Origin of the sequence: Marvinbryantia formatexigens DSM 14469, assembly GCF_025148285.1 — a bacterium.
GTDB lineage: Bacteria > Bacillota > Clostridia > Lachnospirales > Lachnospiraceae > Marvinbryantia > Marvinbryantia formatexigens.
Window position 1 is genome coordinate 57,672 of record NZ_CP102268.1, and the last position, 230,686, is coordinate 288,357.

Annotated in this window: 221 protein-coding genes, 2 tRNA genes, 6 pseudogenes and 1 other annotated feature (2 of these 230 only partly in view); of the genes and pseudogenes, 29 read left to right on the plus strand and 200 right to left on the minus strand. The window is 48.6% G+C overall.

Going from position 1 to position 230,686, the window contains the following annotated elements; translation table 11 throughout:
- Positions 1-277 carry the beginning of a glutamine--tRNA ligase/YqeY domain fusion protein gene (locus tag NQ534_RS00295; protein ID WP_006860335.1) on the minus strand. It extends 1,403 nt beyond the left edge of the window, so the window shows 277 of its 1,680 coding nt (coding positions 1-277); the start codon lies at positions 275-277; its stop codon lies beyond the left edge, outside the window.
- 235 nt (positions 278-512) lie between these two features.
- A complete protein-coding gene (locus NQ534_RS00300; RefSeq protein WP_040781736.1) occupies positions 513-2,210 on the minus strand; it encodes a glycoside hydrolase family 13 protein in 1,698 nt (565 codons plus the stop codon).
- Positions 2,211-2,327: 117 nt separating this feature from the next.
- On the opposite strand from NQ534_RS00300, the gene NQ534_RS00305 reads away from it, so the two are divergent.
- Together NQ534_RS00305 and NQ534_RS00310 are read left to right on the plus strand one after the other, a co-directional pair.
- The gene (locus tag NQ534_RS00305; protein ID WP_006860333.1) at positions 2,328-3,194 is read left to right on the plus strand and encodes an AraC family transcriptional regulator; all 867 of its coding nucleotides are present in this window, start codon (positions 2,328-2,330) and stop codon (positions 3,192-3,194) included.
- A gap of 95 nt (positions 3,195-3,289) precedes the next feature.
- On the plus strand, positions 3,290-4,279 hold the full coding sequence (locus NQ534_RS00310) for a diacylglycerol/lipid kinase family protein (RefSeq protein WP_040781550.1): 990 nt from the start codon (positions 3,290-3,292) through the stop codon (positions 4,277-4,279).
- 21 nt (positions 4,280-4,300) lie between these two features.
- On the opposite strand, the gene NQ534_RS00315 is transcribed toward NQ534_RS00310, so the two are convergent.
- The 7 genes and pseudogenes from NQ534_RS00315 to NQ534_RS00345 all read right to left on the minus strand — a co-directional run bounded on the left by NQ534_RS00315 (position 4,301) and on the right by NQ534_RS00345 (position 11,768).
- A complete protein-coding gene (locus NQ534_RS00315; RefSeq protein WP_006860331.1) occupies positions 4,301-5,314 on the minus strand; it encodes a glycosyltransferase family 2 protein in 1,014 nt (337 codons plus the stop codon).
- Positions 5,311-6,408 (minus strand): A/G-specific adenine glycosylase, encoded by a 1,098-nt coding sequence (gene mutY, locus NQ534_RS00320; protein WP_006860330.1) that lies wholly within the window; start codon positions 6,406-6,408, stop codon positions 5,311-5,313. The genes NQ534_RS00315 and mutY overlap by 4 nt, the downstream gene beginning before the upstream one ends.
- 77 nt (positions 6,409-6,485) lie before the next feature.
- The gene (locus NQ534_RS00325; RefSeq protein ID WP_006860329.1) at positions 6,486-7,970 is read right to left on the minus strand and encodes a L,D-transpeptidase family protein; all 1,485 of its coding nucleotides are present in this window, start codon (positions 7,968-7,970) and stop codon (positions 6,486-6,488) included.
- 279 nt (positions 7,971-8,249) lie between these two features.
- On the minus strand, positions 8,250-9,020 hold the full coding sequence (locus tag NQ534_RS00330; protein WP_006860328.1) for an N-acetylmuramoyl-L-alanine amidase: 771 nt from the start codon (positions 9,018-9,020) through the stop codon (positions 8,250-8,252).
- 110 nt (positions 9,021-9,130) lie between these two features.
- A pseudogene (locus tag NQ534_RS00335) lies at positions 9,131-10,252 on the minus strand (ABC transporter ATP-binding protein); the annotation flags it as partial.
- Positions 10,249-10,965, minus strand: coding sequence for an energy-coupling factor transporter transmembrane component T (locus NQ534_RS00340; RefSeq protein ID WP_006860326.1), 717 nt, complete (start codon positions 10,963-10,965; stop codon positions 10,249-10,251). The pseudogene NQ534_RS00335 and the gene NQ534_RS00340, both read right to left, overlap by 4 nt.
- A gap of 185 nt (positions 10,966-11,150) precedes the next feature.
- Complete coding sequence (locus tag NQ534_RS00345) at positions 11,151-11,768, minus strand: MptD family putative ECF transporter S component (protein ID WP_006860325.1); 618 nt, start codon at positions 11,766-11,768, stop codon at positions 11,151-11,153.
- Positions 11,769-11,946: 178 nt separating this feature from the next.
- Between NQ534_RS00345 and NQ534_RS00350 the strand changes: the two genes are divergently transcribed.
- Positions 11,947-12,921 carry a helix-turn-helix domain-containing protein gene (locus tag NQ534_RS00350; protein ID WP_006860324.1) on the plus strand — a complete coding sequence of 325 codons (975 nt, stop codon included), beginning with the start codon at positions 11,947-11,949 and terminating at the stop codon, positions 12,919-12,921.
- Between the two features lie 79 nt (positions 12,922-13,000).
- Here NQ534_RS00350 and NQ534_RS00355 read toward each other — a convergent pair whose 3' ends face one another.
- Together NQ534_RS00355 and NQ534_RS00360 are read right to left on the minus strand one after the other, a co-directional pair.
- Entirely contained in the window at positions 13,001-13,531 is a 531-nt protein-coding gene (locus tag NQ534_RS00355) for an MATE family efflux transporter (protein WP_242655298.1), read from the minus strand.
- A 6-nt stretch (positions 13,532-13,537) separates the two neighbouring features.
- Entirely contained in the window at positions 13,538-14,317 is a 780-nt protein-coding gene (locus NQ534_RS00360) for an MATE family efflux transporter (protein ID WP_006860322.1), read from the minus strand.
- Between the two features lie 105 nt (positions 14,318-14,422).
- Between NQ534_RS00360 and NQ534_RS00365 the strand changes: the two genes are divergently transcribed.
- On the plus strand, positions 14,423-15,388 hold the full coding sequence (locus NQ534_RS00365; protein ID WP_006860321.1) for a LysR family transcriptional regulator: 966 nt from the start codon (positions 14,423-14,425) through the stop codon (positions 15,386-15,388).
- A 92-nt stretch (positions 15,389-15,480) separates the two neighbouring features.
- Here NQ534_RS00365 and NQ534_RS00370 read toward each other — a convergent pair whose 3' ends face one another.
- From NQ534_RS00370 to NQ534_RS00380, 3 genes are all read right to left on the minus strand, one after another.
- Positions 15,481-17,214, minus strand: a complete 1,734-nt coding sequence (locus NQ534_RS00370) for an ABC transporter ATP-binding protein (protein WP_006860320.1) — start codon at positions 17,212-17,214, stop codon at positions 15,481-15,483.
- Between the two features lie 21 nt (positions 17,215-17,235).
- Positions 17,236-19,077 carry an ABC transporter ATP-binding protein gene (locus tag NQ534_RS00375; protein ID WP_006860319.1) on the minus strand — a complete coding sequence of 614 codons (1,842 nt, stop codon included), beginning with the start codon at positions 19,075-19,077 and terminating at the stop codon, positions 17,236-17,238.
- Positions 19,078-19,172: 95 nt separating this feature from the next.
- Positions 19,173-20,153 carry a helix-turn-helix domain-containing protein gene (locus NQ534_RS00380; protein ID WP_050778261.1) on the minus strand — a complete coding sequence of 327 codons (981 nt, stop codon included), beginning with the start codon at positions 20,151-20,153 and terminating at the stop codon, positions 19,173-19,175.
- A gap of 406 nt (positions 20,154-20,559) precedes the next feature.
- Between NQ534_RS00380 and NQ534_RS00385 the strand changes: the two genes are divergently transcribed.
- Complete coding sequence (locus NQ534_RS00385; RefSeq protein ID WP_006860315.1) at positions 20,560-20,982, plus strand: PTH2-like family protein; 423 nt, start codon at positions 20,560-20,562, stop codon at positions 20,980-20,982.
- A gap of 86 nt (positions 20,983-21,068) precedes the next feature.
- Here NQ534_RS00385 and NQ534_RS00390 read toward each other — a convergent pair whose 3' ends face one another.
- The 6 genes from NQ534_RS00390 to NQ534_RS00410 form a co-directional block, all read right to left on the minus strand.
- Complete coding sequence (locus tag NQ534_RS00390; RefSeq protein ID WP_006860314.1) at positions 21,069-21,917, minus strand: aldo/keto reductase; 849 nt, start codon at positions 21,915-21,917, stop codon at positions 21,069-21,071.
- 24 nt (positions 21,918-21,941) lie between these two features.
- Positions 21,942-22,781, minus strand: coding sequence for a prolyl oligopeptidase family serine peptidase (locus NQ534_RS00395; RefSeq protein ID WP_242655297.1), 840 nt, complete (start codon positions 22,779-22,781; stop codon positions 21,942-21,944).
- A gap of 359 nt (positions 22,782-23,140) precedes the next feature.
- Entirely contained in the window at positions 23,141-23,239 is a 99-nt protein-coding gene (locus tag NQ534_RS21805) for a rhodanese-like domain-containing protein (RefSeq protein WP_334290759.1), read from the minus strand.
- 158 nt (positions 23,240-23,397) lie between these two features.
- Positions 23,398-23,766 (minus strand): ACT domain-containing protein, encoded by a 369-nt coding sequence (locus NQ534_RS00400; RefSeq protein WP_006860311.1) that lies wholly within the window; start codon positions 23,764-23,766, stop codon positions 23,398-23,400.
- A gap of 60 nt (positions 23,767-23,826) precedes the next feature.
- Positions 23,827-24,189 carry a winged helix-turn-helix transcriptional regulator gene (locus tag NQ534_RS00405; RefSeq protein WP_006860310.1) on the minus strand — a complete coding sequence of 121 codons (363 nt, stop codon included), beginning with the start codon at positions 24,187-24,189 and terminating at the stop codon, positions 23,827-23,829.
- Between the two features lie 11 nt (positions 24,190-24,200).
- A complete protein-coding gene (locus tag NQ534_RS00410; protein ID WP_040781547.1) occupies positions 24,201-24,602 on the minus strand; it encodes a pyridoxamine 5'-phosphate oxidase family protein in 402 nt (133 codons plus the stop codon).
- A 656-nt stretch (positions 24,603-25,258) separates the two neighbouring features.
- Between NQ534_RS00410 and NQ534_RS00415 the strand changes: the two genes are divergently transcribed.
- Together NQ534_RS00415 and NQ534_RS00420 are read left to right on the plus strand one after the other, a co-directional pair.
- Positions 25,259-25,852, plus strand: coding sequence for a glycerol-3-phosphate acyltransferase (locus NQ534_RS00415; RefSeq protein ID WP_006860307.1), 594 nt, complete (start codon positions 25,259-25,261; stop codon positions 25,850-25,852).
- A 78-nt stretch (positions 25,853-25,930) separates the two neighbouring features.
- Positions 25,931-26,779, plus strand: a complete 849-nt coding sequence (locus tag NQ534_RS00420; RefSeq protein ID WP_006860306.1) for a LysR family transcriptional regulator — start codon at positions 25,931-25,933, stop codon at positions 26,777-26,779.
- A gap of 46 nt (positions 26,780-26,825) precedes the next feature.
- Here NQ534_RS00420 and NQ534_RS00425 read toward each other — a convergent pair whose 3' ends face one another.
- The 16 genes from NQ534_RS00425 to NQ534_RS00500 form a co-directional block, all read right to left on the minus strand.
- The gene (locus tag NQ534_RS00425; RefSeq protein ID WP_006860305.1) at positions 26,826-27,728 is read right to left on the minus strand and encodes a permease; all 903 of its coding nucleotides are present in this window, start codon (positions 27,726-27,728) and stop codon (positions 26,826-26,828) included.
- Positions 27,729-27,781: 53 nt separating this feature from the next.
- Entirely contained in the window at positions 27,782-28,342 is a 561-nt protein-coding gene (locus NQ534_RS00430) for a flavin reductase family protein (RefSeq protein WP_040781721.1), read from the minus strand.
- Between the two features lie 157 nt (positions 28,343-28,499).
- Entirely contained in the window at positions 28,500-29,537 is a 1,038-nt protein-coding gene (locus NQ534_RS00435) for an alpha/beta hydrolase (RefSeq protein ID WP_006860303.1), read from the minus strand.
- Between the two features lie 115 nt (positions 29,538-29,652).
- Entirely contained in the window at positions 29,653-31,380 is a 1,728-nt protein-coding gene (locus NQ534_RS00440) for an ABC transporter ATP-binding protein (RefSeq protein ID WP_006860302.1), read from the minus strand.
- Positions 31,381-33,285 (minus strand): ABC transporter ATP-binding protein, encoded by a 1,905-nt coding sequence (locus NQ534_RS00445; RefSeq protein WP_081455556.1) that lies wholly within the window; start codon positions 33,283-33,285, stop codon positions 31,381-31,383.
- A gap of 1 nt (position 33,286) precedes the next feature.
- Positions 33,287-34,768, minus strand: a complete 1,482-nt coding sequence (locus NQ534_RS00450) for an ABC transporter ATP-binding protein (RefSeq protein WP_176944193.1) — start codon at positions 34,766-34,768, stop codon at positions 33,287-33,289.
- Positions 34,769-34,770: 2 nt separating this feature from the next.
- Positions 34,771-35,541, minus strand: a complete 771-nt coding sequence (locus tag NQ534_RS00455; protein ID WP_006860299.1) for an energy-coupling factor transporter transmembrane component T family protein — start codon at positions 35,539-35,541, stop codon at positions 34,771-34,773.
- Positions 35,542-35,599: 58 nt separating this feature from the next.
- Positions 35,600-36,205, minus strand: coding sequence for an MptD family putative ECF transporter S component (locus NQ534_RS00460; protein WP_040781542.1), 606 nt, complete (start codon positions 36,203-36,205; stop codon positions 35,600-35,602).
- Between the two features lie 310 nt (positions 36,206-36,515).
- Positions 36,516-37,481, minus strand: a complete 966-nt coding sequence (locus tag NQ534_RS00465; RefSeq protein WP_006860297.1) for a helix-turn-helix domain-containing protein — start codon at positions 37,479-37,481, stop codon at positions 36,516-36,518.
- A gap of 60 nt (positions 37,482-37,541) precedes the next feature.
- Complete coding sequence (locus NQ534_RS00470; RefSeq protein ID WP_006860296.1) at positions 37,542-39,197, minus strand: acyl-CoA dehydratase activase; 1,656 nt, start codon at positions 39,195-39,197, stop codon at positions 37,542-37,544.
- On the minus strand, positions 39,194-40,474 hold the full coding sequence (locus NQ534_RS00475) for a 2-hydroxyacyl-CoA dehydratase subunit D (protein WP_006860295.1): 1,281 nt from the start codon (positions 40,472-40,474) through the stop codon (positions 39,194-39,196). Before NQ534_RS00475 ends, NQ534_RS00470 begins: the two co-directional genes overlap by 4 nt.
- Positions 40,475-40,603: 129 nt before the next feature.
- Positions 40,604-40,942 (minus strand): nitrous oxide-stimulated promoter family protein, encoded by a 339-nt coding sequence (locus NQ534_RS00480; protein ID WP_006860294.1) that lies wholly within the window; start codon positions 40,940-40,942, stop codon positions 40,604-40,606.
- Positions 40,942-42,612: a thiol reductant ABC exporter subunit CydC gene (gene cydC / locus NQ534_RS00485; protein WP_006860293.1), complete on the minus strand. Its 1,671-nt coding sequence runs from the start codon at positions 42,610-42,612 to the stop codon at positions 40,942-40,944. The genes NQ534_RS00480 and cydC overlap by 1 nt, the downstream gene beginning before the upstream one ends.
- The gene (locus tag NQ534_RS00490; RefSeq protein ID WP_081455560.1) at positions 42,612-44,369 is read right to left on the minus strand and encodes an ABC transporter ATP-binding protein/permease; all 1,758 of its coding nucleotides are present in this window, start codon (positions 44,367-44,369) and stop codon (positions 42,612-42,614) included. The genes cydC and NQ534_RS00490 overlap by 1 nt, the downstream gene beginning before the upstream one ends.
- Positions 44,370-44,548: 179 nt before the next feature.
- Positions 44,549-46,927: an HAD-IC family P-type ATPase gene (locus NQ534_RS00495; RefSeq protein ID WP_006860291.1), complete on the minus strand. Its 2,379-nt coding sequence runs from the start codon at positions 46,925-46,927 to the stop codon at positions 44,549-44,551.
- A gap of 9 nt (positions 46,928-46,936) precedes the next feature.
- Positions 46,937-48,337 (minus strand): amidophosphoribosyltransferase, encoded by a 1,401-nt coding sequence (locus tag NQ534_RS00500; RefSeq protein WP_006860290.1) that lies wholly within the window; start codon positions 48,335-48,337, stop codon positions 46,937-46,939.
- 602 nt (positions 48,338-48,939) lie between these two features.
- Here NQ534_RS00500 and NQ534_RS00505 point away from each other — a divergent pair.
- Positions 48,940-51,369, plus strand: a complete 2,430-nt coding sequence (locus NQ534_RS00505) for an Ig-like domain-containing protein (RefSeq protein WP_050778260.1) — start codon at positions 48,940-48,942, stop codon at positions 51,367-51,369.
- Positions 51,370-51,766: 397 nt separating this feature from the next.
- On the opposite strand, the gene NQ534_RS00510 is transcribed toward NQ534_RS00505, so the two are convergent.
- From NQ534_RS00510 to NQ534_RS00695, 37 genes are all read right to left on the minus strand, one after another.
- The gene (locus NQ534_RS00510) at positions 51,767-52,711 is read right to left on the minus strand and encodes a hypothetical protein (protein ID WP_040781710.1); all 945 of its coding nucleotides are present in this window, start codon (positions 52,709-52,711) and stop codon (positions 51,767-51,769) included.
- A gap of 1,155 nt (positions 52,712-53,866) precedes the next feature.
- Positions 53,867-54,103 carry a type II toxin-antitoxin system Phd/YefM family antitoxin gene (locus tag NQ534_RS00520; RefSeq protein WP_040781538.1) on the minus strand — a complete coding sequence of 79 codons (237 nt, stop codon included), beginning with the start codon at positions 54,101-54,103 and terminating at the stop codon, positions 53,867-53,869.
- Positions 54,104-54,368: 265 nt separating this feature from the next.
- A complete protein-coding gene (locus tag NQ534_RS00525) occupies positions 54,369-55,397 on the minus strand; it encodes a replication initiator protein A (RefSeq protein WP_006860279.1) in 1,029 nt (342 codons plus the stop codon).
- 224 nt (positions 55,398-55,621) lie between these two features.
- Entirely contained in the window at positions 55,622-56,914 is a 1,293-nt protein-coding gene (locus NQ534_RS00530) for a type 1 periplasmic-binding domain-containing protein (RefSeq protein WP_143115782.1), read from the minus strand.
- Positions 56,915-57,044: 130 nt separating this feature from the next.
- Positions 57,045-61,451, minus strand: a complete 4,407-nt coding sequence (locus NQ534_RS00535) for a SpaA isopeptide-forming pilin-related protein (protein ID WP_040781535.1) — start codon at positions 61,449-61,451, stop codon at positions 57,045-57,047.
- 1 nt (position 61,452) lies between these two features.
- The gene (locus NQ534_RS00540; protein ID WP_050778259.1) at positions 61,453-62,091 is read right to left on the minus strand and encodes a SipW-dependent-type signal peptide-containing protein; all 639 of its coding nucleotides are present in this window, start codon (positions 62,089-62,091) and stop codon (positions 61,453-61,455) included.
- Positions 62,072-62,653, minus strand: coding sequence for a signal peptidase I (locus tag NQ534_RS00545; protein ID WP_006860274.1), 582 nt, complete (start codon positions 62,651-62,653; stop codon positions 62,072-62,074). The genes NQ534_RS00540 and NQ534_RS00545 overlap by 20 nt, the downstream gene beginning before the upstream one ends.
- Positions 62,646-63,863, minus strand: coding sequence for a hypothetical protein (locus NQ534_RS00550; RefSeq protein ID WP_006860273.1), 1,218 nt, complete (start codon positions 63,861-63,863; stop codon positions 62,646-62,648). Before NQ534_RS00550 ends, NQ534_RS00545 begins: the two co-directional genes overlap by 8 nt.
- A gap of 103 nt (positions 63,864-63,966) precedes the next feature.
- Positions 63,967-64,740 carry a SipW-dependent-type signal peptide-containing protein gene (locus tag NQ534_RS00555; protein ID WP_157200713.1) on the minus strand — a complete coding sequence of 258 codons (774 nt, stop codon included), beginning with the start codon at positions 64,738-64,740 and terminating at the stop codon, positions 63,967-63,969.
- 85 nt (positions 64,741-64,825) lie between these two features.
- On the minus strand, positions 64,826-64,957 hold the full coding sequence (locus NQ534_RS00560; protein WP_260042929.1) for a hypothetical protein: 132 nt from the start codon (positions 64,955-64,957) through the stop codon (positions 64,826-64,828).
- Positions 64,939-65,442, minus strand: coding sequence for a hypothetical protein (locus tag NQ534_RS00565; protein WP_006860271.1), 504 nt, complete (start codon positions 65,440-65,442; stop codon positions 64,939-64,941). The genes NQ534_RS00560 and NQ534_RS00565 overlap by 19 nt, the downstream gene beginning before the upstream one ends.
- A gap of 87 nt (positions 65,443-65,529) precedes the next feature.
- Positions 65,530-66,516: an ArdC family protein gene (locus NQ534_RS00570; protein WP_050778258.1), complete on the minus strand. Its 987-nt coding sequence runs from the start codon at positions 66,514-66,516 to the stop codon at positions 65,530-65,532.
- Positions 66,492-66,641: a hypothetical protein gene (locus NQ534_RS00575; RefSeq protein ID WP_006860269.1), complete on the minus strand. Its 150-nt coding sequence runs from the start codon at positions 66,639-66,641 to the stop codon at positions 66,492-66,494. Before NQ534_RS00575 ends, NQ534_RS00570 begins: the two co-directional genes overlap by 25 nt.
- Before the next feature lie 40 nt (positions 66,642-66,681).
- Entirely contained in the window at positions 66,682-67,305 is a 624-nt protein-coding gene (locus NQ534_RS00580) for a hypothetical protein (RefSeq protein WP_040781532.1), read from the minus strand.
- Between the two features lie 41 nt (positions 67,306-67,346).
- Positions 67,347-67,805, minus strand: a complete 459-nt coding sequence (locus NQ534_RS00585) for a hypothetical protein (protein ID WP_006860267.1) — start codon at positions 67,803-67,805, stop codon at positions 67,347-67,349.
- Positions 67,806-67,818: 13 nt separating this feature from the next.
- Complete coding sequence (locus NQ534_RS00590; protein ID WP_006860266.1) at positions 67,819-69,861, minus strand: VirD4-like conjugal transfer protein, CD1115 family; 2,043 nt, start codon at positions 69,859-69,861, stop codon at positions 67,819-67,821.
- Positions 69,854-71,212, minus strand: coding sequence for a hypothetical protein (locus NQ534_RS00595; protein WP_006860265.1), 1,359 nt, complete (start codon positions 71,210-71,212; stop codon positions 69,854-69,856). The genes NQ534_RS00590 and NQ534_RS00595 overlap by 8 nt, the downstream gene beginning before the upstream one ends.
- Entirely contained in the window at positions 71,209-71,739 is a 531-nt protein-coding gene (locus tag NQ534_RS00600; RefSeq protein ID WP_006860264.1) for a hypothetical protein, read from the minus strand. Before NQ534_RS00600 ends, NQ534_RS00595 begins: the two co-directional genes overlap by 4 nt.
- Positions 71,726-72,025, minus strand: a complete 300-nt coding sequence (locus NQ534_RS00605) for a hypothetical protein (protein ID WP_040781528.1) — start codon at positions 72,023-72,025, stop codon at positions 71,726-71,728. The genes NQ534_RS00600 and NQ534_RS00605 overlap by 14 nt, the downstream gene beginning before the upstream one ends.
- A gap of 51 nt (positions 72,026-72,076) precedes the next feature.
- Positions 72,077-72,973 (minus strand): MuF-C-terminal domain-containing protein, encoded by an 897-nt coding sequence (locus NQ534_RS00610; protein ID WP_006860262.1) that lies wholly within the window; start codon positions 72,971-72,973, stop codon positions 72,077-72,079.
- A complete protein-coding gene (locus NQ534_RS00615; protein WP_006860261.1) occupies positions 72,966-73,931 on the minus strand; it encodes a hypothetical protein in 966 nt (321 codons plus the stop codon). Before NQ534_RS00615 ends, NQ534_RS00610 begins: the two co-directional genes overlap by 8 nt.
- Positions 73,928-75,331: a relaxase/mobilization nuclease domain-containing protein gene (locus NQ534_RS00620; RefSeq protein ID WP_081455555.1), complete on the minus strand. Its 1,404-nt coding sequence runs from the start codon at positions 75,329-75,331 to the stop codon at positions 73,928-73,930. The genes NQ534_RS00615 and NQ534_RS00620 overlap by 4 nt, the downstream gene beginning before the upstream one ends.
- A complete protein-coding gene (locus NQ534_RS00625) occupies positions 75,261-75,671 on the minus strand; it encodes a plasmid mobilization protein (protein ID WP_143115783.1) in 411 nt (136 codons plus the stop codon). The genes NQ534_RS00620 and NQ534_RS00625 overlap by 71 nt, the downstream gene beginning before the upstream one ends.
- A gap of 445 nt (positions 75,672-76,116) precedes the next feature.
- A complete protein-coding gene (locus NQ534_RS00630) occupies positions 76,117-76,548 on the minus strand; it encodes a hypothetical protein (protein WP_006860258.1) in 432 nt (143 codons plus the stop codon).
- Between the two features lie 11 nt (positions 76,549-76,559).
- A complete protein-coding gene (locus NQ534_RS00635) occupies positions 76,560-77,567 on the minus strand; it encodes a hypothetical protein (RefSeq protein WP_006860257.1) in 1,008 nt (335 codons plus the stop codon).
- Between the two features lie 11 nt (positions 77,568-77,578).
- Entirely contained in the window at positions 77,579-78,763 is a 1,185-nt protein-coding gene (locus NQ534_RS00640) for a hypothetical protein (protein WP_006860256.1), read from the minus strand.
- An 8-nt stretch (positions 78,764-78,771) separates the two neighbouring features.
- Entirely contained in the window at positions 78,772-79,332 is a 561-nt protein-coding gene (locus tag NQ534_RS00645) for a hypothetical protein (RefSeq protein WP_006860255.1), read from the minus strand.
- Between the two features lie 13 nt (positions 79,333-79,345).
- The gene (locus NQ534_RS00650; protein WP_006860254.1) at positions 79,346-81,421 is read right to left on the minus strand and encodes a C40 family peptidase; all 2,076 of its coding nucleotides are present in this window, start codon (positions 81,419-81,421) and stop codon (positions 79,346-79,348) included.
- A gap of 78 nt (positions 81,422-81,499) precedes the next feature.
- Positions 81,500-82,471, minus strand: coding sequence for a DUF5688 family protein (locus NQ534_RS00655; protein WP_006860253.1), 972 nt, complete (start codon positions 82,469-82,471; stop codon positions 81,500-81,502).
- 182 nt (positions 82,472-82,653) lie between these two features.
- The gene (locus NQ534_RS00660; protein ID WP_006860252.1) at positions 82,654-84,882 is read right to left on the minus strand and encodes a C40 family peptidase; all 2,229 of its coding nucleotides are present in this window, start codon (positions 84,880-84,882) and stop codon (positions 82,654-82,656) included.
- Between the two features lie 3 nt (positions 84,883-84,885).
- Entirely contained in the window at positions 84,886-87,393 is a 2,508-nt protein-coding gene (locus NQ534_RS00665) for a VirB4-like conjugal transfer ATPase, CD1110 family (protein WP_006860251.1), read from the minus strand.
- A complete protein-coding gene (locus NQ534_RS00670) occupies positions 87,368-87,793 on the minus strand; it encodes a PrgI family protein (RefSeq protein WP_006860250.1) in 426 nt (141 codons plus the stop codon). The genes NQ534_RS00665 and NQ534_RS00670 overlap by 26 nt, the downstream gene beginning before the upstream one ends.
- 18 nt (positions 87,794-87,811) lie before the next feature.
- Entirely contained in the window at positions 87,812-88,702 is an 891-nt protein-coding gene (locus tag NQ534_RS00675; RefSeq protein ID WP_006860249.1) for a type IV secretion system protein, read from the minus strand.
- Positions 88,703-88,715: 13 nt separating this feature from the next.
- The gene (locus tag NQ534_RS00680) at positions 88,716-89,024 is read right to left on the minus strand and encodes a hypothetical protein (protein WP_143115784.1); all 309 of its coding nucleotides are present in this window, start codon (positions 89,022-89,024) and stop codon (positions 88,716-88,718) included.
- 57 nt (positions 89,025-89,081) lie between these two features.
- On the minus strand, positions 89,082-92,474 hold the full coding sequence (locus NQ534_RS00685; protein WP_040781522.1) for an MSCRAMM family protein: 3,393 nt from the start codon (positions 92,472-92,474) through the stop codon (positions 89,082-89,084).
- Between the two features lie 629 nt (positions 92,475-93,103).
- Positions 93,104-93,418 (minus strand): type II toxin-antitoxin system RelE/ParE family toxin, encoded by a 315-nt coding sequence (locus tag NQ534_RS00690; protein ID WP_006860244.1) that lies wholly within the window; start codon positions 93,416-93,418, stop codon positions 93,104-93,106.
- Positions 93,408-93,701: a type II toxin-antitoxin system RelB/DinJ family antitoxin gene (locus NQ534_RS00695; RefSeq protein WP_006860243.1), complete on the minus strand. Its 294-nt coding sequence runs from the start codon at positions 93,699-93,701 to the stop codon at positions 93,408-93,410. The genes NQ534_RS00690 and NQ534_RS00695 overlap by 11 nt, the downstream gene beginning before the upstream one ends.
- Positions 93,702-94,028: 327 nt before the next feature.
- Here NQ534_RS00695 and NQ534_RS00700 point away from each other — a divergent pair, with 327 nt between their 5' ends.
- Positions 94,029-94,304 (plus strand): type II toxin-antitoxin system Phd/YefM family antitoxin, encoded by a 276-nt coding sequence (locus NQ534_RS00700; RefSeq protein ID WP_040781518.1) that lies wholly within the window; start codon positions 94,029-94,031, stop codon positions 94,302-94,304.
- A 3-nt stretch (positions 94,305-94,307) separates the two neighbouring features.
- Positions 94,308-94,697 carry a PIN domain-containing protein gene (locus NQ534_RS00705; protein ID WP_006860241.1) on the plus strand — a complete coding sequence of 130 codons (390 nt, stop codon included), beginning with the start codon at positions 94,308-94,310 and terminating at the stop codon, positions 94,695-94,697.
- A 148-nt stretch (positions 94,698-94,845) separates the two neighbouring features.
- Here the strand turns inward: NQ534_RS00705 and NQ534_RS00710 are convergent, their stop codons facing one another.
- The 16 genes from NQ534_RS00710 to NQ534_RS00785 all read right to left on the minus strand — a co-directional run bounded on the left by NQ534_RS00710 (position 94,846) and on the right by NQ534_RS00785 (position 104,060).
- Positions 94,846-95,685: a class B sortase gene (locus NQ534_RS00710; protein WP_006860239.1), complete on the minus strand. Its 840-nt coding sequence runs from the start codon at positions 95,683-95,685 to the stop codon at positions 94,846-94,848.
- 1 nt (position 95,686) lies between these two features.
- Positions 95,687-96,748 (minus strand): replication initiator protein A, encoded by a 1,062-nt coding sequence (locus NQ534_RS00715; RefSeq protein ID WP_006860238.1) that lies wholly within the window; start codon positions 96,746-96,748, stop codon positions 95,687-95,689.
- Positions 96,723-97,244, minus strand: a complete 522-nt coding sequence (locus NQ534_RS00720) for a hypothetical protein (RefSeq protein ID WP_006860237.1) — start codon at positions 97,242-97,244, stop codon at positions 96,723-96,725. Before NQ534_RS00720 ends, NQ534_RS00715 begins: the two co-directional genes overlap by 26 nt.
- 10 nt (positions 97,245-97,254) lie before the next feature.
- Positions 97,255-97,542, minus strand: a complete 288-nt coding sequence (locus NQ534_RS00725) for a hypothetical protein (RefSeq protein WP_006860236.1) — start codon at positions 97,540-97,542, stop codon at positions 97,255-97,257.
- Positions 97,542-99,038, minus strand: coding sequence for a ParB/RepB/Spo0J family partition protein (locus tag NQ534_RS00730; RefSeq protein WP_006860235.1), 1,497 nt, complete (start codon positions 99,036-99,038; stop codon positions 97,542-97,544). The genes NQ534_RS00725 and NQ534_RS00730 overlap by 1 nt, the downstream gene beginning before the upstream one ends.
- Complete coding sequence (locus NQ534_RS00735; RefSeq protein ID WP_050778257.1) at positions 99,038-99,874, minus strand: ParA family protein; 837 nt, start codon at positions 99,872-99,874, stop codon at positions 99,038-99,040. Before NQ534_RS00735 ends, NQ534_RS00730 begins: the two co-directional genes overlap by 1 nt.
- 129 nt (positions 99,875-100,003) lie before the next feature.
- A complete protein-coding gene (locus tag NQ534_RS00740) occupies positions 100,004-100,402 on the minus strand; it encodes a hypothetical protein (RefSeq protein ID WP_006860233.1) in 399 nt (132 codons plus the stop codon).
- A gap of 29 nt (positions 100,403-100,431) precedes the next feature.
- Positions 100,432-100,632: a hypothetical protein gene (locus NQ534_RS00745; RefSeq protein WP_143115785.1), complete on the minus strand. Its 201-nt coding sequence runs from the start codon at positions 100,630-100,632 to the stop codon at positions 100,432-100,434.
- An 85-nt stretch (positions 100,633-100,717) separates the two neighbouring features.
- Positions 100,718-101,038, minus strand: a complete 321-nt coding sequence (locus NQ534_RS00750; protein ID WP_006860231.1) for a hypothetical protein — start codon at positions 101,036-101,038, stop codon at positions 100,718-100,720.
- Between the two features lie 140 nt (positions 101,039-101,178).
- On the minus strand, positions 101,179-101,415 hold the full coding sequence (locus NQ534_RS00755; protein ID WP_330371597.1) for a hypothetical protein: 237 nt from the start codon (positions 101,413-101,415) through the stop codon (positions 101,179-101,181).
- Positions 101,351-102,406, minus strand: coding sequence for a DNA cytosine methyltransferase (locus NQ534_RS00760; protein ID WP_006860228.1), 1,056 nt, complete (start codon positions 102,404-102,406; stop codon positions 101,351-101,353). Before NQ534_RS00760 ends, NQ534_RS00755 begins: the two co-directional genes overlap by 65 nt.
- The gene (locus tag NQ534_RS00765; protein ID WP_006860227.1) at positions 102,403-102,987 is read right to left on the minus strand and encodes an LbetaH domain-containing protein; all 585 of its coding nucleotides are present in this window, start codon (positions 102,985-102,987) and stop codon (positions 102,403-102,405) included. The genes NQ534_RS00760 and NQ534_RS00765 overlap by 4 nt, the downstream gene beginning before the upstream one ends.
- Before the next feature lie 58 nt (positions 102,988-103,045).
- Positions 103,046-103,249: a hypothetical protein gene (locus NQ534_RS00770; RefSeq protein WP_040781513.1), complete on the minus strand. Its 204-nt coding sequence runs from the start codon at positions 103,247-103,249 to the stop codon at positions 103,046-103,048.
- A 57-nt stretch (positions 103,250-103,306) separates the two neighbouring features.
- The gene (locus NQ534_RS00775) at positions 103,307-103,471 is read right to left on the minus strand and encodes a hypothetical protein (protein ID WP_006860225.1); all 165 of its coding nucleotides are present in this window, start codon (positions 103,469-103,471) and stop codon (positions 103,307-103,309) included.
- A gap of 75 nt (positions 103,472-103,546) precedes the next feature.
- Positions 103,547-103,792, minus strand: a complete 246-nt coding sequence (locus NQ534_RS00780; RefSeq protein WP_006860224.1) for a hypothetical protein — start codon at positions 103,790-103,792, stop codon at positions 103,547-103,549.
- Positions 103,793-103,874: 82 nt separating this feature from the next.
- Positions 103,875-104,060, minus strand: a complete 186-nt coding sequence (locus tag NQ534_RS00785) for a hypothetical protein (protein ID WP_006860223.1) — start codon at positions 104,058-104,060, stop codon at positions 103,875-103,877.
- Positions 104,061-104,173: 113 nt separating this feature from the next.
- Between NQ534_RS00785 and NQ534_RS00790 the strand changes: the two genes are divergently transcribed.
- From NQ534_RS00790 to NQ534_RS00800, 3 genes are all read left to right on the plus strand, one after another.
- The gene (locus NQ534_RS00790) at positions 104,174-104,539 is read left to right on the plus strand and encodes a helix-turn-helix transcriptional regulator (protein WP_006860222.1); all 366 of its coding nucleotides are present in this window, start codon (positions 104,174-104,176) and stop codon (positions 104,537-104,539) included.
- Between the two features lie 200 nt (positions 104,540-104,739).
- A complete protein-coding gene (locus tag NQ534_RS00795; protein WP_006860220.1) occupies positions 104,740-104,997 on the plus strand; it encodes a type II toxin-antitoxin system RelB/DinJ family antitoxin in 258 nt (85 codons plus the stop codon).
- Positions 104,990-105,253 (plus strand): Txe/YoeB family addiction module toxin, encoded by a 264-nt coding sequence (locus NQ534_RS00800; protein ID WP_040781509.1) that lies wholly within the window; start codon positions 104,990-104,992, stop codon positions 105,251-105,253. The genes NQ534_RS00795 and NQ534_RS00800 overlap by 8 nt, the downstream gene beginning before the upstream one ends.
- A 136-nt stretch (positions 105,254-105,389) precedes the next feature.
- Here the strand turns inward: NQ534_RS00800 and NQ534_RS00805 are convergent, their stop codons facing one another.
- The 4 genes and pseudogenes from NQ534_RS00805 to NQ534_RS00820 form a co-directional block, all read right to left on the minus strand.
- Entirely contained in the window at positions 105,390-105,533 is a 144-nt protein-coding gene (locus NQ534_RS00805; RefSeq protein WP_006860218.1) for a hypothetical protein, read from the minus strand.
- 121 nt (positions 105,534-105,654) lie between these two features.
- Complete coding sequence (locus NQ534_RS00810) at positions 105,655-105,900, minus strand: hypothetical protein (RefSeq protein ID WP_006860217.1); 246 nt, start codon at positions 105,898-105,900, stop codon at positions 105,655-105,657.
- Positions 105,901-106,000: 100 nt separating this feature from the next.
- On the minus strand, positions 106,001-106,156 hold the full coding sequence (locus tag NQ534_RS00815; RefSeq protein WP_006860216.1) for a hypothetical protein: 156 nt from the start codon (positions 106,154-106,156) through the stop codon (positions 106,001-106,003).
- Positions 106,157-106,540: 384 nt separating this feature from the next.
- A pseudogene (locus NQ534_RS00820) lies at positions 106,541-107,932 on the minus strand (transposase).
- 172 nt (positions 107,933-108,104) lie between these two features.
- Between NQ534_RS00820 and NQ534_RS00825 the strand changes: the two are divergent.
- Positions 108,105-108,470 (plus strand): helix-turn-helix domain-containing protein, encoded by a 366-nt coding sequence (locus NQ534_RS00825; protein ID WP_006860213.1) that lies wholly within the window; start codon positions 108,105-108,107, stop codon positions 108,468-108,470.
- 136 nt (positions 108,471-108,606) lie between these two features.
- Here the strand turns inward: NQ534_RS00825 and NQ534_RS00830 are convergent, their stop codons facing one another.
- Positions 108,607-108,852: a helix-turn-helix domain-containing protein gene (locus NQ534_RS00830; protein WP_006860212.1), complete on the minus strand. Its 246-nt coding sequence runs from the start codon at positions 108,850-108,852 to the stop codon at positions 108,607-108,609.
- Between the two features lie 174 nt (positions 108,853-109,026).
- Here NQ534_RS00830 and NQ534_RS00835 point away from each other — a divergent pair, with 174 nt between their 5' ends.
- The 5 genes from NQ534_RS00835 to NQ534_RS00845 all read left to right on the plus strand — a co-directional run bounded on the left by NQ534_RS00835 (position 109,027) and on the right by NQ534_RS00845 (position 112,047).
- Entirely contained in the window at positions 109,027-109,440 is a 414-nt protein-coding gene (locus NQ534_RS00835) for a helix-turn-helix domain-containing protein (protein WP_006860211.1), read from the plus strand.
- 505 nt (positions 109,441-109,945) lie between these two features.
- Positions 109,946-110,008 (plus strand): hypothetical protein, encoded by a 63-nt coding sequence (locus NQ534_RS21950; protein ID WP_465221309.1) that lies wholly within the window; start codon positions 109,946-109,948, stop codon positions 110,006-110,008.
- Between the two features lie 229 nt (positions 110,009-110,237).
- Positions 110,238-110,321, plus strand: coding sequence for a putative holin-like toxin (locus NQ534_RS21810; protein ID WP_416388629.1), 84 nt, complete (start codon positions 110,238-110,240; stop codon positions 110,319-110,321).
- 224 nt (positions 110,322-110,545) lie between these two features.
- The gene (locus tag NQ534_RS00840; protein ID WP_006860208.1) at positions 110,546-110,725 is read left to right on the plus strand and encodes a hypothetical protein; all 180 of its coding nucleotides are present in this window, start codon (positions 110,546-110,548) and stop codon (positions 110,723-110,725) included.
- A 179-nt stretch (positions 110,726-110,904) separates the two neighbouring features.
- Positions 110,905-112,047, plus strand: coding sequence for a tyrosine-type recombinase/integrase (locus tag NQ534_RS00845; RefSeq protein WP_006860207.1), 1,143 nt, complete (start codon positions 110,905-110,907; stop codon positions 112,045-112,047).
- Positions 112,048-112,064: 17 nt separating this feature from the next.
- Here NQ534_RS00845 and NQ534_RS00850 read toward each other — a convergent pair.
- The 50 genes from NQ534_RS00850 to NQ534_RS01095 form a co-directional block, all read right to left on the minus strand.
- Positions 112,065-112,137, minus strand: a tRNA-Gly gene (locus tag NQ534_RS00850).
- A 233-nt stretch (positions 112,138-112,370) separates the two neighbouring features.
- Positions 112,371-112,443: transfer RNA gene (locus NQ534_RS00855), tRNA-Gly, on the minus strand.
- A 102-nt stretch (positions 112,444-112,545) separates the two neighbouring features.
- Complete coding sequence (locus NQ534_RS00860; RefSeq protein ID WP_006860205.1) at positions 112,546-114,030, minus strand: methyltransferase domain-containing protein; 1,485 nt, start codon at positions 114,028-114,030, stop codon at positions 112,546-112,548.
- Positions 114,023-115,477 (minus strand): IMP dehydrogenase, encoded by a 1,455-nt coding sequence (gene guaB, locus NQ534_RS00865; RefSeq protein ID WP_040781505.1) that lies wholly within the window; start codon positions 115,475-115,477, stop codon positions 114,023-114,025. The genes NQ534_RS00860 and guaB overlap by 8 nt, the downstream gene beginning before the upstream one ends.
- A 362-nt stretch (positions 115,478-115,839) precedes the next feature.
- Positions 115,840-116,349: a DUF6106 family protein gene (locus NQ534_RS00870; protein WP_040781502.1), complete on the minus strand. Its 510-nt coding sequence runs from the start codon at positions 116,347-116,349 to the stop codon at positions 115,840-115,842.
- 381 nt (positions 116,350-116,730) lie between these two features.
- Positions 116,731-118,353: a chaperonin GroEL gene (gene groL / locus NQ534_RS00875; protein ID WP_006860199.1), complete on the minus strand. Its 1,623-nt coding sequence runs from the start codon at positions 118,351-118,353 to the stop codon at positions 116,731-116,733.
- A 15-nt stretch (positions 118,354-118,368) separates the two neighbouring features.
- Complete coding sequence (locus tag NQ534_RS00880) at positions 118,369-118,653, minus strand: co-chaperone GroES (protein WP_040781499.1); 285 nt, start codon at positions 118,651-118,653, stop codon at positions 118,369-118,371.
- Positions 118,654-118,869: 216 nt separating this feature from the next.
- Positions 118,870-119,655 (minus strand): GTP-sensing pleiotropic transcriptional regulator CodY, encoded by a 786-nt coding sequence (codY, locus tag NQ534_RS00885; RefSeq protein WP_040781674.1) that lies wholly within the window; start codon positions 119,653-119,655, stop codon positions 118,870-118,872.
- Positions 119,656-119,754: 99 nt separating this feature from the next.
- Positions 119,755-121,761 (minus strand): type I DNA topoisomerase, encoded by a 2,007-nt coding sequence (gene topA / locus NQ534_RS00890; RefSeq protein WP_050778265.1) that lies wholly within the window; start codon positions 121,759-121,761, stop codon positions 119,755-119,757.
- Between the two features lie 23 nt (positions 121,762-121,784).
- Complete coding sequence (gene dprA, locus NQ534_RS00895; RefSeq protein WP_006860195.1) at positions 121,785-122,888, minus strand: DNA-processing protein DprA; 1,104 nt, start codon at positions 122,886-122,888, stop codon at positions 121,785-121,787.
- 12 nt (positions 122,889-122,900) lie between these two features.
- Positions 122,901-124,430 (minus strand): YifB family Mg chelatase-like AAA ATPase, encoded by a 1,530-nt coding sequence (locus NQ534_RS00900; protein ID WP_330371596.1) that lies wholly within the window; start codon positions 124,428-124,430, stop codon positions 122,901-122,903.
- Between the two features lie 132 nt (positions 124,431-124,562).
- Complete coding sequence (locus NQ534_RS00905; RefSeq protein WP_006860193.1) at positions 124,563-125,123, minus strand: 4'-phosphopantetheinyl transferase family protein; 561 nt, start codon at positions 125,121-125,123, stop codon at positions 124,563-124,565.
- Between the two features lie 63 nt (positions 125,124-125,186).
- Complete coding sequence (gene sigK, locus NQ534_RS00910; protein ID WP_040781495.1) at positions 125,187-125,813, minus strand: RNA polymerase sporulation sigma factor SigK; 627 nt, start codon at positions 125,811-125,813, stop codon at positions 125,187-125,189.
- A gap of 126 nt (positions 125,814-125,939) precedes the next feature.
- Entirely contained in the window at positions 125,940-126,164 is a 225-nt protein-coding gene (gene relB / locus NQ534_RS00915; protein WP_006860191.1) for a type II toxin-antitoxin system RelB family anti-toxin, read from the minus strand.
- 69 nt (positions 126,165-126,233) lie between these two features.
- Positions 126,234-127,208: a DNA polymerase III subunit delta gene (gene holA / locus NQ534_RS00920; RefSeq protein WP_006860190.1), complete on the minus strand. Its 975-nt coding sequence runs from the start codon at positions 127,206-127,208 to the stop codon at positions 126,234-126,236.
- A gap of 7 nt (positions 127,209-127,215) precedes the next feature.
- Positions 127,216-127,413 carry an alpha/beta-type small acid-soluble spore protein gene (locus tag NQ534_RS00925; protein WP_006860189.1) on the minus strand — a complete coding sequence of 66 codons (198 nt, stop codon included), beginning with the start codon at positions 127,411-127,413 and terminating at the stop codon, positions 127,216-127,218.
- A gap of 197 nt (positions 127,414-127,610) precedes the next feature.
- Positions 127,611-127,793 carry a PspC domain-containing protein gene (locus NQ534_RS00930; protein ID WP_006860188.1) on the minus strand — a complete coding sequence of 61 codons (183 nt, stop codon included), beginning with the start codon at positions 127,791-127,793 and terminating at the stop codon, positions 127,611-127,613.
- Complete coding sequence (locus NQ534_RS00935) at positions 127,777-128,478, minus strand: TIGR01906 family membrane protein (RefSeq protein ID WP_006860187.1); 702 nt, start codon at positions 128,476-128,478, stop codon at positions 127,777-127,779. The genes NQ534_RS00930 and NQ534_RS00935 overlap by 17 nt, the downstream gene beginning before the upstream one ends.
- Positions 128,459-129,745, minus strand: a complete 1,287-nt coding sequence (gene hemL, locus NQ534_RS00940) for a glutamate-1-semialdehyde 2,1-aminomutase (RefSeq protein WP_006860186.1) — start codon at positions 129,743-129,745, stop codon at positions 128,459-128,461. The genes NQ534_RS00935 and hemL overlap by 20 nt, the downstream gene beginning before the upstream one ends.
- Positions 129,745-130,728: a porphobilinogen synthase gene (gene hemB, locus NQ534_RS00945; RefSeq protein WP_006860185.1), complete on the minus strand. Its 984-nt coding sequence runs from the start codon at positions 130,726-130,728 to the stop codon at positions 129,745-129,747. Before hemB ends, hemL begins: the two co-directional genes overlap by 1 nt.
- Positions 130,729-130,840: 112 nt before the next feature.
- Positions 130,841-132,349 (minus strand): uroporphyrinogen-III C-methyltransferase, encoded by a 1,509-nt coding sequence (cobA, locus tag NQ534_RS00950; RefSeq protein WP_006860184.1) that lies wholly within the window; start codon positions 132,347-132,349, stop codon positions 130,841-130,843.
- Between the two features lie 129 nt (positions 132,350-132,478).
- Positions 132,479-133,408: a hydroxymethylbilane synthase gene (gene hemC / locus NQ534_RS00955; RefSeq protein ID WP_006860182.1), complete on the minus strand. Its 930-nt coding sequence runs from the start codon at positions 133,406-133,408 to the stop codon at positions 132,479-132,481.
- Positions 133,350-134,639, minus strand: a complete 1,290-nt coding sequence (hemA, locus tag NQ534_RS00960; RefSeq protein WP_006860181.1) for a glutamyl-tRNA reductase — start codon at positions 134,637-134,639, stop codon at positions 133,350-133,352. Before hemA ends, hemC begins: the two co-directional genes overlap by 59 nt.
- Positions 134,636-135,421 (minus strand): sirohydrochlorin cobaltochelatase, encoded by a 786-nt coding sequence (locus NQ534_RS00965; protein WP_006860180.1) that lies wholly within the window; start codon positions 135,419-135,421, stop codon positions 134,636-134,638. The genes hemA and NQ534_RS00965 overlap by 4 nt, the downstream gene beginning before the upstream one ends.
- A gap of 49 nt (positions 135,422-135,470) precedes the next feature.
- Positions 135,471-136,661 (minus strand): YARHG domain-containing protein, encoded by a 1,191-nt coding sequence (locus tag NQ534_RS00970; RefSeq protein ID WP_157200712.1) that lies wholly within the window; start codon positions 136,659-136,661, stop codon positions 135,471-135,473.
- Positions 136,662-136,830: 169 nt separating this feature from the next.
- A complete protein-coding gene (locus NQ534_RS00975; protein WP_006860178.1) occupies positions 136,831-137,463 on the minus strand; it encodes a precorrin-8X methylmutase in 633 nt (210 codons plus the stop codon).
- On the minus strand, positions 137,460-139,055 hold the full coding sequence (locus NQ534_RS00980; RefSeq protein WP_006860177.1) for a cobyric acid synthase: 1,596 nt from the start codon (positions 139,053-139,055) through the stop codon (positions 137,460-137,462). Before NQ534_RS00980 ends, NQ534_RS00975 begins: the two co-directional genes overlap by 4 nt.
- Before the next feature lie 10 nt (positions 139,056-139,065).
- The gene (locus NQ534_RS00985) at positions 139,066-139,650 is read right to left on the minus strand and encodes a hypothetical protein (RefSeq protein ID WP_006860176.1); all 585 of its coding nucleotides are present in this window, start codon (positions 139,648-139,650) and stop codon (positions 139,066-139,068) included.
- A complete protein-coding gene (locus tag NQ534_RS00990; protein ID WP_143115869.1) occupies positions 139,643-139,831 on the minus strand; it encodes a hypothetical protein in 189 nt (62 codons plus the stop codon). Before NQ534_RS00990 ends, NQ534_RS00985 begins: the two co-directional genes overlap by 8 nt.
- A gap of 174 nt (positions 139,832-140,005) precedes the next feature.
- Positions 140,006-141,046, minus strand: a complete 1,041-nt coding sequence (locus NQ534_RS00995) for a pyridoxal phosphate-dependent aminotransferase (RefSeq protein ID WP_006860174.1) — start codon at positions 141,044-141,046, stop codon at positions 140,006-140,008.
- A 22-nt stretch (positions 141,047-141,068) separates the two neighbouring features.
- A complete protein-coding gene (gene cbiB / locus NQ534_RS01000; RefSeq protein ID WP_006860173.1) occupies positions 141,069-142,118 on the minus strand; it encodes an adenosylcobinamide-phosphate synthase CbiB in 1,050 nt (349 codons plus the stop codon).
- A 10-nt stretch (positions 142,119-142,128) separates the two neighbouring features.
- Positions 142,129-143,712: a cobyrinic acid a,c-diamide synthase CobB gene (locus tag NQ534_RS01005; RefSeq protein WP_006860172.1), complete on the minus strand. Its 1,584-nt coding sequence runs from the start codon at positions 143,710-143,712 to the stop codon at positions 142,129-142,131.
- An 88-nt stretch (positions 143,713-143,800) separates the two neighbouring features.
- A complete protein-coding gene (cobK, locus tag NQ534_RS01010; protein WP_006860171.1) occupies positions 143,801-145,846 on the minus strand; it encodes a precorrin-6A reductase in 2,046 nt (681 codons plus the stop codon).
- Positions 145,839-146,570: a precorrin-3B C(17)-methyltransferase gene (gene cobJ / locus NQ534_RS01015; protein WP_040781492.1), complete on the minus strand. Its 732-nt coding sequence runs from the start codon at positions 146,568-146,570 to the stop codon at positions 145,839-145,841. The genes cobK and cobJ overlap by 8 nt, the downstream gene beginning before the upstream one ends.
- Positions 146,563-147,618: a cobalt-precorrin 5A hydrolase gene (locus NQ534_RS01020; RefSeq protein WP_006860169.1), complete on the minus strand. Its 1,056-nt coding sequence runs from the start codon at positions 147,616-147,618 to the stop codon at positions 146,563-146,565. The genes cobJ and NQ534_RS01020 overlap by 8 nt, the downstream gene beginning before the upstream one ends.
- Positions 147,615-148,373, minus strand: a complete 759-nt coding sequence (gene cobM / locus NQ534_RS01025; protein ID WP_006860168.1) for a precorrin-4 C(11)-methyltransferase — start codon at positions 148,371-148,373, stop codon at positions 147,615-147,617. Before cobM ends, NQ534_RS01020 begins: the two co-directional genes overlap by 4 nt.
- Before the next feature lies 1 nt (position 148,374).
- Positions 148,375-149,064 carry a precorrin-2 C(20)-methyltransferase gene (cobI, locus tag NQ534_RS01030; protein WP_006860167.1) on the minus strand — a complete coding sequence of 230 codons (690 nt, stop codon included), beginning with the start codon at positions 149,062-149,064 and terminating at the stop codon, positions 148,375-148,377.
- 33 nt (positions 149,065-149,097) lie between these two features.
- Entirely contained in the window at positions 149,098-150,252 is a 1,155-nt protein-coding gene (gene cbiD / locus NQ534_RS01035) for a cobalt-precorrin-5B (C(1))-methyltransferase CbiD (protein ID WP_040781490.1), read from the minus strand.
- 61 nt (positions 150,253-150,313) lie between these two features.
- Positions 150,314-150,748: a dUTP diphosphatase gene (locus NQ534_RS01040; protein WP_006860165.1), complete on the minus strand. Its 435-nt coding sequence runs from the start codon at positions 150,746-150,748 to the stop codon at positions 150,314-150,316.
- Positions 150,749-150,825: 77 nt separating this feature from the next.
- On the minus strand, positions 150,826-151,317 hold the full coding sequence (gene nrdG / locus NQ534_RS01045; RefSeq protein WP_040781647.1) for an anaerobic ribonucleoside-triphosphate reductase activating protein: 492 nt from the start codon (positions 151,315-151,317) through the stop codon (positions 150,826-150,828).
- 125 nt (positions 151,318-151,442) lie between these two features.
- Entirely contained in the window at positions 151,443-152,252 is an 810-nt protein-coding gene (locus tag NQ534_RS01050) for an ABC transporter ATP-binding protein (RefSeq protein WP_006860163.1), read from the minus strand.
- Positions 152,246-153,178: an ABC transporter permease gene (locus NQ534_RS01055; protein WP_006860162.1), complete on the minus strand. Its 933-nt coding sequence runs from the start codon at positions 153,176-153,178 to the stop codon at positions 152,246-152,248. The genes NQ534_RS01050 and NQ534_RS01055 overlap by 7 nt, the downstream gene beginning before the upstream one ends.
- Positions 153,179-153,231: 53 nt before the next feature.
- Positions 153,232-154,239, minus strand: a complete 1,008-nt coding sequence (locus NQ534_RS01060) for an ABC transporter substrate-binding protein (RefSeq protein ID WP_040781644.1) — start codon at positions 154,237-154,239, stop codon at positions 153,232-153,234.
- A 461-nt stretch (positions 154,240-154,700) separates the two neighbouring features.
- Positions 154,701-154,952: a binding site (T-box leader), on the minus strand.
- Between the two features lie 126 nt (positions 154,953-155,078).
- Positions 155,079-155,972: a DUF5688 family protein gene (locus NQ534_RS01065; protein WP_040781488.1), complete on the minus strand. Its 894-nt coding sequence runs from the start codon at positions 155,970-155,972 to the stop codon at positions 155,079-155,081.
- A 278-nt stretch (positions 155,973-156,250) separates the two neighbouring features.
- A complete protein-coding gene (gene prfA / locus NQ534_RS01070) occupies positions 156,251-157,324 on the minus strand; it encodes a peptide chain release factor 1 (RefSeq protein ID WP_006860157.1) in 1,074 nt (357 codons plus the stop codon).
- 9 nt (positions 157,325-157,333) lie between these two features.
- Positions 157,334-158,257, minus strand: a complete 924-nt coding sequence (gene prmC / locus NQ534_RS01075; RefSeq protein ID WP_006860156.1) for a peptide chain release factor N(5)-glutamine methyltransferase — start codon at positions 158,255-158,257, stop codon at positions 157,334-157,336.
- The gene (locus NQ534_RS01080) at positions 158,254-159,324 is read right to left on the minus strand and encodes a DUF1385 domain-containing protein (protein WP_081455554.1); all 1,071 of its coding nucleotides are present in this window, start codon (positions 159,322-159,324) and stop codon (positions 158,254-158,256) included. The genes prmC and NQ534_RS01080 overlap by 4 nt, the downstream gene beginning before the upstream one ends.
- A 68-nt stretch (positions 159,325-159,392) precedes the next feature.
- Positions 159,393-159,596: a 50S ribosomal protein L31 gene (gene rpmE / locus NQ534_RS01085; RefSeq protein WP_006860154.1), complete on the minus strand. Its 204-nt coding sequence runs from the start codon at positions 159,594-159,596 to the stop codon at positions 159,393-159,395.
- A gap of 69 nt (positions 159,597-159,665) precedes the next feature.
- Positions 159,666-161,114: a transcription termination factor Rho gene (rho, locus tag NQ534_RS01090; protein WP_006860153.1), complete on the minus strand. Its 1,449-nt coding sequence runs from the start codon at positions 161,112-161,114 to the stop codon at positions 159,666-159,668.
- 160 nt (positions 161,115-161,274) lie between these two features.
- On the minus strand, positions 161,275-161,637 hold the full coding sequence (locus tag NQ534_RS01095) for a TIGR04086 family membrane protein (protein ID WP_040781635.1): 363 nt from the start codon (positions 161,635-161,637) through the stop codon (positions 161,275-161,277).
- 170 nt (positions 161,638-161,807) lie between these two features.
- On the opposite strand from NQ534_RS01095, the gene NQ534_RS01100 reads away from it, so the two are divergent.
- Complete coding sequence (locus NQ534_RS01100) at positions 161,808-163,082, plus strand: HlyC/CorC family transporter (protein ID WP_006860151.1); 1,275 nt, start codon at positions 161,808-161,810, stop codon at positions 163,080-163,082.
- A gap of 152 nt (positions 163,083-163,234) precedes the next feature.
- On the opposite strand, the gene leuS is transcribed toward NQ534_RS01100, so the two are convergent.
- The 11 genes and pseudogenes from leuS to NQ534_RS01155 form a co-directional block, all read right to left on the minus strand.
- Positions 163,235-165,637, minus strand: coding sequence for a leucine--tRNA ligase (gene leuS, locus NQ534_RS01105; RefSeq protein WP_040781633.1), 2,403 nt, complete (start codon positions 165,635-165,637; stop codon positions 163,235-163,237).
- 108 nt (positions 165,638-165,745) lie between these two features.
- The gene (locus NQ534_RS01110) at positions 165,746-166,120 is read right to left on the minus strand and encodes a NusG domain II-containing protein (protein WP_006860149.1); all 375 of its coding nucleotides are present in this window, start codon (positions 166,118-166,120) and stop codon (positions 165,746-165,748) included.
- The gene (locus NQ534_RS01115; protein WP_006860148.1) at positions 166,113-167,102 is read right to left on the minus strand and encodes an FAD:protein FMN transferase; all 990 of its coding nucleotides are present in this window, start codon (positions 167,100-167,102) and stop codon (positions 166,113-166,115) included. Before NQ534_RS01115 ends, NQ534_RS01110 begins: the two co-directional genes overlap by 8 nt.
- Positions 167,103-167,903 (minus strand): RnfABCDGE type electron transport complex subunit B, encoded by an 801-nt coding sequence (locus NQ534_RS01120; RefSeq protein WP_006860147.1) that lies wholly within the window; start codon positions 167,901-167,903, stop codon positions 167,103-167,105.
- Between the two features lie 12 nt (positions 167,904-167,915).
- Positions 167,916-168,491: an electron transport complex subunit RsxA gene (rsxA, locus tag NQ534_RS01125; RefSeq protein ID WP_006860146.1), complete on the minus strand. Its 576-nt coding sequence runs from the start codon at positions 168,489-168,491 to the stop codon at positions 167,916-167,918.
- Between the two features lie 3 nt (positions 168,492-168,494).
- Complete coding sequence (rsxE, locus tag NQ534_RS01130) at positions 168,495-169,193, minus strand: electron transport complex subunit RsxE (RefSeq protein ID WP_143115870.1); 699 nt, start codon at positions 169,191-169,193, stop codon at positions 168,495-168,497.
- A gap of 13 nt (positions 169,194-169,206) precedes the next feature.
- The gene (locus NQ534_RS21635) at positions 169,207-169,773 is read right to left on the minus strand and encodes an RnfABCDGE type electron transport complex subunit G (protein WP_416389149.1); all 567 of its coding nucleotides are present in this window, start codon (positions 169,771-169,773) and stop codon (positions 169,207-169,209) included.
- 72 nt (positions 169,774-169,845) lie between these two features.
- Positions 169,846-170,766: pseudogene (locus NQ534_RS21640) on the minus strand (RnfABCDGE type electron transport complex subunit D); the annotation flags it as partial.
- An 11-nt stretch (positions 170,767-170,777) separates the two neighbouring features.
- Positions 170,778-172,103, minus strand: a complete 1,326-nt coding sequence (gene rsxC, locus NQ534_RS01145) for an electron transport complex subunit RsxC (protein ID WP_040781481.1) — start codon at positions 172,101-172,103, stop codon at positions 170,778-170,780.
- A gap of 144 nt (positions 172,104-172,247) precedes the next feature.
- Positions 172,248-172,865, minus strand: coding sequence for a Gx transporter family protein (locus NQ534_RS01150; RefSeq protein ID WP_006860142.1), 618 nt, complete (start codon positions 172,863-172,865; stop codon positions 172,248-172,250).
- 397 nt (positions 172,866-173,262) lie between these two features.
- On the minus strand, positions 173,263-174,525 hold the full coding sequence (locus NQ534_RS01155; protein ID WP_260042947.1) for an IS110 family RNA-guided transposase: 1,263 nt from the start codon (positions 174,523-174,525) through the stop codon (positions 173,263-173,265).
- Positions 174,526-174,823: 298 nt separating this feature from the next.
- Between NQ534_RS01155 and NQ534_RS01160 the strand changes: the two genes are divergently transcribed.
- Positions 174,824-176,329, plus strand: coding sequence for a nucleotide sugar dehydrogenase (locus tag NQ534_RS01160; RefSeq protein ID WP_040785732.1), 1,506 nt, complete (start codon positions 174,824-174,826; stop codon positions 176,327-176,329).
- 128 nt (positions 176,330-176,457) lie between these two features.
- On the opposite strand, the gene glmS is transcribed toward NQ534_RS01160, so the two are convergent.
- From glmS to kduI, 4 genes are all read right to left on the minus strand, one after another.
- Positions 176,458-178,296, minus strand: coding sequence for a glutamine--fructose-6-phosphate transaminase (isomerizing) (gene glmS, locus NQ534_RS01165; RefSeq protein ID WP_006864690.1), 1,839 nt, complete (start codon positions 178,294-178,296; stop codon positions 176,458-176,460).
- Between the two features lie 357 nt (positions 178,297-178,653).
- Entirely contained in the window at positions 178,654-179,115 is a 462-nt protein-coding gene (gene tnpA, locus NQ534_RS01170) for an IS200/IS605 family transposase (protein WP_006862666.1), read from the minus strand.
- 229 nt (positions 179,116-179,344) lie between these two features.
- On the minus strand, positions 179,345-180,145 hold the full coding sequence (locus tag NQ534_RS01175) for a gluconate 5-dehydrogenase (protein ID WP_006864040.1): 801 nt from the start codon (positions 180,143-180,145) through the stop codon (positions 179,345-179,347).
- 48 nt (positions 180,146-180,193) lie between these two features.
- Entirely contained in the window at positions 180,194-181,057 is an 864-nt protein-coding gene (gene kduI / locus NQ534_RS01180; protein ID WP_006864041.1) for a 5-dehydro-4-deoxy-D-glucuronate isomerase, read from the minus strand.
- 209 nt (positions 181,058-181,266) lie between these two features.
- Here kduI and NQ534_RS01185 point away from each other — a divergent pair, with 209 nt between their 5' ends.
- On the plus strand, positions 181,267-182,133 hold the full coding sequence (locus NQ534_RS01185) for a helix-turn-helix transcriptional regulator (protein WP_040785100.1): 867 nt from the start codon (positions 181,267-181,269) through the stop codon (positions 182,131-182,133).
- Between the two features lie 53 nt (positions 182,134-182,186).
- Here NQ534_RS01185 and NQ534_RS01190 read toward each other — a convergent pair whose 3' ends face one another.
- From NQ534_RS01190 to NQ534_RS01235, 11 genes and pseudogenes are all read right to left on the minus strand, one after another.
- Positions 182,187-183,890 (minus strand): AAA family ATPase, encoded by a 1,704-nt coding sequence (locus NQ534_RS01190; RefSeq protein ID WP_006864044.1) that lies wholly within the window; start codon positions 183,888-183,890, stop codon positions 182,187-182,189.
- 71 nt (positions 183,891-183,961) lie between these two features.
- Positions 183,962-185,206: pseudogene (locus tag NQ534_RS01195) on the minus strand (AAA family ATPase); the annotation flags it as partial.
- 248 nt (positions 185,207-185,454) lie between these two features.
- The gene (locus tag NQ534_RS01200; RefSeq protein ID WP_006864046.1) at positions 185,455-187,176 is read right to left on the minus strand and encodes an AAA family ATPase; all 1,722 of its coding nucleotides are present in this window, start codon (positions 187,174-187,176) and stop codon (positions 185,455-185,457) included.
- A gap of 451 nt (positions 187,177-187,627) precedes the next feature.
- Entirely contained in the window at positions 187,628-189,277 is a 1,650-nt protein-coding gene (gene tnpC / locus NQ534_RS01205; protein WP_006864048.1) for an IS66 family transposase, read from the minus strand.
- Between the two features lie 200 nt (positions 189,278-189,477).
- The gene (gene tnpB, locus NQ534_RS21815) at positions 189,478-189,747 is read right to left on the minus strand and encodes an IS66 family insertion sequence element accessory protein TnpB (RefSeq protein WP_006864050.1); all 270 of its coding nucleotides are present in this window, start codon (positions 189,745-189,747) and stop codon (positions 189,478-189,480) included.
- The gene (tnpA, locus tag NQ534_RS01210; protein ID WP_260042953.1) at positions 189,740-190,108 is read right to left on the minus strand and encodes an IS66 family insertion sequence element accessory protein TnpA; all 369 of its coding nucleotides are present in this window, start codon (positions 190,106-190,108) and stop codon (positions 189,740-189,742) included. Before tnpA (NQ534_RS01210) ends, tnpB (NQ534_RS21815) begins: the two co-directional genes overlap by 8 nt.
- Positions 190,109-190,195: 87 nt before the next feature.
- Positions 190,196-190,825 carry an NlpC/P60 family protein gene (locus NQ534_RS01215; protein WP_006864068.1) on the minus strand — a complete coding sequence of 210 codons (630 nt, stop codon included), beginning with the start codon at positions 190,823-190,825 and terminating at the stop codon, positions 190,196-190,198.
- Positions 190,826-190,923: 98 nt separating this feature from the next.
- The gene (locus NQ534_RS01220) at positions 190,924-194,115 is read right to left on the minus strand and encodes a S1 family serine peptidase (protein WP_040785108.1); all 3,192 of its coding nucleotides are present in this window, start codon (positions 194,113-194,115) and stop codon (positions 190,924-190,926) included.
- Positions 194,112-195,038 (minus strand): ComEC/Rec2 family competence protein, encoded by a 927-nt coding sequence (locus NQ534_RS01225; RefSeq protein WP_006864066.1) that lies wholly within the window; start codon positions 195,036-195,038, stop codon positions 194,112-194,114. The genes NQ534_RS01220 and NQ534_RS01225 overlap by 4 nt, the downstream gene beginning before the upstream one ends.
- A gap of 157 nt (positions 195,039-195,195) precedes the next feature.
- Positions 195,196-195,465 carry a hypothetical protein gene (locus NQ534_RS01230; protein ID WP_006864065.1) on the minus strand — a complete coding sequence of 90 codons (270 nt, stop codon included), beginning with the start codon at positions 195,463-195,465 and terminating at the stop codon, positions 195,196-195,198.
- Positions 195,466-195,482: 17 nt separating this feature from the next.
- On the minus strand, positions 195,483-197,156 hold the full coding sequence (locus NQ534_RS01235) for an AAA family ATPase (protein WP_006864064.1): 1,674 nt from the start codon (positions 197,154-197,156) through the stop codon (positions 195,483-195,485).
- A 340-nt stretch (positions 197,157-197,496) separates the two neighbouring features.
- Here NQ534_RS01235 and NQ534_RS01240 point away from each other — a divergent pair, with 340 nt between their 5' ends.
- Positions 197,497-198,750 (plus strand): transposase, encoded by a 1,254-nt coding sequence (locus tag NQ534_RS01240; protein ID WP_242655416.1) that lies wholly within the window; start codon positions 197,497-197,499, stop codon positions 198,748-198,750.
- A gap of 322 nt (positions 198,751-199,072) precedes the next feature.
- On the opposite strand, the gene NQ534_RS01245 is transcribed toward NQ534_RS01240, so the two are convergent.
- The 5 genes from NQ534_RS01245 to NQ534_RS01270 form a co-directional block, all read right to left on the minus strand.
- On the minus strand, positions 199,073-199,990 hold the full coding sequence (locus NQ534_RS01245) for a tyrosine-type recombinase/integrase (RefSeq protein ID WP_006864062.1): 918 nt from the start codon (positions 199,988-199,990) through the stop codon (positions 199,073-199,075).
- A gap of 535 nt (positions 199,991-200,525) precedes the next feature.
- Entirely contained in the window at positions 200,526-202,199 is a 1,674-nt protein-coding gene (locus tag NQ534_RS01250) for an AAA family ATPase (RefSeq protein ID WP_040785107.1), read from the minus strand.
- A 773-nt stretch (positions 202,200-202,972) separates the two neighbouring features.
- Positions 202,973-203,305 carry a putative quinol monooxygenase gene (locus tag NQ534_RS01260; protein ID WP_006864059.1) on the minus strand — a complete coding sequence of 111 codons (333 nt, stop codon included), beginning with the start codon at positions 203,303-203,305 and terminating at the stop codon, positions 202,973-202,975.
- A gap of 49 nt (positions 203,306-203,354) precedes the next feature.
- The gene (locus NQ534_RS01265) at positions 203,355-203,567 is read right to left on the minus strand and encodes a hypothetical protein (protein WP_143115917.1); all 213 of its coding nucleotides are present in this window, start codon (positions 203,565-203,567) and stop codon (positions 203,355-203,357) included.
- Positions 203,568-203,595: 28 nt separating this feature from the next.
- Positions 203,596-204,222, minus strand: coding sequence for a hypothetical protein (locus NQ534_RS01270; RefSeq protein ID WP_006864057.1), 627 nt, complete (start codon positions 204,220-204,222; stop codon positions 203,596-203,598).
- 101 nt (positions 204,223-204,323) lie between these two features.
- On the opposite strand from NQ534_RS01270, the gene NQ534_RS01275 reads away from it, so the two are divergent.
- The gene (locus tag NQ534_RS01275; RefSeq protein WP_242655415.1) at positions 204,324-204,731 is read left to right on the plus strand and encodes an AAA family ATPase; all 408 of its coding nucleotides are present in this window, start codon (positions 204,324-204,326) and stop codon (positions 204,729-204,731) included.
- A 136-nt stretch (positions 204,732-204,867) separates the two neighbouring features.
- Here the strand turns inward: NQ534_RS01275 and NQ534_RS01280 are convergent, their stop codons facing one another.
- The 4 genes from NQ534_RS01280 to sfsA form a co-directional block, all read right to left on the minus strand.
- Positions 204,868-207,141 (minus strand): hypothetical protein, encoded by a 2,274-nt coding sequence (locus NQ534_RS01280; RefSeq protein WP_040785104.1) that lies wholly within the window; start codon positions 207,139-207,141, stop codon positions 204,868-204,870.
- Between the two features lie 131 nt (positions 207,142-207,272).
- Entirely contained in the window at positions 207,273-208,076 is an 804-nt protein-coding gene (locus tag NQ534_RS01285) for a metallophosphoesterase (RefSeq protein ID WP_006864054.1), read from the minus strand.
- A 16-nt stretch (positions 208,077-208,092) separates the two neighbouring features.
- Positions 208,093-208,578 (minus strand): acyl-CoA thioesterase, encoded by a 486-nt coding sequence (locus tag NQ534_RS01290; protein ID WP_040785102.1) that lies wholly within the window; start codon positions 208,576-208,578, stop codon positions 208,093-208,095.
- Between the two features lie 28 nt (positions 208,579-208,606).
- A complete protein-coding gene (sfsA, locus tag NQ534_RS01295; protein WP_006864052.1) occupies positions 208,607-209,311 on the minus strand; it encodes a DNA/RNA nuclease SfsA in 705 nt (234 codons plus the stop codon).
- 202 nt (positions 209,312-209,513) lie between these two features.
- Here sfsA and tnpA (NQ534_RS01300) point away from each other — a divergent pair, with 202 nt between their 5' ends.
- From tnpA (NQ534_RS01300) to NQ534_RS21825, 5 genes and pseudogenes are all read left to right on the plus strand, one after another.
- Positions 209,514-209,882 (plus strand): IS66 family insertion sequence element accessory protein TnpA, encoded by a 369-nt coding sequence (tnpA, locus tag NQ534_RS01300; protein WP_260042960.1) that lies wholly within the window; start codon positions 209,514-209,516, stop codon positions 209,880-209,882.
- Complete coding sequence (tnpB, locus tag NQ534_RS01305; protein ID WP_006864070.1) at positions 209,875-210,228, plus strand: IS66 family insertion sequence element accessory protein TnpB; 354 nt, start codon at positions 209,875-209,877, stop codon at positions 210,226-210,228. The genes tnpA (NQ534_RS01300) and tnpB (NQ534_RS01305) overlap by 8 nt, the downstream gene beginning before the upstream one ends.
- A gap of 228 nt (positions 210,229-210,456) precedes the next feature.
- Positions 210,457-210,531 (plus strand): annotated as a pseudogene (locus NQ534_RS21820) (IS66 family insertion sequence element accessory protein TnpA); the annotation flags it as partial.
- 254 nt (positions 210,532-210,785) lie between these two features.
- The gene (tnpB, locus tag NQ534_RS01310) at positions 210,786-211,127 is read left to right on the plus strand and encodes an IS66 family insertion sequence element accessory protein TnpB (protein WP_006864071.1); all 342 of its coding nucleotides are present in this window, start codon (positions 210,786-210,788) and stop codon (positions 211,125-211,127) included.
- Between the two features lie 141 nt (positions 211,128-211,268).
- Positions 211,269-211,562: an IS66 family transposase gene (locus tag NQ534_RS21825; protein ID WP_006864072.1), complete on the plus strand. Its 294-nt coding sequence runs from the start codon at positions 211,269-211,271 to the stop codon at positions 211,560-211,562.
- A 60-nt stretch (positions 211,563-211,622) separates the two neighbouring features.
- On the opposite strand, the gene tnpC (NQ534_RS01320) is transcribed toward NQ534_RS21825, so the two are convergent.
- From tnpC (NQ534_RS01320) to NQ534_RS01420, 21 genes and pseudogenes are all read right to left on the minus strand, one after another.
- Positions 211,623-213,251 (minus strand): IS66 family transposase, encoded by a 1,629-nt coding sequence (tnpC, locus tag NQ534_RS01320; RefSeq protein ID WP_006864073.1) that lies wholly within the window; start codon positions 213,249-213,251, stop codon positions 211,623-211,625.
- 293 nt (positions 213,252-213,544) lie between these two features.
- Positions 213,545-213,907: an IS66 family insertion sequence element accessory protein TnpB gene (tnpB, locus tag NQ534_RS01325; protein WP_006864075.1), complete on the minus strand. Its 363-nt coding sequence runs from the start codon at positions 213,905-213,907 to the stop codon at positions 213,545-213,547.
- Complete coding sequence (tnpA, locus tag NQ534_RS01330) at positions 213,897-214,283, minus strand: IS66 family insertion sequence element accessory protein TnpA (RefSeq protein WP_006864076.1); 387 nt, start codon at positions 214,281-214,283, stop codon at positions 213,897-213,899. The genes tnpB (NQ534_RS01325) and tnpA (NQ534_RS01330) overlap by 11 nt, the downstream gene beginning before the upstream one ends.
- A 246-nt stretch (positions 214,284-214,529) precedes the next feature.
- On the minus strand, positions 214,530-215,408 hold the full coding sequence (locus NQ534_RS01335; RefSeq protein ID WP_143115891.1) for a hypothetical protein: 879 nt from the start codon (positions 215,406-215,408) through the stop codon (positions 214,530-214,532).
- 423 nt (positions 215,409-215,831) lie between these two features.
- Entirely contained in the window at positions 215,832-216,146 is a 315-nt protein-coding gene (locus NQ534_RS01340; RefSeq protein WP_006864078.1) for a hypothetical protein, read from the minus strand.
- Positions 216,127-216,327 (minus strand): helix-turn-helix domain-containing protein, encoded by a 201-nt coding sequence (locus NQ534_RS01345; protein WP_242655417.1) that lies wholly within the window; start codon positions 216,325-216,327, stop codon positions 216,127-216,129. Before NQ534_RS01345 ends, NQ534_RS01340 begins: the two co-directional genes overlap by 20 nt.
- A 33-nt stretch (positions 216,328-216,360) precedes the next feature.
- Positions 216,361-217,548, minus strand: a complete 1,188-nt coding sequence (gene wecB / locus NQ534_RS01350; protein ID WP_006864080.1) for a non-hydrolyzing UDP-N-acetylglucosamine 2-epimerase — start codon at positions 217,546-217,548, stop codon at positions 216,361-216,363.
- A 19-nt stretch (positions 217,549-217,567) separates the two neighbouring features.
- The gene (locus NQ534_RS01355; protein ID WP_040785112.1) at positions 217,568-218,764 is read right to left on the minus strand and encodes a polysaccharide biosynthesis C-terminal domain-containing protein; all 1,197 of its coding nucleotides are present in this window, start codon (positions 218,762-218,764) and stop codon (positions 217,568-217,570) included.
- Positions 218,765-218,794: 30 nt separating this feature from the next.
- Entirely contained in the window at positions 218,795-219,094 is a 300-nt protein-coding gene (locus NQ534_RS01360; RefSeq protein ID WP_006864082.1) for a PD-(D/E)XK nuclease domain-containing protein, read from the minus strand.
- 137 nt (positions 219,095-219,231) lie between these two features.
- Positions 219,232-220,245: a polysaccharide biosynthesis protein gene (locus NQ534_RS01365; RefSeq protein ID WP_040785114.1), complete on the minus strand. Its 1,014-nt coding sequence runs from the start codon at positions 220,243-220,245 to the stop codon at positions 219,232-219,234.
- 58 nt (positions 220,246-220,303) lie between these two features.
- A pseudogene (locus NQ534_RS21645) lies at positions 220,304-220,636 on the minus strand (UDP-glucose 6-dehydrogenase); the annotation flags it as partial.
- Positions 220,637-220,675: 39 nt separating this feature from the next.
- Complete coding sequence (locus NQ534_RS01375) at positions 220,676-221,164, minus strand: UCP014422 family protein (RefSeq protein WP_006864085.1); 489 nt, start codon at positions 221,162-221,164, stop codon at positions 220,676-220,678.
- Positions 221,165-221,267: 103 nt separating this feature from the next.
- Complete coding sequence (locus NQ534_RS01380) at positions 221,268-222,701, minus strand: hypothetical protein (RefSeq protein WP_143115890.1); 1,434 nt, start codon at positions 222,699-222,701, stop codon at positions 221,268-221,270.
- 25 nt (positions 222,702-222,726) lie between these two features.
- A complete protein-coding gene (locus NQ534_RS01385) occupies positions 222,727-223,812 on the minus strand; it encodes a hypothetical protein (RefSeq protein WP_006864087.1) in 1,086 nt (361 codons plus the stop codon).
- A 47-nt stretch (positions 223,813-223,859) separates the two neighbouring features.
- Positions 223,860-224,282: an acyltransferase gene (locus tag NQ534_RS01390; protein WP_006864088.1), complete on the minus strand. Its 423-nt coding sequence runs from the start codon at positions 224,280-224,282 to the stop codon at positions 223,860-223,862.
- Positions 224,260-224,871, minus strand: coding sequence for an acyltransferase family protein (locus NQ534_RS01395; protein ID WP_006864089.1), 612 nt, complete (start codon positions 224,869-224,871; stop codon positions 224,260-224,262). The genes NQ534_RS01390 and NQ534_RS01395 overlap by 23 nt, the downstream gene beginning before the upstream one ends.
- A 416-nt stretch (positions 224,872-225,287) precedes the next feature.
- Positions 225,288-226,607 carry a nucleotide sugar dehydrogenase gene (locus NQ534_RS01400; protein WP_006864090.1) on the minus strand — a complete coding sequence of 440 codons (1,320 nt, stop codon included), beginning with the start codon at positions 226,605-226,607 and terminating at the stop codon, positions 225,288-225,290.
- Positions 226,608-226,663: 56 nt separating this feature from the next.
- On the minus strand, positions 226,664-227,695 hold the full coding sequence (locus tag NQ534_RS01405) for a polysaccharide biosynthesis protein (protein WP_040785122.1): 1,032 nt from the start codon (positions 227,693-227,695) through the stop codon (positions 226,664-226,666).
- Positions 227,682-228,380 (minus strand): HAD hydrolase-like protein, encoded by a 699-nt coding sequence (locus tag NQ534_RS01410; protein ID WP_074680215.1) that lies wholly within the window; start codon positions 228,378-228,380, stop codon positions 227,682-227,684. The genes NQ534_RS01405 and NQ534_RS01410 overlap by 14 nt, the downstream gene beginning before the upstream one ends.
- Positions 228,346-229,911 carry an aldolase catalytic domain-containing protein gene (locus NQ534_RS01415; protein ID WP_040785125.1) on the minus strand — a complete coding sequence of 522 codons (1,566 nt, stop codon included), beginning with the start codon at positions 229,909-229,911 and terminating at the stop codon, positions 228,346-228,348. The genes NQ534_RS01410 and NQ534_RS01415 overlap by 35 nt, the downstream gene beginning before the upstream one ends.
- 38 nt (positions 229,912-229,949) lie before the next feature.
- Positions 229,950-230,686, minus strand: the 3' portion of a protein-coding gene (locus NQ534_RS01420; RefSeq protein WP_040785127.1) for a 3-deoxy-manno-octulosonate cytidylyltransferase. The gene runs 19 nt beyond the window's last position; 737 of the gene's 756 nt are visible here — the last part of the coding sequence; the start codon falls outside the window, past its right edge; the stop codon is at positions 229,950-229,952.

Here is a 230,686-nt window from a genome sequence, read left to right on the forward strand (position 1 = left end):
CCCAGTCTGCTCCCAGCCACGCCACGTCGGCTTTAATGGATTCCACAAATTCCATCTTTTCCTTCGTCGGATTCGTGTCGTCAAAGCGCAGGTTGAATTTTCCTCCGTACTGCTGTGCAATTCCGTAATTTAATAAAATGGATTTTGCGTGTCCGATGTGCAGGTAGCCGTTCGGCTCCGGCGGAAACCGCGTGCAGACCGTATCACATTTTCCCTCCGCAATGTCCTTATCAATTATCTGCTCGATAAAATTTCTGGAAACTGTCTCTTTTTCCATAACGCTCCTCCATCATTCTTCTTTCTCCGGGCTGATTTCCTCCGGACTGATTTCTGCGCCCAGTTTTTCCATCGCATTCCATCTGTCCGTGCAGGCGGAAATTTTTTGCCCTGTTGCTCCATAGTAGCATAAAATTTCCGCAAATTCAATAGGAACAGTTCAGCCTTTCCCCGTCAGAGCGTTCACAGTGTTACTGCTCACTCCATTCGCAGTAACCTCATAGCTGATCCGTATTTTACCACTCTGCTGCGGATCTGTCCTGATACAAAACTGCCATACATTCATAAGGCTCCAGCGTCACAGAATCCTGCACCCTGGCCCGGTCATAATTGGAAATCAGTATTTTCCCATTTCTTCCCCGCAAATTTTCCGGCACTTCATAAGATATCTTCTGCTCCGTAAAGCTGCAGATCACCAGGAGCTTCTGCTCTTCCAGGCTGCGGATATAAGAATATATTTCTTCGCTTTCCGGCAGCAGTAATTCATAATCTCCATACACAATGATATCGTACTGTTTGCGCAGCGCAATCAGCTTCTGATAATAGTGAAATACCGAATCCGCTCTCTCCAGCTGTTCCTTCGCGTTAATTTCCTTATAATTCGGATTTACCGCTATCCACGGGGTTCCTTTTGTAAATCCGGCATGTTCGCTGTCATCCCACTGCATCGGAGTGCGCGCATTGTCCCTTCCTTTATAGCTTATATAATCAAACATTTCTTCCGGTGAGACAATTCCCTTTTCTGTGAGCTCATGGTAGACATTAATGCTTTCAATGTCCCGGAATTCATCCAGCGATGTAAATGGATAATTTGTCATTCCCAGCTCTTCTCCCTGGAAAATGTAGGGAGTTCCCTGCATCATATGCAGGCAAGTGCCCAGCATCTTTGCGGATACCTCGCGATACTTAAGACTATCATTTCCCATACGGGAAACAATTCTCGGCTGGTCATGGTTGCACCAGTAGAGACTGTTCCACGCCTTTCCCTGGAGCTGTGTCTGCCATTTGCTCATAACCGCTTTAAGCTCCGACAGCTTTATCTTTTTGTGATTCCATTTAAAGCTTTCTCCGCCGTCAAGATCCATATGCTCAAACTGGAACACCATATTGAGCTCTTTTCCCGAAGAGGAAGCGTACTTTTTCGCCTCTTCTACCGTAACCCCGGAGCACTCTCCAACTGTGATAAGGTCATACCTGGATAAGACCTTCCTGTTCATCTCCTGCAAATACTCGTGTACTCTCGGTCCGTTTGCACAATATGGTCCGAAATCTCCATATCCGCTTTTCCCCACCGTTCCATCCGGAAGCCCCGGCACCTTCGATATCAGGCTGATCACGTCCATCCGGAAGCCGTCGATGCCCTTATCGCACCACCAGGTCATCATATCGAACACACTTTTTCTTACAGCCTCATTCTCCCAGTTAAGATCCGGCTGCTTTTGTGAAAACAGATGCAGATAATACTGGTCTGTCGCCCCGTCATATTTCCACGCCGAACCGCCAAAGCAGGACCCCCAGTTATTCGGTTCTTTTCCGTCCTTTCCGTCTCTCCATATATAAAAATCACGGTACGGATTATCTTTTGATTTCCGGCTTTCCACGAACCATGCATGTTCATCGGAGGTATGATTGACCACAAGGTCCATCATTATCTTAATTCCAAGCTCGTGTGCCAGTTCGAGCATACGGTCGTAGTCTTCCATCGTTCCGAATTCCTTCATAATCGCCTGGTAATCGCTGATATCATAGCCCATATCGTCATTGGGCGACTGGTACACCGGACTTAACCAGATTACGTCGATTCCCAGTTCCTTTAAATACCACAATTTTGACCGTATTCCGTTCAGATCGCCGATTCCATCCCCATTACTGTCGCAAAAGCTCCGCGGGTAAATCTGATATACAACACTGCTTTTCCACCACTTTTTTTCCATATTTTCTGCCCCCTTCTTGTTTTTCATTGTGTTTTTTAGTATAGTATAGAAAAAGCTTTCATGCTTGCATAATCTTACCAGATAATAACACTATTTTACGATTTGGAGTGAAACTGCATGATTCCGATTTACCATGAAAACAATACGCACGGCACAGCCGTTTTTCCCCTGCAGGTATATTCCCACCATGATAAGGATGGTTTCTTTTCCGTGTCACAGCATTGGCACGAGGAATTAGAGTGGATCTGTGCAGAGCACGGCGTGCTGAATCTGACCGTACGCGGCAGGTCTTTTACCCTGCACCCAGGCGAATTTTGCTTTATTAATTCCGGAGAACTGCATGAAATTAAATCCGGAGGACCCTCTCTGCATCACGCAATCGTTTTTAATCCGGACATTCTGGATTTTACATTATACGATATATGCCAGCATAGTTTTATCCGCCCGGTCACCAGCGGTAATTTGATATTCCCCACGCTTCCCTCTGTATTTTCGCCGGAAGAATCCCAGATGATTCTGTTTCACATGCAGGAAATTATACGGCTCTATCACACGCTCCCCTCCTGCGCTTCTTTAAGCATCAAAATTCATATATTACAGATACTGGAATTATTTTTTCAAGCAGACTGCTTTTTAGAAAATACCATATCTTCAAAAGAAAAGGATTCCCAGAATAAACTGAAGAAAGTGATAGAATATATACACGAAAACTATGCCGGACCGATATCTTTACCGGATCTGGCCAAAATATGTTTTATGAGTCCCAATTATTTCTGCCATTATTTTAAACAGGAAATCGGGAAACCACCTATTGCTTTTATCAATGAATACCGGATTCAAAAAGCCTGCCAGATACTCACGGATTCAGAATTGCCGGTCTCCCAGGTTGCGATTTCCGTCGGATTTGATAATTTCAGTTACTTTATTCGTAAATTCCGGGAATACAAAAACGTAACCCCGACGGAATACCGTTCGCACCTGTAAATTCCACATCTTTGTTTACAATTTTCGGTATATCCTGTATGATTAAGAAAAAAGGTTCCCGCTTTGCGGGACATTGCGCTGCAAAGGAGAACATCATGTACTGTTTCATCGTCAATCCGAACGCCTGCTCCGGCAAAGGGCGGAAAATCTGGAAGAGGCTTGCCGGAATATTACGGCAGGAGCAGGTCGCCTACAAAGTATTTTTTACGAAGGGACCCGGCCACGCCACGCGCATCGCGGACATGCTCTGCACGAAATATGCCCCGCAGGCGGCAGACGCCGGCATGTCCGGTAAGGTCTCCGGTGCAAAGCAGGCTGTACAGGCGGCAGACACTCTCTGCACCATCGTGGCGGTGGGCGGCGACGGCACAGCAAATGAAGTTATCAGCGGTCTGCACGATTATTCCGCTATCGGCTTCGGCTATATTCCCACCGGCTCCGGCAACGACCTTGCCAGAGGGCTCTCACTTCCGGCAGACCCGGAGGCGGCGCTTGCAGCGATTCTGCACCCTTGTGCAATCCGCCGCATTCATTCCGGCTGTGTCCGTATAAACGGAAAAGACCGTCATTTTGCTGTCAGCACCGGCATCGGCTTTGACGCGGCAGTTTGTCACGAGACCTTCCGCTCGAAAATAAAGCCTGTTTTAAACCGCATCGGGCTTGGAAAGCTCACCTATCTCGGCATCGCCCTGAAGCAGCTCCTCCTGCTGCGCCCGTTTTCTCTCACGCTGGTGCTGGATGACAAAGAGCCGGTCACCTTCCCGGCAGTTTATTTTACCGCGGTCATGAATCTGAAATACGAGGGCGGCGGTTTTATGTTCTGCCCCGACGCCACAGCGGAGGACGATTTTCTTGATATCTGCCTCATTGAAAAAATGCCGAAGCTGAAGATTCTCCTCCTGCTCCCGACCGCCTTTAAGGGCAGGCACGTCCGCTATAAAGGCGTACATATTCTGCGCTGCCGCCGGGCGTCGCTTCATGCCGGCTGCCCGCAGCCAGTCCACACGGACGGGGAAGCAGCCGCCGTGTACTCTTCTATGGACGTTTCCCTAAGTAAGGAAAAACTGCCGTTCATCGTTGGATAAACGGCAGTGCCTTTTCTGCAATCAGTTAAACCCGTAAAATTTCTGCGTCAGCTTGTAGCCTGCCACCGATACGGACCTTCCTCCCTTTCCCGGAAGGTTGCACGCCCGTCCGAGCAGTCCATGCCGGATTTTCCAGTACAGCCCCATGTCCGCACTTTTCAGGTAGCGCCAGAGTTCCTGCTTTTTCTCAAAATTTTCATCCGTGCCGGATTTGAGCAGCAGCATGGAGGACACCGTCATAATAATATCCAGATAACTCATCATGTATTTCCGGCAGTGCTTGTTCAGCCCCTTCAGATTCGCCATAATATCAATCATCATCTTGTTGACCTTAATCTGCTGGTCGATTCTTCCAATCATTACCTGCTCATTGACAGACTGATCCTCGCGCCCGATGAAATAATGGTAAAGCTCCACATCCATATAATACATTTTCTTTACAAACGGAAGCGGCTGGAATACAAACAGATTATCCACATAGAAGGTGTGCTTCGGCAGCTCCAGCTTACACTCGCGCAGAAGCTTTGTGCGGTAAATAACGGAATGCATCAGAATATAATGTCCGGTGCGCACGCCGACCTCATCCCATCTGAATACGCGTCCCACCGGGAGCTGATGACGGTACTGCATGATTTTTTTGCGCTTTGCGCCCACCTTGTCATAGATGTAGTTGCAGATCATCATGTCGACCACATCGGGACCGCCAATCAGGCTCTTCAGCGTGGCAAGCACCTGCGGATAGGCGTCCTTATCTACCCAGTCGTCGCTATCGACCACCTTAAAGTAAAGCCCGGTGGCATTGCGCAGACCGGCATTTACCGCTTCGCCGTGTCCGCCGTTCTCCTGGTGGACCGCTTTTACAATGGTCGGATATTTGGCGGCGTACTCGTCGGCAATCTTTGCCGTATCGTCCTTTGAGCCGTCGTCCACAATGATAATCTCGACATCCTCGCCGCCTGGCAGCAGCGATTCGATGCATTTTCTCATATAATTCTGTGAATTATAACTTGGAATTGCGATGGATAAAATCTTCATAACTCCTTATTTTCCTCCTTGTATTTCTCCTGTCCGAGCTTTATCTGCAGATATTTCGTATAAGCGGAAAATGCCGCCGGAACCGGATAGTTTTCTTCAGTCTCCCGCGGCTCGACAAACAGATATTCCGTCTCCCTCTCCGGCTCCTCCACGGTAATCACATAGCCCGTCATGTGCCACTCCACATGGCTGAAAATATGCTTCGCCTCCTCCAGCGGCTGTATACGGATCGGCGAAAAATGCTTTTTTTTCAGCAGCTTCAGCACTTCCTCCTGCCCCAGATGTCCCTCCACATTCGGCAGCTCATACAGCCCGGCAAGCAGTCCCTTCGGCGGTCTTTTGTGAATCGCCACCCGCTCCCCGTCCCGGATGATAAGAACCGTGCGCTCCTGCACCCTGCGCGGCTTTGCCGCCGACTTTTTCGGAAGAGAGCTGACGATTCCCCGCTCTCTGGCAAGGCACTGACCATAAAGCGGACAGGCATCGCATTTTGCCGGTCCGTTCGGGACGCAGACAACAGCTCCCAGCTCCATCAGCGCCTGATTAAAAGCACCCGCCCGCTCTGGCGGGATAATCTCCCGGATTTCATCCTCCACTTCCTTTTTCACGGAAGCCTTCAGAATATCCTTTTCGCTGGCGGTAATTCTGGAAATCACGCGCAGCACATTTCCGTCCACCGCCGGAACCGGTATCTGGAACGCGATGGATGCGATTGCTCCCGCCGTATAGCTGCCTATCCCCTTAAGCTTCAGGAGCTTTTCATAATCCGCCGGAAGCTCTCCGCCGTATTCCTCCATCACCGTCTGCGCCGCCTTCTGCATATTGCGGACGCGATTGTAGTAGCCAAGCCCCTCCCAGAGTTTCAGGAGCTTTTCCTCTTCACATGCAGCAAGCGCAGCCACGTCCGGCAGCGCTTCTGTAAATCTCTGAAAAAACGGTTTTACCGCCTCCACCCGCGTCTGCTGCAGCATAATCTCGGATACCCAGACACGGTACGGCGTCGGAGAATCTCTCCACGGCAGCACCCTGGCGTTTGCGTCAAACCACGCAAGCAGGGGCTGCACGATGCTCTCTAATTCTTTGTTTGTTTCCATATTTCCCTCAGCGTCCCAGGCGAAAGCACTCTGCGGATGTTCCGCGCTGCGCTTTGCTCCGGTCAGTGCCGGACATCTTAGTAATAGCAGATGATCGGCATTCCCGCATAAATATTCTCATAAATTGTCTTTGCCGCTTCCAGCGGAAGGTTGATGCAGCCGTGCGAACCGTCCGACTGGTTGATGTTTCCGCCAAAGCTGCTGCGCCACGTAGCGTCGTGCAGCCCGATGCCGCCGTTAAACGGCATCCAGTAGGTCACCTCGGTGCGGTAGGTCTTTGCCTCGTCCTCCAGAACGGACGGGGATTCCTTATAATACAGCGTATAGGTTCCCGCCGGGGTTGTCTGGTCTGACTTCATCATATCGCCGGACACACAGTCGGTCGACACGATCTCCTCACCGTCAATATACATCCAGACATGCTGGTTTGTCAAATCAATCTCCACATAGCTGTAGCCAAGGTCGCTGTTTTCCCAGCTCACCGCAGTCTGCGCAAACACCGCGTAGCGAGTTCCCTGATAGCCGCTGCGGATGCATTCCAGAAGCTCTGTCAGCTCGCCCTCCTGGTCAATCAGCCAGCCATAGCTGCCGCCGGATACGGTGACGGTTCTTCCGTCGTTTGTCTTAAATTCCCGCGGTCTGTCCGCCGTGTCATATTTTTCCGCCAGTGCGCTTACATATTCGCGCACCGCATCCTCATTCAGCGTTACCGTTCCGCTCTCATCATAAGAAACCCAGCCGCGAATCGTCTCTTTATTCAGTTCTTCTGTGTTGTCCCCGAACAGATACGTAATGTCCGTGCTGATTATGGTATTCAGCTCCTGGCAGACCGCCGCCATCGTCTCGTCATCCTGGCGCTTCTGCGGAGCCAGATAGCAGTTCTTTTCCTCCAGCGATACCTTCGCCTGCGCAAAGTCAACCGCCTCACGGATTACCCGCTGCACCTTTTCACTCTCCAGAAGGTTTCCTTCCACCTCCGGCATTACCAGATACGACCCGTCCACATAATCGATGTACGCGTCCTGCGGAGCCGTCACATTATTTTCATCCAGGCAGGCGAGCGCATTCACCGCCTCCGTCAGCTTGTCCTCGTCGTACTGCGCGCTTGAATCAAAGGTGTAGGAAATCTCCTTCCACAGGCACATCGGCCATAAAAAGACATTCTGACTCTGCTTAAACGCCTGCGTCTCTCCCTGCGACACGTAGCGGTAGTTAATCTGCTCCGCCGTGATAGTCTCGCTTCCGCCTCCGCGCTCTTCAATTTCCAGGCTGTATGACCCGATTTTCTCCGCAATAATATCCTCCACCTCGTTGACCGTCATTTCCGACGCGTCAAAGCCGTTGATGGTGGTATGCAGAAAAAAGCGGTCCTTAAAGTGAACGATTCCCGCAATATAAAATCCAAGAATTACAAGGATAAGCAATCCCAGAAAGCCGAGGAAAATATTTCTCACCCGTTTTTTCGCGGATTTCTTTTCTTCCCCGGCTTTTTCCTCCTGTCCCCTGCGGGGACGCCTGCCGTTTCCCGATAACATCTGCTCTCTAACGTCCTTCGTGCTCATTTCTTCCCCTCACATACAAAGATACTGACCTATACTCCGTCGTTGATACTCAGCCGTTGATACTCAGCCGTGCCGCTCGGAAAATCTCCGATTTTCCCCGCTCACGGGCTTCGCCCTATGAAGCCATCGCCAGACGCAGCCACTCACATGCAGGCATGTGTGTCTGCATCCGTCTCTGTCTTCGCACGGCTTATGCCTACTGGATATCTTAACACAGGGATTCGTATTTTTAAAGCCCTATCTTCTTTTTTAAAGAAAGTTATAATGAATTTTTAAGTTTTACGTTGTAATGTATGTCTGGTATCCGTTGCTTCTCAGCGTGCCCTCCATGCGCGTGGCGTTTCCGAGATTTAAAAATGCGCCTACCTGCACAAGATAGTATCCGTCTTTTTCTATAATAAATGCAGGATAACCCTCGCTTACCAGTTTTTCAAGCTGCCGCTGCGCGTTTTCCGGATTCCGGAAGGCACCTGTCTGCACGCGGTAATACACATTTTCCTCCGGCATCCCGGCGGCGCCGCTGCTCTGTATGGTATCGAGGATTCCCTGTGCGATGCCCTGCGCAATGCGGTCAAAGTCCTCATCAAACATCCGGTTGTCTTCCTCACTGTTGATAAAGCCCGCCTCCACCAGCACCGCCGGCATTTTGCTGCGCCGCAGAATCACAAGCCCCGGTCGTTCTTTCACGCCGATATTGCGGAATCCGATTTCTTCAAGCTGACTGTTGATGTTTTCCGCCATTTCCAGCTTTTCTCCCGCCTTATTGTAGACCAGTGATTCCACGCCCGTATACTGGTTCGGAACCGGGCTCGAATTACGGTGCAGGGAAACCAGAAAATCCGCTCCCGATTCATTCGCCAGCGTCGCCTTCTGAAACGGCGTCTGATAGATATCCTCTGTTCTGGTAAAAAACACATCGACGCCATTCTGCTGCAGAATCTCTCCTACCGCCAGCGCCAGCCGCAGATTGTCGTCCTTTTCCTGTCTGCCCTCAAATACCGCTCCCGGATCGCTTCCGCCATGTCCCGCGTCTATTGCAATTTTTGCCATAAAATTACCTCTTGCATATGCTGTCTTTATAGCATATGCAGGAGGTATTTTTCCGGGAACTGCCTGCTGCCCATATAATTTCTTCAGTGATTTTCCTCTGAAACAGAGAACAGCTCCTCCATTGTCGTTTCTGCCAACTTCCGGTCCGGATTTCTGATTCCGAAGGAGCACTCCGCCTCCACGCTCTCCGCAAATAATTCATAGTTCACATCCTGCATAACCATGTAGGAGCGTTTCAGCCGCGCTTTGTTCTTCATCGGCTGCCCCTCCCAGAAAAACTCCCCTTCACAATCCCTGTGAAGCCCGCACAGGGCGCGGGAAAACGTAGTCTTTCCGGTTCCATTGTGCCCGACCACGCCAATGACCTCTCCCTTCGCGGCAGAAAGCGCGATATGGCGCAGAACCGTCCGTTTTTTATAGCGCAGCGTTACATCACAAAGAACCAGCGTGGGAGGAAGGACCGCCGGATGGCTGTCCGGAGTCAGCACCCCTGTCAGGTCAGCCGCCCGCAGCCCCATGTGCTCCCGTTCGGTTTCCGGCAGCCGTCGAAATTCCTCCGGTGTGAAAATCCCTGCTATTTTCCCATCCTCCAGATAAACAATGCGGTCTGCCAGCTCCATCAGATAATAGAGCCTGTGTTCCGCTATCAAAATGGTTTTTCCCTGGCTTTTTATCAGCCGCAGATGTTCCTTTAATTCCTGTATGGAAGCCATGTCCAGATTTGACGATGGTTCATCCAGCAGATAGATTTCCGGATTCATGGCATAGACCGACGCAAACGCGATTTTCTGTTTTTCCCCGCCGGACAGTTCAAAAATATTGCGATTCCGCAGTTTCTCAATATGCAACTCTTTTGTTGTCTGGTCTACACGTTTCTCCAGCTCCTTTACCGGGCGGGCTTCGTTTTCAATTCCAAAGGCAATCTCGCTGTCTGTGTCCACATTGAAAAACTGCGTCCGGGGATTCTGAAAGACAGAGCCCACCTTTGCGGCAATCTGATACATAGGAAGCGCACTGATTTCCTGTCCGTCTACCAGCACACGCCCCCGAAGTTCTCCCTGGTAAAACTGCGGAATCAGACCGTTTACCAGCCTTGTGACCGTTGTTTTTCCGCACCCGCTGCGGCCGCAGAGCAGAACACATTCCCCGTCCGCAATTTTCAGGCTGATTCCATGCAGACCATCTTGCTCCTGTCCCTTGTAAGAGAACGATACATTTTCAAATTCAATCACCCCGTCACACCTCCCCGCACGCATAATTCAAATACAAAGAAAACAACGGCCGCCAGCATCACCGCGAAGTCTGCAATCCCGCATTTTACCTGGACAAGGCAGGTCCGGGGACCGGGATTTTCGATTCCGCGGGTAACAGAGGCGATAGTAAGCTCATCCGCCGCTTTGGAAGCCATCATCAGCAGCGGAACATAGATACACTCTACGGTCAGCCCCGGATGACACAGAAAGCCGCCCAGAGAGGGAGATACGTCCCGCATCCGCATGGCGTCCTTAATAAAATGCCAGTCCTCCCGGATGGTGGGGATATAGCGCAGCATGACCGCAAATGGTATGACAAATTTTTTCGGGGCATGGATGCGGTTCATGGCGGATAAAAACTCACTGACCTTTGTTGTGGACAGGACAATCCCCGCCAGCATTCCACAGGCATAAACCTTATGGAACAGTCCGAGAAACGCAACAAACATGGTCCGCAGCGTCCCCGTCATGACAGCCATGATCCAGACCGTCAGCATACAGATTACCGAATAAAAGCAGACTGCTTTCACAGAATATTTCCACTTCCCGCAAAGCACTCCCAGTACGGCAATCAGCAGGACAAGCACAAGCTGATATGTAAGGGAAGGCGCAATCATGGAGCTCAGCACACACATCACAATAAGAAAGAGCTTGGCCCGCGGGTCAAGCCAAAGCCCTTTCCAATTGCTCATGTGCGTGCCTCCGCTGTCACTCCGGCTACGGGACATTCGCAATCCGCTCCGCTTCTTGCTCATGTGCGTGCCTCCGCTGTCACTCCGGCTACGGGACATTCGCAATCCGCTTCGCTTCTTGCTCATGTGCGTGCCTCCGCTGTCACTCCGGCTACGGAACATTCGCAATCCGCTTCGCTTCTTGCTCATGTGCGTGCCTCCGTTATTCCGGCACGCTCAAACTGCTTTTTCAGCATTTTGCAGCCCACGAAGGCACTGATGGAAGCTGTTACAAGGAGCGCCGCAAACATGGCGATGAAGATTCCTGCGTTTGCAGTCGCCTGCATGGTATCGATATAGCTTTGCTCGGTTCCATTTCCCAGCATGGTCTGCGCCCATCCCTGTGGGTCTATAAAGAAAACAAGGTATGACCCTGTTCCGCCCAGAGAAAAAAGAACATAGGACAGGCTGTTGATTTTCTTACTCCTGTACTGCTTTGTCCCGGCGACAAAATCAGCTACGACAGCCATTATAAGATATCCAAGCGCAAACGCCCAGTGCATACCGGTGACAAACCAGATGATGCCTATAATAACACCCATGATGGTGAGGCTCCAGCGCTTCTGTACTTTTGCAATCAGCAACAGATAAACCGGTCCGGCAAGCAATGCGCTCCCGGCGGGCATGAAAAATGTCAGCACCGGATTGGTCGCAAAAAAGACTCCTCCTATCATAATAGCTACGAACATAAGTGCGGTGAAAATTCCTGTGGTTACTAAGTCCCTCACGGACAATCCAGCTTTTGCATTTGCATAATTACTCATAATTTTCCTCCTGCTTCAGGAACGGTTGACCCGCCGTCTGAAATCTGTTATAGTATGATTAGTTTTCGCTAACTGTAATCTATATCATACAAACTTTACGGGCGGTCTGCAATACGACGCGGGCATCTTCGTCCTTTCGTTGCAAACTTACGTCCAATCGTTGCAAAGGAGAATTCATTTGGACAACAGCATTATTGCGGATTACTATGAACCGCTTTTAACGGATAATCATTTCATCCCGGCAGACGACGGCGGCAGCTTCAATTCTGCCGGTCAGTGCTGGAAGCTGTCACCCGAAACCGGAGAAGGTTTCTACTGGGTCTACGCAAAAAAAGACCTGTACGACATTAAAATTCACGATTTCTATTTCCATGAGGATTTCTTCATGGAATTCAGCCTGCCGGAAGCTCTGAGCATTACCCAGTATGAATCTATCTCCGGCGAGGAATTAAACCCATACCGGCGTATGTCTGCCGGGTGCATTAAGACCTTTATCGGCGGTTATAAGCCGTATAAGGCAATCATACACAAAAAAATCCCCATCCGTTCTATCGGCATCGAAGTAATGCCGGCATACTATGAGGATTATCTGCAAAAACAATATCCGGGGGATTATATCAGCCCGCTTGCGGCTTTCCGGCAGATTGACCAGACAACAGATTTCCCGGCTATGGCAAAGCTACTCCATGAGGTAAAGGTCTACCGTGGGGACGGAATTGCCGCAGGTCTGTTCTACGAAGCGAAAGTTGCCGAGGCGGTATCCCTTGTGGTGGAAGAGCAGAAAAAGATTCTGTCCCGCAAGGAGAAACATCTGTCCGACCAGGATATCGCGCAGCTTAAAAACGTGACTGCTTATCTGGATGACCACTATGCTTTTGATATTCCGCTGGAACGGCTTGCCAGAATAGCCTGCATGGGAACCACCAAACTGAAGACATCCTTTAAACTACTGCAGGGCTGCACCATCACAGAGTACATACAGCAGCGCCGTATGAGCCAGGCGGAGCATCTGCTGATAGACACGGATTTCACGATGGGACAGATTGCGGAAATGATTGGCTACTCCACCTCCAGCCGGTTTGCAGAACTGTTCCGCAAAAGTACCGGGCTCCTGCCGATTGAGTACCGGAAAATGGCGCGGGGCAGATGCTGAGCGTCTGTCCCGGACGAAAGCTGTTCCGGAATGTCAGCTGCCCCTGTGAACATCACAGGGAATAATTTCAAAATCAAAGTTATCTACTTTTATATAGAATACTTTGAAAAGTAACCACTGCTGCCCATCCCATCCCGGTAGCCACGGCAACCGCCGCCAAACCTATCTTACCTATTAACAGATACGAAAAAATAACCCTAATAGAAATATGCAATACAGTTCCCAATACTGGTATATAAACCATACCCAGACCACGGTATAAACCTACAAATGAGTTGCCAATAAAGCACAGGATATAAAAACCCGCAATCACTTTCATATACATTTCCACATTTTCAGTAAGACCATCTGATACTTTTCCCATAAGCAATGAGATGGCACCGGGAGTGGCAAAAACCATAACAGAGGATAACCAGAAACTGAGAAGCATCATCATCTTTGTCCCTTGTCTGAATCCCCGTTTCACTCTCTCATTTTTCCCGGCTCCCCTGTTCTGTGCAACAAATACAGAAATTGCCGTACTGCCACTATCACCAAAAGAATTGGCAAATCCTTCTATCCGCATTGTCACTGTGTAGGCAGATATAATCTCTGTTCCAGCAGTATTCACTGCTCCCTAGACAAATAATTTTCCAATATAAAGGCTGGATTGATGAAGAGCTGAAACTAATCCAAAATTTGCGGTTTTTAACAGCAGCCTGCGGTCAAATGCCATATCCCTGCGGCCAAATAACAGGCATGGGTATTTTACTTTCATATACATAAAACACACAATCGATGCAAAGAGCTGTGATACTACCGTTGCGGCTGCTGTACCGAATATCCCGGTTTTACAGCAGACAACGAACAAATAATCCAGACTAAAATTTAAAACCATTGCAAACACGAGTATCCAGAGCGGAGTTTTTGTATCTCCAATCGCCCGCAGAACACACGAACACCAATTATATAAAAAGGTGGCTGGCAGTCCCAAATAGATAATACGCAAATAGTCCTGTGCAAATATCCGCACCACCAGAGGCGTCTGGAGCACGTCCAGTAATGGAACCAAAGTCAATAGTCCTATGATACTAAGTCCTGCAGTCACAAAGCAGCCGAAAGAAAAAGACAGAAAACTTTCTTTTCGCAGTGTGTTCCATTTTCTCTCTCCATATAATTCTGCAAATATAATCGAAATACCATTGCAGCCGCCACTTATCACAAAAGTGAATAAATTCATAATATTCCCCGCCACACCAACAGCGGCAAATGCAGTATGACTGATATATCTGCCTATGATAAAGGAATCAATCGTATTATAGAGCTGCTGAAAAATATTTCCCAATATAAGAGGCAAAGCAAGTACAACCAACTGATTTCTAATATTTCCTTTTGTAAGATCATCCGTAATTTTCATCTGATTTCACCTCGTCAGTTAGTCTACCGCACAATATAATCATTGTAAAATGCTTATTTATGGTTTAAAATATAAATAAAACCTTATATTTTGAGGTGAACATCCATGACACATTTGGAAATAGAAGCTTTTTTTGAAATAATAAAAGCTGGCTCTATTTCATCCGCCGCACAAAATTTATACGTCACTCAGCCTGCTCTGAGCCGCAGGATCAAGACTTTAGAAGATGAATTAGGCTATCCATTGTTTTCAAGAAAAAAAGGGCAGAGAAATATCGAATTAACCGCCAAAGGAGAAGCTTTTGTTCCTATTGCACAGAAATGGTTGAATATCTGGCAGGAGGCCCAGGAACTCAATAGTCTGGACAACTCTAATATGTTGCATATTGCATCTGTTGGAAGCGTAAGCAGCTATATTCTCCCTCATGTATTTGAAAATATTGCAAAAATAGCAGGGAATGCTATCCGCATCTGTTTTCATAATTATCATTCGTTTGAATCCTATCAGTATATTGCAAATGGTCTTATTGATGTTGCACTAATTTCAGATGACATCTATTATAAAGGAGTCGAGACAATTCCGGCCTTTCAGGAGCATATGGTATTGGCAGCCAATAACTGCAAGAAATATACCGAAATCATTCATCCTCAAATGCTTGATCCGTATCAGGAAATCCGATTACCCTGGAATCCTGAATATGATGTATGGCATGATTTTTGGTTCAAATCCACGCCGGAATACCGTGTTTCTTTAGACCAGATGAATCTGTTGGAACATGTTCTCTCCTGGGATAACACATGGGCCATCGTACCATCATCCGTGGCTTACAAATTGTCAACATTGGATTATGTTTCCATTTACCAGATAGCTTCACCGCCGCCAGATAGAATCATTTATTATTTAAAAAGCAGCAACACAAAGGTGAAACTTATCGACCACTTTTTAACGGCCCTCAACAATGAACTAAAATCCATTCCAGGTATCACTTCTTATTTGGAGAAGGCGAATCACACCGCATCCCCGATTGATTGTCTTCAAAACTTTTGCATTAAATCTGTTGCTGAAAATTGAAATCACCAGAGTCAATTCCGTAAATCATAAGCGAGTATGAGGATTGCTTCCAAACAATCCTCACCCGACCTATGAAGTTCCATAGACACCTCCTAAACCGCCCAGCCGAGGCTTTCCTGCTGAATATGATACAATTTCTGATACAGACCTTTCTTCGCCATCAGTTCATTATGGGTTCCGCTCTCTACCAGCTTCCCATTCTCCAATACAAGGATCTGGTCAGCATCAACTACGGTCCGCAGACGATGTGCAATCATTATCACGGTCTTACCTTCTACCAACTTTGCAATCGCTTTCTGAACCAGCACTTCATTCTCCGGATCGAGGGACGCCGTGGCCTCATCCAGCAGGATAATAGGAGCATCCTTCAGCAATGCGCGGGCGATAGAAATACGTTGCCGTTCACCACCAGACAGGGTGCTGCCGTTTTCTCCGAGGAGTGTCTGATAACCTTCCGGCATTTCCCGTACAAACTCATCACAGTAAGCTGCTTTCGCTGCCGCCATAACCTGTTCGTCTGTTGCATTAGGATTACCAAGCCGGATATTGTTCATGACGGTATCATTAAACAACGTCACATCCTGGAAAACAAAGGACATATATTTCATCAGATTTTCAGGTTCCATCGTGCGGACATCCTTGCCGCCTACACGAATTGTGCCGCCCTGAATATCCCAAAAACGGGCGATCAACTTGGAAATGGTACTTTTACCGCTTCCAGAAGGACCAACCAATGCAGTTACACTACCCTGCGGGATTTTGCAGCTTACATCTTTAATCACATCCTCTGTGTTATAGCGGAAAGTTACATGATCCATTTCAATATCATAGTTCGCAACGGTCTTTCCATCGCCTTCCATAGCAGGTGTTGTGAGAAGAGTACGCATACGCTCCGTTACAACATTCAGATTCAGAAGCGTAGCAAGCTGTGAAAGGATTGCAAGAATCGGGCCATAAATGCGAGTGACCATAAGCAGGGACATCAGCAAAGGAAGCAGTTCAATACTCCCGTTTACCAATAAGAGCGCCCCTACAAAAATAGTAATGCCGATACCAGCCTGCAATACCATGCTTGCGCTGGACATAAATACGCCAACCATCATTTCAACCTTGACTGCGATTTTCTTCATTGTCAGCAGGGCATTATCCAGAGCAGAAAAATGGGAACCGCTTAAACCGCAGGACTTGATGATTTTCATACCCTCCAGGTATTCCTGAACCTGATCGGAGGCGGCCAGCTTCGCATTTACCTGTCGGGCAAACAGTTTCTTCTGATAATTCCGGCTCAGCCAGATAATCAGAAACGCAATCGGCATCGTACAGAAAATGCACAGAGCCAGTCTCCAGTCGAAGAAAGCCAGCATGATACAGGTCAATGTAACCGTAATTACATTTGCAATCAGCGGCGGGATTGTGCTGCTGAGCATAGATTCCATGCTGCTGCAATCTGCCATCATATTTGTGGTCAGTTCCGATAAATCCTTTGTATTAAAGAAACTCATAGGGAGCTTGCGAAGATGCTCCGCAATCCGCACACGGGTTGTATTGGATTCTTTATAAGAAGCAATGTATGTTTTCCGGTAGTCGTTTTTCGCTGCAAGAAATACCAGGATTGCAGATACAATGCCCACACCCCAAAGCATCCAAATGTGATTCCATTGAATCTCCCCACCGACAAACGGTGTCAGCAATTCGCTGAAAATCATAACCGTCACGCAGAACGGCAACAACATGGACAGGTTGGTAAGTGTGCAGGCTGTAATGGCTTTTTTCAAATCCTTATAGCCTTTGTCTGATAAAAAGAGTGCTTTTTGTAATTTACTCATTATTCTTTACACCGCCTTTCCTTATTTCTGCCGAATGGCATAGTGGTATCCTTTAGGGTTTCCGCCAATTTTCCAGTCAACCGCTTCTGTGTAGTGGTTCCACATCTGTGCGTAACGTCCTCCAGCAGCAACGAGCTGGTCATGTTTGCCTTCCTCTACCAGATGGCCCTTTTCCATGACAATAATCTTATCCGCATTACGGATCGTGGAAAGTCGGTGAGCAATAATAATGACCGTCTTGCCCTGCATCAATTTTTCAAAAGCTTTCTGAATCAGGTACTCATTTTCTGGATCGCTGAAAGCAGTTGCTTCATCAAGGACGATAATCGGAGAATCTTTGATGATTGCTCTGGCAATGGCTATACGCTGACGCTCACCGCCTGAGAGATGAATCCCTTTGGTTCCAACAACTGTGTGATAACCGTCCGGCAGTTTGGAAATGAACTCATGGCATTGCGCGGCCTTGGCTGCTTCAATGACCTGTTCTTCCGTTGCACCCGAATTGCCCATACGGATATTGTCCAAAATACTCTGCTTAAACAGGAAAATATCCTGGAACACAAAGCTGACATGGCGCATCAAGTCATCCTGGGCCATATCCCGAATGTCCACGCCACCAATCTTTACAGAGCCATCCGTCACATCCCAAAATCTTGAGATCAGATTGGCAATGGTACTTTTACCGCCACCGGACGGACCGACAATCGCTGTGATCTGTCCCTGCCTTGCGGTAAAGGATACCTGTTCGAGTGCCAACTCCGCTTCTTTTCCGGTATAGGAGAAACCGACATTTTCAAAGATGACATCGTCATTATCCGGCTTTTTCGGTTGTGTGGTTTCTGGCATTTCCGGTATGTTCAGAATCTCGTCCATGCGAGCCACGTTTTCATCTATCTGCATAAAGGATTCTGAGATATACATGATCTTGTTCAGAATACCGGAAATCGCCGGTACAAACAGCAGATAGAAAATAAACGTCATTGCAAAGGTCTTATAATCCGTTGTACGGGTACCAATGAAAATGCCAACCGGAATAAGAATCAGATAAATATTATTTATAATCGTTGTAAAAGCTGGCATGAAATTCTGCCATCCAAGCGAGAACTTTAACACCCATTCGGTATACTGGCTAATCGCATCTTTCAAACGCTTAAAAGAAGAAGCCGTTTGGTTAAATGCTTTGACAACCGACATACCACGCACATACTCAACGGATGCGTTGTTCATTTCTTCGAGAGCAGTCTGATATTTGCCCATATTCTCTTTCATGGCGCCGCTGCCAAATCCCATAAACTCAGCAGCAAAGGCAAGTATGATTCCAACCAGAGAGGCCAGACCAAACCGCCAGTCCACAACGAGCAGCAAAATCACCATAACAATGGGAGCTGTGACAGATGCAACAAAATCAGGGAACTGGTGAGCGATAAATCCCTCCACGCTCTCAATGTTTTCATCCATAATTTTACGAAGCCGCCCGCTGCCTATTTTCAGGTGATACCCCAGCGGGATCTTCGTAATATGATCCGCAAAGTGAACCTTCAACTCGTACAACGTTCCAAATGCTGCCAGGTGGGAACTGAAAATAGCCAGAAAATACAGCAGGATATTGGCGATGATCCCGCCCAACGCCATCCATGCGTAACCTGTGACCGCTCCAATGTCCAGTTGTTCCAGTGCAGGGTAAACCTGAATGATAGAGCGGATAATAAAATACACCGCAATGTACGGTATAAACGATGCAATCGCAGCCAAAGAAGAAAGAAGCGCAGCAAGAAAAACCAATCCTTTCTTATTTGAGGCTAATTCCATGCATCGGGCCAAGCCTGTTTTCGGCTTAGCTTGCTTTGTTTTTGTATTCGCCATAACACAAATCCTCCTAATAAAAAATGTGGTGGGGTTAGTATTTTCTAACTCCACCACTAATTTTAATGATTTCTCAGTTTTCTTCTACTCCATGCCTATCGTAAATTCCCGAAAATAGCCCGTTCATACTCCTTTTTATTTTTGCGATAATCTTTTGGCAGTTCGCCGTAGACTGACTGGAATGCCTTTGCAAACTTACTGGCGTTGCTGTACCCCAAATCTATAGCAATTTCTCCAATTTTATCCTCACTATCCAGAAGACGCCCGGCAGCTATGTTCATCTTATATTTCTTCAAACAGGAGTACGGTGTATCACCGTAAATCTGGCTGAAAACCATATGAAACAGTGAAAGATTAATTTTGTATTTTCGGGTCAGATCCTCTAATGAGTGCTTTTCTTCCAGATGCGAGATCATATATCCCCAAATTTCCTTTGTGGTCCGGATTTGACCTTTGTCGAAATATTTGAAATCGCAGCCGTGATTCTGTGTCAACTGATTCATATGATAAAGCAATTCCACTGCTTTAATCTTAAAATAGGCTGCCTGCTCGATACCCTTTGCTTCATACATTTCAGAAAAAAGATTCTGCAGCTTCGGTGGGGTCGTACTCAGATACCAGTTTTTTTCAATTTCCAGCGTTGACCCTATACTGTCAAGATTGATTGGAATAGCCTGCATCATCCGGCGGACACTTTCTGATAATGCCCGTTTGTCGATCACAAGGCTAAGTGCATAACATTTTTTTAGCGGAAATGAAAATGACACAGGCAGATAATGTGTTCCCGATACGCTAAAATAACCCTCCGGTAAATACGATACCGTATGATTAGGGAACTCGCATTCATATCGCCCATATCTGCAATGGGTTATCTGAATAATGTCCGGATTAAATTTTTGAGCTGGAAAATTCCCTTCTGTGTCAAAATCCAGAAAGCATACTTGAATACCATCAAAAAGAAAATAATTTGTAACAGTACCATGTCCTTTACAACCATAGTCAATGACCATACAGTTTTCATCCTGTTCGATGACCTTAGCCTGGGTCCCATACCAGTCCGGATTATATTTTCCCATAATAATGCCTCCATAAACAGTAATCAGCTGATACTTACTATCATGCCAAGAATAACATATATGGCAGGAAATCGCAAGAAATAGCCCAAATATATAAGTGAAAAAGACCGATAGTCACATCTATTTTCCAGATATCCTCTATCAGCCTCATTCTTTCAACTGTCCGTATTTTCCGTTTTTGCTATTCTCTCCGCTTTCTCCAAAGGGAAGTCTGGTATATTCTCCAGCAGGTTCAGAATAATGGATTCTTCTGTTCTTCCATACCCGTACCTCCGCCAGTTTGATTGCCAGCAGCATACCATATCCAAAGGCACCACGCCAGTGAGTCATAAAAAATGAAGATATTTTACAAGCCTTTTGCATTTTAAAATGCTACAATGATAGCCAGCAAGGGAGGTAATCTGAAATGGATTTACAGAATGAAAAATGCGTCATGGTCATTGACGAAAATCTGCCGCCTGGCATTATTGCAAACACGGCGGCTATTATGGGAATCACCCTGGGAAAAGAGATGCCGGAGGTAGTCGGTGTAAATGTTACAGACCAGAGCGGAAACGAGCATCTCGGCATCATAGAATTTCCCGTACCAATTTTAAAAGGCTCACCGGAAATCATCAAAGCAATCCGTGAAAAGCTCTATCAACCCGCCTTTCAGGATTTGACCGTGGTTGACTTTTCCAATCTGGCACAGGGCTGTAAGACCTATGATGAATTTATTTCAAAAATGGGGAACGCGTCAGAAAGCACTCTGCAATACTTCGGTCTTGCCATCTGCGGTCCTAAGAAAAAAGTCAACAAACTTACAGGCAGTATGCCGCTGCTGCGATAGAAATATCCCAGCAGTTTATCATTTCAAGATTTTCAATATGTGATATCAGCTCCGGACGCGCGTCATTATCCTGCTCCACAGGGACATTATGCGTGGATTTTCATGGCATTCAAAGCTCTTGCCGTACTGGAGGAATAGTGGTTGATAATCTCACTGTGTCCGATGTCCAGTGTCGCAATCGCGTCCATATCTTTCCTGTCCAGAGCAAAATCCCAGATGTTTAAGTTTTCCTCCATCCGCTCCTTCCGGGCGGTTTTGGGAATGACAACAACACCTCTTTGTATATTCCATCGTAAAATAATCTGCGCCGTGCTCTTTTGGTACCTGGCAGCGATTTTGCTCAGAAGACGATGCCGGAAGATATTTCGCTGCCCTTCCGAAAGAGGTCCCCATGCCTCCGGCTGTACCCTGTATCGTTTCATGGTCTGAATGGCGGAAGCCTGCTGATAAAACGGATGGATTTCCACCTGGTTGACTGCCGGCTGTATTTCGTGGTTCGCGCACAAATCTACCAGACGGGCCTCATCAAAGTTACAGACCCCGATGGCACGGATGCTTCCCTCCCGGTACATTTCTTCCATTGCCCGCCATGCGCCGTAGTAATCCCCGAACGGCTGGTGAATCAGGTACAAATCCAGATAATCCAGTCCCAGCCGCTTCATGGAATCCACAGCAGCTTTTTTCGCCCCTTCATAGCTGGCATCCTGCACCCACAGCTTCGTGGTAATGAATAATTTTTCGCGGGGAATACCGGATTTTTTAATTGTGGCTCCCACACCCTCCTCATTTCCATAGGCAGACGCCGTATCAAACAACCGGTATCCAACGGAAAGCGCGTCACTGACACATTTTTCGCATTCCTCCGACGGAATCTGAAACACGCCGTACCCTTCCTGGGGCATCTTTACCCCATTATTCAGCGTAATATACTCCATACGTATCCTCCTTACTGTGAGCACTTATGTGTGAACGTACTCTGCGCCGCCTCCATGCTGGTTGCTGATTCCGCGTTCGGTGAAATACGAGCTGTCTTTGATGTCCAGCACCAGAAGATGATCGATTTCTGTCTCTGAGAGTCCCTGCTCCAGATACAGATTCCGCAGGGATTCATACGCTTCTCTTGTCGGTCCGGAGCCATAGTATTCATCATCCTCACCGATAGCCAGATAGACCGGCAGACGTTTTTCCACCACCGGCTCATAATCCCCATCCCATCTGGAGCTGCAATGCAGATATGCAGTGAACAGTTCCGGTGCCTTTTCCAGCACCAGCGACATGGTTTCGCCGCCACCGGAATAGCCGTTGGCATAGACCCGGCCGGTATCTATGTTGTACCGCTGCAGAAGATAACGTATCAGGGCTATGGTCTGGTCTGCCGATGTTTCTCCCCAGTCGTTAAGCTGCGGCGCGGCAATAATCATATTCTCATTATACTTCTGCGCTTCAAAGGCAAAGTCCTCTGATTCCAGGTTCACGCCCACCCCCTGGAAATACAGTCCTTCATATCCGGGCAGAGTAACAAATAAGGCATAAGATTCACTTCCGTCATAGCTATCCGGAATATAAATGTGATAATGGATATCTCCGTCGTTTTCCGAATGAAGCACATTGTCCATCAAAAATCCACTATATTCTTCGGTTCCCGCCGTAACACGCCCGGATATGCTTTCTGTTTCCTGTGCAGTTGTTTCTGACGGAACAAATGTGTCCTTCGCCAAAGCTTCCGGCTGTCCGCAGACTGTTACGAAAGCTGCCAGAAACAGCGCCGCCAGCCCGGCTGAAATTTTAGTTTTCTTCATGTTCGCCATCCTCCTGTAGTCCATTGGATGCTATAATTTCCTGTAGAGAAATATGTTCATTTCTATAACGTGCCTTTGGATTTTTTTGTTTCCCTGTTTTCAAATACATTTTAGCTGATGGCTCTGGAAAAGTACAATGCCGATTCGTCAATTCACTATAATCTATGCGCATACTATATTTTCAAACAATTTCGACATCACTTTCTGTTTTTGAGCAAAGAAAAAGCCAGCAGATGGCATTCTGCTATACCGCCTGTTGGCTCCTGTCTCTCATCAAATTCCTGTTTCAAAATCCCCGTTTATACCGTCCCGATGATATATAATTTCTCTTTTTTCTATTCCACCATTTCTTTATAAGGTCAATCCAGAATGCCGCCAAATTCCAGCACATTCTCATATCCCATATCTGCCAGTTTCCGGGCTGCCTGCTTACTGCGCCTGCCGCTTCTGCAGTACACCAGTATCTTCTAATCTACTGGTATCCCATAGCTGATTTCTCCTCTTCGTCGTTTTCATGTTTTTCTATCATTTTACAAATTGCTTCTACCGTCCGGCTCTGCCGGTTCGGATAAAAGCGGTAAACAGGAAGTTTTCCAACTCTACAAGTTGGAAGTTCTCAATCAATAATCTTATATCCTGCAGCATAAAGAACTTCCAGTCCATTTTGATAATTTTCCTTTTTTATCAATACATAGTCTGTGTTATAGGTGGATACTGCAAAAATCGAAATCCCTTTCTCAGCTAAAACAGCAGCAATTTTAGCCAGTATTCCAATTAGTGAAAAATCCAAAATTCCCTGAATACGAAAAGCTTTCCAGCCATCATTACGTTTAATCGTATTTGCCGGGACTTCACTTGTAATGCATACCAAGGATTTTTCCTCATCGGTTTTTCCAATAAAATTGTATTCCGAATCTAAGTTTACAAGTGAATAATCTTCCACCTGACATACTGAAAAGTCTTGATGTATCTTTTTTATCTCCATACTAACATACCTCTCATCTGCTTTTCTATTCTTGTTAAACAAAAATATCTAAAGAATAGACTACTCCTTATCTTTCTGCAAAAATTCAATATATTCCTGCCCCCAGTTTTGCAATGCCTCTATTACCGGATGAAACTTTTTTCCAATCTCTGTCAGAGAATATTCCACTTTTGGCGGAATAGACTCGTATTGCTTTCGCTCCACCAATCCATTATCTACCAATGCTTTTAACTGAACAGACAATGTCGCATGTGTCATCTTTGGCATAAGACGTAAAAGACCATTGAAACGGATGGGACCATCTTCCAAATAGTGCATGATTAAAACAGCCCATTTTCCCGAAATCAGGCTCTGTGCTGTCGCATAAGGACATTTCCCAAAGCGTTCTTCCATTGTCGAATCCGTTTCAAATAATCTCTCCATCTCATTACCTCTTATACATCAAATTCATCCTTTAAATCCAGCATTCCACGAATCTCCGCATGACCATTTTCGAGATAGAACATTCCCATCTCCCAGCCATTCTTATCATACAGGCTCATAATCTGCGGCATTGCTGTACGCACCTTTTCCAAAAGAGCTTCATCTTTCACAATCTTTACAGTTCCATCATAACGCATAAACTCATTACCGCGAGCCGCCAATACCTCAACATGTGGATTTTTCATCAGCTGTGAAAAAACATTTTTGAATGTACCACATCCAAAATATAATTTACCATCATCTAACATATGGAAACCAAACGGACGCCCCTTTGGCTTATCACCATCTATAGTTAGAAAATAAAATGTTTTTGCCTCATCTAAAAAACTGTTTACTTTTTCAATATTTGTCATAGTGGTATCCTCCTTATTGTTGGTCATATTTTTGAACTAATATAATTATATGACCGCTAAGACAATCTATCAAGTACGATTATTTTTGATACCTGGTATCTTTGAGAATACCCATGTAAATTGATTTATTATCTCTACAAATTCCGAATTTAACCTTTCTTTTTACCCAAACAGGCACAGGCAAATGCAACAAATAATCCCAGTAATATCCATGAAAATGCCGCACTAAAAAAAACAAAAAGCATTTTCAATTCCTCCTTTCAAATTTCGATTTGTTGATGCTTCCATTCTATCATACTTTTCCTGTGTTTTCTATTCCTATCCAGCAAGGTCAATCAGCTCTTTTCTGACTGCACCTGTCCGTCACGCCCCTTATTCTTATATGACGGAATATGTCTTTGCACAGGATATACCAACATTGGCAGAACCCCTAAACAAAATAAGCTGAATACATAAATACAGACTGAAATATTTCAGGTATTAAAACAAAGAAAACGGTCAACGTTGACAAACTCATATATTCTGTTAAAATAATACTACCGAAATTACAATTCTAAAGAAGATGCAGGGAGTATTGCGGGGATGTTCTGTAAAATGTGCGGCATTTCCTACATGAAATGAAAAAATATCAATCTTTATGAAGTAAGAGGTATTTTATGAAAATCATAATACTATCCTTAGTGACTGGATATCTATTTGGCAGCTTTTTAACCGCAGAAGCAGTATCTTATAAATATCTTGGAAAAAGCATACGCTCCGTCGGAACCGGCAATCCGGGAATGGCGAATGTCATGTCACAGATTGGGAAAAAACAGGGATTTCTCGTCCTTATCGGTGATATTTTAAAAATACTTATCGCGATGCTTCTCGTGTGGATAATCACAGGGCGGACAAATACGGACCAGATTATTCTATATACTGGGTTTGGCGGGGTTCTCGGACATAATTACCCTTTCTGGCGGAAATTTCACGGCGGGAAAGGAGTAACTGTTACATGTACCTGGCTGATTGTATGGATGCCATTATGGGGAACTCTGTGCTGTCTGGCTGGCGGTATCATTACATTATTAACGGGATACCTGCCTCTTGGAGCTATTCTGATTCCTCTGATTGCCATACCATTTGCTTTTTGGCAAAAAGGTACTATTGGCGGATGTATTTTAATTCTTGCTTCTCTCATTATGCTCACAAAACACTATCATGGACTAATACGAATCATTCATGGAAAAGAACCTAAGAAATTCCGATGAAAAGTATGTTCTGTACTTTCATCTGCATGGGGCAAAAGAACTGCTAATCTGAAAACATACTGCAAAGGAGGATCTGTCATGGCCGAATTAAATCAGTTTTACCAGCTGGTTGCCATTGCCGATACCGGCACACTGTCAAAAGCTGCCGAGATTGTTCATATCTCTCAGCCTGCGCTTACACGTTCCATGCAGAAGCTGGAAGCCGAGTGGAATGTGACTCTGTTTGACCGGCAAAAAAATAAAATCACGCTGAATAAGACCGGAGAGCTTGCCGTCCAGCACGCCAGACGGATTCTGGACGATGTAAATACAATGACCGATGCAGTCCAGGCTTATGAGCGGAGCCTTCGCACCATTTCCATCGGTTCCTGCGCTCCCGGTCCTTTACTGGAATTGCTCCCGGAACTGACAGAGCGTTTCTATGGAATGGCTCTGAACTCTGAAACAACTGCTTCCGGACGTTTGCTCCCTGGATTGGAAAAGGGTACCTACCAGGTCATCATTACCGACCGGGAGGTAACTGCCCCGGACATTCTCTGCCGTCCGCTTTGTACGGAGGAGCTTTGCCTCACCGTTCCTCCCGCCCATCCCCTTGCAGGCTGCAAAGAAGGCATTTATCTGGATGACCTGGCAGGGGAAACTATGCTGCTGCTCAATGAAATCGGTATCTGGGAAGAACGGGTAATCTCGAAAATGCCACAGACACACTTTATTCGCCAGGACCAGGATGAAGCCTTTTCAGCGCTCGTTCAGGCTTCCGCACTTCCTGCCTTTGCCTCCAATCTGACCTTAAAGCACAGCAAACGATGGGCAGAACGGACCAACCGTCTGGCACTTCCCATCCTCGACCCGGAAGCCCATATCACCTTTTATTGCTGTGTACATAAATCTCATAAGGCATATCTGCCGGGTCAGCGCATGGTATAACTATCCGGGCATACCGTAACGCAGATGCATTCATTTTTCCGGATGCCTATACCAGAAGATTTACCACCAGCCCGGTGGCAAGGGAAAATATCATCACAAATACAATATAAATTACAAAATTTCTGATTCCCAGAACGATTTTCAGCGCTCCCAGATTTGTAATCTTGGTGGACGGTCCGGTAATCATAAACGCCGCCGCGCTGCCCATGCTCATCCCATCCATCAGCCATGCCTGCAAAAGAGGAATGGTTCCTCCGCCGCAGGCATACAGCGGCACGCCAATAGTCGCAGCCATCAGGACACCGAACGCCTCGTTGCCGCCGAAGAAGGTCGTCATCAGATCCTCCGGCACATAGCGCTGGAACACCGCGGACAAAAACACGCCGAACAGGAAATAAAGACCCGTCGCCCGGATATTCCGCCCGATATTTTTTATCAGACGCAGAAACAGATTTGGATCCGTGTCGTGATTATGAGGCTCCTCAAAGCCTGCAAAATTGAAAAACGGCTTTTCCCTGCAAAAGAAGTGGATCAACAATCCCGCCACGATTCCGCAGATAAAGCAGGACACGATGCGGACTGCCAGAGCCGTCGTTCCCAGCGCCGTGCTGTAAATAATAAGCTGTGGGTTCAGCAGGATGGAACACATCATGAAGGACGCCAGCCATTCATCCCGCATCCCGCTTCTTGAAAAAGAAGCCGCCAGCGGAATCGTTCCATACATACAAAGGGGCGAGGCAATCCCAAGGAGGCTTGCAGGTACAATTCCCACAAGCCCCATCCTGCTTTCACTCATGGAACGCAGGATGCCGTGAATCCTGTCCTTCAGAAAAACAGAAACACAGGAACCCAATACAATACCAAGAACCCAGTACCAGAAAATCTGCCGCAGCTGTACATCAAAATAGTACCAGAGATATACAAACTCCCGGTGCAGAATGTCAATCATCGATGCTAACCATCTGCTTTGTTTCTGATTTTCATATGATTTCTCCGTTTCACTTATTTCAACTGCGCTCCGTCTTTGAAAGCATTGCCAACGCGTTCGCCCAGTCTGTAGTAACCATAATGCACCGTATCGAAAATAATCGGACTGAACAGATCCAGACTGATTTCTCCGTCCTCGCCAAGTACCCGTTCATCCACGCTGACATTGACGATTCGTCCCAGATACTTACTATCGTCAATCACTTTCACAAGCTCACATTCCAGAGTTACCGGAAGCTCGTTGATAACCGGAGCGTTGACAAAGCTGCTTTTTGTCGTGGTAAAGCCTGCTTTCTCCATTTTATCCGGCTCCTTGCTTCCAGATACAAGCCCCACGTAATCACAGGCAACCATATGCTCTGCATCTGCCGCACTCACAGTAAATGCTCTGGTCACCAGAAGGTTTTCCGTGGTCTTATGTCTGGAGAGGTCGATGATAATCTCATCCCTGCCCACGATGCCGCCCCAGGCGGCGTTCATGGCATTTGCCTTCCCATTTTCATCATAAGTACCGATAATCAGAACCGGCTGTGGGAAAAGAAACGGTTTTGCTCCAAAATTTTTTCTTACTGACATTGCATTGTCCTCCTGTTTATTTTTATTATTAATAATTTCACTGTATCCAATATCCAGCTCATCTGCTTTCAAATCCATTTTAAACGATAGCTCCGGAAAAGTACAGTGCCAATCAGGCAAGGTACTATAATCTGTGCGCATACTGTGCATCACCCCGTTACTGTAATTGCCTTTGCCAGAATGCAACGGCCTCATCAAGCCACCCCTCCGCCACCGTGCCGGTTCCCAGACCAAAACCATGAGAAAGCCCCGGATAGGAATGAAATTCCGTGTCGATTCCCAGAGCGCTCATGCCGTCAAGCCGCTGCTTCATCGTCCGCCAGCTGGCAATGCCGTCGCTTTCTCCCACCGTCGCAAAGGTTGCCGGGTCGCTTTTGCTGTATTCGCTAAGACCGGTATATTGCATGATAACTGCCGCGGGCTGGGGCAAGTCTTCCGCGCCAAAGACCGCCGTTCCATAGGAACCGACCCACGCCGCCATTCTGGCCCCGGCGCTGCCGCCCCACAGGGAATAGCCGTCTGTGTTTACTTCCAGTTCTTCCGCGTGTTCAAAAATAAACTGAATCGCCCGCGCCAGATCTTCACAGGCAGTCTGTGCACCGGGCCGGTAAATCAGTGCAAAGGCGTTATATCCCCGTCTGGAAAGCTCCAGCGCGTGGGGAAAGCTGTCCTGCATGGCTCCCACATAGGCAAACGCCCCGCCCGCATTGCAGACGGCGAATCGTTCACCCGGTGTCCCCTTAAAGAAAAACAGCCCGGTATCTTCTTTTTCCGGGTCAGCCGCCTTCTCTTCCTCTGTGTAAATTTCATAAAAAATGGTATCCCCCAAAGCGGCGTGTTCCTTCATATAATTCGCGATTTTCACAGTTTCCTCCGGGTCAATATTCGTGTAATAGGTCAGATGCAGATCACCCAGCGTGTCTCCACTATAGTACCAGTCGTCCACCGGAAAGATAAGCCTGCCATAGTCCCCGAAAACAGGGTCACTTATGACATCAGATATAGGGGTATCAACAATATAAAGACCGGTCGCCAATGCCCCTTCCATATCCTTTTGCTCATATTCCCCATCCATCGCGTTCGTTGTCATATCCTGCCCCTCCTGGGAATCATCCGATTCGGCTGAATTTCCACGTGCAGTCAGCGCCGTCATAAAAAGAACAGCCAGAATTCCCATTGCCATCGCCTGCTTCATGCACGTATTCCTCCTTCGCAAGCTGCTTTCTGTCATTTGTTACCTATAGTATAAAAAAATCGAGGCTCCTTAAGAAGTCTCGATTCGTTCATTAGTTTATACCCAGAGGTTATATCTAAAATTTCTTCCTTATATCTACAAAATCCCGATAAATTCCATCCTTTTCCATAAGCTCATCATGAGTTCCCTGTTCGCTGATTCGTCCATCGGAAATCACCAGAATCTGGTCCGCCTCCCGGATAGTATTCAGCCGGTGTGCGATCACAAGCAATGTTTTCCCCTTTACCAGCTCATTGATTGCCTCCTGGATATAGCTTTCATTGTCTGTGTCGACACTTGCAGTAGCTTCATCCAGAATAATAATCGGCGCGTCCTTCAAAATACAGCGGGCAATAGAGATTCGCTGCTTTTCCCCGCCGGACAGAGTTGCGCCGCCCTCCCCGACGACTGTCTGGAATCCATCCGGCAGCGCCATGATAAAATCATAGCAGCGGGCTTTTTTGGCAGCCTCATAGATTTCTTTCTCAGCAGCGTCCGGTTTTCCCATGCTGATATTATTGTAAATGGTATCCTGGAACAGGTACACCCTCTGGAAAACCATGCTGATCTGTTCCATCAGTTCAGCGAGAGGCACATCCCGGATATCTGTCCCGCGGATTGTCACTTTGCCGGATTTTACATCCCAAAACCGCGCCAGAAGATTTGCAATCGTGGATTTGCCGCCGCCAGACGGTCCCACAAGTGCGGTCATGGTATTCTTCTGCATGGAAAAGCTGATATTGTGCAGGACTTCCTTGTCCTCGTAGGCAAAGGTCACATGATCAAAACAGATTTCCGGTGAGCCGGAGCTTTCGCTCGGAATATGCGCTGTCCCCTTATCTGGCAGCTCCGTTTCATTTAAAACTGCTTCAATACGGTCCAGCGCAGCGTTCATAACCGTCAGGCGGGATGCCTCTCCATACAGCGCCTTCAGCGGGCTGAACAAATCAAAAACAAAAAGCAGCACTCCACAAAGGTACGGCAGGGAGAGCCCGCCGCTTAACTGAAGCTGTACGGAAAGCGCAAAAATCGCGGCAATTCCAACTGCATATAAGATATTCAGCCCTCTTGTCCACGGGGTCATTTTCCGCTCAAAGGCAAGCGATGTATCCCTGGACCGTCTGAAATTCCCGGTCAGTTCTTCTGATTTTTCCCCAATCAGATTATAGCTTTTAATGACGCCGATTCCCTCCGCAAAAGAGAGTACCGCATCCGTCAGATGTTCGCTTTGATCCTGTCTGCCCGCTGCCTCTTTCAAGGAAACTTTATTCATTCCTTTTGCAATTACCGACGCAAGCAGGGTCACAGCAGCCGCGATCAGACCAGGCCGCCAGTCCAGAAAGAACATAAATACCAGCAAAATAAAAGCAGAGAGCATATAGCTCATCATATTTCCCAGCGTACTCATGGCAGCTTCTTCAATGAACACCATATCGGTGCCAAGTACAGAGCTGATTTTTCCGATATTGCCGGATGTAAAATACCCCATAGGCAATTTGCCAAGATGCCCGCCAAGCTCCATACGCTTATCGGCAAAAATCATATATCCGGCGGCGCTCTGCAGACGGTCACAGAGATAATGAACGAGCGCCTGCAAAACCACCACGGCAGCAAGAGCAAGCCCGATATAAAGGCAGCCGGCTTTGGTCAATGTTTTCTGATAGAACCCGGAGAGTACGAGAAACGCCAGAAAGACAGGCATTTTTGCAAGTATAGATTCCAGAAAAGCACATACGAACGCTCCCTGAATCCGGCCTTTATACCTGCCGGAGAGTTTCAGAATCCTTGAAAACAATGCCAGCATTTATTTTCCCTCCTCCCCTTTGTTTGTCGCGCTGTTCACGACATCATGGTATCCCCTTGCGGGGTTTGCAGTTGTTACTTTCCACCCGGCGCTTCTCTGGGACGCTTTCCACAGCTTCTGGTATTCTTCGCAGCGCTCAAGCAGTTCTTCATGGGTGCCTGCTGCCGCCAGCCTGCCATGTTCTATGACGCAAATCTGACCGGCGTCCCTAATTGCAGGAAGTCTGTGGGCGATTACAAATAAGGTCTTGCCCTTTACAAGCTCCGCAATCGCAGCCTCCATTTTTTCCTCGTTCTCCGGGTCAGCGTATGCGGTCGCCTCGTCAAGCACTACAATAGGGGCATTCTTCAGGATTGCCCGCGCCAGGGAAATACGCTGGCGCTGCCCGCCGGAAAGCATTTTGCCGGCGTCACCCGCCATAGAGTGAATCCCCTGCGGAAGCTTCTCAAGAAATTCCATGCACTGTGCTTTTTTCGCCGCTTCAAGGACTTCTTCATCCGTGGCGCCGGGCCGCCCCATGCGAATATTTTCAAGCAGGGAGGTATTAAACAGATACTGATCCTGCGCCACATAAGAAATCTGGCTGTTCAGCGCCTCCAGGCTCATCTCTGTTATGTCCTGTCCGCCGATGGAAATCGTTCCCTGCTGAAGGTCATAATAATGAATCAGCAGTTTTGCCAGCGTACTTTTGCCGGAACCGGATTCTCCGACCAATGCCGTTTTTTGTCCGGTCTTTGCCGTAAAGCTGACATCTGTGATAACTGCATCCATTGCCGCCGGCGGTTTTCCGTCCGCCCCGGACTGCGCCTTCCTGCACTCCGGAGCATTTTCTGCACAGGACGCATCCTCCGGGCGTCTCCTGTCTCCGGCGGAATTCACCCTGTATCCGAATGTAACATGGTCAAAGCAAATATCATGATTCATTCCATGAAAAGTATCCTCTGTCTGCCTGAGTGGCGCAGTTTCCAACACCTGCTCCAAAGCCGCTATTTTATAGTTAAGCTGGGGCATGGTCGGTAAAAAACCCAGCGATTTCAGCAGAGGGACACCAATACTGAGGGACAGGCAAAGGATTAATATAAAATCCGGCAGCGTCGAAAGTCCACAGAGAACAAACCATGCACCTAAGGGCAAAGTGAGAATGATCGTACAGGGTAAAAGACTGCTGTAAACTGCCATCCACGGCCATGCCGCTTTATACCATTCCAGCGTATAATCCCGATAATCAGAAACATCTTTGCGAAAGCGCTCATAGGACTGCGCATCCTTATTGAATACCTTCACAACCTCCATGCCGTTAACGTACTCAATAATGGTATTATTCATTTTCTGCCCTGCCATATAGTATGGTCCCATTTTCTTCATACCGACAGAGTACATCATCATCATGGCCAGTACGCTCACCGGAACAGAGGCAAGGGATAAAAGCGCCAGCTTCCAGTCGATAAAGAACATGGCAATGTAAACAGCCAGCGGAATCATCAGATTTGCGATTCCCTCCGGCAGGGAGTGGGCGAGCAGGACTTCCAGGCTGTCCACATCATCTACAAATAGCTTTTTTATCGTACCTGTCCCCTTATCCTGGATAAATCCAAGAGGAAGCTGCTCAAATCTTTTCTGCAGAGAGGTACGGAGCCGGAGCAGCGTATTGTACGCAGCCTTATGGGAAACATCCAGTCCCCACCCATATAAAACCGCCTGCAGGATGAGGCATACCAGAACGCCGGCTACCCGCGCCGTCACATAACCGGTATCAATGGTATTGCCCATGACAAGCGGTGAAATTATCTGACACGCCAGCACAAAGGGAAGTATCCCCATAAGGACACTGAGCAGCACGATAAAGGTTGCGCTGTATAAGTCTTTCCTGTATGGTCCGGCATACTCAAACACTTTTTTGAACATATCAAAGCCTCCAGTCTTCAACATATTGTTTTGAAAGCGACCGCAAAATTTCTGGGGAGGTCAGTACCTGACTGCTGACCGAATCCTGTCCGTCAAGCCGCAATACCTCCGAGCAGGTGCGGGTAATAAATTCAAAATCATGCGACACAACGAAAACAATCACACCGGCATCTGCAAGCTGCTCAATCAGACGGCTTACCCTCACCATAGAATCGTAATCAAGACCGCTGGTGGGTTCGTCAAAATAAATGACCGGGCTGTCCCTGACAATGGCGGCACCTATCGTCACCCGCTGTTTCTGACCTCCCGATAAGGACGCCGGATGACACTCCCGGTATTCGATAAGCTCCAGCGCTTCCAAAGTCTCCGCAACTTTCCCGGAGCAGTCATTTTCCATTCCCAATGACAATTCTTCCTCCACGCTGCTGGCAAAGAGCTGATAATCAGTATCCTGCATGACAAGATAAGACAGACTTCTTCTCTGGCGCGGGGACAGCTTTTTTTCGTTATAACAGATACTTCCGGTTTTCTCTTTCAGAAGCCCTGTCATAATTGAGAGCAGGGTGGTTTTCCCGGCTCCGTTATGCCCCAGTATACCGATCACATCACCCCGGTGGGCTTCAAAACTGATGTTTCTTAAAACATCCGGTCCTTTCTTATATGCAAAAGAGAGGTTCCTTACTTTCAATGTGCAGCTGCCCTCACGCGGCGCAGCCTTTTTCTGATACCGCCCGGCATCCCGCTCCGGCCACACGGTACGCAGTCCATACCGGATACGGGTTTCATCCGGCAGTGAGCAGAATTCATCCTTTGTAAAAGTTCTCGTCAGTTTGCCATCCTGGATTAAAAAAGCCCGGTCAAGCAGCTCCCGCAGATAATAAAAACGGTGTTCTACAACGATAATGGTGTATCCATCCTCCTTCAGGCTTTTCATAATTTCCGCCAGCCGCTTTGTGGCGGCATAATCCAGATTTGCGGACGGTTCATCAAAAATATAAACCTTCGGCAAAAGGGCATACACAGAGCCAATGGCAATCTGTTGTTTTTCCCCGCTGGACAAATCAAAAATACTCCGGTTCAAATAATCAGCCAGCTTTAAATCCAACGCCGCCTTTGCGATACGGTCAATCGTTTCTTCACGGGAATAGCCCATATTCTCGCATCCAAAGGCAAGCTCCCGCGTCGTATCTGTCATAAAAAACTGCGAGCGCGGGTCCTGGAATACGGTTCCCACCTTACCGGCTAAATCAGAGGGCTTCCGTTCCAGTAAAGATTGTCCGTCCAGCAGAATATCTCCCTTTGACTCTCCGGGATAAAAATGCGGAATCAGTCCGTTCAGGCAGCGAATCAGGGTAGTTTTCCCGCATCCGCTCCTGCCTGTCAATAAAACGAATTCCCCTGTCTGTACCGTCAGGCTAATATCCTGTAATGTAAATTCGTCCTTTTCTTCGTATCGGAAAGAGAACTTTTCAAATGTAATCATCGCTATACCCTCCATATAATGATTTCCCCGATAGAGGTATAGTCAAGGAATAAAAGTCCCGCCAGAAAAGCAATCCCCAGAGCAGTAACCATGTACTCCTTCCACGAAAAGCGGACCGGATTTAACGCATATCTTCGCTCTTCCAGCTCCAGACCGCGGGTCGTACCGGATGCCGCCAGCTCGTCCGTCACTTTCAGACACCGCATGAGCAGGGGAATCAGAATATACTCAATCGTAGAGAGCGGATGTGTAATCTGCTTCCATGCCGTATCGCTGATTCCGCGAATATCCATTGTATTGCGGATCATACGGTACTCGATGCGCAGCGTCGGGATGTAACGGAACATGACAACCAGCGGAATAGTGACAGCCTGCGGCAGCCGCATTCTTTGCAGCGCTGCCATAAGGTCGTCCATGTGGGTCGTGCGCAGAATCCATATTCCCATCATAGCAATGGGAACCAGCTTCAGAATTGTCACGCCGAACACACTCATAATCACGCTGAGCACCGGAATAGAAACATAGCGCAGTAAAGCATTGAGCCAGGCTATGACAATATAAAATACCAGCATCTTTGCCGCCCATTTTGCTCCGTTGCCGACAGCAATAAACAGCGCAAAGGCGGCAACAAGCACCAGGCTGCAGATTTCTCCATTCAGAAAGTAGCTGACACATCCGATCAGAATCAGTAACGCCGCCTTGCACCGCGGGTCTAAAGCGGCTGTGTGCCTGAATTGTCTTTTTGTAATCATTTTCTTTATGTTTTCTTCCATACTGTCCTCCAACCCCGGCGGCAGTTTACCGACAAAATTATGTACCTTTTTGGAGCTGTCACTTTACGGATACAAGCCCGGCCCTGATAAAGTGCTTCTTCAATGCCCTCTGTCCAATGTAACCGCCCAGCAGACCGCCGAGCAGACCTGCGGCTACAATCACGACAGGCATAAAGCCGGAAGTAATCTGAATCATGCCATCTATGTATTCCTGCGCAATGTTGTTCTTTTCCATCGCCCCTACAAAAGCATCCTGCAGGAATCTCATAGGTCCTACAATCGCCCCAAAAGCAAAGATGCCGCGGAAAATTGTGTAGGCAATCATCATGGACTTCATTGTGATTTCCTTCCTGCCCATAATCAGAAAGTCACAAATCAGCCCGCCTGTAATCAGCGCGACCGGGATAAGCCAGAATCCGCCGACCAGCAGAAACAGGATTCCCTGAATCGTGCCGCAGATGGTGAACACGCCCTTCTTCGGCACCTTTGCCAGCAGCAGCATCATAACAATTCCCTCAGGGATCGCGGTGACGGCAGGATAGAAAACATTGGTAACAGGACCGGCAATGCTCATTACGGTACTGATGATCATGCAGATGATCCACATGAGAGCAGTCAGAACGCCAATCAGAATAAAGTCCTTCGCATTTAATTTTTTGTTCATGTCAATTCCTCCCTGACTACGGTGAAACGCGCTCTGCGAGTTCCGCCCGTTATTGCGGCGCTCCTCAAATACCCATGTAAGCATGGCATTCTCATCGCTGCCCGCGTAAAATATGGCGTGGTTAGTTTTTTCTAACCACGCCATATATCATAGCAATTTGCATCCGCAAATCCAACCCAAAACCAGTTTGATTCTACCCGGAATCCGTATTTTGTTACTGTTCACTTCGTTCACAGCAACACGCTTCGCGATGCACAGAAATTGCACCTGAACACCTCGCGGAATAGTGGTACCTGGACAGTAACCATATTTACCGGATTGCCGTCTCTGCTTTATAATTTTTCGGATTTATTCCGTATTTTCTTTTGAATGCCGCCGCAAAATTACTCGCTTTTGAATATCCCACCAGCATAGCCACCTGGCTGACATTCAGATTGCCCTCCAGCAGCAGACCTGCCGCCTTTTCCAGCCGCTGGTCGATGATATACGCGTGAACCGATGTTCCGAACAGGGCGGAAAAGCCCTTTGTCAGTTTAGAAGTGCTGATATTGACCTGCCGCGCCAGCTCCTCGCAGCCCGGAGCCAGTGCAAGCTGGCTGTCGATGATTCTCTTTGCCTCTGTGATGGAATCCCGGTCGCTTCTGGAAATTGCAATGTAATCCGGCGCAAGAATACGAAGCTCCAGGACCTCGCTCAAATACACCGCCAGCAGTTCAGAGACCTTGCTCTCCAGAAACAGGTATCCCAGACCACCGCGGTATTGCGTGAAATCTTTCAGTTCTGCAAAAATATGCTCCATATAGGGAGTAATGCGTATCTTTGATATGCCATCCAGTAATTTTTTCTGATAAACCGCAATCTCTCCGGCCTCAAAGTAGTCATTCAGAATCTTATCGAACCAGGACAGCGGTATTTTTACATTTTTGAAAAGGAAATCGCTCTTTTTCGAATAGCACAGATATTCCATTTTCCCGTGACCGCGGTAAATACAGGATTCTCCTTTTTGTATGCCTGCGCTCTTCCGGTTGTCCGCAATGTTCCAGGTAACGCCGTCCCGGAAGCAGAACAGCATCTGGATATATTCTTCACTGCTCACTCCCTGCACGTTCACATCTGAAAAATAATTCATTCGCCAGTCTGAAACTACTGCTCCCTGTTTCGTAACGACCTGCGAAATCTGACCGGTTCCCATGTCCGCCGGAATATCTATGGTAACCGTCTGCGGTGAAGCAGAGAGCAAATTGCAGTAAAGCTTATTCATATATTGATTTGTCATATACTACTGTTCCTCCGTCCGTCAGATGCAGCCGACCTCATTTTGCAGGCACTCCGGCTCTCATCCCATCAGATCCGCCGCGAACAGCGCGGCTCCCAGAGCACCGCACAGCTGTGCCTTGTCATTGATGAGCAGCGCAGCCCCCAGCTTTTCCTCCAGCGTTTTGACGAGCCCCCGGTTTTTGGAGACGCCTCCCGTCATCATATAGGGAGCCTCTCCTCCCACGCGCTTTGCAAGAGCCGCAGTCTTAACAGCAACCGCCTTGTTCAGACCGTGTACGATATCGTCCGTAGCTTTATTCTGCGCGATCAGGGACACAACCTCTGATTCCGCAAAAACGGTACACATGCTGGAGATCGTGATGTCCTCCCTGTAATCAAGTCCTTTAAGACTCAGCTCCTCCAGGCTCATTTCCAGGGTCCGCGCCATCATTTCCAGAAAGCGCCCTGTTCCCGCGGCGCACTTGTCGTTCATGACGAAATTCACCACGGCGCCGTTTTCATCGACCCGGATGACCTTGCTGTCCTGTCCGCCGATATCGATTACCGTGCGCACAGACGGGTCGAGATAATGCGCTCCGCGGGCATGGCAGGTGATTTCCGTGATGCTCTTATCGCCGTCCTGAATCGCCGTTCTCCCGTAACCCGTCGTCACCAGGGCGTCTATATCCTCCCGGACAAGACCCGCGCTCTTCAGCGCCTCCTCCAGCGCCCGCTCCGCGCCGATCGCCGCGCCTGCGCCCGTCGGCAGAATGATTCCTGTTACAATTTTCCTGTTTTTATCCAGAATGACAACGTCGGTACTGGTAGAGCCGCTGTCAATTCCCGCCACATATCCTTTTCCCATCGTCTTTTCTTTTCCTTTCTTCAGATCCGGAGCCAGGCTTTCCGCGAATGCTTCCAATCGGGTGGAAAGCTGGCCGCTGCTCTGAATTGTATAATCCGATTCGATTTTTAAGATTGGTACTGCGGCATGATTTTTTATCTCCGCGTATTCAAAGCTGTAAAAATCGCAGAATTTTACTGTATGATAAATGATTCCCCGCAGGTCGGGGTCCTGGTAAAGCTGCTTTCGTCCCGTGCTGTCCATCATGCGCATACAGGGAAGCTGATGAAGGAGCTCTCCTGCATACCACTCCATGAGCGCGTCGAAATCCTCCGTCTCCGGCGGCGTCCCGCTTCCGGCAGAGCGGTTATAAACGCAGGAATCATTTTCCACCGGAAACGGCATGGCTTTCTGCGTCATTTCAAAAAGCTCCGTTCCCATGCGAGCCCCCAGCACGCTGATGTGGGGTCTCCTCTCCTTCTGCTGCGGCCGGAACGCGCGGCGGAACCTTTCCGCCTGAAAGGACGTGCCGCGATATTCCCCATAAGCCTTCGCCAGCGCCTTCAGCTGCCGCACCGTCCGCTCCCTGCTGCATTCGCTGTCAGAATGAAGCATATCTATCATATAAAGGAAATCCAGCCTGCCGCTGCTCTCCAGCACATCACAGACACTGCGTATGGTATCGCAGCAGTTGACCAGGACGAGTTCCTTTACCTTTCCCTGCATAACCGCCTCCAGCAGCGCCTTTCCGAATCCGCAGAGGTTTGGATGGGCAATCTGGTCCGCCAGTTCAAAGCCCTGCGGCATTTCATTCATATTGGCGCACTCCGCGCCGAGCGCCGTCAGCAATTCTATGGGCGTATATTTACAGACATAATATGTCTTGTTCATTTGCTTTTTCCCTCCTCAAGCATTTCCAGAAACGCTCCCAGTCTGGTAGCCGTCTGGCCTTCCCCTCCATGACTTCTGTCGCAGCCGTCGCCATCCAGAATCAAAAGAGGAATTCCCGCCTCCTCAAATTTTTTCTTCGCCAGCTGAGAGCCTCCCAGCGTGTGCTTACAGCCCCAGTGTCCAAACCACACGGCTCCATCCGCGCCCGCCTCCCTTGCATGACGGATTCCTGCCTCGATCCGGCGCAGTACGCCGCCGTTTAAGCTGTGGTAAACCATCCGTTCAGCCATAGCCTCATAGGGTCTGTCCGGATTAAATTCTCTTCCCTCCAGATCAAAGGTCTGGAAAAGCTCGCAGCCGACAATCTGCGCGTTTTCATTTAAAAGAAGCTCTTTTTTCACTGCGTCGGACCAGAAGGGAATCGTGTGCATCCAGTAAATTCTTTTTCCGTGCGTCTCCGGTGCAGCGCTGATGTCCCGAAGCAGCATTTCCGTATATTTTTCCTCCTCCGGGGTTCCCAGAAGAAGATGACTGGTCATACCGCCGTAGAGCGGAGTGACCAGATCCGTGGGAACATACCGGTCCGCCCGTCTGAGCTGACACTGATGTATATTTTCCAGGGTAGCCCTGCTTCGTTTCAGACGCTCTTTAAGAGCGGATTCACTTATCTTTTTCCCCGTGTTTTCTTCCAGAAAGGCAGCCAGTTCTCTTAGCTGTTCTGCCACGTACCGCACGTTTTCCCCGTTCTGCTCGAAGGGAACGTCTATTGCAAAGGCGGGCACGTCGAACAGCTCCGCCAGATACCGGAAGGTAAGAAGATTCGCGTCGCAGACAAGATTCGTATATACGATGCATTTCGGTTTCGGCAGAATTCCTCTTTTTGCCGCGCCGATAAAGGTTTTGTGGTAGCTGCAGAGGGTTTCGGAAAGCCCCTCGTTCTCCGCCTGCTGAAGACAGGCCCTCTCCGCCTGGGAGCCGGAGAGGTAACAGGAAAAGCTTTCCACATTATACGGTCCAAGCCCCACCTCCTGCAAAAGCTCGCAGGGTGTAAATACGCTCACGATGGCGGATTCCTGCGGTCTTTGAAGCGGCCTCAGCATGGTATCCATCATCAGACGCGCCAGATACTGGTCTGCCGGCAGAAGCCGCTTATCCGGTGCAAACTGAAAGCGCAGTCTCTGCGCCTGCCAGCCGGTCTTTAAAAGCCATCTGGCTGTCCCCTGATGGCTTTCACTTAACTGCTCTACACAGTGTCCAAATGTTTTTACAACTTCCATTTCCTGCCTCCTCCTGGCGGAAGGCCTGTATGATATGCCCTCCGCAGGTATCTTTTTCTCTCATTTCATGACAACAGCCGAAGAAATGCATACCACAATTATACGCAACATTTGTCTTATTGACAATAATCAGTTTTTCATAAGCTTCTTTTCTTTTTTCGTCTCCAGGACATGGCGTATCGCCGCCACCGGATGATGAAAGATCATCCGCGGTCCACTGTAGCGCATCACTGCGCGGATTTTCTCGCGCATTTCCGGCTTATAGCAGTGTACCTTACAGTTGGAGCAGAAGGTTTTTGTCTCCATAAACGGACACTTCTCGCTTCGCTGCCTTGCGTAGGCATCGAGCGCGGCGCATTCCGGGCAAAGTCCGTTTTTGCTTCCGTGCTGTTTGCGGCAGTAGAGGGCGATCATCTGGGAGACCATTGCTTTTTCCCGCTCCCTTTTTGTCTGTACATCCTTTATCATCAGCTTTTCCTCCCGCCTGCCTTTGACAGCTTCTCCACGGAATACACCTTATCCGCGATCCGCATGGTCGACTGCCGGTGTGATACCAGCGCCACCGTTCTTCCCGCCTGCTCCTCGCGCAGCGATTTTAAAATCACCGCCTCGTTGAGGCTGTCGAGATTGCTGGTCGGCTCGTCCAGCAGCAGAAACGGCGCATCGTGCAGAAATGCCCGCGCAAGCCCCAGGCGCTGCCGCTCGCCGCCGGAGAGCGTATCGCCAAGCTCTCCCACCGGAGTATCGTAGCCCTGCGGCAGGCTCATAATGAAATCATGGACGGAGGCTTTCCGACATGCCTCCTCTATTTCCGCATCCGTAGCATCCAGCTTTGCGATCCGCAGATTATTTCTGATACTGTCATGAAACAGATGCGTCTCCTGCGTGACAAAGCTTTCCATTTCCCGCAGATTCGTCGTATTCATTTCGGAGACCGGCACGCCGGAGAGGCTTATGCTGCCCTGCTGCACGTTCCAGAACCGCATAAACAGCTTGAGCAGCGTGGATTTTCCACTTCCGCTCCTGCCGGTAATGCCGATAATGCCAGGCTCCATCCGCAGCGATACATCCTCCAGAATCGTCTCTGCGCCATAGGAGAAGGTAACGTGCTCTGCAGACGCCCCGTCAAAGGTAATCTCCGGTTTTCCCGTCACTTCCTCCACCGCCGGCTCCTCCTCCAGAATATCCAGCACACGGTTCCCCGCCGCAAAAGTATTCTGCAGCGTACTTCCCAGGTTTGCCAGGGCAACCGCCGGACCAAAGGAGGAAAACAGCGCAATGACCGGTATCAGCACGCCGGAAAAATCCACCTGCCCGCGCTGGTACAGCGCTGCCGCCGCAAAGAGCATCACAAGGTCCGCCGCCAGAATTACCGTGTTCGTAACCGCCGCGTTTCTGCCAGACGTGCGCTTCAGCCGCTCCTCATCCTTTGCCAGTTCACTGGTTTTCTCATTCATTCCCGCCAGACGCGCTTCCCCCTGCCCATACTGAAGCGTCTCGGAAAGCCCCCGCAGGCTGTCCAGCACAAAACTGCTCAGATCGCCCGATTTTGTGCGGAACCGGATGCCGTCCTCCCCGCTCAGCCGGGAGGTAATGAGCGGAATTACAACACCGACTACCAGATATGCGGCAAGCGCCAGCAGCCCCAGCGCCGGATGGAAGGAGCCGATAAACAGGCACATCACGATGGTAAAGAAAAACGCGATCACCACCGGAGAGATTGTATGCGCGTAAAACACCTCCAGCAGCTCGATATCCGAGGTAATCACGGAAATCAGATCTCCCTTATCCCTGCCCTCCAGCTTTGCCGGGCAGAGCCTGCGCAGCGCCCGGAACACCTTATCGCGTATCAGCGCCAGCAGCTTAAACGCGATGTAATGGTTGCACGCCTGCTCCGCATAGCGCAGAACCGCCCGCAGCAGCGCAAATACAAGAACACAGCCGAAAATCACGCCAACGGAAAGCCCCATATCAAAGCCCAGCACCTCCAGAAACGCATAGCCGCCCAGAATCGTGATAAAAGAGGCGCAGAGATGTCCGATAAGTCCCATCGTCACCGCCAGGATCATATAGCCGGTCAGAGGCTTCACCAGACCTATCAGCTTTGTCATAACCGTAAATCCGCTTCTTCTTTTCATTACTCTGCCTCCTTCTCTTCCGTTTTGCCCGCGCACAGGTTCCCGTAATTTTCCAGGCTCTGCTGCGCATTCCACAGCTCTGCATAAACGCCGCCTAAAGCGACCAGCTCCTCATGCCTGCCGCTCTCCTGCACATCCCCGTGCTCCATCACATAAATCCTGTCGGCGCCTGTCACATTCGCCAGCCGGTGTGAAATCAGAATTACCGTCTTTTCCTCTGCCAGCGCCCAGATTTCGCGCATAATATCATTTTCGCTCTCCACATCGATATTTGAAGTCGCCTCGTCAAAAATATACACCGGGCTGTCGTGAAGCAGCGCCCGCGCAAGCGCAAGCCGCTGGCACTGTCCCCCGGAGAGATTGGAAGCGCGCTCATTAAGCTCCGTATCCAGCCCGCGCTCGCTCTTCAGAAAATCCGCCAGCTTCACACGCGCAAGCACGCTCCAGAGCTCTTCATCGGAAGCGTCCGGCTTTCCCATGCAGAGGTTATCCCGGACCGTTCCCTTAAAAAGATAGCTCTGATGGCTGATATACGTGATATTTTTCATCAGCTCCGCCTCGCGGATACTGCCCAGCTCTCTGCCGCCAATCCTTACCGTTCCCAGATAGCCTTTATTTCTGCCCATCAGAATGGAGGCAACGGTAGATTTGCCGCAGCCTCTCTCCCCGACGATGGCGGTAAAGCTGCCCTGCGCAAACTCCATATTCACGCCGTGCAGAATTTCCCTGTTCTCCTCATAGGAAAAGCACAGATTCCGGCAGGTGATGGTGCATTCTTCCGGAAAATCCTCCGTCCCCGTCTCCTCCTCCGGAAGGTCCAGCAGGCGGAAAATTTTATCGCTCGCCGCCATACCGTTCATGGCGATGTGGAAAAAGCTGCCAAGCTGTCTCATCGGAATAAAGAAATCCGCCGCCAGAAGAATAATCAACAGGCAGCCCGCCGGGGACACCGCTCCCGCTCTTAACTGCGTTACCGCCATAATGATTCCCAGCGCCGCCCCGCCGTAGGCAATCAAATCCATGATTGTGATAGAATTAAGCTGCATCGTCAGAACCTTCATGGTGATTTTGCGGAATTTTTCGGATTCCCGGTTCATTTCCTCATTTTTATAGCCGTCCGCCTGGTAAATTTTTAGGGTCGTCAGCCCCTGCAGATTTTCCAGGAATGTGTCGCCGAGCGCCGTATACTGTCCCCAGTATTTTGACAAAAGCTTTTTCGCCCAGGTCTGCACCGCCGCAATCGCCACCGGAATCAGCGGGACGCAGATAAGCAGAACAACGGCGGAGGGCATGTTTACAAAGCAGAGACACACAAACAGCGTCAGCGGCGCAAGCATTGCGTAGAAAAACTGCGGAAGGTATGCTCCGAAATATGTCTCCAGCTGGTCGACGCCCTCCACAGCCACCTGCACGATCTCCGATGTCCGTATCTGCTCCTGGTAGGAGGCACCCAGGCGCAGCAGCTTCTGATAAATCAGCTCCCGCAGCGTCCGCTTGACTGCCCGCGAGGACAGATAACCCATGCGGCTCGCAAAAAGGGTGCAAACAAAGCGCACCGCCAGCGCAAAGACCGCGGCGGCCGCCGTCCGCAGAAAATCTCCCCTGTCCGCATTTTTCGCAAGCAGCGACGCCAGAAGTCCCGTGATGGCGGACATCAGCACAATATTCGCCGCCAGAGAGCACCACTGCAGCGCCACATTGGCGGCGACATATTTTCTGCTCTCCGGAACTGTTCCAATCAGCCGTTTGTTTATCATCATAATCCTGTACCCCGTTTCTGTTTTCTTCTGCAAAGCTATTAGTATTACCTAACCGCCGTGCCTAAAAATGCGGTTACCAGAGAATAAGTAACCGCTAACCTTCTTTAGTATACGCAAATACAATGTATTTGTAAAGAGTTTTTTATTACCGCCTGCGCAGACCACGTTCCCATGCCTCAGGCAGCAGGTGTCTGAGGCTGGCGTGCTCTGAAACGTTTCTGCTTCAATTTACCTACCATATCGTAGCACCAGCAGATTGCCTTCGTAAACCCGATATCCAGCATGATTGCCATGCAGGTCATCGGAATCAGCAGCAGGCTCTCCCAGCGCATCAGGGAATATACGCTCAGGAAACCGGGGGCAATCAGTACACCGGCGAGGAAAACGACCGGCAGCACCGTGCACAGCAGCCTGTGAAAATGATTCATCGGCTGGCAGACACGATAGACAACAATCATACTGATAACACCGCCGAGCACCAGATTGTATGTGGAGGTCATCATTTCATCCCCGTTCCAGAAGCCCGACATCAGCTGTGTCATGACAATCGTAATGACCATCGTAAGCGCTGCCGGCAGCGATATGCGCAGCACCTGACGCAAAAATCCGCGCGACACCGCCTGCTGGTTCTGCTCCAGCGTCAGCAGGAAGCTGGGCACGCCGATGGCTGTTCCGCTGATCCAGGAAAGCTGGATTGGAATAAACGGATACGGCTCCTGCAGCAGAATAAAGATTACGCAGAGCAGGATGGAATATATGGTCTTGGTGAGATAAAGGGCGCTCACGCGCTCAATATTGCTGATAATGGTACGGCCCTCGCCGACAATATTCACCATAGAGGCAAAGTTGGAATCCAGCAGGACGATATGTGCCACCTGCTTCGCCGCATCGCTGCCCGCCGCCATTGCGATGCCGCAGTCGGCATCCTTGAGCGCCAGCACATCGTTCACGCCGTCCCCGACCATTCCGACCACATTTTTATTTGCCTGGAACGCCTTAATGATATTCTGCTTCTGCTCCGGCTTTACTCTTCCGAATACAGTGTATTTCTCCACCTCCATACAGAGCTCGCCGAATTCTTCCGGCAGGTTGCGCGCGTCAATATAGTGCTCTGCGCCCTCCAGACCGGCTTTTACGGCGATATTGGATACCGTCACCGGATTATCTCCGGAAATAACCTTAATCGCCACCTCCTGCTCCTTAAAGTACGCAAAGGTATCGGCGGCCTCCGGACGTATCTGGTCGGAAATAATAATCAGCGCCAGCGGAGAAACCTCCTTCGCCACGCTCTCCTCTGCATCGATCTTACAGCTTCCCAGCAGCAGCACGCGCAGTCCCTCAGCGGAATACTGATTGACCTTCTCCAGCAGCTCCATGTTCTCGCTCTGCAGAAATTCCGGTGCGCCGAGGACAAACGCCCCCTGCCCTTCAAAGGCTGCCGCCCGGTATTTCCGGTCGGAGGAGAAAGGGATTTTTGCTTCCGTCTTCCATTCCTTCGACTGCGGGAACCGCTTTTTCAGCGCCTCCTGCGTGCTGTTTACATCGTCAAAGATATAGGAAAACTCGCCCATAATCTTCTCTATGCGCTCCGGCGGCGTGTCGCTTTGCGGAACCACCTCCACGACGTCCAGGTCCCCGGTCGTGATAGTGCCGGTCTTGTCCAGGCAGAGCACGTTGACGCGCGCCAGCGCCTCAATGGACTCCATTTCCTGCACCAGCGCCTTTTTCCTCGCCAGACGCCCGACGCCAAGTACAAACGAGATACTGGTGAGCAGCACCAGCCCCTCCGGAATCATACCGATAACGCCGGCGACCGTATTTACCACCGCGTCTCCCGTCGTGATGCCCTCCACGCTGCTCTGTGAGAGATACAGCAGGATGCCGACAGGAATCAGCAGGACGCCGTCTATCTTGATAATCTTTTTGATAGTCTCCTGCATCTCGGAGGAAGCGCGCTTTTTAACACGCGCTTTTTTCGCAAGCGACACCGCATAGTTATCTTCGCCGACATGGAAGACCTTGGCAACGCCGCTTCCTGCCACCAGATAGCTGCCCGACATCAGCGTATCTCCCGGCTTCTTTTTTACCGGTTTCGACTCGCCAGTCAGCATGGATTCGTTCACTTCTATGCCATCCGACTCCAGCACCGTACAGTCGGCGCAGATCTGGTTGCCGTTCTCCACCACGATAATGTCGTCCATCACGACATCCTCCACGGCGACCTTCTGCAGCTCCCCGTCCCGGATGACGTCCGTCTGCGTGACGGTCATCACCGATATCTTATCAATCAGCTTCTTTACGCGGAACTCCTGCACGATACCGATTGCCGTATTGATAAGAATGATGAACATAAAGGTCATGTTTTTAAACTGACCGGTACAGGCAACCAGAATCGCCAGGAACAGATTCAGAAAGTTAAAATATGTCAGCGTATGTTCCTTAACGATATCCTTCTTCGACTTCGAAGCACTGGTATCCGATTTATTGGAACGCCCAAGCGACACACGGTCCTCCACCTCCGCGACGGAGAGCCCGTGATAATTCCATTTATTCATATATAATCCTTATTCCCTCCCGTTCCAGCAATACGTGCAGAGCTTTGACGCATCCAGCCCGACTGATTTTATCATGTCGTCCAGACGATGATATCTGAGAGAGGAGAAATTCATTTCGCGGCCGATTTCCTCCACCATTTTGTGGTAGCGCTCGGAATCCGGGTCGGAATACTCCTGCAGGTGCTTTTCTGCCTCGTCGCCCTCAAACCGCTTCATCACCCGGCGGGTAATCAGATCCATTTCCGATGAGGAGCGGGAAAAATTCAGGAATTTGCATCCATAAATCAGCGGCGGACACGCCGGACGGATGTGCACCTCTTTTGCTCCGCTGTGATAGAGGAATTCCGTCGTCTCCCTGAGCTGTGTGCCGCGCACAATGGAATCGTCGATAAGAAGAAGGCGCTTCCCCTTTATCAGGTCGTGCACCGGAATCAGCTTCATCTTGGCGATCCGGTTTCTCTGGCTCTGCATGGTCGGCATAAATGACCGCGGCCAGGTGGGCGTGTACTTTATAAACGGTCTGGAGAACGGAATGCCCGATTTATTTGCATATCCAATCGCGTGAGGCGTTCCGGAATCCGGCACACCCGCTACCGTGTCCGTGCGCACATTATCGCGCTGCGCCAGCAGCTCCCCGCAGCGGTAACGCATCTGCTCCACGCTGATTCCCTCGTAGGATGAGGACGGATATCCGTAATATACCCAGAGAAAGGTACAGATTTTCATTTCTTTTCCCGGCTGCACAAGCGTCACCACCGCCTCCGGCGTCATAACCACAATCTCTCCCGGTCCCAGCTCGCGATAGTCGTCATAGCCGAGATTTAAGTAGGCAAAGCTCTCAAAGGAGGCGCACCAGGCGTCCTCTTTCTTTCCGATGACCACCGGCGTCCTGCCCAGCCTGTCCCTTGCAATGTAAATGCCCTTCGGCGTCAGCACCATCAGCGTCATGGAACCGTCGATTTTTTCCTGCGCGTACTGGATGCCCTCCACAATATTTTCCTTCTGGTTAATCAGCGTCGCTACCAGCTCCGTGGCATTGATTTCCCCGCTCGTCATTTCCATGAAATGCGTGTGCCTGGACAGGAGCTCTTTTGTCAGAGCTTCCATGTTATTAATCTTTCCCACCGTGGTAATCACGTAGGTGCCGTGATGCGAACGAATCAGCAGCGGCTGCGGCTCGTAATCGGAAATGCAGCCAATTCCCATATACCCCTTCATTTCATTTGCGTCTTTTTCGAACTTCGTGCGGAACGGAGAATTTTCTATATTATGAATTGCCCGGTCGAACCCATTTTTCCCGTAGACCGCCATACCGCCGCGTCTCGTTCCAAGATGGGAATGATAATCCACACCGAAAAACAAATCAAATACACAATCCTCTTTTGAAGCTACAGCAAAAAAACCGCCCATTTTATCTTCCTCCAGTTAATGTATGTTCAATATCTGTGCTCCTGCACTTGCAGTCATATATCACTATACCAATATCTGAGAAAATGTACAAGGAAAAAAATATTAAAAAAAGATGATATCTGCAATATCTTTCCAAATGTTACGATTCACAGCCTTCCGCCCGCATGCGCAGTCCGGAACAACCAAAATCATTTAAGAAAATAAAAAAATCCAGTATCTAACTGGATTTTTCAGAGCGCGAGACGGGACTCGAAACCGTGACGCATTTTAAAATAAATACCCATTTTATGCGGTTTTCAAGGAATTATGGGATAAATCTTCTTTAGTTTATTATCAGAATCCCCTTATTTGTTACGCAAATAATAGATTTCTGAGTGCTATGCAACACGAAATGCAACACGAAAAAATACCCCCTGGAAAACTTCTATACCTGCTTTCCAAGTTTGGTAAACGAAGCATCTGCTACTTGAATCTCCTGCCTTTCTCTTATATAATTTATTATTAGAGAAACATCGCAAATCCGTATATTTTCCGGTTTGTTTTATAATAGGAAAATATGTAGCCAGAACAGGTATCTCATCGCAACAGAAGGAGAAAAATTTATGAGAAAAGTTACAAAGCATCACAGAAGTTTACATATCGTCCTGGTATTACTGGCATTTTGTATCATATCAGTCTTCAGCTCCATGTTTCTGCAGGCAGATGTCCATGCAGCCAATACAAAAACCGGACTGAACCAGACGAAGCTGACATTGAATACCGGGAAAAAGTATACACTCAAACTCAGCGGTATCTCTGGAAAAGTTAAATGGACAACCTCTAAAAAAAGCGTTGCTACCGTTTCCTCGAAAGGCGTGGTAACAGCGAAGAAAAAAGGCACTGCTACTATCACCGCCAGGGCAGGAAGTAAAAAGTATACCTGCAGGGTAACGGTAAAGCAGCCGGTAAAATCCGTAAAGCTGAACAAAAAATCCTACACGCTGAAAAAAGCAGGCGCTGCAGTGACACTGAAGGCATCTGTATCCCCCTCCAGCGCAAACAACCGGTCCGTCACCTGGAAAAGCTCTAACACGAAAGTGGCAACGGTAAGCAGCAAAGGAAAGGTAAAAGCTGTTGGCAATGGAACTGCTACCATTACCGCAACTGCAAAGGATGGCTCAAAGAAAAAGGCTTCCTGCAAAATAACAGTAAAACTGCCTGTTGTGAAAGCAAAGAAAATTTCTCTGAACAGGTCCTCTGCCACCCTTACATCTGCTGGCAGTTCCCTGCAGCTTACTACATCATTTTCTCCTTCCGGTACAACCAACAGGAATGTTTCCTGGAAGAGCTCCAACACGAAAGTGGCTGCTGTGGACAGTAAAGGAAAAGTCACCGCCAGGGGTAACGGGACAGCAACCATTACCGCAGCCACAAAGGACGGCTCAAAAAAGACAGCTTCATGCAAAATAACAGTGAAGATTCCTGCGGTAGTAAAAGTATCTTCTGTCGCCCTGAACCGTACCTCTGCCACACTCACTGCCAGAGGGCAGACGCTGCAGCTTGCCGCTTCTGTTTCACCTTCCAGCGCAGCAAATAAAGCAGTTACATGGAAGAGTTCGAATACCGGAATTGCTTCCGTAGACAGCAGCGGAAAAGTGACTGCCGTTGCAAATGGTACAGCAACAGTTACCGCAACCGCGAAGGACGGCTCCGGGAAAGCAGCATCCTGCAAAATATCGGTAAGCATCAGCTCCGGTTCCCCGGCTCCTGCACCTGCTCCTTCAACACCTTCGACGCCATCCAATGTGAAAACAGCCTCCGGAACCGCATCCACCGGTGTCAGTATTTCCGGAAATGGAACAGGTTTCATGGCAGGTGAAACGCTGCAGCTTACGGCTTCTGTGACCCCTGCAGGTGCCACAGACAAGAGCATCACCTGGAGCTCCAGCAATACTTCTGTGGCAACCGTGGACAGCAACGGTAAAGTAACAATGCTTGCTGCCGGTGACTGCACAATCACTGCGTATGCCGTAAACTGGGGCGTCCCGGCGGAATACGTCTCCACAGTCGTGAAATATAACTGGTCCCTGGAACGCCAGGCACAGGAATTCCAGCCGCGCGCGGCATATAATATCACAGTCACACCTGCCCGCACACAGATAACCGGTATCTGGCTCACAGATAACGACTGTGACGGAGAAATTGCTGTTACACAGAAAATGATTCCAGTTGGCGGTACAAAAAAAGTGGCTCTCACGTTGAACAGTGCCTATACGAATCCGAAAAATGCGCAGCTCGTCTGGACGTCCAGCGACCCTGGCATTGCTACCGTGGACAGCAGCGGCACCGTCACCGGTATCGCTAAAGGCTATGCAACGATTACAGTAAAAACACAGTATCCGGCTGAAGACGGTACTTACCCGACAGCCTCCACGACCTACCGCGTGGGCGCATATACGTATGATGAGATTCTCAATAACCTGACAATCGACAGGGAGGCTTCCCTGACGGCGCACGAATATCTGAATCATATCCGCACAACACCGGCAGACCGGGCACTGGCTTCCTTCCGCGACCAGCCCGCTGTAGAGGCGCGCATATGGGATGAAGGGCTTATGCAATTAGCAACAGCAAGAGCTTCCAGAAATATTGTCTGCACGATGATTGGCGGCTGGACATCCGGCGAAAAATCCGACAGGAATTCTCTCGCAACACACGGTGGTATGCAAAACGGTTATGGCGGTTCATGGAGTACAAGCGGAACCATACTAGGCAGAAATGCAGCAAGGGGGCTTACCGAAGACCATGCACATATGGTAAACCAGTTGGATTCAAGAAGCTATGTAGCCATTGCATTTGTGCGCTACAGCAATCCTTCCGGTGTTAATCTGACATCCATGATTGTAGATATGTCTCCCTGCTCTTACGCAGAAGGAAAACAGAATCTTGCAAATGCAGGCGTCAGCTTCCTGGATGATATGGAAAAAAGCATTTTAGTACCAAAAGAGCAGTACCTCGACTTCTGCCGCCATTTTGGAATTACTGCAGGTTGATACAGTATCTGAAACTGCTGCTGGAAAAATTTTTAAGGGAATATTGCATTTCAGAATCGCATATGCTATAATGCCTATAGGCAAAAGACAATACCCAGTATAGGGAACAAGCAAAATCCCCGGAGGTGTACCAGACCTTCGGGGATTTCTATTCCCATTTTGAAGTGGTTGGGCTTATGACCACAGGCTAGTTACCGACTATTTGTCGCCGTCTAACCATTTGATGATGTAGTGGCAGGCTACACCAGCCGCAACAGCGACAATAAATGATAAGAATCCCTCCACATGATGCGACTGTCCTTCTCTCCATAAAACAAAAACAGAAAAAGCAGCGAACTGTTTTCCCGTAGAAAACTCAGCTCACTGCCCAATTATTTCTGTTTTTTAGTTACTGTGCTTACGCCAATACAGGCTCTCTTTTCTTGATGATGGCTTCGACTTCTGCAATGCTTTTCTCTGCAACATCAGCAATTTGTTCTAATGAATAACCCTTTCTGTACATACTTAAAATAAACTTTGCATTTGCCTCATCTGTTGCAAACTCTTTAATTCCCTGACTCAGATTACACATAACGCTCACATCCTTTCTCAATTCATCATCTACCGAAATCTGATATTCGTTTTCCATGATTCCCAGCTTTTCACTAACAGATAATTCCATTGATAAAATTGTGCTTAACAGACGATGCAGCTCATACTTTTCATCATGCTTAGGAAGCTCATTTGCTATGCCAATCATAACGATATTTAATAAGTCAAGACCGCCTTTCCACTGATAAGAGCCTAACATATCATCTTTTGCAAGATGAATATAAGCCATGCTGTTCTCATCCATGCCCATACAAACCCAAATGGAAAATACACGCTTGATGTCGTTATAGTTTGTCTTAACAAAATCTCGTTCCTTCTGCGAGGATATCAGTCGGCTCACATAGAAAACTGCCCGGTTTAAAATATGATAGCTTGAAGGTTCATCCTTCTGTGCTTCGAGATTCACGATAACCTGTGAAACGCCGTCTTTCATGCGTACATAAAAGACGATATCGAACCTGACAAGTCCTTCATTAATCTCCGCATTTTCCGTATTCATGCCAACGATTCGCTGTCCGTCTTTTTCCTTAACTGTATTTGTCAGTCCCTGTTCCACAGGCACAACACTGATGAACGGATTTCCCTCAATGTAAGGTACTACATCTTTTGGGTTCATTCCCTGGAACTCGTCAACTGTTTTCACCAAAATGTGTGCTAATATGATTTTATTTCCTAACAGGCGCTTTGCCTTTTCATCGTACTGAGCTTCTTGATTTGTCGCACTTACTGCATTTTTTATTTCTGTGTCCACAGCCATAACCCCCTTTTCTTCATTTGTCGGGAATTACAAAATCCACTCCCTACAGGGTATATAACCTCATAATTATTATACGCCAGAACCACAGCCAAATCAACCTAATTTTTTTGCCCGTTTGTGCCAACGAACACTTGACACTAACCACTCCATTTTAAAATTGCATATGCCATTGTTCAAAGAAATGCAAGTGAGCCACATGGACGGTCAGAAACGGATTTCCCGGAGATTGCGCCTCCGGAAAGTTCTATTTCTTTTTTAACATGACTACAGTCCATACCTTTGTATGCTCTGCCAGTTCTTATGATATTTCCTATTCCCCTGCTCTCGAAAACTTCTTCGTCATCATGCCAGAAACAGACATAGTGCCTATGACCTTTTTGCTCACTTCCACGTCATTTGAAGTTCTCTTTTGTTGTTTACGCAATCCGCTAAATACAAGTTAATAAGTGTCTGGTAAGGCATTCCCAGCTTAGCCGCCTGATTCTTAAACTAGTCAATGACAGAAGGTGAAATTTTTATTGTAACCTGTTTCTTCAACTCTTTTGCATACGGATTCTGTCTTTATTCTGATTGCCTGTCCTTATCTGACTGCAATTCTGCTAACATCATTTTCTCAATTTTAATTACGTCCGGCTGCGTCGGTGTAAAGCGAATCCCTCTATGTAACAGATTGATAACTTTTCTTGCGTTCTTTTCCATTTTCTGTACTATCTTCGGGTCTGCAATCCGTACAGGCTTCCCGTTATAATTTCATTTCCATAAGCAACATTTCTCCTTGTATAGATTAAGCCCCTTGCCGTTCCCGGCAAGAGGCTTAAAAACTTTTCCGCGGTCTATTTATTATTCGCATGACCGGGAGCGAACCACGTTTACACAGCCTATTTATATTCCGCATGACTGGGAGCAGACTACTTTTCAAGGCAGTTGTCTGCTACTATTGTTATACGCAAGCCCAGCAAATATGTCAATCCCCGCAAAAAATTAAAATTTCAAAATCGGCTGCTCGCCATAGTCGGCGTAAAGGGCTTTCTGGACATGCGGTGTCCGATTCTGAAGAATATCCAGCAGGATATTTGCATCAATCAATAAGTTAAATAGATACGGTAGCATCCTTGGGAATAAAACTTCCTGCTTCCCGACCATTTGGGGTTACAATATTGGACTTTGCGATGAATCCCCCTCTTCCACTTCTGTCATAGACTTATCCAGCACGGAAAGATAATCTTCATTTCTCCTGGCTTTTATCATTTCATTATATTCCCGCTCAGACAACATCACAACATTTTCATTTTTCGGTCTTGATATAACCAGTGTTTCACCATTAAAAACCTTATCACATAAATTCTCAAAATTGTCTCTGACATCCACGCATTTTACTACTAACATACAAACCACTCCTTTTTCCATATTTAAAATAATAAAAGCGTATATATTGGGGGCTGGGCGGTTCATCCAGCATCTCAGGTACTTCAAATGGAGTGTATCGGGAACCATTTCCGACCTCAAAATAAATACGATTGTTACAAAGTAATTTTTATCTGTAACATACTACTTAATTTATCAGGAGTCAATAAAATATTTCTAAGTCTGCCACTATTCCATCTCTTATTTTCCCGCATTCGATGAAAATTTCTGATACCAGTCAGACAGTTCAGCCGCTTCCATACATGCTATGATATACTTCCGCGCGGTAATAATAATTCATTGTCAGCGCGGCATTGTAAAGCGTCGTCAGCAGGTATGCCTTGATATTACCTACTCTGGTGGTATTCGTGCGCAGGCAGAACCTGACATACTCGATGTGCGAATAATCCAGCTTCATGAAACGGCTTTTTACAAGTGCTGCTGGCTTATCTGCCCCGGCAATCCGCAGGGTGCTGTCATCCGGCATCATCATAACCTCAGTCATCAGTTCTACCAGCTCATCCACATCCTCGTCTGCATGATACCGGTAGTCAATATGCTCCCTGATTATGTCCCGGTAGGCATCCATTTTCTCTATCACATCCATCCCGTCCGGACATTCTTCTACTTCCGCAGATAAGATAGGATTGGATAAGATATTTTCAGTCTCACTATACTCAGTATTATTAATATCAGTATTATTAATATCAGTATTATTACAGTTTGATTTTGGAACTTCTTGAAATTCGGTTTTCATACTTCCTGAAGTTTGATTTTCATACTTCTGGAAATTCGATTCCGGTACTTCCTGAAGTCCGGATTTCATACTTCTAGAAGTTTGATTTTCATACTTCTGTGTATTTCCGGTGTTTTCCGGCTGTTTTTCTCTCTGCTCCGGTTCCGGGCAGTCTCTGATTATAAAGTTTTTTACATAAATTACATTTGGTTTTCCCAGCCCCAGACGTTTCTTTTCAATCAGACCTATCCCCTTTTCTGTATCAAGTTCCGCGATGTTCTTAATCGCTTTCTGTCTGGCGCAGCCGAGCAGTTCCATGATTTCCTCCACAGTAAAAATAATATACACCCGGTCTTCTTCGTCCAGCCAGCGGTTTCTGATGCTGAGACTCATGCGGTCCAGCATCAGACCATATAAAATCTTAGCTTCACAGGAAAGGGTTCTGAAACGTTCTGCTGTAAACAGCACCTTCGGCACCCGGTAAAAACTGTATTGTTCTGCTTCCATTCCATAAAAATAATCAAACTGTACTTTCTGCATCTTCTATCCCCTCTCCACTTTTTCTGCAAAGCTTAATTACTGGCTGCTCCCGCCGCAATAACGGCAGGAAATTTTCCTGTTATCTGATATAAAAAACGTGTCATTCGTGACACGTTTCTTCTCCTTCTGCCGGAATGTGTTCTTTCCTGTTCCGGCAAATAAAAAAGCGATAATCCGCAAAGATTACCGCCCATTTTTATAATTTTAATATTTTGTCATCCTGTTCAGGCATTTTTTATGCTTTCGCAGACCTTCCGGATAAATCCCGTTATTTCATCTGCTTCCGCTTCCTCATAGACAGTATAATCAAATTTATAGCATACATCCCCTATGTCTATGTATGCCAGGGCTGACGTATAAGAAACACTGCCGTCATGCACGGACTTGAAAAAGATTCCGGAAACACTTCCTGCCGGGACGGAAAATCCGAATTCCTCTACGTCCATGAATCCGTCTGAATATTCCCCTTCCATGTAAAAGTTCCTGTCAGATTCCATGTTATCTGCAGTATCATAGTAACCATCCGCTTCAGCCGTGAGTTCCGCCCTGTCCGTACTGAAGCACAGGTAATCTGTCATTGATTTATCATATGTGGTATTCTCCATGTCAGTGGGCAGTTCAAAGGTGATTCCGTTTCCATCCCCGCAGCTTACATTGACCGCAGTCCCCTCTGTCACCAGGAAATCATCATCTTCCGGAATTTCCCAGCTATCTGTTTTCTCCGGTTCCCCGGTATCAGAAATACCTGCATCCGCTTCCAGCACCTCCGCTGGTATTGCAATCTCCTGCGGTTCATATGATGTGATACGGATATCTGCCTCCACACTGCAGGAAAGCATCCCTTCCTCATCATCCATGTCATCGTACAGTGTAAAGCCTGTCCGCAGTTCCCGCGGAAGATAATCCTCCGCACCAATGTACAGCTCCAGCTCTGCGTCTTCCATGATTCCGGTTTCTGAACCGGAAATTCCTGCCGGTCCGCCCATGATTTCCAGGAAGCTTCCGGACGGTATCGCAGCACGCAGCACATGGCATTCCGTCCCATCTGCTTCCTCCATACTCTCTTCCATTCCCGTATTTCCGGACACGGCTTTCAGTGCAGATAATGTCCCGGACAGTATTCCTTCCTGTCCCTCGCCGCCTGTTTCCTGTACCATCCATTCCCCGCCATTTTCCGAAACATAAAGCATTTTGTCTTGTATATATATATCATATTCTGTATGCACATTCCCGTCTTCTGCGTCTGCATCAAGTGTGAAGCTCATTGCCGCCTGTCTGTTTCCGGTATCTGCCCGGAAAGTCCCGTTTATTTCCACCGGCACCTCCGCTGATACTTCCCCGTACTCCAGGGAAACAGGCATCCGGATATCCGCCGTTCCTTCAAAATATTGTATCTCTTCCAGTGCAGCATCCACCCTGTCAAGAATTACGTCCGCTTCCTCTGCCCCTGCCGGAAATGAAGCGCCTGCCATTACTGCCGCAGATATCATTCCAGCCATAAATTTTCTTTTCAGCATTCTTTTTTCCTCCCTGTTCCTGTATGCTCCGGCTCTGCCGGACTTTTTCTGTTTTCTCCGGGACAGCCCGCCCGGACAGCATTTCTGCCGTCCGGAAAATCTGCCCGGTTCCTTTCCTGCATATACCTGTTTATTCTGCAGGTACAATGGTATTTCTTACAAATGCCGTGTGGCTGAGCCCCTCGTCTGTCGTCTTGACATTGTAGAATGTCGCGCTTCCGGAAGGTCCTTCTGTATCCGTTCCATCCCGCTTTCCGCCAAGGTCAAATTCCACTGTGCTGCCGGACACGGTTCCATTGGATACCTCGTAGATATTCTCCAGCCGGTACCGTATAACATCCGTCTCCGATGCCACATAACTGCCCGCCAGGACACGGAAATCTGCCGTCAGACGGATTTTTCCGCCGCCAGTTTCCATTCCCTCCGTGAATTCCACCGTCTCATAGTACGTGTGTCTTTCGCCAAGCAGGTCCGTTCCATCTACCCGGAAGGTAAAAGTCGGGTTTCCGTGCGCCCATACGATATCTTCTGCATCTATCTCTTTCGTCAGACGCAGCGTGCTGTACAGACGCGGGTTGGTAAAGGTGACATCCGTATTCGTAACCGGGGTATCTGCGTCCTTATACACGATTACCGCTTCCTGCGGCTCTGTATTCAGTGCATAGCCCTCCGGCGCTGTAATTTCCGTCAGCAGATAAGTTCCCGGATATAGCTGTTTTGAAACAGCTTTTCCATCCGCCCCGGTCGTCACCGTATCCACCAGGGTTCCGGCGGCTGCAAGCACCTGCCCCTGCGGGGAGGTGATATCCTCCTTTGCGCGGATTTCAATGACAGCTCCTGCAAGAAATTCCCCTTTTTCGCTGGTTTTCGTAACAGTGAAAGTGCCTGTACTCATCGGGTTCGTGACGCGGAAGGTAAGCTCCAGGTCTTCCCCGACGGTAAATTCCCTGCTCCAGGAACCGGTATGCCCGTAGGGCGTCCCTGTCTCCACAATTTTATATCTGCCGCCGTTGGCGGCTGTCTTATCAAGACCTGTCATAACATATCTTCCTGTAAAATGATTATATGCCATCACGCCCCTGTCGATACTGTAACTGTCCCCGTTCCATTCATACACATGGAATTCCGCATTGCTGATATTCTCACCTGTAACTTCATTGGTTTTTATCACATATATATCTGTCTCCTGCGGTTTCGCATACACACTGACCACATTTGTTGTTTTGTCCACACTTGACGGGCTTCCTGATGCCCAGGAAAACGTCACTTTTGCCGTATTGTCTATCTTATACCAGTTTTCTCCGTCAAGCTGCGCCAGGTAACCGCTGAGGTCGTATCCTTCCCGGATTCTGCAGCGGATGTCAAAACGCAGGTCGTAAGCCTCTGTCAGGCTCCACGCACGCGATGCCGTCACGGTCTGTCCGGATACGGCTGCCGTCCAGCTTTTGTCTTCCATATATGTGGCTGCCCCTGCTTTTCTGGAGTATACTGTCACCGACTGGTACCCCAGCGCGTTATCCAGTACATCCGTCATTTTTATCTGGGACGGGGCGGTTGCTGCCGTATTCGCGGGCGTCGTCTGGAAGACACTGAACACGATTTCCTCATTTAGGGAAGCAAGTCTTTTCGTTGTCAGGGACATGTTCGCGTCCAGTCTCTTTACCGGCACTGCAGGCTCTGTGCGTCCGGCAGATGCCGTTGTCGTTACCGTGTTTGTATTTGCCGTATTGCTGCCGGCGTCGCTCTTATGCTTTACTGTACGGCTCGCTGTATTCCGGACCGTATATACTGCCGTTGTCCCGCTGTAGGACGGCTGGATTTCCGTCGGGTCCATCTGCACTTTGAATTCCAGCCGGTATGTCAGCTCGTAGAAGCTGGCGCTTGCCATCGCGGATGCAGTGGCTGTCGCAGTAATCACATCCCCGGATGTGGTAATGGTAAATTTATTCGATACATCTGCCCCGGTTTCCATGCAGATTACCTTTGCGCTGCTGACATAATCCACGCCTGCAGGCAGGGTATCTTTTATGCTGAAGGAGCTGTAATAATTGGCTGACAGCTCTGCAGGTACCCTCTGCTGTATCCGGTACCAGTACTGTCCGGTAACGGATGGCAGCGTATTGGAGGTCCCCCAGGTATTTCCGTCCGTGGATACATATTTTTCCGGTGCCGGTACTTCTGTCGGGGATGGGGTGCCTGACCGTATACCTGCAACAGAATATACGCCGATTACTTCCCCGTTCATCAGCGCCCCGTCTGAGCCGTACAGCGAGCTGCCCGTCACGGTGGCTGCGTTCACGGTTTCATTGTCATCGTGGTTCATACCGAAATAAAATCCGGATGCATTGATGTCATATACCGCATATCCTGCCGTATCGTCATCTTCCGTTTTGGCGTCTTCCGCTGCCAGCTTCTGCAGCGTTACCCCGTTTACCCTTTTATTCTCGACATGCACGATGGTATCCGAATAACAGTAACGGTGGTCTATGCTGCCGTCAAGCGCTCCAAAATACACTCTCTGCGAACCATCAATGTCATAAAGACCAATCCTCACCTTTTTCTTCACCGGCGTGGAGGTTCCGGTCGCCATGAACTGGCACTTCAGAAAGAAATCGCCGCCACGCCAGAACATGAACTGGATTTTGTTTGTATAAAACCCGGCAAACGGCAGGATGGATACCTTTTTATCCTTATACTGCTGTTCTGTCGTCCAGTACCAGTCCGTAACGCGCATGTCATACCACTGCCCGTTATCAAAAATGACCTTGCTGTACAGGCAGCCATGCTCCCCGCGCACAGATTTGGACGTGTCGGACGATACCGGGAACCAGTAAAAAGCATTCCCGTTGCTCACATCATTACGTCTCCAGTATGTCCTCTGCCCGATTACCGATGCACTGGAAACCCCGCTGTAGAAATTAAGCGGCAGGTAGGAGCTGTCAAGCACCGTCGATTTGCTGATGGTTGTCCAGCCGGATGCCGCTGTCAGCTTTGTGCCGGACAGGGTATAGGCAAGTGTCATGGTCTGTTCAGACATGTACTCTGCAGATGCCATGAGGTACTCCAGGTACGGGCAGTCCTCCGCGTGGGAATCAAAATCATCTGCTTCTCCCTGGCAGTCACACAGTGCTTCCCAGAGGCGCTGCAGGACCTCACAGTCCTCTCTGTGCGCAACTGCCGGAACTTCTCCTGCCCCGCAGTCACACGCTGCGTTAAATGCCATTTCAACCGCGCTGCAGTAAAATTCGTGCTCCGGAAGCGGCAGCCCGTAGCATCCGCAGTCACATTCTTCCTGGAACGCGTCAGCAAATACCGGGCAGTCCCATGCATGGCGCAGGGCGTCCTCCTCTTCCATTCCGCAGATGCATTCCAGCAGCCCGGTCTCCGTCTCTGTTTCCGTCTCCGTTTCTGTCTCCACTTCTGTATCCGTTCCGGCTTCTGTTTCTGCTTCCGTTTCCGGGTCCGCGCTGCTGTCTGTCTCTTTTTCTGTCTCTGCATTCCCTGCTCCGGGGCTCCATCTGCTGTCCGTCTGTACAAGCGTGTAGATACCGTTTCCTTCTGTCTTTACAGCAAAAACTGTCAGGTGCGTGTCACCGTTCAGGGTGACGGATGTATCCTCCAGCGCCTTTATCCCGTCCTCCTTCAGTACGCCCGCATTATACAGGTTATTTTCTTCAAGAGCTGCCTGGTAAAATTCCTCGTCACGGACACTGCAGACTACCTGCGTACCCTCCGGCAGCGCGGCATCCGTCCCGTCAGCGTTCTTTACCGCAAAGTAAAACGGGACAAAGTTCCGGATGCTCTGCACCGCCTGCGCGCGCAGCTCTGCCAGTGCTTCCTCTGTCCACTCCCCTTCATGTGTCCGGACATATTCTGCAGCGATTTCATCCTTCCACATGTCTTTCAGGGCTTCCTCGTACTCTGCATAGGACAGGTCCGGGTCCTCATAAACCGTCAGGATGTCCTCATATGCCTGCAGCTCCAGCCAGGTACCTGCCGCAAACGGGCTGCCATCCGGGGCAATCACTGTCACTTCCAGCTTTCCGCTTTCTGCAGTAAGTACCTGCACGGTCTCCTCCGCGTCCGTTTCTGTATTATCCGTGTTTTCTTCCGGCTGTTCCTCCGGCACATACACATCATCCCACAGGCTGTCCCCTGTCATTTCCGTTTTTCCTGCATCACTGCCGGTATTCCAGGCGTCCCCGTTCCCGTCTTCAGACGGGATGTACTCTGTGGTGCCAGTATTTCCTGTCTGCTCTTCTTCTCCCACCGTTCCGGTGGTTTCCGTCTCCTGTACCGGTGGGGCTGTTTCCTGGCTGCCGACGTTTTCCGTTTCCGGCACGCTTCCTGCATCTGCAGCCTGCGTCTCTTCCTGCAGCATGATTTCCCCTGCCGGTGCCGCATCGTACTGTGTGCTGCTCTCTTCCGTCCCTGTTATGGCAGTCCCGTCCGTGGCATCCGCCGGGACGCAGGACAGCATCATCACGCCTGCCAGCATTCCTGCCATGAGCCTTCTGTAGATTCTGTTTCCACGCATATCAGATACCCTCCTTTTCGTTTGTTTCTTCCTGTTTCAGGTATTCCCCGTAGATTTTTTCCAGACCTGCATCCGCCCGCTCCGCATTCCACTGGATTGCGACAGCTTCCACCGGAATCACGAATTTCTCCTCCGTATCCAGCTCTCCCTCCAGGTAATTCACAAGCTTCACCTCCCGGAAAAGCTCTGTTGTGGATTCTCCGGGTGCAACAGTCGTCTTATAGCCATAGACATATTCTGCCGTATCTGCAGATACCACTTCTGATACCAGCTCCCAGTTTCCATCCGGCTCAAACGAAAACAGCTCTGTATCTGCCGCCGGAAGCTTCCGCTGCGTGTCCGGATTCACGACAGATATGTTCCTCACCGGGATGCTGACGCGCAGGAACACCCATGCGTCCAGACTGCCGGTATTTGTCACCTCCGGGTTTTTCGGGATTACTGCCTTCGGTATCAGGTCTTTTCCTTCTTCCGGGTTCCATTCATCCTCTGTCAGGTCGATACTGACGTCCCCGACCGTGATGATATTATCAGCCTGGTGCGCGTCTGTCATCCAGGCAACCGACGCGCCCGTCCCGGCTGCTGCCAGCGCCAGTATGGCGGCTGCAGCCATAATCAGTTTACTGTGTGTGTTCTTCACAGATGTCACCTTCCTTCCCTTCTTTTCTGTTTCCTTCTGTCACTGCGGTCTCTCCCGCAGCCCCTCCTGTTTCTTCCTTCTTCCCCTGTTCTTCCTTTTCCCGGCAGCCGCCGGAGAAAAGGAAATCCAGGATAAACAGCAGCAGCCCCAGGCTGACCAGCAGCAGCCAGCCTCCTCCGGTCTGCAGGAGTGCTATCCCGTATCCGAGATACGGGATATGGAACATGACCTTCCCGCAGACATTTGTATAGGATACCGGCTTTGCATCCGCCGTATCGTTTGCATCCCCCTTTGTGATAAAGGCTTCATCTGCGGTATGCACCTCTGCAACGCGGTGTGTTGCCGCTGTATCCCCGTTTATCATGTAGGTGATGATGTCCCCGGTATGGATATTCTCAAACGGTACCTCTTTCACGTAGATTGCTGATGCCACAGGGATTGCCGGTTCCATGCTCCCGCTTGTTACAGTATAGATATGGAAACCGGCAAGCCCAGGTCCGGCAACTGCCAGAAGAAGCAGGACATACACTGCAAGGAGTATGTTCACAATCCTCTTAGCCATTTTTCCTCTCCTTCATTTTAGCGGCTGCTGCAGCGGCAAGAAACAGGGCACTGGCAGACAGCAGCGCCGCATAAAATACCGCCATTCCAGGGTCACCTGTCTTTACCGGGATGATACCGGTCGTCCCGCCTGACGGCGTATCTGTGGACACAGGCGTGGCTGCATCCTCTCCTTTTGCGGTAAATACCCAGCGGATTTTTCCGAGCAGGTCCATGTACTGGTTGTCCATTTCCGGGGACAGCTCCAGCTTTACCACCAGCTTTTCAGAAGCTCCGGAACGGAAGCTGCCAAGACTTGCTGCCCTGCGCATGTTGTTGCCTTCCGCAGTACCGGATACCGGTCCTTCATACAGTACCTTTCCGTCCTGCGTGATTCTGATGACAGCATATTTATTGATAAGCTGCTCCACCAGTGCAAGCTGTTCTGCAGACATCTTTTCCTGGTCCACCGGCTCCGCATGGAGCGTGATTTCCACCTCTTCTCCGGATGTATTCCGGATGATAATCTCCTGTGTGCGTGAGCAGCCCGGTGTCAGATTCTTGAAGGATGCAAACAGGTCTGTCTGCGATTTTTCAATGTCAAATCCCTTATCTTTTCCGAGGAATGTCACAGATGTCGCCTCCGATACAGACGTCCCTTTATAGGAGCTGATGATTTTCCGGTCTGATATGTTCCAGATATCCGCTCCGCCTTCCGCCTGCACAGATTCCATCCTTACAATGATGTGCCCCTGTTTGCCCTTATAGGCATTGCCCGCATCCGCCGACAGCACAAAGGATTCCATCAGCGGCTCTTTTGTAGTCTCTCCCGCTTCCAGGGCTTCCCGGTAGTAAAAATATCCGTCATGCCCGTCTGCCCACATTGTATTATTGAAGGTGATGAGTATTTTTTCCGGGTCGAGGCTCTCATCTTTCACGAATACGCCATTTCCATCCAGGTCCCCAATCTGTTTTTCAATCTGCACCCGGACAAAGCTTGCCACATTTCCTGTATTTTTTACGTTTACGATTTTGGTGACTTCCTGGGACGGGTCCACACTTCCCGGCTGGCTGTACTGCTCCGTGATTTCATTTTTAAAGGATGCCATCCCGATAAAGTTATTGGTACTGCCGGTGACCGCCCACGATGCATACGCGGTAATGGATGCAGCAAGCAGGCAGAAGACAGACAGCAGGACCAGTATCACCGGAAGTTTTTTCTTTTTCTTCATGCAACTCTCCTTTCCGGAGGACCGGCATTTTCTGCCGGTCCGTCCTCTGGAATCCCGCCGGAAGCCGGATAACCTTCCGGCAGGATTGTGGTATCAGGGCTGTTTATTTTCTTTCAATCTGCTGGAGTGTGCCACCTGCAATCTCCGAATCCAACGCCTGGTATGCAGCCGCCTGGCTCTCAAATCCGTTCGCCTGGATTGCTTCCGCGCTGATTTTAAGCTGGTACATGCCTCCGATGCCTCCGCCGATGGTCTGCATCTGTGTCTGGTTCCATTCTGTCGGTATGCAGATTGTCGTAAACAGGGTCGCCTCCTCGCCGATTTTCAGGATTCCGTCCCCTGCAACATAGTTAAATACCCATCTGTTAGCTGTGGAACGGTTTGCATCCTTCACAAAATCCGGGTTGACCATCGGGTAGCTGTTCATATCGCTCAGGGAATATCCCGGAATCCGTCCTTCTGTCAGACCGAAGGATTCCCCGTTCTTATCATATGTACCGGTAAAGTTCTTATCGTACCGGATGGTCTGTTCAATCAGCTTCAGCGCTTCCGTATCCGTGACCGCTCTGCCGTTTTTGTCCTGCACCTCCACGATTACACGCACATAGCACGGCTCCTCACCGTTGGCATCCGTCGTGATATTTTTGACGGTCGGGTTCTTGTATACGGTATAACCCGGATAGGTGTTTTCCCCGTCACCGTCGTCTGGATTCCACTCCGGCTCTTCCAGACCGATGTCAAGGTCGCCGATGGTGAACACGTTTGTCACCTCATCATATTCTGTCATGTATGCAAGGGTTCCTCCCGCGATAACGCCTCCTGTGCAGAGTACTGCCGCCATAACTGCAAGATATTTTTTCATTTTTGTGTTTTTCATAATCGTATCCCTTTCTTTTTCTGTGTTCCGGAATTTTCCTGTTCCGGTTATTTTGGTTTTTTGTTTTCTGGATTGTTCTGGTTTATTAATGACGCTGGTTCTGCCGGTATCCTGTTTCATCCCGCGCATGATAGTAATGCAGATGATTCCCCATTTCCTTCACCTCCCTCCGCTGCCGGTAACTGCAGGGTTCCCGGATTACTTCATATCTGCCCATGCTTCTTCCTGCGTAAGGTCCCCTGCCTGCACTGCCTCCGCATACACAAGCACATCAAACGGCACAATGTCCTCTGCGCTGATATCGCTGCGTATAGTCACGCTGTCAAACAGGTAGCCTGTCTGCCCGCCTGGTGATAATTTCCCCGTCCAGTAATAATAACCGTCATCTTTCCGGACCCAGCCGTCATTAATCTGCAGCGGCTGGCAGATTTCATCACCGCCGTCTGTAAACTCGATGCCCGCGCGGACATAACAGTCTGTGTCACTGTTGTTCCGGATACAGGGCTTTTTAGTGATTACGGTTCCCGGTTCCGTCTCTTCGGGCGGGATAAATATCTCCGGAATATCAATATCAATTTCTGATACGTCGAATACGTTATTTTCCGCATCATCCGATATCAGATAGGCAGATGTGTAGCCGATACCGGCACATGTCAGTGTGAGCAGCAGCGCAGCCGCTGCCAGAACAGATTTCTTTTTCATGATTCATCCTCCTTCTGGTGTCATTTGTGACACGGAACGGAAGTCCTGGTGTTTCTTCCGTCCGTCTTTGGCATGAAAAAAGCAGCCTTATAAGCTGCATGATGCTTTTTCCATATGCCTCGTTCTTTTTTCCGCGGGCGGGACTTCTTCCATGACCGGCATCAGGGAGCAGCCGCGGCTCCGCTCATAATTTCCTTCCAGGCGCGCCGCAATCTTCTCGGCATCCGCACATGCGCGGAAGAGCTCATTGTAATCTTCCTGCAGGACGCCGGTCCAGGAAAGCAGATAATCGGAATGGTCCTCATAATGCTCCCCGGTAAGGGGCAGTCCCAGGTCTGCCCCCATAAACAGTGCACTGATTTCCGCACGCAGCTCCTCGCGCGCATATTCCGGGGAACCGTATCCGCCCGACAGGTTCCGGTCCAGACGCGTGGGATGACCGGTACTGTGCGCCATTTCATGCAGGACAGTTTTTGCAAAACTGGTATCATCTTTAAAAAATTCCCTGAGTGGAAGGACAATCTCATCCCGCGCCGGTGAATAAAAGGCACGTTCCTGTGCAAGCTCGCGTATCCGGCATTCACTCGCCGCCATGAAATCATCCATCAGCGCCGTGACCTGCGTCTCCTGCGCTCTCTCCGGTGCCCTGTACTGGGGAAATCCCTGTATCTGTCCGGCGTTAAATACTGTGAAGTAGGCAACAGCCGGATGCTCCAGCTCCTCCGTTTCCCTGATTTTCCTGCCGTTTTCGTCTGTCCTTATGACTTCTTTTGTAAAAATCCACTTCTCACATAAGATGCCATGTTCTCCCTTTTTCGGGTAATATCCTTTTTCCCGGTACTGTCTCAGCGTTGCCCACCGCGGGTCTGTATACCCTTTTTCCAGCACCGCCCACATCAGCCGGAGACGGTTTCCACCCCGGTATACCGCACGGGACAGCGGATTATGTGGACGCAGCCTTTCCCGGTCCCACTCAGCCGCGTTGTTGAAAAATTTCCCCTGCCTCATCATTGCGGTGATTTTTTCCACCAGCGCCCGGCGCTGTTCCATTACGATGTCAAAGGCGCCCGGCATATGATAATCCCCTCCTTTCCTGTCAGGTCTTCTTCAGATACCGTCCCCGGCTCCTCCGTAATACCAAACCTTTCCATAAGTATTTTCCTGTCCGTTTCCTGGCTGTCTGTTTTCAGCAGCTTCATCTGTCATCATCCTCCTTCCATCCCGGTCCGGACCACCGTATCAGTCTGTGATACGTTCCCTGAAATCCGGATTATATTTCTCTTTTAAGAACCTGTCCGTCGTCACGGATACTGTTTTCACTTCCGACAGAGCCGCCCTTTTTCCTGGTTTATAACAGGCATTCACATACATATACATACAGAAAAGCACTGTCGTGAATGCCGCATTTTCATCAGTGGCAAGTATCCGGTAGTAATGCATGTCATTATGGACAGTCCCATCTTTTTCTGCCTGTGCGGTCTGCCGGTCGCCGCAGTAGACCGGGCATCTGCTTCCTTCGATACCGAATCCGACCGGATACATGCTGTATATCATGCCGTCTTTTTCCATCCGGTGATACCCAGAGCTCTTGCACATGCTGTCCTTATGGATTGTCTGGTACACGCTGCCCGTTTCCCTGCCGTCCTGCCTTATCCGGTAAGGACGGAATCTCTTTTTACCGGCAGCACTGTGCCTGTCCGGAAGCATTTCAAATTCCATGCCGCGGTATATCCCGCTGATATATGCCTCCATAGACCAGGGTTTCCCGGAAAGCGAAACAGTCCCCGTCTCCTCCGTCAGCCGTTTTATGGCAAAACCCGCAGTGCAGAATCCCCTTCCGGTCTGCTTCAGCTCAAGAATCATATCTCCTCCTTTCCGTGTCATCCGTGACACGTTTCCATGTTTCAGTCGTCAAATAGCCCTAACGCACTGATGATATCCTTTACCTGCGCTGTCTCCAGGTCTTCCCGTATCATGAACAGGAGCAGCTCTTTCTCTACTCCCTGCCGGATTGCTTCCTCCACAACAGCGATACGTTCCTCATCCAGGTCCGTCCGTTTCAGCCAGTCTGCCAGGATTTCTCCCACATCCTCCCCTTTCTCCTGCCTCCTCAGGCACTCGTTTTCTTTCCGGATGCTGTCTGCCTTTTTATCGTGCTGCCCGTCAACCAGCTTATTTTCCCTAAGCCATTCATATACCTCTGCCCCGTCCGGTGGATTCCTGTTTCTTTCCGGGAGCAGTTCCCGGATATCCAGGGACAGCAGCCTCTCCGGATTCAGATAGATAATCACCGCCTCCCCCTCCTGTTCTTTTTTCTTCCAGTATTCCAGGTCTTTCTCATCAAGGTATTCCATATCTTTCATTCCTCTCCTCCTTTCATGCTGCACCTGCTATCCTGTTTTCCTTTGTAAAGACTGCCGCCAGCAGCTCCGGCTCCGCCGCAACAAATCTGTCGTCCTCATAATATCCGGTGATGCTGTGTTTCATCAGGGTATTGTTCCCGGAGCGCACCCGTTCATCCGCTTCCACAGAAAACACCGGGTATACCTCCTTAAAATTGTAGTAGTAGCTGCACGGCATGTCCGGTATGTATTTTCCGTCCTTCCCGTCAGACATGAGCGCATAAACAGCCGATTCTTCAAATATGCCGTGGCTCTCCTCTATCTGGTAAGCCAGCGAATTTTCCATTGCATTTTTCCCTGTCCCTTCCAGATAAAACTGCCGCTGTCCTTCCCTGTACAGCTCCTCTGTCCTGTGATGGACATATTCCCCCAGGGAAGATGCCTCCAGGTACTCCTTTTTCTCCCAGGTACGGTATTTTTCATCCAGGACAGGGTCGCGTCCCTTAATCATGACGATACATTTCTTTTCATCCAGCTTCCGCACCTCTGCAGCGTCCAGCAGCTCACGCCCAAGGACATCATAGTTACGGCTGCTGTTCCCGTGCTCACCGCGCGTTTCCCCGGTCGCCCGTTTGCCGATTGTCCGTTTTCCCATCGATTCCGAAACATATTTGTGGGACCCCTGCTCATTGCCGCCAAGATACACCATCGTGTCACAGTTACCCGTGACATTTTCCCAGGCGTCCTTAAACAGCACTTTAAGCTGCGCAATGTTCTGGACAATGATGTTCGCCGACATGTTCCGGCTGCGCATGGTCGATAATACGGTACAGAAATCCTCCGGCAGGGCGACGTTTGCAAATTCTTCCATCCAGAAGGCGACCGGTACCGGCAGTGTCCCGTGGTACTTATGGTCCGCAATGCGCTCCAGTTCCTGGAACATGAGCGTATAGAACATCCCGACAAGGAAGTTATAGGATTTATCATTGTCCGGTATCACGCAGAAAATGGCTGTCTTCCTTGCCGGATTCTCATAAACTCCCTCCCCCAGCGCTGCAATGTCCATGTCATCGCTGTCCAGTATCCGCAGTATCTCCGGATTGTTGAGCAGCGCCATACGCGCGTTAAGCGAAATCAGGACGCTGCGGATTGTATCTCCCGCACCTGCCATCACATTTTCATATGCAATCCTTGCCGGATGCTCTTCCGGCAGCGCGCGAAGAAGGATATCTGTTTCAGACGGGCTCCCGTCATCATTTACCTTAGCCTTGTTTTTCAGGTCCATGACGCCCCGTATACTCGGCTTGCGCCCCTGCTTTGGTCCCTCATACCATTCGTAATACATCAGCGCCTGGAGCAGAAGCCCTTCTGCCCTCTCCCACATCGGGTCGCTCTGCATGGACTGCTTCGGCGTTGTGTTTGCGATAAAATTCGTAATCAGACGGATAATGTCATTGTCTGACCGTATATACTCAAACGGATTAAAATGGTCTGATTTTGCAAAATCTATCAGGTTAAGTACCCTTATCCGGTAACCCTGTGCTTCCAGATATCCTCCGCAGTCCCTCAGGCACTCCCCTTTCGGGTCTGTAACGACAAGAGAGGCATTGCACTGCAGGATATTCGGCTTGACAACGTAAAAAGATTTTCCTGCGCCGGAGCCTCCGATTACAAGGCAGTTGTTGTTGAAATTCCGCGCCGCTGTACTTATCCGCAGATGCTCCGACAGGATTTTATTGTTCTGCGGATGCTTCCTGTCCATCATTCTGGCGCTGATTCCGGAAGCAGGAATAAACCTGGAGGTACCATATTCTTTTCCTGGCATATAGTTCCCGACAGATGCCAGGTAATAGATATAGCCGACGCCCCACACAAGCAGGCATACTGCAACGCTTTTGCCCGTCAGTTCCGTGATACGGACAGGCAGCGGACTGCGCAGTGCCTGCACGAGCAGGTCCCTTACATTTTCCAGCGTGACCTCCGTTCCGGACAGTGTCCCGATACAGTAACCGATATAGACCGCTACAAAAAACAGGATGACGAACATCCTGTGGTCCGGTTTCCGTGTCTCAGGCATATGTTTTTTTCATTCCCTTCGGCGGCATTTTTGTTTTCTGTTCCTGTGTGTGTCCCGCCTCCGGCACACGGTTTCCAGCCTTTTTCCTCTCCTTCCCTGCCGTGGTTTTTGCACCGTTTTTCTCCGGCGCGCGGTTTCTTTTTGTCCGGTTGTCATAATATCCTCTGAGCGTGCTTCCTTTTACGGTGCGTATTTCCCCGTCCCTGCCCTGTATCCGGTAATCTGCATCATGGTAAATATATGCGGACAGGATTTTCGTTCCGTTCCGGAACGTATACATCCGGCAGTCTGATTTCGGGATACTGACCAGGTCCTGCCGGTAGGGTATCCTGGTCGTGTATACGCCTTTTCCTGTCATTTTTTCAAACATCTTTTCATTGATGGTTATTCTGGTATATTCCTGCCCTGCTTTTTCCCCGTTCTGTTTCTGTACCGGCGCATATACAACGTCTTTTTCCGTCCGGATATTGTTTCCCGCCCGCAGCCTTTCATTTTCTTTCCGGATATCTTCTTTTTCCAGTTCAGTAATCACGCTGCTTCCGCTGGTCCTTTCCTGCCGTCCGTCCTTTAAATTTAAAGTCAGATAGGTTTTGCCGGGACACACCGCAGCCTGTGGCGGCATTACTTTTCCCGCGCCTTTTAAAGTATATCCTTCAAGCATGTCTTCTCTTGGTATGATAACTGCATGGATTCCATCCGGCATCCGGTACATGCCCCATCTGTCATGCTGTCTCATGGGCTTGCCCTGTATCCAGTAAGCTTTTCCCTTCTGTTCTGTGTCAATATCATGTTTACGGACATTGTATGCTGTCTCCGGCAGAAAACGCTGCCGGTCCTCCAGACGGGACGGTTCCTTCTGTCCGGCGCGCGGGACTGACTGGAGCAGATTTTCCATTTCTTCTGTCGGCAGACCGTTTCTGGTTATACCGCTTTTTGCATAATCAGCCGGACTGATTGGACCCACACTGATGTCTTTATACTTTCCGTTCGCATGGTCCAGTAAAAATGCCTTCATTTTCGCCGCATCTGACGCCGGGATAACATACTGTGTCCGGTTATCCCCACCGCACAGGTCTGGCAGCCGCGCATATAAAATGCCATGTGCCTTCATTTCTTTTTCAACTGCTTTCAGCAGTATCCTGCTCTCTGTTCCGGCATTGATAAAAACATAGTCTTCCCCTTTAATCTGCCGCATTCTTCGCAGGGATACCCGCCCGTGCCACTTTGCAAGATAAGCTGTATTCAGCAGCTTCAGCACGAATGCAGCCGTCTGGACTGTCACTTTCCCCAGCAGATAGCCCGCCTGCCCGGAAACTACAATGACCTGTACGGCATCCCCCACTTCACTCATGTTGTCATCCTCCTCTGTTCTGCTGTCCTGCTCTCCGCCGCCTTTTCCCGGTAGGCGTCCAGGATACGCTGCTGCATTGCTTCCCGGACAAACGGGCTCCGCAGACTTATAAGGGACTGGATATTGTCTCCCTGCAGTGTATATGGATACACCGTATACAGCCGACCTTCCTTCTCCCTTATCTGGATGCCGTTTATTTCGACAGCGCCGTCAATTTCCAGCTTCGCATATCCGCGGATATTTCCCTGTTTATGCAGTGTCACTTCAGCCTTTACGGTATCCTCCGGCAGGTATGCAAGCTGCGCCGATTCCATGACCGCCTCCTTCACCTTCTGTTTGATATCCTCCAGCAGGTTCCTGTCCCGGATACCTATAACATTCTGCCATCCGTTCTGTCCTGCTTTCCGCGGCAGGAAAACATCATATTTATCATCCATCTTCAGGACCTTCACCTGGTGGATGACAAACAGCTCATCCAGTATGACATCCCCGACCGCAAACAGCGTCTTATCATCAATAATCCTCATGTCCGCCTCTATCTTCAAGCTCTTCTTCACCCCTTCCGTTTTTTATTGCAGCGGACATCAGCGCTGCTGCATCCGCTGCCGGTATCCGTTCCCAGTAGTCTGTACCGTAAACCTCTCTCATCGCACTGTCCAGAGTGCGCCGGATTTCCTGGTACCATCTGTCTGCCGCCCTCTTTTTCTGTTCCTTTTCACGCCTTTTCAGCTCCGCCTCCCTTGTCTGCAGCCTGCGCAGGTTTTCCTTTGCTTTTTCAATCTGCGCTGTCAGCTTTTCCTGCTGAGTGCTCATCCCGTCACCTCCCTTCCCGGCGCGTGTCATTTATGGCACGTTTTCTGTCCCCTATCGCTTCAGATTCCTCTGCTGTTCTTTTTCTGTTTTCTCCGCCTGCTGTTCTTTCTGCCGGACGGCTTCCGCTTCCTGTGCAGAAGACTCTTTCTGCACTTCCTGTAAGTGTATCTGCTCCTGCTCTGCGGCTGTTTTCGCGGCTGTTTCTTCCCGCTCTTCCGGAATGTGGCTGTTGACAATATTCCGGCTCTGACGTATAATAATGTCAAAGCCGATACCGTCCAGGCATCCGGGGAATTGTACCCCTGACACCCTGAACAGTTCCCGGCTTTTTTGTTTGCTGCAGAACAGCAGTTTATCCTGGCTTATTACGCGTTGCAGATGGGCTTCAAAATTTGTCCGTCCGTATATACTGGTTATAAAATTTGATGCTACTCTCTGCATTTCGTATGTTCCCTGTCCATCCGGTCTGATACTGATAATAACCGGCAGATGTTCTTTGTCCGTCTCTGAAGTTACAACAACAACACTGTCATTCCTGCTGAGTGAATCGTAAATCATGACTGGCTCCGCAATCAGGACTGGCATGTTTTTTATCTGTTCAATACTGATTTCATGATAACTGTCTGCTCCATCCTTCTTAGGATGTATGCAGTCTGCCAGATGCTTCTGTGTAAATAACATCGGTAATTGTGACATACCTGTCTCAAGCAGAATCGGCGGGGTATCACATACCTTCAGCGCATTATACTGGCTTCTTTTTCCGTCAATTACCTCATCCACCTGTTCTGCAAATTTCTCCTGCTGTACCATCAGCTCATAGCGCCTTTTCATTTCCGGGGACAGCTCCAGCATTGCCTGGAACGCCTGGCTGCTTTTCTTATAAAAATCATTCAGTGACTGGAAAGCTTTTATGTAATCCTCCAGCATTTTTCTGGATGCATCATCCATTGTTTTTTTCCTCCGTTCCTTTATTCATATATTCTTCATCGTCCCCGTAGCGTCTGAAATATTCAGCCAGCAGGCTCATATTTTCTGCTGCCAGCTCCGGGACACATATCTGCTCCAGCCTCTCCAGCGGCATTCCTTCCTGTACCATCCGCAGGATAACCTCCAGCTGCTCTTTGCTGAATGCCGGGTTTGAAATGACCTGCTTTACAAAATCGTTTTTCTGTTTTTTCTCCCTGCGGCACTGGTTCGCGCGCAGCCACTGCTGCAGGATACCGTAGCGTCTTTCCGGCGGCATGTTGTCCTGCCCGCACCTGCTCTCCCTAAGCTGCCGCTTCAGTTCGCTGCACATCTGCAGGAGCTGCCTGCGTTCTTCCTGTATCTGCTGCAGGCTCTCATTCAGGCGCATGTTTTCTGACTGTACCTGTTCCTTCTCGCTGGCAAGGGCAGCGTTCTCCTGTTCCATCCTTGCACGGAGCAGCTCCTGTTCAAGCCGCCTGTTTTCCTGTTCCCGTTCAAGCAGCTCCTGGTAATGTTTTCCAGTTTCTTCCCGTTCTTTTTTCAGAAATTTCATCTGCAGGTCGAATGTTTCCTGCAGATGCTCACGCTCGCGTATAAGCTCCCGGAGTTCCGGAAGCTTTCCTGCAGCTTCCTCCGCCATGCGCTCCCCGAAAATCTGTTTTGCTTCTGCAGGTGTAAATTCTTTCCTGTAAAAATTCTCCAGTACAAAATCCTCACCCATGAGCAGAGCCATGCAGCGCATCATGTCCAGGTCCGTGGAGGATATATTGCTGTCGTCCTTAAAAAATGTCTTCACAAATTTTCCGGACATTCCCTGGTGTACCATAAGATAGAGCTGTTCCCGCTTATGTGCGTATCCGTCTTCCTGCAGATACCGGTACAGCCCCAGACACTTTTCGTATTTTTCCTCCGCGCTGCCGTCTGCCTCATCCCATATCACTTTTGTGGTGTCTGTCTTTCTGATGCTTCCCGCCTCCTTCTTTTTTCCTCAGGATGTTTTTCCTGTCTGATATTTCTGTCCAGCCGGATATCCGTATCCTGGAAATGCTCCTTCTCTTCGGTCTCCATTTCGTAAAACTTCCGTGAAATATACTCCGCCAGATTTATTTCTTTTTTCACCTGCCGTAAAAGCCCGCTGTATTTTTTGACCTGTTCCTGCATGGCTGTTTTTTCCTCTGTTCCTGCAGAGCTGCTCCTGTATAACTTCGTGCGCTCTGCCTGCAGCTTCCGTCCGGCGGCATCCCGTTCCGCTTCCAGATTATCCATACATTGCTGCAAATCCTGCAGCGAGCCGATATCGTGGTCCGTCATGTACCGGATGGCATCCGACAGCTTCCCGATTTCCAGAAGCTCTTTTTTATATTTCCACGGCTGCGCAGCTCCGGGTCTGCGCAGGAACACAGTATTGTTCCAGCGCCGGTAAAACTGGCGCTGAAAAGGACTCATCCTCCAGCCCGGCGTTATTTTTATCTTTGCGTAAATCACTGCCTGCATGGCGGACCAGTCCCCGTATGTCCGGTAGCGGTTTTCTATCTGCGGCGTGACAGCATTGTCGGCAATCCTCTTCGCAATTTCCTCTTTTCCATAGCCCGATCCTAGCCGTGATGTCCTGCGCGCCTGCGGCTTTCCGTATGGGCGAAGCGACAGATATGTCCCGTCACGGATAACATATTTCTGCTCCCGCAGGTACCGGAAGAAATCTTCCATGCTGTGTGAATGTGCAACCGCTTCATCAATATCATCCCTTATGATGTCATCCCACTCATACGCTGTTTTCCATTCTATGTCTTCCTTCTTCCCTGCACTCCGCTTCTCCCATTCCCCGTAATGCACGCCTTTTCGTTCCGCATCATAGACAAGCTCCGGCAGACCGTACTTCCTGCTCAGCCGGTCTGTAATCGGCTGGATGCGTCTTTCCCAGTCTCCTTTCGGGGAATGGAATTTATACCCGTCTTCCTTTGAAACAGAATCAAAAGTAATGTGGACATGCATGTGCGGTCTGTCATTGTGGACAGCACACACGTAATAAAATCTTCCCTGCAGTAATTCCTGGCAGAATTCTTCTGCTATCTGCAGCGCCAGTTTTTCATCCACTCCGGAATCCGGTGCAAAACTCAGCATGTAATGGAATCCCTGTGACCCGTCCGGTTTATTCCAGAATTCCTTGTTCCGCATCATTGTGCAAAAAATCGTTTCCGGTGAAAATCCGGCATTGCTGCTGATATACAGACCGCCTTCCGTTTTCTCCGGATTGCAGATGTAATGGATATTATACTTCAGGTGGGCTGCTTTGTTGTTTCCCGCTGCCTGTTTCATCCTCAGCAGTTTCGTGACCGCCATTTTTTACCGCCTCCTCCAGCAGCCTGTAAATTCTTTCATACTGTTCATCCAGCTTCCGGAGTTCCACTGCCAGTTTCTGGTAATCATTTTTCGTGATATATTTTTTCGTGTTGCAGTAACGCATGGTCTGGTTGATGTTGGTCCCGATTTTCAGGTTCAGATAATTCATTTCTTCCAGAAGCCCGACAATTTCCGGCGGCAACCGCGGCTGCGCTTTTTTAAAGACCCTGCCCCGTATATACTCTGATTCGGATACACGGAATTTTCCTGCCCCGGCTGCAAGCTCCTCCGCTTCTCCGGGTGTGCAGCGGAACGTTTTTGTAACCGTCCGCATTTTCATAAGCCGTATTTCCTCCCGTGATTTTTTCGATGTCCCTTTTTCGGGTGCTTTTTTCCTGCCGCCTTTTTGCCGTCTTGTGCCGTCTTTTTGCCAGCATTCTGACGGCAATTTGCCGTCTTGCCGGCATTTTGTACTCATTTTTGCCGCCTTTTGGGCGGCAATAGACATATCTCCGCAGGAGATATTGCAAGATACGCAAATGTAATACATTCGCATCTTGTGCCAGCAGTTTGCTGGCAGTTAAGGGGAAAATCCCCTTTTACCCCTGTAAATGCCGTCAGAAAGACGGCAAAATACTAAATGACGGCGGTTTGGCGGCAGAATGACGGCAGAATGCCAGCAAAGACAGCATTTTGCCAGCAATGCCAGCATTCTGACAGCAATGACGGCATTCTGCCGTCTGGAATGCCGCCTTTTTGCCGTCATTTTTTCTGTGTAAAAATCATCATTTTTTACTGCTTTTTTTGCCGCTGCCTCTTTCCGTTGCTGTCCGGTTTCCGCGTTTTTTTATCTGCCCGCTCCATTTCTTCACGTAGCAGACTGCCTGCCGGAATGACATGTCCCGGATTTCACGGATACCCACTGCATACAGCAGAAAAATGGCGTCCCCGGAAAAAATAACGGCGTACCGTTCTCCTCCCGCCGGAAAAATCCGGACAAATTTTTTCCCGCGCTCCGCTGCCGCCTCCAGACGTCTGTACTGTTTTCCGCTGCAGATAACAGCGGCAGCTTTCACGCAGTGGGATTTCTGAATCCTCTGGTGTCTGTCCAGAAGCAGGAGCACCTGCAGCATGGCAAGTGCCTCCGGCAGCTCCGGTTCCGATGCGGCTGCCCCGTATTTCCCGGCTGCAAAAATAATTTCTGTTCTCCTTTCCATTCCTCTCCCCTCTATTGAAAGCTGTACGAATTTTCATCCCTCCGGTAACTGCATGTGATAATGCTTCCGTCCGGCAGTTTCAGATAAATGACTGCCGTCCTTGTATCCGCATCAATTTCATAATCCTCCACGTTCACGCTCTTCATGTCACGGTAGCCGTTCCGGTAAAGATATTCATACAGGCGGTACTGCAGCTCGTAATAATTTTCCAGATAATTCTGCAGGGTACCCGTCATTCCCGTGACGGACAGCTCTGTTGCATCGTAAGGCGTTTCCGTTTCTTCTGTCTCACGCTGCGGCGCTTCTGTCTGCGCCGGGATATCCTGCACTGTCTGCGTCCTTTCTGTCTGCTGCGTCTGGACCGGTACTGTTACAGTCCGCGCGTCCTGGAGAATGAAAATATATCTTCCCGGAAAATCAGGATAAAATAAAACAGACAGGATTTTATCCTCCCGTCCGTCAATCAGCGCCTCATATGCGGATGCATCTGATGAGCAGGTAATCTCTTCCCGGAATGTAATCCGGTCTGCCTCTATCCCGTTGTTTTCAAGGAACTCCGATGCGGCTTTCACAAAATCCGATTCACGGAACCCCGTCTTTTCTTTATCTGCGGCATCCAGTCCTTCCACCGTAAGCTGACCGGAAGCCACCGACGGCAGGGATGACCCGAAAAAAAGCTCTTCCTGATTTTCCTCTGTTTCGCTTCCGGGTGTTTCCGTCGCCTCTTCCGTGAGCGGTGTGTTTTCGGTAAGTCTCTGGAGCATCCCGTTCCCGGAGCTTACCCCGGTAACAGCTACCGTTTTCCGGCTTTCCTCCTGTGCGGGCTGCTCTGTACGGCTCTGCAGGAATGAAAAAATAAGCCAGCCCGCTGTCACCAGGGCTGCACACAGCAGGAGCAGGACAAATGCTGTGGCAACCGGATTTGACCTCCGGATTCCGTTCTGTTCTGCCAGGTCTGTTTCCTTCTTTCCTTCCTCCGGCTTTTCTGTTACCGGATTTTCATTTTTTATATCGTTCATGTTCTGTCTCCTTATAAGCCGGAAAATTCAAATACATTCTTTTTCTTGTCAAAGCTTCCCTGTATTGTCCCGCCCACATTCAGCGTGACCATGAATTCAGCCTTTTCATCTTCCGGACTGATGCTGTACGTCCCGAATGTCCCGACGATATTTCCACCCGCCTTTTTTTCAAGGACATAATTAAACAGCTCCTGGTAAAACCGTTCACCGCTTTCATCCCCGGTAAATGCCAGGAATACAGTAGATACCTGCAGGACATCAAACGAGGTCGTCTCCGTTGTCTGCGTGTTCCCGGCTGTAGTGCCACCATAGGATGGCGTTCCGGAAGTCTGTGTGTTTTCTGTCGCTGTGCTTCCCGCTGCTGCAGCCTGCGTCTCCGTTTCTGTCTCCGGCTCTTCCGGTTCGGTAAACACATAGGCATTATCCTTCATGTAATACGTGGACAAGATTTTTCTTTCCGCATCATTATTAAAATAAATATAGTGGTATATCTTGTCTGCTTCCTGCTCCCCCTCATACGGCTCCTGGCTGATTGTCACATCTGTCACATCCCGGTAATCAGAACGCGCGGAATCCATGTGCAGTGCATCGCCCAGCTGCTGGAGAAAATACCGGTCGTCAAACTGCCCGTTATAGGAAGTGATGATATCCGGCGTCAGACCGTGCAGTGCCAGTCCATACGGCATTCCTTCCGTTTCTGTTTCCGGTTCTGTTCCTGTTTCACGCTCTGTTTCTGCTTCGCTTTCTGTTTCCTCATTCCGGAAATTGAAATTCATGATAATATCCATATCCGGCATCACAAAATTCACTCTGGTGGCGCCGTTCTCTGCATCGCGCAGGAAAGAATCAATTTTGTTGAACTGGTAATCCACTACGTCCACACTCTCCAGCAGTTTCCCGTCCTCCGGCGTGACCAGCATGGTTACAAGTGTATTTTCCTCCACGCTGAGAACTGTTTCCGTATCGCTGTCCGTTTTCATCCACGCCGCATCAAATTCAACCACCCCGTCACTGGTCTTGTACATCAGTATGGTATGTTCCGTCTGCTGCGTTTCCGTTTCCCTGTTCTGTGCAGCGTCCTTCTCTGCCTGCAGGTACCGCAGCCCTGCAAGGGCTGCAATAAGCACCACAGCAGTCACAATTCCTGCGTACAGTGTTGTCCGTTTTTTCTTTTTAAACCTCATTCCGTTATCCATGATTTCCTTTACTCCTTTTCCTGTCCCTGCTCCGTCATATCCGCCGGATAAAATCCATAAAATCCGAATTCCTGGTTATAGGTTCCTTCCAGGTATTCCCGGAATTCGTTATCCCCGTCTGCGATGCATACCTGCATCCGGGATACAAGCTGTCCTTCCGTGGATGTCACAGTGAGGAATGTTATTTCCTTAATCCGGCACTCCTCCCCGTATATGCCTCTGACATAACTTCTGGCTGTATTTTCAAATCTCTCCATATGGTCTTCTGTTATGAATTTCCGCTGCAGCCCTTCCTCCGCCTCTGTATACCGGATTTCATCTGTGTCTGTATCCGTTGTCCCCGCAGGACTTTCCTTATTTTTTTCCGCCTGGATGCGCGCTGTTTCCATGCCCTGCGTTTCTGTTTCCATTCCGGTTTCTGTCTGCTCTGCTCCCATGTCCGCGATATGTCCTCTCAGTATCGAAAAGCCGCTGCTGATTGCATAGGGGAGCAGGACAGACACTGCCACGACAAGCACGGTCCCGCAGGCATACAGACGGATTTTTTTCTTCCTTTCACTGTCCTTCATGCCGTTCCTCCTGTTAATTTCCGAAAAACCAGTTTCCGCCAATCTGTACCGCATCCGGTCCGGTCTGGCTGCCCCGTGTACTGCGGAAACAGGTATAGGGATGGTTCCGTATACCGCCCTGCAGGCAGTCCGCTACAGCCTGTTTTACATAGTCAGGGACATTTCCGCCCAGGCGTGGCTTCCAGTAACTGTCCACGCTGTAACAGTACTGTCCCGGTGCGGTAAGCTGCGCCAGTGCATTGCTGCCGCGCGACGCCCATACCGGAGATTCCGTGCGGTTCATGGCAGAGCTTATCACTGCCAGTGCACCCTCATAGCTGCCGTTATCTTCCTGCGCCACGACCGCCCAGATAAGCTCCATCTGCGCCTGTGTGTAAGCTGTGCCATCCGTCCGGCTGCCTCCGTTTCCGGCGGTATACAGTACCGTTTCCGGCAGGTACCGCCGTATGGAAGTGACCGGCTGGTATGTGACAGGACTGACCGTTGGACCCGGTCCCGGATTCCCGGCTGTATTGGAGCTGTCCCCGTTACATTCCACTACCATGCCGTTTCCAAGATATATGCCTACATGAGGACCGGACGCCCGGTATATGATATTGCCCGGACGCGCTTCCTCCAGGCTGCCCACCTCATAGCCGTATGCTCCCTGTTCCTCGGCAAGCCGCGGTATTGCTATCCCGAATGCCGCATATACAGACTGCGTGAATCCGGAACAGTCCGCACCGTCCGTCAGGCTTGTACCGCCCCAGATATATGGCAGCCTGCCAACGTACCCCAGAGCATACTCTGCAATCTGCTCTCCCGGTTCAGAAGATGCTGCAGCCTGCACGCTTTTCAATGAGTAATAACAGCTCCGGTTCTCTTCCGGCTCTATGTATACCTCTGCGGTCTTCAGCGAATCCTCCCCGTCTGCAGAAATCACATCCGCTGCGATATTTCCGGAAATAAGCCCGCTCTCCGGGACAAAGCCTCTTACATCCCCACTCTCCACATAGACCCATCCGGTATCCCATGCGTCGCTCTCCAGCACATACAGGAGACATCCTGACGCCGCATGTCCGACTGCCCGTGAAGTAAGGTTCTGGTATTCATAGATATCCCCTGTATAACGCGCAAGTGCGTACTCCTTCTGCGCAACCACCTCGTATACTGTTGTATGCGTATAGGTATAGGCACTGTTGTCCGCCTTCTCGCACTGCATTCTCCCAAGGGCAAAATGTTCTTCCCCGATTTCCCGGACAACGCTGTCCGCATAGCTTCCCGTGGATATACGGCTGCTCTTCAGGAATCCCCTGACATCACCGCTTTCAATATACAGCCACCCGTCTTCTTCCTCCTGCAGGATATATACCAGACCGAAGTACGGGACCTTCCCGACCACCTCCGCCTGCTCATCCATTTCTTCGTAAACCTCTGCTCCTGTACCGCCCCGGACCAGCCCGTATACCTTTTCTGTTCTTGTAAAGCGGTAGTCTTTCCGGAACGTATGGAAGTATCCCGCCGGATATACCGGATACCCTCCGTACCAGCTCCCATAGCTGCGCCATGCCTCCGGCTCTCTGTCAGATTCCTCTTCTGCGGCTTCTGTCTCTGTTTCTGTCCCGGTTTCTGTGCTGTCTTCCGTTTCTGTTTCCGTCCCGCTTCCGTTCTCCGTCACAGGCTCTGTTTCCGGCTGCTCTTCTGTTCCGGTCTGCGCCTCTGTCTCCGGTTGTTCTTCCGTCCCGGTCTGCGTTCCCGTTTCCGGCTGCCCTTCTGTCCCGGTCTGCGTCCCTGTATCCGGCTGCCCTTCTGTTTCCGGTGACGTTTCTGTCTCCGGCTGTTCTTCTGTCTCCGGCTGCTCTTCCGTCTCCGTCGGTGCTTCTGTCCCGGTCTGTTCCTCTGTCTGTTCTTCCGTTTCTGCCTCCGTCTTTTTTTCCGTTTCTGTCTGCTTTTCTGTCTCCTGCTTCTTTTCCGTCTCCATCTGTACTTCTGTTACCATTTCCGTGGAAATCTCCGGCACAGCGGATGCCTCTGATGCTCCCGACATGGAAGCCTGCGCAGATACCAGCAGCACACAGCACCATGCAGCCGCTTTCTTTTTCGTTATCATTGCACTTACATCTCCTTCTTTCCGGATAATATGGAAGCTGCAGAAAAGTCCTCCCTGCAGCTTCCGTCTGTACTGGTTTCAGCGCCCTGTCCTTTTGTGCGGCTGGTAACTGTCTTCCTGTTTTACATTCATTTTTCCCGGTTCTTTTTCCTGCAGTGTTTTTTCTCCTGGCACAGTAACCTTTTTCCGGACTGTATCATACAGGAATACATGGTCCGCAAGCTGGATTTCCGGTTCCACACAGGTGGCATTTACTTCGCGGACCATCTGGTCCATGTCTTCTGCATCCCCTATTCCGGCAGGAACCAGAAGCAGCTCATGGACCGAGGACGGAATGATATAAAAATCCCCTCCCATTTTTCTTCCGGCATTCTCCAGGACGTGTGGACAGAAGATTGCCCCGGCTCCGTTACACGCCTCTTCATTTGTCAGGACAAGCATTGCCGGTGCTTCTCCTGGTGACAGCTCCATTCCCGGAATACCGCCTATTATTTCTTCCATTGGCAACGGTCCCGGAAATGTTCTGGTCGTATTCTTTACTGCAATATCATGCAGCTCCTCTTTTGTGATGCCATAAGCAGATAGCATCTTATCCGTGATGGTTACACCGTAATCGCCTCTGGTAAACCGGTAATATGCTGCGATATCTCCCGCCACGGTATGCGGCTTGTCCTGCAGCCCGTCCCTGTTATATCCGTAATTACACGCATATACGAAAATCTCGTCCTGTATCCTGCCAAATTCCTGGATATCCCGTACCATTTCTTCCAGTCTGTTTCTGTTTCCTCCGATATCCGCCTGTTTCCCGGCGTCTGCAATCTGCCTCAGGATTTCTTCCAGTGAAACACCTCTCTGGTATTCCTCGTAAAATTTCTCCGGATATATTGTTACTGCAATATTGTCATCCGGTTTTCTGATAATAATGGCATCCTGTAGCGGACTGTTTATCTTCTGCATCTGTGAAACGGATACAGATGCATCCCGGTATTCTTCCGGCAGATAATCCGGTATGCTTTTCACCACAGTCTCCATGAATTCCCCGTAATTCACGCATTTCCACCCCTTTTCTTCATCAGTCTGACGGCATATCCGCCCAGCCTTTTCCTCTGTTCATCCTTTCGTGTTTCCCTGCTTTTCCTGTTTTTGTCCGGTTTAATATCCATGCCTGTTTTCTCCTTTCCTCCGGTTCATTTCCCGGCTGTTATCAAGCTTTCTGAAAATTCCTGTCCTCTCTAATTTCCAAAGAACCAGTTCCCGCCAATCTGTACGGCATCCGGTCCCGTTGCGCTTCCCTTTGTGCTGCGGAAGCAGGTATACGGATGGTTGCGCACGCCTCCGTCCAGACAGTCGCTTACCGCTCTTTTTACGTAATCCGGCACGTTGCCGTTAAGCCTTGCCCTCCAGTAATTGTCAATACTGTAACAGTACTGTCCCGGTGCGGTAAGCTGCTCCAGCGCGTTGCTCCCGCAGAAGGACCAGGAGGGGGAATCCGTCCGGTTCATTGCCGAGCTGATGACTGCAAGGGCTCCCTCGTAGCTGCCGTTATCCTCCTGCGCCACGATTGCCCAGATGAGTTCCTTCTGTGCCTGTGTATAGTTTGTCCGGTCTTTTCTGTGACCTCCTTCACCGTACACCACATCCTGGACGATACGGCGTACCTGGAACGGGCGTCCGTCGCTGTACGGATTCCCCCAGCAGACGCCGGTACCTGCCGTTGCCGGTGAATAGTTCTCCGGTCCCCCTGCGCAGTGTATCATCCGGTTGTCACCGGCATACAGCCCCACATGCTCCGGAGAGCTGCCATCAATGAACAGGATAATGTCTCCCGGCACTGCCTCTTCGATACTGCTGACAAGCGTCCCGGAATTTATCATGTCATATGTAACCCCGCCGATTTCATAACCAAAATGTGCAAACACGCCATGCACAAAAGAGGAACAGTCCGCGTAATCCTGCCAGTCATCCCCGCCTCCGCGTCCTGCGCCCCATACATATTTTGTGACGCCGATAAACTGCTCCGCGTATGCGACAATTTCCTGACCGGCTGCCGAATATCCGTTGCTGCCGGAAATTCCGCCAAGCAGGCAGCCCATGACCGCCACAAGGATAATCACCAGCAGCAGCGGCACCAGTGCCGGGGCAAGAAATTTCAACATGCCTGCCGCCGCTTTCTGCAGTGCTATGATGAGCTTCTGCCGGAACATTTCCGCTGCCGCGCGCGGCAGGAAAAACACCGTGCGGGATACCCGCCGGTGCGTCTCAGCTTCATGCTCCGCCAGCTCCATCCTCTCCCGCCTGTGTACCTGGTCCATCTGCTCTTTCCTGCGGATATCCCTGTCCAGCATACTGGTAAATGTCCGCCAGAATACCTTTTCCTTCCCGGCTTCACGCTTCGCCGCCTTTCTTTGGTCGCGCATAATCCGGTCTGCTTTTTTTACAGCTCTGTCCCTGCGCGGCTCATAAAAGACCACATCCCCGCCATGTACGCCCTTCACAATATGGCGTCCCCGCGGCAGTGCATCCATCTTCCTGTACAGGGCAAAACCCAGGTATTTCCCGGATGACACTTTCTGCCCTTCCTCTGCAGCGGCAGCCCGTCTGCCAGCCCTCCCGCGCGGCAGGAAATAAACAGTCTGTCCATCCTTTTTCTTCCGTGCCATTGTCAGCTCTGCCTTTACGATAACCGGCGGCTTTCTGCGTCTTTCCCGGAAGATATCCTGATGTCCCGTTTCCGCATATACTGACCGGAAACGCCCGTTTTCTTCTGTCCTGCTCCGTATAAAAGTCCTTTCTGCTTTTATGGAAACCGGTATTTTCTGTCCCTCCGCCCCGGTGACAGCCCGCCTGACAACCCTTCCATGCGGCATTAAAAACACAGCCTGCCCTTCCGTCTGCCGCATTGCCGCTGTCAGCTCTGCCTTTACGATAACCGGCGGCTTTCTGCGTCCTTCCCGGAGGGCGTCCGGATATCCCGTCTTCACGCGTACCATCCGGAAACGCTCATTTCTTTCTGCCCTGTTCCGCACCGGAGTCTTTTCTGCTTTTGCGGCAACCGGCATTTTCTGCCGCTGCGCTGTAATATCCGGCATCCCTGTTTCCTGTTCCGGCAGTATGGTATCTGCTGCAGCCTCTGCGTTGTTCCATCCACCCTGCACCATGCCGGTCCGCTCCCATTTTTCCGCCGTCCGCGCGGCACTGGCAAGAATCCTTTTCTGTTCCCGTCTGCTGTAGGATTTCCACTGCTTCATCTGTTCGCCGGACAGATAATCCAGTGCTTTTTTCTGCTGTCTGTCCAGCGCAACATATTTTACGGCATTCCTGGCAGCTCCCGCAGCCCGTGCCACACCTCCTGCGCCCGCTCCGGCAGCCCTTCTTCCCTGCCTTATGGCGGCTCCGGTCCGCCGGATATCCGTGCTTTCCAGCCGGATTTCCGGTGCTTCATTTTCTTTGCGCAGCTCCATGCATCATCCCTTCCTCTGGTATATCTGCTCTGCCTCTGTAGGATGTGCCTCTGCCTCAGAGAGCACAAGCTCCGGCAGCGCATCCACCTGTTTCTGCAGGCTGCCTGTGCGCTGCTTTTTCCGTTTCTGTGCCTGGATTTCATGGAAGTTCGTGTTAAACAGCCGGTACATTTCGCTGTCCTTCGGTATCCTTCCATCCTTCGGGATATATCTGTCGCCAAATTTTAACAGACCGCAGCCGGATTCTGCATTCTTCAGGTAAGCCAGCAGGTTTTCCGATATTCCGAAAATGCGCCGGAAAATATCAATCTCAATATCCGACTGGCAGAGCAGCGACAGGTATTCACTGTTGCACAGCATTGTTTCTATTGCCTTTGATTGCGTCAGGTCACGGATATTCTGGGTTATACCGGTACACAGACCGCCCATCTTACGGACCTCCTTCCACCTCTTTTCAAGGATATTTGCTGAATAAGGGTCTCCTGCCAGGTTGTGGAATTCCTCTACATACAGCCGCGTTGCTCTCCCTTTTGCGGCATTTTCGGCGATGCGGGAACGGATACCCTCCAGCATGACCGTAATGCCCGTAGCTGACTGCTCTTTTCCAAGATTTTCCATTCCGTATGCTGTCAGACGTGCCCGTGTATCCACATTTGTCTGCCGCGCAAACATATCCAGTGACCCGGATACGAACAGCTCCAGTGCAAGTGCAAGCTGGGCTGCCTGCGGTTCCCTCTGGCGTTTCATACATTCATAGTATTCAACCAGTGTGGGCGGCTGCCTTTTCTTCCTTCCCGTTTTATCATCCATGTCTGCAAAAACCTCCCGGACACAGCGCCCTATCAGCGACTTGTCCTGGGCGGATATCTCATATTCCAGTATCTGGGAGAAAATTGCCAGCATCAGTTCTGTCTTGTCTGCGATGAATTTCCGTTTGCTCTCCATGTACTCATAGGTACCGGTATCCAGCGGATTGATATAATGACCGCTCTCCGCCCCGAAATCGATAAATGTCCCGCCAAGATAATCCACGATATCCCGGTATTCGTTCTGCGGGTCGATGATAATAATATCGTCCGTTGTATGCAGGTATACCTGGATAATCTCCATTTTGGTCTCCACGCTTTTTCCTCCGCCGGTAATGCCGAGGATGAAGCCGTTGCCGTTTTTCAGGAGCTTACGGTCTCCGATAAGCACATTTTTGCTTACCTGGTTGATACCATAAAACAGTCCTCCCGGCTGGTACAGCTCCTGCACCACAAACGGTGTCAGCGCGCACAGCGGCTGCGTGAAGACCGGCTGCATGACGCTGCAGAAACGCGCGCCGGTCGGAAGCGCCGTATTGATTGCCTCTATCTGCTCCCAGATGGCAGGTTCAAAGCTGAAGCCTTCTCCCTCCGCCATGCTGCAGAAAGCTGTCACGTCATTTTCAAGCTGTTTTTTGCTCCCGGCGCTGATAACAGCATAGATACCCAGATAGAACATTTTTTCATCATTCTCATTCACGATATCCATATAGTTTTCCAGCTCATCCCGCTCCCTGCGCCGCTCATACGTAATATCGGACGACCACGCCATCGCCTTGTTTCTTGTCTGCTGCTGTTTCTCGATTGCACGCGCGTTCTGCACGTAAAGGTCTATCAGACGTTTCTTTACCGCCTGCTTCGGGATGGCAGCCGTATCCAGTGTCAGGATGACATGATACGGACCGGACATCAGCTTCTGTATGATACCCGGCTCAATGGAATTCGGAAGCTGCGGTACATAGAGTGCCCGCACGTAAGTCCCGTCCATCTGGACGGTGATGCCGTCAAAGGTACCGTATTCGTCCTGGTAATGCTTCACTACCGCCGGTGATATGATATCCCGCCAGTCTGTTCCCCTGCGGATGGCAGTTTTAAAGTCAAAATCATACTTTGTTTCCTGTCCCTGCCGGTAAAATGCGTGCAGGTAACGCAGGCGTTCTGTCGCATCTAAGGGAACCAGTCCGGATTGCATCCGGTCAAAATTCACCGCCAGGTTTGCTTCCACAGAAACGAAATAATTCCGTGCCTGCTCAATGTTTTTCCGTCTGCAGGTGATAATGAAAAGACGCACCTGCTCAATGCCTGCACGTCCTTTCATCATCGAATCCTCTATATGCCTGTTAAGTGATTCCACCATTTCCCCGAAACGTCCGTCGCGGTTATGCAGGAAAATATCCTGTCTTACCCTGTCCATATTCCAGTTATTGTTAATAATCTCTATCTTGAAGCTTACCGACATGCTGTTCAGGACCGTACAGTACAGCTTCAGGAAATCTTCCTTCTCATAGTCATCCATTGTGGCAAAATTCGTATCCAGGAACAGATATGCCTTATCAAACAGCCGGTCCGCATCCTCCGGTTTCTTCTCCAGCTCAAATATCCCGTCCTCCGCTATCCGGTAAACCGGTATCAGCTCCTGGACGCGTTCCGGCACCGGATAGACTTTCTGCGTCAGCTCCTTATAATCCTTCATGCTCTTTTTCATTGCCTGTCAGTTCCCCATCCTCTCCGAGGTAAATCTTCCTTTTTCTGCCCTTTCCGGTGCCGGTATGCTGCCATCCGTCTGTGTGCGGCTCCGCCTCTTCAAGTATCCGCGGACGGAAGTAGTAAACCGGTGTGTCCATGATTTTCCGCCTGCTTTTCAGATACTCCGGCAGCGACCTGCCGCGTATCCGCAGGAAGCCCGCCACCCCGATAACCATCGGCAGCGGCAGCATACAGTACATTGCCACTGTCTGCGGCAGTCCGAGGTACATATAGAAAAATAGAAAACCTGCCGTGCCGGACAGTATCATCGCTGCCGCCGTAATGGTTTCCTTCATGGACAGACCCCGGAAAAAATCATCTTTATAGACATCAATATTCTTGTTTACTGGTATCTGCATTGCAGTCCTCCTCTCTGGTTAAAATCCCATGCAGCGTCTGACGACCGTATCCGCACCCTTCACACAGGCAACAGCAGTCAGCATCGGCATACAATAGTCACAGGTAAGCAGTATCAGCCGCACCACCCCGGTGGCATCATCCGTACTAAACAGGCTGGCATCTGAAAACATCCCGAAGCTGATTGAGATTGCAAGTGCAATCACTACCGCCTCCAGCCCGTATCCGATAAACGACTTCAGCCAGGATATCCCCATCTGTGAAAAGCCACCCCCGCCCGCAAAGCCTGCCAGGGCAGGCGGTGCAAAGGGAATACATAGCAGCACTTTGAACATCCTGGACATCACAGCAAGTACCAGGTTCATCCCGCATACAATAATCGTTGCTCCGCCCACAAGCCCGCAGATAAGTCCTCCAATACCCATGCCAATCCATTCCAGCGCCCCGGCATCGTCTGCATCCATTTCCTCCCGCAGCTCATCAAAAGCATCCTGTTCTTCCTCCACCGTCACCTCCGGACTGACCTTCATTACAAGCGCGGTCGAGCATTCCGTCACACCGGTTATGATTGCAAGGCAGTTTGTGAGCAGTGAAAAAGTCAGGGCGAGCCGGATGAATTCCTTGAAAATATTATCAAGCGTAAAGGTCGTCCGGATGTCGATGCTGTCCCGCACCCAGCCCAGGAGCATGAATATAAGCGCCAGTGTCCCGGCAATGCCGAGCGCTACCGAAAAGATATTTCCGGTAACGATTCCCCATGCTTCTGTCTGCGATGCCGGGTTTTTCTCCAGGTAGGTAAGCGTTACATTACTGCACGCCCTCCAGAAGCTTACACCTCCCTGCAGGAACCACTCCCCGCAGCCCAGAAGTCCGTCCCCCAGTCCTTTTACGATATCATCCAGAAATCCCATAGGCTGCCTCCTGTCAGCTCAAGAGCTGGATAATCTGTGGTCCGAGCAGCATCGCCGCGCCGCCGCCCATCTTTTTCAGTCCCTGGAGCTGCTGCGCAGAATCATGCTGGCTGATGCCCGGTCCGAAATCCATCAGTCCGAATGCAATCAGGATTAGCCCGATGCCCTGGACAACTGACATGACAAGCTGGTATATTGTGTTCATCTTTGCGCCAAGCCCGGAAGCATCCTCGGCAGAGGCTGTGATACACAGGGCGGCAGCCATTACTGCTGTCACCATCAGTATCTGTAAAATTCTTCTGATATTCTGTTTCTTTTTCATGTCCTTTCTCTCCATTCTGTAATGAAATGAGCGTGTCATCCGTGACACGCCCATGTTTCAGTGTTTCCTGTTTTTCCTGTGCAGCACTGCGGCTGCTGCCAGCCCGGCGGCTCCCGCAAGGATTATGATGACCGCAGGCAGATACCGGTTAAAATCACCTGTCTGAGCGCCTGCCGCCCTGACCGCTGTCCCCGTGGCGGTACCGCCCTGCGCTGCAGGATTTCCTCCTGCCGCTGCGGTACTTCCGCCAGTTGTTTTCGTCTCATTGTGCGTTTTCCCCGTCAGATTGATTTTCTTCTCTTTCGGTGTATCGTACATGACAAAGGTCTGCAGCTCCATGCTGTCTGTCACCTCAAATTCCAGCTTTTCCGCAAGCTCATAACCTTCCGGCGCAGTCTCCTCCACCAGCACGTACTTTCCTGCGGCAAGGTTCATCACGCGCGGTTCCTCCGTGGATACCCATTCGTCAATTTCTGTTCCTTCCGTATCCCGCAGTATCAGTCTGGCTCCAGGCAGTTCTTTATTGTCTGTAATATCCTGCTTGGATACTGCCGCCTGTATCAGCCTGCCATACATGGTGACCTCCAACAGTGCCTTATCCGGCTTTACTTCAAAGCTTACCGTTTCCGCCTTTGCATATCCTTCCGGTGCTTCCAGCTCCTCCAGACGGTAACTTCCCGCTGGCAGGTTCAGCCGGTATGCTTCCTGGTCTGTCACCCATTCTGCAAGCTTCTCCCCGCTTTCATCCAGGACAGCCAGCCTTGCGCCTGCCACCGCTGTTTTTCCGGATTCATCCAGCTTGCGGAAGGATACTGTCAACAATTCATCCTTCATGACAATCCTGCGGATTTCCAGGCTGTCTGTGAGGGTAAACGTGATGTCCTCTGCCAGCGCATATCCCTCCGGGGCACGCGTTTCTGACAGCGTGTATGTTCCTGCAGACAGTCCTCTGATTCTGTGCGGCTCTTCCGCGGAAGTCCATGCCTCGACCAGATTTCCCGCTTCATCTTCCAGCTGCAGCGCTGCCCCTGCAAGCACATTCTGTCCCGCGGCATCCGTTTTCTGTATGTCAAGCAGGTTTGCCGTCCCTGACAGCTTCACGGAATATCCGGCATTCCCGCTGACCAGTCCCAGCGCATCCACTTCAAACTGGTAGATTCCGGTATCCCTGTTATATCCCGGCATGGCTGCCGTTTCGTAGAAGTAATACACGGCATCATGGCGGAAATCACTGATACTGATACGTCCGTTTTCATCTGTCGTGCATACCCTGCCCGGTTCCATTGCCGTAAGCTCATCCAGCAGCTCCTGTCTGTGCTGTATATTGTCCATTCCGGTTCCCTGCAGCTCTCCGATAACTGCTTCTGCGCGCGCAGCTTTTTCTTCCTCCATTCCTTCTGATGTAAAGATGCAGAAAGAAACACCTGCAAGCGGGACATCCCCGTTTCCGTCTGCTTCCACATCAACCTTATACAGCTCAAAGAATGTTTTTCTGTTTACCACAGTTACATCCTTCCTCATCTCACTGGCACTTTCCCTGCCGGGCAGCTCCACCGTATACAGTTCTGTATCTGCCGCGTAACAGTCTGCTGAAGCAGTTTCCGTATAGCAGTAGCTTCCCGGATACAGGTTTTCTGCCACTGCAGTGCCATCCGTACCGGTACTGATGACAGCAGCCACTGTTCCCTTACGCAGCTCTACAGTTCCGTCCGCGGTATCCATTGTCCGGATAATCCCTGCCGGGTCCGTGATATCCTCCGCAACAGAAATCTCAAAGGAAAATCCTTCCCCGGCAGCTGCTCCTTCCCCGTCCGTTACATGGATACTGATGCTGCCTGTCTGCGGTTTTCCAGTGCTTTCCACCTCCAGTTGTTCTCCTTCATCACCGTCATTACTTACGGAAAACTCCAGCGCTTCTGACAGGAGATAGCCTTCCGGCGCTTTTACCTCTTCCAGCGTATACCTTCCTTCTTCCAGAGGCTCTGGCAGGAGGATTTCTCCCTTATCATCCGTGGTAACGGTATCCGTCAGCTCACCGTCATTCTGGTTATCCTTCATCAGGAGCACCTTCCCGTCCCCGTCAAGTATCCGGAACTGCGCACCGGCAAGCGGGCTTCCGGTATAAAGGTCCTTCTTTACGATTTTTACCTCTCTCATAAAAGGTTCTGTTTCTGTCTGTGTTTCCGTTTCAGATTCTGCTTCTGTCTGCGGCTCCGTCTCCGGTTCAGACGCTTCTTCTGTCTGTGGCTCCGTCTCCGGTTCGGACACTGTTTCTGTCTGCAGCTCTGTTTCCGGTTCGGACACTGTTTCTGTCTGCAGCTCTGTTTCCGGTTCGAACACTGTTTCTGTCTGCAGCTCTGTTTCCGGTTCGGACACTGTTTCTGTCTGCAGCTCTGTTTCCGGTTCGGACGCTGTTTCTGTCTGCGGCTCCGTTTCCACCTCCGTTACCGTCTCCGGTATAAATATTCCTTCTTCTGATACGACAACAGGGCGGAGGACAAACCAAATTTTTCCGCTCCCGTTGTCCTTCACCCTGTAAATGCAGTCATATACACCTGCCTCATCATAGATAACATTGTCAGAAATAAACTCAATGGAAAACTGGTCCCCGTCATACGTAATCCCGCGGAAATCACTGTAAGGGTCAAAATCCCAGGTATCATACGGAATTGTGACAGAAGACATCTGTACAATGCTTCCCTGCAGCGGCAGACCGTCCGTGTCTGTCTCTGCTTCCGTTTCTACCGGCACTGCATCCGTCTGCACGGCATCCATCTGTCCTGTCTGCTCCGTTTCTGTCCATTCGTCCGTTTCTTCTCCCTGCGCGTCAGCATCCTCCTGTAAAGGTTCTGTTCCCGGTTCCTGCAGGGTATCACCCGTCTGGTCTGTTTCCATCTGGTATGTCTCTGACGGGACCTGTGTCTCTTCTTCCTGCTCTTTCTCCCCGAATACCAGCTCCAGCCGGATGTCCTCTTCCGGCATGGTAAACTCCATCCTGTAGGTATTCTCCGGCGCGTCTGTCATGGTATAAGCATGGCTGCTGCCCCTGTCCTCTGAGCTTCGCACATAAGCTTCCGAAAGCTTTAAGCCGTCTGCCGGTTTAATAAGTATTTCCACCGCTTCTTCTGCCCGGTACCGCAGCACCGTGTCCTGTTTTTCCTCCGGATTATCCTTCCTGTACCCTGCCGTCTCGTCCTCCTCTCCCGTTTCCTGCACTCTCTCTTCATCAAAATCATAGCTGCACCCGTCATAATACGGCAGGGTAACGGTATAATACGTCATATCTTCTGTTTCTGCCTCCGTTTCCTCTGCTGTCCCTGCCATCATATCCGGAGCCCTGCTCTCCCCGTATCCGTCTGCTGCAGGGACAGGCAGCCCCATGCTGGAAACTGCCATGAGCAGCGCGGCGGCAAATGATGCAGCCCTTTTCCTTTTCTTCTTTCTCTCCAATCTGTTAAGCCTCCCTGCTCTGTATAGTTGTCTGTCGGATTTCCACCCCGGAGCTTTTCAGACGGCGCCGGTCGCTGCTGCCGTACTCTACGCCCCGTCAGCCAGGCGTGAAAAAGGCATGAAAAAAGGACCGCTTCTGCAGTCCTCTGTTTCCATCCCATTTTCATGTTTCCAAGTGTAGCACAAGAACATTCTCATGGATTCTCAACTTATCCACACGTTTCTTATTTTTTTATTAAGTAGTGTTTAAGTTATTAAAAAGTCAGACAATAGTATTCTCACAGATTCTCAACTTATCCACTTAATCTTATTTTTTTATTAAGGAATACTTATGGAAATAAAAAGACAGAAAAATAGCTGGAAACGTCATTTCCAGCTATTTCGAGTTATTTTCGCCAGTCAGAAGTGCAGCCGTGCAGTGTATTTTTTTCTGTGCTTTGTTACAGTATAGATGTTCAAAAGAGGGATATCTGATGAGTGAACGTGATATTGATATTGACAATATGCAGTGCCGGGTATTTCGTATTGCACAGACCAGATGGAAAAAGTCTCCCTGACACAATCCGATGCTCGCTATCCCTGTGGACAATCAGCCCGGCAAACCTGTAATTTGTCTCTCTGCACCATGACTAATACATCTTATTTTCATAGTCCTGCAACTCATGAAAAATACTATCCACAAATACTACATTATCCATGATGCGATATAGCATAAAATATCTGTGATTTAAGAAGTTAATGCGTCGATATTCTAACTGACGAAGTCTTGGGTTATCACACAGCTTCAAACTTCCTGCCACATGTTTTAAACTTTCGATTGTTATATCGTAATCATTCAGCAGGTTTTCTGCCGCCTGCGTACTTTTTTTCTCAATCAAAAGATATTTAATAAAACGCTCTAAGTCCTCTTCTGCGTCTCTTGTAACTACTACTTTATAATCCATATTTTTCCCTCATATTACGAGAAACTTCTGTCGCATCCTTATACATTCCATGTGCTGCGTGCTCACGTGATTTTTCCAGCTTATCTAATATTTCATGTTCTGTCAATGCTCCATATGGATTTGCATTTGCCCTCCTTATTTCAAAAGGAAAACCATTTACTGCCAACGCCTGTGTTAAAAACATACGAATTGCAGTTGTGGTATCTGTTCCTAAATCCTTAAACAAAGCATCTGACTTTGCTTTTAAATCATCATCTACTCTTACCTGAATCGTACTTGCCATTTACGTCACCTCCTGCATCTACTCTATTTATACTATAAGAATAGCAAACAAATAGTGCCACGTCAATACATTTGTAATGATTTAGCATTGTTGCTTATGTAAAATCATACAAATGGAAATAAAAAGACAAAAAAATAGCCGGAAACATCACTTCCAACTATTTCCAGTTCTTTTCGCCATTCATGCTGAAAAAAGCAGAGTAAAAAAATACCCCGTCTGACTCATGTCGGCATGGAAATATGCATTGTAAATTTTTTATTAACCAATGCACAATCCGTTTATTTGGGGGACTTAATCGTGTACACTAATAACAAGGAGGTGCTATTTATGAATTTCTATTCTGTACGCGATTTAAGAAACGAAACCAAAAGCTTATGGGATAATCTTTCCGCAGGCGGGGAGGTGGTCATCACCAACAATGGAAAACCGGCAGCCTTAATGATTGATATCCCTGCGGACTGCTTTGACGAAGTTGTGCAGGCTGTCCGTCAGGCAAAAGCCATGATTGCCTTCAACAATCTGCGAAGCAAAGCTTCCTCTCGCGGCATTATGTCCAAAAAAGAAATCAAGGCGGAGATTGAAGCTGTCAGAAACGGGGAATAGCTTATGAATATTGTGTTAGGCACCAACGTCCTCGTTTCTGCGCTCTGGTCACCCTCCAGTAAGCCGGTCGCCATTTTAAATGCGGTAATCAGCCGCAGATTTACTGCCTGCTATGATTACCGTATCCTTGGTGAATACAACAACGTCCTGCGCAGACCAAAGTTCGGATTTTCCGAATGGGAAGTCGTCTGCCTGTTGGAACCCATTATTAAAAATGGCATATCTGTCATCGCAGAGCCATTACCGAAAATCCCCTTTACTGACGAAAGCGATAAGAAGTTTTATGAGGTAGCAAAATTCTGCTACGCTCCACTTATCATTGGAAACATAAAGCACTATCCGCAGGATAACTGTATTACCACAGTTGCTGATTTCTATCAGCTTTATTTCTAAACACACTGCGCGCCTGTAATCGCGCGCAGCCTGTTTCCCGTGATATATTTTCTTCTGAGTCCCTGTTTCTGATATATGTCTGCCGGTTCCGGCGGGGACCTGTTTCTGCCGTCCAATTTATCGCCCCTTCAGATTTTTTCCAGATTCCTTATTCATTCCCAGTATTCTTCTGCTGTGCCCCCAGCTCCGCAGCTTTTGCTCCCTGGACGACCCACCTCTGCCCATCCTGCCCGGTACACGTAGACAGCGTCACAATCCTGTCTTCTTCCGTCCATTGTGCACCGGTCTCCAGGGCAGAGCATTCCAGCATCTGCTCCAGCCAGTCTGTATAGGTCCGGCTGTCCGGGAAACGTATGAGATAAGTGCTTCCGGATGCATCTGCCGTATGCACACTGCCGATACGGTACAGGATGGACGCTTCCGGCGTATAAATCCAGAAATACGGGCATTCCTCCCATACCGCGCTGTCCGCATATTCCTTCAGCCGTGCAAACATGCTGCCATCGCGCATGTTATGCCCATAAATGACCGTATTCAGATTCCGGAAGGACGGGGATGATTCACTGTCAAGAAAAATACTTCCGGCAAACAGATACTCCCCGCGGATATCGTGATGCAGGTAAATTTCATTATCCTCTCCCTGCAGGACAGGATAGGATATCCCGACGGCAGGCAGTTCAATCCATCCGGCAATATCCCCGCTCTCTTCCTGCAGACCGCCCCAGTCTGGCACAGACGGCTGCGGAGCATCTGCAGGCAGGATACCGCTTTCCTCCTCTCCGGATGACCTGCCCGTGGAAAGTCCCGTGGTTCCGGATGCAGAGCCGTCCGCGTCTTCCATCCCTGCTGTCCGGCTTATGTATTTTTCCTGCAGAAGCGCATATTCCTGCCTTCCTTTCCGGTAGCCGTATTCTGTACATGCCAGCAGTACCGTACCGGCAATCAGACATCCCGCCGACAGCACTGCGATTACTTTTGCTGCTTTCACCTTATCCTCCTTCCGCCATGCCCTTATATAGGTCGTGGTTTACCATTGCGCTGTAATAGCTGTTTATCGTCATCGGCGCATTGTACAGTGCCGTCAGCAGATAGGCTTTTATGTTCCTGATGCGGCATGTCCTGCCCGCTTCTTCCACGCACTCCAGGACATACCGGATATGTGACATGTCCAGCCTGCCGAACTGTTCCTGCAGGTCGCTGCAGGGCATGGTTATCCCGTCTATCTTTTTCCTGGCATCCGGCGGGGCATTCATGACATCTGCAACCAGGTCCACAATCTCATCCAGCAGGCTGGCAGACTGCGGCATGTCATGTACAAGCACATCATAATCAAGCCTTCTCCGTATCAGGTTTTTCTCGTCTCCTTTCTTCTCCCCGTTCCGCAGATGACTGACAGATGGATGGATAGATGGATTATTATCACTCACGTCAGTATTATTCTTATCAGTCTTATTAGGCGGTCGTTTTGACCCTTCCAGAGCGGTCGGATTGACCTTTCTGGATGTGTCATTCTGACCCTTCTCTCTCTGAGCGGTCGTTCTGACCTTTCCAGATGTGTCATTCTGACCTTTCTGGAAAGGCTCTTCTTCCCCTTCTGCAGCCTTATATTTCCACGTGTCCCTGTCACACGGACAGTCCGCCTGCCCTTCCGGGACCGTTCTTTCCGGTGCTGCAGCCGCTTTCTCCAGCAGCCTGTTGAAATTCATCACATAGAACAGGTTAAGTTTTCCCTGCCCGCGCCGTTTCTTTTCAATCAGACCGGTATCTGCCAGCTCGCTGATAATCCTTCCTGCCTTTTTCTCACCGCAGCCAAGCTCTTCTGCCGCTTCCCTGCGTCCGTAGACTATGTATACCCTTCCTTGTCCGTCAATCCAGTTATTCCTGCGGCTTAAGGACAGCCGGTCAAGCATCAGCCCGTACAGCACCTTCGCCTCACAGGACAGCTCCCGGAAAATCCGCTCCGTAAAAAGTTTCTTCGGTATCCGGTAAAATGTAAACTGGTCTGCTTCCTCTGTATAAAAATAATCAAACTGCCTTACTGTGTTTTCCATCCTTTTCTCCCCGTTCCCGGAATCTGAAATTATATAATTCCAGCAGACTGTTCATGGCATTCCTGCGGTTCCGCCCCAGTGTGGCAATACTGATGCAGTGTTCACGCGCAAAAGCTGTCCATGACACGCCCTGTATGTACAGCTCTTCAATCAGCTCCCTCTGTGGGAGATACAGCATATCCAGGCACCGGCAGACATATGCCAGCTTTTCTTCCTCCTGCTCAAGCTGCATGAACTGGTACGCCATGTCCCCGATTTCGCGCTCGATATCCTGCCTTGTCTTTTTCCAGATGCGGTAAAGCTTATCCCCGCCGCCGGGCGGTGCTGCCGTCCCGCCCTCCTCCGGATGGCGGAATGTATTCCGCTCAATGCACTCTTCCAGCGTTTCGACCTGCCTGTACAGCCGGTCCCTGCGCTCTGCTATCCGGCACTTCAGCCCGTCCATCCCTTTCAGGTAATCCGTCATCTGCTGTTCTGTCATGGGTCCGAATATCATGCCTTTTCTCCTAATATCCCGGTTTCTGCTGTGCTGTGCTTTCCTGCTCCCCGTCTGCTGTTCCTGCAGGCTCCTGCCGCATCGCAGCCACAATCTCCCTGCAGAGCAGGTGCCTGTCCTCCTCCGTGAGCAGCACCCTGCCCGGCTTTTCTTCCGGCTCTTCAAATGCAGCCACCGCTTCGCAGATATAATCTGCCAGTGTTTTATACCGGTTCCTGTCGCGCGCGCTGATTTTCTCCAGTACCAGCCTGTGGTACTCATACCCCGTGTCCAGCCTTACTGTCAGTTTTTTCTCCACTATTTTTCACTCCTTCCAGCCTGGATTCTCAGGAAATTTACCAGCTCCGTCTCGCCGGTAATCTCCTCGCGATATTTCCCGTCAAATATTTGACCCCTGTGGTTTTTCGTCTTTTTCTCAAGAAGATGGTAAAAGACCTCGTCGCATGCCCCGTCACTCCAGTAATGCTCCCTGCAGGGATATTCCGCAGCCACCAGCTCCGTTCCGTCCGGAAATATATACCGGTAATAATTGACGTCGATATTCGGGTCGCGGTACCACAGTCCCCATTCCTTATACCTCTGCAGCCATTCCCTCCGCTGCTGGTTATTTTTCAGCTCCGGCAGGCTGCCCCTTCCTTCCGTCATACCCGTAGCAGCCGGGATGTCTTTTTCTTCTCCTGCCAGGGCATTCCCTTCTTCCTCCGGGACGGTTTCCGGACCGCCACTTTCCGTATCCTTCTGCATCCCGGACAGACCATCATAAAGCTTTTCCAGTATCCGTACAAAACGGACATAGCTCATACATGCGTGTCTGTTTTCCACCTGCAGGGAGATTCCTTCTGCAGAGTTCCCGAACCGCCACGCATAATCCCTGCCGGACGAATACATGGAACCATGCGGGGACACTGCCCTCCGGACCGCTTCCGCTTTTTTCCGTGTGTCCTTCTCCCTTCTGCAGCACTCCAGCATTTTCTGTGTTTCCCGGCTGTTACGCGTGCAGAATTCCCGCACCAGTTCCTCCTGGAGATTCTGCTGCTCCTTTTCTGCATTTTTCCGGAAGTTTTCCAGTTCCTCCTGCCGGATGCTCTCTTTCCCGGCGCACTGTTCCAGAAAAGCCTCCTGTTCCTCCTGTGTCATTAATGACACGTTATAGGCTGCCGCAAGGCGTATGCGTCCTTTCCTCACAGCTTCCTGCAGCTTTTCATGTCCGTGTTTCTGTATTCTTTCAATCTTTGCAGCCTGCCCGGTCGAAATATGCACCTGCGCCGCGGCAATCTCCCTTGTGCGTCCCCGGAGACTGATGTTCCCGGAATCCGTGCTTATCTGCTTATATCCTTTCTGCTTCAGCTCCGATATGATTTTTCCCCATTCCGTCACCTCAAAATACAAATCCGCGTCCGACTTGTCCCGGTTCAGGCAGTTTGTCCGCAGGATGGCATACATTTCCTTTTCCTGCGCAGACAGCGGCAGGTCATAATACGCCATTGTACGGACAAAGCACGGGATATCCTTCTTCCAGATTCCCCTGTCTATCAGATCATCAAGCGCCGTCAGCCTGCGTTCCCCGGTAATCAGAAGATAGTTTCCGTCTTCTGCAGGCGTCACCTCCAGCGGCTGCGCCAGCCCGCATCTTGCAATATCCTCCGCAAGCTCCTGCACGTTGCTGATTTCATAACCGTTTCTCGGATTTTTCCGTATGCGTTCCCTCGGAATCCAGACAGTGTCCATATCTCTTCCTGTCTTTGCCACACTCACATCCGACAGAAGGTCACTTACCACACCAAATTTTCCCATTATGCATTTCTCCCTTCCGCTTCCTGTTTTGCTGCAATATAGGCTGTCAGCGCGGCATAATCCCTTGTTGCCTTCACCTTCATGCCAGGGTCATATGCAAGCAGCGGCATATGCTTGTGCGAGCACTCCGCCACTGCCACGTTCTCATTGATTGTAAACGGCAGAATCAGCTCACTGTAAACAGCATCCAGCAGCTCCTGTGCATACCGGCTGATGCCCAGCTTTGAGCGGAATTTCGTGAAAAATATCCCGCCTACGGAAAGATTCCCTGCATACCGCTTTACCTCATCCACCAGCTCTGTCATCGTCAGCTCTATCCCGAACAGACTGCCGTCGTCTGTCAGTGTCGGGATATACACCTCATCCGCCGCAACAAGGGCGTTGATATTAAGGATTGAGAGAGACGGCGCGCAGTCTATCAGGCAGAAATCATAGTCCCCTCTTACCCTGTCAAGCTGCTCCTTCAGCCGGAACTGCTGCGGATGTCGGATATCCGCTTTCAGCTTTTCTTCAATGGCTGCCAGCGTCGGATAGGACGGGAGCAGCCACAGACCATCGTAAGCTGTTTTCCTTATCACCTCGCGCGGGTCCAGCTCCGTACTGACAAGCAAATCCCCGATATGGTATGTTTCCTTTCTGCGTACATCCTCCCTGCGCGCTTTTATCAGCTGGATAAAATCCGTCGTACCAAACAGGTTGCTTGCATTCCCCTGCGGGTCAATATCTGCCACCAGGACACGCATCCCGTGCCTTGCCGCAAGCATATGCGCGATTGTGGTGACAGATGCGGTCTTGCCCACGCCTCCTTTGTTATTCAGAAATACAATCGTTTTCATTTCTCTTTCCCCTCTCTGTACTTTCAATAGTTTTACCTGGATAATCTGAATCCTCCATCGAATATTCTGCGCGGAAGTGCTCTTTTCGTTCTGAATACTTCCTAACAATTTATATGGACTACCCTTCTTTTATGGCTGCAAATAATTCCGGTTATGTAGTTTTTTCGCTGAACTGTTAGTTTCATGTATTCGCCATTCCGGAATTTTTGCCTTTAGAAAAGCAATATAGTCTACAATACTATTCAATGTCCTTATATCTAGTTTCTGGAAATCATATGCGTGTTCATTATCCAGCGGCTGATATTTTGCGCGCAGAAATAGCTGCATTTCCGCCAAGCTGTAATGTACCTTTTCACCATGTTCATCTATAAAATAATCCTTTACTTCAATTTTCCCAATCAGCTTCTTTTTGATAACTGCCTCTTTTTCACTTTCCATATTTTCACAAACATACTTTGCTTCACATCCTGGGCATACCTGTCTCCCTTCCGGGATAATTTCCCCGCAAATGATACATCGCTCTTCCATATTCCCACCTCATCATCTTTCCTGGCTTTTTACTGCAGTGTCCTGTATTTATCCATCTGTTTTACACCGGAATCCCCATCATCTTCCATGTAGGAGCGGATGATTCTTCTATCTTCATTTGCCTGTACCGTTTTCCCCTGCATATAAGCCCGTCCTTCTGCTTCTGTTTTGAAAAATGGTATTTCGTAATCTGCCACAATCTCCTGTAAAATCTGCTCTAAAATTTTCATTTCCTGTCCTCCGTTCATTTTTTCTACTTTCCAACACCTGCTCAACCGTCTTATTTGTCCAAATCTTTCTTGGGGCAGCTTACAACTATATATACAAAAAATAAATCAATACTATTTCAAACGTAAATGCTCCTATAAAGATGCTCCGACAAAACACCATCGCAAGGACCTGCCAAGGTATTTGGTGCCAATTCAGCTTTTCTTTCTCTATATATAAATAAAGATTAAAAATATAGAGAACCATTGCAATGAAAAATGCTATTACTCCTAAAATAATGCAAAAACCTAATACGTCATTGTCACTTACCATTTCTTCCTCTCTTTCTGTCGGATACCACTTTCTGGTCATAGACGGCAGTTTTCCATATTCTTTTCCGGCAGCATCCGGCATGATTTTTGTATCCATGTGTATACTTTTATTTCACATACAGATAAATGATTCTGAGCATTTTCAGTATCATAGCTGCTGCATGGATAAATACTGTCAGTATTGCAAGAATTACCAGAATTATGTCATCCCATGATTTTTTCATTCCCGCCTCCCTCTCAAGCAAACCGGTTCTGCGGTTCACTGTAATCCATACACGGATTTTCCATGCGTGTCCTGCTTTTCAGATAAGGGCAGTTCACTTCCACCAGTTTCTGTGCCATGACCGGGACCACGCTGTTTCCTATTTTTGCTACCTGCTGGCTTACCGGAATCCGTTTCCCCGTATAATCATGGTCCATGATATAGTCTTCCGGAAACCCCTGTCCCAGCATCAGTTCCCGCGGCTTCAGCATCCGCAGAAAAAAATCCTGTATTACATGTCTGTTCCCAGCCACTGTGATTAACGCAAACCGTTCTTTCGTCACTATTGTATGCAGTGGTTCCCTTATACCCTGCCCGGTGCCGCATCCGTAATACTCCATGATATACTGTGACGTCCATGTGCATTTCCGGAGTATTTCCTCTGCTGGTTCCCTGCACTGGCTGCCCCCCCCCGAACATTTCCTGCAGCACCGCAGGAATATCCGAATTCAAAGTTTCCGGATTATCAGACACAAATTTTCCCAGACCGCGCGCGATACGTTTCATGGTGTTTTCTGCCAGAGGCTTTTTCCGTCCGAAAATGGATTTCCCGAAATCCTGCAAATCCAGATATTTACAGATTGGTTCCCACGGCTTCAGTCCGTTTATGCCGCCCCTGCTGTGCGTTCTCTCTGGAAAGGTGACAGCTCTGCCATCCCGCCAGAAAACTGCATACCAGCGTTTCCGTGTCGTCGGTGCCCCATAGTCTGCCGCCACCAGTTCCCTGCTGTCAGAAACATATCCGAGTGCAGACATCGCACAGATGAATTTTTTATAATCTTCCCCGGCGCGCTCCCAGACAGGATATCCGTTCCCGTCAAGCGGTCCCCATTTCTGGATTTCTTCTACATTCTCCATGATGACTACATCCGGTTTTAATGCTGCCACATGCATATGTACTGCCCACGGCAGTACGCGCTGTCCTTTCTCACGCGGCTTTCCTCCTTTTGCCCTGGAAAACTGCGTGCAGTCCGGTGATGCCCACATCAGCGCCACATGCCGTCCTTTCACGTATTCCTGCAGATTAACCCGGAATACATCTTCTGTCAGGTGCAGCGTGCCCGGATGGTTTGTTTTATGTATCCGGATTGCTTCCGGGTCATGGTCTACCGCTATATCAACATGACGACCAAGTGCCATTTCGATACCGGTGGAAGCTCCGCCTCCGCCTGCGAATAAATCAATAATCAGACCGTCTGTCATTTTTCATGCCTTTCGAAATGCAGCTCCATTAAATCCGCTGCCATAAAATACTCTTTTGCATATCTGCTGTTACCATGTCTTTCTTTTACGCGTTCCCGGAATTCCTGTAATGTCCCGCTGAAGCATCCGCAGCTTACGCCGATTCCATTTCTGGTCTGGAAAAATGTTGCTGTACGGTTACTGGACCCAAGCCCGCGGATGCACACGTAATCAGCATCGCTGCATACCAGCGCGTCTCTGCATAAATGGGCATTTCCGCCTACTTTTGCATCGCCGCCGACATATGCTTCATCATCCACGCTGGCATTTTCATATATTTCAGCATCCCCGCAGATTCTGGCATTGCCACCTACTTTTGCATTCCCATATACCCATGCATTATCCAGTATCATCGCATCATCTTTTACTTCTGCTTCTTTATATACCCATGCTTCACCATCATGGGAAAGATTATTCTCATTTTCGATAAACCCTCCCATTTCTCCCTCCCGGACATTCCCAAAGGATATCAGTGCCTTTACCCTAAACAGCTTTTTTCCGGACCGGGTTATGGTTTCTTCCGTCATTTCAAATTTCTTCATTGTCTCTTTTCTCCTTCGCTACTTCCAGGCAGCAAGCATACTGGTACGTTTGTTATATTCAGAAATCTCTTTCAATCCGTGCTCTTTCAAACTCTGCTGTATCCTGATTGATAACTTCGGCAAATTCCAAAAATGTAATTATTCCAAGTAATTGCGTCATACACCAGCTGCTATACTCCTTACTCCCTTTTAAGCTTTTTGCCTGTGCTTCTTTGCAATCTTTTAAATACGCTCCAAATAACTTCTGGTATTTCTCAAACATAATATCTCCCTCACTACACCTTTCTTTCATCGTGTTTATCAGATGACACACCAGAGTTCATTCATCCCCGACTATTCCAGGATGCAGGCGGTGTATTTCCTTCTCCAGAAGTTCTTTCGCGAATTCATTACCGGACATATCACTTTTGCCCCGTTCCCTCTTAATTTCATATAGCCTGTCAAAATCTTCCTCAGACAGATAAAATTCAAACTTTGCTGCCATACGACCATTCCCTCTTTCATTAAATTGTTTCTTACGGTTTATATTCAATGTGTCATTTATGACACGCTGTCTGCTTTATTGCTGACGGATTACTTCAAGTATTTCATTATCCGGAAACTTCAGTTTCCGGCACAGCCGTATCACCTCCGGATATGTAAATCTCTCCGGATGATTTTTCTTCTGCGCGAATGTCTTTTCTGCCATACCAGTAACCAGTGCCATCTGCTTATCTGTTACTTGATATGCCTCCATACGCTTCAGAATATTCCCCTTCATTAGCGCATACCTTATTTCCTCGTCTGATTTCTTGATAACTGGCATGTTAGTCCTCCTCTCATTGCTCCTGCTTTCAATTTTTCTAAAATGCTGTTCTCCTACTGAATGCTTTAGCCATATTAAAGGGTTATGGGCAATTATGTGATTTCTTAGGTTGTTGAGATGTTTTGTTCGCCTGATTGTTTTCCATTTCTGTTATAACAGATTGTTTTCCAGCTCTGAATCCAGACATAAACACTTCCAAAATATCCGCTTCTTTATTTGGCATGTTTTTTACATTCTCAATTACTTGCAGTTTTTTCTTACTGTACATCCCTAACCCTCCTTTCTTTTCTGAGATAAGAATACTATTTCTAGGATAAGTTGTCAATATATTTCTGTTGACTGAGAAAACTTTTTTTGATACACTGATTAAGGGGTGATAGAATGGAACTAAAAAACAGGCTCCAAATAATTCTTGATGAGCAGCATCTAAAACAGAAAGATTTTGCCCAGGCAATCAAAGTCACTGAAAGTTACGTATCTAATATGTTAAATGGCAAGCGAAAAAATATTTCCGAATCTCTTGCTGTACTCATAGAGCAAACATACGGATATTCATCACAGTGGATATTAACCGGAGAAGGTGAACGATATATAACACAATCACGTATTCCCGAATTATCCCCTACTAAAAAAAGACTAATTTCTGAAATAGAAAAAATGTCCGATGCAGAACTTGACGCTGTATTAGTATTCATCAACTCTTTAGATGATTATAAAAAAGCTTTCAATGCATCCGATAAAAACTGATGCTAAAAAATATCAACAGGCAATGCAGGTGTTAATCTACACCTGCTCTTTGTTTGTGAATAATAGTACAATTCACTAGAGCACCTTTTCCGACATCAAGTATCCGATTTACAAAATTTTAATATACAGTTTTCGTTTATTGTGTTGACATTTTACGAAAATTACATTACAATCCTTTACAAAGAAAGGAGCTGTTGCATATGGCTAATTTAAATATCCGTGTTGATGACACACTCAAACAACAGGCTGAACTGATTTTCTCTGACCTTGGAATCAGTCTTTCTGCCGCCACCACAATGTTTCTTAAACAGGTAGTCCGTTATAATGGTATTCCTTTTGAGCTTCGTGCTGACCCGTTTTATTCTGCTGAAAACCAGGCGCGCCTAATGGTTTCTAAAGAACGTATGGAAAAAAACGGCGGTACCATACATGAGCTTATAGAGGTGGATGATGATTAAATCATGGGACGATTTTGCGTGGGAAGATTATCTTTACTGGCAAAAACAGGATAAAAAAACATTAAAACGTATTAACCAGTTATTACAGGATATCGACCGCAACGGTTATACTGGTATTGGTAAACCAGAGCCCTTGAAGGGCAACCTGCAGGGTTACTGGAGCCGCAGAATAGATGATTCCAACCGTCTGGTATATCGAATTGTCGAAAACCGGATTGAAATTCTTCAGTGTCGGACTCACTATAACAATAAATAATAACGTTCATCCCGGATTGCCTGTTATCCGGGATTTTTTTCTTTCCGTACTTCTCATCCCCACCAGTATAATTCACTGGTACTATCGTATACCGTTTTTTTATTCACAGACATCAGCCTGATTCATACATCTTCTGTTACGCCGATTCTACTTCCTTGTAATTAACCGCCTCTGCTGCCCTCCTGTTCCAGAGTTCCGCCAGACGTTTGCGTTCCTCTTCCGAAAGCTCTTTTAGTTCTTTCTCTTCTCCGTTTATAATTGCAATGTTTCGGTATGCCATAAAACTCCCTCTGCCAAGATATTGGAGACTGATTGCACTTGTTTCCTTTAAATCGTCCGCACCGCCATGTATTTTTCAATTCATTCCAGCCACCCGTGTCATTTATGACACGCTGTCTGCTTTATTTCTGACGGATTACTTCAAGTATTTCATTATCCGGAAACTTCAATTTCCGGCACAGCCGTATCACCTCCGGATATGTAAATCTCTCCGGATGATTTTTCTTCTGCGCGAATGTCTTTTCTGCCATACCAGTAACCAGTGCCATCTGCTTATCTGTTACTTGATATGCCTCCATACGCTTCAGAATATTCCCCTTCATTAGCGCATACCTTATTTCTTCGTCTGATTTCTTGATAACTGGCATGTTAGTCCTTCTCTCTTATTCTATAGTTTATAGAATCATTAAAATACCATAGTGGGTCTTGAAAAATTAAAATTTTATAGAAACCATGTGTCCTATTGGTCTATTGAGCTATTTTACTTGACTGCCCCATTTCGTCCTGTTTTTCAATAACATGTTCCGCTTCCATCCCCGCCATAAAGATTAATACTTTAGAAACTCGTTCTTGTGACATTTCTGTGATTTTTTTAATTGCGATATCTCTATTATCCTGTTTCACTTAAATATCCCCTTTCTTTTCTTCACTGATTGAAGTATATTATAAACAGTTTAAGTTGTCAATATATTTTTCTTGACTAATTTAAGTTTTATTGATATTGTATAAATTAGGTAATTGCGAAACAGGTTCCGGATATAGCTCTAATTAGTGCCGAAGCTTGGGAGTTTAGAATATCTGAGATTGAAAAGAACGGAAAAACATGGTGGATCATGATATAAGTTGGAATTGAACAGGAAATGGGCGCATTTATAGAGGGAAATGAAAAAACTTGTTTTAAAAATAGTAACTTCTATGCAATTAGGGGTTTAAGGCTTCGGATGTACTGATGCTGTTCGATCTTATCAGCCAGAATCACTCCGATAAGCTGTGTGATGCCGGCCAGGATCAGATCAGCATGAAGCGTTTTCTCATTTTGCGTCTTGCGGCCGGCGATCCCAAAGCTGTCTTTGAAGTGGCTGATGGAGCGTTCCACAGTGGTTCTGATCCTGTATGTATCGTTCCATTCTTCAGTCCCACGCACAGTGCCGGGATAAGTACGGAAGTCTTTTTCCGGGTAAAGGTATACCATTCTTCCGCATGGTGAAGATGTGCAGGGAGTGTCACAGTGACAGACACGGTGATATTTTCCTGTGGAAGGATTCTTTTCCCATCTGACTTTTGGACAGCTGAATTTATAGCGCACAATGCCGTTCTTCCGCTTACTGGTCCCTTCATATTTCATGGGAAGGGATGGGTCATCCGGACAACAGGGGATCCCATTTTCATTTACGGAACAGTCACTGTTTTCCAGTCCGGAACGGGAATTTAATGGGATGTAGGCTTTTTGAAAGTGAATGCCATTACCGTCAGCATCCATGCCAAAGGTGTCTCTGAAAGAAGCTCTTTATAAAGTCTGGCGGAGTCAAAGGCGGCATCTCCTAAAAAAATATCCGGGCTGATGAGGGGATGTGCAGCAAACAGGTCCTGTAAAGTAGGGATAAGCAGCCTGGCATCATGGACCGATTTATCCTCATCCGGAGAACCGGACTTCTTTCCAGGAATAATTTCAGGATGCTTATCAAAAAAATCCTTATTGTAGAGGTCGATATGCCGGACAATGCCCAGACCATTTGTGACAATGCCAAATTTGTAGGCATAACAAAAATGCCCGTCAATGTAAAGCTGCTTAATATCGGAATTTGCGGCAGCATGGGAAGGCATGGAGCCGTAAGCAGCCTTGTAAGGGTCATAGTTCTGATCAAAATGCATGGTCTTTGCATATGCTTTGAGCTGTTTGATAATACGGTTGGAATATTTGGGATTGTTTTCCGTAACCCAGGCCTCTATGCCAGAGGAATCAAAGATGGTCATATCAGCCCTGGCAGAATCGATTGCCTGACAGACTGGCTCAGTAAGATCGACCAGGTGGTGAAAAAGGAGCTGCAGATCTTCAAGAAAATCCTGCTTGAACCGGGTGATTTTAGAAGCATCTGGAACCTTGTTGAAACCACAGAATTCACGGAGATGCCGGGAATACTGAAGGAAAACAAGGAGCAGGGAGTCAGTAGGGACAGAAAAAATCCGCTGGATGATAAGCGCCCATAAAAAAGCGTTCAGAGGGTATTTACGGGATCTGCCCGTTGATGCATAGAAATGCTTCCGGAAAGAAGCAGGAACAATTTCATCAAGGTCAATGTGCTGTTGTAAGAGGGACAGAAACTGAGGTCTGTCAGATTCAAAAATTTCCTGGCAATCTGAAAAAATATCTGCCAAAGAAAGCTGATTGTATGGTATCATATAGGTACAACTCCTTTCAGGTGGATATGGTTGATTTTTGTTTGGTCACTTAAATTTTACCACAAACCTGTGAGGAGTTGTTCTGTTTTATCAAAGAAAAAAGCCCGATTTTATGCGGGCTGTGGCGTTTCGCAAACGCCTAATATTGTATAAATCATAGGGAGGTACGAATATGAATCAATGTGACAGAATAAAACTTATATTACAAGAAAATAATCTAAAGCAAAAACAATTAGCCACCGAAATTGGTGTATCTGAAAGCTATATTTCCATGCTCTTAAAAAAGCCTAAAATTAATTTATCTCAGTCCCTCGCTACACTTATTGAAGAGAAATACGGCTATAACGCTGAATGGATTCTCAATGGTACCGAACCAAAACTGAAGCAAATTAGTAAGAACAAAACCTTATCTGCTCTTCATCAAAAGGCATTATCTCAGCTTGAAAAAATGAACGATGACCAAATTAAGGCTGTGCTTGCCTTCATTAACGCTTTAGATGACGTCGAAAAAGCACTATGCTCAAGCTCTGAATCCTAATTCCATAAATCATCAACAGGCAATGCAGGTGTTAATCTACACCTGCTCTTTTCTTGTGTACGATTCCCCTTCCCTTGCGATTTAATAACAGCGACATTGCCACCAAAAATAACGGAAATATCTTACAGAATCTTTTTCAGTAAAAATTACTAATCTGCTTCCCCGTTGTTGTCGTATCTCCAAAGAGTTCTTCAAAAGTACATGAAAAGAATTTCATCAATTTTACAATTTCGGATAATTCAAACTGCACTTCTCCACGTAAACGCCTCCTGGTGCTGTCCTCACTCATTTGCAGTATTTCAGCCAGTTCAGACGTGTTGATATTAAAAAACGCCATCTTTACCCTTAGCATAGGAAAAATATTAGTTTGTGTTCTTGCCATCTTCTCACCTCCTTTTTAACGCAAATTGCGTTATATTGTCCATTTATATTAAACTCAAATAGTGTTTTTGTCAAGCGTATCGCGCAAAAAACACGCATTTCGCGTTTATTTTATCTTTATAAATCATTTTTTTGCGTTTATAATGTACTTAAATCGCAAGAAGGAGTATCAATAATGGGAAGGGAACGTAAAGTCGAATCACGTGGTCCAGAATATGTAGAATTTGGAAATAATATGGCAAAATTAAGAAAAGCACGCGGATTATCACAGGCTGAAATCGCTGCCGCTTTAGGAACATTGCAGAGTACATATGCAGGTTGGGAAGCGGGAACACGTAAAGTTCAGCTTACAACCATGCTTCAGCTTTCTAAATTTTTTGGTGTATCTATCGATGTATTAATCGGTACACAAAAATTTGTTAATGTACCATCAGAAAAATCTTCCTGTGAATTAAATGATAAGGAAAAAAAGCTTGTTGATATATATAGAGAATTAAATACTGCTGGAAAACAAAAACTGCAGGAGCGCGCTGATGAATTACTGGAGCTTGGTTATACAGAAAAAAGAGACATCGAAAAAATGGCATAAATATTACACGGAAAAACACTCTAAAATTATATATGTCCATTTCACTTAAACTTTAATACTTACGTGTCACAAATGACACACCATGCGTTATACTTGTTCTTTGATAATATGCTTAACCGGGCAGCCGGGGGACGTGCTTCCACCCACTCTGAGTCTTGTCAGAAGGGGGTGGTGCCTTATGAGTACATACGAGGAATTTATAATAATTCTGGCTACTGCCAGTTTGATTGTAACCATTCTGAATTATACGCATAAGAAATAGCCGTCCTACCCTGGAAAAGTAAACGGCTAATTCTTTAGTACATATTTGCCAGAGTGGGTGAGATGCATTCACTTTCCGGCTGTCTTGTTAAGTATATTATAGCCAGTTTTCAGAAGATTGTAAACACATTTTGATAAAAATAATTGAATAGTATGCTTAACCGGGCAGCTGATAGAGCGGCTATGGTTCTCCCATCCTTTGTCTTGAAAGGAGGGGATGCTTATGAGCACATATGAAGAATTCATGATAATTCTGGCTACTGCCAGTTTAGTCATTGCCATTCTAAATTATGTACATAAGAAATAGCCGCCCTGCTCTCTGGTAAAGAATAGGCGGCTACTTCCTAGCTAATCATTTTTGCCTAGACGGGGAGCCTTAACCTCCCTTATCGGCTGTCTTGTTAAGTATATTATAGCCAGTTTTCAGAAGATTGTAAACACATTTTAATAAAAATAATTGAATAGTATGCTTAACCGGGCAGCCGGGGGACGTGCTCTCACCCATTCCGAAATCCTGACGGAAGGTGGTGATTATTATGAGTACATATGAAGAATTGAACCTAATTGTAAGCATTGCTTTATTAATCATTGCAATTCTGAGTTATGCACATAAGAAATAGCCGTCCCACTCCTTGCAAAAGTAGACGGCTGATTTCTTAGTCATTTGTTTTCGCCGGGATGGGTAGTGTGCACCTACTTTCCGGCTGTCCTGTTAAGTATATTATAGTCAGTTTTCAAGCGATTGTAAACACATTTTGATAAAATAATTGAATAATACGCTTAACCGGGCAGCCGGGGAACGTGCGTGCCATCCATCCTAAATCTTGACAGGAGGATGATGCTTATGAGTACATACGAAGAATTCATGATTATCATAGCTGTTGCTGGATTAATCGTTGCGATTTCCCGGCTGCCTTGTCAAATATATTATAGCCAATTTTTAAAAGATTGTAAATACATTTACTCAAAATTCCTAAGTGCCCGCTATATCACCAATGGCACTCCAGACATTATCAGTCTTTGATAATATCTTTTGTCAAATGTAAAAACCGTACAATGTTACCAGCATCGGACGGCTTTACATAGATTCCTATACAGATTCCAGAGAATCGGTATAATCATCCCCAGACACGAAGATTATACCATAATTCTCCCACTCTTGTATAGCTAGTTTTTATACATTTTTTAAGGAGGATTGGTAAAATGGCAACAGCAAAAAAACTTCCATCTGGTTCCTGGCGATGCCTTGCTTACAGCCATACTGAAGAAGTCTATGACAAAAAAACCGGAAAAATGAAGCGCAAGCGCATATACGAATCGTTTACCAGCAACGACCCCTCCCCACGCGGCAAAAAGGAGGCAGAATTAGCCGCTGCACAATATCAGCTGGAGAAAGATACCCTATTAATGAAAAAACGCCCGAAATACGGTGAAATGACGCTCACAGAGGCAATCGATGCATATATTGAGTCCAGAAAGATTCTGAATCGCTCACCTACCACTATCCAGGATTATGAGTGCATTAAAAAATATGCATTCCAAGATTTGATGGATTTCAAGCTGAAGGATTTAGATGAACAAATATTGCAGGAAGCCATAAACGTAGAAGCACGGCGTCCCAGTAATAAAACAAAAAGAATACAGAAACCCATATCTGCCAAACGTCTCAAAAACGAATGGGGTCTTGTCAGCGCTGTGTTGCACAAATATTCCAAGAATATTGATTTTGAGGAAATTGAGCTTCCTACTGTCGCCCAGCGTATAGTAGAACTTCCATCCGCCGGAGATGTCATGCGTATCGTTAAAGGAACAGAAATAGAACTTCCTGTTCTACTTGCAATGTGGTTATCTTTTTCCATGTCAGAAGTACGCGGACTAACAAAATCAAAATCTATATCCGGAGATTATCTGACCGTAAACGAGGTCGTTGTTGATGTCGGACATAAAGCTGTTCGAAAAGAAATGCCAAAAAATCCCACACGGACCCGCCGCCACCGAATACCACCCTATATCAAATATTTAATAGACCAGGTGGAGGGTGACAGCCTTGTACAGATGAGCGGAAGGGCACTTTACCGGCGCTGGATACGTCTGCAGGATGAAAACGGCATGGAACATATTACCTTTCATGACCTCCGGCACTTGAACGCCTCTGTCATGGCATTACTTCGGATACCTGATAAATATGCACAGGAACGTGGCGGATGGAAAACTGACCGAGTTATGAAAAAAATATATATGCAGACATTTTCGGAAGAACGTGAAAGAGTCGATAGCATTATTGACAGCTACTTTGAAAGTGCTATGCAACACGAAACGCAACACGAAATCAAAAAACCCCAGTAAATACTGAGGTTTTTAAGAGCGCGAGACGGGACTCGAACCCGCGGCCTCGACCTTGGCAAGGTCGCGCTCCACCAACTGAGCCACTCGCGCATATTGTTGACTTCATTTCTTTCTTGTTCCTGTCAACATTGAATACTATACTATATCTTTTGAAGTTTGTCAACACAAAAATGAAACATTTTTCCAAAATTCTGCAGAAATTTTTTTGTTCACTTCTATTTGTCTGATTCCCTCATCATTTAGGACAACTAAAAAACGTCCACCGGACGTTTTTGTCGTATGCACAACAACAAAAAAATCCAGTATTCAACTGGATTTTTCAGAGCGCGAGACGGGACTCGAACCCGCGGCCTCGACCTTGGCAAGGTCGCGCTCCACCAACTGAGCCACTCGCGCATATTGTCGACTTCGTTTCTTTATCCTGTTCCCGTCGACAATCAATACTATACTACATGCGTCCGAATTTGTCAACACTATTTTTAAAGTTTTTCTATTTTTCTATTTTAATCGGAATACTACTACAAAACTGCCCTCCCGCTCATTGATACAGATGGACCTTTTGATATAATATTCCCCGTGCTCCTCCAGACTGTGCTTCAGAATACCAAAATCCGGCGTGTACGCCACAATCGTTGCGCCCCGTCTCGCCACTTTAGGAATGTATTCCAGGAAGCGGTCATACAGCGCCGCCACGTTATCCAGATTTCTGAGCCTGCCGGCTGCCGGAAGATTGGTTACAATCTCATCGAACGGCTTTTCATGTGTAAAATCGAAAAAGTCACGGTTGATATAATGCGCATTGACGTGCGCCAGCGCACTGTTTCTCCGCGCCTTCTGTACGGCTTCCTCCAGGATATCCACGCCGTAGAGCGTTCCCGGCGTCACCACCTGCCTGCGCTCAATCAGCATGGTACCGACACCGCAGAACGGGTCGAGCACGCGCGCTCCCTCACGCAGATATTCCTTCACCATATACATAATCAGCGCAGCGTTTACCGGAGCGATGGATACCGGAAGCGAGCCTGCGCGGTAAGCAAACCGGCGGTCCTTTATAGTATACAGCTTCAGCAGCGGAATAAAACGTCCCTCCCGGTTTCCCACCAGGCGTATCTCTATCTCGTAGCCTCCCGGCGCATTCAGAAGCTGCCGTCCGCTCTCCTTCTCCAGCGCACGCGCAAGCTTTTTCACCAGGTCCACCTTCTGTTCATTGGACAACTGCGCGCGCACCTCCAGGCGGAAGTAAAACGGCTGCTCCTCCCGGTGGCATTTTTTCAGAAACGGCAGAAGCTGCGACTGCACGAGCTGCTCCGCCATATTCTGCGGGCTTCCCTCCAGATGCTCCAGCCCCGGAACCGGGAACAGCAGCTCCATATAAGTGCGGATGGGCAGCACACGATCCAGATTCTCCGTCTCGAAGCGGATGCCCCCTGCCAGCATACGGACCTTTTCCGGCCTGTATAACTGCTCTGCTGTCGCTTCCCTGTTTTCCCTGTTTGTAATCAGGATAACCTCCAGATGCTCATGCATTGCCGTAAACGTGTGCTTCTGCATCTTTTCCGTTTTCACAAGCACCGTCTTCAGTGCCGTCTGCTCACAGTAAACATGCTTTTCTTCCTCCGGCGTCACGGCGATGCGGTCCAGTTCCTCCATGCGCGCCTTTATCGTATCCAGATACGGCGTGCAGTCGTAGTGGGACAGCGCCTTTAAATAGTCCGCGCGGATATAAAGGATGGTCTCCCTCTGGTATGCCTCCCAGAGAACCGGCTTCAGTGACTCCTCCCCCAGCTCTCCGATAACCAGCGCCACATTTTTGCGGACCTTGGGGTCCTCATGCGTTAAAAGGTCCGTAAGTACGGAGAAATCCCCTGCAAGCTCTCTTGCAAGGGTTTTCCCGCTGTGTGTTTTTCTTATCTCTTCTTTCAGACCGAGCGCGGAATCGCGAAGGTCTACTCCGTTTTTTAAGTTGTTCAGATATTTATTCATCAACACTGTAGTTCGGTGCCTCTTTCGTTATATGAATATCGTGCGGATGGGATTCTCTGAGAGCAGCTGCCGAAATCTTTACAAATCTTCCGTTCTGCTTCAGGTCCTCAATCGTCGGTGCGCCGCAATATCCCATACCGGAGCGCAGACCACCCATCAGCTGGAATACGGTATCCTCCACGCTGCCTTTGTACGCTACGCGTCCTTCCACGCCCTCCGGCACAAGCTTCTTTGCATTCGACTGGAAATAACGATCCTTACTGCCGTTTTCCATCGCCGCAATCGAGCCCATACCGCGGTATACCTTGTATTTTCTTCCCTGATAAAGCTCAAAAGTTCCCGGACTCTCGTCACAGCCTGCGAAGATGCTTCCCATCATGCAGACATTGGCGCCTGCCGCAATCGCTTTTGTCATATCGCCGGAGTATTTGATACCGCCATCCGCGATAATCGGGATACCGCTTTCCTTTGCCGCCTCGTAGCAGTCCATTACCGCCGTAATCTGCGGTACGCCGATGCCGGCAACAATACGGGTGGTACAGATGGAACCTGGTCCGATGCCGACCTTCACCGCATCCACACCAGCCTCTATCAGCGCTCTGGTGCCTTCCGCCGTCGCAACATTTCCGGCGATCAGCTGCAGGTCCGGATACGCCTCTTTAATCATTCTCACGCATCTGAGGACATTCATGGAATGACCGTGTGCGGAATCAAGCACGACCACATCTACGTGCGCTTTTGTGAGCTCTTCCACGCGCTCCAGACAGTTCGCCGTGATGCCGATTGCCGCGCCGCAGAGAAGACGTCCCTGCTCATCCTTCGCCGAGTTCGGATATTTGATCTGCTTTTCGATGTCCTTGATGGTGATGAGACCTTTTAAGTTGTAGTCGTCATCAACGATCGGCAGCTTTTCCTTGCGCGCCTTGCCGAGGATTTTTTTCGCTTCCTCCAGCGTGATGCCGACCTTGGCCGTGACAAGTCCTTCTGAGGTCATGCTGTCTTTAATTTTTTTGGTGTAGTCTTCTTCGAATTTTAAATCACGATTTGTAATGATTCCTACCAGTTTCCCGTTCTCTGTAATCGGTACTCCTGAGATTCTGAATTTTGCCATCAGCTCGTTGGCATCCGCCAGCGTGTTTTCCGGTGAAAGATAAAATGGATCTGATATAACGCCGTTTTCTGAACGTTTTACTTTGTCTACTTCTTCCGCCTGCGCTTCAATAGACATGTTTTTGTGTATGATTCCGATGCCGCCCTGTCTTGCCATCGCAATCGCCATTCTGTGTTCTGTAACGGTATCCATTCCGGCGCTCATCATCGGAATATTCAGTTTGATTTTTTTCGTCAGATACGTGGTTAAGTCGACCTGATTTCCAATCACCTCTGAATATGCCGGTACTAAAAGCACGTCGTCAAATGTAATTCCCTCACCTATGATACGACCCATCTTCTTTTCCTCTCTTTCATGTATTTCCCGATATTCTATCAAATATCACTGCGGCTGTCAACAGCCGGTTTCTTCTTTTTTCGGCAAAATTATTGTGCCATTGTAACAGTTCAGACAGGTCTTTGCACTCGCTGCAAAGACCGTAAGAAAATGATGCAAGAGTGCAAAATCCCATCGCGAAGCGATTTTAAATGGATTTTTGCAGGTAACAGGGCAGCTTGGCTGAACTGTTACCTGCCATTACAGTTCCGTCATGCAAAAAAAATGGAAAGGCAGACCGTACAGATTTATCTGCCAAGAGCTGTTTTTCCATTTTTACAGATGTGCAAAGCGCATATACCCTTATAACAATGAGCCTGATATTAGTACAGGCTGACTTCCCGCGGCGCCATGCGCTTCATATCTTTCAGAATAACCTCGTTCGGTTCAAAGAGCACGCGCTCCAGCCCTTTTTCTCCCTTGATGATCATCGTGTACGACTGATTCTGCTCATCGCGCGAAGAAAAATCCAGCGTTTTTAAATCCTGTCTGCGATTGTAGGCATCCAGCGCATGGGATTTTGTGGGCGCCATGATTTCCAGATTCTTGACGTCCGCGCTGTACACGCGTTTTCTTTTCTGCTTCGACATGATTTTGTCGATGTCCAGTTCTCCGTTTACGTAGAGATATTCAAACTCCACATCAAACGTCGGGATAAAAATAAAGTCCACAATCACAAGCACGACTGCCGCAATAAAGGCGAAAATTCCAAGTGTGGTAAACAGCGCCGCCAGCACAGCAAGAACCGTCACTGCGATCAGCAGGGCTTTCAAGATAGTGTCCTTTGCCGTTTTTTTTCTTTTTACAATAATCTCCGTGTACAAATCACTCATGTCCGAGTCCTCCTTTTCGAATAGTATAGCATATACAAAGGACACTTGCAAAAGGAATTTGCAAGTGTCCTGATATATTTATGGTGCCCAGGCGAAGACTCCGGAGGACGGAATCAATTCCTTCTGCCTGCAAGCAGTCAGCGGATTTTGTTTCCTGTACTTCACGCTGCGCAATCGCGCTGGCGCACACTCGGAAACTTCGTTTCCTCGTTATCCGTTGCACTCATATAACTTTACGGGAATGTGCCTGTCTGCTTCCGCAGACTCCGGAGGACGGGAGCAATTCCTTCTGCCTGCAAGCAGTCAGCGGATTTGCTCCCGTCCTCCTTACCGCCTGCTACGCAGGCGCACATTCCCTTTGTTGCATTCGTGCTTATGCGCTTACATCATTCCCTGGTTCATTCCACCGCCCTGCATTGCCGGTTCCGGTTCTTTGATGTTTGCGACGCAGGATTCTGTGGTGAGGAAGGTAGCGGCTACGCTGGTTGCATTCTGCAGCGCGCTTCTTGTTACCTTCGCCGGGTCAAGGATGCCCGCCTCAATCATATCTACGTATTCTTCTTTGTATGCATCGAAGCCGTAGCCCTTTTCGGTTTCCATAACCTTGTTTACGATTACAGAACCTTCAAGTCCTGCATTTTCTGCAATCTGGTACAGCGGAGCACTCAGTGCCTTCAGAATTACTCTTGCACCGGTCTTCTCGTCGCCTTCCAGATTTTCAACCAGCTTTTCTACTTCTTTCGCCGCATGGATATATGCAGAACCGCCGCCTGCTACGATACCTTCTTCTACGGCTGCTCTTGTTGCATTCAGAGCATCCTCCATACGGAGCTTTGCTTCCTTCATTTCTGTCTCAGTAGCTGCGCCGACACGGATTACCGCTACGCCGCCTGCCAGCTTCGCAAGACGCTCCTGCAGTTTCTCTTTATCGAACTCGGAGGTTGTCTCCTCAATCTGTGCTTTGATCTGTGCAACTCTTGCCTTGATCTCATCACGATTGCCCTCGCCGTCCACGATAACAGTATTCTCTTTTGCAACCTTAACCGATTTTGCACGTCCGAGCATATCGATAGTGGTATCCTTCAGCTCCAGACCGAGCTCCTCGGAGATTACCTGTCCGCCGGTAAGGATTGCGATATCCTTCAGCATATCTTTTCTTCTGTCGCCATAGCCCGGTGCCTTTACAGCAACTACGCCGAAGGTTCCTCTCAGCTTGTTGACAATCAGCGTGGTGAGCGCTTCGCCCTCTACATCCTCTGCAATGATCAGCAGCTTTCTGCCGGACTGCACGATCTGCTCCAGAAGCGGCAGGATATCCTGGATCACGGAAATCTTCTTATCGGTAATCAGGATGTACGGATCTTCCAGCACTGCTTCCATCTTCTCCATGTCGGTTGCCATGTATGCGGAGATATAACCTCTGTCAAACTGCATACCTTCTACCAGGTCAAGCTCCGTCTTCATGGTCTTGGATTCCTCGATGGTGATAACGCCGTCATTGGAAACCTTTTCCATAGCATCCGCAACCATATTTCCAACTTCCTCATCACCGGCGGAGATAGCTGCAACTCTCGCCATCTGATGCTTGCCGGTAACCTTGCTGCTCATGGATGCGATAGCTTCTACCGCAGTATCGGTTGCCTTCTTCATACCTTTTCTGAGAACGATCGGGTTTGCGCCTGCCGCCAGGTTCTTCATACCTTCCTGGATCATTGCCTGTGCAAGAACGGTTGCTGTTGTCGTACCGTCACCGGCTACGTCGTTTGTCTTGGTAGCAACCTCTTTTACAAGCTGTGCGCCCATATTTTCAAACGCATCCTCCAGCTCGATTTCCTTTGCGATGGTAACACCGTCGTTTGTGATGAGCGGGGTGCCGTACTGCTTGTCAAGTACGACGTTTCTTCCTTTCGGTCCAAGTGTTACCTTGACCGTATTTGCCAGCTTATCTACGCCGGCCTCAAGTGCTGCTCTTGCCTCTGAACCATATTTGATTTCCTTTGCCATAATAATGCAACCTCCTTATTCTACTATTGCCAGAATATCATTCTGTTTTACAATGATGTATTCCTCGTCGTCCAGCTTCACTTCGTTACCGGCATATTTGGAATAAATAACTTTATCTCCAACCTTAACCTGCATTTCAACTTCCTTGCCATCTACAACACCGCCCGGTCCTACTGCGATAACCTCTGCCTGCTGCGGCTTCTCCTGCGATTTTGCTGCCAGGATAATTCCGGATTTTGTGGTCTCTTCTGCTTCAAACTGCTTTAATACAACTCTGTCACCCAATGGTACTAACTTCATGATTGCTTCCTCCTTCATCGATTCTCTTATTATTAGCACTCATTTCAGTCGAGTGCTAATCACAGTTCATATATTAGTAAATATATGTAAAATATGCAACTTTATACGTCGTCAAAAAACGGAACCATTCTTCTGATAGCTCCCGATATCTTTTGAATGCTCCCGTTTTCTCACTTTTTCAATATATGTTCTAAAAAATTTGTAAACTCACGCCGCTCAGAATTTCTTCCGGCTTGCCTTGATTTCCTCCAGCTCATCGAATACAACGTCGTTTACTACCTTGATGTAGGTGCCCTTCATGCCGGAGGAACGCGACTCAATCACGCCGGCGCTCTCAAACTTGCGCAGCGCATTGACGATCACGGAACGCGTAATTCCCACGCGGTCCGCCACCTTGCTCGCCACAAGAATGCCCTCGTTCCCGTTCAGCTCGTCAAAAATATGGATGATAGCTTCCAGCTCCGAATAGGATAAGGTGCTGATTGCAGATTTCACAATCTGGATTTTCCGGTTTTCCTCCGCATTTTCTTCATTTACAGAGCGCATCATTTCCAGCCCGACCACCGTCGTGCCGTATTCGCTTAAAATAATATCGTCAATCGTATACTGGCTGTCGCATTTATACATGAAAACCGTTCCGAGACGCTCTCCCGCAATGTCAATCGGATTGATAATTGCCTGGTATTTTCCGACATCCCCGTCCACAAAGCCCAGCGTTTCCAGATTTACGTTCTCCTTCGTAGACAGAACCGCCAGCAGGCGCTCGTTCAGCAGCGGGTCTATAAAACCGCCCACCTTATCCGCGATCAGCTCGTGGATTTCCTCTACCTGGTCGCTCAGACTGACGCCGAGAACCTTGCCCTTACGGCTGATAACCAGAATATTTGAATCCAGGATATCCGTCAGAACCTGGCAGATATCGTTGAAAACGACTTTACTGGAGTTGTTGTTGTGCAAAAGCTTGTTGATTTTTCGTGTCTTGTCCAATAATTGTACACTCATTTGGCTTCCTTCCTTTCCCATTGTTGTCTGCTGTCCCATGCGCTCAGTGTATCACAGTTTTCACAAATCATCAACAAAAAATATATTAATTTCAGACAATTACTTTTTTTCCTGTTTTTCCTCTTCTTCCTGCTCCGGCTTCGGTTTCTGCCACGTCATGTAGTCGCACTCCGGATTATTCTCACAGCCGTAATAGCGTCTGCCCTTCTTGGTTTTGCGCACCACAAGCTCCCCGCCGCATTTCGGGCAGGGCACGCCGATTTTTTCCAGATACGGCTTGGTATTGCGGCATTCCGGGAAACCGGGACATGCCAGAAATTTCCCGTGCGGACCGTATTTAATCACCATACTGCGCCCACACTGCTCGCAGATGACGTCAGTCTCCTCATCCGCGATTTTGACGCTTTCCAGCTCTTTTTCCGCTTTTTCTACAGCCTCTTTGAGGTCCGGGTAAAAATTGCTGACAACTGTCTTCCAGTTTACAACGCCCTCCTCCACCTTATCGAGGAGCGACTCCATGTTCGCCGTAAAGTTTACATCCACGATACTGGGGAATGCCTTTTTCATCATCTGGTTGACTACCTCGCCCAGCTCCGTCATATACAGATTTTTGTTTTCCTTAATCACATACCGGCGTGTAAGCAGCGTCGTGATGGTCGGGGCATACGTGCTCGGACGCCCGATGCCAAGCTCCTCCAGCGTCTTTACAAGCGCCGCCTCCGTATAGTGGGCGGGCGGCTGCGTGAAATGCTGCTTCTCCTGCAGCTCTTTTTTCACAAGCAGCGTCTCTTTTGTGATTTTTGCAAGCACGGACTGGCTCTTCTCGTCCTCCTCCGAGTCCTGCGTATAAACCGCCATAAAGCCCTCAAACGCCAGACGGGAAGCCGATGCCGTGAAATAATACTGTCCGGCGGCAATCTTTGCCGAGATCGTCTCGTAACGGGCGCTTGCCATCCTGCTCGCCGCAAATCTTCTCCAGATAAGCTGGTAGAGACGGAACTGGTCCCTGGATAACGACTCTTTAATCAGCGTCGGTGTCCGCCCGATATCACTCGGACGGATTGCCTCGTGCGCATCCTGGATTTTTTTGCCGGACGCCTTCGCCTGGCTTCCCGCGGACACATAATCGCTTCCGTACTGCTCTGCAATATATTCCTTTGCCGCCGCGTCAGCCTCATCCGCAATACGTACCGAATCTGTACGCAGATACGTAATCAGACCGACGGTACCGTTTCCCTTAATATCGACTCCCTCATAAAGCTGCTGCGCGATACGCATCGTTTTCTGTGTGGAAAAACTCAGCACCTTGGAAGCTTCCTGCTGCAGCGTGCTGGTCGTGAACGGCAGCGGCGCCCTGCGGACGCGCTCTCCCGTTTTGATTTCCGCAACATGGAACTCCTCCTGCTCTATTTCCTTCAATACCGCATCCAGCTCATCACGGGAGCGGATGGTCATTTTCTTCTTCTCCGTCCCGTAAAAAGCTGCCTCCAGCGGCTTTTTCGAGCCCGGTACCTCCAGAACCGCATTCAGTGTCCAGTATTCCTCCGGCACAAACGCATTGATTTCCTCATCACGGTCCGCAATCAGACGGAGCACCGCCGACTGCACTCTTCCGGCGCTTAAGCCCCGCTTTACCTTTGCCCAGAGAAGCGGGCTGATCTCGTAGCCCACCATACGGTCCAGCATACGTCTCGCCTGCTGTGCGTCGACCAGATTCATATCGATCTGCCGCGGATTTTTCAGCGAGGTCTTCACCGCATTCTTGGTAATCTCATTAAACGTAATTCTGCGCATCTTGCTTTCATCCAGCTTCAGCGCATGTGCGAGGTGCCAGCTTATCGCTTCTCCCTCACGGTCGGGGTCGGTTGCGAGATAGACCTTATCCGCCTTTTTCACTTCCTTGCGCAGCGACGCAAGCAGCTCCCCCTTTCCGCGGATAGTGATGTATTTCGGCTCATAGCCGTGCTCCACGTCAATACCGAGCTGGCTTTTGGGCAGATCCCGCACATGCCCGTTGGATGCCGCCACCTCATAATTCGAACCGAGAAATTTCTTTATCGTCTTGACTTTTGTGGGAGACTCCACAATTACCAGGTTTTTCGCCATCAGGATTTCCTCCGTAAAAATCATTATTTCATTTTTACATAATTATTTTTACCGCTTTCCGATACAAGTCCCTTCAGCTCCAGAGCGCTTAAAGCGCCCATTACCTGCCAGACTGGAATATCGGTCTCCTCTGCAAGCGTCTGCAGGTTCTTTGCATCAGAATCCAGACAACTATACACCAATTTTTCAGACGATGCAAGTACCATCTTTGAGTTTTTCTCTTTCGCAGCTCTTTTCAGGAGGAAACCATTGGTCTCCAGAAATTCGTCAATATCCGTAATCATGCCGGCTCCGTCCTGTATCAGCCGGTTGCAGCCCGCGCTTAAAGCATCCTGCATACGCCCCGGAAACGCGTAGACATCCCTTCCCTGCTCCAGCGCCAGCTCCGCCGTAATCAGGGTGCCGCTTTTCTTTCTCGCCTCAACCACCACAACAATTTTCGACAAACCGCTGATAATGCGGTTGCGCATGGGAAAATGGAAGGCAAGCGGCGCAGTACCGGGATAAAACTCCGATATCACCCCGCCGCTCTGGATGAGCGCCTCATACAGCCGCCTGTTTTCCCTCGGATAACAGATATCCACTCCGCAGCCAGGAATAGCGTAGCTTTTGCCGCCGGCGTTAAGACATGCCTCCTGCGCCCGCGCATCGATGCCGTACGCCATACCGCTCACCACGGAAATGCCGTTTTCCGCAAGTCTCTCTGCCAGGCTCTCCGCCGTATTTCTTCCATTATAAGTGCACATCCTTGCGCCGACCACCGCCACACAGGTTTCCTCCTGTGAAACCATCCTTCCCCTGCAGAACAGCCCGGAAGGATAATCCACAATCTGCAGAAGCTGCTGCGGGTACGCCGGATTTTCGCAGCTGATAAATTGTATTCCCTTTCTCTGCCACTTATGATACTCTTGCTGCGCCCTGGCAAGCTCCCAGTGACGGCGCACGGCGTCCATCTTTTTTTCACTCAGAACCGGTATTTTCTGCTCCCTTCCCCTTGCCGCATCATACACCCGTCCGGGCTTATCCCAGACTGCAAGAAGCTTTTTGCGGTCCGCCTCATAAAGTCCCGGAATGCTGCAGAGCCAGAACCATTCCAGCTCTCTTTTCTCATTAAATCCGTTTTCCATTTTCTCTCCTCTTTACCGGTTTATCCAGTAGCGCCGGTGGATACTGCGGTAACAGAGCGCCTCCTGCAGATGGCGGCTTCTGATGTTCCCGCTCCCCTCCATATCCGCGATCGTCCGCGCCACCTTCAGAATGCGGTAATATGTCCGCGCGCTCAGATCAAGCTTTTCAAAAGCCTCCTCCATTATTTTTCCCTCCGACCTGCCAAGGGCGCAGTATGCACGTATCCCACTCTGGTCCAGGTCCGCGTTAAAACGGAATGGTGTATCCCGGTACCGCTGCTCCTGTATCCGGCGCGCCTGCAGCACTCTTTCGCGTATCTGCTCCGTGGTTTCCCCCGTTTTGGCCGCTCCCAGCGCCCGGTACTGTACCGCCGGCACCTCAATCGTGATATCGATGCGGTCCAGAAGCGGCGAACTGATGCGGTTCAGATACCGCTGTATCTGCGCGTGCGTGCAGGTACACTTTTCCATGTCCGGATAATAGCCACACGGGCAGGGATTCATCGCCGCAACCAGCATGATATTTGCCGGATACTCATAGCTTCCCGCCGTTCTTGAAATACACACGCGGCGCTCCTCCAGAGGCTGTCTGAGTACCTCCAGCGTCTCCCGCGAAAATTCCGGCAGCTCGTCCAGAAACAGCACTCCGTTGTGCGCCAGACTTACCTCTCCGGGGCGGGGATGTCCGCCTCCGCCCACCATCGCCTTTGCCGTGATGCTGTGGTGCGGCGCGCGGAATGGTCTCTCCTGCACAAGATAGCGGTCCCCTGTCAGCATACCGGCAATGCTGTAAATCTTTGAAATTTCTATCTTCTCCTTCAGGGAAAGCGGCGGCAGTATTCCCGGTATCCGCTTCGCCAGCATGGATTTTCCGGCGCCCGGCGGACCGGTCATCAACAGATTGTGAAAACCGGCTGCCGCCACCTCCGCCGCCCGTCTGGCTGCCGCCTGCCCGCTTATCTCCGCAAAATCCTCATACTGCGCCGGTACGCCCTCCTCCATATTTCCGGCACACGCCGGCTGCAGTGCTCTCTCGCCCTTTAAATACGCAATCGCCTCCGCAAGCGTCGATACACCGATAATTTTGACGCCGGAAATGACCGCCCCCTCTTTTTCATTTTCCTTCGGGACAATGCAGGTATGACAGCCGCACTGCGCCGCGCCCGCCGCTATGGGAAGAATGCCGGGAACCGGCAGCACTCTGCCGTTTAAATTTAATTCCCCGGCAAGCAGAAAGCCCCGCAGACGCTCCCCGGCAATCTTGCCGTAGGCGGCAGCGACTGCCACGGCAATCGCCAGGTCGAAGCCTGTCCCGCTTTTTTTCACATCCGCCGGCGAAAGATTGACCGTTATTTTCTTCGGCTCCATGCGCAGCCCGCTGTTTTTCAGCGCAGTGCGCACGCGCTCCTGCGCCTCCCTCACCTGTGTCGACAGAAAGCCGACCATTGTAAACGACGGAAGCCCGTCGGTAATATCCGCCTCCACATTCACCGGTCTGCTCTCAACGCCCAGAACAGACGCAGACATCACTGTACTAAACAAACGCATTCCTCCTTTTATCGCTGCAGTGCCGCATGTGGGTGATGAAAGATTTTCAGATTTTCCAGAAAAGAGTTTTGACTTTCTTTATCGATATGATATCATATATAATTAAAAAATGCAACAAAAACATAATTAAATTTCAAATTGACGCAATTCCCCGGAATACGGCTTTTCTGTGCAGGCGCACATACAAATATCCTCCCGTCTCCAGAAATGCAGAAAGCAGCCGCCAAAACGGATTTCATCGTGCAGCACCGCCGCGGACATATCCAGAAGCCGCAGGTCGCTGCGGATACCGGTACCCAGATATTTCAGATACGCCTCCTTCGCCACCCAGATTTTCGTCAGTGCAGGATTCTTCTGCTCCGTCTCCTGCAGAAGTGCCGCCTCCCGCGGATGGCACACACGCCGCACAAGCGATTCCTTATGTTCCCGTACCGGTTCCAGATCGACACCGATGGGCGCGTCGCTGATGCCGCAGAGAATTCCCTCCCGGCAGTGGCTGTAATTAAAAAAAAGCTGCGGCATTCCGGGAAAATACGGCTTTCCCATCTCATCCGCCGCAATATCCGGGAGCTGCTTTATACCATATTCCAGACGAAGCCCGGCAAGAAGCAGCTCCCTTGCCGCCCCCGTCTGTTCCCCGTGCTTCTGTCCCCGGCTATCCAGGTCTTTTCTGCAAAAATAAATCATGCTTCTCTCCCCTTATACATCCGTCATCCACGCTCTGGAATCTGCGATGCAAAAAACGCCCTCCTATGAGGCGAGAAAATGCTGCCGCAGCTTTGCGACCGCGCTCTTTTCGATTCTGGATACGTAGGACCTTGATATTCCCATTTTATCAGCAATTTCCCGCTGTGTCATCTCCGATTTTCCATAAAGCCCGTACCGGAGCTTTAATATCTCTTTTTCTCTCTCCGTGAGAACATTTTCCAGCAGACGGTAAAGCGTCCGTGTATTTCTGTCCAGCTCCATGCGTTCGATGACGTCAATATTCTCGCCCTCGATGACGTCGATCAGACTGATTTCATTGCCTTCTTTATCTGTTCCAATCGGCTCATTCAGGGATACTTCCCGTGAAATTTTCTTTCGTGAGCGAAACAGCATCAGCAGCTCGTTTTCCACACAGCGCGCTGCATAGGTAGCAAGCTTGTTGGTTCTTGCATGATTAAAGGTAGAGACTGCTTTAATCAGCCCGATGGTTCCCACGGCGATCAGCTCTTCCCCATCCTCCCCCTGCTTCTGATACTTTTTCGCCACATGCGCCACCAGCCGCAAATTCCTCTCAATCAGAATTTTTTTCGCTTCCAGGTCGCCTTCCTTATATTTCTGAAGAAACCAGGCTTCTTCTTCGGGAGTAAGCGGCTTTGGAAAAGACTTCATAAAAAAGCACCTCAAAGGGGTTTCTATCAGTTTATGTGAAAACTCCCTTTTTAGTGCTTTTCCCTCCGGAATTTGGCTTCTCAAATACGCGGATTTCATGTACATACAATTTAAGCTTCGCTTCCATCATCTGCGCGGATACATTCCGGGCACGTCCGTGCGCTCCAGCAGGTAATCTATGCTGACACCATGAATATCCGCAATCTGAACCAGAATATCGAGCGGCATCAGACTGTCTGCATTTTCATAACGGCTGTAGGTCCGCTGCGAGATATTCAGTTTTTCTGCCATCTTCGTCTGTGTGATATCGCTGTCCTCACGCAGGTCTCTGATTCTTTTGTACCTCTTCATGAAATCAACTCCTTTATACGTATTATATAAGAAGTCCTATTCCGTCCAGCGATTTTAGTCAATTTTTAACTATGACTTTTTCGCAAGAATCAGTTCCACGCCAAGCTTTTCATTTAAATTTCCGGTCTTTACCGCCTCTTCCGTCTCCACACACTGCGTGACAAGCCGCCTTAGCTGCGCCTCGGTAAAGCGCTCGGACTGCCGCACACAGCCCTGCGCGACAAACCGCTGTATCCCCAGCTTTCCGGCAATACTGTCCGCATCGTAGCCCTGGCTGCGCAGCCCCTTCACCTGCAGAAGCTGGTTAAACTGCCTCGTCACCAGGAACAGAATCCGCATCGGCGGCTCCTTCAGGGCAAGCAGGTCATAGTATAAATCCAGTGCCCTGCGGTTGTTTCCGGCAGATACGGCATTCACCATCTCAAAAATTTTATTGACAGTCTGTGTTGTGCAGATTTCCTCAACGTCCTTAGGCGTTATCACCTCTTTTTCCATCGTATAGCAGAGCAGCTTTTCCAGCTCCGTACTGATATTGTTCATATCCGTGCCGGTCTTTTCCAGAAAAAGCTCCAGCGCCCTGCGCGTGATATTCCGGTTTTCTTTTTTCAGGATTCCCAGAATCCAACGCGAAAGCGTGTCCTCCGTCTGTCTTTTAAATTCCACGATTCTGCCGTGATTCTTTACCGCCTTATAGAGCTTCTGCCGCTTATCCACTTCATCCTCCACAAAGAGAAAATACGTGGTGGGCGGCACATTCTCCAGGTACTGCGCAAGCTGCGCGCTGGCGCTCTTAAAAAAACCGCTGTCCTCGATTACCAGCAGCCTGCGCTCCGCAAAGAACGGCAGCGTTTCCGCCTGGTCGATCAGCTCATTGACAGAAATGTTTTTCCCCGCATAGCAGTTCAGATTGACCGTATCCTCCGGGGCGACCAGCGCCTCCTGCAGGCGGTGCTTATACTGCTTTTTCAGATAATCCTCCTCTCCGCAGAGAAGATAGATATTTTTAAAATCGTTGTTTTTCAAATCCTGTATCAGATTTTTCATGTAAGTCCTATACTTTTTCTTCCCGTCTGCGCTTCGTGATGAGACCGCCGATACGCCCTGTCTCCTTCGCGGAAAGTGAGCGCCAGCCCTCCTTCAGCACCCGGTCCAGCAGCCCCAGCTCCTCAGCAATCTCATATTTCAGCTTTTCTTCCGGTTCCATATTCTGCAAATCAATTTTTTTCTTATTCTTCGGCATAAAAACCATACCCCTTTCTTTTTTCTATTTAAGGAGTATCGTCATTTTTTTGCCGCTTATACATTTCCCGGAAAAGAATCCTGATTCCGGATATAGCATTGGGCATCCTTAACATGCACGCCGTGCGATGCCGGATGCCGCACGATTGGCAGCCGCCATCCGGTGGATCTTTCGCCAGGCGGACAGCTATCTCAGGAGCATCTCACTTACGGCTCGGATGGTATAATAATCACCGCGATAATATAGGCGAGCACCCCGCTGCCCCCGGTAATGCCGAGAATCGCGAAAATAAGACGCACCAGGGTCGAATCGATATTAAAATACCGCGCAATTCCCCCGCACACTCCGCAGAGCATTTTGTCATCTGACGATTTATAAAGTCTTTTCATTTCTCCCACTCCCTTTCCTGCGCGTTTTCGGCAGCCGCCCATGCCTGCCGCCCGCCGCTTTCGCGCATTTCTTCCATATAAATACAGAGATTGCAGACCCTGCCGCAATCAGCACCAGGATAAGCACTGCACAATGCAGAAAATAAGTATCCGGCAAAATGGTAATCACTGGATCCGTCGCCGGGTCAAACAGCCAGTAATCGTTCCGGAAAACCAGCTCGTGGAACAGCACAAACGCCCGGTCCCAGTCCGCCGCGATCAGAAGCCCCACCAGCAGAATGAAAAGCGGCGTCAGCATCCCCGCCCATTTTAAGAATACCGGCTCCCATTTATTCCGGTAAAACCAGATCCCCGCGATTATCAGCACCGGTATGCTGACAACCAGCGCCCAGAGAAAGAGCTGGAAGATCGCCTTCACCTCGCGGAAATGGATTTCCCCCTCCCGCGACATCGGCAGCGTTGGAAATTCCAGCTTATCCTGCCGGGGCGAGAGATTATAATCAATCAGCACATCGTAGTTTTCCCGGATTTCCGCTTCAGAATAACCCGACTCCTCCGCTATCTCCAGATACTGTATATCAAAATAATACAATGGTCTGCACGCCAGCGTCAGGTACACAGCCGCTGAAATAAGAAACAGCATCGTGACCGGCACCAGAATGATTTCAATAATTTTCTTTAACATAGTCCTCCACGGTCTGCAGCGTCTTTGCCAGCTCTGTCTCCCTGCCATGCGCGGCGGAGAGGAACATTGCCTCAAACTGCGACGGCGCCAGATAGACTCCATGATTCAGCATATACGCAAAGTATCTGCCGTATGCCGCCGTATCCGCTGTTTTTGCCGAAGCATAATCATTTACCTGCTCTCCGGTAAAGAATACGCAGCCAAGCGAGCCGATATGATTCAAGCAGTGCGGCACCGCATAGCGCTCCAGAAGCTTATCAAGCTCCCCAAAGAACCAGTCTCCCTTTGCGTTCAGCTCTTTATAAAAATCCGGCGTATTCTGCAAAATGGAAAGCTGCGACAGACCTGCCGCCATTGCCACCGGATTGCCGCTTAAGGTCCCCGCCTGGTACACGCTGCCCACCGGAGATACCATTTCCATAATTTCCCTTCTGCCGCCGTATGCACCGACCGGCATTCCGGCTCCGATAATTTTGCCAAAGGTCGTCAGATCCGGCTTCACGCCGAAATATTCCTGGGCTCCGCCGGCGCTTAAACGAAAGCCTGTAATGACCTCATCAAAAATCAGCAGGCTGTCATACTTATCGCAGAGCGCGCGCAGTCCGGAAAGAAACCCTTCCACCGGCGGCACCACGCCCATATTGGCTCCGACCGGCTCCACGATTACCGCGGCGATTTCCTCCGGGCAGCGTTCAAACAGCGCCTGCACGCTTTCCAGATTGTTATACTCTGCGGATAACGTGTCCTGCGTGCAGCCCGCCGGAACGCCGGCGCTGTCGGGAATGCCCGCCGTCATGACGCCCGACCCTGCCTTCACCAGCATGGCGTCGGTGTGTCCGTGATAGCATCCCATGAATTTGATGATTTTATTCCGGCGCGTAAAGCCCCGCGCCGCGCGGATCGCACTCATCACCGCTTCCGTCCCGGAATTCACCATGCGCACCATTTCCACGGAAGGAACCATACTGCAGATCAGGCGCGCCATTTTTACCTCGTTCTCTGTCGCCGCACCGAAGCTCAGTCCCTTCGCTGCTGTTTCCGTAACGCTTTTTAAAACCTCCGGGTGATTGTGTCCCAGAATCATCGGTCCCCAGGAACCGACAAAATCAATATAGGTATTGCCGTCCGCATCCGTCATATACGCGCCGTCCGCGCGCTCAATAAAACGCGGCGTCTCCTGCACGCTCCCGAAAGCGCGTACCGGACTGTTTACGCCGCCCGGCATCAGTGTGACCGCCTCCTGGAAAAGCTGCTCCGATTTTGTCATCAGCCGATTCTCCCTTCGTCCATAAATTTTGCCAGCTCCTTCGCAAAATACGTAATATAGATATCGCTGCCCGCGCGGTATGCTGACGCCGCCATTTCGCAGATTACACGCTCTTCGTCGATCCAGCCCTGCTTTGCCGCCGCCTTCACCATCGCATATTCCCCGCTCACGCTGTAGGAAGCGACCGGCACATGAACCGCCTCCTTCACCTTCGTCACCATATCCAGATAGGACATTGCCGGTTTTACCATGATGATATCTGCGCCTTCTTCCTCATCGAGCAGCGCTTCTTTTATACCTTCGCGGCTGTTGTGGAAATCCATCTGGTAAGACCTGCGGTCCCCGAAAGCGGGCGCCGACCCGGCGGCATCGCGGAATGGTCCGTAAAATGCCGACGCGTATTTGACGGCGTAGGACATCACCGGAATATGTGAAAAACCGTGCGCATCCAGCGTATTACGGATAGCGAGCACTCTTCCATCCATCATATCGGACGGCGCCACCATATCCGCCCCCGCCTGTACATGGGAAAGCGCTGTTTTCGCCAGCAGCTCCAGGGTTCTGTCATTGTCCACATCGTGACCGGCGAGCACTCCGCAGTGCCCGTGTGAGGTATACTCGCACATGCAGACATCCGTGACCAGATACATCTGTGGAAAATGCTCTCTTGCGTACCGCAGCGCCCGCTGCACAATGCCGTCTTCTGCATACGCCTGGCTTCCCAGCTCATCCTTCACCGCCGGAATACCAAACAGCATCACAGCCGTCACTCCGGCGTCCTGCAGCTCCTGCAGACATTCTCCCATACGGTCGACGCTGTAGCGGTACTGCCCCTCCATCGAAGGGATTTCTTCCTTTCTATTTTCCCCGTCCATCACAAACATCGGGTAAATCAGAGACGCCTTGTCCATCCGCGTCTCCCGCACCATTCTGCGCACAGCCTCCCCGCCGCGCAGTCTCCGCGGGCGTTTTCTCAAATCCATAGTTACGCTTCCTTTCTATTTTTCACCTGCCGGTCCTCCCGGCTGTCATCTTTCTTTTCAATATCCGGCATTTTCCTGTTCCGGCAACGGTCTCCTGAGTCCCGGATGCCTGTTATAAGCTGCCGCCTGCCAACTTCTCCACCAGACGCACAACGGCGTCCATAGACGGCTCTTCTGCCATAAAGGTTTCCATTCCAAGCTCATCGGCGGCCGCTTTTGTCTTTCTGCCGATGCAGACAGCCCGTACCTTCGTAAAATCCAGCCCCGGCACGCTCTCTGCAAAGCCTCTGACAGTAGATGCACTGGTAAATACCGCATAATCGGTTTTCTTCTCCTCAAATTCCGCACGGACATCAATCAGCGGCGATGTCTCATAAACCGTATCATAGGCTGCCAGGTCGTTCACAACCACTCCCGGCACCTTTGCAAGCTCCTCCAGAAGCTCCTGGCTGCCCGCCGCCGCGCGGAACAGCAAAATCCTCTCACCGCCCCGGCACGCTTCTGCAAGCGCTTTTCCAAGCTCCTGCGCATACGCCTGCTGCGGCATCAGATCCGCATAGCAGCCATATTTTTCCAGCTCTTTTCCGGTGCCGTTGCCGAGAACGGCAAGCTTTACCGCCGACAGGCTCCGGATATCCAGACGGCATTTTTTCAGATTCTCAAAGAACACCCGCACTCCGGAGGGGCTGGTAAACGCCAGCCAGTCAAAGGTACGCAGATTTTTAAGCGTCTCCTCCACCTCTCCTGCACACTCACGCGGCACGATACGGATTGCCGGAAGCTCCAGCACCTCCGCTCCCTGCTCCCGCAGCCTCGCCGCCATTTCCGAGACCAGCTCCCGCGGTCTGGTGACAAGAATCTTCTTTCCGGCCAGAGGCTTCTTCTCCTGCCAGGAAAATCGCTCCGCCAGACGGCACACTTCCCCGACTACGATAATCGCCGGTGTTTCGACACCGCGCCGCTCTGCCTCCTCCGGCAGGGTGGAAACGGTTGCAATTATCTTCTTCTGCGCCGCCGTCGTTCCCTTCTGCAGAACTGCCGCCGGCATATCCGCACGCATTCCCGCCTCCAGCAGCCCGCTGCAGATATCCGCAAGAGCAGTCACTCCCATCAGAAATACCAGTGTCCCGCCGGTGCGCACCAGCGCCTCAAAATCAATATTATACTGTTTATCCACGCGCCTGTGCCCGGTAATAATGTGCACAGAGGAACAGTAATCCCGGTGCGTGACCGGAATCCCGCAGTATGCCGGGACCGAAATCGCCGACGTCACGCCGGGCACAACCTCGAAGGGAATCTGCTCCTTCACCAGAAGCTCCAGCTCCTCGCCGCCTCTGCCGAACAGAAACGGGTCCCCGCCCTTCAGACGCACGACCAGTTGTCCCTGCTTCGCCTCCTCCACGAGCACACGGCTGATTTCCTCCTGTCTCATCGTATGGTGGCTTGCGCGCTTTCCCACGTTAATCAGCTTCGCGTCCCGCGGAATCATTCCAAGCACGCCCTGCCCGACAAGCGCATCGTAGACGACCACCTGCGCCCGTTTTAAAATTTCCTCGCCTCTTCGCGTAAATAATCCGGCATCAGCGGGACCAGCCCCGACAAGATACACCTTTCCCTGCATACTCCCATTCCTTTCTTTTTAATCTGCAGGCGTGCTTTTCCCGCACCTGCCACGGTCTGCCATCTGCAGACAGATATCCGGCAGACGACCAGCCATCTACAGACAGATATCCGACAGACAATCAGTTATCTACAGACAGATATCCGGCAGGCGGCTGCCCTGCGGTGCTCCCGACGACTGCACGCTGCCGGCAAGATATTCTGCCAGCTCCGCTCCGATGCGCTCCGCATCCGTGCGCGCGCCGCCCAGGCACCCCCGGCACCACCGCCCGGTATCCTCCTCATAATATAAACCCGTCAGCAAAATCCGGCTGCCCTCCGTGCGGGCATACGCTGCTACCGGCGAGCTGCAGCCGCCGTCCAGTGCACGGACAAACGCCCGCTCACAGAGCGCCGCGTCCCTTGCCTCATCATCAGAAAACGCCTTCAGATAGCTGTGATCCTCTCCGCACCTGCCCTGCACCGCAAGAATTCCCTGCCCGGCTGCCGGCACCATTTCCTCCGTCGAAAAATAACGGCTGATTCGCCCCTCCAGCCCCAGTCTCTTCAGACCGGCGGCCGCCAGAATCAGCGCGCCGTATTCCCCTTCATCCAGCTTGCGCAGCCGCGTAAGCACATTCCCGCGCACCGGATGACAGGTGACATGCGGATACAGCTCCTTTATCTGCAAAGCCCGGCGTCTGCCGGAACAGCCAAACGGCTTTGAAAAATCAGGTTCCACGGCGCCCTCCGGCAGTACCAGAACATCCCGCACATCCTCCCGTGCGGAAAAAGCGAGCAGCGGAAGCTCCTTTGGCACCTCCATCGGCACATCCTTCAGACTGTGGACCGAAAGGTCGCTTCTCTTCTCCAGAAGCGCTCTGTCAAGCTCTTTCACAAATAAACCTTTTCCGCCCACCTTATCCAGCGTGCGGTCGAGAATCTTATCGCCTGTCGTCTTCATCGTCAGAATGGATACCGCAAGCTGCGGATTCTCCTGCTCAATCGCCTGCTTCACTATCTCAGACTGGATAACTGCCAGCCTGCTCTCCCGGCTGCCGATTATGATTGTCCTTTTCATATAAATCTTCCAATGCCTCCATACATTCCCGGAAAGTCCGGTCGCTGACCTTCCGGCGCAGCCCGAACATCATTTTGCCAATGGTTTTCGCGGCCGCCGTCTCAATATATTCCTGATAATCCTGCAGCATTCCGGAGCTTTCCGGTTCCAGATGCGTTCCCAGCTCTCTGGTCTTTTTCTGCGTGCGCAGATGAAAATCCTCCACCAGCGCTTCCCGGACGTCCTGTATTTTTTCAATTACGTCCCTGCCCTCATACCAGTCAAAAAATTCTGCGATCTGCGCCTGCAGAATCTCCTTTGCCCGCGCAATATCCGCCTGTGTCTGTGCGCTGATATGCCCGGCGTCAAAATAATCAATATCATAGAGCGTTACGCCGGCCAGACTGCCGATGGATGGCTCAATATCCCGCGGCACCGCCAGATCGACCATGACCACCGGTCCATCCAGAGCCGCCTCCACCTCTTCCCGGCGCAGCGTATAGTTCGGACTCGCCGTTGCGCTTATCACGTAATCGCACTGCGGGAAAAGCGTCATACGCTCCGCGTAATTTATACGCCTGCAGCCTCTGGGAATGTCGACTACCCCGCTGCGGTAGCTGCGCACCGTAACCGTCACATCAGCGCCCTCGCTCCGGAATACATTAGCGGAAAGCCTGCCCATCTCACCGTTTCCGATTACCATGCACTTTTTCCCTTCAAAGGTATATCCCTCTTCCTTTAAAACCTCCACTGCCCGATGAATAACGGAGCTGTCCTTCTTTGAGAGCAGTACCTCTGTCTTCACTTTTTTTCCCGCCGTCACCGCCATGCGGAACAATACCTCCAGCACATTGTCCGTCGCATACTGCTCTCTCGCAAAAGCAAGCGCGTCTTTTACCTGTGTGATAATCTGATCCTCACCCAGAATGCGCGACTGCAGTCCGCAGGAAACCTCGAACAGATGGCTGACCGCTTCGCGCCCCTCCCGGAAAACGGCATATTGACGGTACTGCCGCGCGTCGACGCCCTTCTCCTGGCACAGAAGCTCAAATAAATCCGGCTTTACATCGTCCTGCACACTCGCCCACAGCTCCATGCGGTTGCAGGTGACAATCATGACACATCCCTGAAGCCCCGGAATATTTTTCCACCGCTCCATCGCCCCTGCCATATTCTTTTTTGTAAAAGAAAACACAGACCGCACATCAAGCGGGGCTTTCGTATGGTCTATTCCCGCCATATAAATGCTCATACTGCTTCCCTCACATGACGCACGAACATATCCCGGATCTGCGGATATTCTCCCAGCCCCTTCAGGTGACATTCCACGTCAAAGCCCTCCTCAGAAAACCTTGCCGCCCAGGAATCCCCCTCGCCCGACATATCATTTTTGGCATGGTCTCCCGCCACGATCATGAACGGGGCAAGGTGCACCTTCACCGGCTTTTCCTTTTTCATCCGGCGGATCAGAGCCTCCAGCGTCGGATACGCCTCCACCGTGCCAAGGAACATGTTTTCATGTCCCATATCCTTCATCATATAGTCCAGCGCGGCGTATATGCTGTTCGCGTAGTGCTCCGTCCCGTGTCCCATCAGCACCAGCGCTTCATTTTCCGGAAGCGTCTTCCATTCCTGCTCCAGCGCCGCAATCGCCTCCCGGCTGTCCTGCTCCGTCGTAAGCAGCGGCGCGCCCAGCCGTATTTCATCAAAATGCCCGTCAAAAGCGCGCACCTGGGCAGTCATCAGCTCGTTCTCGATGCCGTTCATAACGTGCGTCGGCTGGACAATCAGCTCCCGGATGCCGTCCGATTCCATCCGCTCCAGCGCCTCTTTTACATTATCAATCACGATACCGTCCCTGTTCTTTAATTTTTTCAGTATCATTTTACTTGTCCAGGCACGGTAAATACGGTAATCCGGAAAGGCGACACTGATATCCGCCTCAATCCGGTCTATGTTCTTTTCCCTGGTGTCCGCGTGGCTGGTGCCGAAGCTGACGACCAGAATTGCTTTTGTCTGCTGTTGTTCCATCATTTTTCACTCCTGCAAGCCCGCCGGATTGCACTTTCATGCACCCCGCGGCTTAATATCCATTTAATCCATGCGCCTTCTCATAATTTACCATCGCAGAGATATTGGCAATCTCATACGTGTTAAATACGGAAGCGGCATACTCATCTGTAAAATCACTGCCAGCCACCGCCGGCTCATACCAGCTCTTGCTGCGGAAATATTCATCCAGCGCCGCATTGTTAAAAATCCGCCCGTGCTTCGCATATATTTCGTTGCGCGCCAGCAGGATTTCCTCTGCGGAGAGACCATTTAAATCTTCCTCCGTGATATAGCGGCTGTCGCTGTCCGGGATAACATAATCCCCCGCAAAGCTGTAATGCAGACCGTCCGCAGAGGCCGTCTCCGCCTGCGCCCCGCCCTCTGTCAGTTCCGCTGCAAATTCTTTTGTAAATTTGTTTTCCCTTTCGGGATTCATATAATTTTTAAAGCAGGTCTCGCCGTACTGCTGTGCCTGCCCGGCGCTGATCGCCGTCTGCAGATTCTCATAATCCGATGTCAGATAGCGCCTTACCGTACAGAGCAGCCCCAGGTCATACTGCTCCGCCACAGAGGTCCAGATGACAGTTTCCGGATACAGCCCGACCGCATTTACCGCTGCGCGCGCCTGTGCAGTATCCTCCTCTGAAAAAGCGCTGCCGGATAAAGAAACATCCGCCGCCTCATAAAAATCCGCTCCGTCATGTCCCGCCGCCCGCATACTCCAGGAAACTCCGTCCGCAAGAAGCGATGCCGTGTCGCGCGCCTCGCAGCAGATAAACTGACCGCTCTGTCCATTCACAGCGAACACATCTATCTGCGCTTCATCACAGTCTAAAATGCCCTCCGCCAGCGTGTACTGTGCATTGCGCTGCAGCGTATTGTCCTTTCTCTGATAAACCTCCGCCACCAGCGTGTTTACCGTATCTCCCGCCTCATCCGTCTCCGGCTTCAGGCGGATAGCCAGCAGCTCCTCCGTACCGTCCCAGTCAAGGTCTGTCTGGGAGAGCGCAAGAAATCCGTTATAGCTTTTCTGCTGAAGCCGCCCGTCCTCTGTCAGATAGTTGCTGTCATAATATTCCACAATCAGATTGTCTTTGGAATATGTATAAAACAAATCTACCAGCGTCGCCCCGCTGTTTTCCTCCGCCAGTGCCGGAAGCACCGCAGAAATCATCAGCCCTCCCGTCAGTGCCGCCGCCAGTGCCGCTTTCGTTCTCTTCATATCTTCATCCCCTTTTTTATAAGCCAGTTCTTCGTGTGCCGCCGGGCGCCAGGCGTCCGGCATCATGGGTACAGTATAGCATACTCTGCCCCGGATTTCATTAAACTGCCCTTAAAATTTTCTGAGGATTTGAAACAAGGTTACTGTGAACGGAGTGAACAGTATTACTTCAGCGTCCGCCTGCCATGTAGAGAAGGGCGTTGCAGATGCAGGCGGCTATATTGCTGCCTCCCTTTCTGCCCCTTGCCACAATATATGGCACATCTGTCTGCATAATCAGTTCCTTCGACTGCACCACGTTTACAAAACCGACCGGCACCCCGATAATAAGCTCCGGAGCTATCCTCTGCTCTTCTATCAGCTCGTAAAGACGCACCAGCGCCGTCGGCGCGTTTCCGATTGCAAAAATCAGCGTTTTTTTAAGGGACGCCGCCTTATCCATGCTGACCGTGGCGCGCGTGGTGCCCTTTTCTTTCGCCGCCTGTGCAACATCCTCATCCGACATAAAGCAGCAGACCTCTCCGCCAAACTTCGCAAGCGCCTTTTTATTGATGCCCGCCTTTGCCATCTGCGTATCCGTCACAATGCAGGCGCCGGCTTTTATGGCGGCAAGCGCCTTCTCCACCGCATTCTCTGAAAAGCAGAGATTATCGGCATAATCAAAATCAGCGCTGGTGTGGATGCAGCGTTTGATAATCGGCGCCGTATCCTCCGGCAGCTCCCGTCCAAGCTCTTCTGTGATGATTTCAAAGCTCCGCCGCTCTATGTCCATCGGCTTTACTTTTTCCAGCTCTACCTTCATGCCATGCCCTCCTCCAGAATCTCATATATTTTTTTCATATCCAGATGTTTTCGCAGCTCCGACGCCAGAATGTCGTACTGTCTCTCTTTAAAGGCGGCAAAATCCACTGCCGTAATCTGGGAAACGTCCAGTCCTTTCGCCTTTCCGAGCGCCGTCACGACCGCCTTCGCCACATTCTCGCGGTCAAAGATACCATGCACATAGGTGCCGTACACATTGCCAAGAAAAGCTCCGTCCGGCTTCATCCCCACTGCGCGTCTGCCGCCCTGTGCGGCGCTCTTTTCCATACCCGCCGCATCTTCCGCGCTATCCTTTGCACCTGCCGAATCTGACCCGGCCGCATAGTTTTCAATCTCTGTCAGTGCGCTGCAATTCTCTCCAGGCGTTGTCACGCCCATGTGGATTTCGTAGCCGGAGAGAGGCTCCCCGGATAACCCGGCAAGTATTCCACTCACGTTTTCAAAGGTACCATTCACCCGCGTGCGCGTTTTTTCCCCGGCAAACACAGTTTCCATCGGAAGCAGACCCATGCCGCGCATCGTGCCGCCTCCCTCGACGCCCTGCGGGTCGCTTAAGCTTTCCCCCAGCATCTGATAGCCGCCGCAGATACCGAAAATCACCTTTCCTGCCGCCGCAGCCTTCAGCACCGCCGCCTCCAGACCACTCTGGCGCAGCCAGCGCAAATCCTCCATCGTACTCTTCGTTCCCGGAAGAATAATCATGTCGGGATTTTTTAAATCCGATACATTCCCCACATAGCGCAGGGAAACCCCTTCCATGTTTTCAAATGGATTGAAATCGGTAAAGTTTGCTATCCGCGGCAGCCGGATTACCGCAATATCAATCAGCCCGGCTTCCTGACTGCCAGAGAAGCGCTCCGTCAGACTGTCTTCATCCTCTACCTGGATGTGCAGATACGGCGCCACGCCCACAACCGGAATCCCGGTGCGTTCCTCCAGCATCCCGATGCCCGGATCCAGAATCGTCTTATCGCCGCGGAATTTATTGATGATCAGACCCTTTATCCGCGCCCTCTCTTCCTCCTCCAGCAGCATCACGGTGCCGATAAGCTGCGCAAACACGCCGCCGCGGTCGATGTCGCCCACAAGGAGCACCGGCGCATCCGCCAGCTTTGCCATTCCCATGTTTACAATGTCGTCGGCTTTCAGATTAATCTCCGCCGGACTGCCCGCGCCTTCGATTACAATAATATCGTATTCATCGGACAGCTTCTCAAAAGCCTTCATGATATCGGGAATGAGCTTTTTCTTATAAGCGAAATATTCCCGCGCTTTCATGTTCCCGATTACCTCGCCGTTTACAATCACCTGGGAGCCCACATCGTTCGTCGGCTTGAGCAGAATCGGATTCATGGCGACGGACGGAGCAACACCGGCAGCCTCCGCCTGCATCACCTGCGCGCGCCCCATCTCCAGTCCTTCCTCCGTGATATAAGAATTCAGCGCCATGTTCTGGGACTTAAACGGCGCCACTCTGTAGCCATCCTGTTTAAAAATACGGCAAAGCCCCGCTGTCAGAAGGCTCTTTCCCACATTCGACATCGTGCCCTGCACCATAATCACCTTTGCCATAACTGCTCCTTTAAAAAAATTGAAAAAGCTGAATGTATTTTATCTTATCCGGTGCCGCATACCTTTCGCTAAACGGCATAAACCCGTTTTGCCCGTCCTGATAAAATCTCAGCAGTCCGGGCTTGTCCTCACATTCCAGAAAAACAATCCCGCCGCCAATATCATGCCGGACCTTTACCAGTATTTCAAACGCCGCATCTATCAGGGCATTTCCTGTGATACTGTTCTCCATACCAGGCGCGTAATTCTTTCCAAGCTGCGCAATCAGAAACGCCGATACCGTATAACTGTCTGATGAAGCATCCAGCACGGCATATCTGTTTATTTTTCTGCGCTTCGCGCCGGAAAGCCCTTCGTTGCTGATTTCTATCGCCTTGTGCGCCAGTGCAAACACTGCTGCTATAAGATTATCTTCATCTATAATCAGATAGGTGACGGAAATCTTTTTTCTGGCAAAATCGTAGGCATTTTCCCGGACAAAATGCTGCAGTTCCTTATTTCTCGGACAGAAAAAACCGGAGAGAAGGACTTTTAAATTTTTCTCCCCGATTACATCCGCCATATCCAGAATATTCGCTATCCTGTACTCAGCCATTATCCGGAAACCTCTTTTCCATAAACTTTCTGATATCGTTTCTATCTGTCAGAAGAAATTTTCCCTGCACAGATGGTTTCCTTTCCGGCTTATCTTCGGATGCAGCCAGCGCATCAATAAATGCTGCAGCTTTTTTCGGGTCACTGATTTTTATTTTTGCAAATATACTTGATGTAGCCATAATCACACCTCCATAAACCACACACATCAGTCAGAAACATTCTCTTTTCTATAGAATAACACGGTTTTTTCGGTTTGTCTACATTGTTTTTGATTTTTCTATATATTTTTTGTTACTTCCTATTTTGACGATGATTCACTTGTGACATGCTGCTTTTTCAGCCCTGCACCATAATCACCTTTGCCATAATGCCATCACCCTTATCAGTTCTTCGTTTTCTTCATGCGTGCGCACAGCGATCCGGTAGTAACCTTCTGTAAGTCCCCGGTAATTTGCGCAGTCCCGGATTAAGATGCCCTCTGACCTGCATTTTTCTGAAAGTCCGGGTGCTCCGCTAAAAAACAGAAAATTCGCCGCCGAATCGTATACCCGGAAGCCCAGCTCCGTCAGCTTTTCACGCAGCCAGGCGCGCTCCTGTCCGACCAGCGCTCTCGCCTGCTCTACATATTCTGTTTCCTTCAGCGCCGCCACACCTGCCATCTGCGCCGGAAGAGAGACGCTCCAGGGCTGACGGTTCAGCTCCATGCGCGCAAGCAGCGCTTCATCCGCGCAAAGCCCGTAACCAAGGCGCAGCCCCGCCATCGCATACGTTTTTGTAAAAGCTTTCAGCAGAAAAAGCTGCGGATTTTCCTGCAGAAGCATATTAAAATCACTCTCCCGCGGCTTATCCAGAAAATCCAGGAAGCAGACGTCCAGGACCATGCGGATATGCTTCTCCTGGCAGACCGCCAGAATGCGCTCCAGCAGCGGGCGCGGTATCTGCACGCCGGTCGGATTATTGGGATTGCAGAGAAACACCATATCCAGCTCTGCCGTCAGGCAGTCCAGATAATCCTCCCCGATAGCAAAGCCGTCGGCTTCCCGCAGCTCATAAAAGCGGATATCGCAGCCCTGCGCCGAAAGCGCCTGTTCATATTCGGCAAATCCGGGAGAGACCAGCAGCGCCCTGCGGGGCTTTTCCGCCGCCGTCAGAGAAAAAATAAGCTCCGCCGCGCCGTTTCCGCAGATAATCTGCTCTGCAGGCACCTGTTCTCTTTCCGAAAGCGCCATGCGAAGTCCGCTGCAGTGCACATCCGGATAATTTGCCGAACGCCGCACGCCCTCACAGGCCGCCGCCGCCACCCGCTCCGGCATTCCAAGCGGGTTTAAGTTCGCAGAAAAATCAATACGGCAGGAAGATGTATAAATATCCCCGCCATGCTGATGCTTTTGCATAGTTACCTTTCCTCCATCCTGCTTACAGACATATGCATATCCATTTTACCGCCGCCATAAATACCAGCGCCAGCACCGCCGTCATATACAGCAGACGGTTTGCGCGCACGATATCCTCCGTCTCGATGGGGCGGATATCATCCCCAATCGTCTCCTTCACATGAAGCACGCCAAAATACCAGGCGTCCCCCGCGAGCTGCACATCAAGCGCTCCCGCCATCACCGCCTCCGTCTGGGCGGAATTGGGGCTTGCATGGCGCAGACGGTCCCGCCGGAAAATCCGCCAGGCATTTTTTGCATCCATGCGAAGCAAAAAGGACGCTGCAATCATAAACAGCGCAGACAGGCGCGCCGGCAGAAAGTTTACCACATCATCCAGCTTCGCCGCGAATCTGCCAAAATAAAGATAGCGGTCATTTTTATATCCGAGCATGGAATCCATCGTATTAATCGCCTTATAAAAAAAGCCAAGCACCGCGCCGCCGATTGCCATATAAAACATGGGGGCAATCACGCCGTCCGACGTATTTTCCGCCACGGTCTCCACCGCCGCCTTCGTCACGCCCGCGGCGTCCAGATTCTCCGTATCGCGGCCAACAATCATCGAAACCGCTTTCCGGGCGCCCTTTATATCGTTTTTCTGCAGTACGCGGTATACCTTCATGCTCTCGTCCCGCAGGGATTTTGTCGCCAGAAGCTGCCAGCAGAGCAGGCTCTCAATCACCAGGCGCAGATAAGGATGCACCATCTGCGCAGCAAGCAGCAGAAGGAGCGGAACGCCTGCCGAAATCAGGACAACGCAGACCGCAAGCAGCGTCCCGGCTGCAAATTCCCGTTTATGAAATTTTTCTTCAAGAAGCGCCCGGTCAGCCGATTTTCCCTGCGTAAAACGAATGATTTTCGGATTTTTTTCCGTCTCCGCCGGAACTACCTTAAACAGCCTCCGCAAAAGTTTCTCCAGCGCCGCGATCAGATTTCCAATCATGCGGATGGGATGATAAATCCACGCGGGGTCGCCCAGCAGCAGATCCAGCAGAAAACCGGCCAGAAGCGCCAGCAGTGATAACCTCATTTTTCCTACCTCACCTGATTTTTTTTAAGCCGCTCCCGCTTTTGGGGAGCAGACGCCGCCGGTATCCGGCGCATTTTTTCACAAACTCCTCCGCTATCTGCGGACAGGAATAGTAATACAGATGCGGAAAGCCCGCCAGCAGCGTGTCCGTGCGGTGCATACACCGCCAGCTCCTTTTGCGCAGCGGCTTGCGCGCAAGAAAAGCACCGCCATTGTCCGTACTGTCAAAATAGTGGAACTCGTGCCCGCGGATTTTTATGTCGCGCAGCCCGTCCGCATTCCCGGCAGCAGCTTCTTCCCGCAGTCTGTCTGCGTTCCCGGAAGCCGCTTCTTCCAGCGGTCTGTCCGCATTCCCATCGGATGCTTCCTCCTGCGATCTGTCCGCATCCCCGGCAGGCGCCTCCGCCAGCTCCACATATCCGAAGCGCGTCAGTCTGTCCGTGCGGTAAGCCTGCGCGTCTATCACGCCCGCCATTTTCCACGCCCGTTTTTCCATGTCCTCCATCGTGCGGTGCAGATACATAAATCCGCCGCACTCCGCCATACAGGGCATTCCGCCGGTTATTTTGGCGCGGACATCCTCCAGCATCGCCGTATTTCCGGAGAGCTGCTCTGCATACAGCTCCGGATAACCGCCGTACAAAAGCACCCCGTCCGCCTCCGCCGGAATCTCCCGGTCATGTATCGGGGAGAATTCCACAATTCGTGCGCCGCACTCCCGCAGAAGCTGCAGATTGTCCTCATAAATAAAGCAGAACGCCTCATCGCGCGCCACGGCAATCGTGACAGGAGCGCGCTCCGCTGCCGTGTTCTTTTGCCGCGCCGCACCTTCCGCCGTGTTCTTTTGCCGCGCTGCACCCTCCGGCGCATCTTTTCCCTGCGGCAGCGGTCCCGCCGATGCCGCCAGCTCCAGAAGTCTGTCAATAGCGAGGCTTTCCTCCAGCACCTGCGCCAGCTTCTGCAGCTTTTCCTCCAGGCGCTCCACTTCGTCCGGCATCACCAGCCCCAGGTGCCGGCTCTCAATCAGACAGTCCGTCACCTTCGGAACGTAGCCGTACACGCGCACGCCAAGCTCCTCCTCAATTCTCTGCCTGATTTCCGGATAAAGCCCGGCGGACATCTGGTTTAAAATCACCCCGCGGATACGGCTGTCGCCGCGGTATTCCAGAAATCCCTTAATGTACGCAAGGACCGACAGGCTCATCCCCCTGGTATTGACAATCAGTACCGCCGGCGTCTCCGTCACCCGCGCCAGGTCATAGGCGCTCGCCGTATCAGAAATACCGCCAAGCCCGTCGTAATACCCCATGACGCCCTCCATGACCGAAATATCCGCTCCGGCGGCATTTTTTGCAAACAGATACCGCGTCGTCTCCTCCCCGGTAAAAAAGGTATCCAGATTCCGCGCCTTCGTCTTCAGCACCTTTTCATGGAACATCGGGTCAATATAATCGGGTCCGCACTTAAAGGACGCCGCCGTCAGGGAACGGTTCTTCAGCGCCTGCAGCAATCCGCAGGTAATCAGCGTTTTTCCGCTTCCGCTCGCACCCGCTGTCAGAAGCAGGCGCGGATATATTTTCTGATTATCTTCCAAAATGTAAAACCTGCCTTTCCATCCCGTCAGCCCTAACCTGCCGCACTTTGCGGCATCCGCAGGGCTCTTCGTCCTCCGGAAGCTGCGCTTACAGCTTTCCCGTATCCGCCGCCTCCACAGAAACAGTGCCGGTCATCCCGCCGTCCGCCGCGGGAGATTTTCCGCTGCAGGAAATAATATAAACCGGATTCTGCCCCATCATCATATGATAGCTTCCGACCTCTTTTGCGCGCGCAGCGGATACGGTAACAATATCGGTATCCGTCACCGGCAGCGCCCGCAGGCACTCCAGCGCCTCCGCCACGGTCTCCAGCGCAATGCAGTTGATCACGATGCGCACGGACGGATTTTTCTTTAGAACCGCCTCCAGGATTTCCCGGAGATTTCCGGAGGACCCGCCGATAAATACGTGCGTCGGCGCGGGCAGCGTCTCCAGCGCCTCCGGCGCCAGCCCGGCAATCACGGTAAGATTATCCGCGGCAAATTTCTGCTGGTTTTCCAGAATCAGCGCTGCCGCCTCCGGCTTCTTTTCGATAGCGTACACCTGTCCGTCCGCCACCTGCAGCGCCGCCTCTATGGAAACAGAGCCGGTGCCCGCTCCCACATCATAGACAACAGAATCCGCGCACAGACGCAGCTTCGACAGCGAAACGATGCGCACCTCGCATTTTGTCATCGGCACAGCGCCGCGCAGAAATGCCTCATCCTCTATGCCGTGCGTGACAACCGGATGCGCATTTTCATTTTCTATCAGCACCACACAGAGATCCCGGAAGTTTTCCTTTGCAAGCTCCCCGGCTGTTCCCGTGCGGATTTTCTCCCCAAGATAGGACAGATCCTCACCGACCGTCACGCGCACATCCGCCATTTTATAATGTACCAGCTTTTCCAGCAGGCGGCACAGACTCTCGCCCTTTCCCACCAGAGAGAACACCTTTTTATGGGATTTTACCGCCGCAATGATATTCGTATCCCGTCCGTGCAGGCTTACCAGCTTTGCGTCCTCCCAGGGAATCCGCAGCTTCGCGCACAGACTGACAACCGAAGAGATTCCCGGATATACCGACAGCTCCTCACCGGCAAAGACCTCATACAGCTTTTTGGCGCCGCTGTAAAAGCCGACATCGCCCGACTGCAGCAATGCAATCTTTTCATATTCCGGATGGGCATCCACATACGCGCGGATTTCCTGCGGCTGATAAGATACAAACTGCGCCTTTAAAAGGCCGTCGAAGCCCTCCAGCATCCGCTTTGCGCCCACGAGAAGCTCTGCTTCCTCACACGCCTTCTGCGCCTCGACCGTCATCCCGTCTCTGGCACCCATGCCGGTCCCCACAATGAAAATATGACGTCTGGGCGTCACCTGCAGCTTTTCCAGCAACAGGGAGCGCACCTGCAGCGGCGTCATACCTTCCTCCTCCGGCGGACGACCGATAAGCACCACCCGCGCGCCCGCCCTCTGCGCCGCACGGATTTTTTCCTCAAAACCGCCGGTCTTTCCAGACTCCTTCGTCACCATCCACTTCGCGTCAAACTGCCGCAGCATCGCCGCGTTCAAATCCTCCGAGAACGGTCCCTGCATACAGATAAGATGCTTTCCGGCAATCCCAAGCTGCGCGCACACTTCAACAGACTCCGGCGCAGAAAGCACCCGCGCATATACGCGCTCCGAAAAATCCGGCAGCTCCGTATATTTTGCCAGCTCCCTGCTCCCGGTCGTCACAAGGATATTTCCATCGGTTCCCTTCAAAAACTCCACGGCTTCCTGCACAGAATCCACAACGACCATATCGCTGCCCGCCGCCGGACTGCTCTCTCTTCTCAGCCGGATGTAAACAGCGCCGCTTACCCTGCACGCCGCCCGGATATTTGCCGAGACCTCCGCCGCATACGGATGTGTGGCGTCCACCACAAGAACGTCATCCCCATTCTGCTCTGCCAGCTCCTCCATCAGCGCGCACATCGCCTCCGCCGACAGTCTTCCCGCATGGACAGTGCGGTACGCATCCTCGCCGAGAAGCTGCCCACCGTATTCCGTCGCCACGCAGACCTCCGTCTTTATTTTCTGGCGGCTTAAATACTCCGCCAGCTCACGCCCTTCTGTCGTGCCTGCAAAAATAAGTATCTTATACATTCCGGTACCCTCTTGGCGTCACCATTTTCCCGCCGATTTCCTTTGTCTGGGAGTTGCCGATAAATACAGTCGTAAACATGTCAGTCTGCGTATCCCGCAGCTCCAGAAGCGTCAGCACACGGCAGCTTTCGCCGTCCCGCCCGATATTGCTGACAATTCCGCAGACCGTCTCCGGCGCTTTGTGGCGCAGCATCAGATCACACGCCCGCTTTAAATAATCCGCGCGCTTTTTGCTGGACGGATTGTACAGACAGATAACAAAATCCGCCTCCGCCGCCAGAAGAAGCCGCTTTTCAATTTTCTCCCACGGCGTCAGCAGATCGCTCAGACTGATTACCGCAAAATCATGAATCAGAGGCGCTCCCAGCACAGCCGCTCCGCCGGTCGCCGCCGTAACACCCGGTATGACCTCCACCTCGATCTCCGGATAAGCGGCGCCGATCTCCAGCATCAGCCCGGACATTCCGTACACGCCAGCGTCCCCGCTGCATATCATCGCCACATTTTTCCCCTTCTTCGCCTCCTCAAAAGCAAGGCGGCAGCGCTCCGCCTCCTTTGTCATCGGTGTCGTCAGAAATTCCTTATCCGCAAAATGTTCTTTTACAAGCTCCACATATACTGTATAGCCAACAATGGTATCGCACGCACGCAGCGCATCCGCAGCGCGCATGGTCATCTGCTCATACTGTCCCGGACCGATGCCGACCACATATATTTTACTCAAAATCCACACTCCAATCCCGGACGGCGGCGGCAACTGTCACACCGTCACCCGCTGTTTTTTTCAATAATAATCTGCCGTTTCCCGACGCCAGATATGCGCTGCGCTCACAGACATTATCCACGCCCGTAACGGATCTCACAAAGGCGGAATCCGAAAAATCACCCTCCGCCTGCTGCAGCTCCTCTGCCTCATAGGTGATAAAGGGAAGCTGATGCGCGGCGGCAAATTCCAGCAGTCCCGGCTCCTGCGCCTTCAGGGAAATGCTGGCGACCCGCTCGATACCATGCATGGATATCCCGCACGCCCGCAGCGCCTCACGCACCTTTTTCTCAATCGTTTCCGCCGGCGTTCCCTTTTTGCAGCCGATGCCAAGGCTGACGATTCGCGGAACCAGCGTCAGGGTCTGCTTATACGGCTTTTTCTCCTCCTGCAGGCTTATGCAGATGCCACAGGCGCCCGCAAAGACCTTCTGCTCCTCCCAGACCTCCAGCTCCTCCGGAATACTGCCGATTACCGGAAAGTCGCTGTAAAAGCCGATTTTCTTTTCATCCAGCACCTCCGCGGAAATCTGCTTCGCGCGCTCCATGCTGGTGATATAAAGCTGATTTTTTCTGGCAAATACATCCACGGCAAAGCGTCCGTTCACGTCCGTCGCCGTCGTGATGACCGGTATCGCGCCCGTCAGATTGGCAAGCGTCCCGGCAAGGTCGTTGGCACCGCCGATATGACCGGAGAGCAGGGAGATAACAAAAACGCCCTTTTCATCCATCACGACCACCGCCGGATCCTTCGTCTTATGCTCCAGATACGGCGCGATACTGCGCACGGCAATGCCTGTCGCCCCGATAAACAGTATCGCATCCACGGAAGCAAACATCCGTCCGGTCCACTCCTTTACAGGAACGTCCAGCGCAGACAGCCCGTATTTTTCTGCATACCGGGACATGGTGCAGCTCTGGCAGTCGTAGCCCTGCCTGGAAAGCAGCTCTGTGACGGCGGCGTTCAGACGGCTTCCGCGCTCCGTGAAGCTGATAACCGCCAGCTTCATTTCTTTGCCTCCCGGAATTCTGTCGTAAACGCCGGATTGTAAAGCTCAGAGCGGTTGTAATGGCTGTGGCTGACCACATCCCCGATAATCATCAGCGCAGTCTTGGTAATATTATTTTCCCTTGCTGTCTCTGCCAGCGTTCCCACGGTGCAGACAAAGGTTTTTTCGTCCTCCCAGGTCGCCTTATAGACGATAGCCGCCGGTGTATCTGCCGTATAGCCGCCGGCAATCAGACGCTCTGAAAGCTTTTCCAGCATACCGGTACTTAAAAATACCACCATTGTCGCCTGATGCGACGCGAGCGACGCGATTTCCTCCTTCTCCGGCACCGGCGTCCTGCCCGCCATGCGCGTGATAATCACGCTCTGCGATACATCCGGCAGGGTATATTCCAGATTGAGCGCCGCTGCCGCTCCGCAGAACGAGCTGACGCCAGGGCAGTCCGTGTAGGGAATCCCCTTCTCATCAAGCGCGTCCATCTGTTCGCGGATAGCCCCGTAAAGGCTGGGGTCCCCGGTGTGCAGCCGGACCGTCATCAGCCCCTTTTCCTCTGCCGCATATATCACCTCCAGCACTTCCTCCAGCGTCATCCGGGCGCTGTTGTAAATGCTGCAGCCCTCCTTCGCGTAAGAAAGAAGCTGCGGGTTCACCAGCGAGCCTGCATAGATAATTACATCTGCCTCAGAGAGCAGCTTCTGTCCGCGCACCGTAATCAGATCCGGCGCGCCCGGTCCTGCGCCTACAAAATTTACCATTTCAATCCCTCTCCTTTACTATAATCAGTGAATAATATCCCGCCGTTTCCGGTATTTCCTCTGCGCCATAGTACAGCTTTTCGCCCGGCATCCCGCAGTTTTCTATCATCAGCGTCTCTGCATTGTCCATCTGCTGCAGCTGCTGCTTTACGTCCCGCATTTTTCTGCCCGCCTTCATAAGCACCTTCGTGCCCGGCAGCTTCAGTGCATCCGCGATCTGATAAGAAGCGGGAATAACATGCAGCGGCTCCGATTTTTCCACCAGCCCGGTGTTCATCTTTGCCGCAGCCGCGCAGAAAGACGGAATGCCGCTGATAATCGCAGCGGGGTAGCCCATCGCCAGAATCCTTTTGTGCACATAAAGATAAGTGGAATATATGCAGGGGTCTCCCAGCGTAAGAAACGCCACGTTTTTCCCTGCCGCAAGCGCCGCCGCCACCTGCTCCGCCGCCGCCTCATGGCTCTTTTGCAGCTCCTCCTTATCCTTTGTCATCGGCATATGGATTTCCAGACATTCCTTTCCGGCAATTTCCGGCACCGCCTGTATGGTAATCTGCCATGCAACCGTCTCTTCCTTCTTCATTCCCGGAACCGCAATGCAGTCCGCCTCCTGTATGATGCGCACCGCCTTCAGTGTCAGCAGCTCCGCGTCTCCCGGTCCGATTCCCACTCCGTATAATGTTCCCTGCATAAATCCTCCTGCCTTTTCTCTCTTTTGTTTTATCTATTCCTTCACGCGGAATTTCTCCAATAGCTCTCCCGCGCCCTCCGTCTCTCCCAGATAGCCGTGCTGGTTGGAAAAAATCACCGCCTCCGTCTGCAGCGCTCCCCCGCAGCGGTGCTGCATGTAATAACGGATACGCGGCAGAATTTCCTTCATCGTCTTTTCCGTAAGATTTTTTTCCTCCAGGATATCCAGTGCCTCCTCGGTAGTGATGGTATCCAGTATCCGCATGGCGGTTCCGGCATCCGCCCCGGCGCGCAGCGCCTGCGCCGCCATCAGCTCCGCACGGCAGTCCGCCGCCCGCGAATGGGTATTCATAATCCCGCCGGATACCTTGATAAATTTCCCGATGTGCGCCACAAACAGGATGCCGCGAACGCCCAGCTCCACCGCCATATCCAGTGTCTCGCCCACATAATTGCTGCATTTCATGCTGTCTGCGGTATCGATCTGCATACCCTCCCGCAGAAAATCCTCACCGTAATTGCCCGGCGTAATCAGCAGATAATCCCTGCCCGCCGCCCGCTTCATTTCCATTTCCAGCCGGATGCTGGCAACCAGCGCCTCCTCGCTCATCGGCACCACAATGCCGCTGGTTCCCAGAATAGAAATTCCGCCGGTAATCCCCAGACGCGGATTGAAGGTGCGCAGAGCAATTTCCTCCCCGCCAGGAGCAGAGATTTCCACAGCCAGCCTGCAGGGCTGCTCCAGCTCCTCGCAGACCTCCTCCAGCGCGCGGGTAATCATTTCCCGCGGCACACGGTTTATCGCCGCTTCCCCGACCGGCTGCCACAGTCCCTTTTTCGTGACGGTACCGACGCCGCGCCCGCCGGTAATCTGCACGCCGTCCGTTTCCGTTTTTTTCACCCTGGCAAAAATCAGCAGCCCGTGTGTGACATCCGGGTCGTCCCCGCCGTCCTTGCGCACCGCGCAGGATACCTCCTCCGGTCTGCGGCAGATTTCCTCCACCGCAAGATGCAGGCGGGTACCCTCCGGCACCACCAGCTCCACCTCCGGAATATCCTTTTTCAGAAACAGCATCAGCGCGGCTGCCTTTGCCGCCGCGGCGGCGCAGGTTCCGGTCGTATAGCCGCAGCGCAGCCGTTTATTGTTCTTCAGTACATAACGGTCCTCCAGACCTGTTCTGTGCTCCATAAACATCCCTCACATATACCAACAAAACCGCTGCCAAAAAAGGCAACGGTATCTCTCTTCTCTATGCTTTGCCGGTACTTCCGAATCCGCCGCGGTCCTCCCCGTCCAGCTTTTCCACCTGCTCAAAGCAGACGGTGGGCTGATGCTTCATAATGCGGAACTGGCAGATGCGGTCGTTTACGTGAATCTGCGTGTCGCGCACCGCATACACCGGCATAAACCACTGGTCGTTATCGCCGCAGTAGGTCTCGTCGATCACGCCAAAATGGTTTGTCTGGATAATGCCGAAATTTTTAAAAGTGGAGCTGCGCGGCACCACATGCGCCTCGTAGCCCGCCGGAAGACGCATGGCAACGCCAAGCGGAATCAGCTTAAATTCTCCCGCTTTCAGCGTAACCTCCTGGGCCGCGCGCAGGTCAATCCAGTCCGATTTCCCGTCAATATAAGCAAGCGGCTCAATCTTATCGGTAAAATATTTAATCTGTATTTTTTCCATCCGGATGCTCCTTTTCCCTTATTGCACGCAACCGTTTTCGCAGATCCATTTAAGATCCGCTTTGCAGACAGGACGACCTACTCGCAGTGCAGAACCACTCTTCCCGCCGCCAGCGACTGCGGTACATCAATCACACGCTGGTTGGAGCTGCCCTTCCAGTGAAGCTGCGTGTCCATTTTATCCACCTCAAACTCTCCGTCCACCAGCACATCCACGTAGCGCATGATGGGACTGCGGCATACCTCCTCCCAGAGCCCTCCGGTATACAGCCAGATGGTCTTATCCGGAAATTTTTCTTTAATCTCCCTCGCCAGCGCCTCCACATCCAGCTGGTTTGTGGGATACATCGGGTCGCCGCCGCTGAAGGTAATGCCGGAAATATAGGACTGCTCCAGTTGCTCAAACAGCTCCTGCTTCGCCGCCTCGTCAAACAAAAGTCCTCCGTCCGGGTCCCAGGTAACGGGATTCTGGCACTGCGGACAGCAATGCGCACAGCCTGCCACCCAGAGCACGACGCGCAGCCCGTCCCCGTTCAGCATGTCGTCCTTCGTAATATTATGATATCTCATGAAATCCTCCCAGAACGCGTCCTTAAAACAATATTTTGTATTTTCATCATTTTTCAGCACACGATTTAGTGCCCGATACTGATTCTATCATTTCCGTCAGAACACGTCAAGAGAAGAATATACTTTTATTTCGAAAACAGAATCCGGTCGTTGTCCAGAGCCTTTCCCGCCCCGGCATTGAATTTTTCCAGCAGCCCGTCCACAGTCAGTCCCCGGCGCTCCTCACCGCTGATATCCAGCACGATTCTGCCTCCGTCCATCATCAGCGTGCGGTTGCCCATCTGCAGCGCGGAATGCATATTGTGTGTAATCATCAGACAGGCGAGGTTGTTTTCTTCCACAATGTTTCTCGTCAGCTCCAGAACCTTCTCCGCCGTTGCCGGGTCCAGAGCCGCCGTGTGCTCATCCAGCAGCAGTATCTTCGGCGGCACAAGCGTCGCCGCCATCAGAAGCGTGAGCGCCTGCCGCTGTCCGCCGGAAAGCAGTCCCACCGGCTGCTTCATGCGGTCCTCCAGTCCCATGCCAAGTAAGGAGAGCTTCTCCCGGAAATAGCTGCGCTGTTCCCTGCTGATGCGTGAAAACGCGGAACCTCTTCCGCCCTGCGAGGCGCGCAGATAAGCGAGCGCCAGATTCTCCTCTATCGTCATATGCGGCGCCGTACCGCGCATCGGGTCCTGGAACAGCCGTCCGATTTCCGTCGCGCGTTTATAGTCCGGAACATAGGTGATATCCCGTCCGTCCAGCTCGACGCTTCCCTCGTCCACGTAAAAGCTGCCGGCGATGCAGTTAAAAAGTGTTGACTTTCCGGCTCCGTTGCTGCCGATAATCGTAGCGAACTCGCCGTTCTCCACTGTCAGGCTGACGCCGTCCAGCGCAACCCTTTCGTTGACTGTGCCCGCATTAAATGTCTTTTTTACCTTTGTCAGTTTTAACATCCGCTGCCGCCTCCCTTTCTGGCGGACATTGCCGCCATTTTCCGCTTCTGGAAAGCAATCTGATTTTTCAGATACGGGGAAGCGATGGCAACTGCCACGATCACCGCCGAGACAAGCTTCAGGCACTCCGCCGGAATATGCAGGCGCAGTGCAATCGCTATCGCGAAACGGTACAGACAGCTTCCGAGAATAACGCCGACGATCCGCTTAAACATATTTCCCTTTCCAATCAGTGTCTCTCCGATAATCAGACTGGCAAGCGCGATTGTGACCATACCGGTGCCGAGATTGATATCGCAGGATTTCTGGTACTGTCCAATCAGACAGCCGGAAAGCGCCGTCAGCGCGCTGGAAATGCAGAGCCCGACCGTGATGGTAAAGCCCGGATTGATACTGGAGGCTTTCACCATATCCGCATTGTCTCCGGTAGCGCGGATGGAAAGTCCCAGCCGCGTTCCCAGAAACCATGTCAGAATCAGGCAGACAAGTACAACAACTATCACCGCCGTTATCAGCTTATACCAGGTAGTGCCAAACACACCCTTCAGCAGACTGAAGATGGTCTCGCTTTTGAAAATCGACAGATTCGACGAAAATCCCATCACGGCAAGGTTTACCGTGTAAAGCCCCGTATTTACAATGATTCCGGCAAGAATCGGCTCCACGCCGAGCTTCGTCTGCAGCGACGCCATGATGTAGCCGGAGCAGACGCCCGCCAGCATGGCGGCAAACAGCGCAAGAATGGGATGCCCCATGATTGCGACCTGCGCGCCGACCGCGCAGCCCAGTGTAAAACAGCCGTCCGTCGAGAGGTCGGCAATATTCAGAATGGAGTAGCTCACAAAGAGCGCCAGCGCCACCAGCGCATAAATGAAGCCAAGCTCCAGCGCACTGATGACTACCGGAAGTGATAACAGTGATTCCATAATTGTTCTTCTCCTGTCTACTACAATATATTTCTACTACAATATATTTCTGCTTAATCTTCAAATTCTTCTGCAGTAACAGTTTCCACGACAGCCGTGCATTTTTCTGCAAAGCCGCTGTAATCAATGCCAAGCGCTTCCGCTGTCTCTGTGTTTACGGTCGCGATACCATTGTCAAAGGTGAGCACCGGTGTTTCCGCCGGGTCCGCGCCCTTTAAGATTTCGATAACCATATCCGCCGTTGCCGTGCCGAGATTCTCATAATCTACGCCGTATCCGCAGAAAGCACCGTTTAACGCAAAGGAATCCGCCCCTGCATAGTGCGGGATGCCTGCATCGATAAATTTCTCGTAGATGGCAAGCTCCGCCGTCATAACCGTGTTATCGGTCGGCGTAAATACCGCGTCAACGCCAGCGGCAACCAGCGCGTCCGCCGCCTGCGAAACCTCGGTGTTGTTTGTGCCGGTCTTTTCCACTGCTTCGATGCCCTTTTCCTCCAGATATGCCTTTGCATCCGCAATCGGCTGTTTGGAGGAATCCTCAGACTGGCTGTATAAAAGTCCCACGGATTTGATATCCGGATTTGCCACAAGCATCAGATCCAGGATTGCCGTCGTGTTCAGGGAATCGCTGGTGCCCGTGATGTTTGCGCCCGGAGCCTCCATAGATTCTGCAAGTCCCGCTCCCACCGGGTCGGATACTGCGGAAAATACTACCGGAATCTGGTTATCCTCCGTTGCCGTCTGGACAATCTGCGCCGCCGGGGTTGCAATCGGAACGATCACATCCACCCCATCCGCGATCAGCTGCGTCGCAATCTGGTTCAGCGTCGTCGAATCCGCCTGCCCGTTGTATACGTAACCCTCGTAAACGTAATTATCCTCCCCTTCTGCGGAAGCTTCATCCAGACGCGTCTCAATCGCCTTTTCTATCTGGTTCAGAGAAGCGTCATCCACAAACTGGATAATACCCACTTTGTAATCCTGCGCCATCGCACTTCCCGCCATCATAATTGCCGCCGTCAGAGCCGCTGCTGTTCCTGCCAGTACTTTTCTTTTCATAATCTTACTCTCCTTTATATTTAAATTTTTTTGTTGCCATAGTAAATTGTTCCGCCGTGCCACCTTCATTCCACTCCATGTCGGTCGCGGATCCCGGCCCTTCTGTACCTCCCAGGCCGTGCTCACCTCCATTCCGCTTCGCTCCATGTCGGTCGCGGGCCCCGGCCCTTCTGTACCTCCCAGGCCGTGCTCACCTCCATTCCGCTTCCGCTCCATGTCGGTCGCGGGCCCCGGCCCCTCTGTACCTCCCAGGCCGTGCTCACCTCCATTCCGCTTCGCTCCATGTCGGTCGCGGGCTTGCGCCCTATAAATCCTCCCGCTCCTGCGTCTGCGTGCATGCAAGCATGCGCAGACTCTGAGCGGAAGGATTTGCACGGCTTAATACTTTCGCGCAGACTCTTGGCGGAAGGATTTGCACGGCTTAATGCTTACGCGAAAAAACCGCCCCAAACAATCCTCTTGTCTGAGACGGTAATAAACTGAATTATTATCGCGGTACCACTCAACTTAACGTTAACGTCCACTCTCGCATGTACTTTCATACACTCCTGATTGATAACGGGTCCGGTTCCCGACAGCGCCTACTCTCTGTTTTCCGGTTTCAGGCTGCCCTCAAAAGTCCATTCGGCAAGCTATTCCATACCGCAATCCCACCATCTGCGGCTCTCTGTGATTTCCTTAAAATGCCTACTATTCTTTCTCAACGGTTTCTTCTGATATGAATAGATTTTAGCACGCTAAAGTATATTTGTCAACCGCTGTTTTTATTTGTTTCAAATTTCCTCGAAGCTTTTTCTCCGCGGCATACACCGGGCTACTGGTTCCTCCGTTCGCAGCACCTACATACTCAGCTTATGGACTTCCCGCCGGTAAAGGTAGATTTCATCTGACAGAAAGTCCTCCTGCGCCACTTCGCTGCGGTTGATTTCCCGCACCATTTCCTGCAGCTCCTCCTTTGACATCGTAAATTCCGACGGCACAATGATGCATTCGTGAATGCTGCTCGGAAGCACCCAGAAATCTCCCTCCAGCTTCGCGGCGATATCCTGCAGCACGGAATCAAACAGCAGACTTGCCGCCCCGAAGTAATTGCTTTTATTCGTCAGCACATACATCGGCAGCGACGTCTCCGCCCCGTCCTCTGTCTTCACTTCCCGGATTCCCTGAAATTTTTCAAGCACACTGCGCATACTTAAAAATTCCTCCGGCTGGATATGCAGCGTATTCTCCCGCGCGCACGCAAACAGCTCCTCCTCCGTAATCCCCCAGTTTCTGCAGTGGCTGCCGTGCACGAGAATGGTGCCGGTTCCAAGTCTGTCATCCTCAAAGTAATAATATACCACGACGGCAAGGTCGAGAAATACCCGGTAAGGCACCAGCTTCAGCAGCTCCCGGTTTTTTTCACGGTTTATCAGGCGGCACGCCAGGCGCGGCTTTACCTTTGCAAAATCCGCATAAAATGTCGTATCAAACGGCTCCGTTACCCGGCTTTTCCGGTAGAGAGCCGCCATCTGGTCAACGATTTCCGGGACAGATGTCCCTTCCTGGTACTTCCGGTAAAAATCATTCAGATAAATGGTCGGTGCAATAGCACTTCCTTCCTCACTGACGGAAAGTGCGTCCAGAACAACAGAATTATTTTTCAAAATCTGATGGAGCTGTACCTGCACCCCCTCCCCCAATTTTTCTTTCATCTGCGTCTGCGCCATGCAGACAAAATCTTCATACTTCAAATAATCATCCTTTCTATGCTTTATTTATAAAACCCGGAGAGTTGTGTGCGAATGCACCAGAACATTCAGAAGTTTTATGTCACTGATTATATCATATCAGTCACACAAACGCAAGTGTTATTTAAAAAAACAGAGGATATTTTCTGCCGGTGCCTGTTGCGGCATTTCCGGCAGAAAATATCCTCTGCTGTCATACTGTTCTTTTTTCTTTATAATACCAGCGGATTGCGACGCGCGGTCCTTCAGGACTTTGCACTCCCGCAATTTTGGCATCCCCTTTATTCTTCGTTCATCGCAGTCAGCTTTGCCGCCTGGTCCGCTGCAATCAGACTGTCCAGAAGCTCATCAATATCCCCGTCCATAATGGAATCCAGCTTATAAAGCGTCAGCTTGATCCGGTGGTCTGTCACACGCCCCTGCGGGAAATTATAGGTGCGGATTTTTTCGGAGCGGTCCCCGGTTCCAATCTGGCTGCGGCGGAGCTGAGCCTCCGCATCATGCGCCTTCTGCTGCTCAATATCGTACAGCTTTGCACGCAGCAGCGCAAACGCCTTCGCCTTATTCTGAAGCTGCGATTTTTCCGTCTGGCTGTAAACCACAATACCGGTCGGATAATGCGTCAGACGCACCGCGGAATCCGTTGTATTAACGCACTGGCCGCCGTTTCCGGAAGCGCGCATCACATCGATACGGATATCCTTTTCATCAATCACAACGTCCACTTCCTCCGCCTCCGGCATTACTGCAACCGTGACGGTCGAGGTGTGTATTCTGCCGCCGGATTCCGTCTCCGGCACACGCTGCACGCGGTGCACGCCGCTCTCGTATTTCAGGCGGGAGTAAGCGCCCTGCCCTGTAATCATGAAGTTTACTTCCTTCATGCCGCCGATACCGATCTCATCCGCATTCAGCAGCTCCACCCGCCAGCGGCGTTTCTCTGCATACTTCACATAGAGACGGTACATTTCCGCGGCAAACAGCGCCGCCTCGTCTCCGCCCGCCCCGGCGCGGATTTCCATAATAACGTTCTTGTCGTCGTTCGGATCCTTCGGAAGCAGCAGAATCTTCAGCTCTGTCTCCAGCTCCGCGATTCTGTCTTTGGCGGTATTCAGCTCCTCCTTGAGCATTTCGCGCATTTCCTCGTCCGATTCGCCATCCAGCATGGCGAGACTGTCCTCGACAGTCTTCTTGCATTCCTTATATTCCTTATATGCATCCACAATCGGCTGCAGATTTCCCTGCTCCTTCATCAGCTTTTGAAAATGAGCCGGGTCAGATGCCACTCCGGGCTCATTTAATTCGTTTAGTAATTCCTCAAAACGGATTAATAAATCCTCCAGCTTATCAAACATGATTCTCTCCTAACTTCTCCTTCCACTCACTACCCGGAAAAGACCTGCCAGGTCCTTTTTCACCTCTATCTCCCGGTAGCCTTCCTGTTCAAAAAGCGCCGCCACTGCCGCGCCCTGGTCACAGCCAATCTCACAGAGCAGCCAGCCCTGCGGCTTTAAAAACTGCTTTGCCTGCGCCACGATCCTGCGGTAAAAATACAGACCGTCCGCCTTCCCGTCCAGCGCCGTCCGCGGCTCATAATCCCGCACCTCCGGCATCAGACCGGGAATCTCTCCGCTTGCAATATACGGCGGATTGGAAACAATACAGTCGTAGGTTCCCGCAATATTTTCAAATAAATCACTTTTTATAAACTCTGCCTCCACCTGCAGCGCGCCGGCATTTTCCCGCGCAACGGCAAGTGCGCCCTCCGAAATATCCGCCGCTGCCGCGCAGATATGATTCCGCTTTGCCAGACTGATGATAATACAGCCGGAACCGGTGCACATATCCAGCACCCGCGCTCCCGGATGGATTCTCTTTTCCGCCTCCAGAACAAGAAGCTCCGTGTCCTGCCGCGGAATCAGCACCTGGCTGTTTACCCGGAACGGATAGCCCATAAATTCCTGCACACCGGTGAGATACTGTACCGGAACATGCTGCGCCCGGCGGCCGATCAGCTCCCGGTAGCGCTTATCTTCCTCCTGCGGACACGGCTCCTGCATTTTCAGAAAATAGTGTGTGCGGTCAATGCCGGTCACATATTCCAGCAAAATCCAGGCGTCCACGTCCGCCTCCCCGATTTCCTGCTGCTGCAGGGTATGAATCCCCCACTGAAGCAGTCCGTGATATGAGACGGCGTCCGGCTGCCGCGGTTCTCCGTCCACAGCCGCCGCGTTTTTTGCCGCAGTTTTTCTTCTGTCATCTTCTGCACAGCATGCCGCAGTTCTCATCCTGCCGCACCTTCCGCAGCAACGCTGCCGTTTTCCGCCTGTGCACTCTCTCCGGCGTTTTTCGCGGAGCCCGGCACAATCGTCTCGCCGCACACGTACTCTTTCTCTGTGAGCTCATAATGCGCGCCGAAATTTTCATTCAGAAACTTCTTCCAGTCAAATACAGCCTCCACAGAAGCAATGGCAACCTCCACCATATCCGGCGTCGGTTCGCGCGTCGTCTGGTGCTGCAGCATCATTCCCGGTCTGCTCAGAAGATTGACAAATTTATTTTCCGATTTTCCGGCAAGACGGATAAATTCATAAGAAATTCCCGCAATCACCGGAAGCAGCAGAATACGGATTATAAAGCCGAGCACATTGGAATCCACCCGGATAAACATGTGCACGATCACGCTGACCACCATAACGATAAGCAGGAAGCTGGTTCCACAGCGCTTGTGCTCCCTGGAGCTTTTCATCACATTTTCCACATTCAGCTCCAGCCCGTGCTCGATGCAGTTGATGCATTTGTGCTCCGCACCATGATACATAAACACCCGCTGGATATCCTTCATATTGGAGATCAGCTTGATATACAGCAGGAAAATCGCTATTTTCAGGATACCCTCGCACGTCACGATGATATTGGTATTATCCGTCACCCTCTGCAGCAGCAGGGACAGCAGATACGGCAGAATCATAAATATCGCCACAGCAAAAACCATCGAGATTGCCACGGTAATGCCCATCAGAATATCCATACCCTTTTTGGTACTCAGAAAACTGTCGATTTTCTTATCCAGTTTGGACGGCTCCTTTTCAGGCTCCTCTTCCTCATCATCCTCAAAAAAACCGGCGGAATAGGTCAGCGTTTTCATGCCGAGCACCAGCGAATCCACAAAACTGAATACGCCGCGTACAAACGGCAGCCCCAGCACCTTCTTTCCTCTGACAAATGCCGGAGATTCCGCAGTTTTTACAATAATCTCTTTATCGGGCTTGCGGACCGCCACGGCATAACGGTCGCCGTTTTTCATCATAACGCCTTCCATTACCGCCTGTCCGCCAATTCCTGAACCTTTCATACTTTCCTCCTTATGTAAAATGAAAGGTTGAGATTTTACCAACCTCAACCTTACCTTTACCATTTCTATTATGCATTGATGCCGTATTTCTTATTAAACTTATCAATACGTCCGCGGGCAGCCGCCGTCTTCTGCTGTCCTGTGTAAAAAGAATGGCACTTTGAGCAGATTTCTACATGAATTTCCTTCTTTGTAGAGCCTGTTGTAAATGTATTTCCACAGTTGCAGGTAACAGTTGCCTGATGGTATGCCGGATGGATTCCCTCTTTCATGATTTTCACCTCACAATTCAGTTAAGCAATGCTTGGATTATAGCACATTACGATTTTATTTGCAAGTACTTATATAAATTTTTGCTTTTTAACTATCTGCACAAATTCGTGGTTATCACGCGTGCGCACAAACAGATTGAGAATATTTTCCACTGCCTCTTCCGATTTCATGCCATTCAGCGCCCGGCGCATAATGTCGACCGCCTCCTGCTCATCGCGGTCAAGCAGCAGATCCTCGCGGCGCGTACTGGATTTCGGAATATCGATTGCCGGGAACACCCTCTTTTCGGACAGCCTGCGGTCCAGGACCAGCTCCATATTTCCGGTTCCCTTAAATTCCTCGTAAACCACATCGTCCATCTTGCTTCCGGTATCCACAAGTGCCGTTGCAAGAATCGTCAGACTTCCGCCCTCGCGTATATTTCTCGCCGCACCAAAGAAACGCTTCGGCATATGAAGCGCCGCCGGGTCCAGACCGCCGGACAGCGTGCGTCCGCTGGGCGGCACTACCAGATTGTATGCGCGCGCAAGACGCGTAATGCTGTCCAGAAGAATCACCACGTCGCGCTGATGCTCCACAAGACGCTTCGCGCGCTCGATAACCATCTCAGACACACGCTTGTGATGCTCCGGAAGCTCATCAAAGGTTGAATAAACTACCTCCACATTATTGCCGACAATCGCCTCCCGGATATCCGTAACCTCCTCCGGCCGCTCATCAATCAGCAGAATGATGAGGTGGATTTCCGGATTGTTTTTCAGAAGCGATTTTGCGATATCCTTTAAAAGCGTTGTTTTTCCCGCTTTCGGCTGGGATACGATCATGCCGCGCTGCCCTTTTCCAATCGGGCAGATTAAATCCACGATACGCATGGAAAGATCCCTGCCGCCGCGCTCCAGACGCAGACGCTCATCCGGAAAAATGGGCGTCATATCTTCAAAATTGCGGCGCTTCGCCGCCTCTCCCGGCGCCATGCCATTGATTGACGTCAGGTAAAGAAGCGCGCTGAATTTCTCCTGCATCGTTTTTATACGTGTATTTCCCGTCAGAATATCCCCTGTTTTCAGTCCGAACCGGCGTATCTGGGACGGGGATACATAAACATCGTTTTCTCCCGGAAGATAATTGTTGCTGCGGATGAAACCATAGCCGTCCGGCAGTACCTCCAGAATTCCCTGCGCCACGATACCGCTGTCAAGCTGCGCAATATCCACAGGCGGCCTGTCCGACCGTTCTCCGGTCTCCCCGGCTTCCGCTGCTGTATTTTCTGTTTTTTCTGCAGACGGATGCGTTTCCGTTTTCCCTTCCGTCCGGGGAGCTTCCGTCTTTCTGCCAACGCCGGCAGACTCCTCCATTTTCTGCTCCGGCACATCCTTCTGTCCTTCTTTTTCATCCTCCGCCAGCATCAGCTCTACGACCTCTGATTTGCGCATGCCACCAGTAACCTTCAGTCCTCTTGCCCTGGCAATCTCTTTAAGCTGCACTGCCGGAAGCGATTCATACTGTTGTCTTGTCATAAATTTTCCTTTCTGTCCTCACTTCAGTATCTAACAAAAATATTAATACCTATCGTCTGCATTTTAACACGTTTAAAATGGGTATCTGTCGGAATTGACATGATATTATGTAGATGGCAGTATTATAGCACGTTTTTTTTCAAAAAGCAACATTTTTCTTTCATGCAAGCATTCCGCCAAGCATCCCGCCGCCAAGACAGAGCAGCATTGTCGTGATAATCTGCGATGCCGGCGCCTCAACCTGCCCTCCGGATATCCAGGAAGCCGCCAGCAGCATGAGAAAATAAAGCGCTCCGGTTGCAAGCCCCCACAGAAATTTGCGGCTGCGGATGCCTTTTCCCGCCAGAAGCCCGCCGAAAAAGCTGCTCAGCACATAAATCACAAGAATGCCCACTGACACCATGCTCTGCTGCGGTTCCAGCCTGTAGAGCAGCAGCGCCGCAAACAGCAGAAGCACTCCGGTGATGACATACGAGATAATCAGCGACCGGAGCATAATCCATATATTCGTCCTTGCCGTCATAAAATCCCCTCCCTCCTGTCTGTTGTTAATATATGCGGCACGTTGCAGAAATATGCCTATGCTAAAATTTGTATAAACTTCGCCTGCCACCTTGATTTTTCCCCGGATATACGCTATATTATCAAGTAAGTGCAGTATTCTACCTCTGCACCGAAAGGAGAGATGACATTTTGGACTCAGGAGAGGCCATACAGCTAGGCGTAATCGTACTGCTGATTGCCCTTTCTGCTTTCTTTTCCTCAGCAGAAACGGCTTTGACCACGGTAAACAAAATCAAGATCAAAACTCTGGCGGATGAAGGAAACAAGCGCGCCGCCACCCTCTTAAAGGTAACGGAAAATCCGGGAAAGATGCTCAGTGCCATATTGATCGGCAACAATATCGTAAATATCGGAGCAGCTTCTATGGTTACCACCCTTGTCACCAGCCTTTTCGGAAGCTGGGCGGTCAGTATCGGAAGCGGTGTACTGACACTGCTGATTCTGATTTTCGGTGAGATTTCCCCGAAAACATACGCTTCCCACAATGCAGAAAAGCTCGCATTGTCGGATGCCGGTATCATCTACATACTGACAAAGGTACTTACACCGGTTATTTTCATTACGAACCAGCTATCTAATCTGCTTATCAGGCTTCTTGGGGTCGACCCCAATGCCAAAGGCGACGTCATGACGGAAAATGAGCTGCGCACCTACGTGGATGTCAGCCACGAGGACGGCGTCATTGAACAGGAAGAAAAGCAGATGATTTACAATGTGTTCGATTTCGGCGACACACAGGCAAAGGATATTATGATTCCGCGGGTGGAGATGGTTTCCATTGACGTCAACGCTTCCTACCAGGAAGTGCTGAAGGTTTTCCGCGAGGAAAAGTTTACCAGGCTGCCGGTTTATGAGGAAAGCACCGACAATGTCATTGGTGTGCTCAATATCAAGGATTTTATTTTCTTTGATGAGAACAGCTTTGATATGCGCAGCATGATGCGTGAACCGAATTTCACGTATGAATATAAGAGTACCTCGGAGCTGATGGATCAGATGCGTCAGTCTTCCGTCAATTTCACCATTGTACTGGATGAATACGGCGCTACTGCCGGTCTGATTACACTGGAGGATCTGCTGGAGGAAATCGTCGGCGAAATCCGCGACGAATACGATAAGGATGAGGAAGAGCTTATCAAAAAAATTTCTGACAGAGAATATATCCTTCCCGGATTTATGAAGCTCGACGACGTAAACGACGCTCTGGATCTGCTTCTGCATTCGGAGGATTATGATTCCATCGGCGGTCTTATTATCGGAGAGCTTGACCATCTGCCGGCGGTGGGTGAATCTGTCACTACACCGGACGGCATCCGCCTTGTTGTGGAGGCGGTCGACAAAAACCGCATCAACCAGGTACATCTGTATCTTCCGGAAAAGAAGGAGGAAACAGAGGAGGGGTAAGCGCTTTTGCCCCGGCACACTTTTATACAGATTATACAGAATAACAGGAAAACCGGCGTCCGCCGCTGAATCTCTCAGCCCGGCCGCCGGTTATTTCTTGAAAAAAATTTTCCGGACCGGTATCTAATATCCCGTCCGGAAAATTCTCTTTTTTATTTCACTACCAGATTAACAATCTTATTCGGTACATAAATCTGCTTTACAATGGTCTTTCCATCTACAAGGGAATGGATTCTGCCATCTTCAAGTACCAGACGGATTGCCTCGTCCTTCTCGCAGCCTGCCGGAAGCGCTACCGCTCCGCGCACCTTACCGTTAATCTGTACGCCGACCTCCACCATCGCGTCGATGGTCTTGCTCTCCTCGTACTGCGGCCAGGACGCCAGCGAAAGGAAGCCTTCCCCGCCGAGACTCTCCCAGATTTCCTCACAGATATGCGGAGCAATCGGGCAGAGCAGCTTAATCAGCGTGACAAGCTCATCCTTTGTGAGGGAGCCCTTCGCATAAATATCATTTACCAGTCCCATCAGCGCCGCGATCGCCGTGTTGAACTTCGTCTCCTCCAGATCATTCGACACCTTTTTGATTGTCTTATGGAAAGCGCTCTCCAGCTCCGGCGTCACGCCCTCGCCCGAAACCATGTCGGTAAGCGCAGCCACACGCTCCAGGAAACGCTTACAGCCCTTCACCGAATTTTCACTCCACGGTGTCGCCGCGCCGTAATCACCCATAAACAACACATAGGTGCGCAGCACGTCTGCGCCGTACTCTTCTACTACATCCAGCGGGTCGACCACATTTCCCTTGGATTTGCTCATCTTATCGCCGTCCGGTCCGAGAATCAGCCCCTGCGCCGTCCGTTTTGCATACGGCTCCGGCGTATTCACCACGCCGATATCATACAGGAAGTGATGCCAGAAACGGGAATAAATCATATGTCTGGTAACATGCTCCATACCGCCGTTGTACCAGTCGACCGGCATCCAGTATTTCAGCTTCTCCGGGTCCGCGAGCGCCTGATCGTTGTGCGGGTCAATATAGCGCAGGAAATACCAGGAGGACCCTGCCCACTGCGGCATCGTATCGGTCTCCCGCTTCGCGTCGCATCCGCACTTCGGGCACTTGCAGTTTACAAAGGAATCAATCCGCGCCAGCGGAGACTCGCCCTCCTGCCCCGGCTCAAAGTTTTCCACCTTCGGCAGACGCAGCGGCAACTCCTCATAAGGCACCGGAACCACGCCGCAGTGCGGGCAGTGAACGATCGGAATCGGCTCGCCCCAGTATCTCTGACGGTTGAACGCCCAGTCCTTCATCTTATACTGCACACCCGCTTCTCCGACGCCGAGCTTCTCCAGCTCTTTAATCATGCGGGCAATGGAATCCTTTTTGTTTGTATAGCCGTTGAGGAAATCCGAATTAATCATCTTTCCGTCACCGGCGTAGGCTGCCTCCTCAATGTTGCCGCCCTCAATAACCTGGATAATATCGATGCCGAATTTTTTAGCAAACTCATAGTCGCGCTCGTCATGCGCCGGCACCGCCATAATCGCACCGGTTCCATAGCCCATCATAACGTAATCGGCAATGTAAATCGGCACCTCTTTTCCGGTAAGCGGATGGGAGGCTGTCAGCCCCTCGATGCGCACACCGGTCTTCTCCTTCACAAGCTGCGTGCGCTCAAACTCTGTTTTCTTCGCACAGTTCTCACGGTACGCCTCAATGGCATCCATATTTTTAATCTCCGACGCATATTTGTCAATCATCGGATGCTCCGGCGCAATAACCATGAAGGTAACGCCGAACAGCGTATCCGGACGCGTCGTGTAAATCCGGAAGCTGTCGTCTTTTCCGGAAAGCTTAAAGTCAACGAATGCCCCGGTCGATTTTCCAATCCAGTTAATCTGCTGCTGGCGGATGTTCGGAAGATAATCCACCGTATCCAGTCCTTCCAGAAGCTTATCCGCATATTTTGTGATTCTTAAGTACCACACCGTTTTGGATTTCTGTACAATATCGCTGTGGCAGATATCGCATTTTCCGCCCTGGCTGTCCTCGTTGGAGAGCACCACCTTGCAGGACGGGCAGTAATTTACCAGCGCCGTGTCGCGAAACACCAGCCCGTTCTCAAACATCTTCAGGAAGATCCACTGCGTCCATTTGTAGTAATCTTCCTCCGTCGTGTCAATCACTCTGTCCCAGTCGAAGGAAAATCCGACTCTCTTTAACTGATTCGTAAATTTTACAATATTATCATCCGTAATTTTCCGCGGATGCTGCCCCGTCTTAATCGCATAGTTCTCCGTCGGAAGACCAAACGCATCAAATCCGATGGGAAACAGCACATTGTATCCCTCCATGCGGCGCTTTCTGGAAATAACCTCCAGACTGGAGTATGCCTTGATGTGTCCCACATGCATTCCAGCTCCGCTCGGATAAGGAAATTCTACCAGTCCGTAAAATTTCGGCTTGTCTCCATTATCTACTGCATGAAAAATTCCTGCCTCATCCCATTTTTTCTGCCATTTCGGCTCAATTTTTCTAAATTCGTGTCGCATAATCATTCTCCGCTCATATAAATTCTGACAGACTGCTCCGTATTCCACCGGCAGTAAAACCATCAGACCTCATCATAGCACATTTTTTTCCATTCTACAATATTCTTTTTACCGGGCAAACGCATCGATCGTCTCCCCGCCGCCTCCCTCTATCGTGATAATCAGCTCATGCGGCAGGCAGGCAATAAATTCCCCGGTGCGGCTGATTTTTCCTTCCCGCACGCAGACCTTATCCGGGCAGTCCGCCTCTGTCACAGAGATGGCACCATCCTCCACGACGATGCGGTTATAGCCCTGCTCTTCGTCGCCGATGACAAGCTCTGTATTTTCTGAGAGAGGCAGCCGCGCCGCCTCCTCCCCGCCGGAGGAGATTACCGCGTAGCCGCCCTCTTCTTTCAGCAGCGTCTCCTGCGCCAGGATTCCCGCGAACGCGATTACCAGCACAACCGACACAAAAATTACCGTATTTTTTCTTTTATTCATTCAGCCCCTCGTCCGTATAGCGCACTTCGCCGTTTTTCAGTATGATAACTGCCTCTGCTCCCTCTGTCTGACGAATCAGCTCCTCCGCCTGCTCCGGACCGAGCGCCAGACAGGTAGTACTGAGCGCGTCTCCCGTCAGCGAGGAATCGCAGATGATGGAAATCCCTTCTATGTCACTCTCCACCGGATAGCCGGTGTCCGGGTCAAGAATATGATGATACAGCTTTCCGTCCTGTTCAAAATAACGCTCATAAATTCCGGAGGATACCACCGTCTTATCCGCCACCTTTATAACAGACGCCGTCTCGCTGTATTCCCCGAACGGCTTCTGGATGCCGATGTTCCATTCGCTGCCGTCCGGTCTGCTGCCAATCGTCAGCACATTCCCGCCCAGATTAATCAGACCGCTCGTCACGCCCTCTCCCGTCAGGTATTCCTTGAGGGCGTCCGCCGCATAGCCCTTCGCCAGCGCGCCCAGGTCGAGCATGGTATCCGGGCTGTCAAAAACGAGTGTGTTTCCCTCCACGTGAACCTTTGAAGCGTCCACCTTCGCCGTCGCCTCCGCAATCACTTCCGCATCCGGCACAGCGGCATCCTCACTCTTAAAATCCCAGATGTCCGAGAGCGGCGCAATGGTAATATCAAACTTTCCGCCGGATTTTTCATAGTATTCCAGACCGACTGTCACCAGCTCTGCAATGCCGTCCGAAACCTCCACCCGGTTCTCCGTGCGGTGATTCACGGCATACAGCTCGCTTTCGCTGTCTGTCCGGCTGAAAATATGCTCAAACTGCGCGCACATATCCATGCAGTGCTCCATCAGCTCCTCCCCGTTCTCCCCGGCGTAAAAGCTGATGGTAACTACCGTATCAAAATAAAGTGCTGTCTGCTCAAACTGTTCCGGCTCCGGCTGCGCGCCGCACCCTGCCAGAGGGCACAGCGCGGCTGCCAGAACTGCCGGTAAAATACGTTTTCCTTTCATTTAAGCCCTCTTGCGGATAATCTTTGACGGACATTTCTCCGCACATTTTCCGCATGCCTGACATTTTTCCTGGTCGATAACCGCCACGTTTCCGTTCATCGTGATTGCCCCGAACTCGCACTGCTTCGTGCAGAGCGTACAGCCGATGCAGCCCGCCGAGCAGGCTTCCTTTACCGCCTTGCCCTTATCCTGGGAATTGCACCGTACAACATACTGCGCATCCTCCGGAATCATCACAATCAGCCCGTTCGGACAGGTAGCGGCGCATTTTCCGCAGCCCATGCATTTGCTGCTGTCCACCACGGCGATGCCGTTTACCACATGAATGGCGTCAAACTTACAGACGCTCACGCAGGAGCCGAAGCCCTTGCAGCCCTTTACGCAGTGCTTCGCACCTCTTCCCGGAACCACCGCCGCCGCGCGGCAGTCTTTGATCCCGACGTAGTTACATTTTTCCAGCGCTGTATCGCAGTCTCCGGAGCAGCGCACAAACGCCACCTTCCGCTTTACGTCGGAAGCCTCCTCGCCAAGCAGGGCGCTGATTTTCGCCGCAACGGGAGCGCCGCCCACCGGACATCCGTTCGCCGGCGCCTCGCCCTTTGCGATAGCGGCAGCCAGACCGTCGCAGCCCGGAAAACCGCAGCCTCCGCAGTTGTTTCCCGGAAGCTCCGCACGGATAGCAACCTCTTTTTCATCCACTTCCACCTTAAACTTTTCCCCGGCAGTTACCAGAAGGAGACCCACAATGATACCCACCGCGCCGACAACCAGAGCTGTCAGAAGAATCGCTGTTATACTCATGTTCCTTCCTCCTTAAATCAGCCCGGAGAATCCGTTGAAGGCAATCGCCATCAGCGCCGCGGTAAACAGCACGATCGGCATTCCCTTTAACGGTCCGATGATATTATTATTTTCCATTCTCTCGCGGATACCCGCCATAATCACAATCGCAATCGTAAAACCGACGGATGTGCCGATTCCGTTTACCACGCTATGTACAAAATCGTATTCCTTCTGCACATTCGTCAGCGCCACGCCGAGCACCGCACAGTTTGTGGTAATCAGCGGAAGGTATACGCCGAGCGCCTGGTAAAGCGCCGGGCTGGACTTTTTCAGAAACATTTCCACAAACTGTACCAGTCCCGCTATTACCAGAATAAACACGATAGTCTGCAGAAACTGCAGATCCAGCGGCGTCAGCACAAAATCATAGATGAGGCTCGCCACCGCCGATGCGATGGTAATAACGAAAATAACCGCCACGCCCATGCTCGCCGCCGTCTTTACCTGCTTCGACACGCCGAGGAACGGACACAGACCGTAAAACTGACTGAGCACAACGTTATTTACCAGAGCCGCGCCAACTAACAATAGAACCATTTCCGACATTCTCTACACCCCCTGGCTTTCCATCTTCTGCTCTTCTTTTCTGTCTGAGCAGGCAGCTTTTCCACAGCTGCAGCAGTCGCCCGCGCAGCCCTCCACCTTCTTGTTGCCGTTGTTCTGGATATGCAGACCGTTCAGCACCGCAATCAGCGCGCCAAGCACGATAAACGCGCCGGGAGCGGAGACAAAAATCGCCACCGGCTGATAACTCTCCGGCATAACATGCATACCGAAAAAGGTTCCGGCGCCGATCAGCTCACGGAAAATACCGATCAGTGTCAGTGCGATCGTAAAACCAAGTCCCATTCCCAGACCGTCGCACGCCGCCAGAAGCGGTGTGGATTTGGAAGCATACGCCTCCGCACGCCCCAGAATGATGCAGTTTACCACAATCAGCGGGATGTACAGTCCGAGCGCATCATACAGCGCCGGAATATACGCCTTCAGTATCAGCTCCACAACGGTAACCAGGGATGCGATAACGACAATATAGCCGGGTATGCGCACCTGGTCCGGAATGATATTCCGCAGAAGCGAAATAATCATGTTCGACAGTATCAGAACCGCCATCGTGGACAGTCCCATGCCGACGCCGTTGATGGCGGAGGTCGTGACCGCCAGTGTCGGACACATGCCGAGCACCAGGATAAAGGTCGGGTTTTCTTTTATAATACCATTTAATATACGTTCTTTGTACGGATTCACTTCCCACACCTCCTTACTGCGCCGCACTGTTTACAAGATACAGTGCAGCATTTACGGCATTTGTCACAGCGTTCGAGGTAATTGTCGCACCGCTGAGCGCCTGAATCTGGTCATCGGATGACGCCGCGTCCTTTGTCAGCTCAAACGCTTCGACATTATCGCCGACAAACTGGCTGCGGAAGCTCTCCTCCTCCGCGCGCATACCAAGACCCGCCGTCTCGTTAATCGTCAGAAATTCCATGCCGGTGATGGTTCCTTCCTCATCAAAGCCAAGGCTGATGGTAATATCGCCGCCGAAGCCTTCCTTGCTGGTCACATTCACCACGCAACCGGTCCGGTTTCCGCTTCCGTCCAGCGCCGCGTAAGCGCTCTCATATACGATGCCGCCGAACTGACCGTCCGCCACCGTGCCGTCCTCCGCTGTAAGCGAAGCAATCGCCGCCTCCAGCGTTTCATCCACATCAAAGCTCTCCGCGCCCGGACATACCGCCGCATAAGCCTCCGCCTGCGCCGCCAGCTCCGCCTTCTCAATCGGTCCCTTCGTGAGCTGATAGATGCCGCCGAGCGCCAGCCCCGCCACCAGCGTGATGCCGCACAGCGTAAAGGCGGATTTATAGGCTGCAAACGAAAAGCCCTTCTTTCCCTCCAGCGCGCCGTTTTCATAGCCAAACGCCGTCGGCATCGTCACCTTCTCAATCAGCGGAACCAGAAGGTTACTGATGATGATCGCATAGGAAACGCCCTCCGGAAGCGCGCCAAAGGTACGCAGGACACCGGTCAGAACGCCGAGCAGGATGCCGTAGACAATCTTTCCCTTTTTCGTAATCGGGCTTGTCACATAATCCGTCGCCATGAAAAATGCGCCGAGCATCAGACCGCCGCTGCAGAGCTGCGCGAGCACGAAGGTAATTCCGCTGCCCTTGCCGAAAATCAGCTCAAAAATTGCAAAGGATACCAGATAACACACCGGAATTTCCCAGGTGATGATTTTTTTCAGCAGCAGATAAATACCGCCGATTAATATCGCCAGCGTGGAAATCTCACCGATACAGCCGCCGGTAAAGCCGATAAAGAGCTGCGCAAGGTTCACCTGCTGCCCCTCTGCGAGCGCCGCCAGCGGCGTTGCCCCGGAAATGCCGTCCACCGCGTAGTCGCTCATGATTCCCGTAAAGGAAATGAGCAAAAAGCAGCGCGCACCAAGCGCCGGGTTCATAAAGTTCTGGCCGATGCCGCCGAAAAACTGTTTTACAAATATAACGGCAAAAATACTTCCGAGCGCCGGAATCCATAAGGGAACCGTCGGCGGAAGGTTCAGTCCGAGCAAAAGCCCGGTTACCAGCGCACTGCCGTCCGATACCGTCACCTTCTGACCGGCAAGCTTCTGGAAAACATATTCTGAAAGCAGCGCAAATGCAACTGACACTGCCACTATCGCCAGCGCATAAAGCCCGAAGCGGTAAACACCGAATGCCGTAGCAGGAAGCAGGGCAAGCGCAACATTGTACATAATACTTTTTGTGGACTCAGCGCCCCTTACATGAGGCGATGATGACACATTTAAAAAGCCGTTCACAGCAATCCCTCCTATCCTTTCTTTCTTCTCTCCGCCGTCACCTGCTGGCGCATCTGGCGGAACGCCTGTGTCAGCGGTCTTCTTGCCGGACAGGCATAGGTGCAGCAGCCGCATTCGCAGCACTCCATCCCGTTCAGCGCCACAAATGCCGCGGAGTCGTATTTCATCGCCGCTTCAATCAGCTTCTGCGGAACGATGTTCGAGGGACATACCTGCACGCAGCGTCCGCAGCGGATGCACGCCGTCTCCTCAAAGCGCTCCACATCATCCTGCATCAGACAGGTGAGCGCGGAGGAGGTCTTTACAATCGGCACATCCAGGGAGGGAATCGACATTCCCATCATCGGTCCGCCGGCAATCACTTTCTTTACGCCCTCTTTCAGCCCGCCGGAGGCTTCCGCAAGCTCCGCAAAGCAGGTTCCGATTTTGACATTATAATTCTTCGGCTCGTTGATGCCGCTTCCGGTCACCGTCACAATTCTGCGCATCAGCGGCGTTTTTTCACAAACCGCCATATGTATGGCAATTACGGTATCCACGTTGTCCACGATACAGCCGGCGTCCGCCGGAAGCTTTGTGGAATTAATTTTTCTGCCCGTCACTGCATAAATCAGGTTGCGCTCCGCGCCCTGCGGGTACTTTGTTTTCAGCGGAACCACTTCGATCCGCGGCTCATTCTTTACAAGCTCCTGCAGATTTTTGATTCCCGTCGGCTTGTTCGCCTCCACGGCGATCACGCCCTTTGCGTTATCGAAAAGCTGCAGCATCACCTTCAGCCCGCCGACGATCTGCTCCGGATTTTCAATCATCATGCGGTAGTCGCTCGTCAGATACGGCTCGCACTCCGCGCCGTTTACGATAATATGGTCGATCGCGTCCGGATTCTTCGGCATCAGCTTTACATGCGTCGGAAACCCGGCACCGCCCAGCCCGACGATCCCGGCTTCCCTGATGGCGTCCAGAATCTCCTGCTTCGACATTTTCGTGTAATCGCGGTACTGTCCGAGTCCCTCCACCGGCGTATAATTGCCGTCGTTTTCAATTACAATCGCATCTACCTTCGCGCCGGAAACCGTGATGCGCGGCTCAATCGCCTTCACCGTACCGGAAACAGAGCTGACAATATTGGCGGACACAAAGCCGCCAGCCTCCGCAATCAGCTGCCCCATCAGCACCGTGTCCTTCTTTTTGACGACCGGCTTTGCCGGCGCCCCGATGTGCTGCGAAAGCGGGAATACCAGCTCGCCTTTCGGAAGATAGGTCTGAACCGGTTTATCTTTTGTAAACCGCTTCCCGTCGTCCGGGTGAACTCCTCCCTTAAAAGTTGCTAACTTCATACTTTCTTCTCCTTTTTCTAAATTGCAAATGCCATTATGTATATATAGTAAACTTTTTGCGTCCATTTTTCAACATGAATCTGTTATGTTTCTCCCAAAAAACACAAAAATCCCCTTATATAAGGAGGATTTTTTGTTAATTTTTTACCAAACTTTCCCAGGCAGACGCTTTATCACCTGCGCTCCCAGCAGCCCGATAAACGCCCCCATAACGGTGCCCGCCAGCAGAAGCACCGGCAGATAAGTAAACACCGCCATGCTCTCCAGAACTGCTGCGGCGACAAGAAGCTGCCCGATATTGTGCGCGATGCCTCCGGCAATGCTGACCCCCGTCATGCCAAGCCACTCCTTTTTCTTTGCAAACCACATCACCAGAAAACTTAACATTCCGCCCGCAAAGCTATAAAGCATCGCAAACTCATTGCCGAATGTCATGCCCACCAGCAGGATTCGCACCATTGAAATCACAAAGGCATCCGCCGGGCACATTCTGTACAGAGCGGCAAAAACTACCAGATTGGCAAGCCCCGGCTTCACGCCCGGAATCCCCATCGGGATGGGTATCAGGGTTTCTACGTAACTGAAAATCATGGCGAGCGCCACAAGAACGCCGTACATGGCAGCGCGCTCTCCCGCTGTCTGCATTTTCTGCCCGCCATCACGCGCGTTCTCTCCCTGCTTCTTTTGTACGTCTTCCCATCCTGTGCTCTCCTGCGCGCCATCTTTCCCTTTATCCGCTTTTTCTGTCCGTCTTTCCTTCATAGCCTTCCTTTTCTCATGCCACTGCTTTGTACATACCGCGGCTTTACAGATTTCCCTGCCGGATCATTTCCGACATCCTGTTTTTTAATGTATCATAAAAAAGCTTCCCAGTAAAGTAAGAACGCAAAAAGAATCTTCTATGAGCCTTTTAATGTTTGTTATTTAAAATAACATTTTTCTTTTGTCCGGAAAGCTTTTTCTGCTTGCATTTCTGCGTTGTTTCTGCTACTATGATTCCAGGTACTTTTCCCGCATTATTTCGTGCATTTTGTTATTTAAAATAACATTTATTTTAGAAAGGAGTTACTGTGAAAGAAAGTAGAGGACAGCCGATAAATGGCGCACTTTAATAAGCTGTCTTATGGCAGCCATTGAAAAAATGTATTGAGATAAAGTGTTAAGAAGCTAATTGCGATTCGGAAATTATCCCTTCGCTGATAAGTAGTTTCTTAGCCTGCCTGATCGCCTTTTCCTTCTGTTTTTCTTTTAGAGGTTCAGGCATATCAATCTTGTATAGGTCGGTCGGGTTCCACGCTTCGCCTGTAGACAAAATCTGGTAGACAGCGGTAAGAATCATCCGGGCGATAGCAATGATGGCACGTTTTTTACCACGGCGCTTCCTAATGCGTTCATACTTCTGTTTGTAGTAAGGAGATTTATCAGATTTTACGGCTGCATGGGCGACTTGCACCAATGCAGGTTTGAGGTAAACACCGGCACGTGTTATTCTGACAGACTTCTTCTTACCAGCAGATTCATTGCTTCCGGGAGTTAATCCCGCCCAGCAGCATAAGCGTTTGGAACTGGAAAACGGAGCCATATCGGTACCAGTCTCGGAGATAACAGTGACTGCACTGTTACGGTCAACACCCGGAATGGTACACAGTAACTGGACAGCATTTTCATAAGGAGCAACCAAAGAATCAAGCATAGTGTCTATATCATTTATCGTGGATGTGATATAATCCAGATGTGCGCGGACGAGGCGCATACGGTATTTTTGGGAGTCAGTCATCTGGTACCCTTCGATGGATTCAATGACACTGTCAGACTTCTTCTTTAGGGAACGGAGGAGTCTGGAGGCTATTTCTTCGTGGTTGATGGAATTGTCGGATTGCCCGATCAGGTAATCAATAACAGATGCAGCTGATTTCCCAAAGATATCGGAAACAACCGAATCTAATGCGACATTACAGACAGTAAGCGCATTCTGGTATCTGTTCTTTTCACTGGTACGGCAGGAGGTCAGTTTGTAACGGTATCTTGTAAATTCACGCAGGATACGGATTGGTTTACAGGGGATATAGCTTCCTGGAACCAGACCTAATCGGAACAAATCCCCAATCCACCTGGAATCTTTTGTATCATCCTTATTGCCTTTGACCGCTTTTACCCATTTGGGATTGGCAATGGTGACATTAATTTCATCCTCCAAAAGGTTGAATACAGGAATCCAGTATTTACCGGTAGATTCCATGCAGACATCCCGGCACTGGTTTTTCATAAGCCAGTCTTTGAATTGCAGGATAGAATTGTTGAAGGTAGAGAAACGCTTCTTTTGATAAGAAGGTTCTATACCGGAAGAGGTTTTGATGATTGTGGCAACGAGAAAAGATTTGTGAACATCGACGCCACAGCAGGTTTGGTAAACAACTTTCATGGTCAGAACTCCTTTCAGAATGAGATAAAGAAGCCATTGACTGTTCCACCACACATTTAACAGAGAAGTTAAAACAATTCTTACTGTACGGTCTGACAGAGCCACTTATTTGTGCTTGAAAGATGAAACTTACACTGATTTTTATGCTGTCTAAAACGGAAGAAAGCCTTTACAACTTACCTCCCCGTGCTTTGTAGTATAGCTTCTTTAACAATTATTTTATCAGCAACGTGGGGAATTGGAAGACTTTCATTACTATTTGTGCCGCCAACTGAAAGGCGGCGGAATGGAGATTTTTATGAAGAAATTATCCCTGCCGCTTCTGGCGGAAACGACCGCCCGCCTGCGGAAAGAAAAATCACTCACCCAGCAGCAGCTTGCCGAGCTTACCGGCATCAACCGGGCAATGCTCAGTCGTCTGGAAAAGCAGAATTACCTTCCGTCCATCCCGCAGCTTGAAAAGCTGGGTGAGATACTGGGCTTTGAGCCGGCGGAGCTTTTTACCGAAGCTACCGAAACCGCTGCTTCCGCAGAGGAAACCTCCTCCGCCCCGGAGCACCAGCCGCTGAATATCGCTGTCGCCGGCACCGGCTATGTCGGACTTTCTGTCGCCACGCTGCTTGCGCAGCACAATCATGTGACCGCCGTGGATATCCTTCCGGAAAAGGTGGAGCTGATCAACCGGCGCCAATCGCCCATCCAGGACGAATATATTGAAAAATATCTTGCAGAAAAGGAGCTGGACCTGACTGCCACACTGGATGGCGAAGCCGCCTACCGCGACGCCGATTTTGTCATTATTGCGGCCCCGACAAACTACGACAGTGTACAGAATCATTTTGACACCTCCGCGGTGGAGGCAGTGATAGAACTGGTTCTAAGTGTAAATCCTGCGGCGATTATGGTCATCAAAAGTACCATCCCGGTGGGCTATACTGAATCTGTGCGGCAGAAATACCACACTGCAAATATTATATTCAGCCCGGAATTTTTGCGGGAATCCAAAGCGCTGTATGACAATCTCTATCCTTCCCGCATCATTGTATCCACCGATTCCTCCGATGAACGGCTGGTGAAGGCGTCCCACACCTTTGCCCGGCTTCTGCAGGAGGGCGCCATCAAAAAGGACATCCCCACCCTGTTCATGGGCTTTACGGAGGCGGAGGCTGTCAAACTTTTCGCCAATACCTATCTGGCGCTGCGCGTCTCCTATTTTAACGAGCTGGATACCTACGCGGAAATGAAGGGGCTGAGCACCAGAGATATCATCGACGGCGTCTGCCTCGACCCCCGCATTGGCGCGCACTACAACAATCCCTCCTTCGGCTACGGCGGTTACTGCCTCCCGAAGGATACGAAGCAGCTTCTCGCGAATTACGCCGATGTGCCGCAGAATATGATGAGCGCCATCGTGGAGAGCAACCGCACCCGGAAGGATTTTATTGCCGACCAGGTGCTGCGGATGGCAGGCTATTACGACTACGCAAACGCCAATACCTATAATCTGACGAACGAGAAAAAAGTCGTGGTCGGCGTCTACCGCCTCACCATGAAGAGCAACTCCGATAACTTCCGCCAGTCCTCTATCCAGGGCGTTATGAAACGCATCAAGGCAAAGGGCGCCTCCGTTATTATTTACGAGCCGACCCTGAAGGACGGAACCACCTTTTTCGGCTCTCTGATTGTGAATGATTTGAAGAAATTCAAAAAAATGAGCGACAGTATCATCGCAAACCGCTATGACAGTTGTCTGGATGACGTCGCTGAGAAGGTTTATACCAGAGACCTTTTCCGCCGCGATTAAACGCCAGGCAGCAGAATGCTTCCGGACCTAAAGAATCCGTCGGCGAAATGCAAAGTATGCAGGCTATAAAGAATCCGTCGGCGGGTATCCCCACCGACGGATTCTATTTCATAAGCCAGGATTTCTTTTTACTCTACAGTTACGCTCTTTGCCAGGTTTCTTGGCTTATCTACATCCAGTCCCTTTGCGACCGACACATAATAGCCCATCAGCTGCAACGGAATCACCGCCAGCGAGGTGGCAAAATGCGGGTCAGTCTTCGGAACATAGACCACGAAATCCGCGGTATCCTCGATATTATAATTGCCGTATGTCGTCAGCCCCATCAGATAAGCGCCGCGGCTCTTGCATTCCACCATATTGCTGACTGTTTTTTCGTACAGCTCCTGCTGCGTCAGGACGCCGATTACCAGCGTTCCGTTCTCGATAAGGGAAATCGTCCCGTGCTTTAATTCACCCGCCGCATACGCCTCGGAATGGATGTAGCTGATTTCCTTCATTTTCAGACTGCCTTCCAGAGAAATCGCATAATCGATACCTCTGCCGATAAAGAAAATATCCTTTGCCGCCGCCTGCTTTGCCGCAAACCACTGGATACGCTCCTTATCCCCGATAATCCGCTGCATTTTCTCCGGCAGCGTCTCCAGCTCCGCAACATAGTACGCATACTGACTGTCGTCTATCTCTCCGCGCACCTTCGCAAGCTGCACCGCCAGCGCATAACACGCAATAAGCTGCGTGCTGTACGCCTTTGTGGTCGCAACGGCAATCTCCGGTCCCGCAAGCGTATAGAACACGTTATCCGCCTCGCGGGCAATCGAGGAACCGACCACATTTACGATGCCAAGCGTCTTTATCCCGCGGCTTTTTGCCTCGCGCAGCGCCGCCAGACTGTCCGCCGTCTCGCCGGACTGGCTGATGACCACGACCAGCCCCTCCGGATCCAGCAGCGGATGACGGTAGCGGAACTCGGACGCAAGCTCGACGCGCACCGGAATCTTCGCCATATCCTCAATTACATACTGCGCCGCCACGCCGACATGATACGCCGAACCGCACGCCACAATATAAATCTGACGGATACCTCTCATATCCTCCTCTGTCATACCGACGCCGGAGAAATCAATGGTGCCGTCCTTCACCACAGAGCGGATAGTATCCTCGACAGCCTTCGGCTGCTCGTGAATCTCCTTCATCATGAAGTGCTCAAAGCCCGCTTTCTCCGCAGCCTCCGCGTCCCACTCGATTTCCGTCAGCTCTTTCTCTATTTCATCACCGTCCAGATTGTAGAAGGTTACTCTGCCCTTTTCCAGCCTGCCGATTTCCATATTACCGATATAGTATACGTTTCTCGTATATTTCAGAATCGCGGGCACATCGGACGCCAGATAAGACTCGCCATCCTCAATTCCCAGAATCATCGGGCTGTCTTTTCGCGCCACATAAATTTCGCCCGGATACGCCATAAACATAACGGCAAGCGCGTAAGAGCCGCGGATACGGACCATCGCGTGGTTAATCGCGTCCACCGGCGTCCCCAGATATTTTTTATAGTAATAATCAATCAGCTTTACCGCCACCTCTGTGTCCGTGGAGGAATAAAACTGATAGCCCTTTCTCAGCAACTTATCCTTCAGCTCCTGATAGTTTTCGATAATGCCATTGTGCACGGCAACCACATTTCCATCGTCGCTGCAATGCGGATGCGCGTTGTCCTCGGACGGCTCCCCGTGCGTTGCCCAGCGGGTATGCCCGATGCCGCAGGTACCTGCAAGGCTCTGCCCGTTGTTCGTTTTTTCGGCAAGTGCGGACAGCCTGCCCTTCGCCTTTACGACCTCAATCTTTCCGTCGCCGTCCCGCACCGCCATGCCGGCAGAGTCATAACCGCGGTACTCCAGCTTTGCAAGTCCATCCAGTAATATAGGCGCCGCCTGACGGGCGCCGGTAAATCCTACGATTCCACACATAGTATTCTCCTATATTCCTATATTCAGTCTGTTTTTATATATGATGCCGGGTTCCGGAATATTTATCCCGGATTACTGAAGGCATCATGAACCGCTCATAATTATAGCACAGGCTATCCGGATTTGCACTATCTATTTTCTGGACCACTGGCAGCACCCTTTGAATGCATGGTAACAAAAAAAGTCCTCTGGGCATTTTCGTCGTATGCATGGCAGTCGCTGCCACCCGTCTAACGGGTGGCTCGCGCTTCGGCTATAAGCCTTTGTTACTAGGCCCGCGTCTCAAGGCGCTGGCTCTCACTTCGTTCAAGCCACTTTGCTTTTCACTCGTCGCTGCCCCTTCAAGGGGCGTTTGTATTACCGACTACCCCTAAAGGGGTCCTCATATTCTTTCACGCTCAATTTATCCATCATAATATCCGCTCTCTCTTGCTCCTGAATGTACTTCTTTATGGTGTCCTCATTGAGACCTACTGTGCTGACATAGTATCCTTCTGCCCAAAAATGTCTGTTCCCAAATTTATATTTCAGATTTGCGTGGCGGTCAAACATCATTAGGGCACTTTTCCCTTTCAAATATCCCATGAAACTTGATACACTTATTTTGGGCGGAATACTTACCAGCATATGAATATGGTCTGGCATAAGATGACCTTCTATTATTTCAACACCTTTATAATTACAAAGTTGTTTTATAATATCTCTTAGGTCTTCTTTGTATTGATTGTAAATCATTTTTCGTCTATACTTTGGTGTGAAGACGATATGATACTTACACATCCACTTTGTATGTGCAAGTGAGTTGGCTTTCTTCGCCATTGAAATCACCTTTCCTTTCTATATAGTGGCTTGGACACCTCTATTATAGGCGTAAAGGTGATTTCTTTGTATAACAATCACCGCGCACCCGCATAGCGGGTGGTTGATATTTCGTGCGCTTTGCGCACTCAACAGGGTCGATGCCCCGCATAAACAAAAACAGCGGACCGGATTTTCTCCGCCCCGCTGAATCAGTAAAGCAAATGGCTTTAAAACGTCCGCCGCGCGCTTACGGCTGCTTGCCGATATACGCCAGAATACCGCCATCCACGTACAAAATATGACCGTTTACAAAATCTGACGCTTCCGATGCCAGGAATACGGTCGGTCCCATAAGGTCCTCCGGCGTTCCCCAGCGTGCCGCCGGCGTCTTGCCGACAATAAATTTGTCAAACGGATGCTGCGAGCCATCCGGCTGCTTTTCACGCAGCGGCGCCGTCTGCGGCGTCGCGATATAGCCCGGTCCGATTCCGTTGCACTGGATGTTGTACTGTCCATACTCCGACGCGATGTTTCTGGTAAGCATTTTCAGACCGCCCTTGGCAGCCGCATACGCCGATACGGTCTCGCGGCCAAGCTCGCTCATCATGGAGCAGACGTTGATAATCTTTCCGTGCCCCTTTTTCATCATTCCCGGAATAACCGCCTTCGCTACAATAAACGGCGCGTTTAAATCGATGTCCACCACCTGGCGGAATTCCTCCGCGCTCATCTCGTGCATGGGAATCCGCTTGATAATCCCGGCATTATTTACCAGAATATCAATCACGCCAAGCTCCTTTTCTATGTCAGCCACCATCTGTGTCACCTGCGCCTCGTCCGTCACATCACAGATATAGCCTTTTACTTCTATTCCCTTTTCCGCATAAGCGGCAAGCGCCTTGTCCATATGCTCCTGACTGCGGCAGTTAAATGCAATCCTTGCCCCCGCCTGCGCCAGCGCCTCCGCCATCGCAAATCCGATGCCGTATGCGGCGCCTGTCACCAGCGCTACCTTTCCTTCCAGGGAAAAGCTTTTCTGAATATCCATCCGTAAAACCTCCTTACTTCTCTGTTCTCCCGGCGCTTCCCGGAAGCACTATCTCAGATCGCGGTTGTCAACGCCGTCCATGTCGTCAAAGTCCTGATTTTCTCCCGCCATACCCCAGATAAAGGTATATGCCTGGGAACCGCTGCCCGCATGAATGGACCAGCTCGGCGAAATCACCGCTTCCTCATTGCGCATTACGATATGGCGCGTCTCCGTCGGCTCTCCCATATAATGCATAACAAAAGCATCCTCCGGAATATCGAAGTACAGATAAACCTCCATTCTACGGTCATGTGTGTGGCAGGGCATTGTGTTCCAGACACTGCCCGGCTCCAGCTTCGTCATGCCCATTTCCAGCTGACAGCTCTCCACCTGTCCCGGCAGGATGTATTTGCAGATGGTCCGGTGATTGGACTGCTCCAGACATCCCAGCTCCACCTTATTTTCCTTTTTCACGATTACAACGCCTTCCTCCGGCTCTCCCTCCGGCTTGATCAGCACCGTCGGATAGGTGTGATGCGCCGGAACGCTGTTCAGATAAAACTTCGCCGGACATGATGCTTCCCTGCTTGCAAAGGAAATATCGCGCGCGCCCATTCCGATGTACATGGCTTCCTTGTGCGCCACCTCATAAACCTTTCCGTCTATCGTAATCTCACCGGCGCCTCCGATATTGATTACGCCCATCTCTCTTCTCTGCAGGAAATACTCTGCGCGCAGCTCCTCGCCCGCCTTCAGCTCCAGAGTCTGCTCCACCGGCATCACGCCTCCGGTAATGATGCGGTCTATGTGACTGTAAACCAGCTTGATTTCCTCCGGCATAAACAGATTCTGAATCAGAAATTCCTCACGCAGACGCTCTGTCGTATAGTTTTTTACATCTCTCGGTGATACTGCAGTTCTCAGTTCCATATTACTTTTCCTCCCTTTTCTCCTGGTTGATTATAAGTTATCCGTCAAATATGCCCCGGTATCTATTTATCTCCCGGCTCATGATGTAACTGTATTATATCATATCCATAATTCCATTTCCTGTGTTCATTTATCTTAAATCTTGCAAATCCTGAACAAATCTACTATACTGGAATCAGAAGAAAAAACGAAAAGAGGAGGATGATTTTTTGAAGGTATTTACTTCCTGCCAGGATGCCATCAATGCGTGCAGCACCAGCCATTCCTTTGCCCTTGCGCACCTGTACAGCGACGAAAAGCCAATGAAAATGCATATCCACAACAGCTACGAGCTGTATTTTTCTATTTCCGGCGGCCGCCAGTTTCTCATTGACAACCGCTTTTACACCATACAGCCCGGCGACCTGTTTTTTATCAATCAGTACGAGAGCCACCATCTCACCCAGATTGACAGCCAGGTGCACGAACGCATCGTGTTTTCCATCTACCCGGATTATCTGAAGGAGTTAAGCACGCCCGAAACAGATTTAAACTATTGTTTTTCCTGCCGTCCGGAAAATCTGGGACACAAAATCTCTCTCTCCGACGAAGAGCAGAAACGCTTCCGCTACTATGTCCACAAGCTGTCCTCCATCCAGGGGTACGGCTCTGATCTGCTGGAAAAAGCGGTCTTTCTGGAGCTTATGGTCTATTTAAATCACTGCTTTTCCCGCTATGCCGGGCAGAACGCCGCGTCAAAAGAACCGGAAAAGCCGGAGGGCTACCACGCGCAGGTGGACCAGATTCTCGCCTACATCCACCAGAACATCGGGCAGCCTCTTGCAATCGAAACGCTGGCAGAGCACTTTTTCCTCAGCCCGTCCTACCTGTGCCGCATTTTTAAATCAACCACCGGTACGACCATCAACAAATACATCACCGCAAAGCGCATCACCCTGGCAAAATCGCTTCTGATGGAAGGACATACCGTAAGCGAAACGGCAGAGCTCTGCGGCTTTAACGATTACAGTAATTTTCTGAAGGCATTTACAAAAGCGGTGGGGATTTCACCGAAAAAATACGCCAGTTTTACCTGATGCCTTTCTTTCCGGACCATTTCACCCCGATTACGAGTGCGCACCTGCTGTGTTTATCGTTTTTCCACTACAACCTTACAACGCTTTTTACAAAATGCAATCCCATATGCAAGAATATCATTCCGCCCATCTTCACGGAGTTCTTCGTCATATCTGCGTTCCTTGATCTGCTCAAGCGCTCGTTCACACGCTTTATCCAGTTCATCAATAGATCTGGCATACTTCAGTTCGATGATGATTCCTGCATCCGGTTCTTTCGGCTTTACCAGAATATCCGCAAATCCATCTCCCGCCTCCCTGTTTGATTTCACAGCCCAGGCAGAATTACTTTTCAGGATGCCAATCAAAATACCATGATAAAAGTTTTCCTTTTCCTCGTTCCTTGCCTTTGTATCCAGAACACTGATTGTTTCACCAAGAAACATTGTCAGTTCTTTCTGGATATCCTCTACTTTTCCTTCAAGAAATCCACGGTTAATTTTCTCTGTAGATGCCCTGTTATTGGCCACCACCCGGTCAAACCATTCTCGAATCTGAAGGACGAATACCTCACGGACTTCTTTATTCGGAATGGTCAGTTTGTACAATCCATTTTCATTATTTCCGGTCTGCGTCAGATACCCGGTCATAAACAACACACTCCACATATTGTCAATGCCAGTATCAATTTCGTCATAAGTCAGATCCAAACAGATTCTCTTTTCAATGGATTTTCCTAAAATCAACTCTTCCATTTCTTCTTTTGTGGTCGTATCTGCCTTATCAATAAAACGTTTTACGAGATCATTCCCGCTGCTGTTGATCCAGTAAGCCTTTGGCTGTGCTTTCGGATTACTCACCAGGTCATCCACATAATTGATTACATCCCACGGACAATAAATATCAGCATTTCCGAAACGGTAACCATCGTACCATTCCCTGATTTCGGGGAAATGTTCCTGCAAATTGTAATCTGCCAGCATTTTTTTAATCTCTTCATTCGTAAAGCCAAATTCTTCATCATAGCGAACATCATCCGCAGCATAAACCTTAAAGTTATTCAGTCCCGTAAAAATACTCTCTTTTGAAACACGAAGACATCCCGTCAAAACAGCAAACTGCAAAAAACTGTTTGTTTTCAATGCCTGACCAAACAATCCTCGAATCAATGACACCATTTCCTGATAATAACCATGCTGGAACGCTTTATCCAGCGGCACATCATACTCGTCTATCAGAACAATCACTTTCTGGCCATAGTGCCGGTACAGAAGCTGCGATAATGTCTGCAGGCTGGATATCAGAATATCCTCATCCATTGAATACTTTCCATTAACCAGATTTGTAATCGCATAATATTTCTTTCGATCGTTATCTGTCAGTTTCCTGCTCTCGGACAAAAAAGCAAATCGCTCTGCTTCAACCCCAATCAATTCCGTCAGGCGATACTTTGCAGCTTCAAATGTTAATCCATCTATACCTTTCAGTGAAAGAAATATCACGGGATATTTTCCCATGTACTTTTCGCACAACTCTTTGTTGTCAGAAATAAATAGGTCATCAAACAGTGCCGTGTCCATTCCGATTTCAAAAAAGCTCTTAAGCATGCTCATGTTTAATGTTTTCCCAAATCGGCGTGGTCTTGTAAAAAGGTTTACCTTGCTCCAATTTTCAAGAAGCTGCTCAATCAGCTTTGTTTTATCTACATAGTAAAACCCATTGCTTCGAATCTCTTGAAAATCCTCAAGTCCAACAGGCAACATTTTTAGCTCTGCCATACACTGCACGCTCCTTTCCAAGCTACGCAAGACTTCCTTTGATCAGAATTTAATCACTTTCAGTTCATGGGTAAATACCGATCATGAATCTTTTCTATTTGGTTCGCAACAGTCTCATTTTCCATATTCAGAGTTGCATCCAGGAGATCCTCAGACTCTTTCTGCAGCCGTATAAGTTCATCCCACTTTTTCCGTCTGGTTGCCCGAATCAATTCCTGGCGAATCTCTTCATTTGGGACAAAAGCAGCCTGCTCTTTTTGATCGTATGCCAAATAACCAAGATGTATCAGATATGTAATGACATCGTCCCGATTGGCAAAGTGGACTGTATCATTCTGGAACGAAGTGACATCAATTTTCACCTGGTCACCCGATAACATTTCTATAATGGCACTCTTTAAGCCATCGTAGTTCATGTTTATCAGAGGAACAATAGCTTCATATGACGCCGTACCCGACCAGTAACTTTGAAATTCTTCATTCGTCATCAGTTGAACAACTGCATTTGGATTATACACATGAAACTTTCCAACAACATATCCATCGTACCAGCGCTTTACCTCATCAAAATCCCGATTATATTCTTCACAGAGTTTTTTTACTTCGTCCTCTGTAAAGCCAATATAAGGTGCAAGGGGTCCTGCGCTCAGCATCGAATAATGCCTGAGGTTATTTACAGCTGATTGTGACTTATCTTTCCTAAAAGGTAAAATACCAGTCAAATATGCCAGCTGAATGTATTTTGTCGGTTCCGTCCCTTTAAACATTCCACGAAGAAAGTTCAGATACTCATCCTGAACCTTTTTATTCATGGCCTCATCTCTAATCAAAACATCCCACTCATCTATGATAATGATAAACTTCTGTCCAGTTTTCTCCCGTATCCGTAAAAATCCGTCAGACAAAAATGAAACATTCTGCGGCAAGGTCGAAGGATGAATATCCCGCAGTTCATCCAACACAGCATTGGTTATAAATTGAACAATACTATTTACGTCTTCGCAGTTTGCAAGAAACCACTGGACATCGATATGAATCACATCATACTTATTAAGATGCTTTTTGAATTCAGGGTCTTTGCTTATTTCCAGCCCCGTAAACATCTGCTCTGATTCTGCGCCTTTGCTGTAATAAGCTGCAAGCATATTAGCAGCATATGATTTTCCGAATCTACGCGGACGGCTGTTGCAAATATACCCTTCCATCGTGTCCAATACACTGTTTGTATACTTAAGCAGACCGGTCTTGTCCACATATATTCTGGAATTCAAAGCAACTTGAAACGCGCTGTTATCAAGATTAACAAATCTTCCCATGCGGTTCAGACTCCTTTCTGGAGCTGTTCCTTACAGAAAGCTACAACTCACCTGTTATACATTGATTTTACCATTTAGTCGGTCAAATAGCAAGTTGATAACACCCATTGGACGTTTACTGTCAAGGTGCTCCGGCTACTGAATAGTAGTCGGGTATTTTTCTGTTAACGGCTGAAAATTAAGCGCTTACTTTTAAGCATTTATTTTATTGCTTTTTTACTTCAAAACTGTAAAACACAGGTTTTAGCTCATTCAGCCATGACTACCATGCATTCTTTCCCGCAGAAAGCCATGCCGTATTTTATGATTTTGTCCATTCTTCGCTGTCCCAGACCAACAGCATATTTCCTGCCCTCAATCTGCTTCAATGCCTCTGCACACCCCTTCCCAAGATTGCCATCGTCCGCATATTTCAGCTCAATCACAATACCAATCCTGTCCGGCGTACAAATCACAATATCGCTGTAACCATTTCCAAGCTCCGCATTTGAGCGGATCAGCCAGTCGCTGCGGCTTTGTAACAATCCTAAGACCATGCCGTGATATACCGCAGGCACGCCCTCCGGGTGAAAGTTCTCCTTCATGTCCTTTCTGACGGCGGTATCGCGCACACTGATCGAACCCCAAAGGTAATCGTGAAGCATATCTCCGATCAACTTTACATCACCGCATGGAAACGCCGCACAGAATTTTTCAATCCTTGACAGGTCAGCCCTGGATGTGGCTTTGAACCATTCCTTCACCTGGGTAATGAACAAATCGTTGATTTCCGCATTTGGTATGGAAAGCATATATTCTTTTGCGGAAATGTTTTCCGTGACCGTCAGATAACCCGTCATCAGCAGGACGCTCCACAGGTTTTCAATACTGCTGTCCAAATCTCTGTACGTTAATTCCTGCGAAACAGTTTTCCGGATACTCCCCCCGGCAATCAACTGTTCAATTTCGTCCCTTGTAGTCTGGTCAGCTTTGTCAATAAAGCGCCGGACCATGTCATTCCCGCTGGTGTTCGCCCAATAGTTGTCTGGAAACGCCTTCCTGTTCCTGCGGAGGGCCTGTGTGTATTTGATGACATCCCACGGGCAGTAAATGGATACCCCGCCAAACCGGTACCCGTCATACCAGTCGCGCATGGTGTCGATGGCTTCTTCCCTGCCATAATATTCCAGAAGTTCCCTCACTTCATCCTCTGTAAAGCCAAAGCTGTCATTAAAATACTCATCCGTAATTGTCATGACGTTAAGGTTATTAAGACCAGTGAAAATGCTCTCCTTCGAGATGCGCAGGCAACCGGTAATAACCGCAAATTCGAGGTCGGGATTCGTCTTTAGAGCATTTCCAAAAAGGTTCCTGATAAGCGTCACCATTTCATCATAATATCCACTCTGAAATGCCTTATCAAGCGGCACATCGTATTCGTCAATCAGAAGAATTACCTTTTTCCCGTAGTGCTTTGACAAGAGCAAAGAAAGGACTTTTAAACTTGTCAGCATAACTGCATCCGTCATTGTAAACACTGCATCCTGCGAATTTCCTACATCTATAAGTTGAAGGTACATCTCATGTTCTTTTTCTGATAATTTATCACTTTCAAGAAGGAATTGAAATCTCATAGCCTCCATTCCGATTACAGAACGCAATGCCGAACACGCCTCTTTAAAATCTCTCCCGTCAACGCTCTTCAGCGTTATCGAAATCACAGGGAACCTCCCCATGTATTCTTTACACAGATCTGTCTCCTGTGAAATTTTCAGACCATCAAACAGCTTCCCATCTGTTCCAATTTCAAAGAAGCATTTCAGCATATCCATTGTCAGGGTCTTCCCGAACCGGCGTGGACGGGTAAAAAGATTAACTTCACCCAGATTCTGCAGAAGCTCCGCTATAAACATGGTTTTATCCACATAATAATAGTTTCCGGATGAAAACTTTTCAAAAAACTCCACTCCAACAGGTAACTTCTTTATCATCTGTCCCCACACTCCTTTCCGAAGTGGTTTAAGGCTCGTCCACTCCCGCAATCCATAAGAACAGTAAATTACAAAAGCGCACAATTGTTCTATTTTTTTAGTTTACCAGAAAGCCGCCTGACAGTCAACGGATTCAGCGAAATACGATGAAATGTATAAGCAGAAAATTATTGCCCATAATCTCAAAACCGCTAAGGAGCAGATCGTCGATGACCTAAATGATGTCATGTCCCCTTTACAGCGCCGGAATAATCTAGTGTTAACTGAACTTCCAGTATTGGAATTGTCTATAGCTGGTATGACCTTCCGGATACCCCAGGTAACAGATACGGATTTTCTTGAACAGTTGATCCGTATCTTACGGAGAACATTATGTGTAAGTAGGTAATAATCCGTACCTTGACAGAATAAGAAATCCCCCAGAGGTTTACTTGGGGGGTGAAGCTGGTTGCTATTTTTTATGCTTGCTGCGGCAATCCTCAGGAAGACCGGAGGACCACGGAAGGAGTTCTGTCATTTCTTCTTTTGCCGGAAATGCACCGAGATCTTTCATCTTTTCCAGCACATAGGTTAGATAGTTGTATGGCTTCAGACCATTCAGAAGAGCTGTTTCTGTGATGCTGTATACAGTCGCGCTGGTCTGTGCTCCCCTGATACTTTTGGAAAACAGCCAGTTACGGCGGCCTATGGCAAAATTTTTCAGTGCCCGTTCCGCAACTGAATTATCAATACTTAACTGCCCGTCTTCCAGATATCTTTTCAGATATGTTTCCTGGTTCAGGGTATACAGCACTGCTTCCCCGATCTTCGAGGATCTGTCCACAGCATCCTCCAGGGTATGCAGCCACTCAAAGAAAGCCTCTAAAAGCGGCTTTGCCTGCTTTTGACGCTCTTCATACCTTTCTTCCGGCGTTTTATCACGGATGATCTCTTCAATCTTATAGAGCATTCCGATCCGTGCCATTGCCTGATATGCAGTTGTTTCCTTCAGCTGCTCTTTGGTGAAGTCCTTTTTTAAAATAGTCAGGGCTTCATCAAACCTGCGCCTCGCATGGGCCATGCACCCTGTTACGGTGATCCTTCCCGGAAGGCTGTGGTATGCCTGGTATCCATCGCAGGTGAAATAACCATGGAACTGGTCACCGAGGAATCTGGCCGGATGATATCCGGCGCGCGTCCTTTCGTATTGGAAGAGCACCATCCGCGGTGAGCCGCTGTATTCATCTGTGAGATAGACCCACATCCAGTTCTGGGTGGAACCTTTCTGCTCCGGCTCATCGATCACCTGGACCCGGGTCTCATCCACATGGGCATATCTGCTCCGAAGGAATTCTTCCTTCATCAGCTCACAGAGCGGCTGCAGGTACCGGCCCGCACACTGGATGATCCAATTCGCCATGGTCTTTGTTGAAAGGTTCAGGTCATAACGGGCGAATTCCCGTTCCTGACGTGCAAGGGGCATGCCGTTCACATACTTTGCATTCATGATGCCTGCCACCAGGGATGGCGTTGCCACACTTCCTTTGAGGAGGGAAGGTGTCTTTTCCGGACGCTTCATCGCACCGCATTTCGGACAGCTGTAAACACAGGTATTCTCCTCCACGGCCTCAAAACGTGCGGGGACGAATTTCAGACGCTTTACGGTCTCTTTCGTTACAACTTTATATTTCATACCGCAGTCCGGGCAGTATCTGTCCATCCCAGTCAGCTTGTATTCGATCACTTCCGTCGTTTCAAAAGCGGAAAGGTCCTCCTCCTTTTTGCCGGAACGTTTCTTTCTTTTATAGGAAGATGGATGGATCTCTTCCATGTCCGGCTCCGGCGCATCCGGATCTGCTTCCTGTTCCGCTTCATTGAAGAGGTTCAGCTGGGTATAGCCATCCGCATACTTCTCACTGGATGCCCCAAACCGTTTGCGCTGTGCAAGGGTCAGGCGGTCGGAAAGCATCGCGTTCAGGAACTCCAGCTCCTTTGTTTTTTCCGTAAGGATCCGGATCTGGTTTTCCTGTTCCTGCTGGTGCTTCTGCATCACCCGCATCAACGCTATGATATTTTCCCTGCTCATGCCGTTCAGCTGTTCTTCTGTAAAAAGCGGCTCCATCCTGTAACCTCAACTTTCTAAGATCTCTAACAGAAAGTATACCATGGAGAAGGGGCAGAGAAAAAGCCGCATAAAAGGAAGAAAATTTCGGCTTTTTGCGGATTGACAGAGCTAAGCTCACACGACAACCTTCGGATGGCGCTCTTCAAAAGCACCGCTGGGCTTGAGGGATAGACCATCACACAGCCAATGGATTTCTTTTAATGTGACTTTTTCAGTTCATCCGGTGTATCAGGCCAATGGAAAGAATCACGGTCCGGTCGTTTCATCAGGATCCAGAATCCGGATCCGTCCCACGGAAGGATCTTGATCAATGTGCGCCTGCGATTGCAGAACGCGAACATACCGCGGGAGTACGGGTCGAGATGGAATTTCAGTTTGATGACCGCTGCCAGACCCGTGTAGCTTTTACGGAGGTCTGTGCAGCCGCATGCCAGATAAACAGTAGTGCTACCGGAAAAATCAAGCATAGCTCTTTAACGTCTGAAGAAGGGCTGCCATCAGCCTGGATGGACAGTCAGCACCGATCTCGATCCGGATATTTTCCGGGAGACAGATCGCCACAGGGGAGTTACCCATGTTTTCAGCAGTTCGGATCTCCTGAACAGATGGAAGCTTTGCGAACACCGTCTCGCTGTCCTCTTCTTTTTCGGAGACTTCTGACTGGATCTTTCGGATCCAGTAACCCAATGTAGACTGTGGAACCCCATTCTGTTTACACCAGTCTTTACGGGATAAACCACTTGCCTGGAAAGCGCTGATCCGGTCTGTCCAAGGATCAGTCTTTGAAGCTGCATTGTCATTCATATTTATAATCATCACCTCCATCATTTGAAATCATCTTATCAAATGTGGAGATAAATTTGTAGATACGGATTATTACCTACTTACATATTTTCCGCCAAGGCGCACATAATATCAGTCCTCGCCGTATTTGTCCTTCTGTGTGTAGTCGATTACCTCCACGATATCGCCCACATAGAGCTTCGGATAACTCTTAATGTTTTCATAGTCCGTCCCCGCCCAGACGCGCACGTTTACATCGTCCGCCACACATCTGCCGCGGAACAGCTCTTTTCTGTCCGCCGGATCGCTGCCGCCGGACGTCTGACCGCCGCTCTTTACATAACGGCGCACCTCCAGAAGCTGGTAGGTGTGGCGGTACTCGGTCGCCTTTTTCCTCACTGGACCGATGCCAGCCCCATGTCCCGAAAACTCACCGTTTCCCATATAATACTCCACATGACGTGAATCGTAGCGGGACGGCCCCCAGAACACAAGATTCCCCTCCTGCATCTTTACAAGATCCTTTTTCGAAAGGCTCTTCCTGCTGGCGTCTGTATTTTTCAATACCAGCGTTCCTTTGTCGATCTGCTCGCCGGTCCATGTGCCAACGAAGATGCCGAGACCACGCTCATAGCATTTCCACACCAGAGACGAGCAGTCCGAATATCCATCAAAAACATTCTCGCGCAGATAGCTCTGCGTGTAGGAATTTCTCCCCTCACGCGACCGGATCAGCGCGCTGACATCTGCAATGCCTGCCATAGTTTACCTCCAAATACTTAGGTTACCCTATCAGCATATGCAGCATATCCCAGCTTTGGAAACAGATAGCGCCTGCCTTTTGAAACGCAGACTCTTTTCTATTTTAACAAATCATAATCACATGGTCTAATGATCATATTTTTAAAATTAACTATCATGTCATTATCAAGCATCGGTTCTCCAACCACCGCAGGACATCCCAGCTTCAGTGCCAGCGCTACCGTGCTGCACTGTTCATAATATTCCGCCCTTTCTCTTACCAATAACTGATGTTCAAAATCCGGTGACTGCAGTTTTACATTGGAGAGTATTTCCAGATAGGCAATAATACTCTCCAGATATCGGTTTTCATAATGGCACATTTCCTCCAGCATTCTTGAGACAGAGCTGTGCGTAATATAAACATTATCAAATTGCTCTAACGTATCCAGCTTGTCCTCTATCGCAATCATATATAAACCCCACGCATCTATCGCAATGCATCTGTTGACATCAAAACCAAGTTTCTTTTTTATTACCTGCACCCGCACATGCCAGTTTTCTCTCCTGTAAGTATCCTTTACACTATTAACCCTTGTTTCCAGCATTCCATTCCAGGTCGTCTCTCTGTGCGGAGGGTATTTTCGCTGCCAGATCAAAAACATGGCTCTTTCTCTCGTCAGATACGTACTGCCCTTAGACTGTGCAAGAATGCCGAAAAATGCATTATCTACATTAAAATGCTCCCATGCTTTTTTCGCATTCAGGTTGCACATATATGCAATCAGCGCCACACGATGATACTCCTGAGGCAGAAGTAACCCCTCCTCAACGAAGGATATCCGTTCCTCTTCAAAACGCTCCGGATGATTAAAGGAATTCGTATACAGCATTAATTCATGCTCCCAGAAGATCCTGATATTTTTATCCTGCATCTCATTTTTATGTACAGAAAAAAATCTCAGTGCTTCCTTTATATCACGCCGATACTGAATGATATAATCAATATATGCTCTGTAGGCATATTCCGGTTCATCCTTCACATATTCCGCATGGTTTTCAAACAGATCCCGAAACATGGCATCCGCTTTCTCCAGCATCCAGTTTCTTTTATAGAATTGAAGAATTTCCAGCCATAATTCCAGAGACGGATTATTTTTCCAGCTTTCCACCACTTTTGCTTCTGCTTCTTCAACCGTATGACTATTTTCAAACAGAAAGTTTTCAAAAGCAGTTATCGCTTTCTCATTCCCTTCCGCTCTGATAAATACCAGATGTCTTTCCATGTCAGCCGTCACGTTCCAGCCAAAGATACGTCTTCCCCATCCATATAGATTCATCAGCATCGCCACAACAGCCATCCGCTCTCTCTGGTCGATTTTCTCTATATTATTCTCGACAGCAACAATCAGGCGCTGCATATCCCTTTCCAGACATTGCGTTCTTTTAAGCATTGCCGGATTTTTAAACTCAAATGTCCGCATCATTTCATTCATCGCACCCAGGCTGTCAATAAGCACTTTATCCGCTTCCGACAAGGCAGAAAAAACGGATAAGTCTATTTTTCCACCCTGGCATAAAGTTCTTGCATACTTCAGCTCAAGATCGCGCTGATCGATTTCTCCAAATAACGGTCCATATTTTTTCAGGAGCGGATAAATTGTTATTATCCGATATGTATCCTGCAGGAAAAAGAACGTGTTAAATAACACGCATCCTTCCCTCTTCAATATCGCTGATAAATATAATTCATCCGCTTTTTCCAAAATAATCAGAAAACACTCCCGTGCCTTATATAAGGCAGCACGATTTATACGCTCCGTATCTACCGTACCATCTTCCCTTGTCGCCTCCTGGATCGCCAGAAAATAGTATGCGCACGCCAGACTTTCCAGCACTGCATAATCGCTCCCGATCCGATAAGCACGGTTCAAGCAGCGAACAGACCTGGTGTATTGTTTATAACGCTCCCCATATACAAATCCTATCATCTGATAAATTAATGCTTCTTCATCCGGCTCGGTAATCTCCAGTTTCAGATTCTCGTGCTCATCGACCATATGCCCCAGCGTATCTTCCGCCGCGGCATTTTCTTCATACGCTCTTCCGAGATCATAAAACACTTCCGCCAGTATACGTACATTCTCGCTGTCTGTGCCATCTCCCAAAATTTTTTTTGCATATTCCATCGTTTCTTTATAATTCTTTTTTCCAAAATTGTAAGTCAGCCACCGCAGCGGATCGTGCCCCTTTAAAAGTCCCCGTTGCCTCATCTCTTCTTCAAGAATATGATATTCATCATCCAGATAACATGCTTCAAAGCAGTAAAGCATATGCTGCATGTGATGTTTTATCATATGCGCGCTGCACTGTTCGAACCGCTCGTCCAGCATCGTTTCCTTTGCAAAAGCTATCGCCTTCTGGAATTTTATATCATCTATGTAAGCACGCACTTTTTCCGTCTGCATGCCAAGCCAGTCGTCGTACATACTCTGTTTTTGCGGAAGCCGGGTTGTCCCATCATATAGCAGCTGCGTTTTCCCGCATGCAACGTCCTCTTCCGGAATCCCGATAATCCGGGTTTCAAGCAGTATATTAAAATGGTTTTTCATAATACTTCTTATTATCCCCATTTTTACTGACGACACCCTGCCGCGATATACCGTTTCTCCCTCGCCAGACGATAGCAGTCCCAAAACGCTGAAATTCTCCTCTTCTCCATGCCAGACAGGCGCTCCGGAAAAGCCTTCCAGCTCATAAACTCTGTTGCCCTGATCAAGATATCCATCTTCCGCTCTGAAGGTAAATTCTCTTCTATCCGACAGACTATGAAGAACGGTTCCACGTGTCGTATCCATTATTTCCAGCAGTGGAATTCCCTGCTTTATCCCACCTGGAAAACCCTGTGAAAAAACCTTATCGCCTTTTCTTGCCTCTGCGATCAGATAAGGCGTTGCTTCCAACGGCAATGCGTCATCTTTCTTTAGATAGATGACAGCCGCATCAACAGAATGCTTTTTAATATTTCCTGTTTCTGTTATTTCATCAATCGGAGAATATACAACTTGTTCACGCCCCGCAAAAATACAACACTCCCGATAGTCTTCCTTTTGTCTGTCTATCGGGAGCAAAAAGTGAACCTCAATCGGGTCTGTCAGCGCTTCCAGCACATGTGCGCAGGTAAACACGAAGAACATAGAGCCTTTTCCGGAATAATATAAAACACCGCTGCCGCATGAAGTTCTCCTTGCATCCGTAATGAGTGCAGAATACTCCTGCGTCCTCCATTCCAGATCTTCCAGCAGCCTCATACCGGTGTCTCCCATAAAATCTCTTCCCCCTCCACAAAATGTACCTTATATTTTTGATCTTCCTCTGTTAAAAATCTGCTCCACCAGTTCACAGATCCATAGATATTTATATTCCCATACCATTTGAGCAGTTTTGCAATCGTCTGCTTGTCCGGATGCCGGAGACCTTCCGTGCAGATTATGTAATTTCTGCAATTGACTCTGCCGCTCCACTCCTCGGAAATATTTTTTACCGAGCCATGATGCGGCAGTTTGACCAGGTCATAGTTTCCATCTTTGATGTTTGCCAGCACATCCGCTGACCATGCATCTCCCGTAAATAGCATCCTGCAGTCACGGTAAATAAATTCAAATACAATACTGGCATGATTGTTTACACTTGTATCGCTGTATTTTATCGGGAGAGCCATCAGCTCCCGAAAGCTATATCCATAATCTGATGTCCTGCCAAGCGGTACAGAATCCTGCACATTCTTCTCTCTGTGCAGCGCAGATTCCACCGGCCACAAAATCCGAAACACCGCACCATCTGTTTCAAAAGTATTGCCTACCACAGCCGGTTTTACAGGTATACCGCATTTTATCAGTCTCGTATATACTTCATCGTTTTGCCGGACAGATAATTCTGTCTGGCCGGAAATCACATCCCCGTGATTCATCCACACTTCTGTAACCGGCAATTTTTCATTCCTGCGCAAATTACTGAGCAGTCCTCCAATATGGTCGTCATCCACATGCGTCAGTATAAGCGCATCAACACACTCTCCGGCAGCAGACATCTCTGCGCAGATATCGGCAAGCCTGTTTCCAAAGCGCATAACGCCCGTATCTATTATAATATTGCGAAAATTTCCAGATGCGCCGACATATCGCAGGCGCATACAGTCGCCCCTTCCGGCATTGTAATTAAAAATCTGCAGCATAGGTTCTGTTTCTGTCCTTCCCCCTTTACTTCCTTCAGCCTTCTGCAAGGCAAATCATGCTAACCAATAATCAACAGCGCACCAGCCTCTTCTACATCTGTCTGGCTCGTTGCTCTCGGGAATAAATAACCTGACATTTCAGCCAGGCTACCCTTTCTTACTTGATGTTATTGAAAAAAGCATTCAGGTAATACGATAGATTTGCTTCAATCATCCTGACATATCCCGGATAGCTGAAAATAACTCCAGGTTCATCCAGTCCCTCTGTATGACCTACACATGAAAAGCCATTTCTGTCTGCTCCGATATAGGTATCTATTGACCTCATCTGCCCATCCTGATTTTTCAGAATGATGTTCATTAACGTCAATCCATCTCCGATATCATATAAATCAACTTTACGTTCAGAAGCTTTGTACTTTATCATTCTTCAGCATCCTTCCCTTACTTTAGCCTCTCCCGCAGAACCTCCACCCTGCACTCATGTCGTTTATCCTCATCATCCTTGTTATAGGCAATCCCCACCGCAAGGATACGTCCCGTGTATTCCGGATTCTCCCCGAACTTTCCTTCAAACCGGAGCGCATACTGACGGTCCTTGATTTGCCGGATCGCTTCGTCCGCTGTGTGGTTCACTTTTAACTCAATAATAATACAATCCTCGTTTTTTACGAACGGATAAAAGATAAAGTCAACATAACCAAGACCCGCTTTGTCCTCGCGTTCAATACGATAGGAATCCAATGCTTTCAGATACACCCACCGGATAATAGACGCCAGCTCTGCCTCATTGCTGTATGTCTGCAGCGGGCTGTGCGTATTATGCGCGTACTCCATCAACTCCGTCATAGTTTTTGTATCGCCGGCTTTCGTCGCTGCGAGCATCCGCCCCGATTCTTTTGTCAGCTTATACACATTTCCAAGAGAAGGCTCCCGCTGTACTACTTCTGCAAACTTATCCATCAATTCTTTGTTCGGAATGGAAACATACCCGTCTTTAAAATTCAGAAATCCATACACTACCATCGCTGAGAATATCTCATCTTTTGTTTCCAGCTCCATCGATGTAGCAGCATATTCCTGTACTCTTGCCGGAACCGGATTATCCGCTACCATAGCGGCGATATCATCCTTGACAGCATCCGTATTGGCACCTATATAATAGAATATCTCATCATAAGGGCCCGAACTCGTCCAGTAGCTTCCCAACTGGTTGTCACTAAGCGCACCGACTACAGACCTGGGGTTATACAGCTTTTGGCCGCCTGCCGTCTGATATCCGTCATACCACAGTTCCAATTCCTCACGGGTCACAGCCGGATCTGGCTCTGTCTCCAGATACCTCTGATACAGAACATCCACTTCCTCATCGGTAAAACCGAAATATTCACTGTATTTTACCCTGGTGGCCATAGAATACTCAAAAAACATATTCAATTCTGAGCCGCTGGAATATTTTGCAATCGGCAGGATACCCGTCATGTATGCCATCTCCACATAGGCTTTATCCTTTAAAAGATTGCTTAAAAATTTCGTGAATCTAGCCTTGTCTTTATCTGCGGCAAAATCCTGATGATAAATATAATCCCATTCATCCAGCACAAAAATAAACTTCTCCCCATCACAGTATTCATGCACCTTCATCAAAGCATCCCATATGGCATCGTCTTTTTCTATTTCTGCATTAGGGTATGCTTTTCGCAAATCTGTCAGTAATCCTTTTTCAAACCGTGCAATATACTGACTATAGGAATTACCTTCTTTTGGCATCTCATTAAACATAATATGGATGACATTGTGTTTATTCAGATGTCCTTCATACCAGTCATACTTTGAAGCTTTCAAATTTCGAAAAAGCCTGCTGCTGTCTGCGCCTTTTCCAAAATAAGAAGCGATCATGTTAGCCATAACCGTCTTACCAAACCGGCGCGGTCTGGTGATCGCTACATATTTGGGCCCCTTTCCCTGATTAGGACCAGCTTCTTCCATTTCATTCCCTTCCAGTTCCACCAGCGGCACAAGTTCAGCAAGTATATCCGTCTTATCCACAAAATAAGTTGATGCGTATTCTCTGCGGAATAAACTATATGCACTCCGGCTATTTAAATAAATACCCATTCTATCCACACTCCTTTCCCGGCCAGCCGTTCTGGATCTGTCTAAGCAGTTCTGACTTGCCTGATCTCCCCATCTTGAAGCTGTCAGTTCTGCCCAGTCTCACCCGCCTTCCAACAGCGTATAATAACCCTATTATGTTTATCGTACCATAAAACTTCCCCTGTTACAAGATGGTTTGTCCTTGAGTTTCCGCAGTTCTATCCACAAAGCCGCTGATTGGCGATGCTGATTATGCACAACTTTCAAAAAATGCCAAAAATATAAGGAATCTCTTCCTTTTTTGTTGTAAAATTAAGTCACCACAACAATAATCCACTAAACAAAAATGAAAGGATTCCTTATGGCTAATTTTACATCAAATACCTATCAAATGAAACGGGAAATTTTATCTTTTTCAAATAAAATTTCCAGAAATCTTTCCAAACCGGAACGTAAATTTATGGCGGATATGAATTATGGTATGCTTGCTTCCGGAAGCTGTCTTCTCACCGACATCGCTGACCAGTTACATGAAACGTCCAGAAAAATCAATACCGTTGACCGCCTTTCCAGGCATCTTGCAAAGGGCACTCCGAAAGATGCTCTGAAAGCTTATCTGAAACAAGTAAAAAAATGGTGCCCTGATCAGCCGGTTATCCATATCGATGACAGTGATGTTGTGAAGCCTGACGGTTACCAATTTGAAGCCCCCGGATGGGTCCGGGATGGTTCTGAAAGCACAAAAACAAAGAATGTTTATAAAAAAGGATATCATGTCACAGAAGCCACCGTCCTTACAACCAGCAACCATCCTGTCAGCATTTTTTCAGAAATTCATTCTTCCGTGGAAAAAGATTTTACTTCCATCAATGATGTGACCTTCTCCGCTATGGAACGGGCAAAAGCTCTTTTCGGAAAAGCAACCTTTGTCATGGATCGCGGCTATGATGATAACAAGATGTTCCTGAAACTGGATTCCATGAAACAGGATTATGTGATCCGGCTGACTGCAAAGCGCAGACTGTTATACCATAATAAATGGACCCTGGCCACGGAGCTGCGTAACCGCAGAAAAGGGAAAGTAAAGCTTCCACTGTTTTACAAAGGAAAGAAACATGAAGCGTATCTTTCCCATGTAAAAGTTCAGATTACCGCATCCAGAAAAGATATGTATCCCGTCCTTGTTTACGGAATTACAGAGCATCCCATGATGCTGGCAACAAATAAGGCAATCAAATCGAAAGAAGATGTAATAAAGGTTGCAAAGCTTTACTTTTCCAGATGGAAGATCGAGGAATATTTCCGCTGCAAAAAACAGATGTTTCAGTTTGAAAATTTCCGGGTACGCAAGCTTAAGGCAATCAATGCTTTAAACTTTTATACTACTTTATGCATGGCATTTCTTGCCCATATTTCTATGAAGGCAGAAACAAATGCCCTTAAAACTGCAATTATACATACCGCAAATCCGATAAAAGAAAAGATAGCGTTTTGCTATTATCGGCTGGCTAAAGGTATCTCCGGCATACTGTCGTATGCAAAAGAGGGCATCAGGCTCTGGTTCCGGACAAGGCGTCCTGTATACCGTCAACTCTGCCTTAAGCTGGCTGTTTGAATAGATAAAAGAATATGTCTCCCAAAGTCCGGTTCCGGCGGGGCTTATTAAAGTACCTCTATTCACAGAACTGCCATTCGATACCTTTCAAAAAACGGCAGATTGGTACTTTAGGCAGACACATTTACTTTTTAATTACAGTTTGCGGAAACTCAAGTATCATATACGGTAGTAGTACTAATTTTTTCTTTTTTCTTTTGCTTACAAAAACTACAAATAATCCATGTATCCCTAATAATCCCGCCAATTTTAACGCCAAAAAGACCACCCTCTTTGGCCGGTCAGGTATAAACTTCAATATTTACTTAATTCTAGGAAACTGTTAAGCCACGCCTGCAATACTCATACTATTTCTTGGATGCATTTCTCGAAGTATCTCGGCCTGTTTCTTTGCCGCTATATGGATGTATATTTGAGTTGTCTTAATGGAACTGTGCCCTCGAATTTGTTGAACACAGCTCACATCTACACCTTCCTCAATTAAATAGGTTGCAAATGAATGCCGGAACATATGAGGAGTAATATTCCGCGCTATACCAGCCTGCTTCGCATACTTTTTTAACATTGATCGAATTGACTGTTCCGTATATCTATTTCCCCTGTTGTTAATAAAAAAACAGCCACTTTTTTTGATTTCATTTTCATTCTGCTTATAATATTTTCTTAAAACTGCAAGTACTGAGGAATTACTGATCTGGACATATCTCTCTTTTCCACCCTTTCCCATAATTCTGATCTGACCAGAATTTAGGTTTACACTGTCTTCTCGTATATTTGATATTTCGTACACTCTGGCACCTGTCGCAAAAAGAACTTCCACAACTGCTATATCCCTCAATTGGTATTTATAACCAGTTAGAACATTCTTCTTCAGACAGTCATACATATAATTCAGTAACTTCTCTATTTCTTCCCGCAGTATTATCCTCGGAAGAGTTATGGTTTCTTTAAATTTAACTTTAATCTTCCTAAAAGGATTGTACGAGATAATCTCCTCTTCCTCCAAATAATTGTAAAAGGCCTTTAAAGATGCGATTTTCCTTTTTACCGTCTTCTGCTTATATTTTTTATGTAGTTCAGTAATATATACTTCTATTTTTTCTTTATTGGGTTCATCACAGCAAATAAATGTAAAGTACTGGCACAAATCAATCCGATATGCTTTAATCGTATTTTTATCAAGTTCTTTTCTGTATTCGCAATATTCCAGATATGGCACCAATTTATCCTGTATCCTCATTTCATAAAACCTCCATTGTCTTTATTATATAAATAACATACTATCGTTTTCGGTACTATTTTCAATAGAAAGCTATTCGAAATGAAAAAATCAAAATATGATGTCCGATTTCACACCTCGCCATATCCCTTATTCCTAACCCGGACAAACCAGAAAAGCTTATTTTATATGTTTCTGCAACTTTCCACATTTTTTGCAATAAACATCTTCATCTACAATTGAAGTAAAATACTCCAACTTCAGCTTTTCGATTTGATCCGACACCTCTGCCGTATAAGATAATGTCAATTAATCAACGCTAACCCGCAAGGCTAAAAATACCCCTTGTGGTAAAATCGTCAGTATCTCACTGATTCCAACCACAGGGGGCATCTGCGCTATCTTTTCTACCGGAAGGTCCCATGTCAACAAGCTCAAAGGCGGTCTTCCTGGCCTTTTTCATACCATTTTTCGCTGCCTTCATACGTCTCGTCCCAGCCTCCTTTCTCACATTTCAGGCTGCAAACAATTCCTTTTGAGAAAACAGCATCTATCCTTACTTTAATCGCTCCCGCAGAACCTCCATTTTGCACTCATGCCGCTTGTTCTCATCATCCTTGTTATAAGCGATTCCCACTGCAAGGATGCGTCCTGTGTACTCAGGATTCTCCCCAAACTTTCCTTCAAAGCGCAAAGCATACTGACGTTCCTTGATTTGCCGTATTGCTTCGTCCGCTGTGTGGTTCACTTTTAATTCAATAATAATACAGTCCTCGCTCTTTACGAACGGATAAAAGATAAAATCAACATAGCCAAGACCCGCTTTGTCCTCGCGTTCAATACGATAGGAATCCAGTGCTTTCAGATATACCCACCGGATAATAGATGCCAGCTCCGCCTCATTGCTGTATGTCTGCAACGGACTGTGCGTATTATGCGCGTACTCCATCAGCTCCGTCATGGTTTTTGTATCGCCGGCCTTCGTCGCTGCGAGCATCCGCCCGGATTCTTTTGTCAGCTTATATACATTTCCCAAAGAAGGCTCCCGCTGTACCACCTCCGCAAACTTATCCATCAACTCTTTGTTCGGGATGGAAACGTACCCGTCCTTATAATTCAGAAAGCCATACACTACCATTGCTGAGAATATCTCATCCTTTGTTTTCAGCTCCATAGATGTTGCGGCATATTCCTGTACTCTTGCCGGAACCGGATTATCCGCTACCATAGCGGCGATATCATCCTTGACTGCGTCCGTATTGGCACCTATATAATAGAATATCTCATCATAAGGGCCTGAACTCGTCCAGTAGTTTCCCAACTGATTGTCACTCAGCGCACCAACTACAGATCTTGGGTTATACAGCTTCTGCCCGCCTGCCGTCTGATATCCGTCATACCACAGTTCCAATCCCTCACGGGTCACAGCCGGATCAGACTCTGTCTCCAGATACCTCTGATACAGAACATCCACTTCCTCATCGGTAAAACCGAAATATTCACTGTATTTTACCCTGGTGGCCATAGAGTATTCAAAAAACATATTCAGTTCCGAACCACTGGAATACTTGGCAATCGGCAGGATGCCGGTCATATATGCCATCTCCACATAGGCTTTATCCTTTAAAAGATTGCTTAAAAATTTTGTAAACCCCGCCTTATCCTTATCTGTGGCAAAGTCCTGATGATAGATATAGTCCCACTCATCCAGCACAAAGATAAATTTCTCGCCGTCACAGTATTCGTGAATTTTCTTCAAAGCATCCCACACAGCATCTGTTTCTCTGATCTTTACTTTCGGATATGCCATTATCAAATCATCTAGCAACAGGGACTTTATCCTGGCAATATACTGTGTATAAGTAGACACCTCATCCGGCATTTCATTAAACATAATATGAATCACATTATGCTTATTAAGATGCTCACGATACCATTCATACTTTGAAGCCCTCAAATTTCGGAAAAGTCTGCCGCTGTCCACACCTTTTCCAAAATAGGAAACGATCATATTCGCCATAACCGTTTTACCAAACCGGCGCGGTCTTGTAATCGCAACATATTTCTGTCCTTTGCCCTGATTGGGGCCAGACTTTTCAATTTCATTCTCTTTTAACTCTACAATTGGCACTAATTCAGCAAGTATATCTGTTTTGTCCACATAATAAGTTGACGCATAATCCTCGCAGAATAAGCTGTACGCGCTCCGGCTATTTAAGTAAACGCCCAATCTATCCACACTCCTTTCCCAGCCATCCGGTTTGAATCTGTCAGCCCATTCTAAAGTTATCCAGCTTCATCTGTCCCCACACAGTCGCTCCGTACAGTCTTTAGAGTCTATTTTTAATATTCCGGGATGATTCACACGCCTGTCTTCCAGCAGCGTATAATTACCCTATTATGCTTACAATACCATAAAACTCCCCCTGTTGCAAGAGGGTTTGCGGATAAATTCTCTGGATTTTCAGATAGCTTAAAATGTACCTGATAAATGCCGGGAAATTTCTTATTTTGTCAAGTACAGATGCTTACCTGCTTACGATAAAATATGACATAGCGAACACTATAGGGGTATATCTGAAGCTTAACATCCGGACAGATATAATTATCATCCGCTGGTTTTGGCACCAGTCATCCAAACAGAGCTTTAACGCGCTCATCCGGCCTGAAGCCGGATACCGCCATGTTTTTGTTTTTGACAAAACAGCATCTATCCTTACCTCAACCTCTCCCGCAAAACCTCTGCCTTACATTCATGTCGCTTGCTTTCATCGTCCTTATTATAAGCGATTCCTACTGCGAGAATGCACCCTGTGTATTTCGGGTTCTCCCCAAACTTTCCTTCAAATCGCAGCGCATACTTTCAATCTTTGATTTGCCATATTGCTTCTTCCTCCGTGTGGTTCACCTTTAATTCAATAATAATACAATCCTCATTTTTTACGAATGGATAGAAGATAAAATCTGCTCGTGTCAATTAGGGAATAAAAATTTTTTACATTCCTACTTTTTAATAAAATGTTTATCTGTCTCCGGTATTCCATCCTCATCAGACATATACCGCTCCACCCTCATATGCAGATTATACTTCACCCGAAGCTCTGCAATCTTATCCATCATTGGGGACGAATGATGTCTGTCAATCGCCTGCTGGTCTTTCCAGCAGGCAATCAGTAGAACCGTCTCCGGGTCTGCCTTAGGAATGAAATACTCATACCGCAGATTCCCCTCTTCCTTACGGATTTCCGCCACAGTACCACTTCTCTCCATTTCCTCCGCAAATTTCCGTGCATTGCCATCTGTCCCAGTATAATAAATATTTACAACTATGCTCATACCTGTCCTCCTGCTTTTTCTATTTTATTCCCAATCATATAATAGTTCTTTATTTTTTGCAGATGCCAAAAGACGTCCATAAATGCTTCTTTGTTGGATCAGAAAAGGCTGTTGGCCAACCGGCAAATGTAGCTATCGAAGAAACCGCACCTGCGGGTGGAAAAAATGATGTGAAAGCTATTGCAATCACTCCAACGGTTGCACACGCCTTTCCTACATTTTCAATAATCCCTTTATATTTCATCGCTTTCTGGGCTTTCACAATATCATCTTCTATTATTTGCATATTATCATAGGATACTATCTCCTAATGAAGAAGCTGTGTATATTCTGTCTAGCTTTTTAGACGTATATTTTAAAATTTTAACAGCTTCAGCTCCTTCCTTTACAGGAACCTTCACACCAATATGAGAAGACTCAGCCATATCTGAAATTGTCGCATTAATTACTTGAGATACTAAATCATTGTGATAAGCAATATTGAATAACTCCTTATATTCTTTAAGCACTTCAAAGACAGGATTATGATAAATAAAGTCTCCCAATTCTATGAAATGGTCTAAATCAATGCCATTATAATCCTCTTTAGACTCAAGCCGGAAAGTCTTGAGAAGCTTAACGCTATTGTAGTCAAGATTGTATTGATCCTCAAACTCTAAAAATTCTTTAACTTTTTCATTCCATTCATCGAATATCGCCTTAATTCTATCTACTGTATAATACTTGATATCAAGCCCTTTCTCTGCCATCATCCATTGAACTATGTCTATGTCAAAAGTGAAAAAACCTTCCACGTCATATTCACTTTTTTTATATGGCAAGATAATTTCTTTCTCAATCAGTTCCCCATCAATGCACCTATATGTAAATGGATCTACATAAACTGCACCAGCAACTATAAATTGCTCAAGAATCATTTGGGCGTACCATCTCTCCCATTCCAAAGTGAAATTAAGCCACAGGCACTACCTTCCCATGGCCCAATTTTACCACGCTGTTTAAAGTGATCCAGGAGCGGGTGTATTACCTGTATAAAGAAAAGAAACAGCCCCTGATCCTTGCGATCGATGAAGCGCAGTATCTGAATTATAATATCCTGCGGGACCTGAAGATGCTGATGAATTACCGTTATGATTCCCTGAACTGCTTCAGCCTGGTACTGATAGGAGAGCCGTATCTGAACCATATCCTGGAGAAGCAGGTCCACGAAGCCCTCCGGCAACAGATTACCGTCCATTATAATTATGAAGGGCTATCTGATCAGGCGGTGCCGGATTATATCCAGCATAAGCTGGAACTTACGGGAAGGAGCCGCAGCATCCTGGGAGGGGACGCTGTCAGCGCAATCCATGGATACGGTGGGCAATGCCCGGAAGATAGACAACCTAATGACAGATGCCCTGACGATCGGGGCACAGCAGGATAAGCATACGATTGATGCAGAGATCATACTGGCTGCAGCCAATAATCAGTCCCTGACATAATTAAGATAAGATGCCGGAACAGCGACAGAAGCGTGATTTTGAGACGTGATTCTGCCGCTGTTTTTGGTATCGTAATATTCACAAATCAAATACGTTAAAATAATCCACCGTACCATCCCAGCTCTGCTCAACTGCATCGCCCGTCCCGAGATTAACAGACACCGAATACCGTACCTGCCCGGTCTGCAGTTCAACTATATCTGCATATTCCATAGTATGGTCATTATTTTCATAATCAAAATCGAAGTAAACGTTTTGATACTCATCAGCCCCCATCTTCCGCAAATAGTAATTCTGCAAAACTGACCATATGTTTTCACAGAGTCCATTTCTAAAGTACGGTGCCTGAACAATGTCGTATCCTTTGAGTGCCGGTCCGGCCATATTTCTCTGCACTGTTTCTTCTGCAATATTGTCTTCATTCAGCCCGGTCCAGGCAAACTGCGCTTCACTATAAACATTAAGATATTTATCATAATTGCCATCAAACGCCGTAATCGTTCCATCCACTTCTTCTACCGTATAGTTCTCACTGTTTATATAATAGTAAAGAATTGTATCACACGATTTTCCATCTTCATTTATCTTGTAATAGTGTTGAAAGTTATGCTGAGCGCCTCCGGATCCATTTTCCGAAATAATACCATCTTCACAAATTGTAAGGTGAGATCGTTCTGCACCGCTAAACATATGTATAACAGCTCCATCAACATAAGAAAATACATCAATGACACTGCAGGAACCATTTGAAAGCATCCCTATCAATAGCTCCTGAATCCCATTTCCGTCTAAATCCTCCAGAGTGAATGCCAGACTGATCGTGCCGTCATAATTTCCAAAATATAGCAAATAATTGACAATATTCTCCGGATTACTGCTCATCTCCAAATTAAGGTTTCCGCTGTTCCATACATCATAATACTGCCATAATATGTTCCCATATGCCGACAGCATATCACTGTTCTCAGATTTGTTATGTTCTCCGCCCATGACTGCAATTTCTTCATCCGTCATACGGTAAAACTCCAGGCTCGGAAAAATCTTCTCCACAGTATCCAGATCCATCCGTGTAATATCTCCCGCTTTTTGCAGCCATTCCTTATAGTCTTCATAATTATGAAACTCAAGAAGGCTCAATAATTGAGAATCATTCACCAGCATATTATAAACACAGTAATATCCTCTATAATCCACATACAGCAAATTTTCCATCAGATTCTGTATCTTTTCAATTCTATTTATCTGTTCCGGACTCTGTATGAAGACAACTTCCGCTTCAATCGCCTTATTCAATGCATCGCGTATTTTTCGAATTGCAAATACTTCATTATAACGCCTATATATGTTGGTCGTGCCAAAAAGCATATCTCCGCCCAAAATGCCAAGTTTAAACGATGCCTGTCCTAAGGAGATCATATCGCCTACTGCCTTCGCCGAATCATTGAGGAAGCGCAGCACCTCATAATCTGTCTCACTCAGAGCCAGTACATCCTTACTTGCCAGCAGTTCCGGAATAATGCCATCAAATATGACATCCTTCCCCAGAAAAACTGCCGCATCTCCAGCCGCATCCGCAATCTGGTCCAACTGATACCGAAGCATAATGCCGACATCTTTCTTCAATATATTTGCTGCGGCAGCCAAATTCTCATCTTCCGCATATGTCTCAATTGCATTTAAAAAATCACTATACATCGTGTAATTTTGCAGAATCTGTTCATATAGCTCAAATTTCTCCTGCTGTTCCAATACAAATCCTGCCCCGTCCCAGGTCACCCCTATGGAATACTGTAAATCTTCCAGTTGTCTTCTTATGTTCTCCGTGGCATTTGCAGTAGCGGATGCATCCACCCCGACAACTGCCGTCATAATATCAACTACATCCTGACCGTATTCTGCCACATCCTTAATTTTATCCAGGTCTTTCTGCGCATCCATGTAGTCTTTTAAGTCATAAGACATTGCCGAAAGCATGCCGGTCAAGATCTCCAGATATCGCTTCTGATCCAAGGTTTCGCCCAAAACTACGGAAGCCCCGTCTACAGCCCACTGCATTCCATCCATCTTGTCTACAAGCTGACAGTATTGTACTTTATCATAATCATTCAGATAATTGTGCCACACACTTTCCATTGCATTTTTATAGTTTTCATATACGTCCGTTTCATAATAACGAAGGTCATATACACCCGTCTCATTTACCAGAAAATCCGGCATAGATGCCGAAGACTGCCCTCTGACATTTGTAATCTCCGGATCGTCCAGCCATATGGTTCCGTCATCTTCTGCACAAACGATTGCTGATGCCAAAAGCCACAGCGTCATTCCCAAAATCAAGCTCCGTTTTTTCATTGTTCTCCCTCCCAAATATGATGTATCAACATCCTGATACATGGATTTTGCCTAAAACCATCGTTGTCCCCTGACCAGATACAAAAATCAGTCTTTCAAGAAATAGCATGTCAAAAGTGCAAATCGCCGAGTCAGGTGGAAATGCGTATTATCACTACTTCACATGGATTACCCCATCTCGGAACAGAAGCCGTGTTGGAGCTGCCGGAAGTAACAATCAATCTGCTATCGTAGATTCCCCTCGTATATTTGGGAAAAAGTCCCTGTCCCGGTGCGTAAATTCCCCGATTCCATATACGTATCTGACCGCCATGCGCGTGTCCGGACAAAATTAAATCAATCCCCCGTCCTTTTAAATAACGATCATAGTATTCCGGATGATGGCAAAGCAATATCTTATAGCCGTCTTTTGCGCAAAATTCATTTAGCCATTCCAAATCTGCATCGGATGACAAGCCCCCAATACGAATTGTCATGCCGTTTATACAAATCTGACAGTCTGCATTATTCAGCAGCTGTCCCCCGCTCTCTTGGATAACCTCCAAATCTTCCGGCAGTAAATACCACTCATGATTTCCGATACTTAAAAACACCGGAGCAATCCTTTCGGCTTCCCGCAAAAATTGATAAGCATATTCCGTTTCATGCTTATGCTCTCCGAATATCCGCTCAAACAAGTCATCCGCCTTCATCAGAATGCGGCGCAGCATCTTCTCCAGGATTCCTTCCTCTGCTGTCCTAATGGTATCCCTGTCTGATCCATGCCGCTCAAAGGTATCCCCGGCAACCATGATCATATCCGGTTTTCCCTGCCGCAAAAGCGCAAGCACTTCCTGCGAATCATGTTCATGCAGATCAAATATCAGACCGAGGGTCAGCTTTCCCGGCAAACCTGCCGTCACCTTATATTCCGTTAAAATAAACTTGTCTTTCATCAAATCTCCTTTAATGCTAAAATCCTTCTTTTCTTCGCACTTTGCGCAGCTCCGCCCGCTTTTGGGCTGCTTCCCATTCTGCTTTTGCACTCTCCCCCTCTGCCAAAAGACCCGGAACCGGACGCGATTTCCCATTCCGATCCACAGCTACCATCACCACATAGGCACGATTAATCATCGTTCTCGTACCATCCAGAGCTTCCCGATAGGTATCCACACGTACCTCCATAGAAGTATTTCCCACATAAGTCAGATGCCCCCGGACAACCACCGTGTCATTCAGATAGGCACCCGCCTTAAAAATCAGATTGTCGAAACATGCCGTCACAATATCCGACTCCGCATGGCGTTTACCCACAATACCTGCCACTTCGTCTATCCATGCCACCAACTGCCCGCCAAACAGCCGACCGCTGCCATTGATATGACGCGGCATCAGAAGATACGATTGTTCCACCTGAGAATCACTCGCCCGCTTCATTTTTCGTTGTTCCTGTTCCATATTCCTGTATTCCTCCCTCAACACATTTTTATTGCACGAAACCATTTTTTCGCTCAATTTTTCGACTAATGCTCAACGTATTCTCCGTCACATTGCAGGGCATATACCAGATTTCCACGCCTGCTCTTTCCGCTGCCTCCAGGGCTTCGCCAAATTCAGAGTCCGTCGCCATATTGGGCAGCACCTCTGTAACCCCTGCCATTGGAATCACGAACGCTACGATCCCATGATCCCCCTCCAAAACAGCCTTCTGCAGTTCCCGCACATGCTTTCGCGCCCGGTCACTTGGGGCATCCGGAAAAAATCCCTTCCCTTCCACCTCAAGCGTGCAGCCCTTTACTTCCAGCAAGTATTTCTCTTTCCCTTTTTCCATATAAAAATCAATGCGGGAAGCGCCATATTTATATTCCGGCTTTACATAAGTGTAGCCCTGCCGCACCAGCCACTCCCCCATTACCCTGTTCGGCGCCTGGCTGTCAATATTCACCCATCCAAGACTTTTCTTATAAGCACTGATTAAATCATATTTTGTTTTCCGATTCACATTATCTGACAGCTCCAAAGCCACATCCGCTCCCGGAAAAAGCAGTTCACGGCACCGCCCCGTATTCTTCACATGGACAGTTTCCAGTCTGCCGTCAATCCACACATGTGCTGCAAAGCGATTACATCTCTCTTCAAATTTCCCATATACTATCTGCTCATATCTCATATTGCCATACCCATCTGTCATTTTCTTCTGCAATTACACTATCCGTCACCAGATGTATTTTACAACAATCATACTACAAATCCGCATTGGATTCTATTCACATATTGAAAAAATTTTATTAAATCATATTTCACATGATTCTATTTGGGGAATTTATTTATTCGTAAGTAGGTAATAATCCGTATCTACAAATTTATCTCCACATTTGATAAGATGATTTCAAATGATGGAGGTGATGATTATAAATATGAATGACAATGCAGCTTCAAAGACTGATCCTTGGACAGACTGGATCAGCGCTTTCCAGGCAAGTGGTTTATCCCGTAAAGACTGGTGTAAACAGAATGGGGGTCCACAGTCTACATTGGGTTACTGGATCCGAAAGATCCAGTCAGAAGTCTCCGAAAAAGAAGAGGACAGCGAGACGGTGTTCGCAAAGCTTCCATCTGTTCAGGAGATCCGAACTGCTGAAAACATGGGTAACTCCCCTGTGGCGATCTGTCTCCCGGAAAATATCCGGATCGAGATCGGTGCTGACTGTCCATCCAGGCTGATGGCAGCCCTTCTTCAGGCGTTAAAGAGCTATGCTTGATTTTTCCGGTAGCACTACTGTTTATCTGGCATGCGGCTGCACAGACCTCCGTAAAAGCTACACGGGTCTGGCAGCGGTCATCAAACTGAAATTCCATCTCGACCCGTACTCCCGCGGTATGTTCGCGTTCTGCAATCGCAGGCGCACATTGATCAAGATCCTTCAGTGGGACGGATCCGGATTCTGGATCCTGATGAAACGACTGGACCGTGATTCTTTCCATTGGCCTGATACACCGGATGAACTGAAAAAAGTCACATTAAAAGAAATCCATTGGCTGTGTGATGGTCTATCCCTCAAGCCCAGCGGTGCTTTTGAAGAGCGCCATCCGAAGGTTGTCGTGTGAGCTTAGCTCTGTCAATCCGCAAAAAGCCGAAATTTTCTTCCTTTTATGCGTAAGCGCCAAATATTCCCGCGGATTTCCTAATACTCTGGTTTCCACTATAATTGTAGATGAAAGATATTTAGACTATTTCACTACAATTACGGAGGATAGGTTATGACAGTTACCCGCAAGGCCCGTGTTCCGATGGCGGAACAGATCAGGCTTATCAATGAATGCCGCCAAAGCGGCATGACAGATGCTGACTGGTGCCGTGAAAACGACATCGCAGTAAGCACTTTTTATAACTGGGTCAGCCGCTGCAGGAAAGCAGCAGCGGATCAGATCCCAGCACCGAATTATGGTCATTGTGAGATCCCGCGTTCAAAGCAGGACGTGGTTCCCATTGGCATTGTTTCGGATCACCTTCCGGAACAACATATAGCATCGCAGATGCACCAAACGAACCCTGACAATCCACATACGATTGAAGTGTCCATGAATGATGTGACAATCCGCATCAGCAATGATGCCGATCCTGTCCTGCTCACCAGGACACTCCGCCTGATCCGGGAGGCCTCATGTCAAGTGATATCTCCGGCCTTGAAAAGATCTACATTGTCTGCGGTTATACGGACATGCGCAAATCGATTGATGGTCTCTGTGCCATTATCGAAGACCAGCTTAAGATGGATCCGGCATCCAGTGCGCTTTTCCTGTTCTGTGGAAGAAGACGGGACAGGATCAAAGCCCTGTTCCATGAACCGGATGGCTTTGTCCTGATCTATAAACGGTTGTCTGTCCAGGGTGGATATCAATGGCCCAGAAAGCAGCCGGAAGTCCGGAATCTTTCCTGGCGGGAGTTTGACTGGCTGATGTCAGGAATTGATATCGACCAGCCAAAAGCACTCAAAGCAGAGTAAAAAACATCTGGATTTCGGCAAAAATCCTACACAAAAAAATGGCAGATTTCCTTATAAATCCAGCGCTTTTCAGCCCTTGTTTTCCTTTAGGAATGGCTGTATTTCTGGTATAATAAAGGTACCAGATCCAAGGAGAGAACGATGGCTTCCAGTGCAAAAGATATCCAGCTTTCAGAGCTGAAGGACACCATAACACAACTGAAAACAATGATCTCTGGGCAGACGGAACTGATCAGATCTCTCCGTCTTGTTATTGACGAAAAAAGCAGCCACGAAAAAGCCCTTCAGGAGCAGGTGGACTATCTTACCAAAAAGCTTTTCGGTTCCTCCAGCGAAAGAAGAACCGATGACATTCCAGGACAGCAGCACCTTTTTGATGAAGCGGAAGTGGAACAGGATCTTTCCCTGTTGGAAGAAGAGACCGTGATCCGGTAAACGCTCCATAGCGTGTACCATTATTAAATAAAGGGCTGTTTTCACAGCCCTGACAAATCGTTACTTATTTTTACGGATGTGTTCCGGCAATTCAGGAGACCATGACAGCAGGTCTTCTAAGAATGCAAGACCGTGGTCATCCATATGTTTCGGAATCTCGCTCAACAGATGTTCAAAGTATTCATAAGGCTTCAGGTTGTTTGCTTTTGCAGTCTCCGCAATGCTGTAGATCACAGCAGATGCATTAGCGCCATTGATCGTGTCGATCATCTGCCAGTTCTTGCGTCCGACTGTAAAGCCTCTGATTGCACGTTCACTGGCGTTATTGTCCATTGGGACATCTCCGTCTGTGAGGAATACTTTCAGATACTTCTCCTGATTCAGGGCATAGTTGAACGCTTCACGCATTTTACCTTTTGCCTGAATCCCTGGTTCATTCTGCTTCAGATATAAGAACAGTGCATCCACCAGTGGCTTGATCACTACCTGACGCTGTTTCAGCCGTTCCTCAGAGGAAAGATCCTTGAGTTTGCCTTCCTCACGGTAGACTGCCTGGATCTGTTTCATCACCAGATAACCGATTGTTTTTTTCTGTTCTTTTTTCGGTATCTGTTCCAGTGCATCGTTGAACTTGCGTCTTGCGTGCACCCGGCATCCGGCGATCTGCAGGTCTTCCTGTTCCTTTTCGATGGTATGGTATACCTGGTAGCCGTCGGTCACACAGATCCCTTTAAAGTCCTTAAGGAACTTTCGGGGATGTGAAGCATTTCGTGTTTTCTGATATTCATACAGCACGATCTGCCTGTCGGTGTAAAGATGGCCGGAACGATAGACCCACATATAGCTTTTGGCTCCGGCTGCTCTTCCGTCACGGTTGACCACACATGTCGTCTCATCCGCCTGTATCACGTGATAGCCATAAAGAAGCTTATGCAGATTATCGTACAGCAGGCCCGGATATTCTCCGGAAAGACGGATCATCCAGTTTGCCATGTTCTGTCTGGTGATAGCAAGGCCGTACCGTTCGAATTCTTTCTCAAGACGGTATAACGGCACCGCATTCACATATTTGGCATTCATGACTGCGGCAGCCAGAGATGAGGATACCGGACTTCCATGAAGCAGCCCCTTTGGATGGGGAGCCCGTACCATGTGGCCATCTTTCTTGCTTGCATAGACACCGATATGATGCTCATCAACCTCTGCGCTTGCCGGAACGGATTTATACCGGCGTGAGATCGTGTCTGCCAGCTGTTTCCGGCCTTTTTCGCCGAACTCACGGACCAGTTCCTCGTCAGAGAGATAATGACCGATGATGTTCACCTTCAGGGAAGAAAGATTTTCCTCTTTCCTGCCGGACTGTTTCCTGCCGCGTTTTTTATCTGCCGCGAGATCTTCCGGCTCCGGTGCATCAGGGTCACATACCGCTTCCGCTTCATTGAAGAATACGATGTTTCCGTCTGCTTCCATGAAACGGATCTGGACAGCATCTTCCATTTTTTCGGAAGAGCGTCCGAAACGGTCTTTCTTTGCGAGGACGAGCTGCTCCAGCATAAGCTGCATCTTATTGTCCAGTTCGTGAACCTCTTTTGTCAGAGACTCTGTCTGGTCCTGAAGATTCATAATGATCTGAATGAGCAGGGATTTGTCAGCAGTATTCAGTTGTTCTTCTGTATATCTGTGTGCCATGATCAGAACTCCTTTACTGGTCTGATTATAGCAGAAATACAGTATTTATGCCACTCAGGGCATTTGCCACCTTCGTCATAATGACGGTGGATAACAATGCCAGGTATCCGATAAAGATCTGCGGTTCAGCGGATATCCGGCATTGTTATCCACAGACAGTACAGGCGGATCCTCCTTTATTATCAGAAGGGTACGCACACTGTCTGCAGCTGTGGATAACACAGTTATTCTGATGTTTTTCAGCAGCTTTGCTGCCCGGAAAAATTTTTCATTTTCTGCGAATTGCACAAAACCTAAAGTTCCTTTTGTGGAGACGTTATCTGCAGGATCGGATGTTTTGCAACGATCTCTAATCCCTGCATGAGCATATGGTACTGATCTTTCGAGATCTCAAGTGCTTCCTGCCGGGTTCTTGGCCAGTTGAAGGCACCGTTGTCAAGGCGCTTATACAGGAGCAGAAATCCATCGCCTTCCCAGAGGAGTCCTTTGATCCTGTCATTCCGCTTCCCACAAAACAGATAAAGTGTATCTTTATCGTATGGGTCAAGATGGAACTGGAACCGGATGATGTTTGCCAGCCCTTCCAGGCCACGCCGCAGATCTGAGTAGCCTGTTGCAATAAATACCCTTTTGAAGCAGGACCCATTATTCAGCATGGATCAGTCCTCCGACGGCACGGATGAGGTCTGGTGAAGCAGAATTCGTGAATCCAATGGTCATCCCATTTGTCTGAATAACAGCATCTGGTCTGACATCATTATAAACGGAAGATCCGGATGCATTCTGTTCCAGTTTTAATTCTACAAAAGGGATCGTCTGAGGCTGTGCAGTAACTGGAACAAGTGTTTTATCATTAGAAGTTTCAGCAAGTGCATACGCTTCACGGCGCAGAATCTTCTGCCAGTAGAAAAACTTTTTGTCAGAGATTCCATTCTGTCTGCACCAGGCGGTTTTATTCTGACCGCTGGCAAGGCATTCGGAAATGATCTTTGACCATTGCTGCAGACGCATCTGATGAGTAATTTTTTCCATCTTTAGTTTCCTCCAAAAAACTCGTTAGTTTTTTAGAGTGATTATCTCAAAAAATGGGAAGGAAAACTAGGTACACACTATGGAACGTTTACGTGTTCTGGTGTTTTTATCTTACCATCAATGCGGACAGTCTACACGATTATTAGTAGGCGCTTACTACATAAATACCCCTGTGATCCAGATATCCAGCCTCACGCGGTGTGTATCTGCCTCACAGGGGGAATCTACATTTCTACCATTTACTTTTTATCTCGCGACAGACGTTTTCTCAGAGAACCACTGTTGTACAGTAGTCACACCTACTTCAAGAATATCTGCAATTGTAGTGTCAGAATATCCCTTTTTTTTCATCTTTAATGCCGTTTCCCTGGCCTTTTTCATCTCGCCCTCTCTCTGCGCTTCCATCATTTCATCCCGCATTAATGTTTTCATCGCTTCACACATCTCAGGATACCTCCTTTTCAATTCGTTATACAGATTATAGTTCGCCGACACGCTTACCTGCAGGATCGCATCCACATTAATAAGATCACCCTGTGCGGTAAGCTTACGGGCATCCTCTATAAACGCCCTGACGTCTTCTTCCAGTGCATCCTCCGAAAGAACCCTTAAACTCCTGTGCTTTTTACGGTCAAGCTCCTTTGTTACAACAATCTGTGCCGGGAGATGAAGCCCATATACATAGTATATGCCTTTAAACTTCTCTTCAACCGTGAATCCGTATTTCACCAGGCTCCGGAACAGTTCTTCCGGCTTTCCTTCCCTAACTACCGAAACTGTTAACTGGTTAATGGGAATCTGGTCAACCGTTTTCCCCTGGCTTTTATATAGCTCCGCATAAGCAAATGTTTTAAAGAAATCGTCAATCGTCAACCCATCTTTGGGAGATTTATATTCTATCACATTGTACTTTCTGAAGATCCGGCCAATCTCATTCTCAACGTTCACATCATCCAGCTTTTCAACTACAAGAAGATCTATCTGTAATGGTTTCTTACTCAGGTTATATTCACGCTGGAAATCAAGCTCGGTCTTGTTCCCCTTAAATTCCAGCTCCGCCGCCGCACAGAAAGCGGGATGCCACTGTATGTCCATGTCGGAAAGTGTTATATTTTCATTCTCCACTGGCAGCCTCCTTTCTCTTTAATGCACCTCTGTATTCTTTTCTACTGTAATTCTACCATTGAATTTAACTCATTACAAGCGGTCAGGAAAAAGTTTTCAGAAAATTTACAGAATGATTTTATTTAACGAAATGTCAGCTTATATTGTTAAAAGGGTCATTTTGATAAGTAAAAGCCACAATTTACGATTTTCTTTACAATTTGTTCAAAAATTTTCGTTTGACAAACGCGTATGTTTCAAATAGAATAAGAGTAGAATAAATCAGTGGTTACCACTGATTGGGCTGGTCGAAAGACCCTGGTTCACCGAGCGGCGGGGAATTTCCCCGCCATTTTTTTGTTACTTTTTAACCGATTTTATAGTGCAAACGACTTGTAAGCCACCAGGGAAAAGAAGTGTCAGAAAAAATACTGAGCGTGTTCATTAATGAATCCGGCTATTTCGGACCATATGAGGCGCATTCCCCATATTATCTGGCTGCAATGGTTCTACATAACCAAAAAGATGATAAAAATCTCTATAAATATTGCAATATCGCAGATCACCCTGTGCGGTAAGCTTACGGGCATCCTCTATAAACGCCCTAGCGTCTTCCTCCAGCACATCCTCCGAAAGAACCCTTAAACTCCTGTGCTTTTTATGGTCAAGCTCCTTTGTCACAACAATCTGTGCCGGAAGATGAAGCCCGTATACATAATATATGCCTTCAAATTCCTGGTCAGCTGTTTTCCCCGTCAAACAGTTCCCCCACCGTCACATCCAGCGCATTGCATACCAGCAGCAGCGTATACACCTGCGGTTTTGTTTTCCCTTCCAGAAGGTAACTGGTGGCAGACGTGGATATCCCGGCTTTTTTCGCGAGGGCATACGGTGTCATGCCCTTCTGTGCACATATCCCATTTATCTTTTCTGCCATCATCCTGCACGCCTCATCCGGATCATACATTGCCTGTCAGTATTTCCTCCATACCATTTTATCCACCACCCCGGTGTAACTCTGGATGATCTTCACTACCTTCGTGCTCACATTTTCTTCCAGGTAATCCGGCACAGGGATCCCGTAATCCCCGTCCAGGTTCATCTGCACTGCGGTATCCACCGCCTGCAGGAGGCTCTTCTCATCAATGCCCGCCAGTATGAAGCAGCCCTTGTCGAGCGCCTCCGGGCGCTCCGTGCTGGTGCGGATGCACACTGCCGGAAAGGGATGTCCCACACTGGTAAAGAAGCTGCTCTCCTCCGGCAGGGTCCCCGAATCGGATACCACGGCAAACGCATTCATCTGGAGATGGTTATAGTCATGGAAGCCGAGCGGCTCATGCTGGATCACACGCCTGTCGAGCTTAAAGCCAGATGCCTCCAGGCGTTTCCGCGAACGCGGATGGCAGGAATACAGGACCGGCATGTCATATTTCTCTGCCATCCTGTTAACCGCCGTGAACAGCGACAGGAAGTTCTTCTCCGTGTCGATGTTCTCCTCCCGGTGCGCAGAAAGCAGGATGTACCGGTGCGGCTCCAGCCCCAGCTTTTCCAGGATATCCGATTTTTCAATGTCCGGAAGATTCTGGTGCAGGACCTCCGCCATCGGGGAGCCGGTCACATACACGCGCTCCTTCGGCAGTCCGCACTCATGCAGGTATTTTCTTGCATGTTCGCTGTACGCCAGGTTGACATCGGAAATAATGTCCACGATCCGGCGGTTTGTCTCCTCCGGCAGGCACTCGTCCTTGCAGCGGTTCCCTGCTTCCATATGGAAAATGGGGATGTGCAGGCGCTTTGCCGCTATCGCCGACAGGCAGGAATTGGTGTCCCCCAGGATCAGAAGTGCATCCGGTTTCACCTGGTTCATCAGCTTGTACGAACAGTTGATGATATTTCCTACCGTTGCTCCAAGGTCATCCCCCACTGCATCCATATACACTTCCGGACTGCCAATCTTCAGGTTTTTAAAGAAAATGCCGTTTAAATTATAATCATAATTCTGCCCTGTATGCGCAAGTATCACATCAAAATATTTCCGGCACTTCCCGATCACCGCCGCCAGGCGGATGATCTCCGGGCGGGTACCGACAATGATCAGAAGCTTCAGCTTCCCATTATCCTGAAAATGTATATCCGAATAGTCTGTCCTTATCCCTGTCATTTTTCCTTTTCTCCTTCCCCTATACCGGCTCGCTGAATGTATCCGGTCTGTCCGGATTGAAAATCTCATTGCAGGTCATCACTGTCACCAGGTTTTCCGTGTCGCTTAGGTTGATGATGTTGTGCGTCCATCCCGGAATCATATGCACCGCTTCAATCTTATCCCCGCTGACCTCAAACTCCACTTTTTCCCCGGTATGGATGTTCCTCTCCTGGATCAGCCCGTGTCCGGCAACCACAATAAACAGCTCCCATTTGGAATTATGCCAGTGCTGTCCCTTCGTGATCCCCGGTCTGCTGATATTGATGCTGACCTGCCCGCAGTCTGCCGTGTGCACCAGCTCCGTAAAGCTGCCGCGGTCATCACAGTTCATCTTCAGCCCATATTTAAATTTCTCTGCAGGAAGATAGGTCAGATACAGGCTGTACAGTTTTTTGGCAAAAGAGCCCTCCGGCATTTTCGGCATCATCAGGGTTTCCGGCTGCTGCCTGAACTGCTCCAGAAGATCCACAATCTCTCCAAGGGTAACTTTATGAGTAACCGGGACATAGCAGTACCGTCCGTCCGCCTTTTCCGCCGGACAGAGACCATCATATTCACAGTGTTTTTCCTTTCCCTCCAGCAGGTCATACATCCCTTCCACAAGGTCGTCGATGTACAGCAGCTCCAGCTCCGTGGAGCGGTCGTTCACCGTGAACGGCAGGTCATTCGCCACCGCATGGCAGAATGTGGAAACCGCGGAGTTGTAATTCGGGCGGCTGTGCCCCATCAGGTTCGGGAAACGGTAGACCGCCACCTTCACCCCGTTTTCTTTCCCGTAATCAAAAAACAGCTCCTCCCCGGCAAGCTTCGATTTCCCATAATCCGAAGTGCCGTAACGCCCGATCAGCGTTGCCTGGATGGAAGAGGACAGCATCACCGGCGCCCTGTTGTTATATTTCTTCAGGGTATCCAGCAGGGTAGATGCAAACCCGAAGTTCCCATTCATGAATTCCTCCTGGTCTTTCGGGCGGTTCACCCCTGCCAGGTTAAACACAAAATCCGCCTTCCGGCAGTATTCCTCCAGCTCTTCCGGCGTGGAATCGATATCATATTCGTAAATGTCACCAATCACGATATCCGGGCGGGTACGGTTTTTCTTTTCCTTTATATTCTTCAAATTGGCGACAAGGGCGGTTCCCACCATGCCCTTCGCGCCTGTTACCAGTATGTTCATGTTTTTTCTCCCCATATAATAAGTTTTATATTATTGCAGGTTTCCGTCATCTGCATATTTCAGTTCGATCACGATGCCGGTCTTATCCGGCATGTATACCAGAATATCACTGTAGCCTTCCCCTGTCTCTGCATTTGATCTGACCAGCCAGTCGCTTCTGCTCTGCAGGAGCCCAAGCACCATACCATGATAAAATTTCTCTTTCATATTTTTGCGGACAGCGGTATCACGCACACTGATGGAATCCCACAGATACCCGTGAAGCATCTCTTCAATCCGTTCCGCATCCCCATCCGGAAATGCCGCGCAGAATTTTTCTATTCTTGACATGTCCGCCCGTGAAGTATCCCTTCAGCATATCCAACGTAAGCATCTTTCCCTTTCCTGGAACCAGTGCCAGTGTTCTGATGTTTTCATCTTACCATCAATGCGGACCGTCTGCAAGATTATTAGCTGCGGCTGCCTGTTTATTTCATTTTTTCTTTCGCCAGCTCTTCCTGGATATATGCCAGAGACGCAATCTTCGCCTTCGTCTCTTCTACTGTAAGGAGTTTTGTATTATTTGAATTGAACTCACTGAGCTTCGCCCTCTCCGTATTTCCCTGTGTAAAGAACTTGTCGTAATTCAGACCTCTCTTATCACATGGTACGCGGTAGAAGTTTCCCAGGTCAACCGCATGAGCGCATTCCTCATTGGTAAGCAGGGTCTCGTACATCTTCTCCCCATGTCGGATGCCGATTACCTTGATGTCTTCCTTATTGCCGCCAAACAGAGCGCACACCGCTTCCGCCTGCGTCTGGATGGTACACGCCGGAGCCTTCTGCACAAGGATATCCCCTGCCTCACCGTGCTCAAATGCAAACAGGACCAGATCAACCGCTTCCTCCAGCGACATAATAAAGCGCGTCATTGCCGGCTCTGTCACCGTAATCGGGTTTCCATTGCGGATCTGGTCAATCCAGAGCGGGATGACAGAACCGCGGCTGCACATCACGTTTCCGTAACGTGTGCAGCAGATTTTCGTTTTCTTTGTGGTACGGCTCTTCGCCACGATCACCTTCTCCATCATTGCCTTGGAGGTTCCCATCGCATTTACCGGATAAGCAGCTTTATCCGTGGAAAGACAGATGACTGCTTCCACACCCTCGTCAATCGCCGCCGTGAGGACATTTTCCGTACCCAGGACATTTGTTTTTACTGCCTCTATCGGGAAAAACTCGCAGGAAGGGACCTGCTTCAGGGCAGCCGCATGGAAAATATAATCCACGCCATGCATCGCATTCTTCACAGATGCCAGGTCACGGACATCCCCTATGTAAAAACTGATTTTGTCTGCTGCCTCCGGCATCTTCGCCTGGAATTCATGCCGCATGTCATCCTGCTTTTTCTCGTCACGGGAAAACACGCGGATTTCCCCGATATCCGTTGCCAGGAAGCGGTTCAGTACAGCATTGCCGAAAGAGCCTGTCCCTCCTGTAATTAATAATGTTTTTCCTGTAAATACCCCATCCCTTTATCTTCCCAAGTTTTTCTGTATTAATCGCGGTAACTCCTTTAGCCTTTATTTGCTTCATGACATTCTGTATAAAACTCTGGCGGAAATTATCAGGATTTGACTTCATCGTCAGCTGAAACAAGCCGACAGTCACTTTTTTTCCGAACCGCCTCATATTCACGTTTTGCCCCATACCTGCCTGTTATCCCCAACACCCGCTCTGCAATGAGGTCTTTACGGGTACAGTTAGATTCCACGATTGCACTCATCATGTTCTGCGATACATCCATATAAGTGGCAAAAAGCTGCTTAATGTCTTCCAGTAAACAGTGCCCAAGTAGCCAAAATATGGATTATTATAACACATCCCTATACGTGATCTAATGTTCATAACCGTTTCTCGTCACCATTTATTCTATATATTCATTGAATCTTTAAAAGAAACTGTACTTTCATATCGTTTTATTCGCTCCAGCATTTGTTCAAGTTGCTCATACACATTTTGAATACTCACATATATCAAGTCGTAGCTATATATTTCATTTGATACAGCCTTTATTACTGCATCCATAGAAGACGTGAAATTTTTATCATATTTGATATTTATTTCCGTCCAATTCGTTCCGCCAAAAAGTGATGCTATTTTTCTGTCAACTGCCAGTTTTTCCTCAAGTATCAATGCAAGAACAATTGGATACCCCAGGATTCCTTTATTATAGGACATATTATCATTTGACGCATACCCGTCATTAAAGCTTTTAACTGTATATCGTTTTGAATAATCTGACGAAAAAACAAGAAGCGTCCCTTTATCTTCTCTTTTATAACGTTCATCAACCAATGCAGTAAATGCCTCCGGAATTTTAATTATGTGCGGCATTTTCCATTTTTCTTCATCTTTCATAAGTTTTCATCTCCTTTTTTCTAATTCTTTGAATATATTTTCCCTAATATCATAACCTTTTCAGAGCATCTGCTACCCTTCCTTTAATATGTTAAACACCGTCTCATTTCTTTTTCCCAAACATAAAACCTTTTTTATTATCCCCCTTTTTTTCCGTATCATATTTCTTAATAACCTCATGTGTTAAATCGCAGTTATCTCGGAGTTCTCGGAACTGACGGAAATAAGATTCCATTCTTTCTTGATCTTCTTCTCCTTCACACACAAATCCCGGTCTCTTATCAGAAGCCTCAAATAAAACCGTCTGCCATATATACATTTTTGTTTCCTCTGTTACGCCATCTTTACAGTTAAACGCATACATTGTATAAGGATACATAAAATCCGATACGTATATGCTAAGTTCTCCATCTTTTTTCATGTCAATCAATCTGTTAATCGCTTCCTTATGAACAATGATATCTCCTTCAATATCATTTCTATTACTTGAGGAGCGCCTTGCACACATTTTAGTACTTTCTCCATCTGGATCCGTAAGAATAATATCTATTTTCACACCCTTTTTTAAAAGACGGCGGTAACAGCTTCCTAATGTACGAAGCATACGTCCCTGGCTGAGTCCAATAATGGCAACATACTTACTACGCTCTATATCCGCATAGAATTCCTGTGAAAGACTTGTGTATGATTGTGTAAAAAACTCATCCGTTGATATACTTTTCCTAAGCTGTTCATATGTATAATGGTGCTTCTCTATTACCTTTAAATAATTATCATATTTTTCATAAAAAGACTGTGATTTTGAATCTTCTATAATAAGCGTTGGCGTTCTTTCAGGATTTTCAAGCATATACGGTGTTACAATCATATATTTTCCAGATTTGATAATCAATGCCGTTGGTATCGTAACACTGAACCAGATATGCAGTTTATCTTTTGCATTTTTGTTCTTATCATTTTTCAAATCATTTTCAAAAAACTTATACGTTCTAAGTATCCTTTGTTGAAGTTCATTCTCTTCCGATTTTTCTTCCACCTGATTGACCCTTGCAATTTCTCTGTCAAATGGATTTGCAAGAATAATATAAATATCATATTTGTTCTCTATGCAAAGTTTATATAATATATTACGTATTTCTATATTATCAAAAAAACTATAAAAAGAAATTCCGACAAAATATAATTTCTTCTCTGCTTTAGCCTGGGCAAAAAAATTTTCCCAGTCCATAGATTTTAAATACATTTGTGAATCTTTATTTGTAAAAACATCCTTATATCCATCTTCAAACGTTAAAATACCAAAATCATCCTTTTTTTCGGCATAATCATTCTCCAGAATATCTTCTTTTGTCATATAAATGGCCAGTATAGTTGAAACAAAAGCAGAAATAGCCATTGCCATTATCTCTTTCAACATCTCTACATTTTTTATTAACGAATACACAAACAGACCACCCATGACTAATGTTATTACCGACAATTTAACAAGCGTTTTTTTACGTCTTGCTATCCTTCTCATTAATGTAGATTTTCTCATTTGCTTAACCTCATTTTAAAAGCTCTCATAAATAGTGCTTAATGCCAGATGCTGACAGACAAATTTTTTGAGACAGTCTTCTAATCACTTTACCTTTAAATTCCTCTTTATAATAATCATAGAAACCATTTTCTCCGTCATTTTTTTCATAATCCCTGTAAACCAATTCCGGAAGTCTATAAAAATTATCTTCAGAAAAAATGTCAAATTTCTTATTTCCCATATAAAGATGCCTATTATTAAAATCGCAAAAAACATTTAATGGTTTTATAAAACATTTGCCCCACCCGTGCGGGACAATATATTGACCATCTTCTGTCCGTCTAGTACATTCTGAAATTTTAAATAAATCGATATAATATGACGGCTTACTAAAAATCGGAAAGATACTGTTCTTATCCACGGTATAGCAGCCAATTTTTATGGAACTGTCATCATCCATTCCATAATGATGAAAATATTCTGTCCTTACAATATCTATATTCAATTTTTTCAATATACTATAAGCAATGTATTCATGTCTGATTTCATTGTATTGATTTAGTGATTTTGCAGTATTTCTAAACAGAACCGCCTCCTTTCCATTGATATACCGAAAGTATCTTTTTCCACTATGATAAACTTTGATTTTATCATAATACCAGTTTCCTTTTACCGGATATAGCCCATTATATCCTTTCGTAAACTCTTTGGCAGTTGAATGCATTATAAGATAGTATTCGCCATTTTCATCAACACACAATGAAATAAAATGGTTCCCTCTGTCAAAGTTCATCATATACGAACTGTTTTTCCATATACTATTGATATTCTTTAATCTATCAATAAATTGAAGTTCATCAAATTCTACTTTCTTTCCCAACACAAAAACACTCGCCGAACAGCAGTTAACAGTTGCATCTACCGGAATTATCGGCTCTTTACAATGCCAGTAAACATACACCCCTGTTGGAAATCCTCCTGCGAGACGGTCAACATCATATGGAATACCTAAATCCAACGAATCAATTAAACGAAATTCTGCATTTTTGTCAAAACACTGTAACGCCTTTGTAGCAATTTCTTGCGTTTCTTTTATATATTTCAGTAACTCACAATATGTATTATCCATATTTTTCCTTTCCTGCAATGTCGAATCTATAACTGCAATGTTTGCTGTCAGTTTAGAAAATTTATAAACGTTTTATTCCAAACACTTTTCTTAATCAAACTCATTACATAATGCAAAATAATTGCACCTGCTACACTTCCGACAATAAATATTATCTCACCAGATATCGAAACATTAACCCACTGCAAAATATATCCATGTACCAAATATAATTCATACGAAATTGCTCCTATTATAGCAAATACTTTTAGATTCAGTTTCTTTCCAATAGATATCAGCATGAAGCAAATCCCCAAACCACACGGCAGCTTAATTAACAACTGAATAAAATTATAACTTATCTGTGGTAAGTTTCTAATAAAATCTATTTGTTTTACAGCCAATGCTACGATTCCAATCGCTAATAAAAAAATACCTGTTTTCCAGTTTGAACATTTCCGTATTAGCTCAGACTCCTTGTATTCTGACAAAACTATACCTGTCAAAAAAGACATCGCTTGTTCTGCTTTGATTTCTCTTAACAAAAAAAGATGCTACTGAAAGAACCGCAAACACTGTAATTTTATGATTTTTTAGGAATGGAACCCTCATTACAAGATAAAAAAATATATAACAGATCAACAGATAATTTAAATACCATCCATTATGATATCGCGGAGATATCAGTGTAACATCAAGAACAAAATCAATTATATTGAATTTATGAAACGGCCAATACAAAATGCATTGAATTATAAAGTATGGAATAAAAACTGCAACTATTCGTTTTCGCCACCAGAAGCAATCCCCCCTGGTATATGATTCGTTAATTCCATATGCGGATAGCATCAAAAATATAGAAACACCTATTCCACCTAATGGCGTGAATAAAGTTGTGCCGCCACCAAATGTCCCCATTAGATGACAAAGCATAACTGCAAGAATAGCTATACCTTTCATGATTTTTGAATTCGTTCTCCCAAAATATTCATCCGTATTGTTTTTTGATATAATTCCAGCAACAATAAATGCAAAAAGAATACTTATACCATATATACTTGCATATTTAATCCATATCATCCTATTACTCCCTGTGATTGATTGACCACTTGTTTCTCTGTGGTTTTTACCACAGAGAAGTTATCTTACTTTTCTTCTTTCTCTCTACATCTCAACTACACAACATAGCCAACGCAATAAATCAACTGATCAGAAGAGAAAAAGCATCAAAGCTAGTACTGACATCTTTCAACCACTTCACCTGCTTCCATTTTTATACAGCGTGGTAGATGGACTTCCCCTTCACAATAGCCCCAGACACACGTGTACGCCTTGTTGTGGCTTATGAAGCTTCAATCCTCTTATTTCGGAATAAGAAAAGTGAACTTTTTATTGTTACATCAAGGCTCTGAAGGACAAAGAACATCTCTTTCATTGACCATATATGGTTATATGTAGTAAGAATCTGATAAATGTATTTTTAAATTCCCTTCGCTTTACAATCTCCACCACCTCATTCCAGATGCTTCAAGATCAGCAACTTTATACAATCCCTTAACATCAAGAAGAACCTTTTCATCATCCGCAGACTCTCTAAACAGTGATTTAATATCCGCAAGACTCAAGGCTTTAAACTCATTGTGAGCGACTGCAACGATTACGCAATCAGCGTTCCTCGCATCATCCATCGACTTAAGTTTAACTCCATATTCATGCATAGCATCTCTCTCACTTGCCCATGGATCAATAACGGTCGGATGAATTCCATATGTTTTCAACTGCTTAATGATATCATCTACTTTGCTATTCCTAGTATCTGGGCAATTCTCTTTGAAAGTAAGACCAAGAATAACTACTTTAGCCTTTTTAGGAGCCTGTCCCGCTGCAATCATTTGCTTAACAGCTGCATCCGCAACATATGCACCCATGCTGTCATTTACAATACGACCATTAAGAATAATCTGACTGTGATAACCAAGTTTCTCCGCTTCATAGGTAAAGTAATATGGATCTACACCAATGCAGTGACCGCCAACGAGACCTGGACGAAACCCAAGAGCATTCCACTTAGTATTCATACCATCAACAACCTCATTGGTATCAATTCCCATACGATCAAATACCATTGCAAGCTCATTCATAAATGCAATGTTGATATCACGCTGGCTATTCTCAACAACCTTTACAGCCTCTGCTGTTTTAATATTAGAAACTGGATGTGTACCCACTTCAATCACAAGATCGTATATATTCTTAATTTCTTCAAGCGTCACTGAATCGCAGCCAGATACAATCTTATGAATGTTCTCTAGTCGGTGAATCTTATCCCCTGGATTGATTCGTTCTGGGGAATAGCCAATCTTAAAATCTTCGCCACACTTCATTCCAGATTTCTTTTCAAGAATTGGAATGCATACATCTTCAGTGCATCCTGGGTATACAGTGGATTCATATACAACAATCGCTCCCTTAGTTAAGTTTCTTCCTACAATTTCAGATGCCCCAATTACTGGAGTAAGGTCAGGAGTATGATCAGTATTTACCGGCGTAGGGACAGCAACAATAATAAACTTTGCTTCCTGCAGTTTAATTTCATCAGAAGTAAACTCGACTGTAGTTGCTTTAATTCCGTCATCACCAACTTCTTTTGTCGGATCTACACCCTGCTTATATAACTCAATCTTTGCCTCATTCAAGTCATAACCAATGACCTTAACTTTCTTGGCAAAAGCAACAGCAATAGGCATACCTACATATCCCAAGCCGACCACTGCAATTTTCTCTTCACCAGAAACAATTTTTGTGTATAGTGACATTTTTCTTTCTCCTTAACTATAATTTCAATTTTTCTCTTTTTTCAATCATTTACAGATTACTCAACGAGTCTCTCCCTGATGTATGTAAGCTCAAGCATCTTAGCTTTAATTTCTTCCTTATTAAGAAGTCTAGTATTGTTACTATTAAACTCCATCAACATGTTTCGTTCCGCATCTCCCTCTTTGAAATACTTATCATAGTTTAATCCGCGATTATCAGCAGGAACTCTATAGAATCCGCCAAGATCAATGGCCTTTGCACACTCCTCGTTGGTAAGTAATGTTTCGTACATCTTCTCACCATGACGGATACCAATAACCTTTATGTCCTCTTTCTTGCCACCAAACATCTCTGCTACTGCTTCTGCTTGGAGACCAATTGAACATGCCGGAGCTTTCATAATGAAAAGGTCTCCATTCTCGCCATTCTCAAAAGCATAAAGAACTAGGTCAACTGCTTCTTCCAAAGACATAATAAAACGAGTCATGTTCGGTTCAGTAACAGTGATTGGATTTCCAGCTTTAATCTGATCAATCCAAAGCGGAATAACAGATCCGCGAGAGCACATAACGTTTCCATATCGAGTACAGCAAATTTTAGTCTTGCCAGAATATCTGGACTTAGCAATAGCCACAGATTCTTCCAACGACTTTGATTTTCCCATGGCATTAATCGGGTATGCCGCTTTATCTGTGGATAGGCAAATTACACATTCTACTTCTTCCTCAATAGCAGCAGTCAAAACATTGTCTGTACCGATAATATTGGTCTTAACAGCCTCCATAGGGAAAAACTCACAAGATGGCACTTGCTTGAGAGCGGCTGCATGAAAAATATAGTCTACTTCATGCATAGCGTTTTTACACGACTGAAGATCTCTTACATCCCCGATGTAAAACTTGATTTTATCTGAAACTTCTGGCATCTTATTCTGATATTCATGGCGCATATCATCCTGTTTCTTTTCATCACGAGAAAAAATTCGAATTTCTCCAATATCTGTTTGAAGGAAACGATTTAATACCGCATTTCCGAAACTACCGGTTCCGCCAGTTATCATTAAAGTTTTTTCTTTAAATAACGACATTTTCGCACTCTCCATTTTCTTTCTGGTTCTCAATTACAGATAATACTTCTTCGGTTGTATGTGCAGAATCAAAACAGTATTTTTCATCCTTTGAAAATCCAAAGCCATAAGTTACACCGACAAAGTGTACTCCAGCTTCTTTAGCCCCAAGCAAATCGTTATTACTATCTCCAATGAGTATGGTTTTCGACTTTTCCACATCACAAAAATTACAACATTTTTCAATAAGTAATGCCTTAGTCAATCTATCATCTTCATCCATCCCACATACAGCATCAAAATAGGAATCAACACCCAGCTCTGAAAGCATAATTTTTGCAAATTTTTCAGCCTTTAGTGTAGCCATCCCTATTTTATAATTTTTTTCTTTTAGTTTGCTAAGTAGCATTTCAATTCCCGGATAGAGTACAGCCATGTGAATTCCATTTTCGGCATATCGGCTTCTATAAATCGAAACTGCTTCTCTAGCTTTGTTTTCGTAAAATCTAAACCTATTGATATATATCTGGAGTAAGTTTCCTCCTATGACTGTTCGTAATTCTTTTTCACAAGGAACTTCTTTCCCCATTGCAGATAATGCAAATCTATGAGAATCTAAAATTCCTGGAGAAGTATCTGCAATTGTACCATCAAAATCAAATATTACAAGCTTATACTTCATATCTTGTTGGTGTAATAAATTCATAATCTACCCCACTTAGTGCCAATTTTAGTTGCTTAGAAATGCATAGATTTTTTCTTAGAGCAGTATCATTATCGATAGTCTTTTTAAATGATTCTACTGCATAGTTCTCTGATGCATTCACATCAAACCCATCAAATCCTGCAAGATATATTTTTTTAGCACCCGCTTTTTGAAGAATTCTAATAAGCATTGCGCCAGAATTATCGGATTCTTCACCTTCTCCTAACAATGCTGAATAATTAAAAACAAGGGCGTTCTTTACTTCATGGCTAAGATTAGATGTCACTAAAACATACTTATCCTCATCCCATTCAATAGAATTAAGTCTTTTATCATTAGAGATAAACAATGCATCCGTTTTATAAATATCGTTGATATAATTGATTGAAATCACGAATTTATCTTTTGAAGTTTCACAAATTACAGATGCGTACTTTATGATGCTACTTCCAGAGCCAAGAACAACTACTTCTTTTCCAAGAATCATATTTCGTAGCTTTACGTAAGCCGTCTCGTCATTAACATCGCAATTCTGAAAATTCAAATACAATTGTTCAATAAGTACTGAGTTATATTCATTGCGCTCTTCTACAGGAATAAGGCTTAATATCCGCTCTATTTTTTCTATACCAATCGTATCTTTTTTCATCAAATACGCAGCATAATTAGGGTGACATTTTACTGTAGCAGCTAAAAAATATGGTAAATCATACCCCCATCTTTGTTCTGCATACACAGGCATTAAATACTTATCAACAATATTCAAAATAGGTGTTAACGCATATCTGTATTCAATCGTCTTATTAACATAATCAGCAAACAACTCTGTTGCAAGATTTCCTACTCCTCGTCCCATTCCGTAACATGAGGTATCAACGATAATGCTTCTCTGCTTAGCTAATCTCATCATTTCCTGCGCATTAGCAAATGACATTTGTAAATTATTATGTGAATGGAACCCTAAGCAAATTTCTTTAGAAAGATTATTATCAATTAGATAAAAGAATCTTCTCATATCATGTCTATACATCACACCCAATGTATCTACAAGATAAAAAGCATACGGCTTAATTTGATTTACATCTTTAATAAGCTTAAGAAGCGATTCGTCATCGTATGTAACCGTTCCAACCGGTTGCACACAAACTTTGTATCCTTTACATATTAAATGTTTAATTGCAACCTTTGCTTCTTCCCATTCTTTCCTGCGAAAGGTAATTCTAATAATGTCAGCACCGTTTCCATCATTTTCGGGAATTAACTTATCAACATGATTATGTTGCTCTATCATAATTGCATAGCTAATATTGGCTTTTTTGGGAGCAATTATATCCGCAACTTGTTCCATAGAAGAAAACACCGATGAATCCGAACTGTGGTCTTCTTTTCGTATAAACCCACATTCAATAATATCAACTCCAGCATCCTCTAAATTCGATATTATACTTTTAATAGTTCTACCACCAAATTTCCAGTTATTAATATATCCGCCATCTCGAAGAGTGCAATCTAAAATCTTTGTGGTATTCATTTTGGCCTCCTTTCCTTTATGTATAATCCAATTATTCATTATTCGGAAATTGCGAGCTCACCATGCTCAAGTTTTTCTGCAATTATCTTACGAACTTTGAATAAGTCTTTAGGCGTATCAACTGATAAGGTCGTAGCATTCGTAAGAATAAACTTAACCTTATGACCATTCTCAAGGAAGCGAAATTCATCAATATCTTCTATGCTTTCCAAATAACCTCTAGGAGTATCGTTTACAAACTGCAATGCCTTTTTTGTAAAACATTGTACTCCAACAAACTTCTTTAAACGGAAATCACTTCTCCCCTTTGGGAACGGAATAGGTGATCTAGCCATATACATGCCATACCCCTGCATATCTGTAGCTATCTTTATTTTTGAAGAATCGTATGCGTCAATTGGATCCACAAGATACATCATACCATTTGCAAAATAACTGCTCTCAGGATCAATGCCTTCTGGAATTAAATCTTCTACACATGAGCTCTCCATAAGCGGTTCATCACCATTAACATTGATATAAAAATCAGCATCTATTTTTGTAGACACCTCATAGAGACGCTCAAGATGAGTGGGGCAACTCTCTGAAGTCATAACCCATGGAATCCCCCATTTATCACACTCTTTTGTAATCAACTCACTATCTGTAGCCACGTATGCTTCTGTAATTCCTTTCGCTTTCTTTAAGCTCTGGTAAACCCACCAAATCATCGGGCGACCGCAAATGTCTGAGAGTCCTTTTCCAGGAAAGCGAGTGGATGCGTAACGAGACGGAA

What these genes read in the sequence shown, in the direction of transcription:
- NQ534_RS00300 (WP_040781736.1), bottom strand. Translation starts at nt 2,210, where the DNA reads ATGGAAAAAAAGTGGTGGAAAAGCAGTGTTGTATATCAGATTTACCCG.
- NQ534_RS00305 (WP_006860333.1), top strand. Translation starts at nt 2,328, where the DNA reads ATGATTCCGATTTACCATGAAAACAATACGCACGGCACAGCCGTTTTT.
- NQ534_RS00310 (WP_040781550.1), top strand. Translation starts at nt 3,290, where the DNA reads ATGTACTGTTTCATCGTCAATCCGAACGCCTGCTCCGGCAAAGGGCGG.
- NQ534_RS00315 (WP_006860331.1), bottom strand. Translation starts at nt 5,314, where the DNA reads ATGAAGATTTTATCCATCGCAATTCCAAGTTATAATTCACAGAATTAT.
- mutY (WP_006860330.1), bottom strand. Translation starts at nt 6,408, where the DNA reads ATGGAAACAAACAAAGAATTAGAGAGCATCGTGCAGCCCCTGCTTGCG.
- NQ534_RS00325 (WP_006860329.1), bottom strand. Translation starts at nt 7,970, where the DNA reads ATGAGCACGAAGGACGTTAGAGAGCAGATGTTATCGGGAAACGGCAGG.
- NQ534_RS00330 (WP_006860328.1), bottom strand. Translation starts at nt 9,020, where the DNA reads ATGGCAAAAATTGCAATAGACGCGGGACATGGCGGAAGCGATCCGGGA.
- NQ534_RS00340 (WP_006860326.1), bottom strand. Translation starts at nt 10,965, where the DNA reads ATGAGCAATTGGAAAGGGCTTTGGCTTGACCCGCGGGCCAAGCTCTTT.
- NQ534_RS00345 (WP_006860325.1), bottom strand. Translation starts at nt 11,768, where the DNA reads ATGAGTAATTATGCAAATGCAAAAGCTGGATTGTCCGTGAGGGACTTA.
- NQ534_RS00360 (WP_006860322.1), bottom strand. Translation starts at nt 14,317, where the DNA reads ATGAAAATTACGGATGATCTTACAAAAGGAAATATTAGAAATCAGTTG.
- NQ534_RS00365 (WP_006860321.1), top strand. Translation starts at nt 14,423, where the DNA reads ATGACACATTTGGAAATAGAAGCTTTTTTTGAAATAATAAAAGCTGGC.
- NQ534_RS00370 (WP_006860320.1), bottom strand. Translation starts at nt 17,214, where the DNA reads ATGAGTAAATTACAAAAAGCACTCTTTTTATCAGACAAAGGCTATAAG.
- NQ534_RS00375 (WP_006860319.1), bottom strand. Translation starts at nt 19,077, where the DNA reads ATGGCGAATACAAAAACAAAGCAAGCTAAGCCGAAAACAGGCTTGGCC.
- NQ534_RS00380 (WP_050778261.1), bottom strand. Translation starts at nt 20,153, where the DNA reads ATGGGAAAATATAATCCGGACTGGTATGGGACCCAGGCTAAGGTCATC.
- NQ534_RS00385 (WP_006860315.1), top strand. Translation starts at nt 20,560, where the DNA reads ATGGATTTACAGAATGAAAAATGCGTCATGGTCATTGACGAAAATCTG.
- NQ534_RS00390 (WP_006860314.1), bottom strand. Translation starts at nt 21,917, where the DNA reads ATGGAGTATATTACGCTGAATAATGGGGTAAAGATGCCCCAGGAAGGG.
- NQ534_RS00395 (WP_242655297.1), bottom strand. Translation starts at nt 22,781, where the DNA reads ATGAAGAAAACTAAAATTTCAGCCGGGCTGGCGGCGCTGTTTCTGGCA.
- NQ534_RS00400 (WP_006860311.1), bottom strand. Translation starts at nt 23,766, where the DNA reads ATGGAGATAAAAAAGATACATCAAGACTTTTCAGTATGTCAGGTGGAA.
- NQ534_RS00405 (WP_006860310.1), bottom strand. Translation starts at nt 24,189, where the DNA reads ATGGAGAGATTATTTGAAACGGATTCGACAATGGAAGAACGCTTTGGG.
- NQ534_RS00410 (WP_040781547.1), bottom strand. Translation starts at nt 24,602, where the DNA reads ATGACAAATATTGAAAAAGTAAACAGTTTTTTAGATGAGGCAAAAACA.
- NQ534_RS00415 (WP_006860307.1), top strand. Translation starts at nt 25,259, where the DNA reads ATGAAAATCATAATACTATCCTTAGTGACTGGATATCTATTTGGCAGC.
- NQ534_RS00420 (WP_006860306.1), top strand. Translation starts at nt 25,931, where the DNA reads ATGGCCGAATTAAATCAGTTTTACCAGCTGGTTGCCATTGCCGATACC.
- NQ534_RS00425 (WP_006860305.1), bottom strand. Translation starts at nt 27,728, where the DNA reads ATGATTGACATTCTGCACCGGGAGTTTGTATATCTCTGGTACTATTTT.
- NQ534_RS00430 (WP_040781721.1), bottom strand. Translation starts at nt 28,342, where the DNA reads ATGTCAGTAAGAAAAAATTTTGGAGCAAAACCGTTTCTTTTCCCACAG.
- NQ534_RS00435 (WP_006860303.1), bottom strand. Translation starts at nt 29,537, where the DNA reads ATGAAGCAGGCGATGGCAATGGGAATTCTGGCTGTTCTTTTTATGACG.
- NQ534_RS00440 (WP_006860302.1), bottom strand. Translation starts at nt 31,380, where the DNA reads ATGCTGGCATTGTTTTCAAGGATTCTGAAACTCTCCGGCAGGTATAAA.
- NQ534_RS00445 (WP_081455556.1), bottom strand. Translation starts at nt 33,285, where the DNA reads ATGTTCAAAAAAGTGTTTGAGTATGCCGGACCATACAGGAAAGACTTA.
- NQ534_RS00450 (WP_176944193.1), bottom strand. Translation starts at nt 34,768, where the DNA reads ATGATTACATTTGAAAAGTTCTCTTTCCGATACGAAGAAAAGGACGAA.
- NQ534_RS00455 (WP_006860299.1), bottom strand. Translation starts at nt 35,541, where the DNA reads ATGGAAGAAAACATAAAGAAAATGATTACAAAAAGACAATTCAGGCAC.
- NQ534_RS00460 (WP_040781542.1), bottom strand. Translation starts at nt 36,205, where the DNA reads ATGAACAAAAAATTAAATGCGAAGGACTTTATTCTGATTGGCGTTCTG.
- NQ534_RS00465 (WP_006860297.1), bottom strand. Translation starts at nt 37,481, where the DNA reads ATGACAAATCAATATATGAATAAGCTTTACTGCAATTTGCTCTCTGCT.
- NQ534_RS00470 (WP_006860296.1), bottom strand. Translation starts at nt 39,197, where the DNA reads ATGAACAAGACATATTATGTCTGTAAATATACGCCCATAGAATTGCTG.
- NQ534_RS00475 (WP_006860295.1), bottom strand. Translation starts at nt 40,474, where the DNA reads ATGGAAGTTGTAAAAACATTTGGACACTGTGTAGAGCAGTTAAGTGAA.
- NQ534_RS00480 (WP_006860294.1), bottom strand. Translation starts at nt 40,942, where the DNA reads ATGATAAAGGATGTACAGACAAAAAGGGAGCGGGAAAAAGCAATGGTC.
- cydC (WP_006860293.1), bottom strand. Translation starts at nt 42,612, where the DNA reads ATGAAAAGAAGAAGCGGATTTACGGTTATGACAAAGCTGATAGGTCTG.
- NQ534_RS00490 (WP_081455560.1), bottom strand. Translation starts at nt 44,369, where the DNA reads ATGATAAACAAACGGCTGATTGGAACAGTTCCGGAGAGCAGAAAATAT.
- NQ534_RS00495 (WP_006860291.1), bottom strand. Translation starts at nt 46,927, where the DNA reads ATGAATAAATGGAATTATCACGGGCTCTCCGTCGCGGAGGTGGAGGAC.
- NQ534_RS00500 (WP_006860290.1), bottom strand. Translation starts at nt 48,337, where the DNA reads ATGGGCGGTTTTTTTGCTGTAGCTTCAAAAGAGGATTGTGTATTTGAT.
- NQ534_RS00505 (WP_050778260.1), top strand. Translation starts at nt 48,940, where the DNA reads ATGAGAAAAGTTACAAAGCATCACAGAAGTTTACATATCGTCCTGGTA.
- NQ534_RS00520 (WP_040781538.1), bottom strand. Translation starts at nt 54,103, where the DNA reads ATGTTAGTAGTAAAATGCGTGGATGTCAGAGACAATTTTGAGAATTTA.
- NQ534_RS00525 (WP_006860279.1), bottom strand. Translation starts at nt 55,397, where the DNA reads ATGCAGAAAGTACAGTTTGATTATTTTTATGGAATGGAAGCAGAACAA.
- NQ534_RS00530 (WP_143115782.1), bottom strand. Translation starts at nt 56,914, where the DNA reads ATGCTGAAAAGAAAATTTATGGCTGGAATGATATCTGCGGCAGTAATG.
- NQ534_RS00535 (WP_040781535.1), bottom strand. Translation starts at nt 61,451, where the DNA reads ATGCGTGGAAACAGAATCTACAGAAGGCTCATGGCAGGAATGCTGGCA.
- NQ534_RS00545 (WP_006860274.1), bottom strand. Translation starts at nt 62,653, where the DNA reads ATGGCTAAGAGGATTGTGAACATACTCCTTGCAGTGTATGTCCTGCTT.
- NQ534_RS00550 (WP_006860273.1), bottom strand. Translation starts at nt 63,863, where the DNA reads ATGAAGAAAAAGAAAAAACTTCCGGTGATACTGGTCCTGCTGTCTGTC.
- NQ534_RS00555 (WP_157200713.1), bottom strand. Translation starts at nt 64,740, where the DNA reads ATGAAAAACACAAAAATGAAAAAATATCTTGCAGTTATGGCGGCAGTA.
- NQ534_RS00560 (WP_260042929.1), bottom strand. Translation starts at nt 64,957, where the DNA reads ATGGGCAGATATGAAGTAATCCGGGAACCCTGCAGTTACCGGCAGCGG.
- NQ534_RS00565 (WP_006860271.1), bottom strand. Translation starts at nt 65,442, where the DNA reads ATGAAAAAGAAATCTGTTCTGGCAGCGGCTGCGCTGCTGCTCACACTG.
- NQ534_RS00570 (WP_050778258.1), bottom strand. Translation starts at nt 66,516, where the DNA reads ATGCCGGGCGCCTTTGACATCGTAATGGAACAGCGCCGGGCGCTGGTG.
- NQ534_RS00575 (WP_006860269.1), bottom strand. Translation starts at nt 66,641, where the DNA reads ATGAAGCTGCTGAAAACAGACAGCCAGGAAACGGACAGGAAAATACTT.
- NQ534_RS00580 (WP_040781532.1), bottom strand. Translation starts at nt 67,305, where the DNA reads ATGATTCTTGAGCTGAAGCAGACCGGAAGGGGATTCTGCACTGCGGGT.
- NQ534_RS00585 (WP_006860267.1), bottom strand. Translation starts at nt 67,805, where the DNA reads ATGAAAGATATGGAATACCTTGATGAGAAAGACCTGGAATACTGGAAG.
- NQ534_RS00590 (WP_006860266.1), bottom strand. Translation starts at nt 69,861, where the DNA reads ATGCCTGAGACACGGAAACCGGACCACAGGATGTTCGTCATCCTGTTT.
- NQ534_RS00595 (WP_006860265.1), bottom strand. Translation starts at nt 71,212, where the DNA reads ATGAGTGAAGTGGGGGATGCCGTACAGGTCATTGTAGTTTCCGGGCAG.
- NQ534_RS00600 (WP_006860264.1), bottom strand. Translation starts at nt 71,739, where the DNA reads ATGAGGATTATTGATGATAAGACGCTGTTTGCGGTCGGGGATGTCATA.
- NQ534_RS00605 (WP_040781528.1), bottom strand. Translation starts at nt 72,025, where the DNA reads ATGAGCACTCAGCAGGAAAAGCTGACAGCGCAGATTGAAAAAGCAAAG.
- NQ534_RS00610 (WP_006860262.1), bottom strand. Translation starts at nt 72,973, where the DNA reads ATGGATGATGCATCCAGAAAAATGCTGGAGGATTACATAAAAGCTTTC.
- NQ534_RS00620 (WP_081455555.1), bottom strand. Translation starts at nt 75,331, where the DNA reads ATGGCGGTCACGAAACTGCTGAGGATGAAACAGGCAGCGGGAAACAAC.
- NQ534_RS00625 (WP_143115783.1), bottom strand. Translation starts at nt 75,671, where the DNA reads ATGAAAATGCGGACGGTTACAAAAACGTTCCGCTGCACACCCGGAGAA.
- NQ534_RS00630 (WP_006860258.1), bottom strand. Translation starts at nt 76,548, where the DNA reads ATGGAAAGGAGAACAGAAATTATTTTTGCAGCCGGGAAATACGGGGCA.
- NQ534_RS00635 (WP_006860257.1), bottom strand. Translation starts at nt 77,567, where the DNA reads ATGAACGATATAAAAAATGAAAATCCGGTAACAGAAAAGCCGGAGGAA.
- NQ534_RS00640 (WP_006860256.1), bottom strand. Translation starts at nt 78,763, where the DNA reads ATGGATAACGGAATGAGGTTTAAAAAGAAAAAACGGACAACACTGTAC.
- NQ534_RS00645 (WP_006860255.1), bottom strand. Translation starts at nt 79,332, where the DNA reads ATGAAGGACAGTGAAAGGAAGAAAAAAATCCGTCTGTATGCCTGCGGG.
- NQ534_RS00650 (WP_006860254.1), bottom strand. Translation starts at nt 81,421, where the DNA reads ATGATAACGAAAAAGAAAGCGGCTGCATGGTGCTGTGTGCTGCTGGTA.
- NQ534_RS00660 (WP_006860252.1), bottom strand. Translation starts at nt 84,882, where the DNA reads ATGGAGCTGCGCAAAGAAAATGAAGCACCGGAAATCCGGCTGGAAAGC.
- NQ534_RS00665 (WP_006860251.1), bottom strand. Translation starts at nt 87,393, where the DNA reads ATGAAAAAGAGCATGAAGGATTATAAGGAGCTGACGCAGAAAGTCTAT.
- NQ534_RS00670 (WP_006860250.1), bottom strand. Translation starts at nt 87,793, where the DNA reads ATGCAGATACCAGTAAACAAGAATATTGATGTCTATAAAGATGATTTT.
- NQ534_RS00675 (WP_006860249.1), bottom strand. Translation starts at nt 88,702, where the DNA reads ATGGGATTTCTGGATGATATCGTAAAAGGACTGGGGGACGGACTTCTG.
- NQ534_RS00680 (WP_143115784.1), bottom strand. Translation starts at nt 89,024, where the DNA reads ATGAAAAAGAAACAGAATATCAGAAGAATTTTACAGATACTGATGGTG.
- NQ534_RS00690 (WP_006860244.1), bottom strand. Translation starts at nt 93,418, where the DNA reads ATGGATTATAAAGTAGTAGTTACAAGAGACGCAGAAGAGGACTTAGAG.
- NQ534_RS00695 (WP_006860243.1), bottom strand. Translation starts at nt 93,701, where the DNA reads ATGGCAAGTACGATTCAGGTAAGAGTAGATGATGATTTAAAAGCAAAG.
- NQ534_RS00700 (WP_040781518.1), top strand. Translation starts at nt 94,029, where the DNA reads ATGAATTTCTATTCTGTACGCGATTTAAGAAACGAAACCAAAAGCTTA.
- NQ534_RS00705 (WP_006860241.1), top strand. Translation starts at nt 94,308, where the DNA reads ATGAATATTGTGTTAGGCACCAACGTCCTCGTTTCTGCGCTCTGGTCA.
- NQ534_RS00715 (WP_006860238.1), bottom strand. Translation starts at nt 96,748, where the DNA reads ATGGAAAACACAGTAAGGCAGTTTGATTATTTTTATACAGAGGAAGCA.
- NQ534_RS00720 (WP_006860237.1), bottom strand. Translation starts at nt 97,244, where the DNA reads ATGATATTCGGACCCATGACAGAACAGCAGATGACGGATTACCTGAAA.
- NQ534_RS00730 (WP_006860235.1), bottom strand. Translation starts at nt 99,038, where the DNA reads ATGGGAAAATTTGGTGTGGTAAGTGACCTTCTGTCGGATGTGAGTGTG.
- NQ534_RS00735 (WP_050778257.1), bottom strand. Translation starts at nt 99,874, where the DNA reads ATGAAAACGATTGTATTTCTGAATAACAAAGGAGGCGTGGGCAAGACC.
- NQ534_RS00740 (WP_006860233.1), bottom strand. Translation starts at nt 100,402, where the DNA reads ATGGAAGAGCGATGTATCATTTGCGGGGAAATTATCCCGGAAGGGAGA.
- NQ534_RS00745 (WP_143115785.1), bottom strand. Translation starts at nt 100,632, where the DNA reads ATGAAAATTTTAGAGCAGATTTTACAGGAGATTGTGGCAGATTACGAA.
- NQ534_RS00750 (WP_006860231.1), bottom strand. Translation starts at nt 101,038, where the DNA reads ATGGATACAAAAATCATGCCGGATGCTGCCGGAAAAGAATATGGAAAA.
- NQ534_RS00755 (WP_330371597.1), bottom strand. Translation starts at nt 101,415, where the DNA reads ATGCTGAAGCCGCGGGAACTGATGCTGGGACAGGGGTTTCCGGAAGAC.
- NQ534_RS00760 (WP_006860228.1), bottom strand. Translation starts at nt 102,406, where the DNA reads ATGACAGACGGTCTGATTATTGATTTATTCGCAGGCGGAGGCGGAGCT.
- NQ534_RS00765 (WP_006860227.1), bottom strand. Translation starts at nt 102,987, where the DNA reads ATGAAGAAATTTGAAATGACGGAAGAAACCATAACCCGGTCCGGAAAA.
- NQ534_RS00770 (WP_040781513.1), bottom strand. Translation starts at nt 103,249, where the DNA reads ATGTTTGAGAAATACCAGAAGTTATTTGGAGCGTATTTAAAAGATTGC.
- NQ534_RS00775 (WP_006860225.1), bottom strand. Translation starts at nt 103,471, where the DNA reads ATGGCAGCAAAGTTTGAATTTTATCTGTCTGAGGAAGATTTTGACAGG.
- NQ534_RS00780 (WP_006860224.1), bottom strand. Translation starts at nt 103,792, where the DNA reads ATGCCAGTTATCAAGAAATCAGACGAGGAAATAAGGTATGCGCTAATG.
- NQ534_RS00785 (WP_006860223.1), bottom strand. Translation starts at nt 104,060, where the DNA reads ATGTACAGTAAGAAAAAACTGCAAGTAATTGAGAATGTAAAAAACATG.
- NQ534_RS00790 (WP_006860222.1), top strand. Translation starts at nt 104,174, where the DNA reads ATGGAACTAAAAAACAGGCTCCAAATAATTCTTGATGAGCAGCATCTA.
- NQ534_RS00795 (WP_006860220.1), top strand. Translation starts at nt 104,740, where the DNA reads ATGGCTAATTTAAATATCCGTGTTGATGACACACTCAAACAACAGGCT.
- NQ534_RS00800 (WP_040781509.1), top strand. Translation starts at nt 104,990, where the DNA reads ATGATTAAATCATGGGACGATTTTGCGTGGGAAGATTATCTTTACTGG.
- NQ534_RS00805 (WP_006860218.1), bottom strand. Translation starts at nt 105,533, where the DNA reads ATGGCATACCGAAACATTGCAATTATAAACGGAGAAGAGAAAGAACTA.
- NQ534_RS00810 (WP_006860217.1), bottom strand. Translation starts at nt 105,900, where the DNA reads ATGCCAGTTATCAAGAAATCAGACGAAGAAATAAGGTATGCGCTAATG.
- NQ534_RS00825 (WP_006860213.1), top strand. Translation starts at nt 108,105, where the DNA reads ATGAATCAATGTGACAGAATAAAACTTATATTACAAGAAAATAATCTA.
- NQ534_RS00830 (WP_006860212.1), bottom strand. Translation starts at nt 108,852, where the DNA reads ATGGCAAGAACACAAACTAATATTTTTCCTATGCTAAGGGTAAAGATG.
- NQ534_RS00835 (WP_006860211.1), top strand. Translation starts at nt 109,027, where the DNA reads ATGGGAAGGGAACGTAAAGTCGAATCACGTGGTCCAGAATATGTAGAA.
- NQ534_RS21810 (WP_416388629.1), top strand. Translation starts at nt 110,238, where the DNA reads ATGAGTACATATGAAGAATTGAACCTAATTGTAAGCATTGCTTTATTA.
- NQ534_RS00840 (WP_006860208.1), top strand. Translation starts at nt 110,546, where the DNA reads ATGAGTACATACGAAGAATTCATGATTATCATAGCTGTTGCTGGATTA.
- NQ534_RS00845 (WP_006860207.1), top strand. Translation starts at nt 110,905, where the DNA reads ATGGCAACAGCAAAAAAACTTCCATCTGGTTCCTGGCGATGCCTTGCT.
- NQ534_RS00860 (WP_006860205.1), bottom strand. Translation starts at nt 114,030, where the DNA reads ATGAATAAATATCTGAACAACTTAAAAAACGGAGTAGACCTTCGCGAT.
- guaB (WP_040781505.1), bottom strand. Translation starts at nt 115,477, where the DNA reads ATGGGTCGTATCATAGGTGAGGGAATTACATTTGACGACGTGCTTTTA.
- NQ534_RS00870 (WP_040781502.1), bottom strand. Translation starts at nt 116,349, where the DNA reads ATGAGTGATTTGTACACGGAGATTATTGTAAAAAGAAAAAAAACGGCA.
- groL (WP_006860199.1), bottom strand. Translation starts at nt 118,353, where the DNA reads ATGGCAAAGGAAATCAAATATGGTTCAGAGGCAAGAGCAGCACTTGAG.
- NQ534_RS00880 (WP_040781499.1), bottom strand. Translation starts at nt 118,653, where the DNA reads ATGAAGTTAGTACCATTGGGTGACAGAGTTGTATTAAAGCAGTTTGAA.
- codY (WP_040781674.1), bottom strand. Translation starts at nt 119,655, where the DNA reads ATGAGTGTACAATTATTGGACAAGACACGAAAAATCAACAAGCTTTTG.
- topA (WP_050778265.1), bottom strand. Translation starts at nt 121,761, where the DNA reads ATGGCGAAAAACCTGGTAATTGTGGAGTCTCCCACAAAAGTCAAGACG.
- dprA (WP_006860195.1), bottom strand. Translation starts at nt 122,888, where the DNA reads ATGGAAAACGGATTTAATGAGAAAAGAGAGCTGGAATGGTTCTGGCTC.
- NQ534_RS00905 (WP_006860193.1), bottom strand. Translation starts at nt 125,123, where the DNA reads ATGATTTATTTTTGCAGAAAAGACCTGGATAGCCGGGGACAGAAGCAC.
- sigK (WP_040781495.1), bottom strand. Translation starts at nt 125,813, where the DNA reads ATGAAGTCTTTTCCAAAGCCGCTTACTCCCGAAGAAGAAGCCTGGTTT.
- relB (WP_006860191.1), bottom strand. Translation starts at nt 126,164, where the DNA reads ATGAAGAGGTACAAAAGAATCAGAGACCTGCGTGAGGACAGCGATATC.
- holA (WP_006860190.1), bottom strand. Translation starts at nt 127,208, where the DNA reads ATGAAAAATCTGATACAGGATTTGAAAAACAACGATTTTAAAAATATC.
- NQ534_RS00925 (WP_006860189.1), bottom strand. Translation starts at nt 127,413, where the DNA reads ATGGTTTTTATGCCGAAGAATAAGAAAAAAATTGATTTGCAGAATATG.
- NQ534_RS00930 (WP_006860188.1), bottom strand. Translation starts at nt 127,793, where the DNA reads ATGAAAAGACTTTATAAATCGTCAGATGACAAAATGCTCTGCGGAGTG.
- NQ534_RS00935 (WP_006860187.1), bottom strand. Translation starts at nt 128,478, where the DNA reads ATGTTAAAGAAAATTATTGAAATCATTCTGGTGCCGGTCACGATGCTG.
- hemL (WP_006860186.1), bottom strand. Translation starts at nt 129,745, where the DNA reads ATGACAAAATCGGAGCAGCTTTTCCAGGAGGCGGTCACACTGATGCCG.
- hemB (WP_006860185.1), bottom strand. Translation starts at nt 130,728, where the DNA reads ATGGATTTGAGAAAACGCCCGCGGAGACTGCGCGGCGGGGAGGCTGTG.
- cobA (WP_006860184.1), bottom strand. Translation starts at nt 132,349, where the DNA reads ATGCAGGGAAAGGTGTATCTTGTCGGGGCTGGTCCCGCTGATGCCGGA.
- hemC (WP_006860182.1), bottom strand. Translation starts at nt 133,408, where the DNA reads ATGAAAAGGACAATCATAATCGGCAGCCGGGAGAGCAGGCTGGCAGTT.
- hemA (WP_006860181.1), bottom strand. Translation starts at nt 134,639, where the DNA reads ATGAGCATTTATATGGCGGGAATAGACCATACGAAAGCCCCGCTTGAT.
- NQ534_RS00965 (WP_006860180.1), bottom strand. Translation starts at nt 135,421, where the DNA reads ATGATGGAACAACAGCAGACAAAAGCAATTCTGGTCGTCAGCTTCGGC.
- NQ534_RS00970 (WP_157200712.1), bottom strand. Translation starts at nt 136,661, where the DNA reads ATGAAGAGAACGAAAGCGGCACTGGCGGCGGCACTGACGGGAGGGCTG.
- NQ534_RS00975 (WP_006860178.1), bottom strand. Translation starts at nt 137,463, where the DNA reads ATGAAGGTAGAGCTGGAAAAAGTAAAGCCGATGGACATAGAGCGGCGG.
- NQ534_RS00980 (WP_006860177.1), bottom strand. Translation starts at nt 139,055, where the DNA reads ATGGCAAAGGTGATTATGGTGCAGGGCACGATGTCGAATGTGGGAAAG.
- NQ534_RS00985 (WP_006860176.1), bottom strand. Translation starts at nt 139,650, where the DNA reads ATGGCTGAGTACAGGATAGCGAATATTCTGGATATGGCGGATGTAATC.
- NQ534_RS00990 (WP_143115869.1), bottom strand. Translation starts at nt 139,831, where the DNA reads ATGGCTACATCAAGTATATTTGCAAAAATAAAAATCAGTGACCCGAAA.
- NQ534_RS00995 (WP_006860174.1), bottom strand. Translation starts at nt 141,046, where the DNA reads ATGCAAAAGCATCAGCATGGCGGGGATATTTATACATCTTCCTGCCGT.
- cbiB (WP_006860173.1), bottom strand. Translation starts at nt 142,118, where the DNA reads ATGAGGTTATCACTGCTGGCGCTTCTGGCCGGTTTTCTGCTGGATCTG.
- cobK (WP_006860171.1), bottom strand. Translation starts at nt 145,846, where the DNA reads ATGTATAAGATACTTATTTTTGCAGGCACGACAGAAGGGCGTGAGCTG.
- NQ534_RS01020 (WP_006860169.1), bottom strand. Translation starts at nt 147,618, where the DNA reads ATGAAGCTGGCGGTTATCAGCTTCACGGAGCGCGGAAGCCGTCTGAAC.
- cobM (WP_006860168.1), bottom strand. Translation starts at nt 148,373, where the DNA reads ATGGTAAATTTTGTAGGCGCAGGACCGGGCGCGCCGGATCTGATTACG.
- cobI (WP_006860167.1), bottom strand. Translation starts at nt 149,064, where the DNA reads ATGCAGGGAACATTATACGGAGTGGGAATCGGACCGGGAGACGCGGAG.
- cbiD (WP_040781490.1), bottom strand. Translation starts at nt 150,252, where the DNA reads ATGGAGCACAGAACAGGTCTGGAGGACCGTTATGTACTGAAGAACAAT.
- NQ534_RS01040 (WP_006860165.1), bottom strand. Translation starts at nt 150,748, where the DNA reads ATGGAAAAAATACAGATTAAATATTTTACCGATAAGATTGAGCCGCTT.
- nrdG (WP_040781647.1), bottom strand. Translation starts at nt 151,317, where the DNA reads ATGAGATATCATAATATTACGAAGGACGACATGCTGAACGGGGACGGG.
- NQ534_RS01050 (WP_006860163.1), bottom strand. Translation starts at nt 152,252, where the DNA reads ATGTTAAAACTGACAAAGGTAAAAAAGACATTTAATGCGGGCACAGTC.
- NQ534_RS01055 (WP_006860162.1), bottom strand. Translation starts at nt 153,178, where the DNA reads ATGGAATCACTGTTATCACTTCCGGTAGTCATCAGTGCGCTGGAGCTT.
- NQ534_RS01060 (WP_040781644.1), bottom strand. Translation starts at nt 154,239, where the DNA reads ATGAAAAGAAAAGTACTGGCAGGAACAGCAGCGGCTCTGACGGCGGCA.
- prfA (WP_006860157.1), bottom strand. Translation starts at nt 157,324, where the DNA reads ATGTTTGATAAGCTGGAGGATTTATTAATCCGTTTTGAGGAATTACTA.
- prmC (WP_006860156.1), bottom strand. Translation starts at nt 158,257, where the DNA reads ATGAGAACTGCGGCATGCTGTGCAGAAGATGACAGAAGAAAAACTGCG.
- NQ534_RS01080 (WP_081455554.1), bottom strand. Translation starts at nt 159,324, where the DNA reads ATGAAAGGTTCAGGAATTGGCGGACAGGCGGTAATGGAAGGCGTTATG.
- rpmE (WP_006860154.1), bottom strand. Translation starts at nt 159,596, where the DNA reads ATGAAAGAGGGAATCCATCCGGCATACCATCAGGCAACTGTTACCTGC.
- rho (WP_006860153.1), bottom strand. Translation starts at nt 161,114, where the DNA reads ATGACAAGACAACAGTATGAATCGCTTCCGGCAGTGCAGCTTAAAGAG.
- NQ534_RS01095 (WP_040781635.1), bottom strand. Translation starts at nt 161,637, where the DNA reads ATGACGGCAAGGACGAATATATGGATTATGCTCCGGTCGCTGATTATC.
- leuS (WP_040781633.1), bottom strand. Translation starts at nt 165,637, where the DNA reads ATGCGACACGAATTTAGAAAAATTGAGCCGAAATGGCAGAAAAAATGG.
- NQ534_RS01110 (WP_006860149.1), bottom strand. Translation starts at nt 166,120, where the DNA reads ATGAATAAAAGAAAAAATACGGTAATTTTTGTGTCGGTTGTGCTGGTA.
- NQ534_RS01115 (WP_006860148.1), bottom strand. Translation starts at nt 167,102, where the DNA reads ATGAAAGGAAAACGTATTTTACCGGCAGTTCTGGCAGCCGCGCTGTGC.
- NQ534_RS01120 (WP_006860147.1), bottom strand. Translation starts at nt 167,903, where the DNA reads ATGAGTATAACAGCGATTCTTCTGACAGCTCTGGTTGTCGGCGCGGTG.
- rsxA (WP_006860146.1), bottom strand. Translation starts at nt 168,491, where the DNA reads ATGTCGGAAATGGTTCTATTGTTAGTTGGCGCGGCTCTGGTAAATAAC.
- rsxC (WP_040781481.1), bottom strand. Translation starts at nt 172,103, where the DNA reads ATGAAGTTAGCAACTTTTAAGGGAGGAGTTCACCCGGACGACGGGAAG.
- NQ534_RS01150 (WP_006860142.1), bottom strand. Translation starts at nt 172,865, where the DNA reads ATGAAGGAAAGACGGACAGAAAAAGCGGATAAAGGGAAAGATGGCGCG.
- NQ534_RS01155 (WP_260042947.1), bottom strand. Translation starts at nt 174,525, where the DNA reads ATGAAAGTTGTTTACCAAACCTGCTGTGGCGTCGATGTTCACAAATCT.
- NQ534_RS01160 (WP_040785732.1), top strand. Translation starts at nt 174,824, where the DNA reads ATGAAGAAATTATCCCTGCCGCTTCTGGCGGAAACGACCGCCCGCCTG.
- glmS (WP_006864690.1), bottom strand. Translation starts at nt 178,296, where the DNA reads ATGTGTGGAATCGTAGGATTTACCGGCGCCCGTCAGGCGGCGCCTATA.
- tnpA (WP_006862666.1), bottom strand. Translation starts at nt 179,115, where the DNA reads ATGGCGAAGAAAGCCAACTCACTTGCACATACAAAGTGGATGTGTAAG.
- NQ534_RS01175 (WP_006864040.1), bottom strand. Translation starts at nt 180,145, where the DNA reads ATGGATATTCAGAAAAGCTTTTCCCTGGAAGGAAAGGTAGCGCTGGTG.
- kduI (WP_006864041.1), bottom strand. Translation starts at nt 181,057, where the DNA reads ATGGAACTGAGAACTGCAGTATCACCGAGAGATGTAAAAAACTATACG.
- NQ534_RS01190 (WP_006864044.1), bottom strand. Translation starts at nt 183,890, where the DNA reads ATGGCAGAGCTAAAAATGTTGCCTGTTGGACTTGAGGATTTTCAAGAG.
- NQ534_RS01200 (WP_006864046.1), bottom strand. Translation starts at nt 187,176, where the DNA reads ATGATAAAGAAGTTACCTGTTGGAGTGGAGTTTTTTGAAAAGTTTTCA.
- tnpC (WP_006864048.1), bottom strand. Translation starts at nt 189,277, where the DNA reads ATGGAGCCGCTTTTTACAGAAGAACAGCTGAACGGCATGAGCAGGGAA.
- tnpB (WP_006864050.1), bottom strand. Translation starts at nt 189,747, where the DNA reads ATGCTTGATTTTTCCGGTAGCACTACTGTTTATCTGGCATGCGGCTGC.
- tnpA (WP_260042953.1), bottom strand. Translation starts at nt 190,108, where the DNA reads ATGATGGAGGTGATGATTATAAATATGAATGACAATGCAGCTTCAAAG.
- NQ534_RS01215 (WP_006864068.1), bottom strand. Translation starts at nt 190,825, where the DNA reads ATGGCAGGCATTGCAGATGTCAGCGCGCTGATCCGGTCGCGTGAGGGG.
- NQ534_RS01220 (WP_040785108.1), bottom strand. Translation starts at nt 194,115, where the DNA reads ATGAGGCTGCTGGAAGATCTGGAATGGAGGACGCAGGAGTATTCTGCA.
- NQ534_RS01225 (WP_006864066.1), bottom strand. Translation starts at nt 195,038, where the DNA reads ATGCTGCAGATTTTTAATTACAATGCCGGAAGGGGCGACTGTATGCGC.
- NQ534_RS01230 (WP_006864065.1), bottom strand. Translation starts at nt 195,465, where the DNA reads ATGATAAAGTACAAAGCTTCTGAACGTAAAGTTGATTTATATGATATC.
- NQ534_RS01235 (WP_006864064.1), bottom strand. Translation starts at nt 197,156, where the DNA reads ATGGGTATTTATTTAAATAGCCGGAGTGCATATAGTTTATTCCGCAGA.
- NQ534_RS01240 (WP_242655416.1), top strand. Translation starts at nt 197,497, where the DNA reads ATGGCTAATTTTACATCAAATACCTATCAAATGAAACGGGAAATTTTA.
- NQ534_RS01245 (WP_006864062.1), bottom strand. Translation starts at nt 199,990, where the DNA reads ATGAGGATACAGGATAAATTGGTGCCATATCTGGAATATTGCGAATAC.
- NQ534_RS01260 (WP_006864059.1), bottom strand. Translation starts at nt 203,305, where the DNA reads ATGAGCATAGTTGTAAATATTTATTATACTGGGACAGATGGCAATGCA.
- NQ534_RS01270 (WP_006864057.1), bottom strand. Translation starts at nt 204,222, where the DNA reads ATGATTCTTGAGCAATTTATAGTTGCTGGTGCAGTTTATGTAGATCCA.
- NQ534_RS01280 (WP_040785104.1), bottom strand. Translation starts at nt 207,141, where the DNA reads ATGAAAAAACGGAGCTTGATTTTGGGAATGACGCTGTGGCTTTTGGCA.
- NQ534_RS01285 (WP_006864054.1), bottom strand. Translation starts at nt 208,076, where the DNA reads ATGAAAGACAAGTTTATTTTAACGGAATATAAGGTGACGGCAGGTTTG.
- NQ534_RS01290 (WP_040785102.1), bottom strand. Translation starts at nt 208,578, where the DNA reads ATGGAACAGGAACAACGAAAAATGAAGCGGGCGAGTGATTCTCAGGTG.
- sfsA (WP_006864052.1), bottom strand. Translation starts at nt 209,311, where the DNA reads ATGACAGATGGGTATGGCAATATGAGATATGAGCAGATAGTATATGGG.
- tnpA (WP_260042960.1), top strand. Translation starts at nt 209,514, where the DNA reads ATGATGGAGGTGATGATTATAAATATGAATGACAATGCAGCTTCAAAG.
- tnpB (WP_006864070.1), top strand. Translation starts at nt 209,875, where the DNA reads ATGCTTGATTTTTCCGGTAGCACTACTGTTTATCTGGCATGCGGCTGC.
- tnpB (WP_006864071.1), top strand. Translation starts at nt 210,786, where the DNA reads ATGTCAAGTGATATCTCCGGCCTTGAAAAGATCTACATTGTCTGCGGT.
- NQ534_RS21825 (WP_006864072.1), top strand. Translation starts at nt 211,269, where the DNA reads ATGGCTTCCAGTGCAAAAGATATCCAGCTTTCAGAGCTGAAGGACACC.
- tnpC (WP_006864073.1), bottom strand. Translation starts at nt 213,251, where the DNA reads ATGGCACACAGATATACAGAAGAACAACTGAATACTGCTGACAAATCC.
- tnpB (WP_006864075.1), bottom strand. Translation starts at nt 213,907, where the DNA reads ATGCTGAATAATGGGTCCTGCTTCAAAAGGGTATTTATTGCAACAGGC.
- tnpA (WP_006864076.1), bottom strand. Translation starts at nt 214,283, where the DNA reads ATGGAAAAAATTACTCATCAGATGCGTCTGCAGCAATGGTCAAAGATC.
- NQ534_RS01345 (WP_242655417.1), bottom strand. Translation starts at nt 216,327, where the DNA reads ATGATGGCAGAAAAGATAAATGGGATATGTGCACAGAAGGGCATGACA.
- wecB (WP_006864080.1), bottom strand. Translation starts at nt 217,548, where the DNA reads ATGACAGGGATAAGGACAGACTATTCGGATATACATTTTCAGGATAAT.
- NQ534_RS01355 (WP_040785112.1), bottom strand. Translation starts at nt 218,764, where the DNA reads ATGAACATACTGGTAACAGGCGCGAAGGGCATGGTGGGAACCGCCCTT.
- NQ534_RS01360 (WP_006864082.1), bottom strand. Translation starts at nt 219,094, where the DNA reads ATGTCAAGAATAGAAAAATTCTGCGCGGCATTTCCGGATGGGGATGCG.
- NQ534_RS01375 (WP_006864085.1), bottom strand. Translation starts at nt 221,164, where the DNA reads ATGAAAGATGAAGAAAAATGGAAAATGCCGCACATAATTAAAATTCCG.
- NQ534_RS01380 (WP_143115890.1), bottom strand. Translation starts at nt 222,701, where the DNA reads ATGAGAAAATCTACATTAATGAGAAGGATAGCAAGACGTAAAAAAACG.
- NQ534_RS01385 (WP_006864087.1), bottom strand. Translation starts at nt 223,812, where the DNA reads ATGGATAATACATATTGTGAGTTACTGAAATATATAAAAGAAACGCAA.
- NQ534_RS01395 (WP_006864089.1), bottom strand. Translation starts at nt 224,871, where the DNA reads ATGATATGGATTAAATATGCAAGTATATATGGTATAAGTATTCTTTTT.
- NQ534_RS01400 (WP_006864090.1), bottom strand. Translation starts at nt 226,607, where the DNA reads ATGTCACTATACACAAAAATTGTTTCTGGTGAAGAGAAAATTGCAGTG.
- NQ534_RS01405 (WP_040785122.1), bottom strand. Translation starts at nt 227,695, where the DNA reads ATGTCGTTATTTAAAGAAAAAACTTTAATGATAACTGGCGGAACCGGT.
- NQ534_RS01410 (WP_074680215.1), bottom strand. Translation starts at nt 228,380, where the DNA reads ATGAATTTATTACACCAACAAGATATGAAGTATAAGCTTGTAATATTT.
- NQ534_RS01415 (WP_040785125.1), bottom strand. Translation starts at nt 229,911, where the DNA reads ATGAATACCACAAAGATTTTAGATTGCACTCTTCGAGATGGCGGATAT.